This is a genomic window from Amycolatopsis sp. cmx-11-12 (assembly GCF_046269425.1).
In the GTDB taxonomy this organism is placed as follows: Bacteria; Actinomycetota; Actinomycetes; order Mycobacteriales; family Pseudonocardiaceae; genus Amycolatopsis.
Map to the genome: position 1 here is coordinate 1 of NZ_JADNQM010000009.1, position 226692 is coordinate 226692.

The 226692-nt window shown below is 68.0% G+C and carries 218 protein-coding genes and 3 pseudogenes (1 of these 221 only partly in view); 114 read left to right on the forward strand and 107 right to left on the reverse strand.

Translation table 11 applies throughout. The features are described from left to right. Positions 1-485, forward strand: a 485-nt coding sequence (locus ACLARN_RS14500) for a group II intron maturase-specific domain-containing protein (protein ID WP_409491898.1), incomplete at its 5' end; no start/stop codon positions are given. Positions 486-814: 329 nt separating this feature from the next. On the opposite strand, the gene ACLARN_RS14505 is transcribed toward ACLARN_RS14500, so the two are convergent. From ACLARN_RS14505 to ACLARN_RS14530, 6 genes are read right to left on the reverse strand one after another with little or no spacing between them, the layout of a single operon-like run. Further along, on the reverse strand, positions 815-1588 hold the full coding sequence (locus ACLARN_RS14505) for an HpcH/HpaI aldolase family protein (protein WP_409491899.1): 774 nt from the start codon (positions 1586-1588) through the stop codon (positions 815-817). After that, positions 1573-2358 carry a 2-oxo-hept-4-ene-1,7-dioate hydratase gene (gene hpaH, locus ACLARN_RS14510; RefSeq protein ID WP_409491900.1) on the reverse strand — a complete coding sequence of 262 codons (786 nt, stop codon included), beginning with the start codon at positions 2356-2358 and terminating at the stop codon, positions 1573-1575. The genes ACLARN_RS14505 and hpaH overlap by 16 nt, the downstream gene beginning before the upstream one ends. 9 nt (positions 2359-2367) lie before the next feature. Next, positions 2368-3462, reverse strand: a complete 1095-nt coding sequence (hpaD, locus tag ACLARN_RS14515) for a 3,4-dihydroxyphenylacetate 2,3-dioxygenase (protein WP_409491901.1) — start codon at positions 3460-3462, stop codon at positions 2368-2370. Between the two features lie 30 nt (positions 3463-3492). Beyond that, on the reverse strand, positions 3493-4998 hold the full coding sequence (gene hpaE, locus ACLARN_RS14520; protein ID WP_409491902.1) for a 5-carboxymethyl-2-hydroxymuconate semialdehyde dehydrogenase: 1506 nt from the start codon (positions 4996-4998) through the stop codon (positions 3493-3495). A gap of 13 nt (positions 4999-5011) precedes the next feature. After that, complete coding sequence (locus tag ACLARN_RS14525; RefSeq protein ID WP_409491903.1) at positions 5012-5683, reverse strand: GntR family transcriptional regulator; 672 nt, start codon at positions 5681-5683, stop codon at positions 5012-5014. Then, complete coding sequence (locus ACLARN_RS14530) at positions 5665-7140, reverse strand: fumarylacetoacetate hydrolase family protein (RefSeq protein WP_409491904.1); 1476 nt, start codon at positions 7138-7140, stop codon at positions 5665-5667. The genes ACLARN_RS14525 and ACLARN_RS14530 overlap by 19 nt, the downstream gene beginning before the upstream one ends. A gap of 93 nt (positions 7141-7233) precedes the next feature. Here ACLARN_RS14530 and ACLARN_RS14535 point away from each other — a divergent pair, with 93 nt between their 5' ends. After that, positions 7234-8607 carry an MFS transporter gene (locus tag ACLARN_RS14535; protein WP_409491905.1) on the forward strand — a complete coding sequence of 458 codons (1374 nt, stop codon included), beginning with the start codon at positions 7234-7236 and terminating at the stop codon, positions 8605-8607. Between the two features lie 14 nt (positions 8608-8621). Here ACLARN_RS14535 and ACLARN_RS14540 read toward each other — a convergent pair whose 3' ends face one another. Further along, on the reverse strand, positions 8622-9311 hold the full coding sequence (locus tag ACLARN_RS14540; RefSeq protein WP_409491906.1) for an IclR family transcriptional regulator: 690 nt from the start codon (positions 9309-9311) through the stop codon (positions 8622-8624). 59 nt (positions 9312-9370) lie between these two features. Here ACLARN_RS14540 and ACLARN_RS14545 point away from each other — a divergent pair, with 59 nt between their 5' ends. The 6 genes from ACLARN_RS14545 (at position 9371) to ACLARN_RS14570 (ending at position 14813) form a co-directional block, all read left to right on the forward strand. Next, positions 9371-9904: a flavin reductase family protein gene (locus tag ACLARN_RS14545; RefSeq protein WP_409491907.1), complete on the forward strand. Its 534-nt coding sequence runs from the start codon at positions 9371-9373 to the stop codon at positions 9902-9904. Between the two features lie 30 nt (positions 9905-9934). Further along, a complete protein-coding gene (gene hpaB / locus ACLARN_RS14550) occupies positions 9935-11392 on the forward strand; it encodes a 4-hydroxyphenylacetate 3-monooxygenase, oxygenase component (protein WP_409491908.1) in 1458 nt (485 codons plus the stop codon). Between the two features lie 394 nt (positions 11393-11786). After that, positions 11787-12299 carry a hypothetical protein gene (locus tag ACLARN_RS14555; protein ID WP_409491909.1) on the forward strand — a complete coding sequence of 171 codons (513 nt, stop codon included), beginning with the start codon at positions 11787-11789 and terminating at the stop codon, positions 12297-12299. After that, a complete protein-coding gene (thiL, locus tag ACLARN_RS14560; protein ID WP_409491910.1) occupies positions 12296-13351 on the forward strand; it encodes a thiamine-phosphate kinase in 1056 nt (351 codons plus the stop codon). The genes ACLARN_RS14555 and thiL overlap by 4 nt, the downstream gene beginning before the upstream one ends. Next, positions 13348-14115 carry a hypothetical protein gene (locus ACLARN_RS14565; protein WP_409491911.1) on the forward strand — a complete coding sequence of 256 codons (768 nt, stop codon included), beginning with the start codon at positions 13348-13350 and terminating at the stop codon, positions 14113-14115. The genes thiL and ACLARN_RS14565 overlap by 4 nt, the downstream gene beginning before the upstream one ends. Beyond that, positions 14106-14813, forward strand: a complete 708-nt coding sequence (locus tag ACLARN_RS14570; RefSeq protein WP_409491912.1) for a class I SAM-dependent DNA methyltransferase — start codon at positions 14106-14108, stop codon at positions 14811-14813. Before ACLARN_RS14565 ends, ACLARN_RS14570 begins: the two co-directional genes overlap by 10 nt. On the opposite strand, the gene ACLARN_RS14575 is transcribed toward ACLARN_RS14570, so the two are convergent. Both ACLARN_RS14575 and cmk read right to left on the reverse strand, forming a co-directional pair. Next, positions 14732-15166 carry an HIT family protein gene (locus ACLARN_RS14575; protein ID WP_409491913.1) on the reverse strand — a complete coding sequence of 145 codons (435 nt, stop codon included), beginning with the start codon at positions 15164-15166 and terminating at the stop codon, positions 14732-14734. The genes ACLARN_RS14570 and ACLARN_RS14575 overlap by 82 nt on opposite strands. Before the next feature lie 90 nt (positions 15167-15256). After that, on the reverse strand, positions 15257-15931 hold the full coding sequence (gene cmk / locus ACLARN_RS14580; RefSeq protein WP_409491914.1) for a (d)CMP kinase: 675 nt from the start codon (positions 15929-15931) through the stop codon (positions 15257-15259). A gap of 568 nt (positions 15932-16499) precedes the next feature. Between cmk and ACLARN_RS14585 the strand changes: the two genes are divergently transcribed. The 3 genes from ACLARN_RS14585 to ACLARN_RS14595 all read left to right on the forward strand — a co-directional run bounded on the left by ACLARN_RS14585 (position 16500) and on the right by ACLARN_RS14595 (position 19602). After that, entirely contained in the window at positions 16500-16946 is a 447-nt protein-coding gene (locus ACLARN_RS14585) for a Fur family transcriptional regulator (protein WP_409491915.1), read from the forward strand. Between the two features lie 32 nt (positions 16947-16978). Beyond that, positions 16979-19213, forward strand: coding sequence for a catalase/peroxidase HPI (gene katG / locus ACLARN_RS14590; protein ID WP_409491916.1), 2235 nt, complete (start codon positions 16979-16981; stop codon positions 19211-19213). Positions 19214-19410: 197 nt separating this feature from the next. Beyond that, positions 19411-19602, forward strand: a complete 192-nt coding sequence (locus tag ACLARN_RS14595; RefSeq protein WP_409491917.1) for a hypothetical protein — start codon at positions 19411-19413, stop codon at positions 19600-19602. Positions 19603-19664: 62 nt separating this feature from the next. Here ACLARN_RS14595 and ACLARN_RS14600 read toward each other — a convergent pair whose 3' ends face one another. Further along, on the reverse strand, positions 19665-20561 hold the full coding sequence (locus tag ACLARN_RS14600; RefSeq protein WP_409491918.1) for a LysR substrate-binding domain-containing protein: 897 nt from the start codon (positions 20559-20561) through the stop codon (positions 19665-19667). A 219-nt stretch (positions 20562-20780) separates the two neighbouring features. Here ACLARN_RS14600 and ACLARN_RS14605 point away from each other — a divergent pair, with 219 nt between their 5' ends. The 3 genes from ACLARN_RS14605 to ACLARN_RS14615 all read left to right on the forward strand — a co-directional run bounded on the left by ACLARN_RS14605 (position 20781) and on the right by ACLARN_RS14615 (position 23173). Beyond that, a complete protein-coding gene (locus ACLARN_RS14605) occupies positions 20781-21716 on the forward strand; it encodes an SDR family oxidoreductase (protein ID WP_409491919.1) in 936 nt (311 codons plus the stop codon). Between the two features lie 66 nt (positions 21717-21782). Further along, a complete protein-coding gene (locus ACLARN_RS14610; protein WP_409491920.1) occupies positions 21783-22505 on the forward strand; it encodes an SDR family NAD(P)-dependent oxidoreductase in 723 nt (240 codons plus the stop codon). A gap of 44 nt (positions 22506-22549) precedes the next feature. Next, positions 22550-23173, forward strand: coding sequence for an NADPH-dependent F420 reductase (locus ACLARN_RS14615; protein ID WP_409491921.1), 624 nt, complete (start codon positions 22550-22552; stop codon positions 23171-23173). Positions 23174-23265: 92 nt separating this feature from the next. Here the strand turns inward: ACLARN_RS14615 and ACLARN_RS14620 are convergent, their stop codons facing one another. The 3 genes from ACLARN_RS14620 to ACLARN_RS14630 all read right to left on the reverse strand — a co-directional run bounded on the left by ACLARN_RS14620 (position 23266) and on the right by ACLARN_RS14630 (position 25895). Beyond that, the gene (locus tag ACLARN_RS14620) at positions 23266-23721 is read right to left on the reverse strand and encodes an ester cyclase (protein WP_409491922.1); all 456 of its coding nucleotides are present in this window, start codon (positions 23719-23721) and stop codon (positions 23266-23268) included. Next, entirely contained in the window at positions 23718-24614 is an 897-nt protein-coding gene (locus ACLARN_RS14625; RefSeq protein WP_409491923.1) for a hypothetical protein, read from the reverse strand. Before ACLARN_RS14625 ends, ACLARN_RS14620 begins: the two co-directional genes overlap by 4 nt. 270 nt (positions 24615-24884) lie before the next feature. Further along, positions 24885-25895 (reverse strand): hypothetical protein, encoded by a 1011-nt coding sequence (locus ACLARN_RS14630; RefSeq protein ID WP_409491924.1) that lies wholly within the window; start codon positions 25893-25895, stop codon positions 24885-24887. Between the two features lie 192 nt (positions 25896-26087). On the opposite strand from ACLARN_RS14630, the gene ACLARN_RS14635 reads away from it, so the two are divergent. The 4 genes from ACLARN_RS14635 to ACLARN_RS14650 are packed head-to-tail and all read left to right on the forward strand — an operon-like array spanning position 26088 to position 29527. Then, positions 26088-27488, forward strand: a complete 1401-nt coding sequence (locus ACLARN_RS14635; protein ID WP_409491925.1) for a fatty acid desaturase — start codon at positions 26088-26090, stop codon at positions 27486-27488. Continuing rightward, on the forward strand, positions 27485-27679 hold the full coding sequence (locus tag ACLARN_RS14640; RefSeq protein ID WP_409491926.1) for a ferredoxin: 195 nt from the start codon (positions 27485-27487) through the stop codon (positions 27677-27679). Before ACLARN_RS14635 ends, ACLARN_RS14640 begins: the two co-directional genes overlap by 4 nt. 2 nt (positions 27680-27681) lie before the next feature. Further along, the gene (locus tag ACLARN_RS14645) at positions 27682-28890 is read left to right on the forward strand and encodes an NAD(P)/FAD-dependent oxidoreductase (RefSeq protein WP_409491927.1); all 1209 of its coding nucleotides are present in this window, start codon (positions 27682-27684) and stop codon (positions 28888-28890) included. 1 nt (position 28891) lies between these two features. Then, the gene (locus ACLARN_RS14650; RefSeq protein WP_409491928.1) at positions 28892-29527 is read left to right on the forward strand and encodes a TetR family transcriptional regulator; all 636 of its coding nucleotides are present in this window, start codon (positions 28892-28894) and stop codon (positions 29525-29527) included. On the opposite strand, the gene ACLARN_RS14655 is transcribed toward ACLARN_RS14650, so the two are convergent. Next, positions 29501-29842 carry a hypothetical protein gene (locus tag ACLARN_RS14655; RefSeq protein WP_409491929.1) on the reverse strand — a complete coding sequence of 114 codons (342 nt, stop codon included), beginning with the start codon at positions 29840-29842 and terminating at the stop codon, positions 29501-29503. The two genes, ACLARN_RS14650 and ACLARN_RS14655, sit on opposite strands and share 27 nt — an antisense overlap. Before the next feature lie 151 nt (positions 29843-29993). Between ACLARN_RS14655 and ACLARN_RS14660 the strand changes: the two genes are divergently transcribed. After that, positions 29994-30296 carry a DUF1905 domain-containing protein gene (locus tag ACLARN_RS14660; RefSeq protein ID WP_409491930.1) on the forward strand — a complete coding sequence of 101 codons (303 nt, stop codon included), beginning with the start codon at positions 29994-29996 and terminating at the stop codon, positions 30294-30296. Positions 30297-30393: 97 nt separating this feature from the next. Here the strand turns inward: ACLARN_RS14660 and ACLARN_RS14665 are convergent, their stop codons facing one another. Beyond that, positions 30394-30648, reverse strand: a complete 255-nt coding sequence (locus ACLARN_RS14665; RefSeq protein ID WP_409491931.1) for a hypothetical protein — start codon at positions 30646-30648, stop codon at positions 30394-30396. A gap of 5 nt (positions 30649-30653) precedes the next feature. Continuing rightward, entirely contained in the window at positions 30654-32696 is a 2043-nt protein-coding gene (locus ACLARN_RS14670) for an MMPL family transporter (RefSeq protein ID WP_409491932.1), read from the reverse strand. A 106-nt stretch (positions 32697-32802) separates the two neighbouring features. On the opposite strand from ACLARN_RS14670, the gene ACLARN_RS14675 reads away from it, so the two are divergent. The 5 genes from ACLARN_RS14675 to ACLARN_RS14695 all read left to right on the forward strand — a co-directional run bounded on the left by ACLARN_RS14675 (position 32803) and on the right by ACLARN_RS14695 (position 38125). Continuing rightward, the gene (locus tag ACLARN_RS14675) at positions 32803-33276 is read left to right on the forward strand and encodes a MarR family winged helix-turn-helix transcriptional regulator (RefSeq protein WP_409491933.1); all 474 of its coding nucleotides are present in this window, start codon (positions 32803-32805) and stop codon (positions 33274-33276) included. Between the two features lie 11 nt (positions 33277-33287). Then, entirely contained in the window at positions 33288-34754 is a 1467-nt protein-coding gene (locus ACLARN_RS14680) for an SDR family oxidoreductase (RefSeq protein ID WP_409491934.1), read from the forward strand. A gap of 121 nt (positions 34755-34875) precedes the next feature. Next, positions 34876-35553 (forward strand): response regulator transcription factor, encoded by a 678-nt coding sequence (locus ACLARN_RS14685; RefSeq protein ID WP_409491935.1) that lies wholly within the window; start codon positions 34876-34878, stop codon positions 35551-35553. After that, on the forward strand, positions 35546-36940 hold the full coding sequence (locus ACLARN_RS14690; RefSeq protein WP_409491936.1) for an ATP-binding protein: 1395 nt from the start codon (positions 35546-35548) through the stop codon (positions 36938-36940). Before ACLARN_RS14685 ends, ACLARN_RS14690 begins: the two co-directional genes overlap by 8 nt. A 57-nt stretch (positions 36941-36997) precedes the next feature. Further along, complete coding sequence (locus ACLARN_RS14695) at positions 36998-38125, forward strand: acyltransferase family protein (RefSeq protein WP_409491937.1); 1128 nt, start codon at positions 36998-37000, stop codon at positions 38123-38125. 5 nt (positions 38126-38130) lie between these two features. Here the strand turns inward: ACLARN_RS14695 and ACLARN_RS14700 are convergent, their stop codons facing one another. Beyond that, a complete protein-coding gene (locus ACLARN_RS14700; RefSeq protein WP_409491938.1) occupies positions 38131-39579 on the reverse strand; it encodes a DHA2 family efflux MFS transporter permease subunit in 1449 nt (482 codons plus the stop codon). A gap of 220 nt (positions 39580-39799) precedes the next feature. On the opposite strand from ACLARN_RS14700, the gene ACLARN_RS14705 reads away from it, so the two are divergent. Then, on the forward strand, positions 39800-40651 hold the full coding sequence (locus tag ACLARN_RS14705; RefSeq protein ID WP_409491939.1) for a maleylpyruvate isomerase N-terminal domain-containing protein: 852 nt from the start codon (positions 39800-39802) through the stop codon (positions 40649-40651). Positions 40652-40717: 66 nt separating this feature from the next. Here ACLARN_RS14705 and ACLARN_RS14710 read toward each other — a convergent pair whose 3' ends face one another. The 3 genes from ACLARN_RS14710 to ACLARN_RS14720 form a co-directional block, all read right to left on the reverse strand. Next, the gene (locus ACLARN_RS14710; RefSeq protein ID WP_409491940.1) at positions 40718-42544 is read right to left on the reverse strand and encodes a proprotein convertase P-domain-containing protein; all 1827 of its coding nucleotides are present in this window, start codon (positions 42542-42544) and stop codon (positions 40718-40720) included. Positions 42545-42627: 83 nt separating this feature from the next. Next, positions 42628-43560 (reverse strand): multiprotein-bridging factor 1 family protein, encoded by a 933-nt coding sequence (locus tag ACLARN_RS14715; protein ID WP_409491941.1) that lies wholly within the window; start codon positions 43558-43560, stop codon positions 42628-42630. Between the two features lie 63 nt (positions 43561-43623). After that, entirely contained in the window at positions 43624-44016 is a 393-nt protein-coding gene (locus tag ACLARN_RS14720; protein ID WP_409491942.1) for a winged helix-turn-helix transcriptional regulator, read from the reverse strand. Between the two features lie 100 nt (positions 44017-44116). Between ACLARN_RS14720 and ACLARN_RS14725 the strand changes: the two genes are divergently transcribed. Further along, positions 44117-44524 (forward strand): RidA family protein, encoded by a 408-nt coding sequence (locus tag ACLARN_RS14725; RefSeq protein ID WP_409491943.1) that lies wholly within the window; start codon positions 44117-44119, stop codon positions 44522-44524. Positions 44525-44527: 3 nt separating this feature from the next. Here the strand turns inward: ACLARN_RS14725 and ACLARN_RS14730 are convergent, their stop codons facing one another. Both ACLARN_RS14730 and ACLARN_RS14735 read right to left on the reverse strand, forming a co-directional pair. After that, positions 44528-45007, reverse strand: coding sequence for a cupin domain-containing protein (locus ACLARN_RS14730; RefSeq protein ID WP_409491944.1), 480 nt, complete (start codon positions 45005-45007; stop codon positions 44528-44530). Positions 45008-45147: 140 nt separating this feature from the next. Further along, the gene (locus ACLARN_RS14735; protein WP_409491945.1) at positions 45148-45579 is read right to left on the reverse strand and encodes a VOC family protein; all 432 of its coding nucleotides are present in this window, start codon (positions 45577-45579) and stop codon (positions 45148-45150) included. A 68-nt stretch (positions 45580-45647) separates the two neighbouring features. Between ACLARN_RS14735 and ACLARN_RS14740 the strand changes: the two genes are divergently transcribed. The 19 genes from ACLARN_RS14740 to ACLARN_RS14830 all read left to right on the forward strand — a co-directional run bounded on the left by ACLARN_RS14740 (position 45648) and on the right by ACLARN_RS14830 (position 71049). Beyond that, positions 45648-46304: a GntR family transcriptional regulator gene (locus tag ACLARN_RS14740; protein ID WP_409491946.1), complete on the forward strand. Its 657-nt coding sequence runs from the start codon at positions 45648-45650 to the stop codon at positions 46302-46304. Positions 46305-46388: 84 nt separating this feature from the next. Further along, positions 46389-47702 carry an ABC transporter substrate-binding protein gene (locus tag ACLARN_RS14745; RefSeq protein ID WP_409491947.1) on the forward strand — a complete coding sequence of 438 codons (1314 nt, stop codon included), beginning with the start codon at positions 46389-46391 and terminating at the stop codon, positions 47700-47702. Beyond that, positions 47702-48586, forward strand: coding sequence for a carbohydrate ABC transporter permease (locus ACLARN_RS14750; protein WP_409491948.1), 885 nt, complete (start codon positions 47702-47704; stop codon positions 48584-48586). The genes ACLARN_RS14745 and ACLARN_RS14750 overlap by 1 nt, the downstream gene beginning before the upstream one ends. Beyond that, positions 48579-49418, forward strand: coding sequence for a carbohydrate ABC transporter permease (locus tag ACLARN_RS14755; protein WP_409491949.1), 840 nt, complete (start codon positions 48579-48581; stop codon positions 49416-49418). The genes ACLARN_RS14750 and ACLARN_RS14755 overlap by 8 nt, the downstream gene beginning before the upstream one ends. A 26-nt stretch (positions 49419-49444) precedes the next feature. Then, positions 49445-50782: a GH1 family beta-glucosidase gene (locus tag ACLARN_RS14760; protein WP_409491950.1), complete on the forward strand. Its 1338-nt coding sequence runs from the start codon at positions 49445-49447 to the stop codon at positions 50780-50782. Between the two features lie 228 nt (positions 50783-51010). Next, positions 51011-52486, forward strand: a complete 1476-nt coding sequence (locus ACLARN_RS14765) for an amidohydrolase family protein (RefSeq protein ID WP_409491951.1) — start codon at positions 51011-51013, stop codon at positions 52484-52486. Continuing rightward, positions 52483-53625, forward strand: coding sequence for a M20 family metallopeptidase (locus ACLARN_RS14770; protein ID WP_409491952.1), 1143 nt, complete (start codon positions 52483-52485; stop codon positions 53623-53625). Before ACLARN_RS14765 ends, ACLARN_RS14770 begins: the two co-directional genes overlap by 4 nt. A 31-nt stretch (positions 53626-53656) precedes the next feature. After that, a complete protein-coding gene (locus ACLARN_RS14775; RefSeq protein WP_409491953.1) occupies positions 53657-54541 on the forward strand; it encodes a GNAT family N-acetyltransferase in 885 nt (294 codons plus the stop codon). Continuing rightward, positions 54538-55644, forward strand: coding sequence for an o-succinylbenzoate synthase (gene menC, locus ACLARN_RS14780; RefSeq protein ID WP_409491954.1), 1107 nt, complete (start codon positions 54538-54540; stop codon positions 55642-55644). The genes ACLARN_RS14775 and menC overlap by 4 nt, the downstream gene beginning before the upstream one ends. 106 nt (positions 55645-55750) lie before the next feature. Further along, positions 55751-57391, forward strand: a complete 1641-nt coding sequence (locus ACLARN_RS14785) for a PucR family transcriptional regulator (RefSeq protein ID WP_409491955.1) — start codon at positions 55751-55753, stop codon at positions 57389-57391. A 151-nt stretch (positions 57392-57542) separates the two neighbouring features. After that, positions 57543-58802 (forward strand): MFS transporter, encoded by a 1260-nt coding sequence (locus tag ACLARN_RS14790; protein ID WP_409491956.1) that lies wholly within the window; start codon positions 57543-57545, stop codon positions 58800-58802. Between the two features lie 143 nt (positions 58803-58945). Next, positions 58946-59857: a serine hydrolase gene (locus ACLARN_RS14795; RefSeq protein ID WP_409491957.1), complete on the forward strand. Its 912-nt coding sequence runs from the start codon at positions 58946-58948 to the stop codon at positions 59855-59857. Positions 59858-59977: 120 nt separating this feature from the next. Further along, on the forward strand, positions 59978-61366 hold the full coding sequence (locus ACLARN_RS14800; protein WP_409491958.1) for a serine hydrolase domain-containing protein: 1389 nt from the start codon (positions 59978-59980) through the stop codon (positions 61364-61366). Beyond that, positions 61363-62265, forward strand: a complete 903-nt coding sequence (locus ACLARN_RS14805; RefSeq protein WP_409491959.1) for a serine hydrolase — start codon at positions 61363-61365, stop codon at positions 62263-62265. The genes ACLARN_RS14800 and ACLARN_RS14805 overlap by 4 nt, the downstream gene beginning before the upstream one ends. Before the next feature lie 9 nt (positions 62266-62274). Beyond that, entirely contained in the window at positions 62275-63873 is a 1599-nt protein-coding gene (locus ACLARN_RS14810; protein ID WP_409491960.1) for an ABC transporter substrate-binding protein, read from the forward strand. After that, positions 63873-64853 (forward strand): ABC transporter permease, encoded by a 981-nt coding sequence (locus tag ACLARN_RS14815; RefSeq protein WP_409491961.1) that lies wholly within the window; start codon positions 63873-63875, stop codon positions 64851-64853. The genes ACLARN_RS14810 and ACLARN_RS14815 overlap by 1 nt, the downstream gene beginning before the upstream one ends. After that, positions 64854-66752: a dipeptide/oligopeptide/nickel ABC transporter permease/ATP-binding protein gene (locus tag ACLARN_RS14820; protein ID WP_409491962.1), complete on the forward strand. Its 1899-nt coding sequence runs from the start codon at positions 64854-64856 to the stop codon at positions 66750-66752. Beyond that, entirely contained in the window at positions 66749-67741 is a 993-nt protein-coding gene (locus tag ACLARN_RS14825; RefSeq protein ID WP_409491963.1) for an ABC transporter ATP-binding protein, read from the forward strand. Before ACLARN_RS14820 ends, ACLARN_RS14825 begins: the two co-directional genes overlap by 4 nt. Then, positions 67738-71049, forward strand: coding sequence for a serine hydrolase (locus ACLARN_RS14830; protein ID WP_409491964.1), 3312 nt, complete (start codon positions 67738-67740; stop codon positions 71047-71049). Before ACLARN_RS14825 ends, ACLARN_RS14830 begins: the two co-directional genes overlap by 4 nt. Here the strand turns inward: ACLARN_RS14830 and ACLARN_RS14835 are convergent. The 4 genes from ACLARN_RS14835 to ACLARN_RS14850 form a co-directional block, all read right to left on the reverse strand. Further along, a complete protein-coding gene (locus ACLARN_RS14835) occupies positions 71046-71240 on the reverse strand; it encodes a hypothetical protein (protein ID WP_125782913.1) in 195 nt (64 codons plus the stop codon). The genes ACLARN_RS14830 and ACLARN_RS14835 overlap by 4 nt on opposite strands. A 299-nt stretch (positions 71241-71539) precedes the next feature. After that, positions 71540-72187, reverse strand: a complete 648-nt coding sequence (locus tag ACLARN_RS14840) for a response regulator (RefSeq protein WP_409491965.1) — start codon at positions 72185-72187, stop codon at positions 71540-71542. After that, on the reverse strand, positions 72175-73374 hold the full coding sequence (locus tag ACLARN_RS14845; protein WP_409491966.1) for a sensor histidine kinase: 1200 nt from the start codon (positions 73372-73374) through the stop codon (positions 72175-72177). Before ACLARN_RS14845 ends, ACLARN_RS14840 begins: the two co-directional genes overlap by 13 nt. 29 nt (positions 73375-73403) lie before the next feature. After that, positions 73404-73559 (reverse strand): hypothetical protein, encoded by a 156-nt coding sequence (locus ACLARN_RS14850; protein ID WP_409492166.1) that lies wholly within the window; start codon positions 73557-73559, stop codon positions 73404-73406. A gap of 65 nt (positions 73560-73624) precedes the next feature. On the opposite strand from ACLARN_RS14850, the pseudogene ACLARN_RS14855 reads away from it, so the two are divergent. The 3 genes and pseudogenes from ACLARN_RS14855 to ACLARN_RS14865 all read left to right on the forward strand — a co-directional run. Continuing rightward, positions 73625-73966: pseudogene (locus ACLARN_RS14855) on the forward strand (GABA permease); the annotation flags it as partial. A gap of 198 nt (positions 73967-74164) precedes the next feature. Then, entirely contained in the window at positions 74165-74905 is a 741-nt protein-coding gene (locus tag ACLARN_RS14860; protein WP_409491967.1) for an ABC transporter ATP-binding protein, read from the forward strand. Between the two features lie 4 nt (positions 74906-74909). Continuing rightward, positions 74910-77480, forward strand: a complete 2571-nt coding sequence (locus tag ACLARN_RS14865; protein WP_409491968.1) for an FtsX-like permease family protein — start codon at positions 74910-74912, stop codon at positions 77478-77480. Between the two features lie 20 nt (positions 77481-77500). Here ACLARN_RS14865 and ACLARN_RS14870 read toward each other — a convergent pair whose 3' ends face one another. From ACLARN_RS14870 to ACLARN_RS14880, 3 genes are read right to left on the reverse strand one after another with little or no spacing between them, the layout of a single operon-like run. Next, positions 77501-78850: a DUF2252 domain-containing protein gene (locus ACLARN_RS14870; RefSeq protein ID WP_409491969.1), complete on the reverse strand. Its 1350-nt coding sequence runs from the start codon at positions 78848-78850 to the stop codon at positions 77501-77503. 51 nt (positions 78851-78901) lie between these two features. Beyond that, a complete protein-coding gene (locus ACLARN_RS14875) occupies positions 78902-79669 on the reverse strand; it encodes a DUF1206 domain-containing protein (protein WP_409491970.1) in 768 nt (255 codons plus the stop codon). After that, a complete protein-coding gene (locus tag ACLARN_RS14880; protein ID WP_409491971.1) occupies positions 79642-80202 on the reverse strand; it encodes an ATP-binding cassette domain-containing protein in 561 nt (186 codons plus the stop codon). Before ACLARN_RS14880 ends, ACLARN_RS14875 begins: the two co-directional genes overlap by 28 nt. A gap of 230 nt (positions 80203-80432) precedes the next feature. Here ACLARN_RS14880 and ACLARN_RS14885 point away from each other — a divergent pair. The 3 genes and pseudogenes from ACLARN_RS14885 to ACLARN_RS14895 all read left to right on the forward strand — a co-directional run. Continuing rightward, positions 80433-80567 (forward strand): annotated as a pseudogene (locus tag ACLARN_RS14885) (hypothetical protein); the annotation flags it as partial. A gap of 157 nt (positions 80568-80724) precedes the next feature. Next, entirely contained in the window at positions 80725-80880 is a 156-nt protein-coding gene (locus ACLARN_RS14890) for a LuxR C-terminal-related transcriptional regulator (RefSeq protein ID WP_409491972.1), read from the forward strand. A gap of 37 nt (positions 80881-80917) precedes the next feature. Then, on the forward strand, positions 80918-81277 hold the full coding sequence (locus ACLARN_RS14895; RefSeq protein ID WP_409491973.1) for an antibiotic biosynthesis monooxygenase: 360 nt from the start codon (positions 80918-80920) through the stop codon (positions 81275-81277). On the opposite strand, the gene ACLARN_RS14900 is transcribed toward ACLARN_RS14895, so the two are convergent. From ACLARN_RS14900 to ACLARN_RS14920, 5 genes are all read right to left on the reverse strand, one after another. Next, the gene (locus ACLARN_RS14900; protein ID WP_409491974.1) at positions 81229-82584 is read right to left on the reverse strand and encodes a DJ-1/PfpI family protein; all 1356 of its coding nucleotides are present in this window, start codon (positions 82582-82584) and stop codon (positions 81229-81231) included. The genes ACLARN_RS14895 and ACLARN_RS14900 overlap by 49 nt on opposite strands. Before the next feature lie 2 nt (positions 82585-82586). Continuing rightward, positions 82587-82985 carry a hypothetical protein gene (locus ACLARN_RS14905; protein ID WP_409491975.1) on the reverse strand — a complete coding sequence of 133 codons (399 nt, stop codon included), beginning with the start codon at positions 82983-82985 and terminating at the stop codon, positions 82587-82589. A gap of 96 nt (positions 82986-83081) precedes the next feature. Beyond that, the gene (locus ACLARN_RS14910; RefSeq protein WP_409491976.1) at positions 83082-83729 is read right to left on the reverse strand and encodes a response regulator; all 648 of its coding nucleotides are present in this window, start codon (positions 83727-83729) and stop codon (positions 83082-83084) included. After that, positions 83726-84829 (reverse strand): sensor histidine kinase, encoded by a 1104-nt coding sequence (locus tag ACLARN_RS14915; RefSeq protein ID WP_409491977.1) that lies wholly within the window; start codon positions 84827-84829, stop codon positions 83726-83728. The genes ACLARN_RS14910 and ACLARN_RS14915 overlap by 4 nt, the downstream gene beginning before the upstream one ends. Before the next feature lie 125 nt (positions 84830-84954). Next, the gene (locus ACLARN_RS14920) at positions 84955-85953 is read right to left on the reverse strand and encodes a LacI family DNA-binding transcriptional regulator (protein WP_409491978.1); all 999 of its coding nucleotides are present in this window, start codon (positions 85951-85953) and stop codon (positions 84955-84957) included. A 160-nt stretch (positions 85954-86113) separates the two neighbouring features. Between ACLARN_RS14920 and ACLARN_RS14925 the strand changes: the two genes are divergently transcribed. From ACLARN_RS14925 to ACLARN_RS14945, 5 genes are read left to right on the forward strand one after another with little or no spacing between them, the layout of a single operon-like run. Next, a complete protein-coding gene (locus ACLARN_RS14925) occupies positions 86114-87184 on the forward strand; it encodes an ABC transporter substrate-binding protein (protein ID WP_409491979.1) in 1071 nt (356 codons plus the stop codon). Positions 87185-87186: 2 nt separating this feature from the next. Next, positions 87187-88662: a sugar ABC transporter ATP-binding protein gene (locus tag ACLARN_RS14930; RefSeq protein ID WP_409491980.1), complete on the forward strand. Its 1476-nt coding sequence runs from the start codon at positions 87187-87189 to the stop codon at positions 88660-88662. 38 nt (positions 88663-88700) lie between these two features. Then, positions 88701-89657 carry an ABC transporter permease gene (locus ACLARN_RS14935; protein ID WP_409491981.1) on the forward strand — a complete coding sequence of 319 codons (957 nt, stop codon included), beginning with the start codon at positions 88701-88703 and terminating at the stop codon, positions 89655-89657. Beyond that, entirely contained in the window at positions 89654-90646 is a 993-nt protein-coding gene (locus ACLARN_RS14940; RefSeq protein WP_409491982.1) for an ABC transporter permease, read from the forward strand. The genes ACLARN_RS14935 and ACLARN_RS14940 overlap by 4 nt, the downstream gene beginning before the upstream one ends. Before the next feature lie 9 nt (positions 90647-90655). Further along, a complete protein-coding gene (locus tag ACLARN_RS14945) occupies positions 90656-93379 on the forward strand; it encodes an AbfB domain-containing protein (protein ID WP_409491983.1) in 2724 nt (907 codons plus the stop codon). Positions 93380-93454: 75 nt separating this feature from the next. Here the strand turns inward: ACLARN_RS14945 and ACLARN_RS14950 are convergent, their stop codons facing one another. Next, positions 93455-94000, reverse strand: coding sequence for an MmpS family transport accessory protein (locus ACLARN_RS14950; RefSeq protein ID WP_409491984.1), 546 nt, complete (start codon positions 93998-94000; stop codon positions 93455-93457). A gap of 303 nt (positions 94001-94303) precedes the next feature. Here ACLARN_RS14950 and ACLARN_RS14955 point away from each other — a divergent pair, with 303 nt between their 5' ends. Further along, on the forward strand, positions 94304-95038 hold the full coding sequence (locus tag ACLARN_RS14955) for a LysR family substrate-binding domain-containing protein (RefSeq protein WP_409491985.1): 735 nt from the start codon (positions 94304-94306) through the stop codon (positions 95036-95038). Here ACLARN_RS14955 and ACLARN_RS14960 read toward each other — a convergent pair. The 4 genes from ACLARN_RS14960 to ACLARN_RS14975 are packed head-to-tail and all read right to left on the reverse strand — an operon-like array spanning position 95035 to position 97041. Further along, positions 95035-95385: a DUF5997 family protein gene (locus ACLARN_RS14960; protein WP_409492160.1), complete on the reverse strand. Its 351-nt coding sequence runs from the start codon at positions 95383-95385 to the stop codon at positions 95035-95037. The genes ACLARN_RS14955 and ACLARN_RS14960 overlap by 4 nt on opposite strands. Positions 95386-95416: 31 nt before the next feature. Further along, positions 95417-95596, reverse strand: a complete 180-nt coding sequence (locus ACLARN_RS14965; protein WP_409491986.1) for a hypothetical protein — start codon at positions 95594-95596, stop codon at positions 95417-95419. Positions 95597-95623: 27 nt separating this feature from the next. Then, a complete protein-coding gene (locus ACLARN_RS14970; protein ID WP_409491987.1) occupies positions 95624-96691 on the reverse strand; it encodes a DUF1648 domain-containing protein in 1068 nt (355 codons plus the stop codon). After that, positions 96646-97041 carry a GntR family transcriptional regulator gene (locus ACLARN_RS14975; RefSeq protein WP_409491988.1) on the reverse strand — a complete coding sequence of 132 codons (396 nt, stop codon included), beginning with the start codon at positions 97039-97041 and terminating at the stop codon, positions 96646-96648. The genes ACLARN_RS14970 and ACLARN_RS14975 overlap by 46 nt, the downstream gene beginning before the upstream one ends. Before the next feature lie 71 nt (positions 97042-97112). On the opposite strand from ACLARN_RS14975, the gene ACLARN_RS14980 reads away from it, so the two are divergent. After that, positions 97113-97472: a hypothetical protein gene (locus ACLARN_RS14980; RefSeq protein ID WP_409491989.1), complete on the forward strand. Its 360-nt coding sequence runs from the start codon at positions 97113-97115 to the stop codon at positions 97470-97472. Here the strand turns inward: ACLARN_RS14980 and ACLARN_RS14985 are convergent. Next, positions 97469-97963: a hypothetical protein gene (locus ACLARN_RS14985; RefSeq protein ID WP_409491990.1), complete on the reverse strand. Its 495-nt coding sequence runs from the start codon at positions 97961-97963 to the stop codon at positions 97469-97471. The two genes, ACLARN_RS14980 and ACLARN_RS14985, sit on opposite strands and share 4 nt — an antisense overlap. A 186-nt stretch (positions 97964-98149) precedes the next feature. Here ACLARN_RS14985 and ACLARN_RS14990 point away from each other — a divergent pair, with 186 nt between their 5' ends. Further along, positions 98150-99286, forward strand: coding sequence for a serine hydrolase domain-containing protein (locus ACLARN_RS14990; protein ID WP_409491991.1), 1137 nt, complete (start codon positions 98150-98152; stop codon positions 99284-99286). A gap of 95 nt (positions 99287-99381) precedes the next feature. On the opposite strand, the gene ACLARN_RS14995 is transcribed toward ACLARN_RS14990, so the two are convergent. From ACLARN_RS14995 to pdhA, 6 genes are all read right to left on the reverse strand, one after another. Then, positions 99382-100164 carry a PE-PPE domain-containing protein gene (locus tag ACLARN_RS14995; RefSeq protein WP_409491992.1) on the reverse strand — a complete coding sequence of 261 codons (783 nt, stop codon included), beginning with the start codon at positions 100162-100164 and terminating at the stop codon, positions 99382-99384. 262 nt (positions 100165-100426) lie between these two features. Beyond that, the gene (locus ACLARN_RS15000; protein ID WP_409491993.1) at positions 100427-100777 is read right to left on the reverse strand and encodes a VOC family protein; all 351 of its coding nucleotides are present in this window, start codon (positions 100775-100777) and stop codon (positions 100427-100429) included. Next, entirely contained in the window at positions 100731-101999 is a 1269-nt protein-coding gene (locus tag ACLARN_RS15005; protein ID WP_409491994.1) for an MFS transporter, read from the reverse strand. Before ACLARN_RS15005 ends, ACLARN_RS15000 begins: the two co-directional genes overlap by 47 nt. 81 nt (positions 102000-102080) lie before the next feature. After that, positions 102081-103280 (reverse strand): dihydrolipoamide acetyltransferase family protein, encoded by a 1200-nt coding sequence (locus ACLARN_RS15010; RefSeq protein WP_409491995.1) that lies wholly within the window; start codon positions 103278-103280, stop codon positions 102081-102083. Then, positions 103273-104271 carry an alpha-ketoacid dehydrogenase subunit beta gene (locus ACLARN_RS15015; protein ID WP_409491996.1) on the reverse strand — a complete coding sequence of 333 codons (999 nt, stop codon included), beginning with the start codon at positions 104269-104271 and terminating at the stop codon, positions 103273-103275. The genes ACLARN_RS15010 and ACLARN_RS15015 overlap by 8 nt, the downstream gene beginning before the upstream one ends. Then, entirely contained in the window at positions 104271-105368 is a 1098-nt protein-coding gene (pdhA, locus tag ACLARN_RS15020) for a pyruvate dehydrogenase (acetyl-transferring) E1 component subunit alpha (RefSeq protein ID WP_409491997.1), read from the reverse strand. Before pdhA ends, ACLARN_RS15015 begins: the two co-directional genes overlap by 1 nt. 135 nt (positions 105369-105503) lie before the next feature. Between pdhA and ACLARN_RS15025 the strand changes: the two genes are divergently transcribed. After that, on the forward strand, positions 105504-105983 hold the full coding sequence (locus ACLARN_RS15025; protein ID WP_409491998.1) for an Lrp/AsnC family transcriptional regulator: 480 nt from the start codon (positions 105504-105506) through the stop codon (positions 105981-105983). 536 nt (positions 105984-106519) lie between these two features. Next, on the forward strand, positions 106520-106981 hold the full coding sequence (locus tag ACLARN_RS15030; RefSeq protein WP_076167752.1) for a hypothetical protein: 462 nt from the start codon (positions 106520-106522) through the stop codon (positions 106979-106981). On the opposite strand, the gene ACLARN_RS15035 is transcribed toward ACLARN_RS15030, so the two are convergent. Further along, positions 106938-108113, reverse strand: a complete 1176-nt coding sequence (locus tag ACLARN_RS15035) for an ROK family protein (RefSeq protein ID WP_409491999.1) — start codon at positions 108111-108113, stop codon at positions 106938-106940. The two genes, ACLARN_RS15030 and ACLARN_RS15035, sit on opposite strands and share 44 nt — an antisense overlap. A 96-nt stretch (positions 108114-108209) precedes the next feature. Here ACLARN_RS15035 and xylA point away from each other — a divergent pair, with 96 nt between their 5' ends. Beyond that, positions 108210-109379 carry a xylose isomerase gene (gene xylA / locus ACLARN_RS15040; RefSeq protein ID WP_409492000.1) on the forward strand — a complete coding sequence of 390 codons (1170 nt, stop codon included), beginning with the start codon at positions 108210-108212 and terminating at the stop codon, positions 109377-109379. On the opposite strand, the gene ACLARN_RS15045 is transcribed toward xylA, so the two are convergent. Both ACLARN_RS15045 and ACLARN_RS15050 read right to left on the reverse strand, forming a co-directional pair. Further along, complete coding sequence (locus tag ACLARN_RS15045) at positions 109376-110392, reverse strand: alpha/beta fold hydrolase (RefSeq protein ID WP_409492001.1); 1017 nt, start codon at positions 110390-110392, stop codon at positions 109376-109378. The genes xylA and ACLARN_RS15045 overlap by 4 nt on opposite strands. Before the next feature lie 98 nt (positions 110393-110490). After that, the gene (locus ACLARN_RS15050) at positions 110491-111246 is read right to left on the reverse strand and encodes a thioesterase II family protein (RefSeq protein WP_409492002.1); all 756 of its coding nucleotides are present in this window, start codon (positions 111244-111246) and stop codon (positions 110491-110493) included. 172 nt (positions 111247-111418) lie between these two features. On the opposite strand from ACLARN_RS15050, the gene ACLARN_RS15055 reads away from it, so the two are divergent. After that, entirely contained in the window at positions 111419-111796 is a 378-nt protein-coding gene (locus ACLARN_RS15055; RefSeq protein WP_409492003.1) for a hypothetical protein, read from the forward strand. Here the strand turns inward: ACLARN_RS15055 and ACLARN_RS15060 are convergent. Further along, on the reverse strand, positions 111793-112656 hold the full coding sequence (locus tag ACLARN_RS15060; RefSeq protein WP_409492004.1) for an alpha/beta fold hydrolase: 864 nt from the start codon (positions 112654-112656) through the stop codon (positions 111793-111795). The two genes, ACLARN_RS15055 and ACLARN_RS15060, sit on opposite strands and share 4 nt — an antisense overlap. 57 nt (positions 112657-112713) lie before the next feature. On the opposite strand from ACLARN_RS15060, the gene ACLARN_RS15065 reads away from it, so the two are divergent. Further along, positions 112714-113550, forward strand: a complete 837-nt coding sequence (locus ACLARN_RS15065) for a helix-turn-helix domain-containing protein (protein WP_409492005.1) — start codon at positions 112714-112716, stop codon at positions 113548-113550. Here ACLARN_RS15065 and ACLARN_RS15070 read toward each other — a convergent pair. Next, positions 113521-113913: a hypothetical protein gene (locus tag ACLARN_RS15070; protein WP_409492006.1), complete on the reverse strand. Its 393-nt coding sequence runs from the start codon at positions 113911-113913 to the stop codon at positions 113521-113523. The genes ACLARN_RS15065 and ACLARN_RS15070 overlap by 30 nt on opposite strands. A 284-nt stretch (positions 113914-114197) precedes the next feature. Further along, positions 114198-114866, reverse strand: coding sequence for a TetR/AcrR family transcriptional regulator (locus ACLARN_RS15075; RefSeq protein WP_409492007.1), 669 nt, complete (start codon positions 114864-114866; stop codon positions 114198-114200). Between the two features lie 92 nt (positions 114867-114958). Here ACLARN_RS15075 and ACLARN_RS15080 point away from each other — a divergent pair, with 92 nt between their 5' ends. Next, complete coding sequence (locus ACLARN_RS15080; protein WP_409492008.1) at positions 114959-115684, forward strand: SDR family oxidoreductase; 726 nt, start codon at positions 114959-114961, stop codon at positions 115682-115684. A 1-nt stretch (position 115685) separates the two neighbouring features. Here ACLARN_RS15080 and ACLARN_RS15085 read toward each other — a convergent pair whose 3' ends face one another. The 5 genes from ACLARN_RS15085 to ACLARN_RS15105 all read right to left on the reverse strand — a co-directional run bounded on the left by ACLARN_RS15085 (position 115686) and on the right by ACLARN_RS15105 (position 119010). Further along, entirely contained in the window at positions 115686-116270 is a 585-nt protein-coding gene (locus ACLARN_RS15085; RefSeq protein WP_409492009.1) for a DUF2510 domain-containing protein, read from the reverse strand. After that, the gene (locus ACLARN_RS15090; protein WP_409492010.1) at positions 116267-117616 is read right to left on the reverse strand and encodes a DUF4041 domain-containing protein; all 1350 of its coding nucleotides are present in this window, start codon (positions 117614-117616) and stop codon (positions 116267-116269) included. The genes ACLARN_RS15085 and ACLARN_RS15090 overlap by 4 nt, the downstream gene beginning before the upstream one ends. A 150-nt stretch (positions 117617-117766) precedes the next feature. Further along, positions 117767-117991, reverse strand: coding sequence for a hypothetical protein (locus tag ACLARN_RS15095; RefSeq protein WP_409492011.1), 225 nt, complete (start codon positions 117989-117991; stop codon positions 117767-117769). A 77-nt stretch (positions 117992-118068) separates the two neighbouring features. Further along, positions 118069-118332 (reverse strand): amphi-Trp domain-containing protein, encoded by a 264-nt coding sequence (locus ACLARN_RS15100; RefSeq protein WP_409492012.1) that lies wholly within the window; start codon positions 118330-118332, stop codon positions 118069-118071. 81 nt (positions 118333-118413) lie between these two features. Beyond that, a complete protein-coding gene (locus tag ACLARN_RS15105) occupies positions 118414-119010 on the reverse strand; it encodes a formylglycine-generating enzyme family protein (protein ID WP_409492161.1) in 597 nt (198 codons plus the stop codon). A 52-nt stretch (positions 119011-119062) separates the two neighbouring features. On the opposite strand from ACLARN_RS15105, the gene ACLARN_RS15110 reads away from it, so the two are divergent. Next, complete coding sequence (locus ACLARN_RS15110) at positions 119063-119656, forward strand: GNAT family N-acetyltransferase (protein WP_409492013.1); 594 nt, start codon at positions 119063-119065, stop codon at positions 119654-119656. Here the strand turns inward: ACLARN_RS15110 and ACLARN_RS15115 are convergent. After that, positions 119631-120761, reverse strand: a complete 1131-nt coding sequence (locus tag ACLARN_RS15115) for a Cmx/CmrA family chloramphenicol efflux MFS transporter (RefSeq protein ID WP_409492014.1) — start codon at positions 120759-120761, stop codon at positions 119631-119633. The two genes, ACLARN_RS15110 and ACLARN_RS15115, sit on opposite strands and share 26 nt — an antisense overlap. A 295-nt stretch (positions 120762-121056) precedes the next feature. On the opposite strand from ACLARN_RS15115, the gene ACLARN_RS15120 reads away from it, so the two are divergent. Both ACLARN_RS15120 and ACLARN_RS15125 read left to right on the forward strand, forming a co-directional pair. Next, the gene (locus tag ACLARN_RS15120) at positions 121057-122136 is read left to right on the forward strand and encodes a dihydrodipicolinate reductase (protein ID WP_409492015.1); all 1080 of its coding nucleotides are present in this window, start codon (positions 121057-121059) and stop codon (positions 122134-122136) included. Continuing rightward, positions 122133-122612 (forward strand): carboxymuconolactone decarboxylase family protein, encoded by a 480-nt coding sequence (locus tag ACLARN_RS15125; RefSeq protein WP_409492016.1) that lies wholly within the window; start codon positions 122133-122135, stop codon positions 122610-122612. The genes ACLARN_RS15120 and ACLARN_RS15125 overlap by 4 nt, the downstream gene beginning before the upstream one ends. A 42-nt stretch (positions 122613-122654) precedes the next feature. Here the strand turns inward: ACLARN_RS15125 and ACLARN_RS15130 are convergent, their stop codons facing one another. Continuing rightward, positions 122655-124211, reverse strand: a complete 1557-nt coding sequence (locus ACLARN_RS15130; protein WP_409492017.1) for a GMC oxidoreductase — start codon at positions 124209-124211, stop codon at positions 122655-122657. A 220-nt stretch (positions 124212-124431) separates the two neighbouring features. On the opposite strand from ACLARN_RS15130, the gene ACLARN_RS15135 reads away from it, so the two are divergent. From ACLARN_RS15135 to ACLARN_RS15145, 3 genes are all read left to right on the forward strand, one after another. Further along, a complete protein-coding gene (locus ACLARN_RS15135; protein ID WP_409492018.1) occupies positions 124432-124797 on the forward strand; it encodes an RNA-binding S4 domain-containing protein in 366 nt (121 codons plus the stop codon). 602 nt (positions 124798-125399) lie between these two features. Continuing rightward, positions 125400-127703, forward strand: a complete 2304-nt coding sequence (locus ACLARN_RS15140; RefSeq protein ID WP_409492019.1) for a cellulose binding domain-containing protein — start codon at positions 125400-125402, stop codon at positions 127701-127703. After that, positions 127700-129151 carry a cellulose binding domain-containing protein gene (locus tag ACLARN_RS15145; RefSeq protein WP_409492020.1) on the forward strand — a complete coding sequence of 484 codons (1452 nt, stop codon included), beginning with the start codon at positions 127700-127702 and terminating at the stop codon, positions 129149-129151. The genes ACLARN_RS15140 and ACLARN_RS15145 overlap by 4 nt, the downstream gene beginning before the upstream one ends. A gap of 43 nt (positions 129152-129194) precedes the next feature. Here the strand turns inward: ACLARN_RS15145 and ACLARN_RS15150 are convergent, their stop codons facing one another. Beyond that, positions 129195-129935, reverse strand: coding sequence for a class I SAM-dependent methyltransferase (locus ACLARN_RS15150; RefSeq protein ID WP_409492162.1), 741 nt, complete (start codon positions 129933-129935; stop codon positions 129195-129197). Positions 129936-130048: 113 nt separating this feature from the next. Here ACLARN_RS15150 and ACLARN_RS15155 point away from each other — a divergent pair, with 113 nt between their 5' ends. Further along, positions 130049-130642: a TetR/AcrR family transcriptional regulator gene (locus ACLARN_RS15155; protein ID WP_409492021.1), complete on the forward strand. Its 594-nt coding sequence runs from the start codon at positions 130049-130051 to the stop codon at positions 130640-130642. On the opposite strand, the gene ACLARN_RS15160 is transcribed toward ACLARN_RS15155, so the two are convergent. The 3 genes from ACLARN_RS15160 to ACLARN_RS15170 form a co-directional block, all read right to left on the reverse strand. Continuing rightward, on the reverse strand, positions 130623-131456 hold the full coding sequence (locus tag ACLARN_RS15160; protein ID WP_409492022.1) for a bifunctional 5,10-methylenetetrahydrofolate dehydrogenase/5,10-methenyltetrahydrofolate cyclohydrolase: 834 nt from the start codon (positions 131454-131456) through the stop codon (positions 130623-130625). The genes ACLARN_RS15155 and ACLARN_RS15160 overlap by 20 nt on opposite strands. Further along, on the reverse strand, positions 131453-132076 hold the full coding sequence (locus ACLARN_RS15165) for a cyclodeaminase/cyclohydrolase family protein (protein WP_409492023.1): 624 nt from the start codon (positions 132074-132076) through the stop codon (positions 131453-131455). Before ACLARN_RS15165 ends, ACLARN_RS15160 begins: the two co-directional genes overlap by 4 nt. Positions 132077-132197: 121 nt before the next feature. Further along, the gene (locus ACLARN_RS15170; RefSeq protein ID WP_409492024.1) at positions 132198-133028 is read right to left on the reverse strand and encodes a peptidoglycan-binding protein; all 831 of its coding nucleotides are present in this window, start codon (positions 133026-133028) and stop codon (positions 132198-132200) included. A gap of 176 nt (positions 133029-133204) precedes the next feature. Between ACLARN_RS15170 and ACLARN_RS15175 the strand changes: the two genes are divergently transcribed. From ACLARN_RS15175 to ACLARN_RS15185, 3 genes are all read left to right on the forward strand, one after another. Continuing rightward, positions 133205-133660, forward strand: coding sequence for a hypothetical protein (locus ACLARN_RS15175; RefSeq protein WP_409492025.1), 456 nt, complete (start codon positions 133205-133207; stop codon positions 133658-133660). A gap of 188 nt (positions 133661-133848) precedes the next feature. Beyond that, on the forward strand, positions 133849-136185 hold the full coding sequence (locus ACLARN_RS15180) for a chitobiase/beta-hexosaminidase C-terminal domain-containing protein (protein ID WP_409492026.1): 2337 nt from the start codon (positions 133849-133851) through the stop codon (positions 136183-136185). A gap of 286 nt (positions 136186-136471) precedes the next feature. Beyond that, a complete protein-coding gene (locus tag ACLARN_RS15185) occupies positions 136472-137776 on the forward strand; it encodes an aldehyde dehydrogenase family protein (RefSeq protein ID WP_409492027.1) in 1305 nt (434 codons plus the stop codon). A 15-nt stretch (positions 137777-137791) separates the two neighbouring features. On the opposite strand, the gene ACLARN_RS15190 is transcribed toward ACLARN_RS15185, so the two are convergent. The 7 genes from ACLARN_RS15190 to ACLARN_RS15220 all read right to left on the reverse strand — a co-directional run bounded on the left by ACLARN_RS15190 (position 137792) and on the right by ACLARN_RS15220 (position 145937). Further along, positions 137792-138487: a hypothetical protein gene (locus ACLARN_RS15190; protein ID WP_409492028.1), complete on the reverse strand. Its 696-nt coding sequence runs from the start codon at positions 138485-138487 to the stop codon at positions 137792-137794. Continuing rightward, the gene (locus ACLARN_RS15195) at positions 138484-139176 is read right to left on the reverse strand and encodes a hypothetical protein (RefSeq protein WP_409492029.1); all 693 of its coding nucleotides are present in this window, start codon (positions 139174-139176) and stop codon (positions 138484-138486) included. Before ACLARN_RS15195 ends, ACLARN_RS15190 begins: the two co-directional genes overlap by 4 nt. A gap of 255 nt (positions 139177-139431) precedes the next feature. Continuing rightward, positions 139432-139641 carry a ferrous iron transport protein A gene (locus tag ACLARN_RS15200; RefSeq protein WP_409492030.1) on the reverse strand — a complete coding sequence of 70 codons (210 nt, stop codon included), beginning with the start codon at positions 139639-139641 and terminating at the stop codon, positions 139432-139434. Further along, positions 139638-139877: a glutaredoxin family protein gene (locus ACLARN_RS15205; RefSeq protein ID WP_409492031.1), complete on the reverse strand. Its 240-nt coding sequence runs from the start codon at positions 139875-139877 to the stop codon at positions 139638-139640. The genes ACLARN_RS15200 and ACLARN_RS15205 overlap by 4 nt, the downstream gene beginning before the upstream one ends. 3 nt (positions 139878-139880) lie before the next feature. Next, positions 139881-142769, reverse strand: coding sequence for an ATP-binding protein (locus ACLARN_RS15210; protein ID WP_409492032.1), 2889 nt, complete (start codon positions 142767-142769; stop codon positions 139881-139883). Between the two features lie 89 nt (positions 142770-142858). Then, the gene (locus ACLARN_RS15215; RefSeq protein ID WP_409492033.1) at positions 142859-143053 is read right to left on the reverse strand and encodes a hypothetical protein; all 195 of its coding nucleotides are present in this window, start codon (positions 143051-143053) and stop codon (positions 142859-142861) included. Positions 143054-143066: 13 nt separating this feature from the next. Then, positions 143067-145937 (reverse strand): type 2 lanthipeptide synthetase LanM family protein, encoded by a 2871-nt coding sequence (locus ACLARN_RS15220; RefSeq protein ID WP_409492034.1) that lies wholly within the window; start codon positions 145935-145937, stop codon positions 143067-143069. A gap of 361 nt (positions 145938-146298) precedes the next feature. Here ACLARN_RS15220 and ACLARN_RS15225 point away from each other — a divergent pair, with 361 nt between their 5' ends. From ACLARN_RS15225 to ACLARN_RS15240, 4 genes are read left to right on the forward strand one after another with little or no spacing between them, the layout of a single operon-like run. Next, positions 146299-147621, forward strand: coding sequence for a M20/M25/M40 family metallo-hydrolase (locus ACLARN_RS15225; RefSeq protein WP_409492035.1), 1323 nt, complete (start codon positions 146299-146301; stop codon positions 147619-147621). Next, the gene (locus ACLARN_RS15230; protein WP_409492036.1) at positions 147621-148499 is read left to right on the forward strand and encodes an alpha/beta fold hydrolase; all 879 of its coding nucleotides are present in this window, start codon (positions 147621-147623) and stop codon (positions 148497-148499) included. Before ACLARN_RS15225 ends, ACLARN_RS15230 begins: the two co-directional genes overlap by 1 nt. Positions 148500-148539: 40 nt before the next feature. Continuing rightward, a complete protein-coding gene (locus tag ACLARN_RS15235) occupies positions 148540-149136 on the forward strand; it encodes a winged helix-turn-helix domain-containing protein (protein WP_409492037.1) in 597 nt (198 codons plus the stop codon). Next, on the forward strand, positions 149137-149880 hold the full coding sequence (locus ACLARN_RS15240; protein WP_409492038.1) for an SRPBCC domain-containing protein: 744 nt from the start codon (positions 149137-149139) through the stop codon (positions 149878-149880). Here the strand turns inward: ACLARN_RS15240 and ACLARN_RS15245 are convergent. From ACLARN_RS15245 to ACLARN_RS15255, 3 genes are all read right to left on the reverse strand, one after another. Then, positions 149873-150094: a DUF5703 family protein gene (locus ACLARN_RS15245; RefSeq protein ID WP_016334446.1), complete on the reverse strand. Its 222-nt coding sequence runs from the start codon at positions 150092-150094 to the stop codon at positions 149873-149875. The two genes, ACLARN_RS15240 and ACLARN_RS15245, sit on opposite strands and share 8 nt — an antisense overlap. Continuing rightward, complete coding sequence (locus ACLARN_RS15250) at positions 150091-151104, reverse strand: YncE family protein (RefSeq protein WP_409492039.1); 1014 nt, start codon at positions 151102-151104, stop codon at positions 150091-150093. The genes ACLARN_RS15245 and ACLARN_RS15250 overlap by 4 nt, the downstream gene beginning before the upstream one ends. A 113-nt stretch (positions 151105-151217) precedes the next feature. Then, positions 151218-152183 carry an aldo/keto reductase gene (locus ACLARN_RS15255; protein WP_409492040.1) on the reverse strand — a complete coding sequence of 322 codons (966 nt, stop codon included), beginning with the start codon at positions 152181-152183 and terminating at the stop codon, positions 151218-151220. Positions 152184-152320: 137 nt separating this feature from the next. Between ACLARN_RS15255 and ACLARN_RS15260 the strand changes: the two genes are divergently transcribed. The 4 genes from ACLARN_RS15260 to ACLARN_RS15275 all read left to right on the forward strand — a co-directional run bounded on the left by ACLARN_RS15260 (position 152321) and on the right by ACLARN_RS15275 (position 157166). Next, positions 152321-153367 (forward strand): LLM class F420-dependent oxidoreductase, encoded by a 1047-nt coding sequence (locus ACLARN_RS15260; protein ID WP_409492041.1) that lies wholly within the window; start codon positions 152321-152323, stop codon positions 153365-153367. Beyond that, positions 153367-154206: an undecaprenyl-diphosphate phosphatase gene (locus tag ACLARN_RS15265; RefSeq protein ID WP_409492042.1), complete on the forward strand. Its 840-nt coding sequence runs from the start codon at positions 153367-153369 to the stop codon at positions 154204-154206. Before ACLARN_RS15260 ends, ACLARN_RS15265 begins: the two co-directional genes overlap by 1 nt. 104 nt (positions 154207-154310) lie before the next feature. Next, positions 154311-155021, forward strand: coding sequence for a histidine phosphatase family protein (locus ACLARN_RS15270; protein ID WP_409492043.1), 711 nt, complete (start codon positions 154311-154313; stop codon positions 155019-155021). 102 nt (positions 155022-155123) lie between these two features. After that, on the forward strand, positions 155124-157166 hold the full coding sequence (locus ACLARN_RS15275) for a M3 family metallopeptidase (RefSeq protein ID WP_409492044.1): 2043 nt from the start codon (positions 155124-155126) through the stop codon (positions 157164-157166). A gap of 350 nt (positions 157167-157516) precedes the next feature. Here ACLARN_RS15275 and ACLARN_RS15280 read toward each other — a convergent pair whose 3' ends face one another. Both ACLARN_RS15280 and ACLARN_RS15285 read right to left on the reverse strand, forming a co-directional pair. Beyond that, positions 157517-158140: a hypothetical protein gene (locus tag ACLARN_RS15280; protein ID WP_409492045.1), complete on the reverse strand. Its 624-nt coding sequence runs from the start codon at positions 158138-158140 to the stop codon at positions 157517-157519. Positions 158141-158210: 70 nt separating this feature from the next. Further along, positions 158211-160004 carry a right-handed parallel beta-helix repeat-containing protein gene (locus ACLARN_RS15285; RefSeq protein ID WP_409492046.1) on the reverse strand — a complete coding sequence of 598 codons (1794 nt, stop codon included), beginning with the start codon at positions 160002-160004 and terminating at the stop codon, positions 158211-158213. A gap of 87 nt (positions 160005-160091) precedes the next feature. Here ACLARN_RS15285 and ACLARN_RS15290 point away from each other — a divergent pair, with 87 nt between their 5' ends. After that, the gene (locus ACLARN_RS15290; RefSeq protein WP_409492047.1) at positions 160092-160961 is read left to right on the forward strand and encodes a TetR/AcrR family transcriptional regulator; all 870 of its coding nucleotides are present in this window, start codon (positions 160092-160094) and stop codon (positions 160959-160961) included. Between the two features lie 121 nt (positions 160962-161082). Here the strand turns inward: ACLARN_RS15290 and ACLARN_RS15295 are convergent, their stop codons facing one another. Together ACLARN_RS15295 and ACLARN_RS15300 are read right to left on the reverse strand one after the other, a co-directional pair. Continuing rightward, entirely contained in the window at positions 161083-161316 is a 234-nt protein-coding gene (locus ACLARN_RS15295) for a DUF397 domain-containing protein (RefSeq protein WP_409492048.1), read from the reverse strand. Beyond that, complete coding sequence (locus tag ACLARN_RS15300) at positions 161306-162175, reverse strand: helix-turn-helix domain-containing protein (protein ID WP_409492049.1); 870 nt, start codon at positions 162173-162175, stop codon at positions 161306-161308. The genes ACLARN_RS15295 and ACLARN_RS15300 overlap by 11 nt, the downstream gene beginning before the upstream one ends. A gap of 372 nt (positions 162176-162547) precedes the next feature. Here ACLARN_RS15300 and ACLARN_RS15305 point away from each other — a divergent pair, with 372 nt between their 5' ends. Further along, positions 162548-163645 (forward strand): HesA/MoeB/ThiF family protein, encoded by a 1098-nt coding sequence (locus ACLARN_RS15305; RefSeq protein WP_409492050.1) that lies wholly within the window; start codon positions 162548-162550, stop codon positions 163643-163645. Positions 163646-163651: 6 nt separating this feature from the next. On the opposite strand, the gene ACLARN_RS15310 is transcribed toward ACLARN_RS15305, so the two are convergent. Next, complete coding sequence (locus tag ACLARN_RS15310; RefSeq protein WP_409492051.1) at positions 163652-164524, reverse strand: helix-turn-helix domain-containing protein; 873 nt, start codon at positions 164522-164524, stop codon at positions 163652-163654. 183 nt (positions 164525-164707) lie between these two features. On the opposite strand from ACLARN_RS15310, the gene ACLARN_RS15315 reads away from it, so the two are divergent. Continuing rightward, positions 164708-164908: a hypothetical protein gene (locus tag ACLARN_RS15315; RefSeq protein WP_409492052.1), complete on the forward strand. Its 201-nt coding sequence runs from the start codon at positions 164708-164710 to the stop codon at positions 164906-164908. Positions 164909-165160: 252 nt separating this feature from the next. Further along, complete coding sequence (locus tag ACLARN_RS15320; RefSeq protein WP_409492053.1) at positions 165161-165307, forward strand: hypothetical protein; 147 nt, start codon at positions 165161-165163, stop codon at positions 165305-165307. A gap of 16 nt (positions 165308-165323) precedes the next feature. Here the strand turns inward: ACLARN_RS15320 and ACLARN_RS15325 are convergent, their stop codons facing one another. After that, positions 165324-166160, reverse strand: coding sequence for an NAD(P)-dependent oxidoreductase (locus ACLARN_RS15325; RefSeq protein ID WP_409492054.1), 837 nt, complete (start codon positions 166158-166160; stop codon positions 165324-165326). A gap of 52 nt (positions 166161-166212) precedes the next feature. Here ACLARN_RS15325 and ACLARN_RS15330 point away from each other — a divergent pair, with 52 nt between their 5' ends. Continuing rightward, positions 166213-166572 carry a MerR family transcriptional regulator gene (locus tag ACLARN_RS15330; protein ID WP_409492055.1) on the forward strand — a complete coding sequence of 120 codons (360 nt, stop codon included), beginning with the start codon at positions 166213-166215 and terminating at the stop codon, positions 166570-166572. Beyond that, on the forward strand, positions 166572-167015 hold the full coding sequence (locus ACLARN_RS15335; protein WP_409492056.1) for a hypothetical protein: 444 nt from the start codon (positions 166572-166574) through the stop codon (positions 167013-167015). The genes ACLARN_RS15330 and ACLARN_RS15335 overlap by 1 nt, the downstream gene beginning before the upstream one ends. A 59-nt stretch (positions 167016-167074) precedes the next feature. Here ACLARN_RS15335 and ACLARN_RS15340 read toward each other — a convergent pair whose 3' ends face one another. After that, positions 167075-168064, reverse strand: a complete 990-nt coding sequence (locus ACLARN_RS15340; RefSeq protein WP_409492057.1) for a malate dehydrogenase — start codon at positions 168062-168064, stop codon at positions 167075-167077. Between the two features lie 458 nt (positions 168065-168522). Here ACLARN_RS15340 and ACLARN_RS15345 point away from each other — a divergent pair, with 458 nt between their 5' ends. Then, a complete protein-coding gene (locus ACLARN_RS15345; protein WP_409492058.1) occupies positions 168523-169164 on the forward strand; it encodes a DUF4360 domain-containing protein in 642 nt (213 codons plus the stop codon). A 279-nt stretch (positions 169165-169443) separates the two neighbouring features. Further along, entirely contained in the window at positions 169444-170088 is a 645-nt protein-coding gene (locus ACLARN_RS15350) for a DUF4360 domain-containing protein (RefSeq protein ID WP_409492059.1), read from the forward strand. Between the two features lie 44 nt (positions 170089-170132). Here ACLARN_RS15350 and ACLARN_RS15355 read toward each other — a convergent pair whose 3' ends face one another. From ACLARN_RS15355 to ACLARN_RS15370, 4 genes are all read right to left on the reverse strand, one after another. Next, complete coding sequence (locus tag ACLARN_RS15355) at positions 170133-172220, reverse strand: FUSC family protein (protein ID WP_409492060.1); 2088 nt, start codon at positions 172218-172220, stop codon at positions 170133-170135. Beyond that, on the reverse strand, positions 172217-175300 hold the full coding sequence (locus ACLARN_RS15360; RefSeq protein WP_409492061.1) for a GH92 family glycosyl hydrolase: 3084 nt from the start codon (positions 175298-175300) through the stop codon (positions 172217-172219). Before ACLARN_RS15360 ends, ACLARN_RS15355 begins: the two co-directional genes overlap by 4 nt. 64 nt (positions 175301-175364) lie before the next feature. After that, positions 175365-176123: an SDR family oxidoreductase gene (locus ACLARN_RS15365; protein ID WP_409492062.1), complete on the reverse strand. Its 759-nt coding sequence runs from the start codon at positions 176121-176123 to the stop codon at positions 175365-175367. Between the two features lie 32 nt (positions 176124-176155). Next, positions 176156-177052 carry an RNA polymerase sigma-70 factor gene (locus tag ACLARN_RS15370; protein WP_409492063.1) on the reverse strand — a complete coding sequence of 299 codons (897 nt, stop codon included), beginning with the start codon at positions 177050-177052 and terminating at the stop codon, positions 176156-176158. A gap of 41 nt (positions 177053-177093) precedes the next feature. Here ACLARN_RS15370 and ACLARN_RS15375 point away from each other — a divergent pair, with 41 nt between their 5' ends. Next, a complete protein-coding gene (locus ACLARN_RS15375) occupies positions 177094-177861 on the forward strand; it encodes a discoidin domain-containing protein (protein ID WP_409492064.1) in 768 nt (255 codons plus the stop codon). A 426-nt stretch (positions 177862-178287) separates the two neighbouring features. Here the strand turns inward: ACLARN_RS15375 and ACLARN_RS15380 are convergent, their stop codons facing one another. Further along, the gene (locus tag ACLARN_RS15380; protein ID WP_409492065.1) at positions 178288-179397 is read right to left on the reverse strand and encodes a serine hydrolase domain-containing protein; all 1110 of its coding nucleotides are present in this window, start codon (positions 179395-179397) and stop codon (positions 178288-178290) included. 290 nt (positions 179398-179687) lie between these two features. Between ACLARN_RS15380 and ACLARN_RS15385 the strand changes: the two genes are divergently transcribed. Continuing rightward, positions 179688-181007 (forward strand): MFS transporter, encoded by a 1320-nt coding sequence (locus tag ACLARN_RS15385; protein ID WP_409492163.1) that lies wholly within the window; start codon positions 179688-179690, stop codon positions 181005-181007. 90 nt (positions 181008-181097) lie between these two features. On the opposite strand, the gene ACLARN_RS15390 is transcribed toward ACLARN_RS15385, so the two are convergent. Further along, positions 181098-185390, reverse strand: a complete 4293-nt coding sequence (locus ACLARN_RS15390) for a GH92 family glycosyl hydrolase (protein WP_409492066.1) — start codon at positions 185388-185390, stop codon at positions 181098-181100. A 226-nt stretch (positions 185391-185616) separates the two neighbouring features. On the opposite strand from ACLARN_RS15390, the gene ACLARN_RS15395 reads away from it, so the two are divergent. Then, positions 185617-187260: a tannase/feruloyl esterase family alpha/beta hydrolase gene (locus tag ACLARN_RS15395; protein ID WP_409492067.1), complete on the forward strand. Its 1644-nt coding sequence runs from the start codon at positions 185617-185619 to the stop codon at positions 187258-187260. Positions 187261-187343: 83 nt separating this feature from the next. Here the strand turns inward: ACLARN_RS15395 and ACLARN_RS15400 are convergent, their stop codons facing one another. From ACLARN_RS15400 to ACLARN_RS15415, 4 genes are all read right to left on the reverse strand, one after another. Next, positions 187344-188006 carry an ABC transporter ATP-binding protein gene (locus ACLARN_RS15400; RefSeq protein ID WP_409492068.1) on the reverse strand — a complete coding sequence of 221 codons (663 nt, stop codon included), beginning with the start codon at positions 188004-188006 and terminating at the stop codon, positions 187344-187346. Next, positions 188006-188698, reverse strand: a complete 693-nt coding sequence (locus ACLARN_RS15405) for an ABC transporter ATP-binding protein (RefSeq protein WP_409492069.1) — start codon at positions 188696-188698, stop codon at positions 188006-188008. The genes ACLARN_RS15400 and ACLARN_RS15405 overlap by 1 nt, the downstream gene beginning before the upstream one ends. Next, complete coding sequence (locus ACLARN_RS15410) at positions 188691-191267, reverse strand: ABC transporter permease (protein WP_409492070.1); 2577 nt, start codon at positions 191265-191267, stop codon at positions 188691-188693. Before ACLARN_RS15410 ends, ACLARN_RS15405 begins: the two co-directional genes overlap by 8 nt. Positions 191268-191414: 147 nt before the next feature. After that, positions 191415-194600 carry a BTAD domain-containing putative transcriptional regulator gene (locus ACLARN_RS15415; protein ID WP_409492071.1) on the reverse strand — a complete coding sequence of 1062 codons (3186 nt, stop codon included), beginning with the start codon at positions 194598-194600 and terminating at the stop codon, positions 191415-191417. A gap of 68 nt (positions 194601-194668) precedes the next feature. On the opposite strand from ACLARN_RS15415, the gene ACLARN_RS15420 reads away from it, so the two are divergent. Beyond that, the gene (locus ACLARN_RS15420; RefSeq protein WP_409492072.1) at positions 194669-195571 is read left to right on the forward strand and encodes an NAD(P)-dependent oxidoreductase; all 903 of its coding nucleotides are present in this window, start codon (positions 194669-194671) and stop codon (positions 195569-195571) included. A gap of 9 nt (positions 195572-195580) precedes the next feature. Continuing rightward, positions 195581-196441 carry an NAD(P)-dependent oxidoreductase gene (locus ACLARN_RS15425; RefSeq protein ID WP_409492073.1) on the forward strand — a complete coding sequence of 287 codons (861 nt, stop codon included), beginning with the start codon at positions 195581-195583 and terminating at the stop codon, positions 196439-196441. Positions 196442-196628: 187 nt separating this feature from the next. Here the strand turns inward: ACLARN_RS15425 and ACLARN_RS15430 are convergent, their stop codons facing one another. Then, complete coding sequence (locus ACLARN_RS15430) at positions 196629-197501, reverse strand: LysR family transcriptional regulator (protein ID WP_409492074.1); 873 nt, start codon at positions 197499-197501, stop codon at positions 196629-196631. Between the two features lie 79 nt (positions 197502-197580). On the opposite strand from ACLARN_RS15430, the gene ACLARN_RS15435 reads away from it, so the two are divergent. After that, on the forward strand, positions 197581-198471 hold the full coding sequence (locus ACLARN_RS15435) for an EamA family transporter (protein ID WP_409492075.1): 891 nt from the start codon (positions 197581-197583) through the stop codon (positions 198469-198471). On the opposite strand, the gene ACLARN_RS15440 is transcribed toward ACLARN_RS15435, so the two are convergent. After that, a complete protein-coding gene (locus ACLARN_RS15440) occupies positions 198461-198694 on the reverse strand; it encodes a hypothetical protein (RefSeq protein WP_409492076.1) in 234 nt (77 codons plus the stop codon). The two genes, ACLARN_RS15435 and ACLARN_RS15440, sit on opposite strands and share 11 nt — an antisense overlap. Before the next feature lie 62 nt (positions 198695-198756). Between ACLARN_RS15440 and ACLARN_RS15445 the strand changes: the two genes are divergently transcribed. Genes ACLARN_RS15445 through rraA form a run of 3 tightly spaced genes read left to right on the forward strand, consistent with a single transcriptional unit; the run spans position 198757 to position 200426 of the window. Continuing rightward, positions 198757-199356: a TetR/AcrR family transcriptional regulator gene (locus ACLARN_RS15445; protein ID WP_409492077.1), complete on the forward strand. Its 600-nt coding sequence runs from the start codon at positions 198757-198759 to the stop codon at positions 199354-199356. Positions 199357-199401: 45 nt separating this feature from the next. After that, positions 199402-199944: a hypothetical protein gene (locus ACLARN_RS15450; protein ID WP_409492078.1), complete on the forward strand. Its 543-nt coding sequence runs from the start codon at positions 199402-199404 to the stop codon at positions 199942-199944. Continuing rightward, the gene (gene rraA, locus ACLARN_RS15455) at positions 199941-200426 is read left to right on the forward strand and encodes a ribonuclease E activity regulator RraA (RefSeq protein ID WP_409492079.1); all 486 of its coding nucleotides are present in this window, start codon (positions 199941-199943) and stop codon (positions 200424-200426) included. The genes ACLARN_RS15450 and rraA overlap by 4 nt, the downstream gene beginning before the upstream one ends. Before the next feature lie 6 nt (positions 200427-200432). Here rraA and ACLARN_RS15460 read toward each other — a convergent pair whose 3' ends face one another. Continuing rightward, complete coding sequence (locus ACLARN_RS15460; protein ID WP_409492080.1) at positions 200433-201326, reverse strand: NADP-dependent oxidoreductase; 894 nt, start codon at positions 201324-201326, stop codon at positions 200433-200435. A 70-nt stretch (positions 201327-201396) separates the two neighbouring features. Here ACLARN_RS15460 and ACLARN_RS15465 point away from each other — a divergent pair, with 70 nt between their 5' ends. After that, positions 201397-201984, forward strand: a complete 588-nt coding sequence (locus ACLARN_RS15465; protein ID WP_409492081.1) for a TetR/AcrR family transcriptional regulator — start codon at positions 201397-201399, stop codon at positions 201982-201984. A gap of 49 nt (positions 201985-202033) precedes the next feature. Here the strand turns inward: ACLARN_RS15465 and ACLARN_RS15470 are convergent, their stop codons facing one another. Genes ACLARN_RS15470 through ACLARN_RS15485 form a run of 4 tightly spaced genes read right to left on the reverse strand, consistent with a single transcriptional unit; the run spans position 202034 to position 204143 of the window. Then, on the reverse strand, positions 202034-202477 hold the full coding sequence (locus ACLARN_RS15470) for a hypothetical protein (protein ID WP_409492082.1): 444 nt from the start codon (positions 202475-202477) through the stop codon (positions 202034-202036). Between the two features lie 43 nt (positions 202478-202520). Next, positions 202521-203132: a class I SAM-dependent methyltransferase gene (locus tag ACLARN_RS15475; protein ID WP_409492083.1), complete on the reverse strand. Its 612-nt coding sequence runs from the start codon at positions 203130-203132 to the stop codon at positions 202521-202523. 10 nt (positions 203133-203142) lie between these two features. Next, positions 203143-203805, reverse strand: a complete 663-nt coding sequence (locus ACLARN_RS15480) for a cation transporter (RefSeq protein WP_409492084.1) — start codon at positions 203803-203805, stop codon at positions 203143-203145. Then, positions 203802-204143 carry an ArsR/SmtB family transcription factor gene (locus ACLARN_RS15485; RefSeq protein WP_409492085.1) on the reverse strand — a complete coding sequence of 114 codons (342 nt, stop codon included), beginning with the start codon at positions 204141-204143 and terminating at the stop codon, positions 203802-203804. The genes ACLARN_RS15480 and ACLARN_RS15485 overlap by 4 nt, the downstream gene beginning before the upstream one ends. A gap of 544 nt (positions 204144-204687) precedes the next feature. Here ACLARN_RS15485 and ACLARN_RS15490 point away from each other — a divergent pair. From ACLARN_RS15490 to ACLARN_RS15510, 5 genes are all read left to right on the forward strand, one after another. Beyond that, positions 204688-206109, forward strand: a complete 1422-nt coding sequence (locus ACLARN_RS15490) for a family 2B encapsulin nanocompartment shell protein (RefSeq protein ID WP_409492086.1) — start codon at positions 204688-204690, stop codon at positions 206107-206109. Then, positions 206106-207494: a family 2B encapsulin nanocompartment shell protein gene (locus ACLARN_RS15495; protein WP_409492087.1), complete on the forward strand. Its 1389-nt coding sequence runs from the start codon at positions 206106-206108 to the stop codon at positions 207492-207494. The genes ACLARN_RS15490 and ACLARN_RS15495 overlap by 4 nt, the downstream gene beginning before the upstream one ends. Before the next feature lie 50 nt (positions 207495-207544). Continuing rightward, positions 207545-208408, forward strand: a complete 864-nt coding sequence (locus tag ACLARN_RS15500) for a geranyl diphosphate 2-C-methyltransferase (protein ID WP_409492088.1) — start codon at positions 207545-207547, stop codon at positions 208406-208408. A gap of 25 nt (positions 208409-208433) precedes the next feature. After that, the gene (locus ACLARN_RS15505; RefSeq protein ID WP_409492089.1) at positions 208434-209579 is read left to right on the forward strand and encodes a family 2 encapsulin nanocompartment cargo protein terpene cyclase; all 1146 of its coding nucleotides are present in this window, start codon (positions 208434-208436) and stop codon (positions 209577-209579) included. A gap of 187 nt (positions 209580-209766) precedes the next feature. Beyond that, positions 209767-210546 (forward strand): transposase, encoded by a 780-nt coding sequence (locus tag ACLARN_RS15510; RefSeq protein ID WP_409492090.1) that lies wholly within the window; start codon positions 209767-209769, stop codon positions 210544-210546. Between the two features lie 90 nt (positions 210547-210636). Here ACLARN_RS15510 and ligA read toward each other — a convergent pair whose 3' ends face one another. The 3 genes from ligA to ACLARN_RS15525 all read right to left on the reverse strand — a co-directional run bounded on the left by ligA (position 210637) and on the right by ACLARN_RS15525 (position 214147). Beyond that, positions 210637-212628, reverse strand: coding sequence for an NAD-dependent DNA ligase LigA (ligA, locus tag ACLARN_RS15515; protein WP_409492091.1), 1992 nt, complete (start codon positions 212626-212628; stop codon positions 210637-210639). 54 nt (positions 212629-212682) lie between these two features. Next, positions 212683-213780 (reverse strand): calcium:proton antiporter, encoded by a 1098-nt coding sequence (locus ACLARN_RS15520; RefSeq protein ID WP_409492092.1) that lies wholly within the window; start codon positions 213778-213780, stop codon positions 212683-212685. A 115-nt stretch (positions 213781-213895) separates the two neighbouring features. Then, positions 213896-214147, reverse strand: coding sequence for a hypothetical protein (locus ACLARN_RS15525; RefSeq protein ID WP_409492093.1), 252 nt, complete (start codon positions 214145-214147; stop codon positions 213896-213898). Between the two features lie 289 nt (positions 214148-214436). Here ACLARN_RS15525 and ACLARN_RS15530 point away from each other — a divergent pair, with 289 nt between their 5' ends. After that, complete coding sequence (locus ACLARN_RS15530) at positions 214437-214970, forward strand: hypothetical protein (protein ID WP_409492094.1); 534 nt, start codon at positions 214437-214439, stop codon at positions 214968-214970. 130 nt (positions 214971-215100) lie between these two features. Here ACLARN_RS15530 and ACLARN_RS15535 read toward each other — a convergent pair whose 3' ends face one another. The 3 genes from ACLARN_RS15535 to ACLARN_RS15545 all read right to left on the reverse strand — a co-directional run bounded on the left by ACLARN_RS15535 (position 215101) and on the right by ACLARN_RS15545 (position 218817). Continuing rightward, positions 215101-216576, reverse strand: coding sequence for a trypsin-like serine protease (locus ACLARN_RS15535; protein ID WP_409492095.1), 1476 nt, complete (start codon positions 216574-216576; stop codon positions 215101-215103). Positions 216577-217038: 462 nt separating this feature from the next. After that, positions 217039-217440 (reverse strand): hypothetical protein, encoded by a 402-nt coding sequence (locus ACLARN_RS15540; protein WP_409492096.1) that lies wholly within the window; start codon positions 217438-217440, stop codon positions 217039-217041. Positions 217441-217983: 543 nt separating this feature from the next. Further along, on the reverse strand, positions 217984-218817 hold the full coding sequence (locus tag ACLARN_RS15545; RefSeq protein ID WP_409492097.1) for a helix-turn-helix transcriptional regulator: 834 nt from the start codon (positions 218815-218817) through the stop codon (positions 217984-217986). A 101-nt stretch (positions 218818-218918) separates the two neighbouring features. Here ACLARN_RS15545 and ACLARN_RS15550 point away from each other — a divergent pair, with 101 nt between their 5' ends. Together ACLARN_RS15550 and ACLARN_RS15555 are read left to right on the forward strand one after the other, a co-directional pair. Continuing rightward, positions 218919-219662: an SDR family NAD(P)-dependent oxidoreductase gene (locus ACLARN_RS15550; RefSeq protein ID WP_409492098.1), complete on the forward strand. Its 744-nt coding sequence runs from the start codon at positions 218919-218921 to the stop codon at positions 219660-219662. 32 nt (positions 219663-219694) lie between these two features. Then, positions 219695-220450, forward strand: coding sequence for an SDR family NAD(P)-dependent oxidoreductase (locus ACLARN_RS15555; RefSeq protein WP_409492164.1), 756 nt, complete (start codon positions 219695-219697; stop codon positions 220448-220450). On the opposite strand, the gene ACLARN_RS15560 is transcribed toward ACLARN_RS15555, so the two are convergent. After that, a complete protein-coding gene (locus tag ACLARN_RS15560) occupies positions 220444-221055 on the reverse strand; it encodes a DUF2891 family protein (RefSeq protein WP_409492099.1) in 612 nt (203 codons plus the stop codon). The two genes, ACLARN_RS15555 and ACLARN_RS15560, sit on opposite strands and share 7 nt — an antisense overlap. Beyond that, a complete protein-coding gene (locus ACLARN_RS15565) occupies positions 221043-221489 on the reverse strand; it encodes a DUF2891 family protein (RefSeq protein WP_409492100.1) in 447 nt (148 codons plus the stop codon). Before ACLARN_RS15565 ends, ACLARN_RS15560 begins: the two co-directional genes overlap by 13 nt. Before the next feature lie 75 nt (positions 221490-221564). On the opposite strand from ACLARN_RS15565, the gene ACLARN_RS15570 reads away from it, so the two are divergent. After that, positions 221565-222266 (forward strand): class I SAM-dependent methyltransferase, encoded by a 702-nt coding sequence (locus ACLARN_RS15570; RefSeq protein WP_409492101.1) that lies wholly within the window; start codon positions 221565-221567, stop codon positions 222264-222266. Here the strand turns inward: ACLARN_RS15570 and ACLARN_RS15575 are convergent. Beyond that, positions 222238-223104 (reverse strand): dienelactone hydrolase family protein, encoded by an 867-nt coding sequence (locus ACLARN_RS15575; protein WP_409492102.1) that lies wholly within the window; start codon positions 223102-223104, stop codon positions 222238-222240. The genes ACLARN_RS15570 and ACLARN_RS15575 overlap by 29 nt on opposite strands. A 21-nt stretch (positions 223105-223125) precedes the next feature. Here ACLARN_RS15575 and ACLARN_RS15580 point away from each other — a divergent pair, with 21 nt between their 5' ends. Further along, positions 223126-224091 carry a GlxA family transcriptional regulator gene (locus ACLARN_RS15580; protein ID WP_409492103.1) on the forward strand — a complete coding sequence of 322 codons (966 nt, stop codon included), beginning with the start codon at positions 223126-223128 and terminating at the stop codon, positions 224089-224091. Between the two features lie 97 nt (positions 224092-224188). Here the strand turns inward: ACLARN_RS15580 and ACLARN_RS15585 are convergent, their stop codons facing one another. Next, entirely contained in the window at positions 224189-224785 is a 597-nt protein-coding gene (locus ACLARN_RS15585) for a helix-turn-helix domain-containing protein (RefSeq protein WP_409492104.1), read from the reverse strand. Between the two features lie 149 nt (positions 224786-224934). Here ACLARN_RS15585 and ACLARN_RS15590 point away from each other — a divergent pair, with 149 nt between their 5' ends. The 3 genes and pseudogenes from ACLARN_RS15590 to ACLARN_RS15600 form a co-directional block, all read left to right on the forward strand. After that, positions 224935-225816, forward strand: coding sequence for an FG-GAP-like repeat-containing protein (locus ACLARN_RS15590; RefSeq protein ID WP_409492105.1), 882 nt, complete (start codon positions 224935-224937; stop codon positions 225814-225816). 123 nt (positions 225817-225939) lie between these two features. Continuing rightward, positions 225940-226041: pseudogene (locus ACLARN_RS15595) on the forward strand (3-beta hydroxysteroid dehydrogenase); the annotation flags it as partial. A gap of 67 nt (positions 226042-226108) precedes the next feature. Beyond that, positions 226109-226692, forward strand: partial view of a phosphotransferase gene (locus ACLARN_RS15600; RefSeq protein ID WP_409492106.1) — the 5' portion only. It continues 337 nt past the right edge of the window; the window shows 584 of its 921 coding nt (coding positions 1-584); the start codon lies at positions 226109-226111; the stop codon falls past the right edge of the window.

Genomic DNA, 226692 nt, shown 5'->3' on the forward strand with positions numbered 1-226692 from the left:
AAACCAAGATCGTGCAGTGTGTTCAAGAGGGCAGAGACCGCGCGCAGTATGGTGTGGAGTTCACCTTCCTGGGATACACGTTCCGGCCCCGATACGCTCGACTGCGGGACGGTCGCTGGAAATCCGGATTCTTACCCGCGGTGAGCAAATCCGCCAAGAAGTCGATGGCGGCCGTGATCCGCGGATGGCGACTCGGACGTCGTACCGACCTGAGTTTCAGAGAGATAGCCGCGATGATCAACCGCGTCGTGGCCGGCTGGATCAACTACTACGGGCGCTTCTACAAATCTCTGTTGATCAGCTTCCTTGCCGATCGGATCAATCCTCATCTGGTCCGATGGGCTATGCGGAAATTCAAACACCTGCACCGGTGGCCATCGAAAGCCCGGAAGCGGATCGCCCAGATCGCTACGCACTACCGGGGCATGTTCGTGCATTGGCGACACGGGGCACTCCCGGCAGGTTCGACAACGGGAGCCGTGTGACGCGAGAGTGTCACGCACGGTTCTGAGAGCGGCGGCGGGGGAAGCTCCCGCCGCCGACTCACCACCGGCTGATCCACCACGGTGATTGGGAAGTCCGGATGGCGGCCGACGGGTTGCCGGAGTTCATTCCGCCCCAGTATCTGGATCCGTTGCGAAGAACCCGGCGCAACACCCTCCCTGCCTGACCCCGAGGAGCCCGCCAGCCACACCGGCGACGGGCCCCTCGGCATGCCCAGAGACCGAGTTCATAGACCTCGAGATCGAAAGTCGAGGGACGCCAATAGACAGCTATCCGCAGCTTCCCGCCGAGGCCAAAGATGTCCGCGACCTCAACCAGAATGCCGCCGCGCCAATGCCTCCGAACCCTGGGCCAGCAAGGTGACATCCGCGCCGACCAGGACGAACGAAGCACCGGCGTCGAGATAGCGCTGGGCCTGTGCGGGGTCGAACGCGTTGACGCCCACCGGTTTCCCTTGCGCCCGCACGGCCTCGAAAGTGCCGAGGACGGCCGCCGTGACGTCGGGATGTGTCTGCTGTCCGAGCAACCCCATCGAGGCGGCCAGATCGGACGGCCCGACGAAGACGCCGTCGACGCCCTCGACGGCGGCGATCTCGGCGGCGGCCGTGACACCCGCCGTCGACTCGATCTGGACGAACAGCGACATGTACTCGTCGGCCTTCGTGAGGTAGCCCTCGACCTGGTTCCAGCGCGCGGACCGGGAGAGAGCGCTGCCGACACCGCGCACGCCTCGCGGCGGATAGCGGACGGCGCGCACGACGGCCGCCGCTTCCTCGGCGCTGTCGACCATGGGCACGAGCAGGTTCTGCGCCCCCAGGTCGAGCAGGCGCTTCAGTGCGACCGCGTCGCCGGACGGGGCGCGCACCATCGGCGTGATCGGATACGCGGCGATCGTCTGGAGCAGAGACTGCACCGTCTCCAGGCCGACGGGGGAGTGCTCGGTGTCGACGAGCAGCCAGTCCAGCCCGGAGCCCGCGCAGATCTCCGCGACGACCGGGCTTCCCGATGTGACCCACATGCCGATCTGCGGTCGCGTGGCCTCGGCAAGCCGTTCCCGGAACGTCGGGTCTAGACGAAGCGGCATGTGATCGCTCCCAGGTCCCGGTAGTCGGCGGTCACGGTGTCGCCGGGGTGCACCCACATCGGCCGGGTGAACGATCCGGCCAGCACGATGTCGCCCGGATCGAGTTTGTCACCGTGTTGGGCGAGTTTGTTCGCGAGCCAGGCGACGCCGTTCGCGGGATGGTTCAGCACCGCGGCGGCGACGCCGGATTCCTCGATGGTTTCGTTGCGGTACAACAGCGCCGAAACCCACCGCAGGTCGACGGCGTCCACGGCGACCGGGTTACCGCCGTAGACCATGCCGCCCATGGCCGCGTTGTCGCTGATCGTGTCCACAATGGTCCGTCCCGCCATCTCGATGCGCGAGGACAGGATCTCCAGGGCGGGCACGACGTACTCGGTCGCACGCAGCACATCGAACACCGTGGCGTCCGGGCCAGTGAGCGAATCGCGGAGTACGAAGGCCAGCTCGACCTCGATGCGCACGTTCGAGAACCGGCTGTGCTCGATCACGGAACCGTTCTCGAACACCATGTCCGCGAAAATGGCGCCGTAGTCGGGTTCGGTGATCCCGGTGGCGGCCTGCATGACCTTCGAGGTGAGCCCGATCTTGCGGCCGACCGGACGGCGCCCGGCCGCGATGCCCCGGCGCCGCCATTCGTTCTGCACGGCGTAGGAGTCCTCGACGGTCATGTCCGGGTAGCGCGCCGTCAGCAGCGGGATCGTCTCACGAGACTCCTCCGCGGCCGCCAGTTCGTCGGCGATCGCGGTGATCGTTTCCTGTTCGAGCATGGTCCCGCCTCAGAGCTGGTTGCCGAGTTTGTACTCGCCCTGTTTCCACGCCGGTAGTTCACCTTCGTCGTCACCCTTGCGCGTGTAGGAAAAGCCGTCGGCGCCGATAGTGACCTCCAGTTCGCTTTCCTCGATCCTCGCGACCACCGGCTGCGGCTTGCCGTCGAGGTCGAGCACCAGCGACGCGTCGGTGTACCACGACGGGACCACCGGCGTGCCCCACCAGTCGCGGCGCTGGTTGTCGTGCACGTCCCAGGTGACGACCGGATTGTCGGGGTCGCCGGTGTAGTAGTCCTGCGTGTAGATCTCGACGCGGTGCCCGTCGGGGTCACGCAAGTAGAGGTAGAACGCGTTCGAGACGCCGTGCCTGCCGGGGCCGCGTTCGATGTGGTCCGACATCCGCAGCGAGCCGAGTTTGTCGCAAATGGACAGGATGTTGTGCTTCTCGTGCGTGGCGAACGCGATGTGGTGCATGCGCGGCCCGTCGCCACCGGTCATCGCGGTGTCGTGCACGGTCGGCTTGCGGCGCATCCACGCCGCGTAGGTGATGCCCTGGTCGTCCTGGATGTCTTCGGTGACACGGAAGTTGAGGTCTTCCATGTGCTTCACCGCGCGCGGCACGTCCGGGGTGACCTGGTTGAAGTGGTCGAGCCGGACCAGTGCGCCCGGGACGTGCAGGTCATAGCGCCAGCTGAGTCTGTCGACGTGCTGGACGTCGTGGAAGAACTCGAGCGGGAAACCGAGCGGGTCCTGCACGCGCACCGAGTCGCCGATGCCCTTGGTGTAGCCGTCCTCGCGGCGTTCGACCCGGCAGCCCAGTTCCGTGTAGAACGCGACGGCCTTGTCCAGATCCTCCGGCGACCGCACGCGGTAGGAGAACGCCGCGACCGCGGCGACCGGGCCCTGGCGCAGCACGAGGTTGTGGTGGATGAACTCGTCGATCGTGCGGAGGCTGACCGTGGCCTCGTCCTCTTCGGTCACCGTCAGGCCGAGGACATCGGCGTAGAACGCGCGCGACCGCGCCAGATCGGTGACGACGAGTTCCATGTACGCGCAACGCAGGACGTCCGGCGGTGGTGAGGACGGCGTGGGGATGGAGGTCATTGCGGAATCCTTTGTGGACGGGAGAACGGATCAGCCCTTGCCGAAGGCGGGGTTGTGCACCTCGCCGAGATTGATGTGCACCGCCTGCTGGTCGGTGTAGAAGTCGATCGAGCGGTAGCCGCCCTCGTGCCCCAGCCCGGACGCCTTCACGCCGCCGAAGGGCGTGCGCAGGTCACGGACGTTGTTCGAGTTGAGCCACACCATCCCGGCCTCGACGGCCTGCGCGAAGTTGTGCGCCCGCTTGAGGTCGTTGGTCCAGACGTACGCGGCGAGCCCGTACTTCGTGTTGTTCGCGAGTTCGAGTGCCTCTTCTTCGCTGTCGAACGGCGTGATCGCGACGACCGGGCCGAAGATCTCCTCCTGGAAGATCCGGGCGTCCGGTTTGACGTCGGCGAACACTGTCGGCGCCACGTAGTTCCCGGTCGGGAAGCCGTCCGGGCGGCCGCCACCGGCGACGAGCCTGCCTTCGGTTTTCCCGATCTCGATGTACTTCATGACCTTTTCGTAGTGCTCGGGGTGCACCAGTGCGCCGACCTCGGTCGCCGGGTCGCTCGGGTCGCCGACGACGACACGTTTGGCCTGCGCGGCGTAGCGCTCGACGAACTCGTCGTAGATCGCGCGTTCGACCAGGATCCGGCTGCCCGCGGTGCAGCGTTCGCCGTTGAGCGAGAACACGCCGAAGATCGTCGCGTCGATCGCGGTTTCCAGGTCGGCGTCGGCGAAGACGATGGCGGGCGACTTGCCGCCCAGCTCCATCGACAGTCCTTTGAGGAACGGCGCCGCGTTGCCGAAGATCAGGCTGCCGGTTCCGCTCTCGCCGGTGAACGAGATCAGCGGGACGTCCGGGTGCTTCACGAGCGCGTCGCCGGCATCCTCGCCGAAACCGTTGACCAGGTTGAACACACCCGCCGGCAGCCCGGCCTCTTCGAAGATCTCCGCCCACAGCGACGCGGAAAGCGGGGTGAACTCGGCGGGCTTGAGCACCACAGTGTTGCCGGTCGCCAGCGCCGGGGCGAGCTTCCACGACTCCAGCATGAACGGCGTGTTCCACGGCGTGATCAGCCCGGCGACGCCGATCGGCTTGCGGTTGACGTAGTTGACCTGGCGGCCGGGCACCTTGTAGGTGTCGTCGGCCTGCGCGACGATCAGGTCGGCGAAGAACCGGAAGTTCTCCGCGGCCCGGCGGGCCTGGCCCAGCGCCTGCGAGATCGGCAGGCCCGAGTCGAAACTCTCCAGCGCGGCCAGCCGCTTGTCCCGCGACTCGACGAGGTCGGCGATGCGGTTCAGCACGCGCGATCGCTCACGCGGCAGCAGCTTCGGCCACGGCCCCTCGGTGAACGCCTTCCGCGCGGCGGCGACGGCACGGTCGACGTCGGCCTTCTTACCCGCGGCGGCCTGTACGTAGGTCTCGTTGGTCACCGGGTCGAGCACGTCGAAAACGGCGCCGTCGGCCGAATCGACGAGCTCGCCGCCGATGTAGTGCCGGATCCGCTCCGGGACACCGTCCGGGATCGGCCGGGGAGTCGTGGTGGTCAAAAGTCCTCCTCAGTCAGCGGTTTGCGCGCTCTCGAGCATCCAAAAAGGCCTGCATGGTGGCCCAGCGGTGATTGCGCGCGGCGAATTCGATGTCGAGCGGGTCGGCTTTCTCGGAGATCAGCCGGAGGATCTGTTCGTGCTCTTCGACCGACCGGTGCGCGCGGTCGGGGACGAACGCGAACGTGGAGTCACGCAGTCCGGACAGCCGTGTCCAGCCCTGGTGCACGAGGTCGAGGATCTGCGGGTTCGGGCAGCATTCGAAGAGCAGCGAGTGGAACTGCTGGTTCAGCGCGGTGAACTCGTGCGCATCGAAGTGGTCGAGCAGGGCGATCATCCGCTCGTTCACTCTGCGCGCCTTCGCGATGTCCTCTTCGGACAGTCCCGGCGCGGACAGCGCGGTGGCGACGCCTTCGACCACGCCGAGGGTCTGCATGGCGTGGACGTATTCGTTTTGGTCCACCATCGCAACCCGGGCGCCGACGTTGCGTTCGAAGGTCACCAGCCGTTCGGCCTCCAGCCGCCGGATCGCCTCACGCACCGGGACGACGCTCATGTCGAGCGCGCCGGCGATCTCGGCGAGGACCAGCCGGTAACCGGGTCCGTACTCGTGCCGGGCGATCCGCTCACGCAGCCACTCGTAGGCGAGTTCGGACTTGCTGGCCGTCTTCACTGCTTCTTCTGCCATGCCTCATACCTTTCCCGCCACAACGGGTTGAGCGGGAAGAGCCCCTCGATCGCGCGGCCCTGGCCGACCTGCTCGGCGATCCAGGAGTCCTCGTCCTCCTGGACGAGCGTCGCGTCGGCGATCTCTTCGGCGATGTCCGGCGGGATGACGACCACGCCGTCGTCGTCGCCGACGATGATGTCGCCGGGCAGCACGGTCGCGCCGCCGCAGGCGATCGCGACGTCGGTGTCCCACGGCACGTGCTTGCGGCCGAGGACCGCCGGATGCGCGCCCTGAGAGAACACTGGGAGGCCGGTCGCGGCGACGGCGTCGAAGTCGCGGACCCCGCCGTCGGTGATCACCCCGGCCGCACCGAGATACCGTGCCCGCAACGCCAGGATGTCCCCGAGCGTTCCGGAACCCTTGTCACCCCTGGCCTCGATGACGATCACCTCGCCGGTGCCGACCGAGTCGAACAGGCGCTTCTGCGCGTTGTAGCCGCCGCCGTGGGACTTGAAGAGGTCTTCGCGGTTGGGGACGAAGCGCAGAGTCCTTGCCGTGCCGACGATCTTCGAGCCGGGCAGGTTGGGGCGCAAACCGTCGATCGCGACGTTGTTCAGCCCGCGCTTGCGCAGCTGGGCGGACAGGCCCGCCACCGGCGCACGCAGCAGTTTGGCGCGAAGTGCCTCGCTGAGCGCGGGGGCGGTTTCTTCGTGCGGCTCAGTGCCCCAGGCTTCGGCGCGCTGTTTGTCGTCGACCTCGGGGAGACTGCCGATGTCGGAGAACGCCCGGATTCCCTGGGTGACGGTGGTGTGGAGGCGTCCGCTGCTGGCAGAGGTGCCGGGAACGTCCACTTCGACCACCACGACGTCGCCAGGGGAGACCACCGTGGACCCGGCGGGGGTGCCGGTGAGGATGATGTCGCCGGGTTCGAGGGTGAAGTGCTGGGAGAGGTCGGAGACGAACTGCCGCAACGGGAAGATCAGCCCGGCCGTGGTGTCCTCCTGCACCAGATCGCCGTTCACCCAAGTGCGGATGCGCAGGGCGGAGGGGTCGACGTCGCGCGCGTCGATGAGGCCGGGGCCGAGCGGGGTGTAGCCGTCACCGCCCTTGGACCGGACGTTGGAGCCCTTGTCCGCGGTGCGCAGGTCGTAGAGGCCGAAGTCGTTCGCGGCAGTGACCGCGGCGACGTGCTCCCATGCCTTGTCCGGTTTGACCCACCGGGCCGTGGTACCGATGACCAGCGCGATCTCGCCCTCGAAGGCCAGCAGTTCGGTCCCCGCCGGGCGCTCGACCGTGCCCCCGGACGCGCCGACCGAGCTCGACGGCTTGAAGAAGTACGACGGGTTCGCCGGACGCCGCCCGCGCTGCTCGGCCCGTGACGCGTAGCTGAGATGGACGGCGATGATCTTGCCCGGCCGGGTGCCCAGCGGACCGGACCCGCGTCCTGATGGCGCCGTTGCCTCGTAAGTGTCCATGTTTCCCTGAACTCCTCGACCCTTGCTTCGTATCTAATAACGTATATGATTCCGTGCCACAGTGGCAAGGCGGCCGACGACAAAGGAGTCCACGTGTCGAACCCAGCGCAGGATGAGCGCACCTCCGGGCGCACCGCGCCCCCGTCCGCGGACCGTCGCAGGGTCGCGTTCGCGACCGTCGTCGGTACCACCGTCGAGTGGTATGACTTCTTCGTTTACGCGTCCGCGGCCGGTCTTGTCTTCGGCAAGTTGTTCTTCTCCGGCCTCGGGGCGAACAGCACTCTCGTCGCCTTCGCCACGGTGGGCGTGAGCTTCCTGTTCCGGCCGCTCGGCGCCTTCCTCGCCGGGCACTTCGGTGACAAGTACGGCCGCCGCGTGGTCCTGGTACTCACGCTGATCCTGATGGGCGTGGCGACCACGCTGATCGGTGTGCTCCCGACGTTCGATCAGATCGGCGTCCTCGCGCCGGTGCTGCTGATCCTGCTCCGGATCCTGCAGGGCATCTCGGCGGGCGGTGAATGGGGCGGCGCCGTGCTGATGGCCGTCGAGCACGCGCCGTCGGAACGCCGAGGACTCTTCGGCGCCTCGCCTCAGATCGGCGTCCCGCTCGGTCTGCTGCTGGCTTCCGGAGTCCTGGCACTGACCAGCCTGCTCGTCCCCGGCCAGGCGTTCCTCGACTGGGGCTGGCGGATCCCGTTCCTGCTCAGCGTCGGGCTGATCCTGGTGGGCCACTACGTCCGGCGCCGTGTCGAGGAGAGCCCGGTCTTCCGGGAGATCGCCCAACGGCGTGAGCAGACCCGGACCCCGATCATCCAGCTGTTCCGCAAGCACGCCGTGCTCGTCCTGGTGGCCGCGCTGGTGTTCGCGGGCAACAACGCGGTCGGCTACATGACCACCGGCGGCTACATCCAGAACTACGCGACCAACCCGAAGGGACCGATCGGCCTCGACCGCGGCCCGGTGCTGTGGGCGGTGACGGCGTCGGCCGCGACCTGGCTGGTCTCGACGTGGGCGGCGGGCGCGGTATCCGACCGGATCGGCAGGCGGCGCACCTACGTGATGGGCTGGATCGCCCAGCTCGCCGGCGTCGCGGTCCTCTTTCCGTTGGTGGACACCGGGAACATCGTGTTGCTGGCGCTGGGCCTGATCATTCTCAGCGTGGGGCTCGGCTTCACCTACGGTCAGCAGGCGGCGTTCTACGCGGAATTGTTCCCCGCGTCGATCCGATTCTCCGGCGTCTCGATCTCCTACGCGCTCGGCGCGATCCTCGGTGGCGCGTTCGCACCGACGATCGCCACCGCGCTGGTCGGCGCGACCGGCACGTCGTTCTCCGTCGCCGTCTACCTGGCTGGCATGACGGTCATCGGCCTCATCGCCACCCTGCTCCTGCGGGACAGGTCGGGGATCCCGCTCGGCCCGGACCACGAAGCCGAGCAGGCGGTGAGCCCGCTTAGGTTCTCGAAGTGACCCGTCCGTGACGCTCAACCGCCGAGAGCGTCACGGACGGCCTTCGCCGCCGCCTTGAGCCGCTCCGCGAGCTCGACGGCGGTTCGCGTACTGGACAGATAGACGACCGCGAGCGCCGCGGGGTCGTGGCCGCGCAGGGGGAGCGGTACCGCGACCGCGCTGAGGTTCTCGATCACTTCACCATGGCTGTCCGCGTAGCCGCGGGCAGCCACTTCCCGTACTTCGTCCGTCCAGTCTTCCGACGACAACTGGGAAAGGATCGCGCGGCCGGGGGCGCCCGCGGTGAACGGATGCCTGGACCCCGGGCGCTGCGCGACGGACGCGACGGCGTGCCGGGGTTCCACGCTGACCAGGGTCACGCACTCTTCGCGGTCCATCACCGCCACGAAACACGTCATGCCGAGTTCGTTCGCGACCGCGGTCAATTCGGGCAGCGCGGCGGCTTGCAGGTCGTGCTTGATCCCCGCGGCGAGCGCGGCCAGTCGCGTGCCGAGTTCGAACTTCCCGGCCGGTTCCCGGGTGAGGAGCCCGTGGTCTTCGAGCGTGCGGATGAGCCGGTACGCGATCGACCGGTGCACGCCGAGCCGTTCGGCGATCTGGTCGACGCTGAGCGCTTCCTGTGCGTCGGCAAGGACTTCGAGCACGCGGATGCCGCGGCTGAGGGTCTGGGACGCGCTTGAAGCCTTGCGAGACTCCGAAACCATCGTATACGATCCATTTCGATAGTTGAACTGGCTGTTCGATTATAGAACAGGAATCGACGATGATGTCACGCGAAAGCGGGTTTTCGCCGGGTTCGAAGTTGTATCGCCCGGCCGCGCAGTTCTTCCGAGGCTGTCTCGGTCGGTTCGCGACGGGTGTCGCGGTGGTGACCTTCGATGCCGCGACGAAACGACATGGCCTGACGGTGAACTCCTTCACCGCGGTCTCGATGGATCCGCCGCTCGTGCTCGTTTCGATCCAGCGCACCGTGAAGAGTCACGACCTGCTCGAAGGCCGCCCGTTCGCGGTCAACGTCCTCGGCGCGGAACAAGAGGCGCTCGCGATGAACTTCGCCGGCCGTCCGTCTCTCGAAGGAGCGCCGGTGTGGGTCGAAGGCGGGCACGCGCCGCGGCTCGGCGGCGTCCTCAGCTGGTTCGACTGCACGCCGTGGGCCGCCTACGACGGCGGCGACCACACCCTGTTCCTCGGCGAGGTGCGGGAGTTCGACTACCGCTCAGGCGACGCGCTCGGCTTCGTCAACGGACGGTTCTCGACCATCCACGAATCCGCGCAAGGCCACGAATCCCTGTTCTGACAACGACGTCCCCCCGAGAAGGAGCACGACATGGGAGCCCGTACCGGACAGCAGTACCTCGACAAGCTCAACGCGATGACGCCGGAGTTGTACGTCGACGGCGAGAAGGTGACCTCGAAGGTCGCCGAGCACGCGGCCTTCCGGAACAACGCGCTGACCTACGCGAAGCTGTTCGACCTCCAGCACGACCCGGCGCACCGCGACGTCCTCACCTACGAGTCGCCGACCACGGGGGAGCGGGTCGGCACCTCGTTCCTGGTGCCGCGCACCGAGGAAGACCTCAAGCGCCGCCGCGCCGCGTTTTCCGTGTGGGCCCAGTACTCCAACGGTTTCCTCGGCCGCACCGGCGACTACATGAACTCGTCGCTCACCGCGCTTTCGACCGCGAAGAAGTTCTTCTCCCAGGCCGATCCCGTCTTCGGCGAGCGCATCGAGAAGTACTACGAGATGGCGCGCGAGAACGACCTCCTCGCGACGCACACGCTGATCCCGCCGCAGGTGAACCGTTCGGTGTCCGGAAGCCAGCAGGGCGGCGGAAACCTCTCGGCGAAGGTGGTCGAGGAGCGGGAGGACGGCATCGTCGTCCGCGGCGCCCGGATGCTCGCCACGATCGCGCCGATCGCCGACGAACTCCTGGTGTTCCCGTCGACAGTCCTGCGCGGCACCCCCGAGGACGCCCCGTACTCCTACGCCTTCGCCGTTCCGAACGACGCGCCCGGGCTCAAGTACTTCTGCCGCGCCGGACTCGACCACGGCCGTTCGCGCTTCGACGAGCCGCTCGCGTCGCGCTTCGAGGAGATGGACGCGGTCGTGGTGTTCGACGACGTGTTCGTCCCGAACGAGCGGGTCTTCCTGCTGGGGCATCCGGAACTGTGCAACGCCTGGTACTCCGAGACCGGCGCCGGCGCGCTCATGACCCATCAGGTCGTCACGCGCACACTGGCCAAGACCGAGTTCTACCTGGGGCTCGCCAGTGAGATCGCCGCCGCGATCGGCATCGGCGGGTTCCAGCACATCCAGCAGGACCTGTCGGAGCTGATCTCCTACGTCGAGATCGAGAAGGCCGTGCTGCGCGCGTCGGAGGCCGACGGGGCGGTGAGCGAGGACGGCGTCTTCCTGCCCAAGTGGGAGGTCCTCAACGCTGCCAGGAACTGGTACCCCACCAAGGTTTCACCGCGGCTGACCGAGATCATCCGCAAGTTCTCGGCGTCCGGTCTCATGGCACTACCGGGTGAGGCGGACTTCGAGGCGGAGGGCCGCCCCGACATCGACATCTACCTCCAGTCGGCCACCCTGCCAGCCAAGGATCGCGCGCGGCTGTTCAAGCTCGCGTTCGACGCGTCGGTCTCGAGCTTCGCCGGGCGGGAGTCGCTGTACGAGTACTTCTTCTTCGGCGATCCGGTTCGGATGGCGGGTGCCCAGGTGAACGCGTACCCGCGGGAGGCGTTGCAGGAGCGAGTGCGGGAGCTGCTGGCACGCGACGAGTAGTAGCGGGCGGGGCGCGGATTTCGTCGATGGGTCGGCCTTTGTGCGCGATTTCATCGACGATTTCCCGTCACCGATGAAATCGGCCAGTATTTGTCCTGAATCCTTCCAAAGTGCCCGCCATCACGAATCGATGAGCACGTTGCAACGTTCGAGTTAATCTCTTCATTGACCGTTCAAGTCCGCCATATCGGTGCGCAAAAATCCAGGTGCCCTGATCGACGATGGCGAGGACGAGGCAGCAGGGGGAGACATGATCGAAACGGTGCAGTGCGCGGGTGCGGATTTCTGCGAAGAGCTTTCGGGTTCCGGTGACACGTCCTTCGCCCGTTTCTACGAAGGCGATCCACCGTCCCGCCTAATATGGTCAACGGAAAGTTTGACATTACTGGCCGACATGTCGCCGCTCGCCCTCGGCCACCTCCTGCTGTTGCCTTCGGACCACTACTTGTCCTTCGCGCAGGTACTTTCCCTCCATGCGGCGGAGGTGCGCGACTTTCTCGCCGACTTCGTCCCGCTGTACCGGGAAACCTTCGGTGAGCCGCTGATCCTGGAGCACGGGTCGAGCGACGGCCAGGAGAGCCACGCCTGCATCACGCACGCGCATCTGCATTTCCTCCCGGTCGACGGGGATCGCGTGGACGACCTCTTGATCGGGGATTCCCTCGCCTACGAGGATCTGGGTTCACTCGGTGAACTCGCCCTCCCGCCGTGGCCGTCTTCGGCGTATTTCCTTCGGGTATACCGTGACAAAATCCGGGTCTATCGGCCGACCGGGGACCAGAAGAGGCAGTATTTGCGCTCGATCGTCGGAGCGGTGCTGGCGATCGAAGACCCTGAGTGGGATTACGCGGTGGTGATGCGGAAAGAGGAACTCCGCCGGACCATGCGAATGGTGGACCACTGGTGAGTGAGAAATTCTCGGACGAACCGACCCGCATCGCCGAGACCATCGTGCCGTTGTTCGCCCGGCAGACGGGCGAATTCGCCCCGGTCTCGTCCCCGGACGGCAGCCGGGTGGACCTGACCACGGGGGCCGACGACCAGGACGACTGCGCGGTCTTCCGGCTGGCCGGGAGCCACGACCTCGTGGTGGGCAGCGACTACATCCGCGGCCCCAAGTTCCGGTTGTACGAGATGGGTCACCTCGACGAGTACGACCTGGGCTACTACCTGGTGGCGGCGAACCTGAGCGATATCGCGGCGATGGGCGCGAAGCCGATCGGCCTGCTTTCGGTCGTCCGGTATCCGTCGGAGATGGACGACGCGCTGTTCGGCTCGGTCATGGAGGGCATCCGCGACGCCTGTGCGGCCTTCGGTTGTCACAACGTGGGTGGTGACATCGGTGGCGCGGAACGCCTGATCCTGTCGGCGTCGGCGCTGGGGGTGTGCCCGGCCGGTCGTGCGTTGCTGAGGTCCGGGGCGAAACCCGGTGACGTCGTCTGCCTGACGGCGCCGACGGGGCCAGCCGGTGCCGCGATGGCATACCTGAGGTCCGACGCTTCGGACGAGGCCATCGACAGGCTGCTTCCGCCGATGCTCGCCCACTGGAAACGGCCGGTGGCGAGGATCGACGAGGGACTCGCACTCGGGGCGAGCGGTGTGGTCACGAGTTGCCAGGACACCTCGGACGGCCTGAAGGCCACTTTGCTCAGTATCGCCGACCTCAGCGGCGTCGGGATCACCGTCGACGAAAGGGCGGTCCCCGTCCTGGCCGGGGTGGCCGCCGTGGCCGATCACGTGCGGGTGGAGCCGCTGAGCCTGGTCATGGGCGATTCGGTCGATTTCGAACTCGTCTTCACGGTTCCGCCCGACCAGGCGGACGATCTCGCGGAATCGCTCGGTTTCCATCGGATCGGGGTCGTCACCGAGGAGCCGGAGGTGGTTCTGCGGGCCGAGGACGGCACCCGTTCGGCCCTACCCGGTAAGGCATGGCGGCACCAGGGCGATAGACAGGCATGAGACTGATGACGGCGAAGGCCGCGGACAAGGCGGTCCTGCTGTCGGCGACCCTGTGCTTGGCAGGCAAGGCCTACAACGTTCCTTCCCGGACCTTCTGGGACGATGTCCTGAGTGGCCGCCCGTACTTGCTGCTGATCTTTCTCGTCGTGGCCGGAGTGTTCGGCGCGCTCACCCCGTTCGAGAGCTGGCACCGTCGTTCCTTCGTGGACCGGAATGTCGTGATGCGCCGCCGCATCCTGTCCACCTTCGGCAGGTTGCTCGACATCAGCGCGGAAATCGAGCCCACGTTGGAGACAGGAGACCTGGCACTCCACGTGTGGCGGCGGAAACGGACCCTGCGGCATCCGATCCACGGTGTGCTGAAGCGGCTTTCCTCCTATCGGATGTCATCCTTTCCGGCAACGCGGAGTTTCGCGCCGACACGAGGTGTCGGCGCTGTCGGGCTGTGCTGGCTCCACGATCGTGAGGTGTGGTTCGACGTCGCTCCGCTGGCGGCGGAGCTCACGGACCCGGAGAAATACGACGACTACGTAAGCCGGCGGGGACGGGAATCGGTGATGAACCTGTCTTGGGAAGAGTTCGGCGCCCTCAAACATCGGTCCGCGCTCTTCGTCACCCCGATCAGGAGTGGGCGGAACAAATTCGTCGGCTGCGTGAGTGTCGACGCCAGCCGAGGGTACGACGTGCTCAAACGGCGGCAACTGCTCGAAGAGATGACCAATCTGGGGATGGCCATCGGGCGAGAGGATTTCGAGTGCACCTGAACGGAGACGACCTGCCCGCACTCGTGTCGAGGAATCGCCGGTCTTACGACGAATGCGCCGCCGAGTACGCCCGGAGCACGGACAAGCTGGAGCGATTTCCCGGTCTCGACCTCGAGCTGGACCGGTTTCTCGCGGCACTGCCCGCTGGCGCAGTGCTGGACCTGGGCTGCGGCGCGGGCCGTGATGCCGAGTATCTGATCGAGCGCGGTGCGGACGTGCTGGCGGGCGACATCAGCGCGGAGATGCTGAGGTACACGCGCCGTCGCTGTGTGCTCTTCGGTGCGGTGCAATGCGACTTACTGGCCTTGCCACTGGTGAGCGGGGTGTTCGCCGGCGTCTGGGCTTGTGCGAGCGTGCTCCATCTGCCGCGGCGGGCGCATCCCGTCGCCTTCTCCGAAATCCATCGGGTGCTCGCGCCCGGCGGGGCCGCCGCGATCAGTCTCAAAGCGGGGGAGGGCGAAGGATGGGTGCGGGACACGCGGATTTCGTCACCGAGATGGTTTTCGTTGCGGAGCCCCGACGCCGTCGTGGATGAACTGTCCGCCGCCGGCTTCGTCTCGGTTCGTGTCCTGCCGAGCGGCCGCGCCACCTGGTTCGTCGTGGAGGCGGTGAAGGCTCAGGCCAGCCACTCGTCGGGATCCGTCCCGGGCAGGACGTGGCGGATGCCGCCCCGCGGGTCCGGTACGTCGCCTTCGTAACGCGGGATCAGGTGGATGTGCAGGTGGTCGATCGTCCGGCCCGCGGCTCGTCCTTCGTTGACCCCGATGGTGTACCCGTCGGGCTGGAATTGCTCCTCGATCTTGTACCGTGCCTGCTTGATCAGGGTATAGATTTCGGCATGCTCACTTGGGGTGAGTTCGAAGTAGGACGACACGTGCCTTATCGGGACGACCTCGACATGACCTTCGGCCGCCGGGAAGTTGTCACGGCGGACATAGATCTCCCGGCCTTCGATCAGCAAGTCATTGACTTCGGGATCGTGGATCTGGCAAAAGAGGCATTTGCCGGTGGCCGACTCGGCATCGTTCTGCTTCGCCATCGCCGGTTCCATCAGTAATACTCCTTGTCATTGATCGATCACTTGAAGTCATACCGGTGGTCAAGTTAGCTTCGTCGCAGACAAAGCAGAAGGTTACTCGCCCTATCGGCTGGTCTCTAAGCCTCGTTTGCGACACGCCGACGACATTCGGCTGACCACCTGGTCGAGGGTGAGTTCGGAGGTGTCGATCCGGATGGCGTCCTCGGCGGCGACCAACGGTGACGCCGCCCGCGACATATCGGCTTCGTCCCGGCGGATGACGTCCTTGAGCACGTTTTCGTAGGTGTCGGCGTGCTCTTGGCGTACTCGTCGCAGTGCCCGGACTTCGGGTGTGGCTGTCAAGAAGAACTTCAGTGGCGCCTTGGGGAAGATGGTGGTGCCGATGTCGCGTCCCTCGATGACGCACCGGGTCTGGGTTTCGGCCCAAAGCCTGATGAGGCTGGTGACACGCCGCCGGACATCCGCGATCCTGGCGACCGCCGAGACGGCGACGTTGACCGGTGCGGCCCGGAGTTTGTCCGAGGCGTAGCGCTCGGACGTCAAAAGTTCCGCTGAACGGCTCTCGACAATCAGCTCGTCGCACAGTTCGGTGATTTCTTGTGCGTTTCCCACGGGAATCTCCCGTTGAAGCGCTTCGAAAGCGATGATGCGATAGGTTCTACCGCTTTCGAGATAACGCAGGTCGAAGGACTTCGCCAACGCCCGGCAGGTGGTGGTCTTGCCCGCCGCCGCCGGCCCGTCCACCGCCACGACGGTGCTGTCGTGTTGTCCGGGCATGGTCGTTTTCCTTTGGTGTGTGGACAATCGTGTGATGAGCAGGGCGCAGACGCTACCACGGCGGAATTGCTTACAGGCGAAGTGTTCTTCGCGGTCTTGGAGCAGCGGAAACACGTGAGTTAGCGCTCTGCCAACGGTTGTCGGTGGTTGCGAGCGGGCGGTGTGGCGACGCTCCGGCGAGAGGCACTCACCCGTCGGATACCTCGAGTACACCACTTTTGTGGTTGATGTACGCCAAAAGTGTGCCTCGCACGCGGCGATTCCCCTTCCGCGGGCGCAAGATTCTTTGGGTTTGGCACTTTCGTGTGGTCGGTACCGTCCCGGTCTAGACCAGTCGTGTGGCGTTGAACCCGGCAGGCGGCACACTTTCCGGCGGCTCTTTGTCACGGTGGTGAAGTTTCCGAATGGTTCTTGTAACGGAAGCCACAAAGCCGGCGTCAGCAGTGGCAGCCATCCCTGACGGCCGAGCCGCTCGGCCCCGGGGTGCTCGGGCTAAGGGGTCACCATCGGAGACACGCCCGAGATCCGCGAACTTGATTCATTCCAGAAAATGGGCCAGACTGCGGCCGTGCCCACGACCCAGGACTTCGAGCGGATGCTGCGCGGGGCCTCCCTGCGCGTGACGCGTCCTCGGGTGGCTGTGCTGACCGCGGTACGCGACCATCCGCACGCCGACACCGACTCGATCATCGGTGCCGTGCGTGCGGAGCTCGGCGAGGTCTCTCACCAGGCCATTTACGACGTGTTGCGGGCACTGACCACCGCGGGTCTCGTCCGGCGAATCCAGCCGGCGGGATCCGTAGCACGCTATGAGTCCCGGGTGGGGGACAACCACCACCACGTCGTGTGTCGATCATGTGGTGTCATCGCCGACGTCGACTGCGCCGTCGGTCCCGCACCCTGTTTGAGCGCGTCGGACGACCACGGCTTCGTGATCGAAGAGGCCGAGGTCATCTACTGGGGCCTGTGTCCCGACTGTGCTATCGAAACCCGTGCGATCGAACCTCGTTCCTGAGCCCTGCGGCTCTGATTCTCGGAAGGATTCCCGTGTCTGACAGCCCGGACGCCGTCGTCGGCGAAATGAACGAAGAGAGCGCGGGCGGCTGCCCCGTCTCGTCGGGCCGCCGCAACCACCCCACCGAAGGCGCGGGCAACCGCGACTGGTGGCCGAACCAGCTCAACCTGAAGATCCTCCGGAAGCACTCCGCGACTTCCGACCCGATGGACGCCGGGTTCGACTACGCCGCCGAGTTCAAGACCGTCGACCTCGACGAACTCGCCAAGGACGTCGACGCCGTCCTCACGACTTCGCAGGACTGGTGGCCCGCGGACTTCGGCCACTACGGCGGCCTCATGATCCGTATGGCGTGGCACAGCGCGGGTACGTACCGCATCGAGGACGGCCGCGGTGGCGCCGGCGCCGGCATGCAGCGTTTCGCCCCGCTGAACAGCTGGCCGGACAACGGCAACCTGGACAAGGCCCGCCGTCTGCTCTGGCCGGTCAAGAAGAAGTACGGCCGCAAGATCTCGTGGGCCGACCTGATGATCTTCACCGGCAACCGCGCCCTGGAGACCATGGGCTTCAAGACCTTCGGCTTCGCCGGTGGCCGCGCGGACGTGTGGGAGCCGGACGAGGACGTGTACTGGGGTCCCGAGCGTACGTGGCTCGGCGACGAGCGCTACACCGGTGACCGCGAGCTCGAAGGCCCGCTGGCCGCCGTGCAGATGGGTCTCATCTACGTGAACCCGGAAGGCCCGAACGGCAACCCGGACCCGCTGGCCGCGGCCCGCGACATCCGCGAGACCTTCCGCCGCATGGCGATGAACGACGAAGAGACCGTCGCGCTGATCGCCGGTGGTCACACCTTCGGCAAGGCGCACGGCGCGGCGAACCCCGACGAGTACGTCGGCGCCGAGCCCGAGGGCGCTTCGATCGAGGAGCAGGGCCTCGGCTGGAAGAACTCCTTCGGCAGCGGCAAGGGCCGGGACGCCATCACCAGTGGCCTCGAAACCACCTGGACCTCCACGCCGACCCAGTGGAGCCACGGCTTCTTCCAGAACCTCTTCGGCTACGAGTGGGAGCTGACCAAGAGCCCCGCCGGTGCCCACCAGTGGCAGCCGAAGGACGGCGCGGGCGCGAACACCGTGCCCGACCCCGAAACCGGTGAGCTCAAGCGCCCGCCGACGATGCTCACCACCGACCTGTCGCTGCGGGTCGACCCGGTCTACGAGCAGATCTCGCGCCGCTTCCTGGACAACCCGGACCAGTTCGCGGACGCCTTCGCCCGCGCCTGGTTCAAGCTGACCCACCGCGACATGGGCCCGATCCAGCGCTACCTCGGCCCGCTGGTGCCGCAGGAGACGCTGATCTGGCAGGACCCGGTGCCCGCCGTCGACCACGAGCTGATCGACGACGCGGACATCGCCTCCCTCAAGGAAAAGCTGCTCGCTTCGGGCCTTTCGGTATCGCAGCTGGTCTCCACCGCGTGGGCGTCGGCCTCGACCTTCCGCGCCAGCGACAAGCGCGGCGGCGCGAACGGTGCCCGCATCCGCCTCGAGCCGCAGCGCGACTGGGAGGTCAACGACCCCCAGACGCTGGCCCAGGTGCTGCGGACCCTGGAAGGTGTCCAGGAGTCGTTCAACAGCGCCCAGACCGGCGGCAAGAAGGTCTCGCTGGCCGACCTGATCGTGCTCGGTGGCGTCGCGGCCGTCGAGAAGGCCGCCAAGGACGGCGGTCACGAGGTCACGGTGCCGTTCACCCCGGGCCGCACCGACGCGACGCAGGAGCAGACCGACGTCGAGTCGTTCGCCGCGCTGGAGCCGACCATCGACGGCTTCCGCAACTACCGCGGCAAGGGCCACCGTCTCCCGACGGAGTACCTGCTCATCGACCGCGCGAACCTGCTGGACCTGAGCGCGCCCGAGCTGACCGTCCTCATCGGCGGCCTGCGTGTCCTCGGCGCCAACACCCAGCAGTCCTCGAACGGCGTGTTCACCGAGAAGCCGGGGTCGCTGACCAACGACTTCTTCGCGAACCTTCTCGACATGGGCGTGCAGTGGACCTCCGCGTCCGGTGACGCGGAGACCTTCGAAGGTCGCGATTCCGCGACCGGCGAGGTCAAGTGGACCGGTACCCGTGCCGACCTCGTGTTCGGTTCGAACTCCGAGCTTCGCGCGGTGGCGGAGGTTTACGCCAGCGACGACGCCAAGGAGAAGTTCGTCCGCGACTTCGTGGCGGCGTGGGACAAGGTCATGAACCTCGACCGGTACGACGTGGCGTGATCCGAGCCTGAACTCGGCTTGACATCGGGCCGGCCGCACTCAGCGGCCGGCCCGGCCCGCGTTCGGGTGAACGGCGTCACGCATTCGGCGTAGTCGAAAAGCACGACGCCGGAATGATGGATAGCACTGGATGCGAAGGCCCTGGTGACGGACGATTTCGCTGCCGACGAAACACCGAACGCCTGGGAGCGAGTCGCATGAAGAACGAAACCCCCGAAAACGTCCGTCTGCTCTTCACCGGTCTCGGAATCGACTCCACGAAGGCGGGCAGCGAAATCGACCTCGTCATCGACCGCTTCGACAACTGGACCAACAAGGCACGGGTGGACGCCTTCAGATGCTTCACCGGAGCTTGCTGCGTCGTCCCACCCTTGGCCGAAGCCAGGTGATCCGCTGAACAACGGACGGACGGTGGCGGGATCGACGCACTCCGCCACCGCTCGTCCGAGCGTCAGCCAAGATCGACAGCCGCACCCAGATCATAGTTCCCACATGCTGCCGTGATCTCGGCCGTCGCCTGCGCGGCGGCGAAGAAGTCGTCGGCCAGCGGCGAGGTGCGTGCTGCCGCCACCGCGAGGCACACCTGGTCGGGCGCGAGTTCCGGGATGGGTACGTAGCTGATGTCCGGACGCGAGTAGAACACGGTCTCCGAACGACCCACGAACGAGATGCCCCGGCCTGCCGCGACGTGTTCGAGCTTCTCCTCCACGCCGCGCACCCGGAGCCCGGAGTCGGGGAGCGGGCGCCTGGTGGGTTGCGTGCCAGGGTCGGCATGCCAGACCAGCGGCTCACCGGCCAGGTCGGCCTCGGCGACCTCCTCCTTGCCTGCCAACCGGTGACCTGCGGGCAGCACCACCATGAGCGGCTCGGTGTACAGCGGAGTCACGCGCAGACCGGTCTCATCGATCGGCAGCCGCACATAGCCGACGTCGACGCGGCCGTCGAGCAGCATCGCGGCCTGGTCGTCCCATTCCATCCGCTGCACGTCGACAACCGCGTCCGGATGCCGGGCTTCGAACGCCCGCGTCGCCGGGATGACCGGGATGCCCGTCCGGAAGCCGACCGCCAGCCGCCGGCCGCCACGCGCGGCCACGGTCACCCGGCGACGGACCGCGTCCGCGGAGGCGAGCAGCGGGCCGGCGTCGGCCAGCAGTTGCCGTCCGGCGTCGGTCAGCGCCACGCCGTGACGATCCCTGGTGAACAGCGATGCGCCGAGATCCTGCTCCAGCGCGCGGATCTGGCGGCTGAGCGCCGGCTGCGCGATATGCAGCTCATCGGCGGCGCGGCCGAAGTGCAACCGGTCGGCGACGGCGGCGAAGTAGCGCAGCTTGCGCAGGTCCAGATCCATGGCGCCTCCCGATCCGGTGATGCCTCCAAGCTATCACCACGGCCGAAACAGGTCTTGGACAGCCACTCAGGCCAATGGCAACCTGAATAGGTAACTGATGGGGCCGGAGCGAATTCGGTACAGAATCCGACTCGCTCGGAATGAGCACATCAGGAATTGCGCGCCGTCCATCGCGTCATTCAATGAGCAGCAACAGCGTCATTCACAAGGAGCAAGAGCGTGCGCGTTTTCGTCACCGGCGGGACCGGCCATTCCGGTTCGTACATCATCCCCGAGCTCATCGCCGCCGGGCACGAGGTCACCGGCCTTGCCCGGTCGGACACGGCCGCGGCGGCGGTGTCCGCGCTCGGCGCGAAGGTGCTTCGCGGCGACATCGAGGATCTCGACGGGCTCAAGGAGGCGGCCGCGGATTCCGACGGCGTCATCCACGTCGCGCACAGGCAAGACCTGCTTCCGTCCGGTGGGATCGACGCCGTGGCCGCCGCGGAACTCCCGATCATGCTCGCGTACGGCGAGGCATTGGCGGGAACCGGAAAGCCACTGGTCGCGGCGGGGAGCATCGGCTCGTCCGGGAACCTGGGCCGACCGGTCACCGAGGACGATCCGGCACTTCCCGGCGGCGATGAGTACAAGGGCACCCTGCGGGTTCGTAACGTCGTGGAGACTGCGGTGGTCGGCCTCGCCGAGCGGGGAGTGCGGTCTTCGATCGTGCGGATCGCCAACATCGCGCACAGCACGACCGATCGCGCCGGCTTCCTCGTGCAGCTGATCGCGCTCGCGAAGGAGAAGGGTTTCGTCGGCTACCCCGGAGACGGCGCGAACCTGTGGAACGCCGTGCACATCCGTGATGCCGCCTCCTTGTTCCGCCTGGCGCTGGAGAAGGGTCCGGCCGGCAAATACTGGCACGCGGTCGGGGACGGGGCCATCCCGCTCCGCGAGATCGCCGAGGCCATCGGCAGCCGTCTGGGCCTGCCCACGGTGAGTATTCCCGCGGACGTATTGATGGTGCCGGGACATTTTGGGTTCCTGGCGAACATAGTCACGCAGAACTACCCGGCGTCCAACCTCGTCACCCGCCGGACCCTCGGCTGGGAACCCGCTCAGCCCGGCCTGCTCTCCGATTTGGACAACGGCCATTACTTCTCCGGCAGCTGACGGCCACGGTCACGAATCGCCATTCACGGAACTGTTTCGGATATCCATCAATTCAACGGAGTGATCGTGGGAAAGCTCGATGGCAAGGTAGCGGTGATCACCGGCGGATCCACCGGTATGGCATTGGCAGGCGCCAAACTGTTCGTCGAGGAAGGAGCGCATGTCTTCATCCAGGCCCGGCGGCAGGAAACACTGGACGACGCCGTCAAGCTGATCGGCCGCGACGTCACCGCCGTCCAGGGTGACGCGGCCGAACTGGACGACCTGGATCGCTTGTACGACACCGTCAAGCGGGAAAAGGGCTCGATCGACGTGCTGTGGGCCAGCGCCGGGATGGGTGAACCCGCCGTTCTCGGCGAGATCACCGAGGAACAGTTCCACCGCGCCTTCTGGCTCAACGCGCGCGGCACCCTGTTCACCGTGCAGAAGGCACTGCCGCTGATCAACGACAACGGCTCGATCTTCATGACCGGATCCAACGCCTCCCTCGGCTGGAGCCTCTACGCGGGAAGCAAAGCCGTCCAGCAGGCCTGGGCTCGTGTCTGGCTCAACGAGCTGCGCGACCGCAAGATCCGGGTCAACGTCCTGACCCCCGGCCAGGTCGGCACCGCCAAACAGGAAGAACTGTTCGACGAGGCGACCAGGGCCGCATTCGAATCCCTCATCCCCCGCGGAACGATGGGCCGCCCCGAAGAGATCGCCACCATCGCCCTGTTCCTCGCCTCCAGCGACTCCAGCTACGTCAACGGCCTGGAACTGGTCGCCGACGGCGGCACCACCGCCATCTGACCCTTCTTTCAGTGACACTCGAGAACAAGAAGAGAGCAAACCTCATGAGCAGCATCACCCTCATCGGCACGGGGAACATGGCCCGTACCATCGGCACGCTCGCGGTGGCGGGCGGCAACACCGTCGAGGTCATGGGACGCGATCAGTCCAAGACCGATGACCTGGCCAAGGCACTGGGCGGCGGCGCCACGACGGGCAAGTGGGGCGCCGTCCCGGCCGGGGACATCGTCATCACGGCCCTGTTGGCCGACGGTGTCGTCCCGGTCGTCGCCGAGTACGGAGACGCCCTCGCGGACAAGGTCATCATCGACATCAGCAACCCCTTCAACTCCACGTCCGACGGACTGGCCCACCGCGAGGAGACCTCGATCGCGCAGGAGGTCGCCAAGGTGGCCCCGGCAGGCGCCAGCGTGGTGAAGGCATTCAACACCATCTTCCGGAATGTCCTGGAGAAGGGACAGCCCGACGTCTTCATCGCCGGCGACAATGCACAGGCCAAGGCGGACGTGGCGGCATTCATCGAAAGCCTCGGGCTGCGCCCGCTGGACGTCGGCGGCCTGAAAATGGCGCACTGGCTGGAAGGAATGGGCGTGGTCACGATGGGCCTCGCCGGCAACGGGGTCGGCCACTGGGACTTCGCCCTCGGCGTCAACGAATTCGCCGGCTGAGCCAGTCCTGCCCGAGAAGACTCCGACCGGCCGGGAATCGGCTGCCACACAACCGAGGCCGTCCACTTCGGCCGAAGTGGACGGCCGCCGGTTCAGACCTCGCCTGCGGCGAGCATCGTCAGCAGTTCGGCGTGCCCGGCCTGGGTGATCAGGCTGGCGGCGTCGAAGTAGACGCGCTCGTTGGTGATCCTGTCCTCGTCGAAGAAGAACACCGCGATGATCGGCACCCGGAACGCCTTGCCGGTGGGCGGGCGGCCGTAGAACTCGCCGAGGTTCGTGCCGAGCAGGTCGAACTCGACGATGACCGATTCGTCGGCGAAGTGGTAGCGGACGTTGTCGTGCCGCTGATCCGGGAACGCCGTGCGGGTCATGCGGTAGTACGCCATGACCTCTTCGTCGCCGTCGAAGATCTGCCCGGTCGCCATGATCTCGTAGTGCGGATGGCCGTTGAAGGTGCCCAGCGTGCGCTCGAACTCCTGGGTCACCTCGGTGTCCATGTGCTCTTCGATGATCTTGTGGCGGCGCTCGCGCAGGTCTTCGTTGATCACTGGTCCTCCGGGGTGTTCCTGGTCGCGATCCGGAGCCTACCGCCCGCGGCCTCGTCATCGGTCCCGTAGAGCAGGCTGCCGCACGAGCGCGAGACACAGGTCATGGCCTCGATCTTGTGACCGGGGAAGTCACCGATCTTCACCGGGACGGGGGAGAGGGCGATCGCACCGTCGGATCGGAGCACGCCCGCGTCGTACACCGCCGAGTCGAACGGGCCATCGTCACCGGGGTCGGAGGCCGCCGAGACCAGGACGCGGTCGTCCGCGGTGATCTCGATGTCCGAGGCGTGCCGGACGTCGGCGACCGGGTAGGGAACGCGGAACGGGATCGACTTCGGCTTCTTGAAGGAGAGCTTCGAGACCGAGAACTCCGCGGAGTACAGCGTTGCCGGACGGGCCGCCTGGCCACGGTCCGCCCAAACGGCGAGCAAACGGCCGTTCATCTTTTTCAGGGCGAAACTCTCATAATTGTCTTCCGGGTCGCCTTTCGGTACCTGGAAGGTCCTGAGCACTTTCAGCCGCCGGGAGTTCAGTTCGATGTGAAAGCCCTTGCCGTTGCTCGCGAGCGCGATGAATTCACCCGCCTTCCCCGGGACGGATTCGGCCGCTTCCAGATCGACCGGGAGTTCGCCAGGCCACACGATCGGGTCAATCTTGGACACCTGACCGTGATTGAGTCTGACCCGTACAGCCCGGTTCTCGGCCGGCTTCTTGTTGTCCCGTAAGACGAGCGTGTCCACGATGCCGTCATCGCGGCTCAGGACGGCGATGCCGCTGGCACCGGCGGCCATCCCGGTTCCGATCGATTCCCAGCCGTCGCCTGCCAGCGCTGCGGACGGCAGAAGCAAGGGAATGGCCAAAGTGGGAAGAAGTACGAGCGAGGCGAATTTCATTCCGACAAACTAGTGCAGATGGTCGTGAGTGGCGATTCGTGTTAGGTCTCCTTCCTTACCCTGAAGGTAGTGAAGGAGGCTTTCACGGGCTCCGTGATGTCCAGCGGTTGTGTCGCGAAAGCCACTTTCGGGGCGTCTGATGTCCCGAAAGTGGCTTTCGCGACACGGGGGCGGGCTGGTGTTGGCTTTACGGCGGCCCGGGCCAGTGAGTCGTGAGTGCCGTTCGGGTCAGAACACGACTCGCCACTCACGACCGGAGTGCCTGCCGGTTCAGCCGCAGGACAGGGTGCCCGACCGGAGTGCGTGGCCGCCCTCGTTCCCGTCGTCGGCCCAGACCACCTGCTTGTTTCCCGAGGCGCAGGTGGGCGCGACGGCGAAACCCTCGTTGTTGTAGTCCGGCATCCCGCTCGGCCGGTCGTAAGTGGCCGTCACGGCGAACTTGCCCTGTGCGGAGACGGCGAGCGTCGTCGAGTCACCGCCGCAGTTGTCGTCGCAGACCGCCCACAGCCGCCCGGTCGACGCCTCGAACTCGAGTTCCATGATCGAGTCGAGCCCGCTCGCGAAACTCGCCACGCGGGTGTACTTCCCGCCTGCCTGGTCGAGCGCGTAGGCGTAGATCATCCCGTTGCCCTCGAGGCCGACGAAGTACAGGCCGGTGCCGTGGCCGGGGTAGGTGCCCGGGTTGTATGGCGCCTTCGTGCGCTCATCCACGAAACCCTTCGCGGTGAGGGCGCTGTCCGGGATCCATGAGACGGCTTCGAGGCCGTCGTTGGCCGAAACCTTCGGCAGGTCCGCCGTCAGATCCCATTCGGCTTTGGCGGTGAGGCTCTTGGCCGAGCCGGACACGTCGTACCGGAGCACCTTGAGCGCACTCGTCTTGTCCTTGTCGCCGTCGCGTTCGGTGGCCGCGACCACGCCGTCCGGGGTGGCGACGACGGCTTCGGCGTCGGGGTCTCCCTTGCCGTTGCGGTAGCGCAGCTGCTTGCCCGACGACCAGCCGTTGGTGGTGTCCGGCTGCCATTTCGAGCCGTTGCGCACGAGTCGGTACAGCGTGCCGGGCCCGTTCTTCACCGCCCACAGGACGTTCTGTCCTTCGAACGACAGGCCGCTCAGGTTGCCGCCTAAGACGCCTCCGCCATCGGCGTTCGTGACGGCGGAACCGCCTGGCCAGGGGCTGTTCGCCGTGGTGCTCGCGGTGGCCGTCGTGGCGGGCAGGACCAGCAGGGCCGCGGCGACGGTGGCCACGGCGGCGGGTCGGATCCGGCGGGATGATCGGGGCATTCGCGCTCCTTCGGGGCGGACGAAGTGAATCGCGGCGTGTCCTTACAAGTTAAGTAAGTTTCCTAACAAAGACAAGATATCGCCACCTTTTCACCAAGGGAAGCAACGGTGGATTTACAAACCATGACGACTTGTCAAACCAGGTGTACATCACCTACAGTTTTGTAAACCCAGCCAATGGAGGAGGGTGCGATGAGCGAGATGACGGGCACGATCCCGGCGGGCTCGACCGACCGATGGACCGACCGCAAGCGATACCTGTGGCTGATCGGGCTGGTCGTCCCCTCGCTCGCGTTCCTCGCCATCGGGCTGCACGCGGCCACCGGCTGGGGCGTGTGGTTCTGGATCGGGCCGATCGTGATCCTGGTGGTCGTGCCGCTGATCGACCTGATCGCCGGGCTGGACCGCGACAATCCGCCGGACGACGTCATCGAGCAGCTGGAGCAGGACCGCTACTACCGGTGGATCACCTTCGCGTTCCTGCCCATCCAGTACGCGGGTTTCGTGGCCGCGTTCTGGCTGATCTCCCGAGGCGATCTGTCCGTTGTGGACAAGATCGGCCTCGCCATCTCGATCGGCTGCATCGGTGGCATCGGCATCAACACCGCGCACGAACTGGGGCACAAGAAGGAAAGTCACGAGCGCTGGCTGTCGAAAATCGCGCTGGCACAGAGCTTCTACGGCCATTTCTACATCGAGCACAACCGCGGCCACCACGTCCGGGTGGCGACCCCGGAGGATCCGGCGAGCAGCCGGGTGGGGGAGAGCTTCTACCGGTTCTGGCCGCGTACGGTGTTCGGCTCGCTGAAATCCGCGTGGGGCCTGGAACGCAAGCGGTACGCCCGGCGTGACCGGCATCCGTTCCGGATCGGCAACGACGTGCTCAACGCCTGGCTGATGTCGGCGGTGCTGTGGGCGGCGATGATCGCCTGGCTGGGCGTCGGGATCCTGCCGTACCTGGTGATCCAGGCGGTGATCGGGTTCTCGCTGTTGGAAGTCGTGAACTACATGGAGCATTACGGCATGCGGCGGCAGAAGGTCGGCCCGCCGAACCGGCGGCGCTACGAACGGGTGGATCCCAGCCACAGCTGGAATTCCAACAACATCGCCACCAACGTCCTGCTCTACCACCTGCAGCGGCACAGCGATCACCACGCCAACCCGACCCGCCGTTACCAGACGCTGCGCGATTTCGCGGAATCGCCGGTACTGCCGACTGGATACGCCGGGATGATCGTGCTGGCACTGTTCCCGCCGGTCTGGCGCCGGGTGATGGACCCGCGGGTGCTCGCGCATTTCGACGGCGACATCTCCCGCGCCAACATCCAGTCGTCGAAACGCGGCAAGATCCTGGCGCGGTACGGAACCCGCGTGACCGCGCCGTCGCGAGTCGTCACCGACACGCACGGGGACGCGACCGAGGGCGGGATGTGCCCTGGCTGTGGCTACGTCTACGACGAGAAGCTCGGCGACCCGCATGAGGGTTTCCCTGCCGGCACGCCGTGGTCGGCGATCCCGGATTCGTGGTGCTGTCCGGACTGCGGGGTGCGGGAGAAGGTCGATTTCGTGGCACCGGGAAGGGTCGGAGCATGATGAAGATCGAGGCGGACCGCGCGAAGTGCGACGGACTGGGCATGTGCGAGGCGATGGCACCCGACTTCTTCGAGGTCGGCGACGACGGCACGGTCGTGGTGCTGGACGAGTGGCCCGGTGAGGAGCATCGCCGGGATCTGTCGGCGGCCGTCGACTCCTGCCCGGTCCTCGCGCTGAAACTGCGGGACTGACCATGACCCTCGTCGTCGTGGGAGCGTCACTGGCCGGACTGCGGGCGGTGGAGGCCGCGCGCCGGGACGGGTACCGCGGGCGGATCGTGCTGATCGGCGCGGAGGACCACCCGCCCTACGACCGCCTTCCGCTGTCGAAAGCGTTCCTCGACGCGGAAGGCCCCGGGCGGATCGAGCCGTTCCACAGCGAGTCCGCGCTGCGGGACGAACTCGGCGTCGAACTGCTGCTCGGCGCGCCCGCCGATGGTCTCGACACCTCCGCCCGCGAGGTGTCGGTGGCCGGGCGGACGGTCGGTTACGACGCTTTGGTGATCGCGACCGGGGCGACGGCGCGGCGGTTGCCGGGGAGCCAGGGCATCGCCGGGGTCCACACGCTGCGGACGGCCGAGGACGCCCTGGCGGTCCGGGTCGCGCTCGACCGCGGTGCGCGCACAGTCGTCATCGGGGCGGGTTTCATCGGTTCTGAGGTCGCCGCCGCGGCGCGGAAACGCGGGCTGCCGTCGACGATCGTCGAGGCGCTCGACGTCCCGCTCATCCGCTCTGTCGGGGCCGAGGCCGGTGCGGTGTGCGCTTCGCTGCACCGGGAGGCGGGCACGGAACTGCGGTTGTCGACGCAGGTCACCGGACTGGAATCCGACGGTGGCGTGGTGACCGGTGTCCGGCTTTCGACCGGCGAGGTACTGCCCGCGGACCTGGTGGTCGCCGGTATCGGGGTCGTCCCGGCCACCGGCTGGCTGGCCGGGAGCGGGGTACCGCTGCACGAGCGCGACGGTGGTGTGGTGTGCGACGCGACCCTCGCGACCGGGATCCCCGGCGTGTACGCCGCCGGGGACGTCGCGCACGCCGAGAACCCGCTGTTCGACGGCGAACTGATGCGGCTGGAGCACTGGACGAACGCCGCGGAGCAGGGTGCCGCGGCCGCTCGTCACGCGCTCGCCCCGGAGTCGGCGCGTGCGCTGGCGCCGGTGCCGTACTTCTGGTCGGACTGGTACGACCATCGGATCCAGTTCGTCGGCACCCCGCGCGCGGACGAGGTGGTCGCCGCCGTCCCGGCTTCCGGCGGGTTCACCGCGCTGTACCGGCGAGGGGACCGGATCGTCGGCGCGCTGACCGTCGACCGGCCGCGCGAGATCATGAAGTACCGCCGCCATATCGCGAGGCGGGCGCCGTGGCCCGAGGCGCTGGCGTTCGCCGAGGCAGCGGCCGCTTAGAATGACGATCATGAACGAGGCACCGTCAGTCGCGGTCACGGGTGGTCCGTACCGGCTGCCGATCGTCGCGTCGGCGATCGAACTGACCGTGCGCTCCGGCTGGTCGTCGGTGACGATGAGCAAACTCGCGGAGATCGTCGGCGTCAGCCGTCAGACCGTCTACAACGAACTCGGCTCGAAGAGTCAGCTGGCCGAGGCGATGATCTCGCACGAACTCGGCCGGTTCCTCTCGGTCGTCCGGGACGCTTTCGAGCGGCACCCCGACGACCTCGTCGAGGCGATCCACGACGCCGTCCGCGGCGTCCTCGAACTCGCCGACGACAACCTCCTGCTGCGTGCCATCGTCTCGGCAACGCACGGCGCCGACACCGAGCTGCTGCCGCTACTGACGGTCCGCGCCGGAAGCCTGCTGAGCGAAGCGACGATCATGCTGCGCGGCCGCGTGCGCGCCTACGACCCACCGCTGGACCCCGCGCAGCTCGACGTCGCCATCGATGTCGTGGTCCGCACGGTGCTGAGCCACATCATGCAGCCGTCGGACACCCCGGCACGCACGGCCGACGCGCTGGCGTGGATGGCCTCGCGCGTGCTCGGCGCGACGACGAGCCGCTCACTGCGGCATCCATCGCTGGATTAGAGCCGCGGTCTCGGCCGCGGGCAAGCGAATGTTGTCGATCCGCAGGTGATCGTGCTGCTCGATCAAGTCCTGGGCGCGGACCCGGGTCGTTTCGTCGGTGTTCATGACGTAGTCGCGGTCGACTTTGAGAAGGTTGGCGCGGGAGAAGTCGAGGTCGCGTTTGCTGGGCTTGCGGTCGAGCCGTTCGTCGAGAGCCGCGTACAACTCCACGAACCGCGTCCTCCCGCCCTTCGCCCGGGCGATGAGCTTGCACAGCTCTTCGCCCACGGTCATCTTGCCGACGGCGGGCGGGCCGAAGATCACGACGAACTCCACCCGGCCACGTTAGGGGGTGCCGCGACGAGAGCCGCTGGCCCCAATGCCACATTGGAGACGCTCAGTGCCCCCAATGCCGCATTGGGGACACCGCCGGGCGTGCCCGTGGTGGCCTTCAGGAACTGTCGGTCCCGTATGCGACGCTCCACCGATGATCGTCATGTTCGATGCCGAGCTGTGGGTGTGGGACGCCCGTCGCGAAGAGACCTGGACCTTCGTCAGCCTGCCCCAAGACGTCTCCGAGGAGATTCGCGAGATCACCGACGGCCCGCGTCGCGGGTTCGGAGCGGTGCGCGTCCAGGTCGGCATCGGTGGCAGCAAGTGGAAGACGTCGATCTTCCCGGACTCCAAACGCGGCAGTTACGTGCTGCCGGTCAAGAAAGCGGTCCGAAAGGCCGAAGGACTCGAGGAGGGTGATGTAGCGAAGGTGACTGTCGAGCTGATCGATCTCTGACCGTCAAAGCTTCGCGTTCCCTATCCGGTCGCGGGCGTCATGCGCGGCATCGCGCTCCTGGTAGCGCTTCCCGTGCTGACCCCGGCGCTACGAGGTGCTACTCCTCGGTGAGCTCAGCCAGCTGTTCCGCCGCCGTCCGGTTCCCTTGTCCGGCCAGCCGTCGCAGCTCGTCCAGCGCACCCAGCTCGGTCGCCGTTTCGATCAGCTGGTCCGCCGCGTCATTGCTGCCGCCGTCGGCCAGCCGCCGGAGTTCGTCCAGGTCGCCGCGTTCACCGGCGAGTTCGATCAGTTCGTCGACGGCGTCCCGATCCCCGGCCGCGGCGCGCTCTCGCAGGTCGTCCAGCTCGCTCATGGTCATCAGGCTACGGGCTGGTCGGCTTTCGCCAGTTTCGACGGCCACCAGATCTTCCGGCCGACGTCCACTGCCAGGGCCGGTACCAGCAGCGACCGCACCAGGAGCGTGTCCAGCAGCACGCCGAACGCGACGATGAACGCCAGCTGAGCCAGGAAGAGGATGGGCAGGACGGCCAAGGCGGCGAAGGTCGCGGCCAGTACGACACCCGCGGACGTGATCACGCCACCGGTGACACGCAGGCCGCGCAGAGTTCCGTCTCTGGTTCCGATCCTGCCTGCCTCTTCGCGGACCCGGGTCATCAGGAAGATGTTGTAGTCGATCCCCAGTGCGACAAGGAAGACGAAGCCGAACAGCGGGACGACCGGGTCGGCGCCGGGGAAGTCGAAGACGTGGTTGAACACCAGCGCCGAGACGCCCATGGTCGCGGCGAACGACAGCACCACAGTGCCGATGAGCAACAGCGGTGCGAGCAGCGACCGCAGCAGCAGGGCGAGCACGAGGAAGATCACGACCAGGACGATCGGGATGATCAGCAGGCGGTCGTGTTCGGACGTCTTCCTGGTGTCGAGCAACGTCGCCGTCGGCCCGCCGACCTTGGTGCCGTCGACGGTGTGCACGGCCTCGCGAATCCGTTCCACGGTGGCGACAGCCGCGTCGGAGTCCGGGGGATCGGCCAGCACCACGTCGATCTTCGCGAGTCCTCCGGCTGCCGGGCCGGGGCTCTGGCGGACGTCGGAGACGCCGGGTACACGCGCCAGCGTGGTCACGGCCTGAGCTTGACCGGCGGGCGCGATGATCACCGTGGGGGAACCGGAACCGCCGGGGAAGTAGCGTGACAGAACTTCCTGACCCGCCACGGAATCGACCGGGGTGAGGAAGACGTCGGACTGCGCGGTGCCGGAGGCCTTGAGCTGGGGGAGGAACGCACCGCCCGCGAGCAGGACGACGGTGGTGACGATCCAGATCGTGCGTGGCGCGCGGGCGATCCAGCCCGCGACGCGGCCCCAAAGCCCGTCGGTCTTTTCGCTGAGCTGAGCCACCGCCGGCCGGAAGGGCCAGAAGGCGTTGCGCCCGCACAGGGCCAGGACCGCGGGAAGGAACGTGATGGTCGTCAGGAAGGCGGCGCCGATACCGATGGCCGCGACCGGACCGAGTCCCTTGTTGGAGTTCAGGTCGCTGAACAGCAGGCAGAGGACACCGAGGATCACCGTTCCGGCGGAGGCCGCGATCGGTTCGATGGTCGAGCGCCAGGCTGTGCGGAGAGCGGTGCGGGCGTCGTCGGTCGTCCGGAGTTCTTCGCGATAGCGCGAGATCATCAGGAGCGCGTAGTCGGTGGCGGCGCCGAAGACGAGGATGAACAGGATTCCCTGGCTCTGCCCGTTCAACGCCAGCACGTCGTGGTCCGCGAGCAGGTACACCGCGAGACTCGCCGTTCCCAGTGCGAACACGGCCGACAGTAGAACGAGCAGGGGGAGCAGCGGGCTCCGGTAGACGATGATCAGGATGAGCGCGACCACGGCGCCCGCGACCAGGAGCAGCAGCCCGTCGATCCCGCCGAACGCCTCCTTGAGGTCGGCGACCTGCGCGGCGGGGCCGGTCACGAGCACTTTCAACCCGGCGGGGGTGTCGCGGGCGAGCGCGTTTCGCAGGGCCTCGACACCGTCACCAGGATCGCTCGTGGCGTCGAGAAGGACGACGACCTGCGCTCCGGCGGCACTGCCCGGTGCGGGCACGAGTCGCGCGTTCGACGTCCGGTCGGCGAGGAACCGCTTGTCGCCGTCGGTCAGCCCCGAAGGCCGCTCGGCGACGACGATCGCCGGGATGACGGCGGCACTGGAGAACTGCTTCTGGAGTTCACCGACCTCGGTCGCCTCGGCCGAGGCGGGCAGGAAACTGCTGCTGTCGTTCTCCGTGACCTGGCTCAGTTTGCCTGCGTACGGGCCACTGAACCCGCCGAAGATCAGCCACGCGACCGCGACGAGGGCGGGGAGCAGCCACCGCAGACGTGACCGCGTGCGGGCGGGGCGTTCGACTTCCGAGATCATGGACGGATGGCTCCCGTGACAACACTACTTCGACGAGTGAATAGTTCGACCATCGAAATAGTAGAGTGGTCACCCGGACGGGGCAACATGCGGGGAGGTTCCGGACATGCCTGAGGACGTCGAACAGGTCACGGACGACGTGCTCGTCCTCCTGCTGCGGCAGCTGACCGTCGAGTCGGACCGGTTCGCCGAGATGTTCGGTGAGGCGCACGGCCTGCACCGGACCGACCTCAACGCGCTCGCGGTGATCATGGACGCGGCCAGGATGGGCGACCCGATGAGCCCGAGCAGGCTCGCGAGCGCCCTGCACCTGAGCGCGTCGGCGACGACGGCGGTGCTGGACCGGCTGGAACGGGCCGGGCACCTCTACCGCGACCGGAGCGCGACCGACCGGCGCAAGGTCGAGTTGCGGATGCACGACCGGGCCCGCCGGATCGGCGCGGAGTTCTTCCTGCCGCTCGGCGAGAGCTTCTCCGTCGCGTGGGGGGACTTGGGGGAGGACGACCGGCGGACGGTCGCGCGCTTCCTCCGCAGCAGCATCGCCGCGACCGTGGAGGTGCGCGGACGGCTGGCACCGTGAACACTCGGGGAATGCGATGTGTGGTGCTCGGTGCGACGGGTTATGTCGGTGGACGGCTGGTGCCGCAATTGCTCGACGCGGGCCACGAGGTCCGCGTGGTGGCGCGCTCCCCGGAGAAGGTCGCCGAAGAGCCCTGGCGTGACCGTGTCGAGGTCGAACGCGGTGACGTCACCGACCCGGCCTCGATCGAGGCCGCGCTGACCGACGGCGAGGTCGTCTACTACCTCGTGCATTCCCTGACGCGCAAGGATTTCGTGGAGATCGACCGGGAGGCGGCGCGGACGGTCGCCGAGGCCGCGAAGACGGCGGGCGTGCGGCGGCTGGTCTACCTGGGCGGCATCGTGCCGGACGACGAGGAGTTGTCGCCGCATCTGGCGTCGCGGGCCGAGGTGGGCCGGGTTCTGCTGGACTCCGGGGTTCCCGCCATCGTCTTGCAGGCCGCGGTGATCATCGGCTCGGGCTCGGCGAGCTTCGAGATGCTGCGCTACCTGACCGAGCGGCTCCCGGCGATGATCACCCCGCGGTGGGTGCACAACCGCATCCAGCCGATCGCGATCCGGGACGTGCTGCACTACCTCGTGCACGCCGCCGGGCTGCCGCCGGAGGTGAACGGCGCCTTCGACATCGGCGGTCCCGACGTCCTGACCTATTTGGACATGATGCGCCGCTACGCCGTCGTCACCGGTCTCCCGAGGCGAGCCGTCGTCCCCGTGTCGGTGCTGACGCCGTGGTTGTCCGCGCAGTGGGTCAACCTGGTCACGCCAGTACCGAAGTCGATCGCGGTGCCACTGATCGAGTCGCTGGTGCACGAGGTGGTCTGCCACGACCAGGCGATCGCCGAGCACATCCCCGACCCGGAAGCGGGCCTGACCCACTACGAACACGCCGTCGAACTGGCGCTCACCCGGATCCGCAACGCCGACGTGCCGACCCGCTGGTCCGACGCCTCGACCGGGTCCGCGCCGTCGGATCCGCTGCCGAGCGATCCGGACTGGGCGGGCGGGACCGTCTACGAGGACAAGCGCGAACAGCGGACGGACGCCACGCCGGAGGCGCTATGGGACGTCATCGAGTCCATCGGCGGGGAACACGGCTGGTATTCGTTCCCGCTGGCGTGGTCGATCCGCGGCTGGGCCGACCGGCTCGTCGGCGGCGTCGGATTGCGGCGCGGCCGCCGGGATCCGCGACGGCTGCATCTCGGTGAGGCGCTGGACTGGTGGCGCGTCGAATACCTCGACCGGCCGCGTCTGCTGCGGTTGCGGGCGGAGATGAAACTGCCGGGGCGCGCCTGGCTCGAACTCGGCGTCGAGTCCGATGAGGACGGTGGGACGATCTACCGGCAGCGGGCGGTGTTCGAGCCGCGCGGACTGGCCGGGCATGCCTACTGGAAGGGGGTCGCGCCGTTCCACGGCGTCGTCTTCGGCGGCATGGTCCGCAACATCACCGGTGCGGCACAAGGAGAAGCCGGCGGCTCGTGAGTTCGGCCAGTGAGGGCCCGGAGAGTGCCCAGTGGCCGTGTCGCGAAAGCCACTTTCGGGACATCAGACGTCGCGAAAGTGGCTTTCGCGACACCCGGACGGCGTGTGGGATCGTGAGCGGATGAGGATCTTGCTCGTGGAGGACGAGCGGCGGCTGGCCGAATCACTGCGGGCAGGGCTGAGCGCCGAAGGCTACGCCGTGGACGTCGCGCACAACGGCCGCGACGCGCTCTGGTACGCCGAAGAGAACCCGTACTCCGCGATGATCCTCGACATCATGCTGCCGGGTCTCAACGGTTACCGCGTCTGCCGGAGGCTGCGCGAGCGCGGCGACGCCACTCCGATCCTGATGCTGACCGCGAAAGACGGCGAGGACGACGAAATCGAAGCGCTGGACACCGGCGCCGACGATTTCCTGCCGAAACCGTTCTCCTACGGCGTGCTGCTTTCCCGGCTCCGGGCCCTGATCCGGCGCGGGGGAGCGACCCGGCCGGGCACCCTGCGGCTCGGCGACCTCGAACTCGACCAGGCGAGTCACACCTGCCGCCGAGGTCCCGCCGAGATCTCGTTGACCACCAAGGAGTTCGCGTTGCTCGCGTATCTGATGCGGCGGCCGGGCGAGGTGGTCACCAAGGCCGAACTGCTGGAGAACCTGTGGGACTTCGCGGCGTCGGCGACCGCGAACCTGGTGGAAGTCCACATGAGCGCGTTGCGGCGCAAGATCGACCTGCCGTTCGGGGCGGAGACGATCCGGACGGTCCGCGGCGCCGGATACCACGTGGTGGCCACCGGTGCCTAGGTTCGGGCGGTCGACCCGCTTCCGGGTCGCGCTGACGTCTTTCGTGACCTCGCTTCTGGCCCTCGGCGTCGTGTCGGCGTGGCTGGTGCTCGATGCCCAGAACCGGCTGGGCAACGGCGCCGCACAGGTGGCGAAGGAACGCGCGGCCGCGGTCGTCCAGGTGCTGAACACCGGCGCCGCTCCGGCCGATCTGCGGCTCCTCGTGCAGGCTTCGATCTACGAGGTGACCACCCAGACCGGCGAGCGGGTCGCGTCTTGTCCCGGCCTGCGTTCCGGGACGATCGTCCCGGACGGAGGCTTCGAGTACGGCGACAGTGTCCAGAACCTCAAGCCTGGCGACGTCGACCTCGCCAGGCGGGAATCCGTCGGCTGCACGAGTGCGCTCGGGGAAGATCCAGAGAGGAACGGACTCCGGCTGCACGTGGCGGCCACCGTGAGCGGCGACAGTAAGTACCGGGTCTACGGCGCCGCCATCGTCGACGAGTCCGGACAGGCGGCGCTCGATGCGGTGCGCGTGACGTTGCTGGCGGGAGTCCCGGTGATCGCCCTGCTGATCGGCGTGATCGCGTGGCTCGCGGTCCGCCGGTCGCTGCGTCCGGTCGAGGCGATCCGGTCCGAGGTCGCGGAAATCGGCGCGCACGACCTCTCCCGCCGCGTCCCGGCCCCGGATAGTGGTGACGAGATCGCGAAGCTCGCGGAAACCATGAACACGATGCTCGCACGCTTGGACACCGCGGTCACCCGGCAGAGCCGGTTCACCTCGGACGCGTCGCACGAACTGCGCACACCGCTTGCCTCTCTGCGAACGCAACTCGAAGTGCTGCTCGCGCATCCGGACCGGCTGGACTGGCGCGACGCCTGCGAGAACGCGTTGCTCGACATCACCCGGTTGCAGGACCTCGTCGCCGACCTCGTGTTGCTCGGCAAATTGGACAACTCCGGCCCGGAACGGCTCACGCCTGTGCGGCTGTCCGAAGTGGTCGAGTCCTGTCTCTCCGGACGACAGGGTGTGCGGGCGGACGTCCAGGGGGAGCCGGTCGTACTCGGGAACCGGGGGCGGCTGGAGCGGCTGCTCCGCAATCTCGTGGACAACGCGCAACGCCATGCGAGTACCGGTGTCGTCGTCTCGCTGTCCACAGTGGACGAAACCTGCGTGCTGACCGTCACCGACGACGGGCCGGGGATCCCCGCCGAGGACCGCGAGCGGGTGTTCGACCGGTTCGTTCGCCTGGACGACGGACGCGCGCGCGACGAAGGTGGCGCCGGTCTCGGGCTGGCGATCGTCGCCGACATCGCGCACGCGCACGGAGGCACCGCGGCGGTTGCCGATCACGAAGGGGGCGCCCGCCTCGTCGTCCGGTTGCCGTCGGCGGACACGCGAAACTGAAGACGTCTTCAGCTTCCTTAAGCTTCGGTTCAGCGTCCGGGCCCGAACCTACGGGCCATGTCCGATCTCTCGCGCCGCTCCTGGTGGCAGCCGCACAGCCACGCCGATTACCTGGCCTCGTCCTGGTTCCCCGGTCTCACCGGCGTGCGCGCGCTCGCCGCCGTCGCCGTCGTGTTCTTCCACTACGGCGGTCCCGTCATGGACCGTTTGCAGGGCTGGATCGCCGTCCAGCTGTTCTTCGTGCTGTCCGGTTTCCTGATCACCACGCTGTCCCTGCGCGAAGAGGGCCGGACCGGCCGGATCTCGCTGCGGGCGTTCTACGTCCGCCGGGTCTTCCGGATCATGCCGGTGTACTTCCTGCTCCTGGCGCTGACGACGCTCGCGGTGATCCTCGGCGGGACGTACCAGAGCAGCAGGCTCGCCGACGCCATGCCGTACTACCTCGTCTTCGGCAACGAACTCGTCGACTTCAATACGCCCTATCCGACGTCGTGGTCGCTGGGGGTGGAGGAGAAGTTCTACCTGGTCTGGCCCGCGCTGCTGGTGCTCACGTCGTTCGCGCGAAGCGGGAAGACCGCGTTGCGCCTGTTGTTCGGCGCGTCAGCCGTCCTCGGCGTGGTGCTGTTCGCGCTGCCACTGGCACCGTCGCACACGTGGGCGAGTCTCTCGGTGCACTACTGCTCGCTGGTCATCGGCTGCCTGCTGGCGATGGCGCTGCACCATCCGCGCGGGTTCGCCCTGGTCCGGCCGCTGACGAGTCCCGCCGTCGCCACGGTGATCGGCTGCGGGTTCGTGGTGTTGCAGTTCTCCGTCGGACCGCTGGCGAAGGCGCTCGGCGGGCACTGGCAGTTCGTGGTCCCGGTCTACGCGGCGGGTTCGGCACTGCTGCTCGTCACCGTCGTCTCACCGGGTCCGGTCCGGACGCTGCTCTCAAGCAGGCCGATGGCCTTCGTCGGTGATCGGTCCTACGCGCTTTACCTCGCCCAGACGGGCGCCGCAGGGGTGACGGGCTGGCTGCTGCCCAGCGGTTTCGCCAAGGCCGCCGCGACCACAGGGGTCGCCCTGCTGTTCGCCTGCGCGCTGCGCAGGTGGGTCGAGCAACCCGCCATCGCCTACGGCCGGAAGGTCCTCGAACGCCGCGCGCCCGCCGTCCCTCCGGTGGAGGTCACGGCGGGCGCGCGATGAACGGGTCAGTGGTGCGCGGTCACCGCGGAAGCACCGCTGCTCTTCTTGACGAACAGGGAACCGACGAACGCGGCCAGACCGACGCAGCCGGCGACCATGAAGGTGGTGCGGATACCCGCCGCGTCGGGGCTGGCGGCCCCGGCCGTCACGGTGCTCGCGGTGGCCACCGCGATGAACAAGGCGGTGCCGAGCGCGCCGGCGAGCTGCTGCAAGGTGGCGAGGATCGCGCTGCCGTGTGAATAGAGGTGCTCGGGCAGCGAACCGAGGGACTCGGTCATCAGCGGCGTCATCATCAGGCCGAGTCCACCCATCAGGAGGACGTGGATGGCGATGACCGCGGCCAGGGGTGACTCCGGGCCGAGCAGGGCGAACAGCCACAGCGAGACCGCCATCGCGGCCGCGCCGGGGATGACCAGGGGCCGGGGGCCGAAGCGGTCGTACAGCGCGCCGACCGGGCGGCCGAGCAGCCCGAGGACCAGGCCGCCGGGAAGCACCGCGAGCCCGCTGACGAACGTGCTGGTGTGCAGGACGGTCTGCAGGTACAGCGGAAGCAGGATCGCGGCGGCGCCGAGCAGGCACATGAACAGCAGCGCCGTCAGCACCAGCGAGACGACGAAACTGCGGTGGGTGAACGGGCGCAGGTCCAGCAGTGCGCGATCTTCCTTCTGCAACCGCAACTGGCGCCAGGTGAACACCACGAGTGCCACGGCGCCGACGACGATCGGCAGCCACGGCGGCACCGGCTGGTGCCCGCCCGCCGGCTCACCGGACACCGACAGGCCGTACAGCACGCCGCCGAAACCGAGGGCGGACAGGACCACCGACAGCACGTCCAGTGGCACCTTGCGGGTGTCACTGTCCAGCCGCAGTTGCAGGAGGCCGACCACCAGCGCGGCGAGCGAGAGCGGCAGCACGATCCAGAACATCCAGCGCCAGCCCAGCGACGAGAGCACGGCCCCGCCGATGGTCGGGCCGATGGCGGGGGCGACCGCGATGACGATGGTGATCGTGCCCATCGTGGCTCCGCGCTTCTCCACCGGGACGAGGCGCATCACCGTCGTCATCAGCAGAGGGAGCATGACCGCCGTACCGCATGCCTGGATGACCCGGCCGGTCAGCAGGAGCGCGAAACCCGGTGCGAGAGCGCTGACCAGGGTGCCGGTGCTGAACAGGGTCAGCGAGGCGAGGAAGACCTGACGCGGGGTGAACCGTTCGAGCAGGAATCCGGTGATCGGGATGACGACCGCCATCGTGAGCAGGAAGCCACTGGTCAGCCACTGCACGGTGGTGGTCGGGACCTGGAGGTCGACGGTCAGGTCACGCAGCGCGACGCTCAGGATGGTCTCGTTGAGGATCATCACGAACGCGGAAAGGACCAGGACCCCGATCAGGAGCCCGGCGCGCGCCGGTGCCCTTTCCTGGTCATGGGTGGTTTCGGGCAAGGTCTCGGTCATCTGTGTGGGGCTCCTGGAAGGGCGCTGTCCGCGTGGGCCGCCTTCGGCCACCGTCAACGGTGACAGCGAAGGCGAGACTGATCTGTAGTTCAGTCTGCCTGGGCCGGTCGGTGCGTGTCACGTCGATTTCCGTAGTGAGTACGGTCACTTCGCTGTGAGCGGATTTCGGAACGGCACGGGAGCGAACGATTTTCCGGCCGTAACACGGTAAAATCGCGCTGTGACCAGAGAGATCACGGCGGATCAATGGCGATCGGTACGGCGAGCCTATCGGGTGACGGGCGCGCGATTCGCGGAAATGGTGGCCCGCGTTCCGGATCCGGGCGCGATGGTCACCGCGGAGTGGACGGTGGCCGACACCGTCGCCCATGTCGCGTTGATCGCGAAGATGTACAGGTCGTTGGTGCGGCCGGAGAGTGACCCGCTGCTGGACGCCCGCGAGCAGGACCAGTTCGAAAAGACCACTGTGGACACGGTTTTCGTGCTGAACAAGATGATGTTGCAGGGCTTACCCGAACGCGACATCGGCGTTCTGGTGGCGGGATTGCTCGCTGATATCGAGGAAGTGCTGCGAGTGACCGAGGACGCCGATCCGGCGACGCTGCTGGACTGGCTCGGTAGCTCGAAGGTGCCGCTGGCAGGCGTCCTCGCGCATCTGGTCAACGAACTGCAGATCCACGGCTGGGACATCGCCAGGGCACTGAAACTGCCATGGACGATCCCGCCGGGTGACGCGGCGTTGTTCTTCGAGCTCTTCCTCGTCGGCGTCGTGACCCACGGCATCGGGCACCTTGCCGACACCGATGAACCACCTCGGGAAAGGCGTATCGCCGTGGCGTTCCGCTCGGCGTACACGTCTCCGGTCGTGCTGGTGCTGCACCGAGGACGGGTCACGGTCGAGGAGCCCGGCGGGCCTGTCGACGCACGGATCTCGTTCGATCCGGCGTCGCTGAACCTGATGCTGTTCCACCGGGTCGGCAAGGTGCGTTCCGCGCTGACGCGCAAGATCGTGGTGAGCGGGCGCAGGCCGTGGTTGCTTCCCGCTTTCTTGCGCGTTGTGCGGTTGCCTTGAAGTACATGAAGGCCCCCTTGCTTGCGCCTAGCGCACGGAAGGGGGCCTTCATGTACTGGGGAAGGCCTAAAGCGTCAGCGACCAGGTATCGAGCACTCCCGTGTCGCCGGGCCCGTAGTCGGTGATCCGCAGCTGCCACTTCCCGCCGGCCGGGGACGAAGCGCCGGGTGCCGAGAACGTCCGCGCGCCGTTCCAAGCCGTGCACGCCGAACCGCCGCTGTACTTGAGTGGGTAGGCCTTGCCCTTCGGATCCAAGAGTGTGACACCGAGGTCCTCGGCGCAGGTGTGCCGGATGGTCACCGAGATCCCGAGTGATGCCGCGGCCTGTCCGGTGAGTGTCGAGGTCACCGGGCTGAACACCTGCTGGTAGTCCCGGATCTGGAAGTCGGCGTCGTTGCTCAGCGTACGGACGCCGCCGTTGCCGGGCTGCGTCTTGGCCGACACGACACCGCTCGCGGGCGACACGTTCCCCGCCGCGTCCCGGGCCTTCACCGTGAAGGCGTAGGAGGTGTCCGGGTTGAGACCGGTGACGGTGGCGCTCGTCCCCGCCGCGGATGTCGCCAGCGTCGAGCCGTTGTAGACGTCGTAACCCGCGACGCCGACGTTGTCCGTGGCCGCGTCCCAGGCCAGCGAGACGCTGTTCGACGTCGTGCCGGTGGACCGCGCGCTGCCGGGCGCGCTCGGCGCCGTCGTGTCCCCGTTGCCGCCGCCGGTCACCAGGGTGAGGTTCCACTTGTTCAGCGCTTCGATCACCGGCTGGAAGAGGGACATGTCGCCGTCGCTCGGGTTTTCCACGCACTTCGACGGGCCGCCGTCGTGCAGCCCGACCGCCTTGGTGCCGAGCAGCCAGCCGCCACCCGAGTCACCACCGAGCGAGCAGGCGGTGGTCCAGGTCAGATCCTCGATGATCAGCCCGCCGCCGTAGTCGACGGACTTGTGCGTGTACTTCACCTCGCCGCACTTCCACTTCGAGGTGTTGCCGGAGTGGCAGACCCGGTCGCCGACCATGGCCTCTGCCGAACCGGTGATGGTGACGGCGGGCTCGCCCCAGGTGTTGACCGCGGCGGAGAGTTCCCAGCCGGACTGCGTCACCGCGACCACGCCCATATCGCCTTCGCGGGCGTTGACGCTGCGCGTTCCGCCGACGTTCGACGTCCCGATCCGGTTCTGCTGGCTCTGCGCGCCATAGGCGGCCTGGTCGCGGTCGTTCGTGCAGTGCCCGGCGGTGAGGAAGTGCTTGCCGCCGGAGGAATCGGTCGCGCCGAACCCGACCGAACAATAGGTCTCACTTCCCGGCCACCACGGGCTCCCGGTCTGGATCGGGCCCGCCTGCTGCCGCGGCGACGACCCGGTTTCGGTGATCCGCACACCCAGATTCCGGGCTCGCGAAAGGAAACTGTCGGTCTCGGCGGTCTTGCGCGAACGGTCGACCGAGACGCCGACCTCGTTGTTCCGGACGTCGACACCCCAGCCGAACACCCCAGGAACACCGTCGCCGACGAGTGCGCGGACGGCGTCATCGGTCCGGTCGAGGTCGGCCTTGCTCCGGGCCACGAGCCTCGTCGCGGCTCCGGCGGCCCGGGCCGCGTCAGCGTCCGCGGCGTTCGTGACGGCCACGGTCAGCTTGCCCGCGGCGGCGTCGAACCACTGCCCGGCCGAGCGGGCGCGCAGCCCGGCGGGGAGCGACGCGGCGAGCCGGTGGGCTTCGTCCTGGGCCGCGAGCTGGGCTTTGGCCTCGGACGTGGTCAGGCCGAACGCGGCGGCCACCCCGTTCACCTCGGCGTCGGGGTGGACCGGCGCCGGTGGTGAAGCGGCCTGAGCCGTCGGACTGAGCCCCAACGCGGCCAAGGCCACGAGACTCAGATAGGAAAGCACTTCGTTGTGCCGTCGCATGCGCACTCCTCGAATCGAAAAGTAGGTGCGCCGACGGTAATTCTCTTACCTCACTGAATTGTAGACCCGCGAGTCGTTAACAATTAAGAGTCCCAGTCCCACTCGAATCCGAACCGGCCGGGGCCGAAATTCAGGGCGACGCCATGGACGGAATCGCCGCCTGGTGGTACTTCCGTCCACTCCGCGGGTTGTCCGTCCTGTTCGGAATAGCGACGGCAACGCGCCGGGAGAACGCCGGGGGAGAACCGGATCTCGAGTACGTATTCCCGGGCGGGCAGGCGGAATTTGCGTTCGTAGTTCGTCGCGCGCGGGAACGGGGCACTGTTCACCAGTGTGTGCTCGGTGAGGACAGTTTCCCCTTTCACGAGCGGCCTTTCGAAGAGCAACTCCACCACGAGAAGGCCGTCTTCGGGGCGATGCACGCTCCGGCCGGGACGGCAGCCGCGCAGCGAAGTCACCTGAGGCAGCGGCCGGTCGTGCTCGTCGATGTGGACGATCACCACCCACCGGTCCGGGCCGTCGGCCTCGGCGCGCAGCACCTGCCGCGACTGGAACGCGAGTTCCTCCTGTCCGGGTCCGACGGAGACGACGTCGTGCTGGCTGATCCTCGTCAGCCGTTCGTCCCATCGGGTGTCGACCTCGCTGACGGCCGCGTCGATCCGCGTCCGGTCCGGCCAGAACCGGCCGATCTCCGGTAGTCCGTCGGCGCGGGCGGGCCATCGGCCGCGAGCGCGCGGCGGGCCGAGCAACGCGGTCAGACAACCGGGCGGCACTTCCAGCACCTGCTCGAGGTGGCGGAGTCCGAGCACCGAATCCCGGCGCTCCGGACGACTACGCCCGGACTGCCAATAGCTGAGCGTCGCCGCGGTGATCGAGACACCACGAGCGCGCAGATGGTCGCGCAGGCGTTCCAGGCTGAGGCCGCGCGCCCGGATCGCCTCGCGCAGCGCGTCGGCGAAGGGCCCGTCGCGGAGCAGTCGCTCGAACTCGGGCCGGGGTTCAGCTCGGCCGGACATCACGCGACGAGCATAGATCTCCGACCGCCGGTAATTGAACCGGTCGAGGCCGTGGCCAGGCCGTTAACCGTTAACAGGCGCGTCGAACCGGCGACGTGAGTTTTCGATGTGGCCGAGGAAATGGTGGGTCCAGTCGCACATCCCGTCGACGGTCGCCCGCAGACCGTGCCCCGCCTCGGTGAGGGTGTAGTCGACGCGAGGCGGCACCGTCGGATGCACGGTCCGTTCGAGCAGGCCGTTGCGTTCCAGCATGCGCAGGTTCTGGGTGAGCATCTTGTGGCTGATGCCCTCGATGTCGTTCCGCAGTTCGGTGAACCGCCGCGTGCGGTCGCCGATCATCTCGATGATCAGGAGGGCCCACTTGTTGGCGACGTCGGAGAAGATCTCCCGCGCCAGCGAGTCCGCCCGCGTCAGATCGGCGTCGTCCGCCGTACCGCTGAGCTGCTTGGTCACCATCAGGTTCCCCAGTCACGAAAAAGTGCGTTCTTCCAGGTCGCCGCACACTCTCCTACAGTTTCTGGGTAACCACAAGTGACCAACAAAGGAGTACGACAGCATGGCCATCACCCTGGTGAATCCCGTGGGGCTGCCGGAGATCCCCGCCTACCGGCAGGTTTCGATCGCGACCGGGTCGAAGCTGGTCTTCATCGCGGGGCAGGTCGCCTGGGACGCCGCCGGTGTCACTGTCGGCGAAGGCGATCTCGCCGCCCAAGTCGAACAGTGCTACCTGAACATCGGTGTCGCGCTCGCGGAGGCCGGCGCCACCTTCGACGACGTCGCGAAGATGACCGTCTACGTCGTCGACTGGACTCCGGACAAACTCGCACTCTTCCTCGAAGGCGTGGACCGGGCCGCCGCCAAGCTGGGCGGCACCCCGGTCCCGCCGGGCACGCTGATCGGCGTCGCGGCGCTCGACGTGCCCGAGCACCTGGTCGAGGTCGAAGCGACCGCGGTCATCGACTGACGCTCACTGACCGCGGGCGGCACGCCAGAGGGGGCTGTCGACGTAGTGGTTGTCGTACTGCTTCGAAGACGCGGCGATCTCCGAAGGATCGGCTTCGCCGCGGGCGACCCGGTCGAGAAGCCGGTAGTAGTCGAAGCGGGCCATGCCCGGCGTGAAGGTCACCAGGACGTCGGCGTCCGAGCCGGCGGCGGGCCCGAACGCGTGCGGCACCTGGGGCGGCACGGCGAGGAAGTCGCCCTTCTCCAGTGTGTGCAGGGTTTCGTCGACGAGCACCTGGAGCTTTCCTTCGAGCACGAAGAAGAACTCGGTCGCGCGGGTGTGGAAGTGGGCCGGGGTACCGAAGACACCGTCCTTCAGGGTCGCGCGGTTCGCGGTGAAGCCTCCGTCGGTGGTGTCCGAGTCGGCCAGCAGGGTGATGTCGCTGCCCGGCGCGTCGCTGACGATCTCGGCGTCTGCGGCCCTGAGGAGGATGGGGTCGAACATGGTGGTGTCTCCTTGGTTTTCCGTGTTCAGCGGGCTCGCTGACAGGAACAAGCTTCTCCCGGCGGCAGGCCTTGATCAACGCGGAAAGCCGCGCCGATCGATAATGCGGATGTTATCGATCGGCGCGGCGGAGACGGCCTTCAGGTGGCGAAAACCTGCGAGTCGTCGGCGAAGGCCTTGAACTCCAGAGCGTTGCCCGCCGGGTCCAGCAGGAACATCGTCCACTGTTCGCCGGTCTGTCCTTCGAACCGGACGTAGGGCTCGATGACGAACTGGGTGCCCGCGGCGCGAAGCCGGTCGGCCAGCTTCCGGAACTCCGGCACGGTGAGGATCAGGCCGAAGTGGGGGACGGGCACGTCGTGTCCGTCGACGGGGTTGTGGATCCGTTGCGGCCGCTCCGGCGCGAGGTGCGTGACGAACTGGTGCCCGTGGAGGCTCCAGTCGATCCAGGAGTCCGAGCTGCGGCCCTGTTCGAGGCCGAGGACTTCGCCGTAGAAGGTGCGCGCGGCGGCCAGGTCGTCGACAGGCATGGCGAGGTGGAAACGCGGAATGGGGGAGTCGAGGATGCTCATGTCACAATGTTAACATTAGGACAAAGTGAAGAGTCGCTACGATCGAACCTTCCCGAGGGAGGATGACGATGAGCGAACCCGGCCGGGTGGTCCCCGCCCGCCGCCGAGGGCTGGCCGACGAGGTCGCCGACCGGGTCAGGGACGCCATTTTCGGTGGCGCCTACCCGCCAGGCGCGCAGCTGCGCGAGGTGGAACTTTCGGAGGCGCTGGGCGTCAGCCGTGGCCCGGTGCGTGAGGCGTTGCTCAAGTTGGAGCGCGAGGGCCTGGTGCGCAGTGAATGGCATCGCGGCGCGATCGTCACGGCACTGTCCGATGTGGACGTCGCCGAACTCGACAGTCTTCGCTCGGCGTTGGAACAACTCGCTGTCCGTCTGGTGGTCGCTTCCGCGTCGGACGCGGATCTGGCGGCGCTCGACGAGGTCGTCGAGCGGATGGACAGGGCGCGCGACGAGCACGAGATGGTGCGCTGCGACATCGACTTCCACGACGTGGTCTACGCGGCTTCCGGGCATCGGCGGCTCGCCGAGGCGTGGCAGGCCATCCGGTCGCAGGTGCATCTGTTCCTGCTGACCCGGATCGGCGTGAACTCCGAGGGCTACCTCGCGAGCATCCCGGCAGAGCATCGGCGGCTCGCGTCGGCTCTTCGTGCCCGAGATGGCGAAAAGGCGCTCGAACTGTTCGCTGTCCATCGCGGGCAAGCCCTCGACGTACTGACCGGGAAATGAAACGGCGTTCAGGGGCTTGACGGCAAGGTGAGCCAGGTCTTAACTCAAGCCCTGAAATAAGGCCACTCACCCCGAGGACCATCGATGCGAATCGGAAAGATCGCTCCCGCGCTCGTCCTGGCGCTGGCGGCCGCCGCCACGACGGCGTGCGGCGGCGGCGACACGTCGTCCAGCGCTCCCAAGGAACTCGTGTACTGGGCGTCCAACCAGGGCACCAGTCTCGACAACGACAAGGCGGTCCTGCGGCCGGAACTCGACAAGTTCGAGAAGGCCTCCGGGATCAAGGTCAAGCTCGAGGTCGTCCCGTGGACGGATCTGCTCAACCGGATCCTCGCAGCCACCACGTCGGGCAAGGGGCCTGACGTGCTCAACATCGGTAACACCTGGTCGGCCTCGCTCCAGGCGACCGGGGCGCTCCTTCCGTTCGACGACGCCGCGCTGGAGAAGGTCGGTGGAAAGTCGCGTTTCCTCGGCCCCTCGCTGGCGGCCACCGGGGCGGGCGGCCAGCCGCCGGTCGGCGTACCGCTCTACGGCCAAGCGTACGGCCTGTACTACAACAAGAAGCTCTTCTCCGAGGCCGGTATCACCAAGCCGCCCGCTACCTGGGAAGAACTCGTCGAGGACGGCAAGAAGCTCACCAAACCCGACAAGGGTCAGTGGGGTATGTCGCTCCAGGCGGGCCAGGTCACCGAGAACAGCCACCACGCGGCGATTCTGGGAGCCCAGCAGGGCGCGCAGTTCTTCACCCCTGAGGGTAAACCGCAGCTGGCTTCGGATCCGTCGGTCGCGGCCGTGCGGCAGTTCGTCGACCTGATGCAGAAGGACAAGATCGTCAACCCGTCCAACGCCGAGTACGCCGACACCGCCAAGTCCCTCAAGGACCTGTCGGACGGCAAAGCCGCGATGTTCATGAACCAGGCCTCCGCGGGTTCGTTCAAGAACATCGGGATGGACATGGCGAACCTCGGCGTCGCACCGATCCCGCTGCCCGCCGCCGCGCCGCCGAACGGCCGGAAGGTGACCAGCTTCGTCGCGGGGATCAACATGTCGGTCTTCAAGAACACGAAGAACCCCGACGCCGCGCTGGACTTCGTGAAGTTCATGGTCTCGGCGCCGGAGCAGGCGCTGCTCAACAAGACCTACGGCTCGCTGCCGACCGTCCAGGACGCCTACAGCGACGCGGCGTTCCAGACCGAGGACGTCAAGGTCTTCCAGAGCGTGCTCGCGAATTCGGCGGAGCCGATGCCGCAGGTTCCGCAGGAATCGCAGTTCGAGACCCTGATCGGTACCGCGATGAAGGCGATGTTCGCCGACGTCGCCGCCGGCAAACCGGTCGACGACGCCAAGATCCGGGACCAGCTGAACCAGGCGGATCAGCAGATCGCGGCCGGTAGTTGATGCGGCGCCGGGTCGCACTGCCGTATCTGCTCCTGCTTCCCGCGATCCTGCTCGAACTGCTCGTCCATCTGATCCCGATGATCGCCGGGCTCGTGATGAGCTTCTTCAAGCTGACGCAGTTCTCCATCCGGGACTTCTCGTCCGCCCCGGCGGCGGGACTGGACAACTACGAGTTCGTCCTGGACTTCAATTCCGCGGCGGGGAAGGCGCTGCTGGGCTCGTTCTGGATCAGCGTCCTGTACACCGTTCTCTCGGTCGGGTTCTGCTGGCTCTTCGGCACCTCGGCCGCTGTGCTGATGCAGAAGAACTTCCGGGGTCGCGGCGTGCTCCGCACCCTGTTCCTCGTGCCGTACGCACTGCCGATGTACGCGGCGGTGATCACCTGGTCCTTCATGTTCCAGCGCGACACCGGCCTGGTGAACAGCCTGCTGGGCACCGATTCCTTCTGGCTCATCGGCGACAACAGCTTCTGGTCGCTGGTGGTCGTCTCGGTCTGGCGCAACTGGCCGTTCGCGTTCCTGATCGTGATGGCCGGACTGCAGAACATCCCCGGCGAACTGTACGAGGCGGCGGCGATCGACGGCGCGGGCTGGTGGCGGCAGTTCCAGGCGATCACCCAGCCGATGCTGCGCCCGGTCAACCAGGTCCTGTTACTGGTGCTGTTCCTGTGGACCTTCAACGACTTCAACACGCCGTATGTCCTTTTCGGAGCGTCCGCGCCGAAGGAGGCGTCGCTGATCTCGATCCACATCTATCAGAGTTCGTTCGTGACCTGGAACTTCGGTCTCGGCTCGGCGATGTCGGTCCTGTTGCTGGTGTTCCTTCTCATCGTCAGCACCGTCTACCTGGGACTGACCGCGCGGAGGAGGAACGCCGTTGTCTGAGCCTCGCTGGGTCCCGTGGGCCCGTCGCTTCGTTCTGGGTTTCCTCGCCCTGTTCACCCTGGTGCCGCTCTACGCGATGGTTTCCTCGTCGCTGAAGCCGCTCGGGGACGTGCAAGGCAAGTGGGAATGGTTCCCGACGACACTGACCATCCAGCCGTTCTTCGACATCTGGGAGACCATCCCGCTTGCCGAATACTTCGTGAACAGCCTGGTCATCTCCGGCTCGGCGGCGCTCCTCTCAGTGGTGATCGCGATCTTCGCGGCCTACGCCCTGAGCCGGTTCCGCTTCCGGGGCAAGAGCTTCTTCAAGCTGACCGTGCTGTCCACCCAGATGTTCCCCGGCATCCTGTTCCTGCTGCCGCTGTTCCTCATCTTCGTCAACATCGGCAACACCACGGGCATCGTCCTGTACGGCTCCCGGCTCGGGTTGATCATCACCTACCTGACCTTCTCGTTGCCGTTCGCCATCTGGATGCTCGCCGGTTACATCGACTCGATCCCCAAGGAACTCGACGAGGCGGCGATGGTCGACGGCACCGGGCCGCTCGGCGCGCTGATCCGGGTGGTCATCCCGGCCGCCATGCCCGGCATCGTCGCGGTGGGGATCTACTCGTTCATGACGGCCTGGGGCGAGGTCCTGTTCGCGTCGGTGATGACCGACTCGGGCACGCGGACCCTCGCCGTCGGCCTCCAGGAGTACTCCACCCAGGTCCAGGTCTACTGGAACCAGGTCATGGCCGCTTCGCTGATCGTGTCCGTCCCGGTCGTCGCCGGATTCCTCCTGCTCCAGCGCTACCTTGTCGCCGGGCTCACCGCCGGCGCCGTCAAATGACTCGCATCGCCGAAGAGAGGTCTGTCTTGAATCTGCACCTGCCCGCCGATTTCCTGTGGGGTGCGGCCACCGCCTCGTACCAGGTCGAAGGCGCCGTCGACGTCGACGGCCGCCTCCCGTCCATCTGGGACGACTTCGTCCGGGTCCCGGGTGCCGTCCTGAACGGCGACACCGCCGACGTCGCGTGCGATCACTACCGGCGCTGGCCGGAGGATCTCGGCATCATGAAGCAACTGGGTCTCGACGCCTACCGCTTCTCGGTCGCTTGGCCGCGGGTGATCCCCACCGGGCGCGGCGCGGTCAACGCGCTCGGGCTCGACCACTACGACCGGCTGGTCGACGCGCTGCTCGAAGCCGGGATCCGGCCGTTCGTCACGCTGTTCCACTGGGACCTGCCCTCGGCACTACAGGCCAAGGGCGGCTGGCCCGAGCGCGACACGGCGTACGCCTACGCCGACTACGCGGCTGTCGTCGCGGCGAAGCTCGGTGACCGGGTCAAGGACTGGAACACCGTCAACGAACCGTTGTGCTCGGCGTGGCTCGGCTATCTCGAAGGCCGTTTCGCCCCCGGGATCAAGGATTTGAAGCAGGCCATCCACGCTTCCCATCACCTCCTGCTGGCGCACGGCCTCGGGGTGCAGGCGATCACCGCGAACTCCGCCGAGCCCGCCAACATCGGCCTGGTGGTCAACCTCAGCGGGATCGAGCCCGCGTCGGACGCGAACGAGGACGTCGAGGCGGCGGCCCGGATGGACGGGCACGTCAACCGTTGGTGGCTCGACCCGTCGAACGGCCGCGGCTACCCGGCGGACATGATCGAGGTCTACGGCGTCGAGCCGCCCGTGGTGGGGGACGACCTCGAGGTGATCTCGGCTCCGGTCGGCTACCACGGGCTGAACTACTACTTCCGGCAGATCGTCGAGGACGAACCGAACGGTCCCACGCCCCGCGCCCGGCAGGTGCCTGTCGAGGGAGCCGCCACCACCGCGATGGGCTGGGAGATCCACGGTCAGGGGCTGGCGGACCTGATCCACCGGCTCGCCAACGAATACGACGCCCGGGCCATCTACGTCACCGAAAGCGGCGCCGCCTTCGACGACAAGGTCGCCGAGGACGGCTCGATCGACGACGCCGACCGCATCGCCTACCTCGAAGAGCACCTGAGCGCGGTCGCCGGGGCCGCCGAAGCCGGCGCTCCGGTGAAGGGGTACTTCGCCTGGTCGCTGCTCGACAACTTCGAGTGGGACAGTGGGCTGAGCAAACGGTTCGGGCTCGTGCGGGTCGACTACGACACCCAGATCCGCACGGTCAAGGCGAGCGGGCATCGGTACGCCGAGATCATCGCGGAGCATCACGACCGCTAGGCGAGGGCTTGGGTCACCTGCTCCCGCTGTTCCCAGTCCGTGTTCCCAATGTCGCATTTGAGTCGCTGAGCGTCTCAGATGCGACATTGGGAACATGAGCCGCGGTCCCGGTAGCGGTTCGTACGGGCGGATGGATCCGGTGGCGCGGATTCGTCGCCCGCTACGAACGTACGTCCCGCGAAACCTCCTAGTGTCGCCATGAACAAGGCGATCCTAGGAGGCGAAGCAATGCGGACACTCTTGCGTGGCGGTCGTGTCATCGATCCGGCGACGGGGTTCGACGGCACGGCCGACGTGCTGGTATCCGGCGGGAAGGTCACCGCCGTGGGGGAGGGTCTGCCCGCGGGGCCCGGCGATACGGAGATCGACGTCTCCGGGCTCGTCGTCGGACCGGGTTTCATCGATCTGCACAGTCACGTGCACACCATCGCGGGCCAGCGGTTACAGGCGATGGACGGTGTCACCACCGCACTCGATCTCGAAGCCGGGCTGATGCCGATCGAGCGCGCGTACGCCGAGGCCGCCGCGGCCGGACGTCCGCTGCACTACGGTTTTTCCGCGTCGTGGGGTTCTGCCAGGGCGCAGGTGCTCGCCGGGATCGAGCCCGACGCCAACATCGACAGCGGTCTCGCGGTGCTCGGGAACCCTGCCTGGCAAAGGTCTTCGTCGCCCGCCGAGCTGAAGGCGTGGCTGTCCCTTGTGGAGGGTGAGCTTGCCGCGGGCGCGCTCGGCGTCGGTGTGCTGCTCGGTTACGCGCCTCTGACGGATCCTGGTGAGTTCGTGGCTCTCGCGCGGCTCGCCAAGGAGGCCGGGGCGCCGACCTACACGCACGTCCGGGAACTGGTCGAAGTGGATCCCGCGACGCCCGTCGACGGGTCGGAGGAGATCGCGATCGTCGCGGCCGAGACCGGCGCCGCGATGCACCACTGCCACGTGAACAGCACGTCCGGTCACCAGATCGATCGTGTGCTCGCCGCGCTGGAGGCGAGCCGTTCGGCCGGGTCGAGGGTGACCGTGGAGGCCTATCCGTACGGCGCGGGCAGCACGGGCATCGGCGCCGCTTTCCTGTCGCCCGAGCGACTGAAGATGAAGGGGCTCTCGCCGTCCAGCGTGATCATGCTGGAGACGGGTGAGCGGATCGCGGACGAGAAACGCCTGCTCCAGGTGCGTGCCGAGGATTCGGGTGCGCCGTGCATCCTGGAGTTCCTCGACGAGGGCAACCCCCGCGACCTCGAACTGCTGCGTCAGGCGCTCGTGTTCCCCGACGCCATCGTCGCCAGCGACGCCCTGCCCGTGTACTGGAAGGACGGCACGAGCGAGAGCACCGAATGGCCGTTGCCGCCCGGCGGCGCGACGCATCCGCGCACGGCCGGGACGTACGCCAAGACGTTGCGCCTCATGGTGCGGGAAAGCAAGGCGTGGACCTGGCTGGAGGCGTTCCGGCGCTGCTCCTACCTGCCGGCGCGTGTCCTCGACGAAGTCGCCCCGGCCGCGCGGGCCAAGGGCAGGCTCGACGTCGGGGCCGACGCGGACATCGTCGTGATCGACCCGAACGTCATCACCGACGCGGCGACCTACGTCGACCCGATCAGGCCGTCCGTCGGCGTCCGGCACCTGTTCGTTTCGGGCGTTCCGGTGGTCACCGACGGGAACCTGCGCACCGACGCCTTCCCCGGGGAGCCGCTGCGGGGTGAGCCGCGATGAGTGAACTGCTCGAAGACATCGAGACCCTGATCCGGTGTGAATCCCCGTCTTCGGATCACGACGCTGTCGCCCGCAGCGCCGAAGTGGTCGCGGGCGTCGGCCGGAGACTGCTCGGCGTGGAGCCGGAGCGGATCGTCGTCGACGGCATCACCCATCTGCGCTGGCAGTTCGGCGACGGACCGGCTCGCGTACTGCTCCTGGGGCACCACGACACGGTGTGGCCCCACGGTTCGCTGGAGACTCATCCGTTCTCCGTGCGGGACGGCGTGTTGCGCGGCCCCGGCTGCTTCGACATGAAGGCCGGGGTCGTGATGGCGCTGCACGCCGCCGCGACGGTACCCGATCGCGCCGGACTGTCCATTTTGGTCACTGGCGACGAGGAGATCGGCTCGCCGTCATCCCGTTCTCTCATCGAAAAGACGGCGGCCGGTTGCGACGCGGCGTTCGTGCTGGAGGCTTCGGCCGATGGCGGCGCGCTGAAATGCCGCCGCAAAGGCGTTTCCCAGTATCGGATCGAGGTCATCGGCCGGGCCTCGCACGCCGGACTCGAACCGGAGAAGGGGATCAACGCGGGGATCGAGATCGCGCACCAGGTCATCGCGGCGGCCGCGATCGCCGACTCGGAAGCCGGTACGAGCGTGACCCCCACGGTCGTCTCGGCGGGAACGACGGTGAACACCGTTCCGGCGGCCGCGAGCGTGGCGGTCGACGTCCGGGTGTGGAACGAGGCCGAGCAGCTGCGGGTCGACCGGGCGATGCGGGAACTCCGGCCGGTTCTGGACGGCGCGGAGGTCCGCGTCACCGGCGGGATCAACCGGCCGCCCTTGGAAGAAGGCTCCTCGGCGGATTTGTTCGCGCTGGCTCAGGAATTGGCGGGCGAACTCGGCCTAGGCGAACTGACCTCCGCGTCGGTCGGCGGCGCCTCGGACGGCAACTACACTGCGGGGATGGGAATTCCCACCCTCGACGGCCTCGGTGCCGTCGGTGGCGGGGCACACGCGGATCACGAACACGTCGTCGTCGCGGAATTGCCGCGGCGCACCGCTTTGCTGGCCGCGCTCGTGGAAAACGTCCTCGCGAAGCGGGGTCCGTCCTCCGCGACGAATCTCGCGGGCGAATCTGGTACGGCACGACGGTGACTCGGCCACCGAGCCGGGAAAGGATTGTCCCGTGACGAATCTTGCGACGAATACGGAGAGCCTGGTCTCTCGGGAGGTGCGCGACGAAGCCGTCGCCGCCGCGCGGGCCGCGGCCGTGGCTTCGGGCGTCGAAATCCGCGAGCTCACCGAAATCGCCGAGCTGGCCGCGGTGGTCGGCCTGTTCGAGTCGATCTGGAAGTTCGCGCCCGGCGCGCGACCGGTGAGCACGGAACTGCTCCGGGCGATGTCCACGGCCGGGAACTACGTCGCGGGCGCGTTCGAGCACGGCGAACTCCTGGGCGCCTGCTTCGGTTTCTTCGGCAACCCGGGGAAGGCAAGCCTGCACAGCCATATCGCCGGGGTCGCCGACGCGGGCGCCGGGCGGGGGATCGGTCAAGCGCTCAAACTGCACCAGCGCGGCTGGGCGCTGCTCCAGGACGTCTCGTTGGTCACCTGGACCTTCGACCCGCTGGTGCGGCGCAACGCCTACTTCAATCTGGTGAAGCTCGGCGCGCGGCCGATCGGTTACCTGCCTGACTTCTACGGTCCGATGGAGGACGGCATCAACGGCTCGGGCGACACCGACCGGCTGATGGTCGGCTGGGACCTGACGAACCCGGACGTCCGCGCCGCCGCTTCGGGTCAACCCGTCCTGATCGACGCGGAGGCGCTGGGCGCGGCGAAGGCACTCTCGGTCGACTCCGACGGCGGCCCGGTCATCGGGTCCGCCGACACACCGACCGTGCTGGTCGCCGTCCCCCCGGACGTCGAACGGTTACGCCGCACCGATCCCGGTCGCGGTAACGCGTGGCGTGTCGCCCTACGCGAAGTCCTCGGCGGACTGATGGCGGACAACGCCAAGGTCGCCGGTTTCGATCGTGCCGGCTGGTACGTGATCTCGAAGGAGCAGTCGTGAAACTCAGCGGTGTGGAACTGCGCCGGGTCCGGATGCCGCTCGTGGCCCCGTTCCGGACGTCGTTCGGGACGCAGGCCGAACGGGAACTGCTGCTCGTCCACGCGGTGACGCCGACGGGTGAGGGCTGGGGCGAATGCGTCGCGATGGAGGCGCCGCTCTACTCGTCGGAGTACAACGACGCCGCCGAGCACGTGTTGCGGAACCATCTGATCCCGGCCCTGCTGGCAGCCGAGGACGTGACCGCGTACAAGGTGACGCCGTTGCTGGCGAAGTTCAAGGGCCACCGGATGGCGAAGGCCGCGCTGGAGATGGCTGTCCTCGACGCCGAACTCCGCGCGCACGAACGGTCTTTCGCGGCGGAACTCGGGTCCACTCGCGACTCCGTGGCCTGCGGGGTCTCGGTCGGGATCATGGACTCGATCCCGCAGTTGCTCGACGTCGTCGGCGGTTACCTGGACGAGGGTTATGTCCGCATCAAGCTGAAGATCGAACCGGGCTGGGACGTCGAGCCGGTGCGCCAGGTGCGGGAGCGCTTCGGCGACGACGTGCTGCTCCAGGTCGACGCGAACACCGCGTACACCCTGGGTGACGCACCGCTGCTGGCCAGGCTGGACCCGTTCGGACTCCTGCTGATCGAGCAGCCGCTCGAAGAGGAGGACGTCCTCGGCCACGCCGAACTGGCCAAGCGGATCCGGACACCGATCTGTCTCGACGAGTCGATCGTGTCCGCCAGGTCCGCCGCCGACGCGATCAAACTCGGCGCCTGCCAGATCGTCAACATCAAGCCTGGCCGGGTCGGCGGCTACCTCGAAGCCCGCCGGGTGCACGACGTCTGCGCGGCGCATGGGGTCGCGGTGTGGTGCGGCGGGATGATCGAGACCGGTCTCGGCCGGGCGGCGAACGTCGCGCTCGCCTCGCTGCCGGGCTTCACACTTCCCGGTGACACGTCGGCGTCCGGCCGGTTCTACCGCACGGACATCACCGAACCGTTCGTGCTGGAAGCCGGACATCTCCCGGTCCCGACCGGCCCGGGCCTCGGCGTGACCCCGATCCCGGATCTGCTGGACGAGGTCACCACGGCGAAAGCGTGGATCAGTTCGTAGCGCGCTACGAATTCCGGAGTTAGATTTGGTCGGAGCGGACCATTCGGTTCGGTCAGGCCGGGTTTAACTTCGGGGGGTGCTGACACCGGTGCCCAGCAAGCCACAGATGAGTTTGGGACGCGTCCTCGAGGACCTCGGGGACGTGCTCCTGGAGCCGGTCGCGGTTGGCCGGACCACCCGCAAGCAGCTCGGCGGGGTGGTCATCCACGATCCGCACGACGAGTCCGACTTTCCCGCGAAGGCCGTCGTGCTCGGCGTCGGGGTGCGCGAGCCCGACGAGATCGTCCGCCTCTTGCACGACGTGGGTGCGAGCGGCGCGGCGGCACTCGTCGTCCGGTCTCCCGTCACCCCGACGCCGGAACTCCGGCGCGCCGCGGACTCGTCCGGGGTCGCCCTGCTCGGGCTCGCGCACGGCGCGTCCTGGGCCCAGCTCGCCGCCATGCTCAGGACGTTGCTCGCCGAGGGAGACATCGGAGAGGTCTCGCCGCAGACCATCGGCGGAATGCCGTCCGGTGATCTTTTCGCCCTGGCCAACGCGGTCGCCGCGTTGCTGGACGCGCCGGTGACCATCGAGGACCGCAGTAACCGGATTCTCGCGTTCTCCGGGCGCCAGGACGAGGCGGATCCTTCCCGGGTCGAGACCATCCTCGGCCGTCAGGTGCCCGAGCGGTTCGCCCGCGGCCTGGAACGGGACGGCGTCTTCGAGAGGCTGTACCGCGACCACACGCCCGTCTACGTCGATCCGCAGCGCTACGACGACAACGAGATCACGATCCCGCGTGTGGCGCTCGCCGTCCGCGCCGGCGACGAAGTACTCGGGTCGATCTGGGCCGCGGTCCGGAAACCACTCAGCGAGGAGCGGACCCAGGCGTTCATCGACGCCGCCAAGCTGGTCGCGTTGCACATGCTCCGGCTGCGCGCGGGCGCCGACGTCGAACGACGGCTGCGCGCGGATCTGGTGAGTACGGCGCTCGAAGGCGGCGCCGGGGCACCGGAGGCCATCGCCCGGCTCGGCCTGCTGGGACAGCCGTCGATCGTGCTCGCCATGGGCCTGCTCGGCGCGTCCGCCCCGGACGACGATCTCCGCCTGGTCGCGGACCGCCAGCGGGTCGCCGACGCGCTGGCCATGCACCTCAGTGCCGTCCAGCCGCGTTCGGCCGTCGCTCTGGTGGGCGACGTCGCTTACGGCATCGTCCCGATGCCTGGCAGTCACGCCGACTGCCAGGAGCGTTCGGTGCGGGTCGCGTCGACCTTCCTGGAGCGCACCGGACGCCGGGCGGCGGCCGCGATCGGCATCGGACCGCTCGCGCTCGACGGCTCCGGCCTGCGTGCCTCGCGGGACGGCGCCGACCGGGCGTTGCGCGTGCTGCTCACCAACGCCCGCGCGAAACGCGTCGCGACCGTGGAGGACGTCCACGTCGACGCGCTCATGCTGGAGCTGGCCGATCTCGCCGCGGCGAGGGGAGACGTCGCGACAGGACCTGTCGCGCGGCTTCTCGCCTACGACGCCCAGCATCAGTCACAACTGGTGCACACCCTGCGGTGCTGGCTGGACGCCTTCGGTGACATCGGTGCCGCGTCCGCCGCGGCTTACGTCCACCCGAACACCTTCCGTTACCGGCTGCGGCGCCTCGCCGAGGTCGGCGAAATCGATCTCGACGACGCGGGGGAGCGGTTCGCGGCCATGCTGCAACTCCGGCTGCTTCCCCGTGACACACAGACCGGGGCGCCCGCCGAGGAGTCCTGACCACCGGCGAAGTTGGTCCACCGCGCCCGAAAGACCTCCGGATGTTCGTGTGAACGCACGAACTCTGCTCGCCACCCGCTGTTCAGAATGAGTGATCGGCGCCTCTGCGGCGCCGTTCTCCTTCTCTCCCAACGTTTCCCGCGGAGGCGCCATGACAACAGTGGTCAAAGAGGACACCTGGACAGCGCGGCGGATCAACCGGACGGCGCTCATCACCATGGTGGTGATGGTCTTCGCCTGGGCGGTCGACTACATCGACCGGTTCTCGATCGGGATGGCCCTGCCGATGATCGGCGCCGAATTCGATCTCAGCAAGACCCAGCAAGGCTGGCTCGTGACCGTGTTCGCGCTGGTCTACATGGTCTGCCAGATCCCGGCGGGTTTCCTCGCCGACCGGTACGGCTCTCGCGGGCCGATGCTGGTGACCTTGCTGCTCTGGTCGGCGTTCACCGCGATGACCGGGATGGCGGGCACCTTCGGCATGCTGCTGGTCGTCCGTGGTCTTTTCGGTGTGTGCCAGGGGCTTTTCCCGGCGGCGTCGTTCAAGGCGATCGCGGAACGGACCACCCCCGGAAACCGCGCGACGGTAACCGGCGTGATGCTGTCCGCCGGCGGGATCGGCGCGGGGCTGGCGCCGTTGATCGTCGGGCCGCTGCTGATGGCGATCGGCTGGCGGCACACGTTCTTCTGGATGGCGGGGGTCGGCGCGATCATCGGCGTGGTCGTCTGGACGCTCTTGCCGAAAGCGCTTCCCAAGGAGCTGAGCAGCCTCCCGCGCGACGAGACGGCGGCGCCCGCGGTCTCGCGCAAACAGGTACTGAAGTCCTTCGTGGTCTGGAAGTTCACCCTGCTGTTCTGCGTCACCAACATGCTGAACTACGGCCTGATCACCTGGGTCCCCAGCTACCTGCTGGAGACGCGTGGCCTGTCACTGAGCCAGACCGGGGTACTCGCGGCGATCCCGATGCTGGTCAGCATCGGCACGACCATCCTCGGCGGCTGGCTCTTCGACCGCTACTTCCACGACCACGGCCGCTGGTACCTGAGTTCGATCGCACTGGTCACCGTGGTGCTCCTGACGCTGATGGTCAACGCGGACAGCACGGCGGAGTTCACCCTCTACGAGACGCTCGCCCTCGCGGTCTTCGGCCTGGCGACGATGGCCGTCTTCGGCTTGCCGTTACGCGTGCTGCCCACGGAGGTCACCGGGATCGGCATGGGCGTGATGAACTTCGGCGGCCAGGTGGCGGGCGCGGTCGCCCCGGTGGCGATGGGCTGGCTCGCCGACGCCTTCTCCTACACCGCCGCGTTCGGTTTCCTCATCGGCACCACCTTCCTCACCGCCGTGATCGCGTTCTGGGTGCCGCAGAACCCCGCGCAGTTCACCTTCTCCGGAGCGAGTCCTAAGTAGACAGCACCACACCGCGCACCGGGGATGTCGCGAAAGCCACTTTCGGGACATCAGAGGTCCCGAAAGTGGCTTTCGCGACACCCGGATCAGCACGCTGACCGACGCGCCACCGGTGCCTTTCCCCCAACCTAGACAGGAGTCCCATGCCCACCGCGTCCGAAGTCATCGAAACGATCAACGAGCACGCGAAGGAGGCCGGAGTCCGCGTCCGGCTGCACGCGGCCGAGATCGACGGCACCCGGCGGATCGGCGTCGACGAACACGCGCCCGTCGTGACGGCGTCGGTCTTCAAGGTCCCGATCGCGCTGGAACTGGCGCGGCAGGCCGCGGACGGCGTGCTCGACCTCGGCGAGCGGATCACCATCCCGCCGGGACACCCCACGCCGAGCCCGTACGGTCTGGCCACCTTCCGGCATGAGATCACGATGTCCTGGTACGACCTCGCGATCCTGATGATCGGGATCAGCGACAACGTCGCGACCGACCTGATCCTCGCTCGTGTCGGCAAGGAGTCGACGGAGAAGACGTTGCGGCGTCTCGGTTTCGAGCAGACCACCGTGCCGCAGGACTGCGGGGAGGTGCTCGGCAGCATCGGGGAAGACCTCGGGATCTCCTACGAGGACGACGAAAGGCTGCTGACGGAGCTCCCGATGGAGCGGATCGTCGCGTTGCGCGCGCTACGACCGGAGCAGACCTGCGCCACCACCGCCGAGGAGATCACCCGGCTGCTCGGGTTGCTCTGGCGTGACGAGGCGGCTTCGCCCGCCGCGTGCGCGGACGTCCGGCGCTGGATGGAACTCCAGGTGTGGCCGCATCGGCTGCGGTCCGGGTTCCCGGACGACGGGATCCGCGTCAGTGGCAAGACCGGGACCCTGCCGTCGGTGCGCAACGAGGTCGGTGTGGTCGAGTACCCGGATGGGGGTCGTTACGCGGTAGGGATTTTCACCGACGCCGTCGACGCGCGGTCGCGGGTGCCGGAGCGGGACGCGTTCATCGGCTTCGCCGCCGCGCAGGCGGTGGAATGGCTCAGGCTTCCCGAGGCCGGGAGCGAATGATTCGTCCGCACGGATGAATTTTCCCGCCGCTCTCGTCGTTCCGCACGAACCGGTGACGCCCGTCACCGTCCTAGCATTCCGGGAACTGCCGGTCCACCCTTTCCACGGACGAGGATGCCCATGTCGAAACTTTCCGAAATCGATACCTGGCTCGAACAGAACCTTCCCGCCCTGCTGGCCGAACACCAGGTGCCCGGCGCGGCCGTCGCCGTCTTCGCGAACGGTGAGGTGATCGACCACGCGGCAGGCGTGCTGAACAAGGGGACCGGCGTCGAGTCCACTGTGGATTCCGTCTTCCAGATCGGTTCGATCACCAAGGTGTGGACGACCACTCTCGCGATGCAGCTGGTCGACGAGGGCAGGCTGGACCTCGACAAGCCGGTCCGCGACTACCTTCCCGAGTTCGTCCTCTCCGACGACGACGCCGCGTCGCGGATCACCGTGCGGCAGCTGACCTGTCACACGTCCGGGTTCGAGGGCGACATCTTCACCGACACCGGGCAGGGCGACGACTGCGTCGCGAAGCTCGTGGCGACACTGTCCGACGTCCCCCAGTTGTTCAAGCCGGGGGAGATGTTCTCCTACAACAACGCCGGTTATTGCGTGCTCGGCAGGATCGTCGAGGTCCTGCGCGGCAAGTCCTACGACGACTGCGTGCGCGAGCACCTCTTCGCGCCGCTCGGGCTGACCCACGCCGCCGCCGGGCCGTACGACGCCATCCGGTACCGCGCCGCGATCGGCCACGTCCAGCCGACGCCGGACGACGAACCGGTCGCGGCGCCCGTCTGGGCGTTGACCCGCTCGAACGTCCCCGCCGGTTCGCATCTCGCGATGCGGCCGCGCGACCTGCTCACCTTCGTGCGCATGCACCTGAACGAAGGCCGCGCGGACGACGGCACCCAGGTGCTCAAGCCCGAAACCGCGCGCGCCATGTGGGAGCGCCAGGTCGAACTGCCCTACCTCGGCCTGATGGGCGGGGCGTGGGGGCTCGGCTGGATGATCTTCGACTGGGACGGCGGCCCGGTGATCGGCCACGACGGCGGCACCATCGGCCAGTCGGCGTTCCTGCGGGTGGTGCCGGGCAGCAACGTCGCGGTGGCGCTGCTGACCAACGGCGGCAAGCCGATGCATCTCTACCTGGACATCTTCCGGAAGGTGCTGCGCGACCTGGCCGGGGTCGAGGTCCCGCCGCTGCCCGAGCCCAACGCCGCGGAGGCCCCGGCCGATCCCTCCCGCTACGTGGGCGAGTACTCCTCACAGGTGGCGGACATCGTCGTCAGTCAGGACGACGAAGGCGCCCTGTGGCTGGAGCGCACGCCGAAGGGGGTTTTCGCCGATCTCGGAACGGGTCCGGAGAAGAGCAGGCTCCTCGGCTACAAGGGCGACACCCTGGTCGTCGAACACGACGGTCTTGGCCTGCACATGCCGCACGCCTTCGTCGGTGACGACGGCGACGGGCGCGCGCTGTACGTCCACACCGGACGCGCCGACCGGCGGGTGAGCCGGTGACGCCGATCGCCGACGAGATCGAGGCGGTCTTCACCGGGGCGGGCGCGCGCGGCTTCGTGCACGCCCGTGAGGTCGGCGTACCCGATGGTCCCGAAGTCGGCGTCGGCGCGGACGACCAGGTCGTGCTGGCGTCGGTGTTCAAGATCCCGCTCGCGGTCGCATTCGCCAGGGAGGTGGCCGCGGGCAGACTCGACGAGACCGAGCGGACCCGCGTCACCGCGCGCTACCGGATCGGCGGGATCGGCACCGCCGGCTGCGCCGACGACGTCGAGATGAGCTGGCGCGACCTCGCGCATTTCATGCTGACGATGAGCGACAACGCCGCGACCGACCTGATCTACCACCGGGTCGGGCAGGCGGCCGTCGACCAGGTGCTTGCCGATCTCGGACTCGCCAGGACACGGCTGATCGGCTGCTGCGAGGACCTGTTCGCGTCCGTCATCGCCGACCTCGGCGCGAAACCGGACGACGATCTGGAAGCCGTCCTCGCCGGGGCCAGCGAGGAACAGCTGTGGAAGCTCTCGGTGGTCGACCCGGACCGCACCACGTCGTCGACCCCGCGCGAGATCACCACCCTGCTCGACGCGATCTGGACCGACCGCGCGGGCGACCCGGCCGCCTGCGAACGCGTGCGGACGATCATGGCCCAGCAGATCTGGCCGCATCGGATCTCGTCCGGCTTCCCGGCGGGCGTGGCGATCGCGGCCAAAACCGGAACCCTTCCCGCTGTCCGTAACGAAGCGGGGGTGGTGACCCATGTGGACGGTCGCCGGTACGCCGTCGCGGTGTTCACCCGCGCCGACTCCCTCGCCGACCGCCTGCCCGCGGTCGATTCCGCCATCGGTGAGGCCGCCCGCCTCGCCGTCGAACACCTTCGTGCGCAGACCGTGACCCCGTAGGAGAACCCCATGAAGAAAGCCCGGCTCACCGCCGCTATCGCGAGCGTGGTGGCCTTGACCGTGAGCGCGTGCGGGGGGACGTCGCAATCCGGGGAGGACCGGACCGCGAATCAGAAACTGACCGAAGGCAAGACCTTCACCATGGCGATCGGCACGGATCCGGGGGCGCTCGACCCGGCGATGACCGTGCTCGCGGTCGCGCTGGACATCGGCCGCTACCTCTACGACAGCCTGATCAACCTCGACGAGACGGGCAAGCCGATCGCGGGTCTCGCCGAGAAATGGGAGGCCACCACGACCACGGCCTCCTTCACCCTGCGGAACGGACTCACCTGCGACGACGGCACCCCGCTGACCGCGAGCGACGTGGCGGCGAACATCGGCTTCATCGGCGATCCCGCGAACAAGTCCCCGATGGCCGGACTCGCGATCGCGCCCGGTACGAAGGCGACCGCGGACGACGCGGCCAGGAAGATCACCGTCACCAGCGGGGCGCCGGACGCGTTCCTCCTGCGCAACGTGGGCGGTCTGCCGATCGTCTGCGGCAAGGGCGTCACCGACCGGCAGGCGCTGGCCAAGGGGAAGTACGGCACCGGCATGTACACCATGTCCGAGATCGTGCCGAACGACCACTACACCCTCACCCGGCGCAAGGACTACGCGTGGGGACCGGGGGAGTGGCAGCGTGAGCAGCCAGGACTGCCGGAGAAGGTGGTCTTCCGGGTCATCCCGAACACCACGACCGCCGCGAACCTGCTGCTGTCCGGTGAACTCAACGCCGCCAGGATCACCGGTCAGGACCAGCAGCGCCTGCGCGCCCAGAAGCTGTACCACGGCGAACAGGTCGTGCCGATGGGCGAGATGTTCTTCAACCAGGCACCCGGTCGCGCCGGCGCCGATCCGGTCGTTCGCCGCGCCTTGGTGCAGGCACTCGACCTGGCCCAGATCGGCAAGGTGCTCACCAGCGGCTCCGGCGCGCCCAGCCAGGGAATGGTCACCACCGAGCCAAGGGCGTGCGCCGGCGACGCGGTGAGCGGAAAGCTACCCGCGTTCGACGTCGCCGCCGCGAAGGCGGGCTTCGACGCGGCGGGCTGGAAACCGGGCACGGACGGCGTGCGGGTCAAGGACGGCAAGCGGCTCGCGCTGACCGCCATCTACGGCACCCAGGTGGGGCCGACGATGGCGCCCTCCGCCGAACTGATGCAGCAGTCCTGGAAGGCCGCCGGCGCGGAGGTCACGCTCAAGGGTCTCGACAGCCCGGGGACCAGCCAGGCGCTCTTCAACACCGGTGAGTGGGACATCTCGCTCGCGCCGGTGACCCTGTTGCTGCCGAGTCAGGCCGTCCCGTTCGTCTCGGGACCGAAACCGCCCGCCGGAACGAACTTCGCGCACATCGAGAACCAGCGGTACGAGTCGCAGGTCGTCGAGGCGGCGAAGCTGCCGGGTGACTCCGGTTGCGCGACCTGGCTCGCCGCGGAAACCGCGCTCATCGAGCGGCTGGACGTCGTTCCCTACGTGAACTCGGTCATCCCGACCTTCGGCAGCGACGCGCGATTCAAGGTCAGTTTCGGTTCGGTCGAGCCGTCGTCGATCCGGATGTACAGCTGATGACGGTCGCGCTCGCTCCTGCCGGGTTGCGGGGCAGTCCCTGGCTGTCGTTCGCAGGGCGTCGTTTCGGCCGGTTCGTGGTTTCGCTGTGGGTCTTGATCACCACGGCGTTCCTGATGATCCAGCTGATCCCCGGCGATCCGGTCCGGGCGGCGCTCGGGCTGACCGCGCCGGTGGAACTGGTGAACGCGCGACGGGAGGCCCTCGGCCTCAACGATCCGCTGTGGCTGCAATACGTCCACTACCTCGGCGGGCTGTTCACCGGTGACTTCGGGACGTCGATGACGAGTGGGCAGCCGGTTTCCGAGGTGATCGGCGACCGGCTGCCCGCCACCCTGCAACTGGCGTTGCCCGCCTTCGCGGTGGTCATCGTGGTCGCGATCCCGCTGGGCGTCCTGTTCGCCGTGCTGACCCGCGGTGGCAGGCGGCGGGGCAGCGAACTGGCGTTCACCTCGACGAGCGTGCTGCTCGCGGCCATTCCCGAGTTCCTGGTGGCGGTCGCGCTGGTCGCGTTCTTCGCGGTCCAGCTCGGCTGGTTCCCGGTCGCCGGGAACGCCGACGCGAGTTCGTTCGTCCTCCCGGTCATCGCGCTGGCGCTCGGCCCGGCCTCGGTGCTGGCCCGCATCGTCCGGGTAGAGACGCTTTCGGTGCTGGGCAACGACTTCATCCGCACCGCGCGGGCGAAACGGTTGCCCGCGCGGCTGGTCTACCTCCGGCACGCGCTGCCGAACGCGCTGACCGCGACGCTGACCATGGGCGGGCTCATGCTGACCGGGATGGTCGCCGGGACGGTGCTGGTGGAGAACGTGTTCGCCTGGCCTGGTCTCGGTTCGACCATCGCGCAGTCGATCCTCCAGAAGGACTATCCGCTGGTGCAAGGGATCGTGCTCGTCTACGGCATCGGGGTGCTGCTGGTGAATCTGACGGTGGACGTGCTGCTGGCCGTCCTCGATCCGCGTTCGACGATCCGGGAGAGCTAAGTGGCTAATCGACACGCGAAATGGTCCGCTGCCCTGCGCACCCCGGTGGGCGCCTTCTCGGCGACGCTGCTCGTCGTGGTTCTCGGGCTCGCGGTACTGGCCCCGATCCTTTGGCACGACAACGCTTTCGCGATCGACACCGACGCGATCGGCCAAGGCCCGTCCGCGGCGCATTGGCTGGGGACCGACGACCTCGGTCGCGACATCCTCTTCCGTGTCCTGGTGGCGACCCGGCTTTCGGTGCTGCTGGCGTTGCTCGCGACGGTGATCGGGGTGGTGACGGGACTCGTCCTCGGCACGCTGCCCTCACTGCTGCCTCGGCCCGCCGCCCGGTTGGTCACGTCGGCGGTGAACATCGCGGTCGCGTTCCCCGGGCTGCTGCTGGTGTTGTTCTTCTCGGTCATCTTCGGCGTCGGCACCCATGGCGCGGTAATGGCGGTTGGCTTCGCGCTGGCACCGGCGTTCGCGCGGCTGGCCCAGACACTGTCGGCTTCCGTGGCGGGCCAGGACTTCGTGTCCGCCGCGCGGATCTCCGGCGTCGGCCGGATCCGGTTGCTGGTCCGGCACATCCTGCCCAACATCGGTGAACCGCTGGTGGTGAACGCGACCATCGGCGCGGGCGCCTGCCTGCTGGCGTTCTCCGGGTTGTCGTTCCTCGGAATCGGTGTGCAGGCACCGGAATACGACTGGGGACGGCTGCTCGGCGAAGGACTCAACGGGATCTACGTCAACCCGGCGGCCGCTTTGGCGCCCGGTGTCGCGGTGGTCCTCGCGGGGCTCGCCTTCAACCTGGTGGGGGAGACCGTGGCCGGGGTGATCGGGGTCCGCACCGGCTCGCGGAAGCTCGCGCCGCGACCGGTGACGCCGGCACGGGAGGTCGTCATCGAGGATCGTGACGACGCCGTCCTGGTGGTGGAGAACCTCCAAGTGGCGTTCCCACGTCCGGCGGGCTGGACGGTCCCGGTGCGCGGGGTGAGTTTCACGGTCCGCGCGGGTGAGGCGATCGGTGTCGTCGGCGAGTCGGGATCGGGGAAGAGCCTGACCGGGCTGGCGGTGTCGCGGCTGGTCGAAGCGCCGGCCGTGGTCACCGCGGACCGGCTCGAATTCGCCGGGAAACCCTTGCTGACTACCTCGGAACGGGACTTGCGCGGCTTGCTGGGCACGTCGCTGGCGATGGTGTTCCAGGATCCGATGACCTCGTTCAACCCGACCAGGCGGATCGGCCGTCAGCTGGCCGAAGTCGCCGAACAGCACCAGGGCCTTCCGCGCGCCAAGGCGTTCGAGCGTGCCGTGGACCGGTTGCGTGCCGTGCGGATCCCCGCCGCCGAACGGCGGGCGAAGCAGTACCCGCACGAGTTCTCCGGCGGGATGCGGCAGCGCGCGATGATCGGCATGGGCCTGATGGGCGACCCGCGGCTGATCATCGCCGACGAACCGACCACGGCGCTGGACGTCACCGTGCAGCGGCAGCTGCTGCGCCTGCTGGCGCAGACTCGGGCCGAGCGGAACACGGCGATCATCCTGATCAGTCATGACATCGCGGTCGTTTCGCAGACCTGCGAGCGGATGCTGGTCATGTACGCGGGCCGGGTGGTCGAGGACCTGCCGTCGGCGGGGGCGCCCCGGCATCCCTACACGCGGGCGCTGCTGGCCGCGACGCTCGACCTCGACACCGATCGCGACGCACCGCTCGCGGTGATCCCCGGCCGTCCGCCGGAACCGGATCGCGTGCCGACCGGCTGTGCCTTCGCCGACCGGTGTCCCGCCGCGACCGATCGGTGCCGTCTCGAAGATCCGGTGCTGGAAAGCGTGGAATCCGGGCACCGCGTCGCGTGCTGGTACCCGGCGCCGCTTTCCCAGCCCGCCAAGGAAACCGTGACCGCCGGAGGTGCGGAATGAGCGATCTCGTCTTCGACGCGGTGAGCGTGCGGTACGGCGGGAGACGTGGTCTCACCGCGGTCGACCATGTCGGGTTGACCGTCCCTTCCGGACAGGTCGTCGGGCTCGTCGGTGAGTCGGGCTCGGGGAAATCTACGCTGGCCCGCGCCGCCGTCGGGCTCTCGCCGGTCAGTGCCGGGCGGGTCCTGCTGGGCGGGGTGGATGTCCGGAAGCTGCCCCGGCGCCGTCCGTTGCAGATGGTGTTCCAGGATCCGTATTCCTCTTTGGACCCCCGGATGAGCATCGGGGAGTCGATCACCGAAGCGATCCCGCGCGATGTCCTTTCCGGTCGCGACGCGCGGCGGGACGAGGTCGCCCGGCTCCTGGAACTGGTCAACCTCGATCCGGAGCGCGCCGGTCACCTGCCGGGGCAGCTGTCCGGCGGCCAGCGGCAACGGGTGGCGCTCGCCCGTGCGCTGGCGGGGCGGCCGGAGGTGCTGATCGCGGACGAGATCACCTCCGCGCTCGACGTCTCGGTGCAGGGCGCGGTGCTCAACCTCGTCCGGTCCGTGCAACGGCGGCTTGGCCTGTCGATGCTGTTCATCTCGCACAACCTCGCCGTAGTGCGCTATCTCAGTGACATCGTCGCCGTGATGTACCTCGGCCGGATCGTCGAGGTCGGCCCGGCCGAGCAGGTGCTCACCGATCCGCAGCATCCCTACACCCGCGATCTGCTCTCCGCGGCTCCGTCCGCGCACACCTCGCTGTTCGACACCGGCGCGGACGAGGTGACCGCCGACACCGAGCCCGCGGACCCGCACCACCCGCCGGCCGGATGCCGCTACCACACCCGCTGTCCGGTCGGCCCGCTCGTGCGCGCCGACCGCGAACTCTGCCTCCAGGCGGATCCCACCGACGGCTCGGCACACCGACGTCACTCGGCGGCCTGCCACTTCAGCGAAACCGAGAGCCACCAGCCCGCGATCTCCCGAGGAGCAAGCGCACCATGACCCGACGTCTCGAACTCGACGACCTGTACGCGATCGCCGTCCCCAGCCAGCCTTCGCTGTCACCGGACGGCGACCGGATCGTCTACGTGCTGCGCACCGCGGACCGCGACGAGGACCGGAACGTGAACACGCTCTGGGAGATCGGCGCGACCACCGGTGAGGCCCGGCAGCTCACACGCGGAACCGCTGACGTGGCACCGAACTGGGCGCCGGACGGGACGCGGATCGCGTTCCTGCGGGCAGAGGACGGGCCGCCGCAGGTGTGGTTCCTGCCGTCGTCGGGCGGGGAGGCCGAACAGATCACCGAACTTCCGCTCGGGGCGGGCGCTCCGGTGTGGAGCCCGGACGGCGGCAAGATCGCGTTCTCGGCGGCTGTCGACCTGGCGGGCGGTGAACCCGCGTCGAACGCCCCCGTGGTGGCGGACCGGCTGGACTTCAAGGCCGACGGGGCCGGGCTGATCAAGACCATCCGCAAGCATCTGCACGTCCTCGACGTCGCCACGCGGGAAGTCCGGCAGGTCACCTTCGGCGATTGGCACGCCGGTGATCCCGCCTGGTCGCCCGACGGTACGCACCTGGCGTTCTCCGCCGGACGGGACGCCGACGCGGACCTGACTTTCCGGTCCGGTGCCTACGTTCTCGACGTGGCCACGAAGACTTCGGAGCCGCGACTTATCGGCTCCGGCGAGGGCATGGCGGGCCCGGTCGCCTGGACCGCCGACGGCCGCGAACTCCTGGTGACCGGCCGGGGCGACACCGAAGTCGGCCATCTCGGGCTGCTGCGGGTCCCGCTCGACGGCGGTGACCCGGTCGACCTGACGGCTTCCCTGGACCGCAACGTCATGTCCGGTGGCGCCGGTTATCCCGGCGCTCTCCCGCAGCTGAGCGCGGACGGTGGTTCGGTGCTGTTCGGCGTCCGTGACCGCGGCTGCACCCATCTGTACACAGTGGACATCGACGGCGGAAATCCGCGCGCGGTCCTCGGGGGCGTCGACCACGTCGTGTCCGGAATGGACATCGCGGGTGGCAAGGTGGTGGTCGTCCTGGCCACGGGTACCTCGTTCGGCGAGGTCGCGGTCGTCGACCCGGCCACCGGCGCTGTTGACGTGCGCACTCAGCATGGCGCCTCGGTCGCCGAGGTCGAGCTCTTCCGTCACGAGGAACGGGAATTCACCATCGGTGACGGCACCGTCGTCCACGGCTGGCTGTTGCGCGACCCTTCCCAGACCGGTGCCGCGCCGTTGTTGCTCGACATCCACGGCGGCCCGCACAACGCCTGGAATGGTGCGGCCGACTCGATCCACCTCTACCACCAGCAGCTCGCGGCGCGCGGCTGGGCGGTGCTGCTGCTCAACCCGCGCGGCAGCGACGGCTACGGTGAGGACTTCTTCACGGGTGCCGTCGGCGGATGGGGCGTCGCCGATTCCCGCGACTTCCTCGAACCGCTTGACCAGCTGGTTGCCGATGGGATCGCCGACGCCGACCGGCTCGCCGTGGCGGGCTACAGCTACGGCGGCTTCATGACCTGCTACCTGACCAGCCGCGACAACCGCTTCGCCGCCGCCGTCACCGGTGGCGTGGTCAGCGATCTGACCAGTATGGAGGGCACCTCCGACGCCGGGCACTACCTGGCGGTCCGTGAGCTCGGCGACCGGTCCCGGGATTACTCGGCGTTCTCACCGTTCGCCAAGGTCGACCAGGTGCGGACGCCGACCCTGGTCATCCAGGGGGCGGAAGACGAGCGATGCCCGGTCGGCCAGGCCGAGCAGTGGTTCGGCGCCCTGCGTGCGCGCGGCGTCCCGTCGCGGCTGGTGCTGTACCCGGGCGCCTCGCATCTGTTCATCCTCGACGGCCCGCCTTCGCACCGCCTCGACTTCAACCGGCGCGTCCTCGAATGGGTCGAGCAGTACGCGGAACCGGCGGACGGGGTGTCGCGAGTGCCGATCGAGGCGGCGCACTGGCAGCGGCGCCTGGCCGAACTGGCGCGCAAGTACCGCGTCCCCGGTGCCGCGCTGGGCATCGTGCGAGTCGGGGACGACACGGAGACGCACGTTTCGTTCGGTGTACTCAACACCGCGACCGGGGTCGAGGTCACCGAGGAGTCGGTGTTCCAGATCGGCTCGGTGTCCAAGGTGTGGACCGCGACTGTGGTGATGCAACTGGTCGACGAAGGGCTGCTGGATCTGGACGCGCCGATTTCCGACGTCGTCCCCGAATTGCGGCTGGCCGACCCGGACGTCGCCAAGCAGGTGACCATGCGGCACCTGCTGACGCACACCAGCGGGATCGATGGCGACGTCTTCACCGACACCGGTCGGGGCGACGACTGTCTCGAGCGCTACGTCGAGATCCTCGACCAGGCCGCGCAGAACCATCCGCTCGGCGAGACGTTCTCCTACTGCAACTCCGGTTTCGTGCTCATGGGCCGGGTGATCGAGAAGCTCACCGGCCTGAGCTGGGACGCCGCTATGCGGGAGAAGCTGTTCGCTCCGCTCGGCCTCACCCACACCGTGACCCTGCCCGAGGAGGCGCTGATGTTCCGCGCCGCCGTCGGTCATGTCGCGGGCGCGGACGAAGACCTGCGGCCCGCGCCGATCTGGGGGTTGCCGCGGAACATGGGCCCGGCGGGTCTGATCACCGCCACCACCAAGGACGTGCTCGGATTCGCCCGCCTGCACCTGACCGGCGGCCTGACTCCCTCCGGTGAACGGATCCTGACGACGGCGTCCGCCACCGCGATGGCCGAGAAACAGGCCGACATCCCCGACAAGCACTCGCTCGGTGACTCCTGGGGTCTCGGCTGGATCCGCGACGACTGGAGCGGGCGGCGGGTCATCGGCCACGACGGCAACACGATCGGACAGTCCGCGTTCCTGCGGCTGCTACCCGATCAAGGGCTCGCCGTCACCCTGCTCACCAACGGCGGCAACACCCGCGACCTTTTCCAGGAGCTGTACCGCGAGATCTTCGCCGAACTCGCCGACGTGGCGATGCCGCGGCCGCTGGAACCACCCGCGACTCCGGTCACCGTCGACGGTTCGAGGCACGTCGGTGTCTACGAACGGGCCGGTGTGACGATGGAGGTGCTGTCCGAAGGGGACGGACTCCGGCTCCGGCAGACCGCCACGGGACCGCTGGCCGAACTCGTGCCGGAGAAGACACAGGAGTTCGACCTGGTCCCGGTGACCGACTCGCTCTACGTCTGCCGTGAGCCGGGTGCGCGGACCTGGATGCCGGTCACCTTCTACACGTTGCCGACCGGTGAGCCGTACCTGCACCACGGCGTGCGTGCGACACCGAAGGTCTAGCTTCGCCGCCGTGCCACGTAACGGATGACCAGAAGCACGATGCAGACGACCGAGACGCCTCCCGCGATCATGCGGAGGGTCCAGTCCATCCCCGCGAACTGTCCGATCGAGTTGGCGGCGGCGCTGACGAGGAGGACGAGCCAGAGAGAGGCGGTGACCATCGTGCCGCCGGCGTTTTTGGTGTCGTTCATGGGAAAGACGTTATTGAACGGCGGGGAGGGTGAACAGGGGAGTGACCCCCGTCGCGGGGTGGTGCTGGCGCTACCCCGCGACCCGTTCCGGTGTCGGTGTCGGGGTGTTCCCAATGTCGCATTAGTGACGCTCAGCGTCTCCAATGCGACATTGGGAACCTGCTCGGCTCCCGGGTCGCCACCTTGAGCCTCAGTGGCACCACCAGTCACAGCGACAGCGCGTGAAGGCCCCCTTTCCTCGGCTCAGCCGAGGAAAGGGGGCCTTCACGGAACGGCAGGGGCACGAACCTTCCTGGCTCTCAGCCCTTCCCGCTCAAGTAGGCCAACACCGCCAGCACCCGCCGATGCCCGCTGTCCTCCGGCAACCCGAGCTTCGCAAAGATGTTCCGGATGTGCTTGTGCACCGCGCCATCGCTCACCACCAGAAGCTCCGCGATGGTCGTGTTGTTGTAGCCCTCCGCCATCAGCCCGAGCACCTCACGTTCCCGCGCGGTCAGCCCTTCGAGCGGATCGGTCGCCCGGCGGTGCGCCATCAGCTGGGTGATCACCTCGGGATCCATCGCCGTCCCGCCCTTGACGACCCGGTCCAGCGCGTCGAGGAACTTCTCGACCTTTCCGACGCGCTCCTTGAGCAGATATCCGACCGCGCCTTTGCCGTCGGCAAGGAGTTCCGCCGCGTAGCCGGTTTCGACGTGTGCGGACAACACCAGCACCGGCAGCCCCGGGTGCATCTTTCGCGCCTTGACGGCGGCACGGAGACCTTCGTCGGTGTGGGTCGGCGGCAGCCGGACGTCGGTGATCACCGCGTCGGGCCGGTCCTTGGTGACCACTTCGAGGAACTCGTCCACGTTGTCCACGGCCGCGGCGACGTCGATGCCGGACGTGTTCAGCAGCAGCACCAGGCCTTCGCGCAGCAGCGCGTCGTCCTCGACGATCACGACCCGCATGGCAACTCCACTTTCAGTACGGTCGGCCCACCGGCGGGGCTGGACAACTGCAAGGTCCCGTCGAACGCCTCGGCGCGTTTGCGGATCCCGGACAGGCCGGAGCCGCCCGATTCGTCGGCGCCGCCGTGGCCGTCGTCGCGGATTTCGATGAGCAGGGTGTCGGCGGTGCCGTCGAGGGTGATCCAGGCGTGTTCGGCGCCGGAGTGCTTGGTGATGTTGGTCAGCATCTCGGCGACGACGAAGTAGGCGGCCGCCTCCACCGCGGCGGGACGGCGGCTGTCGCTCAGAACGTCCACTGTGCACGGAACGGGGCAGCGATCGGCCAGCGCCGTGACAGCGCCGTCGAGACCGCGATCGGTCAGCAGCGGCGGGTAAATGCTCCGCACGACGCTGCGCAGTTCGGCCAGCGCGCCGGTCGCGGTGTCCTGGGCTTTGCCTAGCAACTCCCGCGCCTTCTGGGGATCCTTCTCGAAGATCGAGTCGGCGATCCCGAGCTGCAGCACCACCGCGGCGATCCTCGCCTGCGTCCCGTCATGCAGATCCCGTTCCAGCCGCCGGAGTTCGGCGCCGTGCGCCTCCAGCGCGGCGGCACGCGACGCGGCCAGTTCGACGACGCGGTCGGTCAGCACGACACCGGGAGCGGGCGCGAGCAGCTTGCGCGCGATGGACGCCTGCCACCGGGCCAACCGGGGGTAGAGCAACATCAGCGCGATCATGCCGACACCGGTGATCAGGCTGAGGGCGGCCATCGGCCACGACGTCACCATGAAGCCGAGCGAACTCTGCACCCCACCGGGTATCGCCGGCCAGATGAACGCGGTGACCACCTGGCGGACCCCGCCGAGCGGGAAGGCGATGGCGAAGATGCCGATGACGAAACCGGTGGCGGCGTGGAAGGCGAGCCATCCCAGGTCCCGTCGCGAGGCCGGGTCGGTCACCGGGTTCCCGGACCGGTACGGCTCGAGGATCGGCTCGTCGAGCAGTCGCGCGGCGCGACGGCGCTCGAAGTTGACCGGGTACCTGATCAGCTTGAGCGCGTGCGGCACGGCAGGGATCCCGACGCCGAACGGGCACATCAGCAGCACGAACAGCATGCCGACGAGAACGAACCAGGAGACCATGGAAGAAGCCGCGCCGACCGCCAGGAACCGGATCGCGGACCAGCAGGACCGGAGCCGGGTGATCACCCGGACAGTCTCCCATCCGGGCCCGGGGTTCAGAACGCGGCGTGCCCCAACGTCAGCGCGCCACCGGCCGCCGAGAGGACGAGGACCGACCAGCGGACGGACCGGTCGCCGACCCGGCGGCTCAGCGCTCTTCCCAGCAGATCACCGGCGAGGGCGGCTCCCGCGACCGCGAGGAGCACGCTCACGGGCACCTCCACCCAGCCGAGACTGGGCAGCGCGAGCAGGGTCTCGACCTGCTTGGCCGGGCGCTGGCGCCGTCGCGCTGTTCGTGTACCTCGCGCTCGCGCAGGTGAGGCTCCGCCGACGCCTGGAACGCGAGGATCCGGCCAAGCTCACGCTCAAGATGTGGCTGTTCCCGTGGCTGAGCTACACGACCATCGCGCTGATGGCCGGGGTGATCCTGGCGATGGCGCTGCTGCCGTCGACCCGCTCGCAGTTCTGGCTCAGCGCGGTGACGCTCGTGCTGATCCTTCTCGGTTTCGAGATCCGCAGGCGGCGCGGCAAACCGGTCGCCCAGGTTCCGGCGGCTCCCGCCGATCCCGTCCCGGACGAGTCCAAACAGGACGCTGCCTCCGCCGCCGTCCGGGAGTGACAAGCCCCGCAACGGCTGTGTCGCGAAAGCCACTTTCGGGACGCCAGATGTCCCGAAAGTGGCTTTCGCGACTCGGCGTCGGTCCCGCCGCATGGTGGTGCCAGCGCTACCACGAGTCTTCCCTCACGCGGGATCGTTTCCACCCCTCGACGGCCGTAGGTTCAGACGGGAGAGATCACCACCGTTAAGGGGAAAGCAATGAATGCAGGGGGCGCGTGCGCCTTGAAGCTGGAATCCGTGAGCAAGGTCTACGGATCCGGTGATGGCGCGGTCACGGCGTTGAACGGGGTGACCGTCGAGGTGCGCAGAGGCACGTTCACCGCGGTGATGGGACCGTCGGGTTCGGGCAAGAGCACCTTCCTGCACTGTGCGGCCGGGCTGGACCGGGCGAGTTCGGGGCGGGTACTGCTGGGGGACACGGAACTGAGCAGGCTGAAGGAGAAAGCGCTCACTGAGCTGCGGAGGACCCGCATCGGGTTCATCTTCCAGGCCTACAATCTGTTGCCGTCGCTGAATGTTCTGCAGAACATCACGTTGCCGATGCGGCTGGCCGGGAAGAAGCCCGACCCGCAGTGGATGCGCGAGATCGTCGAAGGCGTCGGGATCGCGAAGCGGCTCGAACACCGCCCGTCGGAACTGTCCGGCGGCCAGCAGCAGCGCGTCGCGATCGCCCGCGCGCTCATCACCCGGCCGGAGGTCGTCCTCGCCGACGAGCCGACCGGAGCGCTGGACACCCGCACGGCGCGTCAGGTTCTCGACCTGCTTCGCTCCACTGTGGACGATATGGGGCAGACCGTGTTGATGGTCACACACGACCCGGTCGCGGCGTCGGCCGCGCACGGTGTGCTGTTCCTGGCCGACGGCAAACTCGCGGGTCACCTCCCGCAGCCGACGCCGGAACGCGTCGCCGAGCGCATGACCCACCTCGGGGAGTGGTGACGTCATGTGGGATTTGGCATGGCAGACGACGAAGACCCGCCTGAGCGGCTTCATCGGCGCGTTCATCGCGATCCTCTGCGGGACGGCCCTGGTCGCCGGCTGCGGCATCCTGATGGAATCCGGGCTGCGGGCGGGCGTCCCGACGCAGCGGTACGCCGACGCGGCGGTCGTCGTCGGTGGGCAGCAGACGGTCGACCCGCCCGGTGCCGGCCCGATGGAAAGCCAGCAGGTCGGGGAGCAGGCTTCGGTGCCGGTGACGATCGCCGGGACGATCACGTCGGTGCCGGGGGTCCGCGGCGTGGTGGCGGAACAGAGCTTCCCCGCCAACGTGGTGACGGCCGACGGACAGGCGCTGACCGGGCCGGAGGGCGGCCAGTCACTGGGGCACAACTGGGACGCCGCCGCGCTGGCGCCGTTCTCGCTGCGTGACGGCGAGGCGCCCACCCGTTCCGACGAGGTGGTCCTCGACGCCGATTTGGCCGCCCGAAGCGGTGTCGCCGTCGGGCAGCGCGTGAAGATCGCCGTCCGCTCGACGCCGGTGGAGTTCCGGGTCTCCGGGATCGCCGCGCCGAAGTCGGGTGACGGCCTCTCCCGGCAGTCGTCGGTGTTCTTCTCGCCGGAGAAAGCCACCGAACTCGCCGGGACCCCCGGCCAGGTGCACGCGATCGGCGTGCTGGCGGACCCGGGTGTCACACCGGGCGACCTCGCCGACCGGATCAGCGACGCGGTCGGCACCGACAAGGTGACGGTGACGACCGGGGTCGAGCGCAGCACGGTCGAATTCCTCGACGTCAGCCAGACCCGGATGCTGCTGATGGCGCTCGCGGGCTCCTTCGGCGGCTTCGCGCTCCTCATCGCGGCGTTCGTCGTGGCCAGCACGCTGGCACTGGTCATCAACCAACGCCGCCGCGAGTTCGCGTTGCTGCGGGCGATCGCGGCGACACCCCAGCAGATCCGCAAACTCATCGGTGCCGAGACGATGCTGGTCGCGTCGGTCGCCGGAGTGCTGGGCAGCGGCCTCGGCGTGGCGGTGGGCTTCGGCTTGAGGAACGCCTTCGGGGCAGTCGGAGTGATCCCGCCGGACTTCGAACTGGCGCTCAGCCCGATCCCGCTCGTCGCCGCGCTGGCGCTGGGCCTTGGTACGGCCCGCCTGGCCGCGTGGTCGGCTTCGCGGCGTCCGTCGTCGATCCGCCCGGTGGAGGCGCTCGGCGAGGCCGCGGTGGAGCGGCGTGAACTCGGCCGAGTGCGCGTCATCATCGGCAGTGCGCTGGTGGTGGCCGGCCTCGGTGGCTCGATGGTCCCGATCTTCCTCAGCGGTGAGGCGGGGCTCGCGGCTTCAGGCGGTTCGTCGTTGATCATCGTGATCGGGCTGGCCGTGATCAGCCCGACGGTGGTCGCGTTCATGACGAAGCTGATCGCGCCGGTGCTCAACCGGATTTCGCGGATCAGCGGTTACCTGGCCGCCGCGAACAGCCAGGCCAACTCGCGGCGCCTCGCCGCCGCGGTGACGCCGGTGATGCTCGCGGTCTCGTTCGCGCTGACGATGTTCTACAGCCAGACCACCGCCGCGGCCGCCCGGCAGGAGGAGACCGTCGAGTCGACCACCGCGGACCACGTGCTCGCCAGTGCCACCGGCGGTCTGTCCCCGGAGGTCGCCGAGGCCGCGCGGCGCGTCCCCGGTGTCGCCGCCGCGACCCCGGTCGTGCGCACCGAGGTGATGAACACGGTGCAGGAACAGGAAAGCCTGCGCGTCGAGCGGTACGCGGCACAAGGACTGGACGGTGCCAACGTGCGGGGCAACCTCGATCTCGGCGTCGTGTCGGGCAAGATCACCGACCTGACCGGGAACACCGTGGCGATGAGCGAGCCGGAAGCCGACTGGTACGAGAAGAAGATCGGCGACGAGGTCGAGTTCTACTTTGCCGACGGCGCACCGGCGAAGCTGCGGCTGGTCGCCACCTACACCCGCGACCAGGCGTTCGGCCGCTACGTGCTGCCGGCCGACCTGGCGAGGGCGCATACCGGCGACCGGATGGACGACTCGGTGCTCGTGCGGCAGGACCCCACCGCTGACACCGCGACGGTGACCGCCGCGCTGCGCGACCTCGCCGTCCGCTATCCGGGGCTGGCCGTGACACCGGGATCGGCGGTGGCCGCGCCCGCCGGCGGCCAGCAGCAGGCCCAGTTCTACGTGAACCTGGTCGCGGTCGGCGTGATCCTCGGCTACGTCGTGATCTCGGTGGCCAACACGCTGGTGATGAGCACGGCGCAGCGGTCGCGGGAGTTCGCGCTGCTGCGGCTGATCGGCACCACGAAGCGCCAGGTGATCCGGATGATGCGGTTCGAGGCGCTGGCGACGGTGGGGGTCGCGGCCCTGCTCGGCACGGTGGTGGCGGGAATTCCCCTGGTACTGCTGAATCTCGGACTGCGAGGGACGCCGCTGCCGTCCGGCCCGATCGTCGTGTTCGGCGGGGTCATCGCCGGGGCGATCCTGCTCGGCCTCGTCTCCCTCGGCCTGGCCACGCGGGTGGCGCTGTGGTCGAAGCCGATCGAGGCGATCGGTCTCCGCGAATAGACGGGTTCCCCGTCGTCCGGTCAGCTCTCCGCGGCCGGCCGGACGGCGGGGATCTTCCCGCCGCGGAAGGCGTCCACGAACAACCGGTGGTCCTCCCGTGACTGCTCGGCGTAGGCCATCCCGAACTCGGTCAGCGTGCGGACGAACTCGTCCTCGCGGTCACCGATCACCCCGGCGATGGCCGCTTCGCTCTGGAAGCCGACCAGCGTCTGTTCGGAGTCCGAATCGGACACACAGTGCATCTTCGCGGTGGCCCGGCCGAGATAGTCGAGCACCGGCCGCATCTCCGACGGCTCGGTCAGATCCGACCAGTCCAGGTCGTCGACGTAGGGCGACAACTCCGAGACGACGAAACCGGTCCCGTCGATCTCCGTGTACCCGAGCCAAGGGTCCGCGTGCGCCTGTAAGGCGCGCTGCGAAACGGCGGTGCGGTGGCCCTCGTTGGTGAAGTAGTCGCGGATGCTCTGGTCGGACACGATCCGGCTCGGCGCCGCGACATTCCCTTGTTTCATCGACAGGACGACGTCGTTTTCCAACGCCTGGGTGCGTCCTTCGACGAGGATGTTGTACGCGGGCAGCCCGGCCGAGCCGATGCCGAATCCGGTCCGGCCGACGATGTCCTTGACCCGGTAGGTGATGCTGCCGAACCGCTTGTTCTCCGGGATGGTGTCCAAATAGGACTCGAAGGCGGCGATCGCGGTCGCGCGCTCCGCCTTCTCCAGCACCCGGACTCCCGGCCCGTGCCGGAACCTGCGGTCGTAATCCTCCACTGTGGTCACTTCGTCGAGCAGGTCGATCCGGGTTTTCAGCCGGGCCCGGAGCAGTACGTTGTGCAGGATGCCTTCGGTGCTGTCCAGCTGGAGCCGGACGAGTTCGTCGCCGGGCCGCTCGGCATACTCGCGGACCTGCTTCACGTAGGCACGCAGATAGGTGCTGATCAGCGTCTCGATGTCGTCGTCCGAGATCGCCTTGCTCCACGCCAGCAGTGCGACACTGGCCGCCAGCCGCTTGAGATCCCAGGTGAAGCAGCCGAGGTAGGCCTCGTCGAAGTCGTTGACGTCGAACACCAGCGTCCCGGACGAATCCATGTAACTGCCGAAGTTCTCGGCGTGCAGGTCACCCTGGATCCACACCCGGCTGGTCTCGTCGTTGGCCCACGGGTCGGCCTCGTGGGCCATGTCCGCGTAGAACAGGCACGCCGAACCACGGTAGAAGGCGAACGGCGCGGCGGCCATCTTGCGGAACTTGCGGCGGAACGCGTCGGCGTCCGCGCGCATGAGGTCTTCGAAGGCCTCCACCAGCACCTCGACGATCCGCGCCTGCCGACCGTCCTCACCCTGCTCGCGGATCCGTTCGACCACACCTGTCATCACGACCTCCAGACGGCCCTCACCGTGCCACAGGTCGGCGTGCCGGGCAGATCAGATCTTACGGAATCGCGCGTCCAACAGCGCGAAGGCACCGAAAGCGGCGATACCGGCCGCGAGCGCGAGCAGCATCGGACCGCCGTAGGGCTGCGCGACCAGCGTTTTCAGCGCGACGTCGAGTCCGCTCGCCTTGGCGGGGTCGAAGGTGACCGCGGCGATGACCGTCAGGACGCCGATGGTGCCGTACGCGGCGGAGAGCGCGATCCAGCCGACCTGGCCCAACCGGATCGTCGTGGTGCGGGTCGTTCCGGAGGCGCTGCCGAAGTCGAGTTCCCGCACGAACGTCTTCCGGAACCCGCGCTGGGCGAGGAACACCGCCACCGCGACGACGGCGATCCCGGCGACGGTCACCAGAACCTGACCGTAGGACTGCGCGAGGATGTCGGCGACCATCGAACCTTGTCCGTCGTCGGCGCCCGCGATGGCGGTCTTCACCGCGCTGTAGGAGACGAGGCCGTACAGCACGACCTCGATCCCGCTGACGATCCTGCGGACCGTCCGCCGCCGCGCCTTCACATGCCGGTGCCCGGTGAGCGCTTCGCTGAGCTGCCACAACGCCAGTACGGCGAGACCGGCCGCGATCAGCCACAGCAGCCACGCACCGCCTTCCGCGACCACCACCTGCAAGGCGCCCGCCTTGTCCGCCTTGGCCTTGTCCCCGAGGGCGACCTGCGTCGCGAGCCACGCGACGAGCAGGTGCACGACCGCATAACAGACGAGCCCGCCTCGGGCGATCAGGTCGAACGTCTTGCTGTCGCGCATCGGGCGATCCTTGTCGAGCGGACGCCCGTTCGCCAGGGCCGGCCGGAGCAATGTGTCCGATCTGTCAGGTTCGCCGGAGCTTGGCGAACGTCTCGGGCAGCCGCGTCGCCAGCCTGCGGGTCGCGATGACACCGCCGAGCCAGGCCCCCGCCGCGGCGTTGAGGAGCGCCACCGCGAGCGTCGCCGCTCCGAACCACGCTGGGAGCGAGTCGCCGGCGAAGGTCAGTCAGCAGTTCGGCGCCGGTCAGGCGCTCCGGCAGGGCGAGGCCGTCGGGCAGGACCCCGAGCATCGCCTTGGCTTTGGCCGGTTCCGCCCAGACGTCGACGCCGTGGACCACGGCGGTCCCGGAATCCGGCCGCAGCAGCCCGACCGTCATCGCGAGCGAGGTGGTCTTGCCCGCGCCGTTCGGGCCGACCAGCCCGGTCAGCGAGCCGGTCGGCACGGTGAGACACACCTGGTCGGCGGCGGTCTTCCCGGAGTACGTCTTAGTCAGCCCGTCCAGCCGCAGGGCGGGCGCCGTCGTGGTCAGCATGGGCTCACGATGGCCGGGGCCGGGGGTGCGGCGCCTCGGTCCGCGGGGCAGACCCCATGGCCAAGTGGCCGCGAAGATCGTGACCACTTGGCCGCTCTGTCCTTATCTACACTGCGAGGATGGCCGTGACGGTGGACCGCTGGATGCTGCCCGCCGAGCTCGCTCGTGCCGATGAGCCGGGGGAGTCGTCCAGCACACGCACGCTCCGCGACTGGGCCGTGGACGTCACGATGTTCGCGATCGCGGTGCTCGACGGCGTCGCCGCCACCGCTGCCCTCGGCAGGCGCACGAGGGAACCCGCGCCCGCCGTCGTCATGCTGACGACGTTCGACGCCGACGAGACCGTGCTCGCCGCGCTGCGGGCGGGCGCGGCGGGTTTCCTGCTCAAGCACACTCCACCGGAACAGATCGTCGACGCGGTCCGGCGCGCGGCGGCGGGAGAGCCGGTGCTGTCGCCGGACGTCACCCGGACCGTGATCGCCATGGCGGCAGGGCCCGGATCCCGGTTCCGCACGGATCCGGATGGACCTGCTGACCGAGCGGGAACGCGAAGTCGCGCACGCCGTCGCCGAAGGGCTGAGCAACGCGGAAATCGCCGAACCGCCCACGAGGCCGGCCGCTCTTGATCCCGTGTGGTGCCGCTCACCGCGCCTTGATCTCCACCTTGGTCGAGGTTGAATCCTGAACTCCTGAACATCCGGGTTGAGGAGTGAACATGAACGAGGACAAGGGCTTCTACTCGATCATCGAGTACGCGGTGGACGGGCCCGAGACCCAGGCGGCACTGGTGGACGCCTTCGCCGAGATCCAGGACCGTTGGGTCCGGTTCTACCCGGGCTATGTCTCGGCACGGTTCCACGCGAGCATCGACGGGACACGGGTCTTCAACCTCGTGAGCTGGGCGAGCGAGGCGGACTACCGGCATTTCGAGGAGACGTCGGACACCGCGGGCCGTCTCGACGCCATCCAGGCGGCGCTCGACGGACTGCCCGGCAAGGTGGAGTCACGGGTGAGTGCGAATCCGCGCTATCGCGTCGTCCGCGAGACCCGTCCCGGCCCGCGAGCAGGCGACTGATCGCGCCACCGGGAGCGGATCCCGAAGGCCACGAGCAGTCCGAGGACGGCGAGCCCGAACGGCCGGAGTGTGACCGTCCACGGCCACGCGGTGCCGCTGAGCGCCAGGTGCCCGGTCGGGTATTCGAGGGTCCTGGCCGTCCACTGTGTAGTGGCGGTGTCCGTGGTGCGCACCAGGTCTTGGAGCACGGCGTCGAACGGGAAACCCGGTCCGGTGTGCAGGTACACGGGTGAGTATCCGTCGGCGGCGTGCTTCGCGGCCGCTTCGGCGCCGGGCACGATCAGCCGGTCGACGTCGTTCTTGGCGGGAGTGCCCCTCGGAGCGAAAGTCAGCCCGTGCCGGGACTGGATCGGCGTGTCGTCCACGCCGACGGCTGTCGTCTCGACCGCCAGCGACTGGCCGTAGGTGTCGAACACGGCGGCGAGTTCCAGTTCGCGGATCCCGGTGGTCAGCAGGACCCCCAGCATCGGTTTGTCCCATCGGAAGGCGGTGTTGAACCCGACGACGGTGTCCGCGGCCTCGAAGGTGTTCTGCGGCATCGGCGTGCTGGCACCGGGGGAGTAGTGCGCCCACCCGACGTCCTCGGCCGCCTTCCGAGCGGTTTCGGTGCCGGCGAACCGCTCGGTGATCCGGAGCGCCCCGTCGATCCCGGACAGGATCCCGGCCGTGGTCACGATGTCGCCGTCGTCGACGTAGCGCGTGCCGCGGATCCAGTCCACGGCGGGGAATTCGTCGTCGAAGCCGTCGATGCGGGTCCAGTGTGCGGTGGCGCGCCGACCGTCGAGAAGCCCGGCCGAGGCGAGGACGCCCGAGCCACTGCAGACGCTCATGAGCAGCGTGCCCTTCGACGACTGCAGCCGGAGCCAGTCGGTCACCGGTCGCGTGGTCGGTTCGCCGAGATCCGGCAACGCGGGCACCACCACGACATCCGGGGCCGCGGACGTGAGCAGCCTGTCGAGGTCCGCGAAACTGAAGTCGGGGACCAGGTCGAGTCCGCCGGTCAGGGTGACCGGCCTGGCCTCGGGCGCGACGGTGTAGATGTTGAACGCGCCGCTTGCCGCGAGGACTTCGAACGGGGCCAAGGTGTCGGAGACGACGGCACCCTCGTTCCCCACGACGACCACCGCGGTCGGCTTGGCCGGATCGTGTGCCCGGCGCACCGGTTGTGGCGAGATCCCGTCGGTTCTCGGTGTGTACCGATTTTCGAAGCTGGCGCTGAGCGTGATCCCGCCGAGGGTGAGCGGCAGGGCCAGCGCGGCGACGGTGAACGCCAGCACGGTCAGCGTGACGCGGAGGAAGGTGCGCATGATCAGGCTCCGTACTCGGCGCGGCGGCGGAGCATGGCGGCGAGCATCGCGGGCACCATCAGCACGTGCCCGGCCGTCATCACCGTCGACCCGGAGACCAGGCCGGTCCAGAAGAACGGCAGGCAGAGAACGTAGGGCAGGTACATCGCGGCCGACATCTCCGCGATCGAAGCCCAGCCGTGGCGCCGGATCCGCATCCACAACGCCATGCCGAGCGACATGTTCGTCGCCATCACCAGCGCGCTCGCGGTCACGTTCTTCGCCAGGTCCGGCCACAGGAACGACCAGACCGGTTCGAGGACGAGCATCCCGGCCACCATCGCGAGGAGCATTTCCACCGCGTGACGGACGAAGTGCAGGACGGCCCGGTTACGGGTCTTCGGTTCTGTCGTGTGCTTCATTCCCGGCTCCCTCGATCGGTTCGACGGGAGCAATATTCGGGCGCGGCAAGGCATATCGGCAGGTGCCGGAAGTCACGGGCGGGGTCATGTGACCCGTCAGAAGAGACCGAGTTCCCTCGCGCGCAGGGCCGCCTGGGTCCGGTCCCGAACCTGGAGTTTGGCCAGCACGCTCGTCACGAGGTTCTTCACCGTGCCCTCGGCGAGGAACAGCGTTTTGGCGATCTCCCGGTTGCTGTGGCCGTCCGCCAAGAGCCGGACCACCTCCAGTTCGCGGTCGGAAAGCGGTGTCGTCAACGGCTGGGCAGGCGGCGTCTCGGCAGGCAGTCGGGCGACTCTGGCGACGAGTTTCGCCGCCACCGACGGTTGCAGGACCGACTCACCTCGCTTGGCCGCGACCAGCGCCTCCACCAGCCGCGTCGAGGAGACGTCCTTGAGCAGGTAGCCGACGGCGCCCGCCCTCAGCGCGGCGAACACGTCCGCGTCGTCGTCGAACGTGGTCAGCGCCAGCACGCGCACGCCGGGTTGCTCGGCCCGCAACCGGGTGGTGGCCGCGATCCCGTCCAGCACCGGCATCCGCAGATCCATCAGCGCGACGTCGGGACGCAGTTCGGCACAGAGCCGCACGGCCTGTTCGCCGTCGCCCGCCTCGCCGACGACCTCGATCTCCGGCTGGACTTCCAGCAAGGTCGCCAGTGCTTCGCGGAACAACGCCTGGTCGTCGACGATCAGGACGCGAACGCTCATCCCGGCACCTCCACGGAGAGCGTCAGGCCGTTCCCCGCGTCGGAGTCGACGGAGACCTGCCCGCCGAGCCCTGCCACCCGCTCTCGCAACCCGACGAGCCCGAAACCCTTGTCCGGCGGGGAATCCGTGGTGAGACCGAGACCGTCGTCGCGGACTTCGAGCCGGACCCGATCGGTGACGGCGTAGTCGAGCACCACGGTCGCCGCCTTGGCTCGCGCGTGCTTGCGCACGTTGGTCAGTCCTTCCTGGGCCGCCCGGAAAAGCGACTCTTCCACCTCGGCGCGGGTGTCCCTCGCCGTCCCCTTGACCTCGAACCCGGTCGGCACGCCCGCCGCGGACGCCTCGTCCACCAGCGCCCGCAACGCGTCCGCGAGCGGCTCGGAGCGCGACTCCCGCAATGCCGACACCGACCGGCGGACCTCCGCCAGCGCCTCCCGTGACTGGTCCTGCGCCTTGGCGAGCATCCCGTCGGCCCGCTCCGTGTCTCCGGTGCCGATCACCGCGCGGGCGGCCTGAAGCATCATCTGCACGACCGTCAGATGATGACCGAGGCCGTCGTGGATGTCGCGCGCGAGCCGGTTGCGCTCCTGGGTCGTCGCGAGTTGTTCGGCCTGGACGGCGTAGTCGCGGAGCCGTTCGTGCGCCTCGGCCAGTTCCTCCCGCGCCCGGTTCTCCCGGACGACCAACTCGGTCACGACGGCGGCGAACACCATGACCGCCAACGTCCCGAGCCCTTCGCGGAGGCCGTCCAACGGCGACATCGGCAAGTGGATCAACGGGATCAGCACCGCGACGCCGAACGCCACGGGCAGCGGAAGCAGTAACACGGTGTGGCAGATGAGGACCACGAGAAGCAGGATCGCCCCGACAGCGGCACCCGAGAGCGAGAACAGGGTGAAGCCGAGTGGTAACTGAACGCAGACATACGCGATCGCGAGGGCACGTCCGCGCTTCTGAACCCAGGGGAAACCGATGATCGCGATCGCCGCGTACACCAGCCCGGCGACGAGCGTCGGCAGCACGAGCGTCTCGTACTTGGCCGAGCCGAGCGGCAACGTCACGTACGCGACGAGGGTCAGCACGGCCAGGGCCCGGTTCACGGACACACAATAACCGCAATTCGGCACCTAATTGCGGTAGTTGCGCACGCAGGAACCGCAACTAGAGGACTACTTGCGGTGCCCGCCAAGCGTGCGACCCCGCAAGTAGGTGCCGAATTGCGGAGTCAGGCGATCGTGCTGTTCCGGACCTCCAGCGAGAAGGGCGTCTGGACGTCTTCGGGGGCGAGGTCGCTCCCGCCCGCGATGCGCCGCCGCAGCAGATCGACCGCCGCTCGCGCGATCGCCGCCTTGTCCGGGGCGATCGTCGTCAGTGAGGGCAAGCTGTACGCGCTCTCTTCGTTGTTGTCGAAGCCGACGATCGCCATGTCGGACGGCACCTGGACGCCCCGCTCGGCGGCGGCGCGCAGCGCACCGATGGCGAGCAGGTCGTTGAAGCAGAAGACGGCGTCGGGCGGTTCCGGCAGCGCGAGCAGATGCGCCATCGCCTCGGCCCCGTTGGCGCGGTGGTAGCGCAGCGCGGGCAGGACCAGTTCCGGTGTGGGCGCGACACCGGCCTCTTCGAGCGCGAAGTGATAGCCCTCCAGCCGTTGCGCCGCGGTGTGGCGCTGCGGATGCGCGCCGATCGCCGCGATCCGGCGGCGGCCGAGGGAGATCAGGTGCCGCACCGCGATCCTGGCGGCATGGACGTTGTCGATGCCGACGTGGTCTATCGGGACGTCGACGACGTGCTCGCCGAGCATCACCAGCGGCACACCCGGCGCCAGATCGCCGAAATCGTCCGTATGCAACGCTTCCGGGCTGATGATCGCCCCGTCGATCAGATGCGGGCCCAGCGCGGACAACGCGTTGCGCTCCCGCTCCCTGGTGCCGAGGGTCTGTTCGATCAGGACGTTCCACTCGTGCTCCTGCGCCGCTTGCAGCACCAGGCCCGCGAGTTCGCCGAAGTACGGGATGCTCAGTTCGGGCAGCATCAACCCGAGGAACCCGGTGCGGCCGCGGCGGAGGTTGCGGGCACCGAGATTGGGCCGGTATCCGGTCGACGCCAGTGCCTCCTCGACCCGCTTGCGGTTCTCCGGCTTCACGAAGTCGTAGCCGTTGACCACGTTCGACACGGTCTTGACCGAGACGCCCGCAAGCTTGGCGACGTCCTTGAGCGTGGCCACCCTCGCTCCCCTCTGAAAGATCCGGCACAGATCCGGCACAGCCTAACCGCGCGAACGGCGGATTTACAACGTTGTACCAACGATGTAAATCTGGCATCGTCCCTTTGAGTGACACGGGTCACCGCAGACCCGCGTGCTCGACTTCCCCGAGGAGCGATCGATGTCCCTGCCCATCCGCCGCACCCTGCTCCTGGTGACCGGCCTCGCGCTCGCGCTGACGGCCTGCACCAGCCGCGAGACCCAGCAATCCGCCCCGTCGGGGGCGGGACCGGCCGCTTCGGCGGCGCCGAGCCAGGCCGCGACCGGGCCGGGATGCGCCCGCGAGAAGACCGGCTACCCGCAGGTGGACGTGAAGAACGCGGTCATCGGCTTCTCCCAGTCGGAGAAGGAGGCGAATCCGTTCCGGATCGCCGAGACACAGTCCATCAAGGACGAAGCGGCGAAACTCGGTGTCCCGGCGGAGAAACTCCTGGTCACCAACGCCCAGAGCGATCTCAACAAGCAGGTCAGCGACATCAAGTCGCTGCTGGACCGGGGCGCGCAGCTGCTCATCGTCGCGCCGCTGAACTCCGACGGCTTGCAGCCCGCGCTCGACGCCGCGAAGGCCAAGAAGGTCCCGGTCATCACGATCGACCGCAAGGTGACCTCACAGCCGTGCTCCGACTACCTGACCTTCATCGGCTCCAACTTCGTCGAGCAGGGCCAGCGCGCGGCGCAGGAGATGGTGAAGGCGACCGGTGGCACCGGCAAGGTCGCGATCCTGCTCGGCGCGTCGGGCAACAACGTGACCACCGACCGCACCAAGGGTTTCAAGGACGAGATCGCCTCGACGCCGGGTGTCTCGATCGTCGCCGAGCAGACCGGTGAGTTCGACCGTTCCAAGGGACAGGCGGTGATGGAGCAGCTGATCCAGAGCAATCCTGAGATCACCGCCGTCTACGCCGAGAACGACGAGATGGGCATCGGCGCGGTCACCGCGCTCAAGGCCGCTGGCAAGACACCGGGCAAGGACGTCAAGATCGTCTCGATCGACGGCACCCGCAACGCCGTCCAGCTGATCGCCGACGGCAGCTACAACGCGGTCATCGAGTCCAACCCGCGATTCGGGCCGCTCGCCTTCTCCACGTTGCAGGATTTCGCCGCGGGCAAGGAGATCCCGCCGACCGTGGTGATCTCCGACGACCAGTACGACTCGGCGAACGCCGCGCAGAAGCTCGGGAACGCGTACTGAAGATGGAACCGGTTCTCGAGGTCGAAGGTGTGACGAAGACGTTTGCCGGGGTGCGCGCGCTCGACGACGTGTCGTTCGCGCTCCGGCCGGGTGAGGTGCACGCGCTGGTCGGTGAGAACGGCGCCGGCAAGTCGACGCTGATCAAGGTGCTCACCGGCGTGCACCGGCCGGACTCCGGCACGGTCCACGCGCGGGGCGCGATCTCCACGATCTACCAGGAGGTCAACCTCATCCCGCTGATGAGCGTGGCGAGCAACGTGTACCTCGGCCGCGAGCCGAGGAAGCGGTTCGGGCTCGTCGACTGGGCGCGGATGAACTCCGACGCGGCGGCACTGCTGGCGGACTATCGCATCGACACCGACGTCCGTCGTCCACTCGGGACACTCGGCGTCGGCGCCCAGCAGATGGTCGCGCTGGCGCGGGCGGTGTCGGTCGACGCGGACGTCGTGATCATGGACGAGCCGACGTCCTCTTTGGAACCGCGTGAGGTCGAGACGCTGTTCGAGGTCATCGGCAGGCTGCACGAACGCGGGATCGCGATCGTGTACGTCAGCCACCGGATGGACGAGCTGTACCGGATCTGTGACCGGGTAACGGTTTTGCGGGACGGTAAGCGTGTCCACACCGGACCGCTGGCCGACCTGCCACGGCTGGAACTCGTGTCGATGATGCTCGGCCGCAGTGTCGGCGACATCCGCAGTCACGGCGCGACCGCGTTCGAGGGCGACCACGAGGCGGGCCGGGAACCGGTGCTGCGCGCGGAGAACCTCACCAGCGGCAACCGGCTGGGAGGCGTCTCGGTGTCGATCAAACCCGGCGAGATCGTGGGGCTCGCCGGGTTGCTCGGCTCCGGCCGGACCGAGACCGCGCGGGCGATCGTCGGCGATCTGCCGCTGTCGGGCGGCACCGTGCTCGTCGGCGGAAAGCCGGTCCCGCAAGGGAATGTGGCGGCCGCGATGCGAGCGGGCGTCAGCATGCTCGCCGAAGACCGCAAGACCGAGGGGATCATCCCGCATCTGTCGGTGCGGGAGAACATCGTGCTCGCCGCGTTGCCGAAGCTGTCCCGCTTCGGCCTGGTCAGCCGGACCCGGCAGGACCGGATCGTCGACACGTTCGTGAAACGCCTGCGCATCAAGGTGTCCAGTCCCGATCAGAAGGTCTCCGAGCTCTCCGGTGGCAACCAGCAGAAAGTGCTGCTCGCCCGCTGGCTGTGCACCGAACCCAAGGTGCTGCTACTCGACGAGCCGACGCGAGGGATCGACGTCGGCGCGAAGGCGGAGGTCCAGGCGCTGATCGACGAACTCGCCCGCGACGGGCTGGCCGTCCTGCTGATCTCCTCGGAGATGGAGGAACTCCTCGACGGCGCCGACCGTCTGATCGTGCTCAAGGACGGCGCGGTGGTCGGGGAACTGGCGGGGGAGCAGCTGACCCAGGACCACGTGCTGGCCGCGATCGCTTCGGGCGGGGAAACGGAATGACCAGCACCCAGCGGAGAACAGAGGATCCGGGAAACACCATGACGGACACGGGGAAAACGGTGGACCGGACCCGGGTGGCGCGCTGGTTGCAGGAGTACGGCGTGTACGTCGCCGTCGTCGCGCTGGTGCTGTTCAACGTCGCGTTCACGGCGAACTTCCTGACCGTGGGCAACTTCCGCACCCAGCTCATCCAGGCGGCGCCGGTACTGGTGGTGGCGCTCGGGATGGCACTGGTGATCGGCACCGAAGGCGTCGATCTCTCGGTGGGCGCGGTGATGGCCCTGTCGGCCGCGCTGGTCCCGCTGTACCTCGGGGCCGGGACACTGCCCGCGGTCGCCATCGCCCTCGCGGCGGGTCTCGCCGCCGGTGCGCTCAACGGTGTGCTAGTGGCCAAAGTCGGCATTCAACCGATCGTCGCCACCTTGGCCTTACTGGTCGGCGGGCGCGGTCTCGCGCTCGTGCTCGCCGACGGCCAGCTCATCCAGCTGCACGATCCGGGGTTCCTCGCGCTGGGCACCGGCGAGCTGCTCGGGATCCCGGTGAGCGTGCTCATCGCGGGTGTGCTGGCCGTGCTGGTGGCGGCGCTGGTCGGGAAGACGGCGTTCGGCAGGCGGCTGGTTGCGATCGGCGGCAACCGGCGGGCGAGCGTGCTGGCCGGACTGCCGGTGAACCGTGTCCTCATCGGCGTCTACGCGATCTGCGGGCTCCTCGCCGCGCTTGCCGGGGTGCTCTCCACCGCGCGTCTCGGAGCCGGTGACCCCGCGGACGCCGGGTTGCTGATGGAACTCTCGGCGATAACCGCGGTCGTCGTCGGCGGCACCCCGCTGACCGGCGGACGCGTCCGCATCCTCGGCACGGTGATGGGCGTCCTGCTCATGCAGCTCGTCCGCGCCACGCTCATCAAGCACAACCTGCCGGATTCGACCGCGCAGATGATCCAGGCCGCGATCATCGTCGGCGCGGTGTACGTCGCACGGGAACGGAGCAGCCGATGACCGCGGCGCCCACACTGGCCGGTCAGGACTCCACCCGGCGTGAGCTGATGACCGGAGTGCTCCAGAAACAGGGCGCGGCGATCGCGCTGGTGCTCATGGTCGCGGTGGCATGGTTGTTGTTCCCGCGCTTCGGCAGCCTGGACAACCTGCGCGACATCGCCTTGCAGAGTTCGTTCCTCGCGATCATCGCGCTCGGGATGACCTTCGTGATCATCACCGGCGGCATCGACCTGTCGGTGGGTTCGGTCTACGCGCTCGGCGGGGTCCTCGCGGCCTATGGATCGCAGTGGGGGTTCCTCGTCGCGTTGCTGCTGCCACTGGCGGTGTGCGGGCTGATCGGCCTGATCAACGGGCTGCTCGTCGCGAAAACCGGGATGGCGCCGTTCATCGTCACGCTGGCGACGTTGCTGTTCGCGCGTGGCCTGTTGCTCGCGATCACTTCCGAAGGCGCGACGACGTACAAGATCCCGGAGGGCGAGGCGTTCGTCGAACTCGGCCGCGGCACGATGTTCGGCTTCGGCTATCCGGTGTTCATCGCCGCTGCCCTGTGCCTGATCGGCGGGCTCATGCTGCGACGGACCCGGTTCGGGCAGTCGGTGTTCGCCACCGGCGGCTCGGAGCAGTCCGCGAAACTGATGGGACTGCCGGTCGCGCGCACGAAGGTCACCGTCTACGTGATGAGCGGTGTCCTTTCCGGGCTCGCGGGCGCGCTCACCGCGGCCTACCTGCAATCCGGCGTCACGGTGATCGGGGTCGGCCTCGAACTGGACGCCATCTCCGTCGTCGTCATCGGGGGCACCCTGCTGACCGGCGGGATGGGCACGATTCTCGGAACTGTCATCGGCGTTGGCATCCGAACGGTCATCCAGAACGTCATCAACCAGATAGGAACTCTCGACAGCAACTACCAGTCGGTGGTCAGCGGTGCGTTCCTGCTGGTGGTCGTTGTTCTGCAGCGGTCGCTGGCCCGCACGACCACCCGGAGATAGGGAGCTCGCATGCACCGAAGAACCGCACGCGCCCTGAGCATCGTGGCCGGTCTGCTGACCGCCGCGGCGACGCTGGTCCCGGTCGCCCTAGCTGCGCCCGTCCCGCTCCCGACACCGTGGACGGACCAGGTCTCGCCGTCGAACGCGCTGCCCGAGTACCCGCGCCCGCAACTGGTGCGCTCGGAATGGCTGAACCTCAACGGCACCTGGGGCTTCACCGGCGCGCCGAACCTGAACTCGCCGCCGATCGGCAGACCGCTGAGCGAGAACGTTCTCGTGCCTTACCCGATCGAGTCGATGCTTTCGGGGATCAAACGGCATGAGGACAACATGTTCTACCGCCGCACCTTCACCGTTCCGTCCACTTGGGACAGTCGAAGGGTGAAGCTCAACTTCGGCGCCGTCACCTGGGAAACCAGGGTCTGGGTCAACGGGACGTCGATCGGGAGCCACACCGGCGGTTTCGACGCCTTCTCGTTCGACATCACCCCGGCGCTGAAGGCGGGGGAGAACGAGATCGTCGTGGGCGTCGCGTCGCCAGTCGACGGCAGCCGCTATCCGGTCGGGAAGCAGCGCAAGACGCCCAGCGGGATCTTCTACACGGCGGCGTCCGGGATCTGGCAGACCGTGTGGCTCGAACCGGTCCGGGCGGAGCACATCACCCGGCTCGACACCACTCCCGACGTCCCCGGCGGCGCGCTCGATCTCGTCGTCCAGGGCACGGCAGGGCAGCAGACGACCGCCGAGGTGCTCTCGGGCGGGCAGGTGGTCGGCACCGCGACCGGCGCCGTCGGGTCCCACCTGCGGATCCCGGTGCCGAACGCGCGCTTGTGGTCGCCGGACGATCCGTTCCTCTACGACCTGCGCGTCCGGCTGCCCGGCGGCGACGTCGTCACCGGGTACTTCGGCATGCGGTCGCTGGGCAAGGCGATGGTCGGCGGCGTGATGCGGCCGCTGCTCAACGGGAAGTTCGTCTTCCAGCTGGGCACTTTGGACCAGGGATACTGGCCCGACGGCATCTACACCGCGCCCACCGACGAAGCCCTGCGGTTCGACCTCGAACGCCAGAAAGCCTTGGGCTTCAACATGGTCCGCAAGCACATCAAGGTCGAGCCCGCGCGCTGGTTCTACCACGCCGACCGGCTCGGGCTGATGGTCTGGCAGGACATGCCGTCACTCGACTCGATCGACGAAGTCCCCAATGGACACACGAACTACGAGTCCGAACTGCGGCGGATGATCGACCAGCACAAGGGCATCACGTCGATCGTGCAGTGGGTCCCGTTCAACGAGGGCTGGGGAGAGTACGACGCCGGGCGCATCGTCGACCTCGTCCGCTCGATCGACAACACGCGGCTGATCAACCACAACTCGGGTTCCAACTGCTGCGTATCCGATCCGGATCCCGGCAACGGTGACGTGATCGACGACCACGCGTACCAGGTCTCGACCGGGACGAGGCCGCCGGACGCGCGGCGGGTCGCGGTGCTGGGGGAGTACGGCGGTCTCGGCAGACGCGTCGTCGGCCACGAATGGGAGCCGGGCAAGGGTTTCGCGTACGGCGCGCTGTACCCGGACGAGACGTCGCTGACGAACCGGTACGTGGAGATCACCAAGCAGGTCGGGCGGTTCGTGCACGGGCGCGGGCTTTCCGCGTCGGTCTACACCGAGCCGTACGACGTGGAGAACGAGGTCAACGGCTTCTACACCTACGACCGCCGGGTGCTGAAGATGACCGAGGCGCGGGTGCGCGAGATCAACCAGAAGGTGCTCGCCATCGCCAAGGGCACCGAGGTCGGCCGGGGCGAGGCGGTTTCGCTGCGGGTCACCACGGCCGGGTACACAGATCGCTACCTGCGGCACCAGGACGACTTCGCCAGGACCGACGTCCTTGGCGAGGGCAGCGCGGACGTCGCCAAGAAGGACGCGACGTTCTGGGTCCGGCAGGGCCTTGCCGACGCGTCGTGCCTGTCGTTCGAGTCGCGGAACTACCCCGGGCACTTCCTGCGGCACGCGTCGTCGCGGATCCGCAAGGACGCGAACGACGGTTCGGCCCTCTTCGCCGCGGACGCGACCTTCTGCGCGAGGGAAGGCGCCGGCGGTACCGCGCTGGAGTCGTTCAACCAGCGTGGCGCGTACCTCCGCCATTACGCCGAGACCGTCTATCTCGCGCGCAGCGGCGGCACGAACCCCTGGGACACGCCGTCGAGCTTCGCGGCGGACACGACGTGGGCGGTTTCGGTCCCGCTGTGGCGCAGTGGCGCCGACCTGCCGCTGGATCAGGCGCGGTCGTTCAAGGTGACCACGCCGGGCTTCACCGATCGCTTCCTGCGGCACCGTGACGGCCTCGCGCGGACGGACGTCGTCAACGGCTCCAGCGCGGCACTGCTGAAGGCGGACGCGACGTTCGTCGTCCGGCGGGGTCTCGCGGACCCGTCGTGCTACTCGCTGGAGGCGCGGAACCATCCGGGCCAGTTCCTGCGGCACGCGGACTTCCGGGTGCGGCTCGGCGGGAACGACAACACCGACCTGTTCCGGAAGGACGCGACGTTCTGCGCCCAGCCCGGCTCCGGCGGGGTGCGGCTGGCGTCGGTGAACGAACTGGGCACGAACATGCGGCACTACGCCGAGGAGGTCTTCGTCGCCACCAGCGGCGGTGGCCACCCGTTCGACAACCCGGTCTCGTACGACCAGGACGTCACTTGGGCGGTCTCGGCGGCCTGGGCTCCGTAGGTGCCGTCAGGGTGTGTCGCGAAAGCCACTTTCAGGACATCCGATGTCCTGAAAGTGGCTTTCGCGACACACCGGTCAGCCGCAGCTCACCACCGCATATGCCCCGGAGCTGCTGTTCTCGGATATGACGGTGCCCTCACCGCGGCTGATCCGGCATGAGATGGTGCCGCCGCCGGCGTTCTGCGCATTCATGTTGATGCCCAAGGTGTCACCTTCGGCATCGACGGTCTTCGACCACTTCTTTCCCCGGACGTTCGTCTCCTGGGAAATATTGAAGCCGGGCTTCATATAGGTGACTGACGAGATGCCCACGCCGGTGGTAGTGACGCTGTAGGTGATCTTCCGTGCCTTGAGTGCGGCTTCCTCGTCGGCCTTCCGCTGGGTGACCACGGCTTCTGAGGACTTCCGTTCGGATTCCGACGAGCGGCTGGCGGACTCGGCGAACGAACGCGACACGGATTCCCTCGCGGCCTCCGCCGCGGAGCTCACCGACGCCGCGACCGCAGGATCCGTGGTGGTCACGGCAGGCGCGCTGGTCAGCGTCACGCCGGCAGTCGCAGCGCGTCCAGAGCTCTTCGGGTCACCCCAGTTGGCGATCACCGCGATCAGGACGACGGCCATGGCGACTCCGGCGATCCAGGGCCACTTCTTTCGTTTCGACGGCTCCGTAGCAGGCGGCATTGTGGGCGGAAAGCTCATCGGCGTGGCTCTTTTCGTGCTCAGCGCCTCCCGTGGACGCCCTCTACGACCGAATCGCGCGCATCGTGACCACGGTTACCTTGAGCATCGAAAACAGGCTGAAAGTCCCTGATCGGCGCTCACTGCCTAGGGCCGAAAGGCCCACCTCGCGAGTAGACCACTACTTGCGAGCCATTCCTTCGGTCCCCAAGAGCCCCGCCGGATACTCCCGGTAACCTTGCCTCCATGACCGGCCCGGACGTACCTCTCTCCTTCAAGCTCGCGTACGTCCCCGGCGTGACGCCCTCGAAGTGGGTCCGGATCTGGAACGAGCGGTCGCCCGGCGTCCCGCTCGGCCTCGTCCAGACGACCGCCGCCGAAGCCGCCGCGCTGGTCCGGGAGCGCGAGGTGGACGCCGTCCTGCTGAGGCTCCCGATCGACCGCGAGGGACTGCACGCGATCCCGCTCTACACCGAGACGACCGTGGTCATCGTGCCCAAGGATCACCTGGTCGCCGCTGCGGACGAGGTCTCCGTCGACGACATCGCCGACGACGTCGTGCTGCACCCGCTCGACGACACACTGGACTGGGAGCGGCCGCCCGGGAAACCCGCGCTGGAGCGCCCGGCCACCACGGCGGACGCCGTCGAACTGGTCGCTGCCGGCGTCGGGCTCCTCGTCGTCCCGCAGTCCCTCGCGCGGCTGCATCACCGGCGCGATCTGACCTACCGCCCGATCTCCGGCACTCCGGAATCCGGTGTCGCGCTGTCCTGGCTGGAGGACGAGACCACCGACCTGATGGAGCAGTTCATCGGGATCGTCCGCGGCCGGACCGTCAACAGCACCCGTGGCCGTCAGCAGCCCCAGGAGAAACCGGCGAAGAGCAAGCGCCCCCAGACCGGCGGCCGGAAGCCGCCGTCCGGGAAGACGGCCGGGCAGCGCGGCGCCCCCAAACGCGGGAAGCCCCGCCGCAGGAGCTAGCTCTCGCTGCGAGCGGCCTTCGCCCGCGCCTCCTCCTTGCGGACCTCGGCCTGGGTTTCGCGCTCCCGCTGGAGCCAGTCGGGGTTGTCCGTCTTGACCGCGTCGATCTGCTCCGTGGTGAGGGCGTCGGTGATGCCGCCCCGCGACAGGCCGCTGATGGAGATGCCCAGCTTCGCCGCGATGACCGGCCGCGGGTGCGGACCGTTGCGGCGAAGGTCCCGCAACCACTCGGGCGGCTCGGCCTGCAACGCGTTCAGTTCGTCGCGGGAGACGACACCCTCCTGGAACTCCGCCGGGGTGGCCTCGAGGTACACACCCAGCTTCTTCGCCGCTGTCGCGGGCTTCATGGTTTGAGGGGTTTTCTGCGACGTCATTCCCTCAGGGTAACGAGCGCCCCGGACGCCGCCGATCACGCCCGGTGATCGGCTTCCCCGGTGTCTTCGAGAAGGTTCGGGAGCGGGCGCCGGGGTCGGGGCCTTGCAGCGACAAGCCCGCCTCATGCCCGGCCAACCAGGCGTCGAGCGCCTGCTGCCCGACGAAGTCCGGCACCACGGTCATGGTTCTTCACCCACGACCAGGATACCGTCAGGCGCCTTTCTCCGGGAGGGTCACGACACCGAATCCGGCGAGCACTCCGACGACGGCGACCGCGGTGAGGATCAGCCAGGCGACCGGATGCCCGAGGTTGAGCGTCCAGTACGTCCCGACCCGCCGGTGTACCAGCAGCGCCGGGTCGTTCCGGTTCAGGTAGACCATCCCGGCCGCGTGCCAGTAGCGGTCGTCGTCGCGCTGTTCGTACCGGGTCTCCGCTTCATCGCCGGTGGGGGACAGCCGGTGACCGGCGTCGCCCGCCCGGACGGAGAAGACGATCCACGCGATGAAGGCGGCGGCGAGGGGGAGGTAGGCCACGATCGTGACCGGCACCGTCGTCTCGAAGACCTTCCACAGTTGCAGCGAGACGACGAGCAGTGTCGCGTTGACGCAGCCGGCGGAGATCAGCAGCAGGCTGAGCACGCCGTGCAGGTACTCCCGGTACCGCGACGCCGACGCCGCCGGTTGCGCGGCGTCGATCTCCGGGCGGGCCCTGGCGATCGCGACGGTCAGGAGCGAGACCAGCACGACGACCAGAACTTGCGCGAGGACCGTCGAGAAGGCCGCGGTGTCCTCGAACAGGCCGATGACCGCCGTGACGACGGCCAGCAGCACCGACGGCACCAGGAGGCTCCACTGTGGACGAACCGGGTCCGAGCGAAGCGAAGTGTCGGTGGCGACCGCTTGCCGCGTCCCGGCGTACCAGCCGCCGTCCCGTTTCGCGGTGACGATCGAGCGGTGCGCCAGGGTCCCCAGCAGCGAGTAGGCCACGATGAGGGCGATCAGGACGACGTCGGGCCCAAACCAGTCGAAGAGAACAGCCGCGCAGGCGATCAGGGCGGCCGCCACGATTCCCTGGTGGTAGCGACGGCGCACGAGGGCGATGACGGGTTCGCCGGTGCGCCCGGCCGGGATCCGGACGCCGAACGGGAGCGTCGGCCGCGCCAGTGCGGGCGCCGACAGGAAGACGGCCGCGGTGCACCCGATCAGGGCGAGGCGCAGCCAAACCGGGCCGGTCATCGCCGCGCGTTCACGGCGAAGGAGTCCAGCACGGTCTCGCACCGGCCTGACACCTCGCGCGGGCCCAAACCGAGCGCGACGGCCTCGGCGAGCAAGGTACGCAGCCGTTCCTGCCACTCGTCCGCGTAACCGTCCTCCGCCGGTCCGGACGCCGCGTCGCGCCGGACGACGGCGCCGGTCTTGCGGTTGATCCGGATGAATCCCTGGGTCCGCAGCAGGTCGTAGGCCTTGTTGACGGTATGGAAGTTGATCCCGAGGTCGGCGCCGAGTTGCCGGGTGGAGGGCAGGGCGCTGCCCTCGGTCAGCACGCCGTCGGCGACGGCTTCGACGACCCGGTCGCGGATCTGCTGGTAGATCGGCACCTCGCTGTCGAGGTCGAGAGTCAGCAACACCCGGCAAGGATATCTGCTATACACTTGCTATAACAACTACATCAGCTAGCTATCGAAGACAGGTGGTCAGGATGGCGAAGATCGACATCGCCGGTGGCGAGGTGCGCGTGAGGTTCTCGGACTGGGAGCGACTGGCGGTCTGGCGTCGCGAAGTCGTCGTTCCGGTGGCCGCGATCAAGGACGTCGAATATGTGGAAGAGCCGGTGAGTCGGGCCCGCGGTGGACGCGCCGGGGTGCTGATCAGTGGCGTGCTGAAGGTGGGTTTCTGGGGGCTGGGGACGGGAGTCCGGCAGCTGGTGTCGGTCCGCAGGGGAGTGCCGGCGCTGCGGGTCGGGGTCGACCGCGCCGCCGGGCTGCCCTTCGACGAGGTGCTGATCAGCGTGCGGAACGCGGCGGAACTCGCCGACGCGCTCGCGCCCAGCGTCGTCTAGAGGTAGTCGAAGAACCGGTCCCACCACGACGGCGGCCGGTCGGGCGGATAGAGGCCGTCGAATCCGCTGATCCCGGTGTACTTGGTCCACAGTGGATGTTCGGAGACGGGCAGGTAGCCGAGTGCTTCCAGCTCGTCTTCGACCCGTCTTCGGTCCTTGACCGGGAAGAACTCCTGTTCCTCGTCCTCGTCGTAACTTCCGGGATTTCCCAGTGTCACCACGGCGAGGCCGCCGAAATTGCTGATCGTGACCGTCAGATGGTCCGGCGCGGCCGTCGCGCTCGCCGGGATCTCGATCCTGCCGAGATGGCTGGCGTCCTGGACGTGCCGGTCGACCTCGCAGGAGCAGTCGAATCGCCGATCGAGCCGCTCGGCCAGCCGCTCGAAGCGCGCGCGTGCCGCTGGTCCGTCGAAATCGTGCGGCACCTCCCAGTGGCCGGGTTCGTCCAGTTCTCGCAGCATTGCCCAGGTCTGCTGTTCGTCGAGGGGCATCGTCGCCTCCCGGCCTCGGGTGGTCTAGTCCACTTACCGAACTGACCTTAACCAGCCTCATCCCGCGCGGACAATGGTGGGACGAATTCTGGTCGGAAATAAATTCCCTACGAATAGGGGTAGCGGGAGCGCTACCGATGATTCGGGGGTTGCCGATGTTGATCCAGTTGAAGAGAAGGAGTGCGAATGACGGTACGCAAAGGCGTCGTGGTCCTGACGGTGGCGGGGCTGTTGGGTGCCGCGTGGACCACCGCGGCGGACGCGGCGCCTGCCAAGGGAACGGAGCTGCGAAACAGCCTCGACTCGTTGGTGCGTCAGGAGAAGTTCCCAGCCGCGCTGGTTTCCGTGACCGGCAGGGGGCGTACGACGTCGCTGGTCGCGGGGTCCTCGCGGCTCGATCGCCAGGTCCCCGTCCCGCGTGACGGCGCGGTGCGGGCGGGGAGTAACACCAAGACGTTCACCGCGGTCGTGGTCCTGCAGCTGGTGGCCGAGGGCAAGGTGGAACTGGACGCGCCGATCGAGAAGTACCTCCCCGGAATCGTGCGAGGGGAGGACACCGACGCCACCAAGATCACCATCCGGCACCTGCTGCAGCACACCAGCGGGCTGCCGAACTACACCGAACACATCGGGCTGCAGGACTTGGAGAAGGCGCAGCACCGGTACTTCCCGAACCACGAACTGCTCGCGGCGGCGTTGAGCCACCCGGCGAAGTTCGCACCCGGCACCAAATGGGAGTACAGCAACACCAATTACCTGTTGGCGGGCATGGTCATCGAGAAGGTGACCGGACGCCCGATCCACGAACAGATCACCGAACGCGTGATCAAGAAGGCTGGCCTCAAGAACACCTACTGGCCGCGGGTCGGCGACCAGACCATCCAGGGGCGGCACCCGCGGGCTTACGCGACCGCCAGCGTCACCACCGGCAAGGTGATCGACGTGACCGAGATGGATCCCTCCTGGGCCGGGGCCGCCGGTCAGCTGATCTCGACACCCAGCGACCTCGGCAAGTTCTTCCGTGTCCTGCTCGAAGGAAAGCTGGTGCCCGCCGCGCACTTGGCCGAGATGCGGAAGACGGTCGACGTGCCCTTGTCCTCCGGGACGAAATACGGTCTCGGCCTGATGAGCAACCCGCTGAGCTGCGGCGGGGTGTACTGGGGACACGGCGGGGACATCCCGGGGTTCGAGACCCGCGGCGGAGCAACGGAAGACGGCCGCACCGTCGGGCTCGCGGTCACCGCGGTGCCGGGGACCTTCGGTGATGCCGTACGCGGCTCCAAGGCCGTGATGGCCACGGTGGACACCGCGTTCTGCAAGTGACCGACGATGGCCCGCCCACGACACTGTGGACGGGCCATCGCTCGATCCGCTGTCACGCGGCGATCGGGCGCCGGGCGGCAGCAGTCTTCACCGGGTCACGGCGCGGGATGCGGCGGACGGCAGTTCTGCCGCGGCAGCGCGTGCGAACCGTTGGTGTACACACCGTCCGCGATCGTGTCCTCCATGATGGAGCGGTGATCGGTGGGACGGGCCCACTGGTAGCAAAGGTGCTGGGCGAAATACCCGCCAGGGGCTTCGAAGGTGTCGAAGTGGCAGACACCGTCGGTCTCGATGCAGTAGCGGATGAAGGGGATACCGCCGAAATCGGTGCGGCCGGGCCCGAACGACACATAGCCGCCGAACGGCGACGGTGCACCGGTGCCAGGAGGGAGTACCGCGCTGATCCCGCGTCCCGGCGGACCGACGGGCTGCATCGGGTCGGCGAAGATCTTCGCCCTGAACCGCGACTTGTCCACGGCGAGCCTGCCGTCGGCGATGTCGTTCAGCACCAGGTTCGCGACCAGCGCGCCCTGCGAGTAGCCGACGACGGTGAACTCCGCGCCGGGGTTCTCGTCGAAGGAGCTCTGGACGACGCGGCGGGCTTCTTCGTGCCCGCGAGCGACGCTCTGGTCCATCGGCGTCTGGTCGCAGTTGGGTGCGCCGGCGGCCCCTGCCGGGTAATGGACCACCTTCCGGATCCCGCCCCGCAACCAGGCGTCGTTGTACACGGTCGCGGCCCCGTCGCAGGTGCCGCCGATGAGGATGTAGTAACGCGCCTGGTCGGCCTGCTCGGCCTGGGCCGACGGCGCGATGGCGCCGATCAGCCCGGTGGCCAGCGCGGCCGCCGCCAGGATCCCCCTGAGTTTCTTCACATTCATCAATCCCTTCCGTTCGACTACGGTGCGTGTCGGAACGTTAGGGATGCGTCATGAAATTTTGATGAAACCCGCCGTCAGGGCCAACGAACTGCGCCGAACGGCCCTAGTGGTCACCATCGGAAGTCCTTCGGGGGTCTCGACGGCCCAGGTTTCCGCTGGACGCACGGCCCGAGTACAACACCGGTACGAGGATCTCGCGGCCGCACGCCCAGCGGAAACCTGGATCCGCCGGATACCCCCGAAGGACATCCGATGGCAACCACTAGCGGTGCGACAGCACGTTGACCACGTGGCCGCCGGGATCGCGGACGAAGAACCGCCGGACGCCCCACTCCTCGTCGGTCAGTTCGTGCACGATCTCCGCACCGGAGGCCTTGGCCGCGGCGTACCGCGCGTCGACGTCGTCGACCTCGATCGACGCGACCGGCACGACGGGCGCGGTCTCGTCATGGGTCATCAGGCTCAGCTGCACCTCCGGCCGATCCGGGTCCGCCAGCGTCACGATCCAGCCCTGGTCCATCACGACCTCGAAGCCGAGCACCTGGACGTAGAAGGCTTTCGCCTGCTCAAGTGACTGGGTCTCGAGGTCGGGGACCACTCTCTTGATCGTCATGCGCCGATACTGGCACAGGGGTCCGACACTTCCGGGGGAGCAGGAGCGGCGTCGCGAGCATGAGGACACCGGCGACGCCGACCGCGGCACGCGGACCGGTGAACGCGGCGAGCAGGCCCCACAGCGCGGTCAGGGTCGCCGTGGAGAGCTTGCCCGCGATCGACCAGGCCGACAGCGTGCGCGCCGCGCGGTCGGTGGGCACCTGTTCGAGCCTGCTGGTGGCGAGCACCGGGTTGAACACGCCGATACAGGTGATCAGCGCGAATTCGACGACGATGACCAGGATCAGCCCCGAAACACCGGGATGGATGAAGACCAGCCCGACGGGCCAGCAGACACGCAGCCAGCCGGAGACGAAGAGGACCCTGTCCCGGCCGAACCGGGGCACCACCCTCCGGGAAAGCCTCGCCCCGATCAGTCCACCGAGACAGGGCACGGCGAAAGCGACCGCGTACTCCAACGGCGTGAAGCCGAGCTGTCCGAGCATCAGGACGGCGACCAGCGGAGCGGTCGCCATGATCAGGCCGTTGACCACGATCGTGTTGACGAACAGGGGCCGCAACGTCGGATGGGTGAGGATGAACCGCCAGCCTTCCCGCAGGTCGCGGCCGCTCAGCCGGGGGCCTTCCGGTTTCGCGGGTGCCGGTTCCGAGCCGCCGACGGCACGGATCCCGGCCGCCGACAGCAGGTAGCTGAACGCGTCGGCGGCGACCGTGATCACCGGCCCGAACAGGCCGACGGCGAAACCGCCGAGCGGCGGGCCGAGCACCGTCGCGGTCCAGGTGGTGGACTCGAACCGGGCGTTCGCGACGAGCAGATCCTCCTGGGGCACCAGCGATTTCAGGAACGCACCGCTGGCGGCAAGGAACGTGATGTCGGCCGCCGCGACGATCACCGACACGGCGAGAAGCTGGCCGAAACCGAGCAGCCCCAGCGCGTACGCCACCGGGACGGTCAGCAGTGCCCCGCAGCGGACCAGGTCCATCGCGATCATCACCGGCCGCTTGCGGCGGAACTCGACCCAAGGGCCGAGCGGCAGCGCGACCACCGCGCCAACGACGAGTCCGGCGGCCGCGAGCAGCGAGACCTCGGTCGTGCCCGCCCCCAGCGTCACGATGGCGATGAGGCTGAACGCGTCGAACGCGAAGCGGGTGCCGAAAGCACTGGCCGCGTACGCCGCCCAAAGCCAGCCGAACCGTCGCCCCAGCGATCTCCCACCCACCCGCGAGATCAAAGCAAGCCGGGACCCCGAAGTCGAACAACGGGTCGTTGGCGGGTCACAACCGTGAGTTGTACGTCTCGCTCAGAGGTCCCCGAGCGCGGTGACCGGCGACTCGACGCAGTCGGCGACGAACCGCAGGAAACCGCCCGCGGTCCCGCCGTCGCAGACCCGGTGGTCGAACGCCAGCGTCAGCTCGCAGACCTTCCGCGCCACCAGAGCGCCGTCGACGACCCAGGCGCGGTCGATGATCCGGCCGATGCCGAGGATGGCCGCCTCTGGATGGTTGATGATCGCGGCGGAGCCGTCCACCCCGAACACGCCGTAGTTGTTCACGGTGAAGGTCCCGCCGGTGAGACCCGCCGGGCCGAGCTTTCCTTCCCGGGCTTGGGCGGTCCGATCGCCGATCGCGGCCGAAAGCTCCCTTGTGGACAGTGAACCCGCGTCGCGGACGACCGGCACGACGAGACCGCGGTCGGTCTGCGCCGCGAAACCGAGGTTGATGTCCCGCAGCTGGACGATTTCGTCGCCTTCGACGCGCGAGTTCAACTCGGGGTACTTCCGCAGCCCCGCCACGGCGAACCGGGCGACGAGGCCGAGGAGACTCACCGGGCGATCCGGTGCCGAGGCGTTGAGCGACTTTCGCGCGGCGACGAGTTCGGTAGCGTCGACGTCGACCCAGACCGTCGCCTCGGGGATCTGGCGCCGCGAGGTCGTCAGCTTGTCGGCGACAGCCTTGCGGACCCCGGTCAGCGGGACCCGCTTCTCACCGTCCCGTGGTTCTGGGACGGCGGTGGTGAGCACGGCCTCGACGTCCGCGCGCCGGATGATGCCGCCCGGCCCGCTGCCGGTCAGCTTCGTGAGGTCGATCTTGTTGTCGGCGGCCATTTTGCGGACGAACGGCGAGATCACGCCCGGCGCTTTCGACGGCTTCTCGGGAGTGGTGACGGCGGTGCGTGTCCGGCGGCGCCGCGTCGTGGTCGTGGTCCCGTAGCCGATGAGGACGTTGCCGCTGCCCTCGCTCGCGGTCGTCACGCCGGGTTCGGTGAAGCCGGGGCCGATGGTGAGCAGGGGAGCGCCGACCGGCAGCGACTGGCCGGGTTCGCCGTGGAGACGGGTGACGACGCCGGCGAACGGCACCGGCACCTCGACCGCGGCCTTCGCGGTCTCCACTTCGACGACGGGCTGGTCGACGCCGACAGTGTCGCCTTCCTTGACGAGCCAGTTCACGATCGACGCCTCGGTCAGCCCTTCACCGAGGTCCGGGAGCAGGAAGTCAGGCACCGGCCACCACCGGTTCGTCGTTCCACTGCAACCGGGCGACGGTGTCCAGGATCCGGTCGACGTCCGGAAGCTGATGGCGCTCCAGTTTCGGTGGCGGATAAGGAATGTCGAGACCGGTGACCCGCAGGACGGGCGCGTGCAACTGGTGGAAGCACTGTTCGGTGATCCGGGCGACCACCTCGGCGCCGTAGCCACCGAACCCGGCGGCCTCGTGGACGACGACCGCGCGTCCGGTACGGCGCACCGAAGCGGTGACGGTCTCGTCGTCGAACGGGTTCAGCGACCGGAGGTCGACCACCTCGACGTCCCAGCCCTCGGCGGTCGCGGCCTCCGCCGTCTCCAACGCGGTGGCGACCATCGGGCCGTACGCGATCAGCGTGACGTCCTTGCCCCCTCGACGTACGACCGCGCTGTCCATCGGGGCGTTGCCGCGGGTGAAGGAGACGGGTTCCTTGGACCAGTAGCGGCATTTGGGTTCGAGGAAGATCACCGGATCCGGTGAGTCGATCGCGTCGCGCAGGAGGTCGTAGGCGTCCTGGGGAGTGCCAGGCGTGACGACACGAAGCCCGGGCGTGTGGGTGTAGTAGGCCTCGCTCGAATCGCAGTGGTGCTCGACGCCGCCGATCCCGCCGGCGTAGGGGATCCGGATGACCATCGGCAGCGACAGCGCGCCGCGGGTGCGGTTGCGCAGTTTCGCGACGTGCGAAGTGATCTGCTCGAAGGCGGGGTACGCGAAGGCGTCGAACTGCATTTCGACCACCGGGCGGAAGCCGCCCATCGCCATCCCGACCGCGAAGCCGACGATGCCGGATTCCGCCAGCGGGGTGTCGAAGCAGCGGTCCTCGCCGAAGTCGGCGGTGATGCCGTCGGTCACCCGGAACACACCGCCGAGCGGGCCGACGTCCTCGCCGAAGATCAGCACACGGTCGTCGTCCTTGGCGGCGTCGCGCAGGGCGGCGTTGAGCGCCTGCGCCATCGAGATCTCGGTCATCAGCCCTCCACTGCTTCCAGTTCGGCCGCGACCAGCGCCCGCTGAGCGGCCAGCTGGCGGGTCGGAACGGCGTACACGTGCTCGAACAACGACATCGGATCCGGCTCCACGTCCGCGTTCAGCGTGTCGCGCACTCCGGCCGCGAACGTCTCCGCCTCGGCCTGGAATCGCTCGATGTCTTTGCCGGACAACAGGTTCGCGGTGGTCAGGTAGGTCTCGAGGCGGCGGACCGGGTCGGCCGCGCGCCACTTCTCGACCTCGGCCTGGTCGCGGTAGCGGGTGGCGTCGTCGGCGTTGGTGTGCGCGTCGATCCGGTAGGTGTGCGCCTCGACCAGCACCGGCCCGAGTCCGGCACGCGCGTGCGCGACGGCGTCGTCCAGCACCGAAAGGACCGCGACGGCGTCGTTGCCGTCGACCTGTTCGGAGCGGACGCCGTAACCGACGCCCTTGTAGGCCAGCGCGGGCGCGGCGCTCTGCTTCTCGAACGGCACGGAGATCGCGAACCCGTTGTTCTGCACGAAGAACACCACAGGTGCCTTAAACACGGCCGCGAAGTTGAGCGCCTCGTGGAAGTCGCCTTCGCTGGTGGCGCCGTCCCCGATGAGCGCGAACGCGACGACCTCCTCTCCTCGGCGCTGCATCGCGTGCGCGAGCCCGGCCGCGTGGAGGGTCTGGGTGGCCAGCGGGGTGCACTGGGGAGCGACACGGGTCTTGGCCGGGTCGTAGCCGCAGTGCGCGTCGCCGCGAAGCAGCGTCAGGATTTCACCCGGCTCGAGTCCGCGAGCGACCAGCGCGACCGAGTCGCGGTAGGTGGGGAAGAGCCAGTCGGCCTCGGTGAGGGCGAGCGCGCTCGCGACCTGGCACGCTTCCTGGCCGGCGCTCGACGGGTAGACCGCGAGGCGGCCTTGTTTGGTCAACGCGGTCGCCTGCACGTCGAACCGGCGGCCGAGCACCATCAGCCGGTAGGCCTCGACGAGCCGGTCGGCGGGCGGCTCGGCGTAGTCGCCGTGCTCGTCGACGCGCGTGCCGTCCTCGGCGAGGAACCGCACCGGGACCGGTGACGGCAGCAACGCGGCGGCTGGGGTCTCCCGCGACATGGCGCAGCACCACCTTTCACAGACATATGATGCTGAGATCGTGGTTTCTGGCGTCCTGGTGTTCAAGAGGTAGGCGAAATGAGCGACAAACTGTCCGCAGGATCGGTTCAGCCGCACCAACCGTCCACAAGTGGCGTGGCTCACGGACCGGATCCGGGACGAACGGTCCTTGCCCTCGACGACATCGACCGCGCGATCGTCGCCGAACTGTCCGCCGACGGCAGGCTCGCCGTCCGCGCGCTGGCGGAGCGGCTGCACATCTCGCGCACCAACGCCTACGCTCGCCTCGATCGCCTGATGTCCGAAGGCGTCATCACCGGCTTCGGCGCGCGAATCGACCCCCGGCGGGCCGGTCTCGGGACGAGCGCGTACATCCTGATCACCGTCGAGCAGACGTCGTGGCGCACGATGTCTGCGGAGTTACGGGAGATCCCGTACGTCGAGCACGTGTCGCTGGTCGGCGGCGATTTCGACATCCTGCTGCTGGTGCGGACTCCGGACAACGCGTCGCTGCGGGACGTCGTCCTGGAACGGCTGCAAGCACTGGACGGCGTGCGATCGACCCGGACCTGGCTGATCTTCGAGGAACAGGCGGGCGTCGCTCCCCGCGTTTAGTCCTCTGGTTGCGGGGAGCCCACGCGCCGGTCACCCGCGTCCTTGCGCCTAGTGCCAGGGGCCCGGCAGAGTCGAGATCTTGCAGTTCAGCGGCCCACCGGCTGCGGAGTCCTCTGAGCGGGGAGGATTTCGGACGTTCAACGTCCGAAATCCTCCCCGCTCGACCCCTCCGGGTACTAGCGATGCCAAGTCCGGATTACCAAGAGCAGCGCTGATCAGCAGCTCTGCGACTTTGCCGGGACCCTGGCGCCTAGTACAGGAAGGGGTCCTTCATGTACTTGGGGAGGGAGTCCTTCACGGACCGCGGTCCCGCCCCAGCCGCCGAGCCGGTCTCGGACACGACCTGAGCCGGCTGTAACGCCTTCAGCCTTCGCGCCGAATACAGGCGGGTTCGATGGCGGAGTCGGAAGCGCCCTGTTGACCGAGAGGTACCACCGACAAGCCCATTCGGGTGATAACGGTTCGGCATTCGATGTATCTGACGTACTCCCCATTGACACCTCCTTACGATCACGGCGACTGGGCGGAGGACAGCGGTGACGGTGGAGAGCGCGGGTCAGGACTACCTGACGCGGCAGGTCGGGGCGCTGCTCGAAGCGATTCGCGAGGAGGGGCCGGTCGGCGAGGGCAGGCGGAGTTTCCGGCTCGCCGGGCATCTCGCCGCGGAGGGCGGGTTCCACCTCGGCGACATCCTCGCCGCGACGGCGCAGTTGCTGGCCGTCCACGCTTGGAACAACGGCTACCTCGGCGCGGCGGAGCTGCTGACGCGGCGCATGCGGGACTTCGGCGCCGAGTCGGTCGAGCTGGTGCGGTATCTCGTGCGGCTGGAGACCGGCTGCGAGCAGGGCTGGCTCCCGCACGCGGATCGCGACGAACTGATCGCCTACGCCCGGCGGGTCCGGCGTGCGGACATCGAGGAGCGCGCGCAAGCCATCGAGCCCTCGTTGCCCGGGGTCACCGACCCCGAGCGTCCTGATCGGATGGCCAGTGAGTCGTGAGATGGTGCTCGGGATCCGCGAGGATGCCGCGGACCACCGAGCAGGCCGCGCCGCGGACGGCGGCCCCCGTACCGAGCGCCGAGGGGACGACGCGCACCGGCGACCACGCCGCGCTGGGCACTCGGCGTTCCAGCTCGGCGAGGAGTGGCTCACGCAGCCACGGTTCGAGCCGGGCGTAGGTTCCGCCTAGCACCACGGCGGGGACGTCCATCAGATTGACCACAGTGGACAGTCCGATACCGAGATGACCCGCGGCGGTGGTGACCGCGGCGAGCGCCGCGTCGCTTCCCGATTCCAGCGCGGAGATCAGATCGTCCACCGTCTCCGCGCCCGCCAGCCGCAGGATCTCGTCCTGTCCGGCCATTCTTTCCAAACAGCCGTTCGCGCCGCAGGAACACGGCGGGCCGTCGGGTGCTACAGGAAGATGGCCGATCTCGCCGCCGGCGCCACGTACACCCTCGAACAGGGCGCGGTCCAGCACGATTCCCGCGCCGATCCCGATTTCGCCGGACACGTGGACGAAATCGGGCAACGCGGTGCCGTGCCAGAGTTCGGCGAGCGCGGCGAAGTTGGCTTCGTTGGCGACGGTGAAGGTCTCGCCGAGCCGGTCCGCGAGGTCGACGTCGCGCCAGCCCAGATTGGGGGCGAGGCGCACGAGACCGGATTCGACCAGGCCCGGAACTGCGACGCCCACACCGCCGACAGGCAAACCCAGCGCCTCCGCCTGCTTCCGCGCCTTGCGCAGGAACGCCGACACGCGCTGGAAAACGCGTGGCGTCCGATTGTCCGCGTATCGGACCTCCTCGAAGCGGACGGCGCCGGTCAAATCGACGAGGCAGAACGCCAGATAGTCGACGCCGATCTCGATGCCGAGACCGTGCGGCCCGGCGGGGGAGAGCGACACGACGGTGCCGCGCCGTCCCGGTCCCACGCGCCGCTCCGGCTCGCCTTCGGCCACAAGATCTGCCGCGATCAACCGGTCGACCACGCTCGACACGGTGGCTTTCGTGAGTCCGGTCGCGGCGGAGAGGCCAGCCCGTGAAGTTCCCGGGCCGTCCGCGATCGCGCCGAGGACGAGGGCGGCGTTGTGCTGCCGCACGGTGTGCTGTCCCGCCGGACGCGTGCCGATCATCGCGCGATTGTATTCGTTCGATGCCTGAACGAAAGCCTTGACCCGCCAGGGCGCGCGTCGATAAGTTCAGGCATCAAACTAATTGGTGGAGGCGTGATGACTCAGGCACCGACGCGTGAGGACAAGTTCAGCTTCGGGCTGTGGACCGTGGGCTGGCAGGCGAACGACATGTTCGGTCCGGCCAGCCGGGGCCCGCTCGACCCGGTCGAAGCCGTGCATCGCCTCTCGGACCTCGGCGCCTGGGGAATCACCTTCCATGACGACGACCTCATCCCGTTCGGCTCCGCCGAGTCTGAACGCGCTCGGCATCTGAAGCGGTTCCAGGCCGCGCTCGCCGAAACCGGCCTCGTCGTCCCGATGGTGACGACGAACCTGTTCAGCCACCCCGTCTTCAAGGACGGCGGCCTGACCAGCAACGACCGCGACGTCCGCCGCTACGCCCTGCGAAAGGTGCTGCGGAACCTCGACCTCGCCGCCGAACTGGGCGCGTCGACGTTCGTGCTCTGGGGCGGCCGCGAAGGCAGCGAGACCGACGCCGCGAAGGACGTCCGCGCGGCGATGGACCGCTACCGCGAGGGCATCGACTTCCTCGCCCAGTACGTCATCGACCAGGGCTACGGTCTCCGGCTCGCCCTCGAACCGAAGCCGAACGAACCGCGCGGCGACATCCTGCTGCCGACCGTCGGGCACGCGCTCGCGTTCATCTCCACACTGGACAACCACGAGATCGTCGGCGTGAACCCCGAGGTGGGGCACGAGCAGATGGCCGGGCTCAACATCGTCCACGGCATCGGCCAGGCGCTGTGGCAGGGCAAGCTGTTCCACATCGACCTCAACGGCCAGCGCGGCCCGCGCTTCGATCAGGATCTCGTGTTCGGTCACGGCGACGTGCTTTCGTCGTTCTTCCTGGTCGATTTGCTGGAGCACGGCGGCTACGACGGGCCGCGCCACTTCGACTACAAGCCGCTGCGCACGGAGAACATGGACGGTGTCTGGGCCAGCGCCGAGGCCAACATGGCCAGTTACCTGCTGTTCGCCGAACGCGCCCGCGCGTTCCGTGTCGACCCCGAGGTGCGGGCCGCCCTCGACGCGGCCCTCGTCCCGGAACTGGCGACACCGACGCTCAACGAGGGCGAGACGGCCGCGGACCTGCTGGCCGACCGTTCGACGTTCGAGGACTTCGACCCGGACAAGGCGGCGGAACGCGGATATGGGTTCATCCGCCTGTCCCAGCTCGCGCTCGAACACCTCACCGGGGCGCGCTAGAACCTGTCGACGTCGATGACGGCCTTGGCGAACTCCTCCGGCGCCTCCTGTGGCACGTTGTGGCCGATCCCGTTCAGGACACGGTGCTCGTACTTGCCGGAGAACTTCGACCGGTAGGCCTTGCCGTCGGTGTTCGGACCGTCGAAGTCGCTGCCGATCGTGATGGTGGGCACCGAAACCGCCGGACCCTGCGCGAGTTTCTGTTCCAGGGCGTCGAGTTTCGGGTCGCCGTCGGCAAGGCTGAGCCGCCAGCGGTAGTTGTGGATCACGATGGCCACGTGGTCCGGATTGTCGAAACAGGCCGCCGAGCGGTCGTAGGTCGCGTCGTCGAAGGTCCACTTCGGCGACGCGATCTTCCAGATCAGCTTGTTGAAGTCGTGGCGGTTCTTCTCGTAGCCGAGGATGCCGCGCTCGGTCGCGAAGTAATATTGGTACCACCAACCGAGTTCGGCGGTGGGGGAGAGCGGCTGCTTGTTCGTCTCCCGGTTGGTGACCAGGTAGCCGCTCACCGAGACGAGTGCCTTGCAGCGTTCGGGCCACAGCGCGGCGATGATCACGGCCGTGCGGGCACCCCAGTCGAAGCCGCCGAAGACGGCCTTCTGGATCTTGAGGGCGTCCAGCAGCGCGACGATGTCGGCGGCGATCGCGGACTGCTGGCCGTTGCGAAAGGTGTCTTTCGACAGGAACCGTGTGGGCCCGTAGCCCCGCAGGAACGGCACGATCACCCGGTATCCGGCCGCGGCCAGACGCGGGGTGACGTCGACGTAGCTGTGGATGTCGTAGGGCCAGCCGTGCAGGAGGACCACCGCCGGACCGTCGGCGGGGCCTGCCTCGGCGTATCCGATGCTCAGCTCGCCGGCGTCGATCTGCTTGATCGGGCCGAGCGAGGTGTTTCCGCCGGTCGTGGCGGCAGCCGCCGTCGGTGCCGTCGCCGGTTGGGCCGAACAACCCGCCACGGCGGCTCCCGCCGTCGCGGCGACGACGGCCTGCGCGAACCTTCTCCTGCTGAGCATCCTGATTCCTCCCGCGAAACGCCGGTACGGGACGAAATTAGGAGTGCGGCACGAGGCGCGGCGACCGTCGGACGACGTCACCCGTGTAAGTCACCGGGTTAGGCGACCTCAGGTTCGACGCCGAGGAAGGTCGCCTCCAGACGGCGGATCCGGGCCCAGAACTCCGCTTCCCGGCCGGATTCGAGAACGCCAAGATGCCCGCCAGGGACGACGCGCCCCACGAACGGACCGGACGTCCACACCCGCCATCCGCCGGTGGCGTCGTCACCCGAAGCGAACGCGGGATCGTCGGTGCCGCGTATCGCCGCGATCGGGCACGCGAGCCGGGTCCTGGCGGGTCCGCGGTAGGCGTTCAACAACTGGAGGTCGCCGAGCAGCAGGTCCAGGGCATACTCCCAGCCTTCGGGCGAGTCGCGGTAGCCCGCGACCGGGGTGAGCCCGGTGCGGCCGAACACCCGGCCCATGGCCGACGCTCCCGCCTTGGCGTTCTTGTCCGGCGAGCGCCGCTGCGGGGCGCACGCGTCCACGACGACCAACGCGCCCGGCGCGGCGCCCAGCCGTTGAGCCGTTTCCATCGCGACGAAGGCGCCCATGCCGAAGCCGATGACCACGGTGCGGGAGAACCGGTCGGTCGTCATCTCGTCGGCCAGCCGCGCGGCCAGTTCTTCGACGGACGCGGCCGGAGTCTCCGCGAGCCGTTCCCCGTGCCCGGGATATTCGACGCCCCAGACGTCCGCGTCGATCGCGGCGGCGAGCGGGCCGAAGGCGCGGAGTATGCCTCCAGCAGGCGGAAGCAGCAGGTAGTCGCACCCGCGACTGTCCGATGTGGACAGTTGAATGAGTGCGGCCGTCATGATCCGAAAGATACGCGCCGTTAACCCGAACGGGGTAACGGTTTGGCTTCGACCAAGATCAATTCACCCGCTGGGGGGAGGCCGGGAAAGATCTTCGCAAGAAAGTCGCCCGGCTGTGTCGTATCTGGCGTTCTCCACTCGACGTCCTGATAAGAGCCGGAAGGAGAAAGCGATGAACACCACGACACTGGCCTCGACCACGCGGCTGAACCCGGTGAACCGCACCCTGCCGGTTCTGCTGGCGATGGAGGACGACGCCGAAGACGTCGGCCGCCTGTCCCCGGACGACCGCCTGACCTGCCACGTGCACGGCCGTTGGATCCACGAGTGCGTCGCCTCCCCACTGCACGTCAACCCGATCACCCGGCACCGCTGGTGTCGTTCGTGCGCGACCGCGCTGACTGTTTCCGTCGACGAGCTGTCCGGTGACGTCACCATGTCCTGCCCTCGGTGCGGCCACGGCGAAAGCGCCGCCTCGGCCCGGCTGATCGCCGCTTGCCGGGCCAGCCTGGTCGCCGCGCGTCGCAGTTCTGGTTCACGGGCTGCCTAAGCGACGCACTTGAGGACACGGTCGATGATCAGGTCGCGATCCTCCGGCCGGAGATAGAGGTAGTGCCCGGCGTCGGGCAGGATCTCGACGTCGGCATGGGGGAGCAGGCTTTCGAAGCGGGCGGCGGCAGCGGCCGAATCGTGCACGGCGCTACGTCCGCCGAACAGGGCGAGCGTGGGCAGTTCGATGGACCGCAGTGCCTCCTCGCTCGGGCAAACCTGGAACGGTATCCGCGCGCGGTACGACCGGATTCCGGCGAGCACCAGCCGGGCGGCGGGCTGGTCGAAGATGTCCTCCCCGGCGGACCACGTGAGGAAACGCCGCCACAGGCGTTCGCTGTCGAGCACGGCGGCGGGCGCGCCGTACCAGAACACCTTCCTGGCGAACGGCGCCGAAACGGTGGTCGCGTCCAGCAACGCGATGGACGCGAGCCTGCCGGGCGCGTGGATCGCCTGGTTGACCGCGTGCCAGCCGCCGGTCGAACCGCCCACGAGGTGCACCGCGGTCAGCCCCAGGCTCTCGAAGACGTCGTCGAGAGCGCCCACACGGTCGCGGATGTCCTTGAACGGCGCGGTTTGCACGCTTCCGCCCGCCTCGCCGAGGGTCTCGATCGCGTAGACCGCGTGCCGTTCGGCCAAAGCGGGAAACAAGGCCGCGTAACAGGCGGAAGTCGCCATGAGGCCGGGCAACAGTGCCATCGGCGGACCGTCGCCGCCATACCGGTAGACCCGGGTGATGCCATGGCGGGTCTCGACGTTGAAGACCCCGTCCGGCGCCGGGCACTCGGCCATGGCGCGGTCATACGCGGCGAAGTACTGCTTCTCGGCCGCCGGATTCCTGAATCCCCCTGTTTTCTTCATGAGGAGAACGCTAGGCAGAGCCACGTTTCCGGTCTTGAACGAAAGTAAGATGGCGGCATGGGCGGGTGGAGTCTCGTGGTGCCGCGGCGGGACATCGTCCGCGCGCCCGGTGAGCGGGTTTTCAGGTCGCCTCATCCCGGTCTTGCCGCTCATGTCCTGAGCTACGTCGCGCACGATCTGCCGGACGCCGAGCCGATCTCCTGGCAGGTCACGCCGTTGTCCGTGCTCACTTGGGTGATCGACCTCGAAGCGCCGGTCCGCCGCGGGCCGGACGGGGCGGTCCCGGATTCACCGGTACTCGGCTTGCGGGACCGGCCGCTGCTCATCGGGCAGGCCGGGGGATCGCGCGGCATCGCCGTCGCGCTGACGCCGCTCGGCGCGTACGGATTGTTCGGGATTCCGTTGCGGGAGCTGGCGAATTCGATCGTCGCCGCGGCCGATCTGCTGCCACCCGGGTCACTGACCGAACAGCTCGCGGAGGCCGCGGACTGGCCGGAGCGCTTCCGGCTGCTCGACGAGTACCTCGTGACGAGGCTGATTCGCGGCCTCGAACTCGCCACACCCGTCCGCTACGCCTGGGACAGGTTGTCGGCGGGCCCGGTCCGCGTCGACGCGCTCGCGGACGAGATCGGCTGGAGCCGCCAGCACCTGAACGCCCGGGTCCGCGAACAGATCGGACTGGGCCCCAAGACGATCGGGCGGATCACCCGGCTCAACCGCACGATGGCGCTGCTGGACCGGGCGCCCACCCTCTCGTGGCCGGAGGTCGCCTACCGGGGCGGGTACAGCGACCAGGCGCATCTCATCCGCGAATTCCGGGCGTTGACCGGATTCAGCCCGACCGAGGCCGGGAAGCCTGCCGGGTTATTTGTTGCGCCAGGTCACGGCTCGTGAATCGGCGCTTTCGTAGGGCTGCGAGGTGTACGCCAGTGACGTGATCGGGTCCGACGCGACCCCGAAGTGCAGACGGCAGGACTCGAAGACCGCCCCCTTGGTTGAAAAGTCCTTGGGCGCGAAGTTCTCGTCTTCGCAGCCGGCGACGTCGGAGTTTCCCATCTCCAGGAGGGAACCCGGCCAGCCGCCGCTCTTGGTCCTGGCGCTGAGGGTCGGCGCGTACACCTCGGACAGATTGGTGCCGTCGACGTTCGTCAGCTTTTCGCGGACGAAGAAGAAGTTTTTGCCGCGCAGTTTGGCTTTGTCCTCTTCCTTGAGCGGCAGGCCGTCGATGTCGGCGTCGGGCGCTTTGACCGATTCCACGGTGACCGTCAGCCCGACGACGCCCTTCGCGTAGTGGCTGTAGAACGGGATGATCGCCTGCTCCCCGAACTTCAGTTTCGTGCCGGGCTTGACCGCCTCCCCGGTGACCTCCAGTGTAGGCGTGGTGGTCAGGTAAGGCTTCGGTGTCGTCGTCGGAGGCTCGCTGGCGGGCGTCTCTTTCGGACGGTCTTACGCCGGGCAAGCGGTCTCGGCCGCGAAGGCGGTCGGCTAGTGTCGCGTAATCGCCGTCTGATCACGGGTAAGACCTGCAGGATCACGCGACGCTAGGCCGATAAGCGGTCGAGCCATTCCGCGAGCAGCGCGTGCTCGGCCTGGGTCAGCGCGTTTCCGGGTTCCTTCGCCAGCGCGGCCTTGAGTGCGATGGCGCGTTTGGGGATGCCCGAAGCGCCGTCGGCACTGTCGGTGGTGATCGTCTGGATGACGTGTTCGCGGGCGTCGATGATCAGGTCCAGGTCACGTTGCTCGGGCGGGCTCGCGATGAGCGAGAGGATCACGCCCATCCCGGTCGCGTGCACCAGTTGCGCGGATCGTTCGACTGGTATGCGCAGACGGCCTGCCTCGGCGATGCGCTCGACGATCCGGCGGAGCATCGCGTCCGCCTCCTTGCGCGCTTCGCGGACGCGAGGTTCGCCGTACATGAGCAGGTAAAAGGCGGGCTGGGACAGACCGAACTCGACGTGCAGGTCCCAGCCTCGCCGGAGGTCGCCGACCGGGTCGCCGGTTTCGCCGAGGGAGTGTTTTCCCGACAAATAACTCTTGAAGCCGTGGGCGGCGACCGCGTCGAGGAGGCCCTCCTTGTCGCCGAAGGTCCGGTAGAGCGTCGGCGCCTGCACGCCGGCGGCGGCGCTGACCGCACGCGTCGACAACGCGTCGCGCCCGCCGTCCACCAGTAGCTCCGCCGCCGCGTGAACCAGCCGGTCTCTCGTCGTCATATATCGACGATAACATGATTTGGGTAGCACCGGTTCGGAATCGGTGATACTTTCATTGTGTTATCGACGGAAACACCTGATGGGAGCACCTCATGACACGCGTAGCGATCGTCACCGGCGGATCGCGTGGCATCGGCAGGCAGAGCGCCGAGCGACTGGCGTCCGACGGATTCACGGTCGTCGTCGTTTACGGCGGCAACAAGGATGAGGCGCAGGCCGCGGTCGACGCGATCACCACCGGCGGCGGCCAGGCGATCGCCGTCCATGCCGACGTCGCCGACGAACACGCCGTCGCAGCCCTGTTCGACACCGCGGAGGAGACCTTCGGCGGGATCGACGTGGTGGTCCACGCCGCCGGGACGATGTACCTCGCGCCGGTGGCCGAACTGGACCTCGACCGGCTGGACCGGCTGCACCGCACCAATATCCGCGGCACCTTCGTGGTCGATCAGCAGGCGGCCCGCCGCGTCCGCGACGGCGGCGCGATCATCAACTTCTCCACCTCGGTGCTCGGGCTCGCTCTTCCTGGCTACGCCGCGTATGCCGCTACCAAGGGGGCGGTCGAGGCGATCACCTTGGTCCTCGCACGGGAACTGCGCGGCCGTGATATCACCGTGAACGCGGTTGCCCCCGGCCCGACCGCCACGGCGCTGTTCCTCGACGGCAAGGACGAGGAGACCATCGCGAGCATGGCCGCGCAGCCGCCCCTCGAACGCCTCGGCACCCCTTCCGACATCGCCGAGGTCGTCTCGTTTCTCGCCGGTCCGGCCCGCTGGGTCAACGGCCAGGTCCTGCGCGCCAACGGTGGCATCGTCTGAGTCAGACGACGTCCAGCCGCGGTGCCGCGGACGCCGACTGAGCCGCGTAGGCGATGGAGTTCGCGTCGTTGAGGTTGTTGACCCGCACGGTGAACGCCGGAATGGCCCGCTTGGTGAACTTGGTGGTGTAGACCGAAAAGGTCTTGGTGGACTGCGAGTAGAAGATGTGCTTCGTCTGGTTCCAATCGACCTCGAGGAACTGACGGCGTACGACCCCGACGAAGAGGAAGAGCAACCGGCGGTTCGTGCAAGCGAGCACACCCTGGCCTTCGCCTTGCGCGCTGGTCAGCGCGAGTACTTGTTCTTCGGGCCGGAGATAGCCGGGGAGGAGATTGACCTCCTTCATCGAGCCCACGAGCACTCCGCGAACGTTCCGCAACGCGGCCGCGATGTCGGGGCGCGGTGCCGGTGCGGGAGAGGCCTGAGATACCTGTTGCGGAGGTGCCGATGGCGCGGGTACAGGACGTTCGGCGGTGTAGAAAGTCCAGCGATATCCGTCCCAGTACCGCAGCAGGGAATCGTCCAAAGGATCGGGGAACCACGACGGGGGACGGGGAGGCGCTTGGGGCGGGTTGGGGTGACTCATGCCAGGTCGCCGTCCGAAGAAAGGTCGCCGTCGTCGCCCGCGTCGGTGTTCGATGCGACCGCCGACAAGGCGAGCGAGCGTTCGTCGTCGCGGCGGGACGCGCGCCATTCGACGGCGTCCGCGGTGTCCTTGTATTCGAGGATGTGGTCGTCACCGAGCTTGGTGAGGAGTTCCTTCACCCGCGCGGGCGTGGCGTAGAAGAACTCGCGCCGCGGATTCACCATGTTGACGCGATCGGCCGCCAGTTGCTGGTGCAGGGCCGTTTCGAGGGCGACCGCGTCTTCGGAGAAGAAGAGCCCGTGGACGTCGAACCGGAACGGCACGGACGCGTCGCCGAGTTCCCGAACCCGGTCCATCGGTTCGAGGCGGCGGGTCATTCCGATCTTCACCATGTCGGGTCCGAACGCGCCCAGGTTCGAGATGACATAGACGTAGCCGGCGCGGACATTCGCGGCTCGTTGCTCGACACCGGCGATGGCGTCATCGACGGCGGCCAGCTGTTCCTTCGCCTTGGCCCAGCCTTCGGTGTCACACTTCGCCTCGAGCCGGGCGAGGACCGAGGTGTAGTGGGCGCGCTCCTTGGCGAGACGTGCCCGCTCCCGCTCGACCTCCTTCATGACCTTGGCCTCTTCGCGGAGCCTGGCACGTTCTTCGCGCGCCACTTCGCGTTCGATCTCGACCTTCATCAGGTAGTCCGCGGTCAGGTCGATCTCCTTGAGCCTGAGCCGGTGGTAGTCGCTCGAAATGGTGATGCGCATCAGCGTGCCGAGTTTGCTGATCGTGTCCCGCGTGGTCGTCAGCCGGTTCCTGACGGATTCCACCGTATGCGGTTTGACCACACGGACCGCGTTGTCGGCTTCGGCGTTGTAAGCCCGGAGCATCAACTTGGCCATGTCGCGGCCGAGTTTCTGCCCCTCTTTGACCGATCCGTTGACCGCCCAGTCGACCTGACAGGTCACGGCGTCGGACTTGGCGGCCGCCTTGATGTTCAGCCGCAGTTCGCTGAGCGCGTCTTTGTAAGCCAGCGCGTCCTCGAGCGGATGCGAGTACTCGTAGATGCCGACCTGCTGGAGCAAGGCGAGTTCACGAGTCTCGACGAGCTGAGAGCGCCAAGACTCCAGCTCGGCCGCCAGTTGCTGCCGGGAGGCGGACTGTGCCGCATGCTCCGCCTTGGCCTGCTCGACCGCTGCCTTCAACCGGCGGAGGTCGGTTTCGAGCGCGGCGGTTTCAGCTCCGCGAAGGTGCCCGACCCAGCCCCTCAACTCCGCGATCGTCGCGTGCGCCGCCGCCAGTTGCTGGTGAAGGGCGACGACTTCCGCGCTCTGATTGTTGCCGAACAACGCCACGTTGCTTCCTCCCCGTGAGGCACCGGCCAAGATCGCCGTTCCGGTGCTCTTTCGGAGATCTTGGTAAGGGCACGCAGCGTTACGTCGTTTTCCGGGAGAATCAACGGTTCACTGAACCGGACTAACGGCTCGGGTTGCCGTGCCGCGCGCTCACGAGGCTCGCGGCTCCGTGTCGTCCACTCCGATCCCACGAAGATCGGCCGACGTGAACACCGCGTCCCCCCGGGTCGCCGAGCAGGATGCCGAGCAACAGTTCCATCGTGTCGACGTACGACTCCCACAACCGGTTTCGTCGTCGATGAACGGGTGCGAGTAGTCCGGTTGCGCCTTGAGGTAGGCGACGGCGAACGCGCGGCGGTCGTAGTTCGTGGTCACCGGGGAACAGTAGAGAAGAGAAGAGCGGGCCCGCCACGGAAATGCGAGCCCGCCCCATGTCCTTTGTGGACAGCGACTCAGACGACGGTGCCTTCGGAGTCATCGTCGGAGTCGGCTTCCTCGATCTTCCACTTCAGCTGGAACTCGATCTCTTCCTCGCCGTCGCCCCGCTCGTGCTCGATCGAGAACTGCGCGCGGGCGGGGACGCGGAACCGTTCCCCGGCGATCTGGATGCGGAACGAGGTCTCGGACTCGAGCGCGTCGGCGAGACGGCGCAGTTTCGCGACGACGTCGGCGGTGGAATAGACGCGTTCGACGTCTCGGGGAGCGGTTCCGGTCACGGTGTCCTCCAGGGTCCGACACCCCGGCCGGGTGTCCGTGGCGTCATTCAATCGTGTGATCGTCGTGGGCTGTAGGCGGGGTCACAGTGACCGGGCGAGGCGGAAGCCGACGTCGTCGACGCGGAAGGTCGGGTGGCTGCGGCGCCGCACCGAGGCCCGGCAGCTCCAGTGTTCGTCGAACCATCCGCCGCCCCGCAGGACCCGGTATTCGCCGTAGACCTCGGCGTCGTAGACGTCCCAGCACCACTCCCAGACGTTGCCCAGCATGTCGTGCAGGCCCCACCCGTTGGGGGCCTTCCCGCCGACGTCGTGCACCGATTCCGCCGAGTTCTCCCGGTACCAGGCGATTTCATCGAGCGGCCCGTAGCGGGGGCCGCTCGTGCCGGCGCGGCAGGCGTGCTCCCATTCCGCCTCGGACGGCAGGCGGTAGCCGTTCGCGGACCGGTCCCACGACAAGGAATCCAGCCGGTACGCCGGGGTCAGCCCTTCACGTTCGGACAGTGTGTTGCAGAACCGAAGGGCGTCGAGCCACGAGACCTCGACGAGGGGAAGCCTGTCGGCCTCGCGGGTGACCGGGACCGGCGCGAGCAGGAAGGACGCGACGTCCACGGTCCAGCTTTGTTGCGTCCGCCGGTCCGAAAGTGTTACCTCGCCCGCCGGGACGGTGATCATCTCCATGGTCCGGCCGATGTTACCCAGGTCGGCGGCGCCGATGCGCCATGATGGGCCGGTGCCTCTGCTCATCGAGCCCGCCCTGCCCGCCGGTACTTTCCGGGCCGTCAAGCAGCCGTGCCTGATCGTCGACGACAGGCTGGTGGTGCGACCCTGGTCCGCTGACGACGTGGAGTGCGTCGAAGCCGCGTTCGCCTGTCCCGCGATCCAGCGCTGGCACGTCCGCCGTGTCGACGGCGAGGACGAGGCACGCGGCTGGATCGCGGGCTGGGAGCGGCGCTGGGCGGACGAGACAGACGCGAGCTGGGCGGTGGTCGACGCCCGGGAGGACCGGCCCGTCGGGCAGGTCGGCCTCCGCACCATCTCGCTTTTCGAGGCTTCAGCGCAGTTGTCCTACTGGGTTCTCCCTTCCTCTCGTGGCGCGGGGATCGCGAGCGCCGCGGTGGTGGCGTTGACGCGGTGGGCGTTCGAAACCATCCGGTTGAACCGGTTGTCCCTCCTGCATTCCACCGCGAACACCGCCTCCTGCCGGGTTGCGGACAAGGCCGGATACGGCCGCGAAGGCACCCTGCGGTCTTCGATGTTGCACGCGGATGGCTGGCACGACGTCCACCTGCACGCGCGGCTCAGGAGCGACTCGGCACCCGCGTGAGCGCCACGACGGCGATCGCCGCGCTGATCCAGATGGCGTACCGGTAGTCGCCGGTCGACTCCGTGACCAGGCCGGCGAGCACCGGACCAAGGAACGCGCCCACGTTGAGCGCGACGGTCGCGAACGAACCACTCAACGTCGGTGCGCCGGGTGCCACGTGCATGACCCTGGCCACGAGCGCCGAACCGCACCCGAACGACAGTCCACCTTGGACGGTGGTCACGACGAACAAGGCGACCGGGTGCGCGCTGGTCGCCGCCAGCGCCACCCAGCCGACGGGCAACAAGCACAACGCCACGATCAGACCGCGTCGGAGCCCACCGTCACCCGCGCGGCCCGCCACCGTGACCCCGATGAACGCGCCGACACCGAACGCCGCCAGCAAGCCGGAAACCGCCGCGGCGGGGAGGCGGGCCACGTCCGTCGCGATGACCGCGAGGAACGCGAACGTCGCGAAGGTCGCGCCGTTGACCAAGGCAGCCAGGATCATCGCCTGTCGCACTGGCCGTGCTTTCAGTTCGCCCGCTTCGCGTTTGATCGAGATCTCGGGCGGATCCGCCGCGTCGGCGGGTGCCGAACGGAACACGAGCACCAGCGCGGGCAGGCACAACGCGGCGACCGCCCAGAACGCCGAGCGCCAGCCCGCGAGATCACCCAGTACGGATCCGGCCGGCACACCGGCGACACACGAGAGCGTGATGCCCGCCAGCAGGACCGCGGTCGCCCGCGCCCGCTTTCCCGGTGGTGCCAAGGCGGCCGCGACGGGCATGGCGACGGCGAGGAATCCGGCGTTGACGACGGCCGCGACGATCCGGGTGCCGAACAGCACCGGGAAACTCGTCGTCAGCGCGCCGACGACGTGCACCACGACGAAGACGGCCAGGAATCCGGCCAGCGCCCGGCGGCGAGGCCAGCGAGCGCTGAGCACGGCCATGGCAGGAGCGCCGACGATCATCCCGACGGCGTACGCCGACGTCAGCGTGGCGGCGGCGCCCACCGGGACCGACAGGTCACCGGCGATCCCGGGCACGAGCCCGGAGGCCATGAATTCGGAGGTGCCTTGCGCGAAGATGGCAAGGCCGAGGACATAGACGAACAGGGGCAACGGACGACTCCCAAGCAGAAGGTGAGCAGGAGAAGCCGTGCGCGGGGCAGGGGAAACCCCGGCCGGGCGCACGGAACAGCGCTCCGGTCACCGGGAAGCGAGAGAGCCGGCCCCTAACGGCCGGACACGACGACTCGCCGCCGGATGACCGGCGGCGGGGTTCTGTCCGACTCGGGGCTCGTCACGAGAGCGCACACTACACAACGGTCGGCAAATGGCCGAACGGGTATTGTCGTTCCGCGTACCGGAACGCTTTCGTTGCCCCCTTGAGTGAAGCCGGGTAAACCTCGACTTCATGATTCCCACAGTTGTCTGGGGTACAGGCAACATCGGCCGCGCCTCCATCCGGGCCGTCGACGCGCATCCGGCGCTGGAACTCACCGGTGTGCTCGTGCACGATCCCGCGAAAGTCGGCCGTGACGCGGCCGCGCTCGCCGGTGTCGACGGCGAACTGGGTGTGGCGGCGACCGATGACGTCGAAGCGGTGTTGGCGGCGGGTCCGCGGGCGGTGGTGTACGCGGCGTCCGGCGACATCCGGCCCGCCGAAGCGCTGGCCGACATCGTCCGCGCGATCCGGGCCGGTGCGGTGGTGGTGACACCCGCGCTCTACGCGCTGTACGACCAGCGCAACGCGCCCGAAGAACTGCGGGAGCCCGTGCTCGCCGCGATCGCGGAGGGCGGTGGTTCCCTGTTCGTCTCCGGCGTCGATCCAGGCTGGGGCAACGACATCCTGCCGTTGCTGATCAGCGGGCTCGGCACCACCGTGGACGCGGTCCGCTGCCAGGAGATCTTCGACTACTCCACCTACGACCAGCCGGATTCCGTCCGCTACCTGGTCGGTATGGGGCAGCCGATGGACTATCAGCCGCCGATGCTGGCCCCGTCGGTCCCGACGATGGTGTGGGGCGGGCAGGTGCGGCTGATCGCCCGCGGGCTCGGCGTCGACCTCGACGAGATCCGGGAGACGCTCGAGCGCCGTCCGCTCGAGGAAACCGTGACCACGCGGGCGATGGGCGAGTTCGAGGCGGGCACGCAGGGCGCCGTCCGGTTCGAGGTGCAGGGGATCGTGGACGGAGAGCTGCGGATCGTCATCGAGCACGTCACCCGCATCCACGCCTCGTGCGCTCCGGACTGGCCGACGCCGCCCAGCGGCGACGGCGCGCACCGGGTGATCATCGAAGGCCGCCCCAGGATCGAGGTCTCGATCGAGGCCACCGACGAGGGCGAGAACCGGTCCGCCGGCGGCAACGCGACCGCGGTCGGCAGGCTGGTCGGCGCCGTCGACTGGCTCGTGGACGCCAAACCCGGTCTCTACGACGCACTCGACGTCCCGTTGCGACCGGCCACCGGCAAGCTCGGAAGGAGCGCGCGATGAACATCGACATCCCCGATGGCAAGGACCCGATCGGCTACGTGTGGGGTGAGATGGTGCCCGGCATCGGCGTCGCGGCGTCGAAACTCTCGCTGGCGGTCTACTCGCACACGACGCTCGGGCTCCGCGAGTTCGAGGCGGCCCGGTTGCGGATCGCCCAGATCAACGGCTGTGTCTTCTGCCTGGACTGGCGGACCGATCGCGACGGCGAGAAGGTCGAGGAGGGGTTCGCCGACGCCGTCACCGAGTGGCGCACCACCGACGCGTTCGACGAGCGGACCCGGCTGGCCGCCGAGTACGCCGAACGCTACGCGCTCGACCACCACGGCATCGACGACGAATTCTGGAAGCGGATGGGGGAACACTACAGCCAGAAGGAAATCGTGGAACTGAGTATGAGCATCGGTTCCTGGCTCGCTTTCGGGCGGCTGAACCACGTTTTGGGGATCGACACGGTCTGCGTTCTGCCGAAGATATAAGAGAAGGCCGGGGTGGCGGCCCCGGCCTTTCTTCGATCGTCGTCACAAATCGGTGGCGACGATCTTTTCGATGTTCCTTTCCGCCAGCGCGGTAATGGTGACGAACGGGTTCACCGACGTATTACCCGGAATGAGCGAGCCGTCGATCACGTAAAGCCCCGGGTGGCCGTGGAGCCTGCCGTAATTGTCGGTCGCCTTGCCCAGCACCGCGCCGCCGAGCGGGTGGTAGGTGAGATGGTCGCCCCAGATCTTGTACAAGCCGAAGAGGTCGGTCCGGTAGATCGTCCCCTCCTTGGAGTTGATCTTGTCGAAGATCGTCTTCGCCATGTCGATCGACGGCTGTTTCCAGGCGGTTTGCCAGTTGAGGTCGACCTTGTTCGCGGCCGCGTTCCAGGAGAACGCCGCCCGGTTGGGGTTCTTGGTGATGGACAGGTAGAACGAGGCGTAGGTCTCGATGCCGGTCGGCAGCGGCGCGACCTCGGCGAACGCGCCGCCCGCCGCCCAGTTGTCGATACCGGCGGTGGGGATGGACGATTGCAGTGCGCCGGTGGCGTCCCACATGTGGTTGGCCCGGCCGCACATGACGTTTCCGTTGTCGCCCCAGCCCTTTCCGACCTCGTTGCCGAGGTTCGGCAGCGCGCCGGTGGCCTTGAGCTTGACCAGCAGTTTGCTCGTGCCGACACTACCCGCGGCGAAGAAGACCTTGTCCGCGGTCACGGATTTGGTCGCGGTGACCGCGCCGCTGGTGTTGAGCTGTTCCATGACCACGGTGTAGCCGCCGCCGGAGGCGGGAGTGACCGTGGTGACGCGGTGCAGGGGCGAGATGGTCACGCGCCCCGTCGCCTTGATCCGCGGAAGATAGGTCTGCTGCAACGACTTCTTGCCCGCGTTGTTGCCGTAGAGGATCTCGCCCGCCAGCGCGGACCTCGGAACCGTGCCCGCCTGCTCCTTCTTCATGTAGTCCCAGTCGTACACGTCCGGGACGAAGAGGAACGGGAAACCCGATCGCTGCGCGTGTTTCCGGCCGACCCGCGCGTACTGGTAGCACTCGGCCGTCTCGAACCAGTTCGGGTCGATGGTGGCGACGCCGAGGCCCGCGTTGGCGCGCGGGTAGTAGACGCCGTACATCTCGTCGGCGTTGACCGTCGGCAGTACCGTGCCGAAGTTCTCGCGCTTCGGGGTGACGGCCATCCCGCCGTTGACCAGCGAGCCGCCACCGACGCCGCGACCCTGGTAGACGGTGATGCCGCTGAACTCCTCGGCGTCGAGGATCCCGGTGTGGCGCGGGACGTCCTTGTCCAGTGGGAAGCCGAGGAAGTTGCTCAACGGCTGCTTGGTCCTCGTCCGCAGCCAGAAGGACCGGTAGTCGGGGGTGGTGGTGTTGGCGAAGATCTTGCCGTCCGTGCCCGGGGTGTCCCAAGCCATGCCGAGTTCGACGAGGTGGACGTCGACACCCGCTTCGGCGAGCCGGAGCGCGGCGACGCAGCCTCCGTAGCCGGAACCGATGACGAGTGCCGGGACTCGTGCGGCGTCGGCGACCGAGGACGGCTTGTTCCCCGAAGAGGCGAATGCGGTCCCGCCGAGCGCCGCGGCGCCCAAGATAGAACCAGTTCCTGCGATGAAAACGCGGCGGGATAATCGTCCCGATGAACTGCTCCGCATGGTTTCGTCGCTCATATGATCATCCTCACCGTTGAGGGATTTAGAACAAGTTATACCTATCGCCCGGACGGGTGGCAATAATGGCGTGGATTCTCTTCTTCACGCTCGGGCCAGGTGGGTGGGCATCGTGAGCGCGGATGGGCCACTATGTACGGCTGTGGAGTCCACTCGAGTTGATCGCTGGCTGTGGGCCGTCCGGCTGACCAAAACGCGTCCGGACGCCGCCGCGGCGTGCCGTGGCGGCCATGTCCGCGTGAACGGCAAACCCGCCAAGCCTGCGACCACGGTCGTGGCCGGCGACGAGGTGCGTGCCAGGGTCAACGACACCACGCGGATCTTGGAAGTGACGCGGGTGATCCAGAAGCGAGTCGGCGCCGTCGATGCCGCGACCTGCTTCATCGACAGGACGCCCGCCCCGCCGCCCGAGTCCGTCGTGCCGGTCGCGCGACGGGAGCGGGGCGCGGGACGGCCGACTAAGCGGGAGCGACGGGTGCTCGACCGCTTCCGTACCGGGGAAGGCTGAGTCGGCTCGGGCTTGGCTGCGGCAGAGGCAGGGAAGAGTGCCCCCAATGCCGCATTGGGGGCACGCTGTCGTGCGCTGCGGGAAGGCTGAGCCGCCTTGGTTCGAGGTGAGGTGGTAGTCCGTGAAGGCCTTCTTTCCTACTCTCAAGGTCAGGGGCCCGGCAAAGTCGCAGAGCTGCTGGTCAGCGGTGCTCTTGGTAATCCGGGCTTGACATCGCTAGTGCCCGCAAGGGCCGAGTGGGGAGCATTCCGGACGTTCAACGTCCGGAATGCTCCCCACTCGGGCATATGCCGGGTTCTGAGGGCATGCCCCAGATCCCCTGTTGATCAAGCTCCATGAAGGAATCAGGACACTCAACGCCCAATTCCTTCATCGCCAGCCTCACACAGGTAACGACCAGCCACCTGACCTGCAAGACCTCGACTTTGCCGGGACCCTGGCTCTCAAGGTAGGGAAGGAGGCCTTCACGACTCGTCCTCGAATGTTCACATACGTGGACGTTATTCACATCCGTTGACGCGTGACAGGGACGTGAACTATAAAGACGGGGTCCGGGTGTACACGCCGCAACACCTTCCGTCAGTCCGTCACGGAGGTTTCGGGTGTCCCGAAAAAGTCCTCTTCGCCGTGCCGTCCTACCGGCGGTCGCCGCCGTGGTCGCCACCGCCGCACTCTTGCAGGTACCGCCCGAAGTGGCGGCCGCGGCGCCGGGTCCCGGCGCGCTGCCCGGCCTCGACGTCGGCGCGGCCAATCGCCGCGCGCCGGTCGCGGGGCTCTACGACTGGTCCAAGGCCGGATACCGGGGCGGCGCCGCGCTGCCCGGTTCCGGTGAGGTGAATCCGAACGCCACCTGCCAGGTCACCGCGGCGGAGCTGGCGAGCCAGTACAACGTCAAGCCCGACGACGGCGCAGACGACACGAAGGGGATCCAGGCGACGATCGACGGCATCAAGAGCGCCTGCTCGCCCTCCGGGAGCTACACCAAACTGAGCACGATCACCTTCCCCGCCGGGCGGTTCGACGTCACCCACGAGATCCACGTCGACGCCGACTACCTGATCCTGCGCGGCGCGGGCAAGGACGCGACGAAGTTCGTCTACAAACCCGACACGAACACGCTGTACGACGCCCTCACGCCGGACGGCTCCGACTGGGACGAGGACGGGATGACTTCGGGGGCGGGCAAGGGCGGCTGGCTGTGGCCGGGACGAGGGCTGTTCCGTGTCCAGGCCAGGGGAGTGCACTCGTCCTACGCGAGCGACTACGCGTCGGCGCCCGCCAATCGCAAGGACATCTTCGAAGGCACGATCAACGTCCATTGGAAGGCCGGGGTGAAGCTGCGGGGCAAACCAGGTGACACCGCGTTCGCCGCGCGGACGGGCGATCGCGTCGTCCATCTGGCGAGCAGCGGAGCCCTGACCTCACTCGCCGCCGGGAACTTGGTCAACATCCGTGCGGCCAACTCGCAGAAGTTCTACGAGCAGCAGCAGGCGACCCCGACCACGTTCCCGTTGCTGAACATGCACATGCGTCAGCAGATCTTCACGATCGCCGCGCTCGACACGGCCGCGCGCACCATCACCCTCGACAAACCGCTCGAGTACGACGTCCCGGTCACGTCCACTTCGGACGGTTCGGCCCCGATCGACGGCGCCACGTACGACTCCAAGGCGGCTCCGCTGGTCGACCCGGTGCTCGGCGTCGGATTCGAGAACCTCGGGTTCACGCAGGACATGCCGGGCCTGAACCCGGCGGAGGCGAACAACAACTACGGCAACATGGCGCCCGCCGCCGAGATGCACGGGATCGTGTTCAAGTGGGCGGCGAACTCGTGGGTCCGCGGCATCCGCGCGGATATGACCGGGTCGCACCCGATCGTCACGGAGGAGGCCAAGAACCTCCAGATCGTCGACAACGAACTCAACGGTTCGTGGAACAAGGGCAAGGGTGGCAACGGCTACTTCCGCGGCTCCCGCGTCTGGGATTCGCTCTACGCCGGGAACACCTCGACCCTGCTGCGGCACTTCACCTTCCAATGGTCCGCCTCGGGCAACGTGGTGATCGGCAACTCGTTCGACTCCGACCTGAACCTGCACGGCGGCTGGGAGCGCAACAACCTCTTCGAACTCAACACGGTCAAGGTCCCCTACGCGCACCGCTCCGGGAACTGCCGGGCCAACTGCGGCGAGGAGGGCGGCGGCGGCCCCGACGACTCGAACTGGTACCCGATCTGGTGGGGCGCGGGCAAGAAGGCCGTCAAGTGGTCGGGTGCTTCCGGCTACCGCAACGTGTTCTTCAACAACGCCATGACCAAACAGCTCAGCGAGAGCGGGCCGTATAACGACTTCTACGCCGACCGGCACCGCGTCTATGTTTTCGGCTGGGACGGCACCGCGTACAAGCACCTCGACATCGGCGGCACCCCGATTGCCGACTGGGCGAAGAACGAACAGCGGGACTACACCGGCGGGCACGGTGTCGACGCGACCAAGACCGATGCGGCGTCTTCGCTGTTCCTGAAGTCCGTCGACGGGACTCCGCCGTCCTCGTCGACAGGCCAGACCTCCACCACGACCACACCGAATCCCGGTACCTGCCTGACGGCGGCGTTCGCCCGTAAGTCGGTGTGGGACAGCGGCTACGGCGGCGGTTTCACCATCACCAACACCTGTTCAGCCGCGGTGGGGACGTGGGCGGTCGAGTTCGACCTGCCCGCCGGGACGACGGTCAGCAGTTCGTGGAGTTCGGTGCTGACCAAGACCGGCCAGCACTACCGATTCGGGAACGCGACGCACAACGGAAGCGTCAAACCCGGCGGCACGGCGACGTTCGGGTTCAACGCCGCCGGTCAGGGGCTTCCGGTCGCGTGCTCGATCGCCGGAACGAAATGCGGAGGCATGGAATGACGAGGAAACGACTGCTCGCCGCGCTCGCGGCCACGGCGTCGGCCGCGGGCCTGTTCGGCGCCGTCGTCACCGCGGAGGCGGCCGCGCCGAGCCTGTCCGCCACGTTCGCCCAGGGTTCGGTCTGGGACAGCGGGTACGGCGGGAAGTACACGCTGGCCAACGCCGGGGACGCGAACAGTACACAGTGGACGATCGAGTTCGATCTGCCTTCCGGCACCACTATCACGACGTCGTGGAGTTCGGTGCTCACCAGGACCGGGCAGCATTACAAGGTCACCAACGCCGGCTTCAACGGCACGATCAAACCCGGCGGGTCGGCGACCTTCGGCTTCAACACCACAGGGCTGGGCCTGCCGACGGGATGCACGGTCAACGGCAGCCCGTGCGGGGGAGCGGCGCCGACCACCACCACCACGTCGCCGCCGACCACCACGACCACGAGCCAGCCACCGACGACCACAACCGTTCCCTCGGGAGACGTCGTCGATGTGGACACGGCGGCGGAACTTCAGGCGGCGTTGGCCGCGGCGAGCCCAGGTCAGACCATCCGGCTGGCCGCCGGGACCTACCGGGGTTCGTTCGTGGCCACGAAACCCGGGACGGCCGGTGCGCCGATCACGGTGACCGGGCCGTCGACGGCGGTCCTGATCAACGACGGCCCGTCGGGCGAGGCGCCTTCTTGTCCGGCGCCGACGGCAGGCTGGGACTCCGGGTACGGACTTTGGCTCTACGGCGCACCCTATTGGCACCTCCAGGGATTCACCGTGCAGGAGTCGAAGAAGGGGATCGTCGCCGACAACTCGCACCACACCGTGATCGACGGCGTGCGGGTGCACCGGATCGACGAGGAGGCAGTGCACTTCCGGCGTTCGTCGGCCGACAGCGTCATCCGCGACTCGACGATCAGCCACACCGGTCTCGTGCAGGCGGGTTACGGCGAGGGCGTCTACCTCGGTTCGGCGAACTCGAACTGGGCGTGCCACGGGAACTCCGGCGGCGTCGACCGCAGCGACCGGATCCAGGTGCTCGGCAACCACATCGGACCGTACGTCGCTGCGGAAGGCATCGACGTCAAGGAAGGCACCGAGGGCGGTGTCATCCGGGGCAACACCTTCGACGGCCAAGGGGTGTCCGGGGAGAACTCGGCCGATTCCTGGGTCGACGTCAAGGGATTCGGTTACGTCATCGAGGACAACACCGGCACCTTCGCCTCGCCGGGGACGTTCGCGAACGGCTACGAGACGCACAATCCCGGTACCACCCCGTCGTTCCCGAACGGCTGCGGGAACGTCTGGCGGGGCAACAAGTCCGATCTCGGTGGCGTCGGCCAGTACGCCATCAAGATCACGTCGACGTCGAAGTGCGCGGAACGGCCCAACGTCGTCTACGCGTCCAACACCGTGTCGAGGGCGGTGAACGGGCTGACCAACATCCCCGTCACGCCTTGACGGACGCCGGTGGCGGGAGCGGCGCGGCTTCCGCCACCGGTCGTCAGCCCCGGATCGCGGTGATCGCGACGGTGGCGTAGCGGGTGGTGAACCGGCCGCCCATCCCGTCGATCGCCGCGCCGACCTCGGCGAGAATCTCTTGTCGGACAACAGGTTCGACCCAGGTGAGCGAGCCGAACGTCGGGAGCTGGTCCAGCCATTCGTCGCGGGTGTAGACCTGTTCCCAGTCGTGGCGGCTTCGCTCCGGCTCGCCGAATCCGCCCGCTTCACGCAGACCGTCGGCGGCCTTCGCGAGGATCGGTCCGTACGGGTCCGCGGGCTGTTTCGGCACACTCTTGAGATCGATCGGGGCGTCTGGCACGAGCCGCCGGTACGCGTCCGCCAAGGCATCCGTGACCTCCTCCGGCGGTTCGGGCACATGCCAGAACGCGGCCAAAAGTCCGCCGGGCGGCAGTACTTCGGCTGCCTTGGCGGCACCCGCGACCGGGTCGACCCAGTGCCAAGCCTGGCCGGAGACGAGCAGATCGAACCGGCGGCCGGCCGGTTCCCAGGTTTCGAACGTCGCGACCTCGACGTCGATCCCGCTCCGGCGGGCGAACTCGGCCATCCGCGGGTCCGGTTCGACGCCGAGGACCCGACAGCCCGCCGCCCGGAACTGGCGCGCCTCGATCCCGGTACCGATACCGATGTCGAGGGTTTCGCGGCCCGGTGCGGCGGCGGCGAGGTGGTCGATGAGTTCCGGGGGATAGGCGGGCCGTGTCCGGTCGTAGCGTTCGACGTCCACGCCGAAGGATTCCGCGGCCCGCCGATGCCGGTGAGGCTCCCGCCCCGAAGGTAGAGTGGGCATGCGCCCACCTTAAGTGGGCACTTGCCCACTCGTCAACGCAAAGGAGCCGTATGCCGACCGGGGTAGCTCTTCGCGCCGTGCGCGCGCAGTTGTTCGACGCCGCTGAACGGGTCCTGCTGCGGGACGGGCCGAGCGGGCTCACCAGCCGTGCCGTTACGACGGAGGCGGACTGCGCGAAAGGCGTGCTGCACCGGCATTTCGACAACTTCGACGCGTTCCTCGCGGAGTTCGTGCTGGACCGCGTCGAGAAGCTGGACGAAGAGAGCCTTCGGAAGGCCGTCGGTACCGGAACGGTCGTCGACAACCTGGCGGAGGCGCTCACGGCGGTGTTCGAGTCGGTCGCGGTCGCGATCGTCCCGCTCGTGATTTTCCGCGACGAACTGCGCGCCCGGTTGCGCCGCGAATGGCCTGCCGGAGTCCCGGTGCTGACCCAGGCCGCCGTGATGATCGCCGGTTATCTCAAGGCGGAACGCGAAAAGGGCAGGATCGCCGAAGACGCCGACGTCGACACGCTCGCGGCGACGCTCATCGGCGCCACGCACTTGCTGTTCGCCGACCGCACCGGCGCCGCCCCCGAGGCGGAGCAGGTGCGGAAGACGGTTGCTGCCGTCGTCGGCTCCGGGATCAGGCCTGCGCGGCGGTGACGGTGTGCCGAAGCAGCAGTGACGTCGTGACCGGGCCGACGCCGCCGGGGACCGGCGTGATCGAGCCCGCGATCTCCTCGACCGCGGCCTGGTCGACGTCGCCGACGAGTCCGCCTTCGGCCGTCGGGTTGGTTCCGACGTCGATCACCACGGCACCGGGCTTGACGTGGTCCGCGCCGACGAAGTGCGCGCGGCCGACAGCCACGACCAGGACGTCGGCGGTCTTGGTGACCGCCGCGAGATCCTTGGTGCGGGAGTGGCAGACGGTCACTGTCGCGTTCTCGCCGAGCAGCAGCAGCGCGGCGGGCTTACCGACCACGGTCGAGCGGCCCACGACGGCGACCTGGGCGCCGGACAGGGCGACCTGCTCCCGCTTCAGGATCTCCAGCACCGCGGCGGCGGTGGCGGGCGCGTAGGTCGGGAGGCCCGCGGTGAGGCGGCCGAGGCTGACCGGGTTGGCACCGTCGACGTCCTTGCGCGGGTCGATGTGCGCGCCGACGTCGTCCAGCGTCACGCCCTCGGGCAGCGGGGTCTGGCAGATGATGCCGTGGACCGCCGGGTCCACGGACAGCTTGTCGAGTTCGCGCGTGACGTCCTCGCCGGTCGGCTTCTCCAGCTGGACCACCCGGCAGTCGACGCCGACCTTCTTCGCGGCACGTTCGATCGAGCGCACGTACCAGGCGGTGGCGTCGTCGTCGGTCGGCACGAGCACGGCCAGTGTCGGGGCGGTGCCCGATTCGCGCAGCTTGGCGGCGGTCTCGGTGACTTCGGCGGTGATGGCGGCGGCGATCGCGCGCCCGTCGATCAGCGTCATCGGGCGATCCTCTCGCGAACCTGGGCCACGAGCGCGTCGGCGCGCCCGGCGGCGGGGGTGTGCTCGGCGAGGCGGGTCTCGGTCTCCTTGCGCAGCTGCTCGTCGGCCATCGACGCGAGGTTGACCTCGACGTTGACCACGGCCGACTCGAGCGCGGACTTGGCGGAGGAGGCGGCGACCGCGATGTCGGAGATGACGTTGGTGTTGGCGCCTTCGAGGATCGAGGCGGCGACGTCGATGACCTCGGCGGCGAGGGCGGCCGTCCGCAGCGGGACGTCGGCGGCACCGACCAGTGCGGCCTGGATCGCGGCGCTGCGGGCCTGCTTCTCCTCGTCGGTGGCCTTCGGGAGCTTGTACGCGGAGACCACCGCGTCGAACGCGGCGGCGTCGTCGGCGGCGAGGCCGAGCGCGCGACCGCGGAGGTCTTCGGCCTTGGCCAGTGCTTCGGTCATCGTCGCTTCGTGCTCGGCGTACTTCGGCTTGCCGATGGTCAGGTTGCACACCATGGAGACCAGGGCGGCACCTACGGCGGCGTTCATCGCGGCCGCCGCGCCACCACCGGGCGTCGAGGCCTTCGAAGCCAGCTCGTCGAGCCACTGACCGACCGGTTGAGCCTCCACGCGATTGTTCCCTTCCCGCTGGTTTTGCCGTCGCGCCGAAGCCTACCCGGGGCTTCCCGGACGGCCCGAAGGCCACCTTTCGTCGATGATCATCGACGAAAGGTGGCCTTCGGGAAGCGGGTCACGCGCGCTGGTACTCCTCCCAGGTGAGCTTCGGCGAGACGGCGGGGCCGTCGTCGGAACCCCGGCCGGCGAGGCCGTTGTAGCCGAGGTAGTAGTCACCGGCCTGGTGCTGCGCGCCGGACGACAGGTCCGGATCGGACAGTGCGATCGCGTGGATGTGGTAGGCGAAACCCTGGGCCGGAGTCCGGATCCAGGCCGCGAAGCCCACCTGACGCAGCTTTCGCGCGACGTCGGTCCGCGTGGCCGAGGACATCCCCTCGACGCCGATGTCCAGCGCGCCGCCACCGTCGTGCGTCCCGGCCGAAGCGCCGACGCCACCGGGGTTGTACGAGCCCTGCGTGATGGTGAGCTGCCTGCCGAGCAGACCCTCCGCCTTCACCAGCATCGCCTTGGTGCGGGTGTTCATCGCCTTGCCGTGGTAGGTCAGGCGGCTACCCGCCGAGACCGTCGCGGTGACGGTGTACCGGCCGTCGCCCAGCTTCTCGAGCGACGTCTTACCCGGCAGGCCGGAGGCGTCGATCCCGGTGTACCCCAACGACTTCTGATAGCTGGAATACGCCGTGATCGTCGATGTGCCGAAGTGGCCGTCGACGTATTGCTGGTCGAGCAGTCCCTTGGCGGCCAGCGCCTGCTCGACCAGCTGCACGCTGTCCTTCGCGCCCGGCGTCAAGGCGCTGTCAGCCCGGCGCGGGTCGATCTGCGCGGCCTTGAGCACCGCTTCCATGCTGGCCGCGGGCAACGCGGCCGCGGTCACTTCGGCGCTGGCCGGTGCGGCCACGCCGAAAGAGAGCGCGGTCGCTGTCGCGAGCACGGCTACCTTGGTCAACAATTCCTGCCTCCTGAACGAACTCGCCCGTTGTCCGGCCAGCATGAGCAGCGCGAGTACAAGGTCCGTACAAACGCGACCGCCCCCGGTCTTCCTATCGCCCGGTCGGGTGTCACTCCGGCGAAAAACCGGCGTGACCTGATATGACTTCCCGTGGACGCCGAAAGGTCGAGACCCATATGGTGCTACGTACTTCGCCACCCTCACGGGCTCATCTCAGACTGCTCGCCCCGGCGGACTCCGCACCTCCACCACGAAGACGGGACCGGTACGGCGAGATCGTCGATCGACGGCTGGCCGCGATCCTCGCCGCCGAAGACGTGGCGGAGGAACACGGACTGAGCGTGCACGTCCGGACCACCTGCTACGTGCACCGGTGCTGGGTGCATCAGTGCATCTCCGATCCGATGCACATCGTCGTCGTGACCGGGCACCGCTGGTGCCGCCGGTGCGATCGCACGGTCGTCGTCGAGGTCGACGAGACCATCCCGGGATCGGTCGAACTCTCCTGCGACGGCTGCGGCGTCCCGCCGGACACGGCCGCGAACCGCGAAGTGCTGCTGGCGTGCCGGACCAGCCTGAGTGCCATGCACGGCGGGGAAGCTTCGACGCTGTACGTCGTCCCGGACGCCTGAAGAGGCCGAATGGGTGTAGCCGGGCGGCAGGACGGCCGTATCCGGTGGGAGCCGTCGGGGCTAGTCAGTGGTTTGGACCACCACTGTTACCGAAGCGTGATCTGGACATATCGCCCGGACGGTTACTTTGTTGTGGCGCGCAACGAATTGCTTCGCCCGTGGATTTCCAACGCCGGAGGTGTCACGACGTGAACCGAATCCTTGTGCAGCCCAGACGACGGAAAGGGGGCCGGGGCGTGCTCGCCCTTGGCCTCTCCGCGCTCCTGATCGCAGCTGGTCTCGTCGGTGCCACCGCCGCCGCGGCCGCCGACTACAGCCAGAGCGCCGCGTCCTTGAATGCGACTCAGGCGCAGTTCTCCTTCACGCCGGCTACGACCGCGAGGTACGTCGATCTCCACTACACCGGCGTTCCGGGCGTGGGGCAGCAGAACGTCCGCATGACCGACGGCGGCGGCACGTGGCGGCACACCGTTGGTTCGCTCGCCACCGGCACGGTGCTCGACTACTGGTTCACCTACGAGAAGAGCGGGCCGCAGTACGACACGCCGCACTTCGGCTACACGCACGGCGGCAGCGGCACGACCGTCGCCACGCCGACGTTCGACCCGCCCGGCGGCAGCTATCCGAGTGCCCGCTCGGTGACGCTGTCGACCGCGACCGCCGGCGCGACCATCCGGTACACAGTGGACGGTTCCACGCCGACCGTGTCGTCCACTGTGTACACCGGGCCGATCACGGTCTCGGCCTCCTCCACGGTTTCCGCGATCGCGCTGAAGGCGGGCTCGGCCAACTCCTCGGTGGCATCGGCGAGCTACACGATCGGAACGACACAGGCGACCTGCCCGGCCCAGGCCGACGTCCCGAACTTCGGCCCGAACGTGCGGATCTTCGACCCCGGCATGTCGGCGCAGTCGATCCAAACCCGACTGGACGCGGACTTCAACCAGCAGAAGGACACCCTGACCGCGCAGTTCACCGAACGCCGGTACGCGCACCTGTTCAAGCCCGGTGTCTACAGCGGCATCCACGACGACGTCGGCTACTACACCTCCGTCGCCGGTCTCGGGCAGAACCCGGGCGACGTCGTGATCAACGGTGACGTGACCGTCGACGCCTTCAACGAGTCGGACAAGGGCGTGGCGCTGCAGAACTTCTGGCGCTCGACGGAGAACCTCGCCGTCGTCCCGAGCAGCGGCGCGACCCGCTGGGCCGTCGCACAGGCCGCGCCGTTCCGCCGGATGGACATCCGCGGCGGCCTGAACCTCTTCCCGGCCAGCTATGGCTTCGCCAGCGGTGGATACACGGCCGACAGCAAGGTTTCCGGTAAGACCGCGTCGATCTCGCAGCAGCAGTGGTACACCCGAGACAGCGGCTACGGCAGCTGGGAGGGTGGCGTCTGGAACATGGTCTTCTCCGGGACGAACGGTGCCCCGGCCAACACCTTCCCGAACCCGCCGGAGACGACGCTCGGCACTACGCCGGTGTCTCGCGACGTCCCGTATCTCTACCTCGACGGCTCCGGCAAGTACCGCGTGTTCCTGCCTTCCTTGCGCACCAACGCTTCCGGGCCGAGCTGGGCCAGCGGCAGCACGCCGGGCAGCTCGCTGCCGATGAGCCAGTTCTACGTGGTGAAGGCGGGGGATACGGCGTCGTCGATCAACACCGCGCTTTCCCAGGGCTGCAACCTGTTCTTCACGCCCGGCGTCTACCACCTCAACCAGACGCTGAACGTGAGCAAGGCCAACACTGTCGTCCTCGGCATCGGTTACCCGACACTGGTGCCCGACAACGGCGTCGACGCGATGCGGGTCGCCGATGTGGACGGTGTGCGGCTCAAGGGCCTGCTGTTCGACGCCGGCACGACCAACTCGCAGTCGCTGCTCACCGTCGGCCCGGCGGGCTCGACGGCGAACCACTCGGCCAACCCGACCACGTTGCAGGACGTCTTCTTCCGGATCGGCGGTCAGATCGCGGGAAAGGCGACGAACAGCCTGATCGTCAACAGCCGTGACACGATCCTCGACCACATCTGGGCCTGGCGGGCCGACCACGGCAACGCCGGTACCTACGGCTGGACGATCAACACCGGCGACACCGGCGTGGTCGTCAACGGCGACAACGTGCTGGCGACCGGTCTGTTCGTCGAGCACTATCAGAAATACCAGGTGATCTGGAACGGCCAGAACGGCAGGACGATCTTCTTCCAGAACGAGATCCCTTACGACGTCCCGGATCAGGCCGGGTGGAAGAGTCCCAACGGGCTCAACGGATACGCCGCCTACAAGGTGGGGGACAACGTGACCACGCACGAGGCGTGGGGCCTTGGCAGCTACTGCTTCTTCAACGACAACCCGGCGGTGAACCTGTATCACGCGTTCGAGGTGCCGAACCGCTCCGGCGTCCGGTTCCACAACATGGTGACGGTGTCGCTGAACTACAAGGGGACCATCACCCACGTGATCAACGACGCGGGGGCGGTGACCCCGCCGGGAACGACGCCGAGCAACCTGGTCAGTTACCCGTAGCGGTTGCCGCTCACGAGACTGCTGTTGAAGCGCGTGAAGGCCCCCTTCCCTCGGCTGAGCCGCGTGAAGGGGGCCTTCGCGCGGGCTTGCGGCAGGGTGTGGCGAGTGGACCCAATGTGGCATTGGGGGCGTTGAGTGGACCCAATGCCACATTGGGTCCACGTCCAGCTCTTCCCCCGCCGTTACCCGACCGCAAGTAGGGGACTACTTGCGGCCGGCAGGCGTATAACGCCCTATACTGCGCCGCGTCCGGCGACCGCCTCGGTGAGCGGTTAGGCTCCGTTTCATGATCAGCAGTAATGCGCCCACCGTCGTCGATGACCTGCGCGAACTCTTTCGTTCCGGTGTCACCAAACCGGTGGCGTGGCGGCGGACGCAGCTCATGGGGTTGCGCACGCTCCTGTCCGAACAGGAGGACGTCTTCCTCAAGGCGCTCTACGCCGACCTGCGCAAGAACGCCGTCGAGGCCAAGCGCGCGGAGATCGCGCTCGTGCGCAACGAGATCGACCACACGCTGGAGAACCTGGACTCCTGGCTGAACCCGGAGCCCGCCGACATCCCCGAGCCCCTGCGGCCGGGGAGTGGTCGCGTCGTGCGCGAACCACTCGGAGTGGCGTTGATCATCGGGCCGTGGAACTACCCGCTGCAACTGGTGCTCGCGCCGCTGGTCGGGGCACTGGCGGCAGGCAACTGCGCGGTCGTGAAGCCGAGTGAGCTGGCTCCGAACACCTCGGCCGCGATCGCCGAGCACCTGCTGAAGTACGTCGAAGGCGTGCGTGTCGTCGAGGGGGCGATCCCCGAGACGACGGCGTTGCTGGACCAGAAGTTCGACACCATCTTTTACACCGGGAACGGGACCGTCGGCCGGATCGTCATGACCGCGGCCGCGAAACACCTCACGCCGGTCACGCTCGAACTGGGCGGGAAGAGCCCGGCGATCGTCGTGCCGGGCGCGGATCTCGCCGTGACCGCGCAGCGGCTCGCCTACGGCAAGTTCGCCAACGCGGGCCAGACCTGCGTCGCGCCCGACTACGTCCTCGCGATCGGTGGCACCGGCCCGAAGCTGGCGGAGCACCTGGCCGAGACCGTCGAAGGAATGTTCGGCACGGACCCGGCCACCAGCGACTCCTACGGCCGGATCATCTCGACCCGGCACTACGACCGGCTTGCCGCGCTGCTGGACAACGGAACCGCGGTCGTCGGTGGCAAGGCCGACCGTGGCGAGAAGTACATCGCGCCCACCGTGCTCACCGACGTCTCTCCGGATGCTCCGGTGATGCGAGACGAGATCTTCGGTCCGATCCTGCCGATCATCGACGTCCCCGACGTCGACGCGGCGCTGGCGTTCGTCAACGCACGCGACAAGCCGCTGGCGTTGTACGCCTTCACCGAGTCGGAGGAGACGAAGCGCCGGATCGAGACGGAGACGTCGTCGGGCGGGCTGGTGTTCGGCGCGGCGATCATCCACCTCGCGGCGCCCGACCTGCCGTTCGGCGGGGTCGGGGAGAGCGGGATGGGCCGCTATCACGGCCGCTACTCGATCGACAACTTCAGCCACGTAAAGGCCGTGCTGGACAAGCCGCTCGCCTGAGGGTCGCTTCGTCGACTAGAACGGTCCAGCCAGTTCGAGTCCGACTTCTGACAGTGATTCCATCGGTCTGTCGAGACTGGAGTCGGCCAATGGGATATCTAACAATGGGGTCTTCGGGATCGCGTCTCGCGCTCGTTCATACAAAGCCAGGCACGGGTGCAAAGGGCGGAGGGAAGATTGATAAAGGAGGCCGTCGAGAGATCTCACTTGACGCTCGCCTTCCTGGTTCAGATAGACGGCGTTCTGCCCTCGGTAATGCAGGTAGATTTCTCGCGACCATCGTCTGGCGAGATCGTGATTGCCACTGAAGATTGCCGAATTTCCTCTTGCGGAAGTGATCCAGGATGAATTCAGATCCAATAGGAACAGTGATCGCTTTGTCCTGAACACTGTGAAGTGTGGATCGTGGCGATGTCGGTTGACTCTCCGTGTCTTCTGAAACAGTTCCAGCAGGCAGGTGTGCAGGGTCGCTTGATCGTGGGGCGCGCCGTACATGATCCCGCGACGCGGATGAGGCCCCGCCGGCGGCGGATGGTGGTCGAACCGGGCGTGCACCGGCCCATAGAAGCGGAACGCGTTCCAGTTTGCCGGATACGGGCCACGCCGGAAGTAGGCGCGGGCGAGAGGCTCGTCTGGGTCGATGAGCTTGAGATGTCGCTCCGTGAGGATCGGGAAGTGGTCGCGGCGGGGCAGCGGCAGATTTTCACTCATGGCCACATTCCGAATTCGTTGGCCATGGTGACCACTATGCTGCTGTCGAATCCCTCCTTAAGCCATTGCAGCGGTGTCCACGTCCGTCCGCGAGACTCCAGCTCAACCGTGGGATTGTTCAGGAACCCCACCACTTCCAAGACTGTCAGATCCGGAGGCAGTGCTGGCAGTACGTCTTCAAGGCCGCTTATATACCCGGCTTCGGTGAATTGGAAAACAGGAATTCTGCGTATTCCGAAGACGTCGATGGAAAAGATCGACCTGTCCTTGAGTCGGGCGATGATCTCTGTGCGGTTGCATCCTATTTGCTCTGCGGCCTCGGCGATCGTGTAGCTCGATTCGACCAGCTTCGAGTATTCGGCTGCTGCCCTGAGGGAAGAACGTTCTTGCCACGGGGGCGCCTTGACGTCTGTGATCCCCATGTCATGCAGCAGGTTGAGCTCCCTGGTTGTCAGCCGACTCGGTTGGGGCGCTGTGAATTGTTCGTCGGCAAGCCATTCGAGCCACGAGACCAGATGGTCAATATCAAGCCGCATCCGTTGTGCGACCTGTTCTAACCTGTGCAGAACGCTCGGAACATCATCATGCGTCGCAAACCGCGGAGTGGCGGTGAGTTCTGGTTCGTCTCGTGTCAGGTCGGCGAGCAGTACGGTCGACCCGCCTTTGGTCGTAAGCGTCTTCTGCGTCATCGAACCTCCGCCCGGCTTCGCTTGTAATGTCAAGTGCCAGGAAGTCGGAGGTGGCGGCCTGCTCGTTACGCAGAGCTATTTACCCGGCGATGTCGATTTCCGAAAGTTACCGGATCGCGATCAACAAGGCTGTCGGTTCGGGTCGGCGGACCCACACGTCCGGCTCACCGCACCGCCTGAACTGCGATGTCCCCAATGCCACATTTGAGACGCTCAGCGTCTCAAATGTGGCATTGGGGACATCGGCCTCGCCCCTCACGAGGCGGAACGCGGCACCGGCGGCGGTGGAACCGTCTTCGCCAGCACGATGTCCGCCAGCCGGATCGTCGCGAGACCGCGTTTGGTTTCGACGGTGCATTCCGCGTCGTCGCGGGAGCGCAGGTAGCCGAGCGCGTCGGTGAACCCGCCTTCGATTCGGTAGCGCACGACAACTCGCGTGCCGACCGGGACGTCCGGCAGGGTCATCGGTTCAGGTGCGCGGTGAGCTCGTCGTCGCTCGGTTCGACCAGGTGGGTGCCGTCCGGCCAGACGAGGGTCGGGATCCGCCGCTCACCGTTCTGCAGTGCTCGCACGGTCTCTTCGGCGCCGGAGTCCGCCTCGACGTCGATGTAGTCGTACTCGACACCCTTGGCGTCCAGCAGGGCGCGGCTGCGTTTCACGTCGGGGCACCAGCCGGCGCCGTACACGGTGAGGTCGCTCATGGATCACAGCATGCCAGGTCGCGGTCCGGCGGCGCGTTCGGCGAGGGCCGAACGGTCCGCGAGCCCGGTCTTGGCTAGCAGGCTCGCGACGTGTTTTTCGACCGTCCTGGGGGAGATGTGCAGCCGGGCGCCGATGTCCTTGTTGCCCATCCGCTCGGCGAGCAGCACCAGCACCTCGTACTCGCGCACGGTGACGCCGGACGCGCGCAGGTCGCCGGGGACGCGGTCGACACCGGCACGGCGTTGCCGGACGGGCGCGCCGAGTTTGCGGAGCAGGCTCCGGCAGGTGGCCGCGACCGCCTGGATGTCCCGGCCGTGGAAGTACTCTTCGGCCTGCTTGAGCCAACCTGTCGGATCGCCCCAGCCGTCGGCGGCGGCCGGTTCGGCGATCAGCCGGAGGCCGAGGTGCCGGGCAAGGGGGTAGGGCGCCGACGTCTCCAGTGCGGCGGCCACCGCTCGCTCGGCTTCGGTCGCGTCGCCTCGCCTGCCGTGCTCGACGGCGTGCGCGAATTCGACGAACTGCCGGTTCCACCGCATCCCGCTCACGGCGGCTCCGTCCTCGGGGCACGCGGCGCCACCGAGGGTGTCGACGAGCGTTCTGAGCCCGTGCTGCCCGGCGAGGTGGAACCGGCTCGGCCGCCGGTCCTCCAGTTCGGTCACCTGCGCGAGTTCGCGGCGTGCCCGGTCGAAGTCCTCCTCGAGCAGTGAGCAGAAGACCCGCGCCAGCCCGATGCTCAGCACCATCTCCTGCGCGTTCTCGCCGCCGCTCTCCCGGAAGTCCTCGAGCGCCTGTTCCATCGCCGGGCGGTCCGCCCGGTGCCCGGCCGACATCGCCCTGGTCATATGCGCGTAGTGCAGCAGCGCGGTCAGCCGGAGCCTGCCGAGTACGGCGAGGTTCTCGTCCAGCAGCGCGTGCGCGGTCTCGAACTCGCTGCGCAGGATCGCGTGCATGGTGCGCACGGAGTCGACCGCGCAATGCAGCGTGATCGATCCGGTCCGCTGCGCGTCGGCGCGGGCGAGCAGCAGGGTCTGCTCGTCGCCGGTCATCAGCACGCGATGCCCGCCGAGCCGGACCAGCGCCTGGGTGCGGAGGTGGTGCAGGTGGTTGTCCTCGGCGGTCCGCCGCGCGAGCTGCATGTAGTGCTCGGATTCGGTGAGGTCCCGCGACAGCGCGAGCATGCCGAGCACCTGGAGCGCCTGGCAGACGACGAACGGCTGCGCGGTCTCCTCGGCCACCTTCCACGCCTGGCGCGCGAGCCGTTCCGCCGTGCCGGCCCGGCCGGGGACGTCGAGCCAGAGGTTCGCTTCGACGGCGTCGAGCGCGGCCTGCTGAGCGGGAGAGATCGCCGAACCGAGGGGAGCGCGGGCACGTTCGATCTGGCCGAGGCATTCGTCGTGCCGTCCGGCGATGTAGGCGGCCCACGCCAGCTGGGTGTGCAGTTTGGCGGCTCGTTCGAGTGTCCCGATCTCGCCGAATCCGGCGGAGAGCTCGACGGCGCGGTCGAATTGGCCGGTTTGCCCCAGTGCGTACAGCAGCGTTTCCAGCACCTCGGCACGATCACCCGCGTCGGCCCCGGCGAGCAGGTCGACGGCCTTGGTGAGCATCGTGACCGCGGAGTCCGCGGCACCGGCATCGAGGGCGCGACGACCGGTTTCGGCGAACAGCCGACCCGCCGCCCGTTCGTCCAGCGCGGTCAGCCGGAGCGACGCGACGAGCGCGCACAGATCGCCCGGCAGTCCCGGGTACAGCTTCTCGACGGCGTCGGCGGCCTGACGGGCGAGCGCCGCCTTCCGCGCCGGGGACTGGCGCTCCAGCAGCGCTTCCGCGGTCAGCGGATGGCGGAAGGCGTACCAGCCCGGCGTCGTCTCGTCGGTGGTCACCAGGTTCGCCGAGACCGCGGCGGTCAGGTGGTTGTGCAGGGTCCGGTCGTTCATGCCGGTGACCGTCTGCACCACCGACAGCGGGAATCGGCGGCCGATGATGGCGGCGACCGACAGCAGTTCACCCGCCTGTTCGCCGAGTTGCTCTATCCGGACGCCGATACTGGTGACCAGCGCGGCGGGCACGCGGGCGCGGAGTTCGCCGATGACGCGCCAGCCGTCCCGGCTCTCGACCAGCAGGCCGTCGTTCACCATGCCGTGGAGCAGCTCCTCGACGATGAACGGCAGACCGGCGCTGTTGCGCCACAACAGTTCCGCCGCCGGCGCCGGCAGATACCCCGGTTCGGTCTCCAGGCAGGCCGCGGCGAGCTTGCGGGTGTCGGCGAGGCCGAGCCTGCCGAGTTCGAGGATCGCGCAGCTCATCCGCTGGGCACCGGAGGTCGCCAGGTGGAGGGCGTCGGAGGGTTCGTTGCGGAGCGTGCCGACGAACAGGGTCTGCGCCGCGGACAGGTTGTCGACGAGGTATTCGAGGATGAACAGCGTTTCGGCGTCGGCGTCCTGGAGGTCGTCGAGGACCAGGAGCGCGCCGCGGTCTCGGCTGGTGACGGCCAGCAGCCGGAACACGGCTTCGGCGAGGACCATCAGGGAGCCCGATTCCCGCGGCCGGTCGCCTTGGCTCCAGTCGGGGATGAGCTGGGCGAGCACCGGGATGAACGGGTCGAGTTCCGCCACCTCTGGCGGGCCGCCGCCGCGGAAGTGCGAGAGCAGTGCCTGGGTCAGCGGACGGAACGGGACGAGCGGGCCGATCGAGCTGGCCCTGCCCTGGAGGACCGGGATATCCGCGGCGACCGCTCGCGAAGCCGCTTCGATGGCGAGCCGGGACTTGCCGATTCCGCCTTCGCCCACGAGAAAGATCGCGCCGCCGCGGCTGGCGATGGCGCGATCGAGAGCTCCGGAGAGCTCGGCCAGTTCGGCGTCGCGGCCGATCACCCGCGACGAACGGATCCCCACCGCCGTGACTATAGCGAGCGGATTCCCGTGCTACGGCGAAGAGTTGATCACGAAGGCGGGCGGCGCGTGCCCGCCTTCGTGAGACTTTGTCAGATCCAGCCGCCGGTGAAGACGCTGACCACGGACGGCGAGCCGGGGTCGCCGGACAGGGTGGCGAGCGGGTTGGCGCTCAGCCGCGGTTTGCTGCCCGAGAGTGCGTGGTTGCGCGAGCCGACCTCGAGGGCGCGCGGCAGGTTCACGGCGCCGAGGGCGTCTTCGGTGGCGTGCAGATCTCTTTCGTACATTCGGGTTTTCTCCTCATACTCGGTTTGACGGCGGAACGATGGTGGCCGCCGGATGCGGCCGGTCGGGGCGGAGCAGCAGTGCGGACGGGACCCGGTCGCCGAATCCCAGCCGCAGCAGCCCGTAGCCGATGCCCGCCAGACCGCTCAGCAGCCCGGGCGAGGGGATCGCGCCGGGGGTCCCGCAGCGCGCACCGCGCTGGTCGACGGCGGCGAACAGATGCCCGGTCCGCCGCCGTACCGCCGCGGCGGCGCCAGTGTGCCCGTTCTCCGCCAGCACGCACAACACTTCCAAGACTCCGGACTCGCCGTGGCACAGGCTGAGATCCCGCAAGGGTGCCCCGTCGGACAATCGTTTGACGGTCCGGTCCAGTTCCAGGGCACTGGCGGGATCGGGCAGGTGAGCCGCCAGACCGAGAGTGGCACCCGCGAGGCCGTCGCACCAGCCGCCGGTGCTTTCCGCCCGATCGTCCGCCTTTCCGGGCGGTTCTTCGCCGGTCCGGTCGGCTGCCCGCAGGACCCAGTCGATCCCGGCGGAACCGTGCGCGAAACCTGTCCCTTGTGGACGTTCGCGGTCGAGCAGCCGTTCGGTGTAGCGGTCCGCTCGCGTCAGCGCCGTCTCCAGTCCTGTTTGGACATACACCGAGCGCATCGAGGCGACGCCGCCCGCGAGTCCCGTCGTGAATCCGGACGGCGTCTCGGCGGTGGTGTCGGGCATCAGTTCGACGGCCTGTTCGATGAGGTCTCCGGCGGGAAGGCCGACCAGGGTGCTGAGCCGGGCGATCGTGTACGCGACGCCGCCGAGCCCCAGGAGCCCTCCGCAGCCGGCTGTGGCGGCCAGCTCACGGTCGGCCCGGAGCGTGGAGAAGAGGCCGGGGAGCGGCGTGATCGCATACGTGGCCAGGTCGCGGTAGCGCGCGATCCCGGTCAGCTCGGCGAGCTGGGCGAGGAACAGGGCGACGCCGCAGTAGCCCTCGCCGAGACCCGCGCCCATCGGCAGCACGGTCCAGTAGCGGTCGTCGACGAGTTCGATGCCGAGCCAGTTGGAGCGGCGTTCGTCGGAGAAGGCGGTGGCGACGAGGTGATCGGCGATCCCGCACGCGGCGACCAGCAGCCGTTCCGCGTCGGGCGCCTGGTTCGGCACCGCCGTTTCGACGGTCTCGCCACCACTGTGCTGCCCGGCGGTCGCCGTGCTGATGGCGAGGGTGGCCGAGATCAGCCACTCCTGGTCGCGCTGGTCGAGCGGGTCCATGTCGGCGACCTTCGCGAGCACGGTGTCCAGCGACGGCCGGTCGACGACGCCCTCGACGCTGTCGCCGCGTGAATCCAGCAGCGACGTCGAGCCGGGGTTCGAGGTGAACATCGGGACGTCGCCCGCCCACAGGTCGGCCCGCTCGTGCGGCACGAGCCGGAGGAGCTTCTCCTCGCCCGCCGAGTCTTCTTCCAGCAGGTCGAACGCGTGGTCACGGTCGGCGGCGTCGCGCAGGAGGTCGGGATGGGTGGTCTCGTCCAGCAGGCGGAAGTAGAAGTTCGTCGGCCGGATGAGCACCCGGGTGGGGTCTTCGGCGCAGCGCCGGAGATGCTCGGCGAGTTCGTCCCGCGCGCTGGAGATCGCGTCGTAGCCGAGCCGGAATCCGGCCAGCAACGCCGCACTGTGCTCGACCGGGGCGATGTCGCGGCCGTCGAGGCGCGGCAGGTTGTTCCCACCCGCGAGTTCGCCGGGCACGCGGACCAGCCGCATCCGGTCGGTGCCGGGATCGGCCCAATCGACCCGGTCGGTGGGCAGCCTGCCGCCGCGGCCCGCGAGCCCGGAGATGTCGACGGCGCTGTGTTCCCCGGCGAAGAGCTGGGGGAGCAGCAACGTGCGCTGGACCGATCGCGCCAGCATCGCGGCCGCCGGGTCGCCGTCCGTCGGAACGGCGGGCGAGGGTTGGAAGAGCGTCTCGATGTCGATCAGCACCGGCTGGTCGCCGCTCGCGATGATGTTCTCGTAATGCACATCGGTGGCGTCGAGCGCGTGCAGGAGCGCCAGCAGGATGCCCTGGCGGCGGTAGAACCGGTCGACGTCGGCGATGTCGGCGCACGGCCGGTGCTCGACGAACCGCAGCCAGCCGTAGCCGTCGCGCGGAAGTGCGTCGGCGGTCCGCAGTTCGAGGCCGGGAAGTCGTTTGTTGAGCCGTTCGACGACCTCGGTGAAACGCTCGTGCAGGATCAGCGGGCGGGGTTTGTAGATCACCTTGGCGCCGCTGGAGAAGCGGAGCAGTTTGACCGAACGTCCTCGCGCGTGCGAGTCGCCGATCCCGCCCGCGACCTCGACGAGCGTGCCGAGTTCACCGTCCGCGACCGAGCAAGGGAGAGCGGCGGCGTCGGCGGAGAAGCGGGTCAGCATCTCGGCATGGGCTTCGGCGGCGTGGAGACAGGCCTGCGCGATCAGCCGGGCCAGAACCGGGTACTCGCCGAACAGCCGGACGAGCCCGGCCGGAGTGGACTGCTGCCGCACGAAGTCCGCGAAGCGTTCTTCAGGCGTTTCGCCCTGGAGGGTCCCGGCCTTGCGGGCCCGGTGGAGTTCGAGGACCAGGGTGCGGACAGAGAGCTTGAGCAGATGCTGGTCGAGTTGAGCCGCGAAGCCCCGGCGGAGTGCGCCGACGTCCGCGTCGGCGAGTCCATCGGGAACCGCTTCACGGTAGGCGGTCTCGACGAACGACCTGAAGACCCCGGCGAACGCGAGACGCCAGTCACCGACTGGGGGGCGCTCCGGCAGAAGCGCGGTGACAGCGTGTTCGGCGAAGTCGGCCCATGCGGGCTTGTCCGTTGTCCGTTCGCGCGGGGTCTGGCCGTGCACCCACCACTTCAGCAGCAGGGACGTCGCCGATGGCTGGGGCGTCACAGCAGTGATGCTTTCAGTTCGGCGGTGCCCGCACATGGGGGTGCGTCCCCCACATTCAGCGCACGCACGAAGGTGCCCGGAGAGTGACGCTCATCTACCGCAAGTAGTCGACTACTTGCGGTAGGAGGAGTGACCCGTCGCCCCTGAATATGGGGTCCCGGTACCCATGCGCCGGGACCGGTCCCGGGCACACCATGGTCTGGTGGCGGGGGAGTCGGGGCGATCGTAGGGGGATCGCCGCGATGCCGGGCGCGGGCCGGTTCACTGGGGGTGCGGCCCGCGCCGCGGGAGTGGGTCTTCACATGTGTCCACGCGGCGGTCGTGACGGGTCGGGGCGGCCCACCAATGGTAGGAATGCCTGGTGACCGAACCGAATCTGATCGAAGCAGCCGCCGAAGAGGCAGTCACCCTCACCAGTGAACTGATCCGCATCGACACCACCAACACGGGTGATCCCGACACACTCGTCGGTGAACGCGCCGCGGCGGAGTACGTCGCCGAGAAGCTCACCGACGCGGGCTACGAGATCACCTATGTCGAGTCGGGCGGCAAGGACCGCCACAACGTCATCGTCCGGCTGCCGGGCGCCGACCCGTCGCGGGGCGCGCTCCTGATCCACGGTCACCTCGACGCCGTCCCCGCCGACGCTTCCGAGTGGTCGGTGCACCCGTTCTCCGGCGCGATCCAGGACGACTACGTCTGGGGCCGCGGCGCCGTCGATATGAAGGACATGTGCGGAATGGCGCTCGCGCTCGCCCGCCACTACAAGATCAACGGCATCGTTCCGCCGCGTGACCTCGTCTTCGCGTTCCTCGCCGACGAAGAGGCGGGCGGTAAGTACGGCGCGCAGTGGCTGGTCGAGAACCGGCCCGAGCTGTTCGAGGGCGTCACCGAGGCGATCAGCGAGGTCGGTGGTTTCTCGATCACGCTGAAGGACAACGTCCGCGCGTACCTCATCGAGACGGCCGAAAAGGGCATCCGCTGGATGAAGCTGCGGGTGCGCGGCACCGCGGGCCACGGCTCGATGATCCACCGCGACAACGCCGTCACCAAGCTGGCCGAGGCCGTCGCCAGGCTCGGCAACCACCGCTTCCCGCTGGTCATGACCGACTCCGTCCGCGAGTTCCTGGACGGCGTCACCGAGATCACCGGCTGGGACTTCCCCGAGGACGACATCGAGGGTTCCGTCGCCAAGCTCGGCAACATCTCCCGGATGATCGGCGCGACCCTGCGCGACACGGCGAACCCGACGATGCTCACCGCGGGCTACAAGTCCAACGTCATCCCCTCGGTCGCGGAGGCTTCGGTCGACTGCCGGATCCTTCCCGGCCGTCTCGAAGCCTTCAACGCCGAGCTGGAGGAGATCCTCGGCCCGGACATCGAGAAGGAGTGGATGGAGCTGCCGCCGGTCGAGACGACCTTCGACGGCGCCCTCGTCGACGCGATGACCAACGCGGTCCTCGCCGAGGACCCTGGCGCTCGCACACTTCCGTACATGCTCTCCGGTGGCACGGACGCGAAGTCGTTCCAGTCCCTCGGGATCCGCAACTTCGGGTTTGCCCCGTTGCAGCTGCCCGCGGACCTCGACTTCTCGGCGCTGTTCCACGGGGTCGATGAGCGGGTCCCGGTCGACGCGCTGAAGTTCGGCGTGCGCGTGCTCGACCGCTTCCTCCGCTCAGTCTGATGCCCGGTCTGCTGGTCGCCGACGGAACACCCCTGCATTTCGAGCGCTGGGGTGAGCCGTCGGCACCGGTGACCGTGGTTCTCCTCCACGGGTACGCCCTCGACAGGCGGAGCTGGCGTGCCGTCGCGCCGGTGCTGGCGGAAGCCGGGGAGGAGCCGATCGCGGTCCTGGCCTACGACCAGCGCGGGCACGGCGAATCCGGCGACGTCCGGCCGGCGTCGGCGACCATGGGGCACCTCGCCGACGACCTGGCCGAGGTGCTGGACAAGGTGGTTCCCGACGGCCGGGTCGTCCTGGTCGGCCACGACATGGGCGGCCTCGCGATCCTGTCGCTCGCCCAGCGCCACCCGGACGTCTTCGCGGCGAGGGTGGCGGGAATCGGGCTGCTCGCCATGTCGGCGGGCGGTGTCACGCCGGACGCGATCTGGCCGAACGCGCTCGGAAAACTCGGCCGGGACCTGGAAATGGTCTTCGGGACGAAGCTGATCGGCCTGGTGCGCGAGCATACGAGCAAGGCGGTGACCGCCGGGCTGCGCTGGTGGCTCTTCGGGGACGACCCGGTACCCGGCGACGTCGAACTGACCGTGCGGATGATCCGCGGCAACTGGCCGCAGACGGTGTCCGCGTTCCGGCCAGCCTTGGACGCCTACACGCGGGAATCGGCGTTGTCGCAGGTCGGCGCGGTGCCGGTGACCGCGATCGTGGGGGAGCGCGACAAGCTCGTGCCCACGGCGGACGTCGAGGAACTGGCGGGTGCGGTGGAGAACGGGACGTCCGTGGTGCTGCCCGGTGTCGGGCACGTCGTCCCGCTGGAGGCCGCGCCGCAGGTGGTGCCGCGCCTTCTGGCCCTGGCGAACCAGGCCCGCCGACAAACCTAGCTTCCTTGACAACTTCTCTTTTCGGTGGCACCTTCATGCCATGTTCTCCGTAGCGGTGATCGAGGACGCGGAAGCGGCCGAAGTTTCGCTGGACCCGGTCCGGGCCCGGCTGCTCGCCGAACTCGCCGAACCGGCGTCGGCGACGATGCTGGCCGGGCGGGTGGACCTGCCGAGACAGAAGGTGAACTACCACCTGCGCGCGCTCGAGAAGCACGGGTTGGTCGAGCTCGTCGAGGAGCGGCGCAAGGGCAACGTCACCGAGCGCATGATGCGCGCGACGGCGTCGTCCTACGTGATCTCGCCGACCGCGTTGTCCGCGGTGCAGCCCGACCCGGCCCAGTCTCCGGACCGGCTCTCCGCGCGCTGGCTGCTCGCGGTGGCGGGCAGACTGGTGCGCGACGTCGGCGTGCTGATCACCGGTTCGACCAAGGCACGCAAGCGGGTCGCCACCTTCGCGATCGACGGCGAGGTGCGGTTCTCTTCCGCCGAGGACAGGGCGGCGTTCGCCGAGGAACTCACCGTCGCGATCACGAACCTCGTGAGCAAATACCACGACGAAGGCGCCGAGCAGGGCCGCGACCACCGGATCGTCGTCGCCGTCCACCCGAGCGTCAAACCCGAGCCCGAGGAGCACTGAATGGGCCACGAATTCGAAGTCACCGACCGCCTCGAGATCGACGCGACGCCGGAGCAGGTCTGGGACGCGATCGCGACCGGCCAGGGGATCACGTCGTGGTTCATGGGGCGCAACGAGGTCGACGGCGGTGTCGGTGGCACCGTGAAGACCGCGTTCGGCGGCTACGAACCCTCGTCGGCGATCACCGCGTGGGATCCGCTGGAACGGCTCGTCTACGGCACGGAACCCGGGCCGGACGGGCGGTTCGTCGCCTACGAGTTCCTCATCGAGGGCCGCGCCGGCGCCAGTACCGTACTGCGGACCGTGACGAGTGGCTTCCTCCCCGGCGACGACTGGGAAGACGAGTTCGAGGCGATGACCGCGGGCGGCGAGCTGTTCTTCCGCACGCTGATCGAGTACCTGACCACGTTCCCGGGGCGGAGGGCCGAGCCGCTGACGGTGTTCGGTCCGATGATCGAAGACTGGGATCGCGCGTGGCTCACGCTCGGCAGGGAACTCGGCCTGGCGGGGCGGCCGGAAACGGGGGACCGGGTCCGGCTGTCGACCGGCTCGGTGTCCACTGTGGAGGGAGAGGTCTACCTGGCGAACGAGCAGACGGTCGGGATCCGGACCCCGGACGCGCTCCTCCGGTTCGTCCGCGGCTTCCGGGGGCCGATGGTCGCGATGCATCACCTGTTCGGCGAGGTCGACCCCGAAAAGCAGGAGAAGATCTGGGCGGACTGGCTCGCCCGCGTGTTCAGGTGATCAGGCCGGGCAGGGGTGTGGCGGTGCGCTTGCGGCGCAACCACACCCTCCGCGTCCCATCGGAGTAGAGCCGGACGGTCGAGAGCTCCCAGCCGGCGAACTCGGCGTGGATCGACAGCTGTGTCGCCGCCGCCCGCCTGGAAACACCGGGAGGCAACTGCAGCCGCCGGTACTCCCAATCCCCTTCGACCACCGCCTCGTCCACCACTGTCATGGCGTGATCACCTGGATCCCTTCTCCGATGGCCGAGCCGACGACCACGCGGCCGCCCTGCTCGTCGACGGTGACCGAATCTGGCTGCCGCAGCGTGGGGAACCGGTGCTTCTCGATCGGTTCCCCGCCGCGGACGTCGAAGCCGACGACCTCGTTGCGTTCGGTGAGGGTGACCCAGGCGAGGCCACGGGTGCGGTCGTAGGCGATGCCGTACGCCCCGCCGGGGACGGGGTAACGCTGGCGCAGCAACAGCGGCGTCGTGGAGAACGCCAGCAGCGCGCCCGCTCGCGCGTCGGTGACGAAGACGCGCCCGAGGTCGTCGGTGACCGCGTTGGCCGCGCCGTCGCCCGCGCGCAGGCCTTCGCCGATCTTGCCCTCGGCCAGGTCGACCGAGAACAGGGCCGTGCGCAGCTTGTCGAGGACGACCACGCCGTCACCGGTGTTCAGGACGTCGTCGGCGCTGTAGAGCTGGCCGGTGATGCTCTTCGGGCCCGCGTTCTTAGACAGCACCTCGACAGTCTTGCGGTCGCGGACCGAGACCAGCGTCGCGTCGCCGTCGGTGAGCCCTGCCGACGGCTGCCCCGCGACCGGGACCGTCTCCAGTGCGCCGCCGGGCAGGGAGACCTTCGCCAGGACGCTCTTGCCGGGAACGCTGGCGAGCACCTGCGAACCGGAGACCGTGAGCCGCTCCGCCGGACCGGGCAAGGCCACGGTCGTCTTCGGGGCGTCGAGGGAGGCGAGATCGTAGATGCGCAGCGAAGGCGGCTCCGAGACCGCGACGACGAGCGTCTTGGTCGCCTCATCGGTGACCAGCGCCTTCACTCCCGGCCCGGCGAACACCGAACCCGCGGGTTTGACCATCACGGCGGGGGAGACCGCCGCTGTCACCGCGACGGGGTTCTGCACGACCTGCAAGGTGTCGTTCGGGGTGTCGTCCGTACTACAGGACGAGAGCACCAGGGCACCGGCGAGCGGGATCGCGATCCGGGAAACGGCGGACAGCCGACCCACCTTGGTGCCTCCACCTGCTATTCGTCGAACGGACCTGTCCAGCATCCCCCAGGAACCCCACCGCGTCACGTCTGTGTCACCCAACAGTCACCTAATCCAGTAATCGGGACGGCTCAAAGGCCGCGTTCGGGGTAGCCGACCTCGATCGCGCTGACGTCGTCGAGCGCAGAGCGGATGGCGGGCGGGAGCGTGATCTCCTCTGCCGTGAGCGACCCGGTCAGCTGACCGGTGTCACGGGCTCCGACCACGGGCGCGACCACTCCCGGCCGGTCGCGGACCCACGCCAGCGCGACGGCCAGCGGCGAGGTCCCGAGGCCGTCGGCGGCGGTCGCGACCGCCTGCACGATCCTGGCCGCGCGTTCGGTCCGGTGATGTTCGACATAGCCCGCGAAAACACTCGACGCGCCACGTGAATCGGCGGGCGTCCCGGTGCGGTACTTGCCGGTGAGCACGCCACGGCCGAGCGGCGCCCACGGCAGGATCCCGATGCCGTGGTGCTCGGCCGCCGGCACCACCTCGCGGTCGATCCCGCGCTCCAGCAGCGAGTACTCGACCTGCGTCGAGACCAGCCGCGCGACGGCGGAGCTGCGGGACGCCGCGGTCGCCAGCTGCCAGCCGGAGTAGTTGGAGACGCCGACGTAGCGCGCCTTGCCGGTGGTCACGGCGTAGTCGAGGGCGGCGAGCGTCTCGTCGACCGGCACGGTGGTGTCCCAAGCGTGCAGCTGCCAGAGGTCGATGTGGTCGGTGCCGAGGCGGCGCAGCGAACCGTCGAGCGCGGTGAGCAGGGCACCGCGCGAGGCTCCGCCGCCGAACGGGCCGTCGGCGCGGCGGGCGACGGCCTTGGTGGCGAGCACGATGTCGTCACGGGGGACCAGGTCCCCGAGCAGGGCGCCGAGGACGCGTTCGCTCTCGCCCTCGCTGTAGATGTCGGCGGTGTCGACCAGGGTGCCCCCGGCGTCGACGAACGCGACCAGCTGGCTGGCCGCCTCCTCCGAGTCGGTGTCGCCACCCCACGTCATGGTCCCGAGGGCCATCCGCGAGACCCGCAGTCCCGACCGGCCGAGCTGTCGCTTTTCCACGACGGGCGAGCCTAGCCGGAAGGCAAGTGCGGGACACGGAGCAGGTGAGCGTGTCGTGATCGAGTACCACCGGCCGGGTCACCGCGGTGTCAACACCCTGAACGGAGGAGTGACACTCCGATGGATACATTCACGCCGTGCGACTCGGACTGAATTTGGGCTATTGGGGCGCGGGCAACGACGCGGCCAACCTGGCATTGGCGAAGAAGGCGGACGAACTGGGCTACGCGGTCGTCTGGGCCGCGGAGGCGTACGGCTCGGACGCGCCGACGGTGCTGGCGTGGGTGGCGGCACAGACCTCCCGGATCGACGTCGGCAGCGCGGTCCTGCAGATCCCCGCGCGGACCCCGGCGATGACCGCGATGACCGCCGCGACCCTGGACACGCTGTCGGGCGGGCGCTTCCGCCTCGGCCTCGGCGTTTCCGGCCCGCAAGTGTCCGAAGGCTGGCACGGCGTGAAGTTCGCGTCGCCGCTCGGCCGCACCCGCGAATACGTCGAGATCGTCCGCAAGGCGCTGGCCCGCCAGCGGGTCAAGTACGACGGCGACCACTTCCAGCTGCCCCTGCCCGACGGGCCCGGCAAGGCACTGACGCTGACCGTGCACCCCGTGCGCGAAGAGATCCCCGTGTACCTGGCCGCCATCGGCCCGAAGAACCTCGAACTGACCGGCGAGATCGCGAACGGCTGGCTGCCGGTGTTCTTCTCGCCCGAGCACGCCGGAGAGCAGCTGAAGCTGATCCAGGCCGGTGCGGAGAAGGCCGACCGCACGCTGGACGGCTTCGACGTCGTGCCCACCGTCCCGCTCGTGGTCGGTGACGACTGGAAGGCCTGCGCCGACGCGGTCCGCGGGTACGCGGCGCTGTACCTCGGCGGGATGGGCAGCCGGGAGAAGAACTTCTACAACCAGCTCGCCTGCCGGATGGGCTTCGAGCGCGAAGCGGCCGACGTCCAGCAGAAGTACCTGGGCCGGGACTACGAGGGCGCCATGGCGGCCGTCCCGCTGGAGTTCATCGACGCGACATCGCTGCTGGGACCCAAGGAACGGATAGCCGACCGGATGCGGGCCTTCGCCGGGGCGGGTGTCACGACGCTGACCGTCGCGCCGTCCATGCCGGACCCCGAGAGCTCCGCACACGCTCTCGAGGTCGCCGCCGAAGCCATCGAACTGGCCGGTGTCGCCTGATGGGATGGTTCGAAGCACTGGTCCTCGGCCTCGTCCAGGGCCTGACCGAGTTCCTCCCGATCTCTTCCAGCGCGCACCTGCGGATCACCGCGGCGCTCGTCGGCTGGGACGACCCGGGCGCCGCGTTCACCGCGGTGACCCAGATCGGCACCGAACTCGCGGTCATCCTGTACTTCTCCAGCAAGATCGGGAAGATCCTCCGCGCTTGGTTCTTCTCGATCTACAAGAAGGACTGGCGGCAGGACCCGGATGCCCGGCTCGGCTGGCTGATCATCATCGGCTCGCTGCCGATCGGCGTGCTCGGTCTGCTGCTGCAGGATCAGATCGACCAGACCTTCCGTGACCTGCGGATCACCGCGACCACCCTCATCGTGTTCGGCCTGATCCTCCTGGTGGCCGACCGGATCGGGAAGCAAGAGCGGACGCTCGACCACCTGACGGTCAAACACGGTCTCGGGTTCGGCTTCGCGCAGGCACTGGCGCTGATCCCGGGTGTCTCCCGGTCCGGCGGCACCACCAGCGCCGGGCTGCTGCTCGGCTACACCCGCGCGGAAGCGGCGGAGTACTCCTTCCTGCTGGCCCTGCCCGCGGTGTTCAGCTCCGGTCTGTACAAGCTGACCGACATCGGCAAGGACGGCGCCCCGGCGCAGTGGGGGCCGACGATCCTGGCGACGCTGGTCGCGTTCGGCGTCGGGTACGCCGTCATCGCCTGGCTGATGTCCTACATCAAGACCAAGAGCTTCGTGCCGTTCGTGATCTACCGGCTCGTGCTCGGCGTCCTGCTGTTCGTGCTGATCTTCACCGGCGTCCTCGACCCCGGCGCGGGTCCGCACATCTAACCCCTCGCGATTCGGCACCTGGTTGCGGTCGTCGCACGCGCAAGGATCGCAACCAGGTGCCGAATCGCGGGAGCGGGCAAAGCACGACACGTAGGGTGGGCCACGTGAGTACTGTGATCCTTCTGCGCCACGGCAAGTCCACGGCGAACGGTTCGGGCGTCCTCGCCGGGCGCACGCCCAAGGTCGGCCTGGACGACACCGGCCGCGTGCAGGCGGCCGCGCTCGTCGAGCGTCTGGCGCCGGTCCCGCTCGCCGAAATCGTGGTCTCGCCGATGCTCCGCTGCCGCCAGACGGTCGCGAAGCTGGCCGAGGCGCGCGGTCTCGACAAGATCAAAGAGCCCGGTTTGTCCGAAGTGGACTACGGCGAATGGACCGGCCGCGCACTCAAGGATCTGTTCAAGGAACCCCTGTGGCGGGTGGTGCAGGCGCATCCGTCGGCCGCGATCTTCCCCGGCGGGGAAGGACTGGCCGAGATGCAGGCGCGTTCGGTCGCGGCCGTCCGCGCGCACGACGCCCGGATCACCGCGAAGTACGGCGAGAACGCGGTCTGGCTCCTGTGCAGCCACGGCGACGTGATCAAGTCGATCCTCGCCGACGCGCTCGGCCAGCATCTCGACGCCTTCCAGCGGATCGTGGTCGACCCGGCCTCGGTTTCGGTCGTCCGCTACACCGAGACTCGTCCGTTCGTGTTGCGCGTCAACGACAACGGCGGTGACCTCGCCGGTATCGCCCCGCCGGAACCCAAGGCCAAAGCCAAGCGCGGCAAGGGGAAGCAGAGCTCCGACGCGGTGGTGGGCGGTACCACCGGAGCGTGACCATCGCCGTCCGCGGTGTCACCGCCAGGACGGCATCCACCGGCCCCTCGCTGCCCGTAAGGTGGCGAGACCAGCAGATTCGACGACCCGGGAGCAACACCGATGATTCCGCAGGACAACCCGTTCGCCGCGCCGAGTGAGCTGCCCTACGCCCTTCCGCCGTTCGACCGGATCGCCGACGAGCACTTCCTCCCCGCCTTCGAGGCGGGCCTGGCCGAGCACGTCGCGGAGATCGACGAAATCGCCGGTTCCGCCGAACCGCCGACCTTCGAGAACACCATCGCCGCGCTCGAGAAGTCTGGCAGGCTGCTGTCCCGTGTCTCCAGCGTGTTCTTCAACCTCGCCGGATCGAACGCGAACGACGAGATCCAGCGCGTGCAGGCCGAAATGGCGCCGCGGCTGGCCGCGCACGCCGACGCGATCAACCTGAACCCCGCGTTGTTCGCCCGGATCAATTCGCTGTTCGAGCGCAAGGACGAACTCGGCCTCGACACCGAGTCGCTGCGACTGCTGGAGCGGCACCACACCGACGTCCGTCGCGCCGGCGCCGGGCTTCCCGACGCCGACCAGAAGCGCCTGCGCGAGCTGAACGAGCAGCTCTCGACGCTCTCGACCCGCTTTCAACAGAACCTGCTGAAGGACACCAACGAACTCGCGGTGGTCGTCGACGACGTCGCGGAACTCACCGGATTGGGCGAGGACGAGATTGCCACGGCCGCCGAGACCGCCGGCGAGGAGGGCAAGTACGTCCTCAAGCTGACCCTGCCGACAGCGCAGGCGGCGCTGGCCTCGTTGGAGGATCGCGCCCTGCGCGAGCGGATCTTCACCGCGTCGGTGTCCCGCGGCAACCGGGGCAACGAGTTCGACAACAACGAGATCGTGGCCCAGCTGGTCCGGCTGCGTGCCGAGCGGGCCGCCGTGCTCGGCTTCCCCGACCACGCCTCGTACGTCATCGAAGACGAGACCGCGAAGACCGCCGAGGCCGCGGTCGGGCTGCTCGAACGCCTCGCACCGGTCGCGGTCGCCAACGCCAAGGCGGAGGCCGAAGAACTGCAGCGCTACCTCGAAGCCGACATCCCAGGCGCGATCCTGCGGCCGTGGGACTGGGCGTTCTACGCCGAGCGCGTCCGCAAGGACCGGTTCGAGGTCGACACCGCGGCGCTGCGCCCGTACTTCGAGCTGAACCGCGTCCTGACCGACGGCGTCTTCTTCGCCGCGACCAACCTCTACGGCCTGACCTTCACCGAGCGGGAAGACCTGCCGAAGTACCACCCCGAGGTCCGGATCTTCGAGGTCTTCGACGCCGACGGCACCGAACTCGGCCTGTTCCTGCTCGACTACTACGCCCGCGACTCGAAGCGCGGTGGCGCCTGGATGAACAACTTCGTCGACCAGACGAAGCTGCTGGGCACCAAGACGGTGGTGGTGAACGTGCTCAACGTCGCCAAGCCGCCGCCGGGGGAGCCGACCCTGCTGACCTTCGACGAGGTCGTCACCGCGTTCCACGAGTTCGGGCACGCGCTGCACTCGCTGCTTTCGGACGTCCAGTACCCGACGTTCTCCGGCACCAACGTCCCGCGCGACTTCGTCGAGTACCCCTCGCAGGTCAACGAGATGTGGATGCTCTGGCCCGAGGTGCTGGCCAACTACGCCAAGCACCACGTGACCGGCGAGCCACTGCCGCAGGAGCAGATCGACAAGCTCCTGGCGTCGCAGCAGTACGGCGAAGGGTTCTCCACGACCGAGTACCTCGCTGCGACGCTCCTCGACCAGGCGTGGCACGCGCTCGGCACCGAGGACGTCGTCGACGACGTCCAGCGGTTCGAGGCCGAGGCGCTGACGAAGGCCGGTGTCGCGCTGGAAGCCGTGCCGCCGCGCTACCGCACCACCTACTTCGCGCACATCTTCAGCGGTGGCTACAGCGCGGGGTACTACTCCTACATCTGGAGCGAGGTCCTCGACGCCGACACCGTGCAGTGGTTCCGCGAGAACGGTGGGCTCACCAGGAAGAACGGTGACCACTTCCGCCGCGAACTGCTCGGACGGGGCGGCAGCGTCGACCCGATGGCCGCGTTCCGTGCCTTCCGCGGCCGCGACCCGGAGATCGAGCCGCTGCTGAAGCGCCGCGGTCTCGCCGGGGCCTGACGGTGTGAAGGTCGAGTTTCCTACTCTCAGGGTAGGGAAGGGGGCCTTCACGCGCCGCTGCTGAGACCAGGATGAGGTTCGGCTCGGGGTGAGGGGAACTTTGAGGGGCCCTGGGTCCCTCAAAGAGTCCTTCACGGAACTCCCTGCCCGGACACCCCCAGTGCCCAGGCAGGGAGACCGCCGTCAGGCGGCGAGTTCTGCGACCGCCGCGGTCACGTCGTCCGGCACGGAACTGCGGGAACGATCCGGGAAGCGGCCGCAGCACTGGTGGGGGAGCGGTTCTTCGCCACCGAGCCTGCCGAACGCACTGAAGGTTCGACCAAAGTGTATAACGACCTATACGGCGTGGGTCAGGCCAAAACAGCTTCGAGCATCAGATAAACCCCACCGCCGAGGACGACGCCAGCGATCGTCCCGGCTGCGACCTCGGACCTGGTGTGGTCGCCGAGTTCGACGCGGGACCAGCAGATCCAGCCGACGCCGAGGAAGACCAAGGCGAGCCAGGGGCCGTATACGCGAATGAGCATGACGGCCGCGCCCGCCGCCACCATCGCGTGCATGGAGATCTTGAACTTGAAGCCGAAGGTGATCGCCAGCGCGGCGATCAGGCAGACGAGTTCGGCGGCGGCGAGCGCGATCATCTCGTGCGGAGCGCCGCCGGCGATCAGGATGACGAATCCGGCCGCCAGCGAGCCGATGCAGACCGCGAACGGGACGAGCCTGCCGGCGCGATCGGTCACGTGGTGGCTGTCCCACTTACCTTTCTTCGCGCCTCGCACGATCACCGCCATCGGGATCAGCGAACCGGTGACGCCGACGATGAGGCCCCACAGGACAGTCTCGCCGAGGTGATAACCGGTGACCTTCCAGGCGACGATCAGCGGCAGGCCGAGCACCCAGACCCACGGCGCGAGCACCTCGGTCGCGATCCGCGCGAGGCGGTGGCGTGTCCCGGCGGCTTCCGTGGTCGGCATGGCGCGTGGTCTCCTCGAGGATCGTGGCCGGAACGGCTCCTGCCGGGCGCGTGCCCGGCAGGAGCGTTGATCATCGTTCCAGACCGCGACGTCCCGCCCGCGCGAGGATGTCGGCGCCCGCCGGATCGGCCCGGACTTCCTTGTCGAAGTTCTCCTTGGACAGCAAGGTGTTCCCGGCCACGGTCACCGTCTCGGGCGGCTCGCCGTCCGGCTGGACGTCCCAGAAGTTGCCGAGGAAGGCGACGTTCTCCAGCGGCGGGCCGACCTGGAGCACGATCGGGGTGTCGGCGCCGTGGACGATGTTGCCGACGATGGTGATCCACGCGGCGCCGTAGTCGGCGTAGAGCCCGAAGTTGTACGAGGTGAGGACGTCACGGATCACGTTGCCGCGGACCACCGCGCCGCCGGCGAACGACGAGCCCTGCGGCGCGGAGAGGTAGATCCCGCCGCCGTCCATCAGCTTCCCCATGCTGCGTTCGACGAGGTTCGCGACCACCTGGGTGCCCTTGGCCCGCTCGCCGCCGGTGATCACGATGCCGTTGTGCGGAACGTCGTGGATCTCGTTGTGCGCCACGGTCGCCTCTTCGGACTCGACCACGATGACGGCGGACGAGCCGCGGTACTCGGTGCCGATGTGGTGGACGAGGTTGTCCTCGAGCGAGACCCGGGTGCTCTCGTGGACGGCGATCCCGCTGCCCGAGATCTCGTCGAAGACGTTCGACCGGATCTCGACGTCGGTGCTGTCCTCGACCAGCAGCCCTCCCGCGCCCAGACGCGTGAAGTGGTTGTCCTCCAGCGTGACCCGGCGGACCGCGGTGAAGCTGACATTGGCTGGCAGCTGGACCGGGCTCGCCGGGACATGGACGTAGCCCACGTCGGCGCCCATGTCGATCTTCTGGAACTCGCCCTGCTCATGGCGAGCGTTCCCGTGATAGTGCAGGTAGCCGCCGGTGCGGGTGGGACCAGACCAGGCCGCGTCGGCGAAGGTGAAACCGCGTAGCACGAGGTCGTGTACGCCCTGTCCGCTGACGAGCGTTTCGAGCACCGGGACGACGACGGTGGTCTTGCCGATCTCCTCGCCGGGGCGCGGGCGGTAGTGCAGGACATGGGCGCCCGGTTCGGAGCGGTCGACGGCGAAGGTGCCCGGCTCGGTCAGGAAAGCCACGTTGTTCTCGAGTACGGAAGGCGCGGCGAGACCGTCCCAAGTCCCGTCTCCACCGGCGCCGTACCACTTCGAGTCGTAGAGGGACTTGGCGTTGTCGAAGGCCGGTTGGGCCATGGTGATGGTGGTCGAGGAGTCGTCGCCGGAGATCGACGCGACCGCGAGGCGGGCTTCGGACCACGGGTAGACACCGGGGTAGACGAACTCCAGTCCGGACGGGTCCGGCCACGACTGGGGTTCCCCACTGTCCGTGACGTAACCAGTCCCGATTTTCGTCACGGTCCCCGGTAGGCCGCTCGTGCGGGCGGCCCGCGCGGCGGGGCGGCCGTCCACGGTGAGCCGTCGTGGTTCCAGATCGCCGATGGATACGGTCCAGGCGCCGTCGTCGCTGGTCGACCAGCCGGTGATCTCACGGCCGCCGCTCAGTTCGACCTTCGCCTGGTCAGGCGTTCCGTAGCCGTTTGCCTGGTAGATCACGCGGAAACCGTTCCTGCCGGAATCCGCCAGTGTGTCGTCGAAAGCAAGGGGTTCTTCGAGGTGGTAGACACCGCTGGTGAAGGTGACGACGATGTCCCCGGTCATTACGGCGGTGACGGCGCGGACAGCTTCTTGTGCCGCTTTCGGGGTGGCGAAGGGCCGGTCGACGCTGCCGGGCGAATCGTCCTGGCCGTCGGGGGAGACGTGGAACCTGATTTCGGGCATGCTGAAGCGCTCCTGAGGAATGTTTATGGGATATACTGAGGTTTACCAGCTAAACACGCGTGAGCGATGAGAGTCAAGGGAGAAGCGGTGGCTGAAGACGACGCGCAGCCGGATCCGGAGCGCGCGATCGAGCTGCTGTGGGGAGCGCCAGAGCCGGATCGGCCCGGGTTGAGCCTCGGCCGGATCATCGCGGCGGCGATCGATGTCGCGGACGCCGAAGGGCTCGGAGCGCTGTCGATGCGCAAGGTCGCGGAGCGCTTCGGTACCACCACGATGTCGCTCTACCGCTACATTCCCGGCAAAGCGGAGCTGGTGGAACTCATGCGTGACGCCGTGTACGGCGAGTCTCCCGTGGAGCCTGCGGACGGCCTTGACTGGCGGACCGGCCTCGAACGCTGGGCACGGCGGGCATGGGAACTGCACCGACGGCATCCCTGGCTGGTCAACAGTGCCGGAACCCGGCGCCTGCCGGGGCCGAACATCATGGCCGGCTACGACCACGCCCTCGACGTCGCGTCGCGCAGTGGTCTGGCGCCCGCGCAGGTGATCGCGGTGGTGAACCTGGTCGGCGGATTCGTCGAGTCCGTCGCGCGTCAGGCGGGGGAGACCGCGGAACTCCAGCGACGCACGGGTGTTTCCCATGAACAGTGGTGGAGCGAACGCGAGTCGCTGTTCGAGCGCCTCGACGTGTACCCGGCACTGGAGAGGTTATGGAAGGCCGGGGGCATGGACACGCCGCTCGACCCCTTCGAGTTCGGGCTGCAACGCACCCTCGACGGCGTCCAGATGCTCGTCGAGAGTCAGGGGAGTGAGGTAACGCGTGACGAAATTGGGGGAGGGGAGTGCGTCATGTGCGGCCAACCGCTGGACGGGGGAGGGCGGGGCAGACCCCGAGACTACTGCTCGAGGGCCTGTCAGCAGCGCGCCTATCGTCAGCGCCAGTCAACGCGCCCCTGAAGTCCAAGTGTATAACGCCCTATACCGTCGAGCAACTGACAAAATCAATCTTACCGACAGTAAAAATACCCGCATAGACAAAGAGGGGTGCTCTGGCTCGGCCAGAGCACCCCTCTTTGGGTCAGGGCAGCAGGTGGTCGAATTCGCCGTCTTTCGCACCGAGGATGAAGGCTCGAATCTCGTGCGGCTCGAAAACGAGGACAGGGCTCTTTTCGCCGAGCTTCGAATCCCGTACACCCACGTAGCCGGGTACGGAGTCATTGACCTCGACGCAGCCGCCTGTCCCGGCGCTGTAGCTCGATTTCCACCAGCCGGAAAGGCCGACGAGGGTGGGTCGAGACGTATCAGTGTTCATAGAGTTCCCTTGACAATTTTTGAAGGAAATCCCGTGTTCGTCCGGGATGCTCAGCTTGTGCCTGCAGGCGTTCGAACGTGTTCCGAAATCGGATCAGGTCTTCTTTGTCCTCGTAATAGAGGCCTTCACGCCGGTTCTCGACGTACACGGTTCCGGGGTCGCCGCCGAACTCGGGCGGGTAGTCCAAGAGTACGAACATACCGTCCGAGGCGCCGTGGGCTCCGGCGGTGAAGGGGAGCACCTGAATGTCGATGTTCGGTCGTTCGGTCAGTTCCACCAGGTGTTGCAACTGATCGCGCATGACCTCTGGCCCGCCTGCCTGGCGGCGCAGAACGCTCTCGTCCAATATCGACCAGATCTTCGGCGCGTCTTCAGGGCGATCCAGTATTTCTTGCCTTGCCATTCGCAGGTCGATCATGGTGTCGAGTTCGCTCTCGCTGTCCCATCGTCGACCTGCTCGCATTATGGCGCGAGCGTAATCGCGAGTCTGGAACAAGCCGGGCAGTACGACCAGGTCCACGGTCCTGATGCGTGCGGCGCCGGTTTCCAGCCCCAGATACAAATTGAACCAGTCGAACACCCCATGGTCGAATTTGATCCACCAGTCTCGGCCACGTTTCGCTCGCTTCGTGAGGTCCCGAAAGAACTGTGCTCGCTCGGGCACTCCGTAAAAGTCGAGCAAGACTTCCAGATCTGCGGGCGCCGGCAGATTTCGCGAGGTCTCGATGTGCGCGATGACCGTCGTCGCCTTGCCGATGCGCTCGGCCGCGGCCGTCCGGTCGTGGCCGGCCGCTTCCCGGAGGCGCTTCATCTCGAGCGCGATCCAGCGCTTGATGGCCGTGGGGTTCAGCGAGCCCACGAAAGCACCACCTCCTCAGAGTCTCGTCACGGAAGGTGACCCCAGGATCACCCGCTTAGTCCAAGGTGCGCTATAGACGACCCACAATGTGAAGCTCTACATTTGAGTCCTCTACAAGGGCGCAGTCTAACATTGTAGAGGTGGATCCGTCGGCAACCGGGTAGGCGAGTCGGCGGAGGACGCGATCGAGAAGCGTCGCCGACAGGGGCGCTATCGAGCCGTGGGTACGAGAGGGAGGCGGACGCGATGGGTGCACGAACTCTGTCGGGGGGAGGAGGTGGTCGGTGATGATCGAGATCGTGATGGTGACGCGCGACGAGGCTGTTCGCCACGTTTACAGCGGAGACAACGGTTGATCGAGGAGGGGTTCCGATGCGTCCACGTATCAAGAACGAGCATCGGCCGGTCCGATTCGGCGACGGTTGGATCCGGATCGGCGGGGAGGTGTTCGGCATCGCCGCCGAACTGAGGGACCCCGATGGTGCCGTGTGGGCGTTGCTGGATCTGCTCGATGGAACGCGGACGATGAGCCAGGTCGTCGCCGACCTGGCTCATCGGGTTCCGGGCTCGTCCGCTGACGAGGTCATCGCGGCCGTCGAGACGTTGGCCGAACTCGGGTATGTCGAAGACGCCGACGAGCCGACGTGTACCGCGCTGACCGCGCGACAACTCGAGCGTCACTCGAGAGGCCGGTCGCTCTACCGGTGGATCGATCTGACGCGGAGGAGTTCGAGCTGGGACTTTCAGGTCCTGTTGGCCCAGGCGCGGGTGGTGCTGGTCGGCGTGGGTGGCGTCGGCTGCACAGCTGCCCTGGGCCTTGTCATGTCAGGGGTGGGGCGGCTGCATTGCGTCGAACCGGACGTGGTCGAACTGTCCAACCTCAGCAGACAGATTCTCTACACCGAGGAGCATCTCGGCCTGCCGAAGGTGGACGTGGCGGTAGACAGGTTGCGTGCGGCCAATTCGGATGTCGAAGTCACCGGGGAGTCGACGCGGATCGGGGACGTGGCGTCGCTGCGAAGGCTCGCCGCCGACTGTGACGTCTTGATCATGACTGCCGATCAGCCCTCGGTGATCCGGACATGGACGAACCAGGCGTGCGCGTCGGCGGGTACGCCTTGGGTGTACGGGGGATATCACGGCCCGCAGGTCAACCTGGGCATCTACCGGCCGGGAGCGGGGCCGTGCTACGAGTGTGCTCGGCTGGCCGAGCAGGACAGGGACGCGCAGCGGCCGCCGCTGGCGACGTGGAGGCCCGCGGCGAGCATTCCTGCGCACGCGGCCAACGCTGTGACGGCGGGAGTCGCCGGCAATTTGGTGGCGCACGCGGTGATGTGCCTGATCACGGATGCGCCGAAGCTCGCGCTCAACTGTCAGTACGGCTTCAGTCTCGCCACCATGGACCACAGTTTCGTCACCAGCTTGGATGAGCCGCATGCGGAGTGCCTGACGTGCCGGACCGCGGTGTGATCGGTTTCAGGGCTCGCCTGCCAAGCGACGGGACACGCTCCGGATCAGCCGGGCCGCTTCGTCGCCGCCCACGGCTTCGGCTTGTAGCCGGCTGAACATGTGCTCGTACAAGGCGATCTCGTCCGGATCCATGATCAGGTGATCGTCGGTGAAGGTCTCCACCACGACGAAGTCGGCGTCGAAGATCCTGAAGCCGTGCAGGGGCGCGATCGGCATGCCGGTACTGAAGGGCACGATCCGCAGGTCGACGGTGCGCAGGCCGGCGAGGGAGTGGAGTCTGTCCAGCTGGCCGAGTTGGGTTTCGAGATCGCCGATCCGGATCCACAATGCGGCCTCGCCGATGACGAGCGGCAAGGCTTTGCCCGGTTCGTACAGCTGTGCCTGCCGTTCGATCCGGACGGCCACCATGTGTTCGAGGTCGGCGTCCGAGGCGCCGCCGGTGTGTGCGGGGCCGGAAGGTAGTGCGAGCAGCTCCCGCATGAAGCCGGGTGTCTGCACGAGGCCGGGTAGCAGAGCCGGCTGGAACATGGCGACCCGCGAAGCCTGCTGCTCCAGTTCGAGGATCGACCGCTGGTTGGCGGCGGCTCCGCCGGGCTTCCGGAACTCTTGGCGTAACGACACTGTTTCCACTCGGGCGCGCTTGAGTAGCTCGGTGACGACGCCTTCTTCGTCGGCGGCGCCTGCTGCGGCGAGCCATCTCGTGACGTCGTCACCGGTCGGGAACTGCGTCGCGGTCTCTATTTTGGACACCCGCGACTGTGGCCAGCCCAGGGTCTTGGCGAACTGGTTGCCGGACAGTCCGGTGGTGGCCCGGATCTCGCGGAGTTTCGCGGCGAGCCGGGCGCGGTCGGAGCCTGGATGGGGCGACGACGTGGGCATGATCTTCTTTCGCAGGGGGCGGTTGAGCTGTCGTTCAGTGGGTGATCATGCTACCCCTGCCCGGCAATAGGAAGCGAATAGCACACGAATAGGCGCTTCGGAGGCGCATAGTTGGCGAATAGCATCGAGGTAGGCGGGGTAGGGGTGCCGACCGCCTTGGACGAGCAGAGTAGAGGGAGTCCGATGTTCGCCAACTGGGTACAGATCGCCGAACTCGTGTTGCTGCCGGTGGGCCTGGGAATCGGCTACGCGGCTGGACGGACCTCCCGTCAGGACGAGCACACGTCCTTCGACGGAGAGATCACGATCACCCATCCCGGCTTGGTTCAGGAGTATCAGTACCCAACACGCGACCCCTTTATCGTGGACAGATCGGCCCACTAGCGTCGCGTGATCCTGCTTGCTTCGCGTTGGGTTTCGTTCCGCAGACGGAAATCTCGCGTGATCAGACGGCGGTTACGCGTGATCAGACGGAGATCACGCGAGATCTCCGTCTGATCACGGGTAAGACCCGCAGGATCACGCGACACCAGCCGGGGGGAGGGCGGCCGGCAGGCCTCTGGACCACTGCTCGAGGCCTGCCGGTCTGCAAAGCGCTCGAACCGGCAAGCGACGCGCGCCGTCCTGGCCGGGGTCGTGGCGCGAGACCCGTTGCACCTGACCGTTCGCGGGAACGGAACCCGCCTCCGCATCCTCGACGGGCAGAACGACGAGTCGCTGGTACCGCTGCCGGATCGCTGGGTGGCTGGCGTCGCCGAGGTCACGGCTGTCAAGCGTGCTTGAAGGCGTGTGTGCGGAGCTAGAGCGCGGCGAGCCTGCCGAACCCGTCGGAGCCATGTCCGGCGTCGATCGCTTGTTGTACGTGGGCTCGGGCCGCGGCGAGGACTCCGTTGTCGAGGTCGTGCGCGCGGATGGCGCTGAGGATGTGGTCCATCGTCGCCGCCGCGGACTCGAGTGTGCCCGTGTCGCCGGGGTAGTGCTCCGCGGCGACCTGGCCGGCGAGCAGGTCGATCATGTCGGGGAAGAAACCGAGCATCGCTTTCGCGTGCCCGGCGATGTCGGCGGCGGGGATGTTCTCCGCCTTGGCGAGGGTGAACATGTGGATCACGCCGCTCATCGAGGTCCAGAGCATGTCCTGGAGGGACGCGTCGAAGGCGGCGGCGCGGCCGGGGTCTTCGCCGAGGTGGTTCGCGTTCTCGCCCAGGGCTGAGAGTGTCGTTCGATGGGTCTCGTAGACGTCGGCCGGTCCGCTGTAGAACAGGGCTGCTTCGGGGCCGCCGATGGCTTCGGTGGTCGAGACGATCACGCCGTCGAGGTAGTCGATGCCCTGTTCCGCGGCCCAAGTCGCCATCGCGCGGGCTTGCCGCGGGGAGCCGCCGCTGACGTTCACCAGGGTGCGGCCTTTGAGTGCGTCAGTGTCGAGAATGGACTGTGCCACCGCGTAGTCGCGGACGCAGATGACGACGAGAGGGCTGGCCGCGATCGCTTCCGCGGCGGTCGCGGCGACGGTGACGTCGAAGCCGTTTTCCTTTCCTGGGGTGCGATTCCACACGGTGGTGGGGTGGTGGGCGGCGGTGAACGCGGCGGCGAGGGCGTGTCCCATGGGGCCGAGTCCGAGGACGGTCACGGTGGTCATGGCGGCTAAGCTAAACCTTGACATCGACGTGAGAGTCAAGGCTGGAGTGCGGATGCGGATCGGGGAACTCGCGCGGCGGACCGGCGTCAGCGAGCGCGCACTGCGGTATTACGAAGAACAGGGTTTGCTGACGCCGCAGCGGCGGCCGAGTGGGTATCGCGTGTACGCCGACGCCGATGTGGCGGTGGTGCGGCGGATCCGGATCCTGCTCGGGGCCGGGCTGAACACCGCGCAGATCCTGGAGATCCTGCCGTGCATCGTCGACGAGGACGGCTGGTTGACGCCCGACTGCCCGGAGCTGGTGGACGGCCTGCTGCAACAGCGGAACCGGATCGACGAGGCGATCGGTGAGCTGGAGGCCACGCGTGCCAACCTCGACTCGCTCATCGGCGCGGAACGGCGGGCGAGCTGATGACGACGGTCGCGCGGGCTTCGATGCCGGGAGCGGTCCGGTTGTCGAGGGCGCTGCTGATCGCCGTGGCGGTGAGCCATCTGGTGATTCCGTTGGTGATGTGGGCGAACGAGGACGCGCTGCGGGCGCAGGTCGCGACCACGTATCCGGGGTTCGGGCAGGCCGAGATCGTCCGTTCCGCCGAGGTCGCGGTCGAATCCGGGTCGGTGTTCCACGGGATCCTGCTGGTGCTGTGCGTGGTGCCGGCGTGGAAGCTCGCGTCCGGGTGGTCGTGGACGCGGCGGCTGATCACGGCCACACAGGTGCTTTCGCTTGTCTTCAGCGTGTTCTCGTGGACGTCTTCGCCGATGTTCCACGCGGTGATCCCGGTCGTCGCCCTCACTCAGGTGGTGCTGGTCGCGTTGCTGTGGGCGCCCCGCCCGGCGCGGGACTTCTTCGCCTGACGAACAAGGCGGCCGCGACCCCTGGGGGGACACGGCCGCCTTCGTGGAACGGATCAGGCTCAGATGAGACCGAGCTTCTTCACCGCGTCGCGCTCTTCGGCCAGCTCGTTGACCGAAGCGTCGATGCGGGCGCGCGAGAAGTCGTCGATCTCGAGGCCCTGGACGATCTTGTACTCGCCGTTCGCGGCGGTGACCGGGAACGAGGAGATCAGGCCTTCCGGGACACCGTAGGAGCCGTCGGACACGACCGCCGCGGAGGTCCAGTCACCCTCGGGGGTGCCGTTGACCCAGGTGTACACGTGGTCGATCGCCGCGGAGGCGGCCGACGCTGCGGAGGACAGGCCGCGGGCCTCGATGATCGCCGCGCCGCGCTTGGCGACGGTCGGGATGAAGTCGTCGGCCAGCCACTGCTGGTCGGTGAGGACCTCGGTCGCCGGCTTGCCGGACACCTCGGCGTGCGCGATCGACGGGTACTGGGTCGCGGAGTGGTTACCCCAGATCGCGACCTTCTTCAGCTCCGTCACCGGAACGCCCAGCTTCTTCGACAGCTGCGCGAGGGCGCGGTTGTGGTCGAGGCGGGTCATTGCGGTGAAGCGGTCGGCCGGGACGTCGGGCGCGTGCGCCTGCGCGATGAGGGCGTTGGTGTTGGCCGGGTTGCCGACCACGAGGACCTTGATGTCGCTCGCCGCGCCGGCGTTGATGGCCTCACCCTGCGGCTTGAAGATGCCACCGTTGGCCTCGAGCAGGTCGCCGCGCTCCATGCCCTTGGCACGGGGGCGGGCGCCGACGAGCAGGGCGACGTTCGCGCCCTCGAAGGCCTGCTTCGGGTCGTCGAAGATGTCGATGCCCGACAGCAGCGAGAACGCGCCGTCTTCGAGTTCCATCGCGGTGCCCTCAGCCGCCTTGACCGCCTGCGGGATCTCCAGGAGCCGCAGCTTCACCGGGGTGTCCGGGCCGAGCAGCTGACCGGACGCGATGCGGAAGAGCAGCGCGTAGCCGATCTGGCCGGCCGCACCGGTGACGGTGACGTTGACAGGGGCTTGGGTCATTGCGGTTCTCCAGCTTGAGGCGACATCGACTTTGTACCGCGATGCTAGTCCTGTCTCGAGTCGCCGTCCGGGTGCGTCCAGTCACTGTTTCTTGATCGATGCCGCCACCGGCCACGTTCGCGTCGGTGAGTTCCACGACATGCACCCGCCGGTTGTGTCGGTGGCGGTGCTCGGTGAGGCCGCGAGCCTCGCCACCGCCTGATCGCGGTTGTCTTCCCGAAATCGTCAACACCGCACCGGAGAACGTATTTTCCATATCGTGCGAACAGAGTGGTGTTTTCCGGGTTCGACAGTGTTTTCATCGGACTCGGAAAACGGTTACAGACCATAATTAAATGCCATGAACCGATTGCCGGGACAGTTTCGTCCGATCGGCGGGCGGCACCATGAAGATCGTTTCGCTAACCTGAGTCCGCCCAGTTCCCCGCCCCCCGTGTGGAAGTTTTGGGAAGGACCCCATGCTCAGCGTAGTGGTTGCCGCCGTGTCGCTTTTCTCCTCGATAATAACACCCAATAGCTGGTCGCCGCCGCCGGGACCGCCGCCGGACCGTGTCACCATCGAGGTGATCACCGTCAACGGTTCCGGCTGCCCGCCGGGTTCGTCGGCGGTCGCCGTCGCCAAGGACAACAGCGCCTTCACGGTGACCTACAGCGAATACACCGCCCAAGTCGGCGTCGGCGCGAAGCCCACCGATTTCCGGAAGAACTGCCAGCTGAACCTCAACATCCACGTTCCGCAGGGATTCACCTACGGTATCGCCAGCGCCGACTATCGCGGTTTCGCCTCGCTCGAATCGGGCTCCAAGGCGCTCCAGCGGGCGAATTACTACTTCCAGGGTAATTCGCCGACGGCGCAGGTGAGCCACCCTGTCAACGGGCCACTGTCGGACAACTGGCAGTTCCGCGACGAGGCCGAGGGCGGCGTCATCATCTACAAGCCGTGCGGCGAGGACCGGAATCTCAACGTGAACACGGAACTGCGGGTCGGGGCCGGAAGTTCGGATCCGAAGAAGACCACCAGTTTCATCACGATGGATTCGACCGACGGCGCTTTCAAGACCACCTACCACTTCTCGTGGAAGACCTGCCCGACCTCCTGACATCTTCTCCAGGGTGACGGCCTGCTTCCCCGCTCGGAAGAAGGCCGTCCCACCCATGCCTGGTCAGGGCCTTGGCCGCCCTGTACGAGGACTTCACGGCTCGTCGTCCGCCCCACCTGGCGGCGACGGGTCTTCTCGACGACCCCATTTTCGGCGGTCACCGCCATTTCCGGTGGCCGAAACCGTTTTCGCCCGATCGGCGGGCGGCCCGGAAACGATCGTCTCGACAACATCGAATCCGCCCAGTTCCCGCCGTGTGGAAGTTTTGGGAAGGATCCCATGCTCAACGCGCTGGTTGCTGCCGTAACGCTTTTCACCTCGGTCGTCACGCCGAACGGCTGGGTGCCGCCGCCGCTACCGTCCGACAAGATAGTCATCGACGTCGTGACAGTCAACGGAACCGGATGCAGACCGGGTACCGCGGCTATTTCCGTATCACCGGACAACACCGCCTTCACGGTGACCTACAGCGAATACACCGCCCAAGTCGGCGTCGGGGCGAAACCGACCGATCTGCGCAAGAACTGTCAGCTCAACCTCTATGTCCACGTTCCGCAGGGATTCACCTACGGTATCGCGGGAACCGATTACCGCGGATTCGCGTCCCTGGCCGCGGGTGCCACCGGACTGGAACGAGCCAACTACTATTTCCAGGGCAATTCCCCGACGTCGTTTGTGAACCACAACCTGAAGGGGCCGTACGAGGACAACTGGCAGTTCACCGACGAGATCGAGGTCGGTGCCATCGTCTACAAGCCCTGTGGTGAGGACCGCAACTTCAACATCAACACGGAATTGCGGGCCGGGGTTGGCACTTCGGATCCGAAGAAGACCACCAGCTTCGTCACCATGGACTCGACCGACGGTGCCATCAAGACCACGTACCACTTCTCCTGGAAGAACTGTCCCAAACCGAAGAACTGATCCCTGAGGCGGCGGCCTCCTTCGAACCACGACGAAGGAGGCCGTCACCCTTTCCCGGACGGCGCCGGATCGGTGGCCTCCACCCCGAACACCCGGCCGAGCGCGATCACCGTCTCGTCGAGATGCCCGAGACTGGTGAGTACCGACCGCGCCTGCGGATCGTCGATCCGGTCCGCCACCGGCGTTCCGTCGTCCCGCACCAGCGTGCCGTGCCCCGAACCGCCGGGATCGTCGAGTGCCTTCCCCAGCAGCGCGATGTTCTCCCGGATCCGCCCGGTGTACAGCAGCAGCCGATCCGCCTCGTTCACCAGCAGCCCGGCCTGCGACCGCGCCGCGACATGCCGGGCGCGGAAGGCGATCGTCTCCACCGTCGTGAGCACGTGCCAGCCGTAGTCGCGGCGGCTGCTGAGGTTCACCGGATGGGTGAGCGGCTCGATCGTCGTGCGGACCTTGTCCACCGCCCGGTCCAGGTCACGCGACTTCTCGATGACGCTCACGTTCTCCGCGCCGGACAACAGGCCCGCGGCCTTGTCGACGAACTCGTCCAGCTCGTCCAGCAGGGCCGAGACGTCGTCCAGCATCACCGCCCTGGTCCGCACCGGCACGATCACCACCGCCGCCAGCACCCCGGCGGCCGCGCCCACCGCGGTCTCCGCGACCCGGATCCACAGCACCTCCAGGCTGAACGTCCCCAGCAGGCTGTAGAGCAGGCCGAGCATGCTGGTGATGAAGAACGCCATGATCACCTGCGACACCCGCGCCATGTAGACCATGCCGAACACGCACACCAGGATCAGCGCCAGCGTCGCCGGCACACTGCCCGACACGAGCAGCGTCAGCACGAGCCCGCCCACGATGCCGATCAGCGTGCCGCCGAGCCGCCGGACACCCTTCACGAACGTCGCACCGGCGGTCGACGAGCCGATGAACACCACGAACACCGTCAGCACCGCCCAGTACCACCGCTGGCTCGACACCAGCTCCCCGCCGAGAAGGGCGAGTCCGCCGCCCACCACGGCCTGGATGGCGCTGCGCGTCTGGTTGTCGTAGGCGAACGCCGCCGACTTCTCCTCTTCCGGATCCTCGGGATCGTCGAGAGCTTCGGAGACGTCGTGCTCGGCCACGCGTTGTGCGCGCACATCGGCCAGTGCGAGCTCGGCGATGGCCCGGCGGACCCCGTCGCCGGGCGCGGCGTGCTCGTCGATCCGGCTGCCTTCCACCAGCATCTTGCTGAACTCTTCGGTCTCGCTGATCAGCGGTAGTTCCCGCGGGTCGCGTTCGATCAGCGACCGGAACCGCCGCATCCGCGCGACCAGGTCGTCCCGGACGTCCTCGTCGAGGTCTTCGGCGCAGGTGCGCTGCACGGTGATCGTCAGCCACTGCACGGCGAGTTCGACCTCGATCGCGCGGCGGCGCAGCCGGTTCGCCGATTCCGCGCCGGCGACCTCGGGCGCGGTGTCCTCGATGAGCAGGACCGACTCGTGCATCCGCGCGTTCGTCGTGCGGAGCCGCTTGCGGGTGCGTTCGCTGCCGCCGACCGCCAGATGGTCCTCGGCCGCCCGCACCACCGCGGCGAGCCTGGCCCGGAACGCCCGCCGGATCCGCAGGAACTCCGCGTCCGTATGCCTGCGCAGCAGGACGAACCGCACCACCGCGTTGGCCGCGATCCCGATGGTCAGCGCCAGCAGCAGCACCGGAACCTGCTTGAGATGCGTCTGCAGGAACATCGCGAAGAAGAACAGGAAGAACGAGATCGACCCCAGCGCGATCCCGCGCGAACCGAACCGCTGCGCGTAGACCGCCACGAAGATCAGCAGCACGAACACGATGCTGTCGAGCGGCGGCGCGGCCGAACCGGCACTCGCCGCGGTGAGCGACGCGGCGCCCATCACCAGCGCCAGTACCAGGGTCAGCGCCTGCTGCCCCGGGGTGTCGTCGTTGACGGTGAAGGCGGACGTCATCGCGGCGATCGCGGCGACGAGGGTGACCGTGAGCGGCTGGTGGAACGGCAGGATGGCCAGCACCGCGACGACGATGCTGAGCACGGCCGAGAAGGCGATCCGGAGCCGGACCAGGCCGGGATCGGAGGCGACCAGACGGTCGGTCGTGGCCTGGGTGATGCGCGAGATCATCGGGCGAGCAGCTCTCCTTGGGCGAGGGTGACCCGCCGGGCGGTGGACGAGGTGATACGAAGACGGTATCGGGCGTGCCTCGACGGCTCCGCGAGGGCGAACGGCCGCGTCTGACGGCGCCAGCGGAACGTCTCGCCCTCACGCTGGTCCAGCAGCACCCAGCGCTCGCCGCCGTCCGACCCCTCCAGCACCCACGACCGCGGATCACCCCGGCGGCTTCCCGAGGTCAGCGTGTACATCACGACCTCACGAGAGGTGTCCTCGACGGGGAAGTCGATGACCGGCTCGCCGCCGGGGAAGGTGACCTCGGTCCTGGTCGTGTCGTCGAACAGGGCACCGGCGCCCGCCGTGATGTCCGTGAGCGGGCGCGGATCGGACGGCTCGGCGGGGGAGCGGCCCCAGTCCGACGGCTCGCCGCCCATCGTGAACTCCAGCACCGCGCCGTCGGCCAGCGCGGAATGCGGGAGCGTGCTGCTCTGGTGCGGACGTCCGTCGATCGTCAGGCCGTGGACGTACACGGTGTCCTCGGTGTTGCCGGGCGCCTTGACGATCAGGTCTTTCCCGTTCTCCAGGTGGACGGTCGCCTTGGTGAACAGCGGCGCGCCGATGGCGTACTCGGGGCTGCCCATGGCCAGTGGGTAGAACCCGAGCGCGCCGAAGACGTACCAGGCGGACATCTCGCCGTTGTCCTCGTCGCCCGGATAGCCCTGGCCGAGGTCGCCGCCGACGTAGAGCCGCCGCAGGACCTCCCGCACGATCCGCTGCGTCTTCGACGGCGCGCCCGCGTAGTTGTAGATGTAGGGAATGTGGTGCGACGGCTGGTTGGAATGCCCGTACTGTCCCATCCGGACGTCGCGGGCCTCGGTCATCTCGTGGATCAGCCCACCGTAGGAGCCCGGTTTGCGGCCGGTCTCCGGCGTCGCGAAGAAGGTGTCGAGTTTGGACTCCAGCGCCTCGGTGCCGCCGTGCAGCGCGGCGAGCCCGGCGCCGTCGTGGGGGACGGAGAAGACGGTGTTCCAGGAGTTCGTTTCGGTGAAATCGCCGCCCCAGGCCTCCGGGTCGTACCCCTCGGCGGCGAAATGACGGCTGCCGTCACGGTTGCGGCCCTGGAAGAACCCGATCCGGGGGTCGAAGTGGTTCGCGTACTGCTGCGAGCGTTGCCGGAAATACGCGGCGTCGTCATGACGGCCGAGTGCGTCGGCGAGATTGGCGAGGCCGAAGTCGTTGATACATCCCTCCAGCGCCCATGACAGGCCTTCGTGGACGGACGTCGGCGTGAACCCGAGGAAGATCGACTCGTGCAGCCCCTTCCGGCCGACGCTCTGCCCCGGCGGTGTCACCGTCGCGTTCTTCAGCGCCGCCTCGTAGGCGCCTTCGACGTCGAACCCCCGAACGCCCTTGAGGTAGGCGTCGGCGAACGCGACGTCGGAACTGGTGCCGGTCATGAGGTTGGCGTAGCCGGGGGAGGACCAGCGCGAGATCCAGCCGCCCTCGCGGTACTGCCGGACGAACCCGTCGATCATCCGCCCGCACCGGCCCGGGGTGAGCAGGGCGTACGCGGGCCAGGTGGTGCGGTAGGTGTCCCAGAAGCCGTTGTTGACGTACATCTCGCCGTCCACGATCTTCGCGCCGGTCCTGGTGCGGGTGCTGGGCCGGAGGCGGCGGACGACCGGGCTCGCGTGACGGACGCCCTTCGGCGTGTCCTCGTGCGCGGAGTTCGGGTAGAGGAACAGGCGGTAGAGGTTGGAGTAGAACGTGTCGCGCTGGTCCTCGGTCGCGCCCTCGATCTCGACGCGGCCCAGCACCTCGGCCCACGCGTCGCGAGCCTTGTCGCGGACCTGCTCGAAGCTCGTGCCGTCCGGGATCTCCAGGTCCAGGTTCCGCTTCGCCTGGGTGAGGCTGATCAGCGACGTCGCGATCCGCATCGTCACTTCGGGGGCGGCGAACTCGAGGAAACCGGTGACCGTGCGCCACATCGGACGCCGGATCTTCCCGCCGCGTTCGGCCGGGACGTCGAACTCGGCGTGGACGAACATCCGCCGGGCCCCGGCCGACAGCCTGCTGCGGACCCACGTGTGCCCCGTGACCACGCCTTTCGCCGCGTCCAGCCGCAGGCCGCCCCGGTTGCGGGCGTTGTCGAACAGCAGCCAGCCCCGATCACCCGGGAAGGTGAACCGCATGATCGCCGCGTGATCCGCCGGTGCGATATCGGCGGTGACGCCGTTGGCGAACCGGACACCGTAGTGATGCGGCCGGTCGATCTCGTCGTCATGGGAGAACGCGAGCGCGCGACGGACCCGGTCCGGTTCGACCGGGCCGGTCCCCGGCATCACCTGGAAGGTGTGCCGGTCACCCATCCACGGACTCGGCTGATGCGACAGCGCGAACGCCTGTAGCGCCGGGCGGTTCGCCGCGTCGTTGTGCCGGTGATAGCTGTAGAGCCAGTTGGTGACGCCCGCGTCGGTGACCGGGGTCCAGAAGTTGAAGCCGTGCGGGACGGCCGTCGCGGGGAAGTTGTTGCCCCGCGAGAACTTGTCGCTGGAATGCGTGCCGCGGGTGGTGCGGACGTGGTCGACCGGCTCACGGATCTCGATCGCGCGCTCGGTGATCCGGACGTCGTCCAGCCAGCCCGCGCTTTCGCCGTCCGGCGGCTCGCTGATCAGCACGATCCGGGCGATCCGGCGTCCGGCGAACTCGCCCAGCCGCCGTCGCACCGGATTCCACTGGTCGACGTACAGCGTCTTGTCCAGGCCCTGTTTCCCCGCGCTGAACCCGGCGGCCGTCCCGTCGGCGAACTCGACGTCCAGCGCCACGAACGTGCTGCGGTAACTGGGGACGGCGTCGACCTCGGCCTCGGGGAAGACCACATAGGACAGTTCCGTGTGGCCGGTGACCTCGACGTCCACTTCGAACAGCGTCGCGCGCAGCGAGTTTTCGTAGCGGAGAGCGTGTCCGCCGGTGAACCCGACGCCCGGCTTCGCGGTCGGCGATGACCGCGGCCCGGTGCCCACGCGCAAGGCCGGATCCACCGGCTGCGGATCACCCGTTTCGAAAGAGGAGAAGAACCCGGTGATCGTCACCAGGCCACCGTAACTCGCGCGCGTGAGCACGGCTCGGTGTGACCGACCCATCGCAAGTAGAGGACTACTTGCGGGAAGAGAGGAACTCCTCGAAGGTGCCCACACCGGTCGCGTTCTCCGGCGTCAGGTTGGCACCCGCCCGAAACGCCCGGAACGCCTTGCCCGGCAGCCACAGCGGCACGATCGGCTTCCGGCGCCCCGCCGACCGCTGATAGGCCTCCGCCAGGTCACGGGCGGTCCGCACCTCGGGTCCGCCCATATCCGGCACCCGCCCCGACGGCTCACCGGACGCCAACGCGACCAGCCGGTCCGCCACATCGGCGGTGCTGACCGGCTGGAACCGGAACCCGGACGGCATGAACGTCACCGGCAGCCGCCGCTGAGCCGTCGACGCCCGCGCGACGAGATCGTGGAACTGCGTCGCGCGCAGCACCGTCCATGGCAGACCGGACTCCTCGATCACCGTCTCCGAGGCCAGCTTCTCGTCGTAGTAGAAGAACCGGATCACGTCGATGCCGACGATCGAGATGTACACCAGATGCGGACTGCCCGCCCGCCGCGCCGCCTCGACCAGATTCCGCGTCACCCGCTCGTCACCGCGCCCCAGCGTCGAGGCGCAATGGATGATCACCGACACATCGGCGACCGCCTCGGCGAGCCCGTCGCCGGTCCGCAGATCACACCGCGCCCACTCGCCGGGCTCACCCGACGGACGCGGCCGCCTGCTCATGACCCGGACCGGCAGGCCGTCGACCCGCAGCCGCCGCACCACTTCCCGGCCCAGATCGCCGGTACCGCCGGTCACCAGAATCGGTTTCGCCACCTTGCGTCCTCCGTTCACGAGAGTTTCCACCCTCAAGAACCGGCGAGCCTCCCGGAACGTGACAACTGTCGCGAGACGAACGCGAGTTTGTCCGGATTCGCGACCGCGCGGAGCCCGGCGATCCGGCCGTCGACGACCTCGAACCCGAGGATGCCGTACAGCGCGCCGCCGGCCGTCGCGATCACCGCGGGACCACCGTTGACCTCGCCGATCTCGATCGACACCTGCGCGGCACCGGCGAACATCCCGGCGTACAGGCGCGCGACCTTCGCCGCGCCGTGCACCGGACGCCGGGCCGCGGTGATCTTGCCGCCACCGTCCGACCACGCCGTGACGTCGGCGGTCAGGAGGCTCTCCAGTGCGGGCAAGTCACCGTCCCGCGCCGCCGACAGGAAGCTTTCGACGAGTTTCTCCAGCTGCGACGGGTTCGAAACCCGTCGCTCGTCAGATCGGTTCAGCGCCCGCCGGGCCCGGCTGTGCACTTGGCGCGAGTTGACCTCGGAGATGTCGAGGATCGCGGCGATCTCACGATGGCTGTAGGCGAAGGCCTCCTTCAGCACGAACACCGCCCGCTCGACCGGGCTGAGCTGTTCCAGCAGCATCAGCATCGCCAGCGACACCGAGTCCCGCTGCTCCGCCGTCTCCAGGGGACCGAATACCTCGTCGGAGGTCAGGACCGGTTCGGGCAGCCACGGGCCGACATACCGCTCCCGCCGTGCCCTGGCCGAAGTCAGCCGGTTCAGGCAGAGATTGGTGACCACCTTCGCCAGCCACGCCCGCGGCGACTCGATCGACTCGCGTTCGGCGCCCGCCCACTTCAGATAGGCGTCCTGAACGGCGTCTTCCGCCTCCGCCGCCGAACCGAGGAGACGGTACGCGAGCCCGAACATCGTGGGCCTCAGCTGTTCGAATTCCGTGACGCGGTCCATCTTCCCCTACGAATCCATCTGAGTCCACTGTGGACACTCCCGTGCCGATATACCGCTCACCGGGATGGGCGTACCTGGTCGGCGCTGACGTCCACTGTGACTGTATCGGTACGAGCGGTCACGACTCCGGTTTCGGCGGCTCGCTGTCCGCGGTCACCGACGCCATCACCGGTGTGCTCCCTGGCACCTGCCCGAAGGTCTACGCCTCCGGTGGCGGCGCGGACAGTGAGACCCGCGCGGTCTCGGTGCGTTCCGGTACCACCAAGGTCGACTGGTCGCTGCGGCTCAACTGGGCCTCCGGCGGCGCGGGTGCCGGCGTCACCGCGTTCAACGGTGTCGACTTCACCCAGTACGGCTGCGGGCCGGGTGACCTCGTGGCCTCGTCGGTGCTCGGCGGTGGCGGCTGGTCGACCGACAAGGTGGTCCGCCCCGACGGCACGATCGAGACGCGGTACGTCACGATCGAACTGGGCAAGCCGGTCAACGTCAGCGCCATCGAGATCGACCCGTCCAACGTCTGCGGCGACGATCCGCCCGCCGCGGCCAAGGACGTCACCGTCGAGACCTCGGTGGACGGCACGACCTGGGTGAAGGCGGGCACCGGCGACTTCAAACCCGCCGACCTGAACAAGCTCACCGCGCTCCAGCTCGCGCCGGGCAGCGCCACCGGTGTGCGGTTCGTGCGGCTGACCGTTTCGTCCAACCAGCTGTCGTTCTACCCGGACGAGGCCTGCTCGCCGCAGCCCACGACGGCCGGGTGCCTGTACATGGACGTGCAGAAGCTGGCCGTGCGGGGTGCCCCTGCCTGACCGGTTAGAAGTACGTGAAGGCCCCCTTCCTTGCGCTAGACGCCAGGGTCCCGGCAAAGTCGAGATCTTGCAGGTCAGGCGGCTATTCGCCGCCTGCGTGAGGCTGACGATGAAGGAATCGGGACGTTGAATGTCCCCATTCCTTCACCGTCAGCGGGCACACCGATTGCGGAGCCCCCGAGCGGGGAAGAATCCGGACGTTCAACGTCCGAAATCCTCCCCACTCGACCCTTGCGGGCACCAGCGATGCCAAGCCCGGATCACCAAGAGCAGCGCTGATCAGCAGCTCTGCGACTTTGCCGGGACCCTGCGTCTAGCGCAAGGAAGATCGCCTTCACGTACTGGGGAAGGTGTGAAGGTCGAGTTCCTTACTCTCAGGGTAGGGAAGGAGGCCTTCACGGCACTGCGCCGCCGGACCGGAAAACCTCAGCAGAAGACTTCGTTGAGCAGCTTGAGGAACGCCGGGTTGGGGTCGCCCCCGGTCGGCGCGCTCGTGGCCGAGAGCTCCAGCCGCTTCTTGGTGTCCGGCGTGGTCAGCAGCTGCGAGGAGTAGCCGGGGATGCCGCCGCCGTGGCCCCACACCTTGCTGCCGCACGGCAGGGTTTGCACCTCAAGGCCCAGGCCGTACCCGGGGCTGACCGTGGTGGTCTTGCTGATCTCCCGCTGCTGCGCGGGTTTGAGCAGCTTGCCGCTCGCCAGCGCCACGCCGAACGTGTCCAGGTCACGGGTCGTGGAGATGATCTCACCGGCGGCCCACGCGACCGACGGGTTGATGCGGGTCACGTCGTTCGGCTTGCCCGCCACGGTCACGTAACCGTGGGCGTGCGGGCCCCTGATGTCGACGTTGTCGCCGGGGACCTCGGTGTCGCTGAGGTGCAACGGCTTCAGGATCCGCTGTTCGACCGCTTTCCCGTACGGCTTGCCGGTCAGCTTCTCCACCAGCAGACCCGCGACCACGTAGTTGGTGTTGGAGTAGCTCCACCGGGTGCCGGGGTCGAAGTCGAGCGGCTTGTCGGTGGCGAGCTTGAGTAGCTGATCGGGCGCCCAGTGCTTGTAGCGGATCTTTTCGAATTCGTCCGGGTCGAGCGGTAGCGCGCTGGTGTAGTTGTAGAGGCCGCTGGTGTGCTGCAGGACCTGGCGGACCGTGATGCGGCCGTCGATCCGGCCGGGCAGGTAACGGACGACCGGCGCATTCAGATCGAGCTTGCCTTCGCCCGCGATCTGCAACAGCACCGTCGACACGAACGTCTTGGTGATGCTGCCGACGCGGAACCGGCCGTTCTCCGGCACCGGGCGATTCGAACCCAGTTCCGCCTTACCTGAGCGAGCGGTGAACCGCTGGGAGCCATCGGTCACTCTGGCCTGCACGCCGAGCGCTCCGTTCACGGTGATCTGGTCCAGCGCCTCCCGCACGACCTTGCGGTCGGCGCTGGTGTCGGCGAGCGCGGTACCCGTGGTGGCGACCAACCCGGCAACGGTGAGCGCGGCCACGAGCCGAATTCTCAGCAAAGGCCGCGACGATTTTCTTTGTACCATAAGAAAAATCTCCCCTGTAAGCGCGAATGCTCTCCCCATCCGACGCTAGCGTCCGGCGCTCCTTACCCGCAGTAGCGGAAAACACATCCACTCGAACAGCGCAGCGATGGTAAGATCACGACATCGGGGTAGAAACGTGCTGTCCGATCAGCACGCGCACACGCGGTATCGCATGAACCGTCACTCCTTCCTAGTGAAGGAGTTGTTCTTTGCGTACCCACATTCAAGGCCGGTCCTTGGTCGAAGCGTGGCCGGCGCTGGCCGGACTCTCGGCCGTGTTCCTGTTCGAGATGCTCGACAACTCGATCCTCAACGTCGCGCTGCCGACCATCGGCCGCGAACTCTCCGCCTCGACCACCACCCTGCAATGGGTGACCGGCGTGTACTCCGTCGTGTTCGGCGGGCTGATGCTGGCGTTCGGTGCGCTGGCGGACCGGATCGGACGGCGCAAGGTCATGCTCGCCGGGCTCGTGCTGCTCGGTGTGGCGAGCCTGGCCACGATGTTCGTCACCGTCGCGTGGCAGCTCATCGCCGTCCGGGCCGTCATGGGCGTCGCGGCCGCGATGACGACACCGGGATCGCTCGCCCTCGCGTTCCGCCTGTTCGACGACGACGTGCTGCGCGTACGCGCGACCACACTGATCTCGACCGTGGGCCTGGTCGGCCTCGCCGTCGGCCCCACCGCCGGTGGGCTCGTGCTCAGTTTCGCGCCGTGGCAAGCACTACTGCTGGTGAACGTGCCGGTCGCGGCGCTCGCGTTCCTCGGCATCCGGGCGGGTGTCCCCGTCGATGACCCCGCCGGCCTGCACCGCGATCCGATCGACGTCGCCGGTGCCGCGCTGGGGACCGCGACGATCATCCTCACGCTTCTCGCTCCCACGTTCTTCGTCGAAGCCGGCACCGCCTCCGCTCTGCCCTGGGGTGCCGCCGCGGCCGCGCTCATCACCGGAACCTGCTTCGTCCTCCGCCAGAAGACCGCACGGCATCCACTGCTGGACCTGAAACTCATCGCCAGGCCACTCGTCTCCAGCGGCCTGGCGCTCAAGGCCGCGGCCGGACTCGCGACCGCCGGGCTCAGCTACCTCGTGACACTGCACCTCCAGCTCGGCTTGGGCTGGACTCCCGCCCAAGCGGCCCTCGGGATGCTTCCCCAGGTCGTCGTCCTGATCGCCGGCGGCACGCTCGTCACGCCCCTGATCACCCGCGTCGGTCTCACCAAGGCCGCCTGGCTCAGCGCCTGCGCGGTCGTGTGCGGACTCGCCGTCTACACCGCGTTCGGCGGGCTCGGCTACGTCTGGATCGCCCTCGCGCTCGCCTGCGTCGCGGCGGGTATGCGCGTGGTCGGTGTCGTGGCGGGCACCAACGTGATGCGTGGCCTGCCGTCGAACCGGACCACCATCGGAGCCGCGCTCGTCGACACCGCCAGCGAGGTCACCACCGGGATCGGCATCGCGCTCAGCGGCACCATCCTGGCGCTGGTCTTCCCCGGCGCGCTGACGGCGGCTCAGGAGTCGGCGGACTTCCCGAAGGCGATCACGTACGCCGGTCTCGCGCTCACCCTGCTTTCCGCGGCTCTCGTCGGCTTCGGCATCCTCCGAGGCCGCAAGTAGATGACGAATTGCGACACGTCCTGAGTACGTGAAGGCCCCCTTCACTGCGTCTAGCGCAATGAAGGGGGCCTTCACGTACTCACCGAAGGACTACAGCTTCGCGCACTGCCCGGCGGACGGGCCGCGGACGGTGTTCTGCAGGTCGTAGTCCGTCGGAGCGGGGGAGTTGGCCGCGCACGCCAAAGGGCCGCCGATCGTGCTCGCAGTCAGCACCGGCCCCTTGTTGCCCGTCAACGCCACCGGTCCGCCGATCTCGGTCAGCTCGATCGACACCGGCCCGGTCGCCCCGGTGATCGCCACCGGGCCGTTCACCTTCGTGCGGTCGAGCACGACCTGCGCCGCACCCGTCGCCGTCAGCGGCCCGGAGATCGACCCACCGCGGACGATCAGGCTCGCGCCCGGCGCCACCGACACCGGACCGGACACCGTCGCACCGTCCAAACAGGTCACCCCGTCCCGCACGGTCAGCGGGCCCTTGCGTTCGCCGGTGACGGTCTGCGTGCACGCCGCGTCGGGCTTACCCAGCACTTCGAACTCCGACAGCGACGCCTCCCCGCCCGTGGTCGCGGTGACCTCGAGCCGGTAATGGGCGTAGTGCGCCGGGTTCGCGATTTTGAACGCCTTGGTCTGCTGCCGCCACGGGAACTTCTGATCGGTCCGCTGATCCGCGACCGCCCACGTCTTCCCGTCGTAGGAACCCTTCAGCACCCAGCTCTTCGCATCACCCGCGCCCTTGCCGGAAGTCAGCGTGTAGAACGAACCCGCCTCCTTCGTCGAGGGCACCTGGTACTGGATCGGTGCCTTGACCTTCGCCTCGGTCCGCGACGTGTTGTCGAAGAACGCCGCGTCACCGCCGGAGACCGGCTTGGTCAGGTCGTGCACCGGAGTCGGCACCGCATCGCCCTTGGTGATCGACTTCGGCGCATCGTCCGGGCCGGTGCCCCACGACGACGGTTTCGGGCCCATGTCGAAGTCGAGCGTCCCGCCGTTCGCGATCGCGGCGTGCGCCAGCGACGTCGAGGACTGCGCCTTGCCGTTCACCTTCAGGCCCTGGACGTAGACGTTCTTCGCGCTGTTCTTCGGCGCGTTGACCACGATCTTCTTGCCGCCGGGCAGGTTCACGGTCGCCTTGGTGAACAGCGGCGAGCCGATCGCGTAGTCCGAACTGCCGACCTGCAACGGGTAGAAGCCCAGCATGCCGAACAGCCACCACGCCGACTGCTCGCCGTTGTCCTCGTCGCCACCGTAGCCCTGACCGAGCTCACTGCCGACGTACAACCTGGCCAGCGCCTCGCGGACCTTCGCCTGCGTCTTCGACGGCTGACCCGCGTAGTCGTACATGTAGAGCGTGTGATGCGCGGCCTGGTTGGAATGCGCGTACATGCCCATCCGCACGTCCCGTGCCTCGGTCATCTCGTGGATGATCCCGGGGTAGGTGCCGTATTTGAGCCCCTGCTCGGGTTTGGCGAAGAACTCGTCCAATTTGGACGCCAGCCCGGCCTTGCCGCCGTAAAGGTTCGCCAGGCCCTTGCCGTCCTGCGGGACCGAGAACCGCATGCCGTAGGCGTTGGTCTCGGTGTAGTCGATACCCCACACCTCGGGATCGAAGTCCGCCTTGCTCCGGGTGAACTTGCCCGCCGCGTCACGGCCCTGGAAGAAGCCGACACTCGGGTCGAACACGTTCACGTACTGCGTGGCCCGTTCGGTGAAGTACCCGTAGTTGTCCAGGTACTCCTGTTTGCGCGGGTCGTTCGCCGGAGCCTCGTCGTAGAGCTTCTTCGACATGTTCGCGATGGCGTTGTCGTTGACGTAGCCCTCGATCGCCCAGGAGAACCCGTGGTCCGCGGTGTTCGGCGCGTACCCGAGGAACGTGCCCTCGTCGATGCCCTTCCGGCCGACCGCGCCGTTGGGCGGGGTCACCGTGGCGTTCTTGATCGCGGAGTCATAGGCCGCCTGGACGTCGAATCCCTTGACTCCCTTGAGATAGGCGTCCGCGAAGGCGGCGTCCGAACTGGTGCCGGTCATCAGATCCGCGTAACCGGGGGAGGACCAGCGCGAGATCCAGCCGCCGTCGCGGTACTGCTGCACGAACCCGTCGACCAGCTTCCCGGTCGTGTCCGGACTGAGCAGCGAGTACGCCGACCAGACCGTGCGATAGGTGTCCCAGAACCCGTTGTTGACGTAGAACTCGCCGTCGACCAGTTTCGCGCCGGTCTGCGTCGGGGTGTCCTGACCGGTCTTCGGCGACACCGGGCTCGCGTACTTCTTCACCGGCTTCTCGGCCGTGCCGACGTTCTCGAAGCCCGAGTTCGGGTACAGGAAGAGCCGGTACAGGTTGGAGTACAGCGTGATCAGCTGATCCTTCGACGCGCCCTCGACCTCGACGATCTTGAGCTTCTCGTCCCACGCCTTCTGCGCGGTGTCGCTCACCGATTCGAGGGTCGCGTTCGGGGCGACTTCCTGCTCCAGGTTCTTCTTCGCCTGCTCGACGCTGATCAGCGAGGTCGCGATCCGCATGTTCACCGTCTTGTCGGCACCCGCGTCGAACTTGAGGTAGCCGAGGACGTTGTCCCGCTTCTGGTCACCCGAACCGGTCGACAGCTTCGAACCGGCGGTCACCGGCTTGTCGAAGGTCGCGTAGACGAACATCCGAGACGCACCCGCGGACAGCCCGCTCTTCACGTCGCTGTATCCGGTGATGGCCCGGCCCGCGGGGTCGAGGGTGAGCCCGCCGTTGTTGTTGACGTTGTCGAAGATCAGGTTCGAATCCGCACCGGGGAACTTGAACCGGTACAGCGCCGCGTGATCGGTCGGCGCGACCTCCGCCTTGATCCCGTTCTCGAAATCGACGCCGTAGTAGTGCGCCCGCGCCGTCTCGTTCGAATGCTTGAACGGCAGCTTCCGCGCCTCACGATCCGGGTTCGGCACGCCGGACGCGGTCGAGGGCAGGAACTGGAAGGTCTGCCGGTCGGCCATCCACGGGCTCGGTGCGTGGCTCGCGGAGAACGCTTGCAGCGCCGGGAGGTTCTGCTCGTTGTTGCGCGAGTGGTAGGAGTACATCCAGCTCAACGTGCCCGCGTCGGTCGTCGGGATCCAGAAGTTGAACCCGTGCGGCACCGCGGTCGCGGGCATGTTGTTGCCGCGCGAGAACGACCCGTTGGACAGCGAACCGCGTGTGGTCAGCACGTTGTCGGACGGGCGCAGGCTCGCCGGCGGCGTCGGCGTCGCCGAGACCTTGATGTCGTCCAGCCAGCCCTGCAGCGAACCCGGGCCGTCGGCGTTGTCGTAGCCGACCAGGATCCGGTCGACCGTCTTGCCCTTCGCGACCACGCCGATCTGCGAGCGCACCAGGTTCCACTGGTTGGTGTAGAGCACCTTGCTCGCGCCCTGGCCCTGCGGGGAAAGCCCGAAACCGTACTGGTCGACCGCGCCGAGCTGGCTCAGGTACGTGCCGTCGGTGAACGCGAGGTCGACCGCGACGTTGGTGCTCGGGTACTTCAGGTCACCGCGGATGAACTCCGGCTGCACCTTGTACGACAGCTCCGAGGTCGCCGCCACCGGGATGTCGACGTCGAAGATCTTGTTGTACGACCAGCCGTGCCCCTGCGCCTTGTGGCTGCCGGAGTAGCGGAACGCGCGCAGGCCGGTGAAACCGACCCGGTTCTTGCTGGTGTAGCCGCTGCCAGGGCCGCTGTCGGCGAAGCTGCGCATGTTCGGCAGTGCCGGCGGGGCCGGGTCCTCGTTGGCCAGCAGCAGCTCCGAAAGCTGCATGATGTCGCCGCCGTTGTTCTTCGTGATGTTCAGGCGGAAGAACTTGTACGCGGCACTCGCGGTCGCGAGGCGGTATTCCTTCGTCTGGAACGGCTCGCTGAACTTCTGCCCGGTCTGCTTGTCCAGGTCGGTCCAGGACTGGCCGTCGGCGCTGCCCTGCAACGTCCAATCCTGCGGGTTGCGGTTGTCGAAGTCGTTCGCCGAGGACAGCGCGTACCGCGTGATCGACGTCGGCTCCGAGAGCGTGACCTGCGCCCAGCCGGTCGGGGTCCAGGCGAGCCATTTGGTGTCGGTCGACCCGTCGACCAGGTTCGACACTCCCTCGTTCGGAGTGTTCTCGCTGTTGGCCGACGTCTCGGTGACCTTGCCGCGGATGTCACCGGGGATGGTGGTGGCGTTCGCGCCGTCGACGCCGAACGCCTTCGGCTTGCCGGACGGGTCGACGTCGACGGTGTCGCTCCACGTCGGCTGCGGCTCGCCTTGCTCGAACGAGGAGTAGAAATCCGGTGGAGCGTCTTCGGCCGCGGCGGTCGCCGGGAGGGCTACCAGCCCGGACGCCACGACCGTGGCACTCAGGAGGCTACAGACCAGTGGTCTGACGCTTCGGGGCATCGTTGCACCAATGCTTTCTCGCGGGGGCATGCTGGGCGCCGCACAGGCGGGGACCGGTGGCGCCAAGAGAGAAGAACTCGCGTGTGACATCGATGTCAAGACACCCGGACAAACCTGACTCGAACTGGACAAGCCGGATACCCCTAAACCCGGTGGACAACCGCCGAGGGCCGGGCCAGGGTGAATGGACCAACTTCAAGCCGATCCGGGAAACTGGGGTGGGGAAATGCGGCGGTTGTCCATGCTCGGCGTGGCAGCGCTCATCACGGCAGGCTCGATACTCACGGCACCGGCGGCCACCGCCGGCGAAACGACTTTCCGGCCGGTGCGCACCTGCGGCGATCTGGTGCGGACCTACGACGTCCCCGGGGCGGTCACCCACGTCGAAACGGCGACCGTGGTGCCCGCGACGGCGACCGAACCAGAGAACTGCGACGTCCGCGGCTACGTCGAACCGGCGGTGCGGTTCCAGCTCCGGCTGCCGACCAAGACGTACGCGGGCCGCTATCTGCAATTCGGCTGCGGCGGGTTCTGCGGCGCCGTCGCGACCCCGCCGTTCGCCGACTGCGGGCTACCGCACGGTGGCGACGTCGCGGTCGCGACCACCGACGACGGTCACGTCGGCAAGACCCCGCTCGTCTTCGACGACGGCAAGTGGGCCGAGACCAACCAGGCCGCCCGCGACGACTTCGCCTTCCGCGCGCCACACGTCGTCTCGAAGGCGTCCAAACGACTCATCACCGCGTTCTACGGCGCTCCGCCGAAGAAGTCCTACTTCAGCGGCTGCTCCGACGGCGGCCGCGAAGCACTCCTGCTGGCGCAGCGGTACCCGCATGACTTCGACGGCATCATCGCCGGTGCTCCCGCCGGGTACTGGGGACCGCTCGTCGGCGTCTACCAGACCTGGCTCGCGAAGGTGAACACCGGCGCCGACGGCAAACCGATCCTGACCGCCGACAAGCTCCCGGCGTTGCACGCCGCCGCACTGTCCTCTTGCGACAGGTCCGACGGGCTGACCGACGGCGCCATCGACGACCCGCGCACCTGCCGCTTCGACCCGGCCACGATCGTCTGCCCGCCGGGCACCGACAACGCAGGCTGCCTCACCGCGGCACAGGTCGAGGCGACCAAGAAGATCTACGCGCCGCCGACCGACGAACGCGGCCGCAAGCTCTACCCGGGCGGCCAGACCGTCGGCTCCGAACTGTCCTGGTACGGCTGGACTCTCCCGGCACCGGAATTCGGCGGCGTCCCGGCCGCGTTCGGGCTCGCCGACAACTACCTGAAGTACATGGCCTACCCGATCGGGACACCGCATTCGTCGGTCGAGAAGTTCGCCTTCACCGCCCGCGAATTCGACCGGCTGACCCCGGAAGGCGTCCGCTCCAACGCGATGTCGACGGATCTGCGTGAATTCCGGCGTTCCGGCGGCAAACTCGTGATCTGGCACGGCTGGGCGGACCAGGCGATTCCCGCGGAGGGCACGCTCGACTACTACCAGCGGCTCACCCGCGCCAACGGCGGCCTCACCGCGACGCAGAACTGGGCCCGCCTGTTCATGGTGCCCGGGCTCTACCACTGCGCGACCGGCGACAAGCTGACCGAGTACGACCCGCTGAAGGAACTGGTCTCCTGGGTCGAACGCGGCACCGCGCCGGACCGGACGCTCGCCACCGGCCGTGACGCCGACGGCAAGGTCTTCCGCACGCGGCCGGTGTTCCCGTACCCGCTACAGGCCAAGTACGACGGCACCGGAAGCGTCGACGACGCCGCGAACTTCGTGCCGGTTCCGCCTTCGCGGCCTACGCAGGACGTCGTGAACTGGGCGGGGAACGATCTGTACGGGAAGGCCGGACCGGTCGCTCCCTGAGGCACTTCCCGATGCTATGAAGGACGCTTTCATAGCAAAATTTGCTATGAAAGCGTCCTTCATTGCACGAGCCGGAGCCCCGCTCAGGAAAGAACGCCGTCCAGCAGTCGCACTCGCCGGTCCGCGATCCGGTGCACGTCGTCGTCGTGCGTCGCCACGATGACCGCGGCCCCCTCCTCCGCGCAGCGCCGCAGCAACCGCAGCACTCGCGGTGTGCTCCCGGCGTCCAGGTGCGCTGTCGGCTCGTCGGTGAGCAGGACCCGAGGCCGCCCGCTGACCGCCCTGGCGAGCGCGACCCGCTGCTGCTGCCCGAACGAGACCTCGAGCGGATAGCGGTCACCGAGGTCACCGATACCGAGTTCCTCCAGCAGTCCCGCGACCCGCGCGTCGATGTCCTTCGCGCTGGGCTTGGGGATGTCGGATCGGAGTCGCAGTGGCAGCGCCACGTTCTCCGCGATCGTCAGCTCGTTCGCGAGGCCGAGCGCCTGGGGCAGGACGGCGCAGGTGTGCCACGGCGGCGCTCCCGCTATCGGGACGCCGTCCAGCAGGACACTGCCGGAATCGGGGGAGTCGAAACCGCACAACAGTGCCAGCAGCGCGCTTTTGCCGGAACCGGACCGGCCGGAGACGGTGACCAGTTCGCCCGCGGCCACACGCAGTTCGAGCCCGCGCAGGACTTCGACGTCCCCGCTGGGATGGGGGAACCGGCGGCGCAACCCGACGGCCTCGAGGGCGGGTTCCGCCATCACGGCACGACCTCCCGTTGTTCGACAGCTTCGAGGCTGCCTTTGTGCATCCGCGCGACGCGGCTGCCGAGTTCGATGAGCCGGTCGTCGTGCGAGGCGACGATGACGGCGAAATCCTGATCCGCCAAGTATTTCAGCGTGTCGAGTACCAGGTCGGCCGAACCTTCGTCCAGCTGGGACGTCGGCTCGTCGGCGAGGACGACGGTCGAACGGCGCGCGAGGGTGCAGCCGAACGCGAGCCGCTGCTGCTGCCCGCCCGACAGCGCGGAGATCTGCCAGCCACCGGTGCCGCCCAGCCCGAGCTGGTCGAGGATGTCGTCCGGCAGGCATTCCGTCCCGGCCGACTCCGCGGCCGCGCGGAGATTGTCGGCGACACTCAGGTACGCCAGCAGGTTGTCGGTCGGGTTCTGGAACACCAGACCGAGATGGTTTCGCCGCAGCGCCCGCCGTTCACGGTGCCGCAGCTTGCCGGTTTCGGTTCCCTGGAAGGAAATCGTGCCCCGAATGGGTTGCTCGAACAGGCCGAGCGTCCGCAGCAGGGTGGACTTTCCGGAACCGGACGGTCCCGCCAGCACGGTGATCCCGCGGGCGGGGATGTCGATGGTGACGCCGTCGACGCCGGTGACGGTGCCCGCCGGCGTCTGGTAGTCGACGCCGATGCCATCCAGCCGGAAGATCGGTTTCTCAGGCACGGATCAGCTCCGCGGTCCGGGCGGTGCGCACCGAGCGCATCGCGATCCAGCCTGCCAGCGCCACGACGAGCACACCGACGGCCAGTACGGTCAGGGCGAACGGGGTCGGGTTGGGCAGCGCCGACCTCGGCGCGAGGAACGTCGCCGGATCGAAACGCGGCACCGAAAGACCCGCGACCGAGATCCCGCAGGCGACGCCGATGACCACGGCGAGTCCGCTGAGCGCGCCCAGTTCCATCAGGTGACTGGCGAGCAGGGCGCGCGGCCGCATCCCCATCCTCAGGACCAGTGCCCCGGCCAGCGCGTTCTGGCGTCGGCGGACCTCGACCGCGACCAGCAGCGACAGCACCGCCACCGCGCCGAGTACCGCGCCGAGCAGCGCCATGAACGAGAACGTCCAGGACACGAGGTAGAACGGAAGCGCGTCGAGTGCGGACTCACGGGTGACGCGGTTGACCGCGGTGGCCACCCCCACGGAGGTCAACGCCTCGGTCACCTGCGTCAGCGGGGCACCGGACAGCACGCTCCACTTGGGCACGACGCGCAGTTGGGCGGGACTGAGTGACTCCCGGGAGATCACATACCCGGCCTTGGTGCCGATGATCGGGAACATGGGCAGTTCACCGATCGTCCTGGCGTCCGCGAGACCGGCGCCCAGCACGGCTTTCTGGGCGGAATCGGTCCCGACCCGGATCGCCGGGACACCGGTGCCGGGACTCGACAACTGCCCCAGGAGCCGGTCGACCTCGGCGCCGTCGAGCGGGCCGAGCGTGGCGGCGCGCCGGAAGGTCTGCGGATCGACGACCAGCACGACGCTGCCGGTACCGGTCAGCTCGCCGACGATCGTGGTGTCGTCGCTGAGCTGAGGCGGCAGCTGGACCTTCCCGGTGCCGATGACGCTTTCGGTGTCGACCCTGGTCTCGGCGCCGACGAAGATCGCCGACTTCGTGTGCAGCGCCTCCTCCTGTCCGCGCGCGATCCCGATCCCGGTCGCCAGCGTGCCGACGGCCAGCGTGCCGATCACGAGGACGCCGGTGACCGGCGCGCGGGCGCTGGCCAGCCGCCGGATCGCCATTTGCAGCGCGGGCCGTGACCACAGCCGCGCGCGGTGCGACGCGTGCAGGGCGAGCCAGGCCAGCCGGGCGGCGAGCAGGCCGACGGTGAGCACGACGAACACCGGATAGGTGAGTGCGAGCGGGTCGACCTGGGGGAGCGGATTGCCGACCCTGGACCCCTTGCCGTAGTCGACGAGGCGGTTCCAGCCGAGCAGGGCCACTCCGGCGGTGACCAGTTCCCACGGGAAGATCGCCAGGAGCTTCACCCCCTTGACACGGCCGGACCGGACCCGGCCGAGCTCGAACTCCCGGTGCGTGCGGACGGCGATCACGCCTGCCAGCAGGGCGAGTGAAACGAGCAGGATCGCGGCCGCGACGAGCGACCCTTGCAGCAGCGCCCCGTCGTCCAGTTCACCTGGTGGTCCGTAGATCCCGAGTAACAGGCGCGCGAGCACCGCACCCGCCGCGCCACCGACGACGATGGGCAGTCCGAGTTCGGCGACCGCGAGCAACCCCAGCGCTCCCGGCGCGCTGCCGCGGGCGGACAGGAGCCTCAGCTGCGGATGCCGTCGCTGATACCACTGCAACGCGACGGTGGCGATCCCGGCGCAGCCGACCAGGATGCTGATGGCCGCGAGCGGCAGGATCGAGATCAGGACGTTCGACTCCGCCTGGTTGCTGATCGTCACCGAGCGCTCGAACGGCACCGACCCGATGACCGCGTCACCGAGGCCGCGGGCGCTCAGGTCCGCCTTGACGTCGGCGATGAGCGCCTTCGAGCGTTCCAGCAGGTCCTCGGCTTCGCTCACGGTCTTGGGAGGCGCCTCGTAGAACGACATGTGCAGGGTGGCGATCGCCGGGATGCCCGTGGCGCGGACCGTGTCGTCGAACGTCTTTCCGTCGGGGGCGAACATGACCGAGTCGAGCGGGTCGTTGGCGAGTCTGCTCACGACGGCGTTCCGCTGCTGCGAGCACCACCAGCGCGGAGCCGGGTCGGCGAGGTCGCGGTACAGCCCGGTCACCGGAGGGAGCGGCGTGCCATGAATGCTCGGCGTGACCCCGGTTTTGATCCCCTCCGCCTTGGCCACGACGGTGCCGAGCAGAAGTCCGGCGCCCACTGATCCGTCCGCCAGCTCGATGTGGCTCGGAACCGCCTGATCCCGGTGGGCGATGGTGACCTTGTAGTGGGGATCGCCGTTGAACTCGGTGCCGAAGAGGTACGGCGTGTAGCGGGAGGTGACCGGTGTGCCGAAACCGTGCGCCGGAGCGTGACGGCGGACCGAGTCGGTGACCTGCGGAGCGACCGCGACGGGGACGTTGTCCTTGCTGAACACGGGCCCGTAGTAGTCCGGGCACGCGAGGCCGGACTGGTATGCCACGGCCGCGCCGCCCGCGGCCGAAGCCTGCAGAATGGCGGCGGTACCGAGGAAACAGGCCAGCAACGCGGTCACCGCCGCGATGATCAACGTCAGCGGGCTGGTCAATGCCGCCCGCGGAGCCGCTCGCCACGGCATTGTCACCCTGGGCCCGCCGGGAGCCCCCCACCTCACCCGCATGGATACGCACGCTACCGGTCAAGGCGGCCGCGCGACAGAAAGAAATCACTGTTTGTTGCCGACGTGAAGTAAGGCCTGGTCCATTGTGGTGACACGGGTACCCGGCTACTGACTGTCTGTCACCAGTTGATCGATCGGTGTCGCCGCGCCGGTCGCGACCTCTTCGCCGAAAGCGGTTTCTCCGAGCGCCGAGACGATGACGCCGGTGATCCGGTCGACGTCGCCGCGTTCGGCCTTCGGCAGGGGAGCGCCCGCCGATTCCCTGGAGGCTGCCGCGGCGCCCAGCAACCGCGCGGCCAGGCGATGCGAGCCGGCGGCCGACTCCGCCCCGGCCAGACCCTCGAGACCGAGTGCGATCGCGCGAGGATCCTCGCCGTGGCGAGCGATCGCGAGGCCGTCCAGCTGGAGCCGCTTCGCCTTCGCCGCGTCTCCGCGCAGCTCGGCGATGAATCCGAGCTCGGCGAGGATCAGGGTGCTGCCCGCTTCGGACTCGACGCGGCGGTGCCAGTCCAGAATGGACAACAGTCGCCGTTCGGCCTCGTCGAACAGCCCTTGGCGTCGCGCGCCGAGCGCGAGCCCGGTCTCGGCGTAGACCTCGCCGGGTTTGAAACTGTGCTCGACGGCCAAGGCCCTGGCCCGCTCGTGGAACTCCTTCGCCCCTTCGAAATCGCCGGTGAGCAGCGCTGTCCGGCCGAGCCAGGACAGTTTGTAGGAGACCTCCGGCCACAGCTCCAGCTCCTCCGCGCGGCGAAGGCTTTCCCGGTGGACCCGGGCGGCGTGGTCGTAGTCCCCGGCGATCGAAGCCAGCATGCCGATGACGAACGACGCTTGCAGCCAGCCCCAGCGTTCGCCGAGCCCGTCGAAGATCCCGGCGCTCTGTGCGGCGATCCGGCCACCACCGGTGAGGTCGCCCCCGGAGATCAGGTGGCCCGCCCGGTCACTCAGCGCGGCCGCGGCACTCCAGTCGTCGCCGACGTCACGGGCGGTTTCCAGCGCGCCGAGCGTGAGTTTCTCCGCCCGGCACAGATCGCCGACCGTGGACCACGCGTGGCCGAGGAACCACAGCGTCCGGGCCCGCGCGACGGGATCGACGATGCCCCACACGGTTTCCTCGGCCGCACCCTCGGTGCAGGTGCCGTCGAGTACGGCGATGCCCGTGCGCCAGCCGAGAGACCTCGCGCGCTCGTCTCCGCCGGTTCCGGTGTCGAGCACCAGGTCCAGTGAGCGCCGGGCCTCGGTGAGCCGTCCGCGGAGGAACCAGAACCACGTCGTCGCGTTCACCAACCGCAAAGCGAGCCCGTGTTCGCCTTGCCGCAGCAGGGTTTCCAGCGCACGCCGGGTGTTGGCACCTTCGGCGTCGAGCCTGTCGAGCCAGCGCCGTTGTTCCTTGCCGCGCAGTCCCACGTCGCCGCGTTCGGCCAGTTCGACGTGGAATCGGGCGTGCCGTAGGTACAGATCGTCGAGTTCATCCGCTTTTCCGGCGTGCTCCAGCGCATACGCCGCGACCGACTCCAGCAGCCGGAACCGCGGTTCGCCCGTCCTGCCAGGCCTGCTGACCACCAGCGACCTGTCGACGAGCCGGGACAACAGGTCCAGGACGTCGCCGGTGGCGATCTCACCGCCCACGCAGACCGCCTCGGCGGCGTCGAGACCGCAGCCCTCGGCATGGACGGCGAGCCTGCGCAACACGATCTGCTCGGCCTCGCTCAGCAGGCTCCAGCTCCAGTCGATCATCGCACGGAGGGTCTGCTGACGGCGCGGCCCGCCCCTCCTGCCCGAAGACAGCAGGCCGAACCGGTCGTCGAGGCGGGCGAGGAGTTCGCGTACGCCGAGCGTGCGGACCCGGGTGGCGGCGAGTTCGAGCGCCAGCGGGATCCCGTCGAGCGTGCGGCAGATCCTGGCGACCGCGGTCGCGTTCTCCGCGTCGAGCGCGAACCCCGGGGCGGCCGCCGCGGCACGGGCGGCGAAGAGCCGGACGGCGCTCGATTCCCGTACCGCGGCGAAATCGGCCTGCTCGGGAAGGTCGAGCGGCGGGACCGCCCAGACGGTCTCGCCGGGCAGCCCGAGCGGCTCCTGGCTGGTGGCGAGCACCCGCAGGCGTGGCGCCGCCGAAAGCAACCGCTCCACCAGTGCCGCGACCGGCTCGACGACCTGCTCGCAGTTGTCCAGGACGAGCAGGATCTCTTTGTCACGCAAGGCATCGGCCAACGACCGGGTCGGTGACTTCGCCGAGGCGGCCTCCTCGCGGAGGTCCAGCACGGCCGTCAGGACGACGGCGACCAGGTCTTCCGCCGGGCAGGTCGGGCATTCGACGTTGTCCAGGCCCGCCAGTTCGACCAGCCAGGTGCCGTCGGCCATCGCGAGCTTCGACGCGGCCTCGATGGCCAGGCGGGTCTTGCCCACCCCGCCCGGGCCGGTGAGGGTGACCAGCCGCGTGTCGGTGACGAGCGCGCCGACCTCCTTGACCGCCGTCGTCCGGCCGACCAGTTCGGTCAGCGCCTCAGGCAGGTTCCCGCGCACCGGCCCGGCGGCACGGACGGGTTCGAGATCGGGGCTGCGGGTGAGGATCGCCTGGTGCAGGGCCGCGAGGTCCGGCCCCGGTTCGAGACCGGACTCGTCCCGCAGCCGGGCCCGCAGTTCGGCGTAGGTTTCGAGCGCCTCACTGTGCCGCCCGGCGGCATAGAACGCCCGCATCAGCAGGCCGCGGAGCCGCTCCCGGAGCGGATGCCGCGAGACCAGACCGGCCAGTTCCCCGGTGAGGACGCCGTGTTCGCCGAGCGCCAGCCTGGCTTCGGCCCGCTCCTCTTCGGCGAGCAGCCGTTCCTCTTCCAACCGCTGCGCCGCGGCCACGGCGAACGGCTCGTCCTCGAACCCGGCATACGCGGGCCCTCGCCACAACGCGAGCGCGTCCGCCAGCAGGGCTGCGCGAGCACGCGGATCGACGGTGTCGCGGGCGCGGGCGGTGAGTGTGCGGAACCGGTGGACGTCCAGGTCGCCGTGCTCGACGGTGAGGACGTATCCGGCGGGTTGGTGCGTCACGATTTCGCGAGCGCCAGGTTCGGCTCTGTCGAGGGTGCGGCGTAGCTGGGAGACCTTGGTCTGCAGGGTGTTGCCCGGATTGCCCGGCGGATGCTCTCCCCACAGGTCGTCGGTCAGCGACGACACCGATGCCGCCCTGCCCTCCCTGCTCAGCAGCCCGGCGAGCATCAGGCGGACCTTCGCCTCGGGCACGACGACGGGCTCGCCCGCGGTCGTCCACACGGCGAGTGGTCCCAGCACTCCGAAACGCACGAAACCGACGTTAGCGCGAACCACCGACAATCCCGTGCGCGAGGCCGTGCGCGGACCCACAGCGATCCGTGCGCGGGCGGCGTCACGGTAGAGCCATGACCGAACACGGAAAGACCCCGGTGACCGTACTGGGGCTGGGCGCGATGGGAACCGCGCTCGTAGAGGCACTGCTGGCCGCGGGGCATCCCGTGACCGCGTGGAACCGGACCGCGAGCCGCGCCGAGGGCGTGGCGGCGAAGGGAGCTTCGGTCGCTTCGACCGTGACCGAGGCCCTCGCGGCGAACGAGATCGTGATCGCCTGCCTGCTCGACTACGACTCGGTACACGAGGTTCTCGACCCGGTCGCGGCCGGGCTCGCGGGACGGCAGCTGATCAACCTGACCAACGGCACCCCCGGCCAGGCACGCGAAATGGCCGCCTGGGCCGAGGAATTGGGCGCGGAGTACCTGGACGGCGGGATCATGGCGGTCCCGCCGATGATCGGCTCGCCCGGGGCGTTCATCTTCTACAGCGGCTCGGGCACCGCCTTCGGCCGGGCCCGCACCGCGCTCGACACCTTCGGCGGCGTCAACTATCTCGGCGCCGACCCCGGACTGGCGCCACTGCACGACATCGCGCTGCTCAGCGGGATGTACGGGTACTTCATCGGCGTCATCCAGGCGTACGCGCTCGTCGGCTCGGCGGGGGTCAAGGCGCGGGAATTCGCACCGCTGCTCCGCGGCTGGATCGACGCGATGAGCGGCTTCCTGGAGCGCGCGGCCGAACAGATCGACGACGGCGACTACCTGACCGACGTCGTGTCGAACATCGGGATGCAGGCCGCCGCCTACCCGAATCTGGCGCAGGCGGCGGCGGACCAGGGCATCAGCGCCGAGTTGCTCACGCCGCTCCAGTCGCTGATGGACAAACGAGTCGCCGACGGACACGGCGCCGAAGACCTGATCGGCGTCATCGAACTCCTCAAGAAATAAGGAAACACAATGATCACACTGATCGGGCTCGGCCCGATGGGACAGGCCATGGTCCGGGTACTCCTGGAGAACGGCCACGGAGTGACCGTCTGGAACCGCACCGCCGCCCGCGCGGACGACCTCGTCGCCGCGGGTGCCGTGCGCGCCGGGACACCGGCGGAGGCAGTGGCGGCATCGGAGCTGGTGTTACTGAGCCTCACCGACTACGCGGCGATGTACGACATCCTTGGCAAGGCGGAGGATGCCTTGGCGGGCAAGGTGATCGTCAACCTCAGCTCGGACACCCCGGAGAAGACCCGCGAAGCCGCCGACTGGGTCAAGGCCAGGGGCGGGCAGTTCCTCGCGGGTGGCGTCATGGCGCCGGCCCCGCTGGTGGGCCAAGAGGATGCGTATGTCTTCTACAGCGGCCCCACCGACGTATTCGAGAAGTACCGGGACATCCTGGCGCTGATCGGCCGACCGGACTTCCTCGGCGAAGACGTCCGGCTGGCGCAGCTGTTCTACCAGGCGCAGCTGGACATCTTCCTGAACGCGCTTTCGGTGTTCCTGCACGCGAGTGCGCTCATCCGCTCGGCCGGGGTACCGATCGAGAAGTTCCTCCCGTACGCCAAGGAGAACTTCAGGATGATGGACTTCTACCTGGACGCCACGGTGGAGCAGATCGAGAAGGGCGAACACCCCGGCGACGAGGCCAACGTGACGATGATGGGCGCGTCCGCCGACCACATCGTGCAGGCGAGCCGGGACGCCGGGATCGACGTCGCCCTGCCGGAGGCGATCAAGTCGCACTACGACCGGGCGATCGCCGCGGGACACGGGCGTAGCTCGTGGACCAGTCTCTACGAGATCATCAAGGACGACCGCAAGTAGTCCTCTGGTTGCGATGGCGATAAGCGCGTGAAGGACCCCTTCCCTCGGCTCAGCCGAAGAAACTCGACCTTCACACCTTCCCCAAGTACATGAAGGACCCCTTCCTTGCGCCTGGCGCAAGGAAGGGGTCCTTCATGTACTTCAAGCGAGCAGCGCCGGATCGGCCCCCCCGATCGCAAGTAGAGGACTACTTGCGATCGTCCAGCACCTCCAGGAACGCCTTGGCGGCGGGCGTCACCGTGAACCGGTTCCAGACGAGATGCTCGATCCGCGCGGGCGCGTCCGTCACCGGCACGGTGACCACGCCGGTCAGGTTCGGCACGTACTTCGACGGCAGCAGCGCCACCCCCAGCCCTTGGTGGATGAGCCGCGCCATGAAGTCGGCGGCCGTCACCTCGAAGGCGACCTCCCTGGTCACCCGCGCGGCGGCGAACGCCTCGTCCGTCTGGGCGCGTCCCGCGGTTCCCGCCGGGAAGTCCACGAACACCTCCGACGAAAGCCTGCTCAAGTCCACTTCGGACTCATCGGCGAGGGGATGACCGGGCGCCACCACGGCGACCAGATCGTCACGCCCCAGCTCACGGGTACCGACGCCTTCCGGCCGGGCCAACGTCGGGAGCCCGAGGAACGCGACTTCGATCGCGCTGTCCTTGACCTGCTCCACCAGGTCCTCGCTCGCGCCGACCCGCAGCCCGATCCGGACGTGCGGATACCGCCGGTGGAACGTCTGCAACGCCGCGGGGACGTCGACCGCCGCGACGGTCGGGATGACACCGACGGTGAGCCGCCCCCGGATCTCGCCGACAGCCGCCGCGACCTCCGAACCCGCCCGCTCGGCCGCGTCGAGACATTGGCGGGCCGCCGGCAGGAACGCCTCGCCCGCCCCGGTGAGCCGCACTCGGCGGCTCGTCCGCTCGAACAGCTTCGCGCCGAGTTCCCGTTCCAGCCGCGCGATCTGGTGACTCAGCGCCGATTGCACGACGAGGCACCGTTCCGCCGCGCGCGTGAAGCTGTTCGTCTCCGCCACCGCCACGACGTAGCGCATCTGCTGAAGCTCCATGGATCTATCTTGAATCAAGATGGATCAGGTGACAAACATGTGTTGGACTCATTGATCGTCGGCGCTCAAGCTGAGAAGCGTGAAAACGCTGACGACCACCCCGCTTGCCGCCGGACTCACCGGCACCGCGCTGACCGCCTTCGCCCCCATGGTCTGGGGGACGACCTACGTGGTCACCACCGAACTCCTCCCGGCCGGGCACCCGCTGTTCGCCGGACTCATGCGTGCCCTGCCCGCGGGCCTGATCGCGCTGGCCATCACCCGCACCCTCCCGCGCGGCACCTGGTGGCTGAAGGCGGCCGCGCTCGGCGTCCTCAACATCGGGATGTTCTTCCCGCTGCTGTTCCTCGCCGCCGAACGGTTGCCAGGGGGAGTCGCCGCCACCCTCGGCGCCGCCCAGCCGCTCCTCGTCGCGATTCTCGCCGTGGCCGTGCTGCGGCAGAGCCCGTCCGCGTGGCGGTTCGCCTGGGGAATCGTCGGGATCGTGGGCGTCGGATTGGTCGTGATCGGCCCCGCGGCGGGCTTCGACCTCGTCGGAGTCCTCGCCGGACTCGGCGGCGCCGCGACCATGGCGCTGGGCGTGACCCTCACCAAACGGTGGGGACGCCCGGCGGACGTCGGGCCGACGGCGTTCGCTTCGTGGCAGCTCACCGCGGGCGGGCTGTTCCTGGTGCCGGTGACCTTCCTGTTCGAGGGCGCGCCGCCCGCCATCGACCTGAACGCGGCACTCGGTTATCTCTGGCTCGGCCTGATCGGTGGTCTGCTCGCGTACGTCCTGTGGTTCCGCGGCATCACGTCCCTGCCGGTCACCTCGGTCGCCGTCCTCGGCCTGCTCTCGCCGATGGTCGCCGCGGTACTCGGCGCCATCCTGCTCGGTCAGGGTCTGGGCCCGATCCAGCTCGCCGGTTTCGCCCTCGCGCTGGCCTCGATCGTGGCCGGCCAGATCACCCCGAAGACCGTCAGACAATGAAGAACCGGGGCGGGTCGCCTGGGGAGGGGGTCTCCGGGCTTCGCTCGCCCTCGATCTGGATCTCGATGTTCGTCTTGTGGGAGATCGGGTCCCAGATCTCCTCGATCGGCGCCAGCAGTGAACCGCCGACGCCGCGGCTGCGGGCGCGCGCGGCGTACCACGCGAACCCGGCCAGAAAGAGGGGGAGGCTGAGAAACGCGGCCAAGGGTGCCAGGAACTCCATGAACTCCGACGATACAGTAACATCGTGTTTCCAGAAACGTTCTGTTACTGAATTGGCGGGCGATGACCAGGCTGACACGGGCCGAGCAGCAGCGACGTACCCATGAACACCTACTGGACGCCGGGCGCCAGGTGTTCCTGCGGCGCGGTTTCCTGGCGGCGACGGTCGAGGAGATCGCGGCCGACGCCGGTTACACCCGCGGTGCCGTCTACAAGCATTTCGGCGGAAAGGAAGGACTGTGGCTCGCGATCATCGAAGCGAGTGCGGACACCCATCTCCATAGCCTGCGGGAAGCCCTCACCCGCGCCACCGGCCGCGACGAGGTGATCGCCGCGCTGCACCCCGCGGATGTCGCGGACAAGGACGCGGCGAAGTGGAGCGCGGCGGCCGCGGAAGTCCTTGCCGCGACGGCACAGCAGCCCGAGACCGCCGACCTCGTCGCCGCCATCCAGCGGCGTCACGACGATGAGGTCGTCGCGCTGCTCGTCGAGCATTCGAAGCGGTTGAGTCTCGAGCCCGCGATGCCGCTCCACCAGGCCGTCGTGATGCTGGGGGCGTTGGGCATCGGCCTCGCCCTGCGCCACACGGTCGCCCCGGCGGAAGACCCCGCCGCCATCCTCACCCACGTGCTGGACTCGGTGTTCCCGCCCGAGGCAACGTGACGGACTCGCCGGACGTACTCCCGATGACGACCTGGGGAGGGTTCGATGCGGACGTATCCGTTGCAAGAGGGCGAAGAAGTGTTGTGGGCCGGGACATCGCAGCGCCCGCGAAAGTGGTTTCCCGAGTACACGCAGATGATCGTGATCGCCGGACTGGTCGTCCTCCTGATCGTCATCAGGGGCCATTTCTCGGGATGGTCTCTGCTCGTCGGGGCCTACGTCGTCCTTTTCGCCTTTTTACTGCCACGTGCGAGCGATCGGCGGGCACGGGATCGTGCCATGTCCTATCTGGTCACCAGCCACCGGATCATCTTCGTCGCGAGCTGGCCCAACGGAACGGAGTTCCGCTGGGTCTGGCTCCCGTACCTCCTCCTGCCGCCGCGGGTCAAGGCCGATGAATCGGGCGTCGGCACGATCTCCTTCGGCGGCTGGTGGAGTCGGGTGCAGTTCCGGGAAAAAGAACTTCGAGGAGCGTGGGCACCTCCTGTACTGGAATTGCGGGCGATCGCCGACGCTGCGAATGTGGCGAATCTGATCGTGCGGACCCGGCACCGGGCGGCCGCGACCACCTACACTCAGGCGCCGTGATCGATTCCTTCACCACCGCCGACCTCGTCGACGAACACGGCGACCGGTTGCGCGTCTGCGACACCCAGTTCCGTCAGTTCGGCGGCCATCGGAAGTTCTCCGGCCCGATCCGGACGGTCTCCTGCCACGAGGACAACGGCCTGGTCAAGAAGCTGCTGGCCACCCCGGGCGACGGCGGCGTCCTGGTGATCGACGGTGGCGGTTCCCTGCACAGCGCGCTCACCGGCGACATGATCGCGAAGTCGGCCGTCGACAACGGCTGGGCCGGAGTGGTCGTCAACGGCGCCGTCCGTGACAGCGCCGAGCTAGCCGAGCTCCCGCTCGGCGTGAAGGCGCTCGGCACCAACCCGCGCAAGAGCGCCAAAGTCGGTGCTGGCGCCGTCGACGTCCCGGTCGGGTTCGGGGGAGTGACCTTCACTCCCGGCGACACGCTCTACTCCGACGAAGACGGTGTCGTTGTCCTTCCCGCGACAACCGCCTGAACCAGCTCAGACGACGATGACCCGGCGTCCGCGGGTGTGACCGGCGTGGCTGTCGATATGCGCCGCCGCGGCTTCGGCGAGCGTGTACGACTTCTCGACCGGGATGTGGAGCTTTCCCTGTGAGATGAGCTCCGCTGCCTCGGCGAGCGCGTCCGGCACGCTCCCGGCCACGCCCGAGAATCGGACGCCGAACTCCGGCGCGCCGAGATCGGCGATGCTGATCACCTTGTGCGGATCCCCGGTCAGCTCCACGAGCTCGGGGATCACACCTGAGCCCGCCAGGTCGAGTGCCGCGTCGACCTTGCCGATCTTCCGCACCCGCTCGGTCCAGCCGTCGCCGTAGGTCGTGGCGATGGCGCCGAGGCCGCGCAGATAGTCCTGGTTCGCGGCCCCGGCCGTGCCGATCACCGTGATGCCACGTTCGCGGGCGATCTGTAGTACCGCCGATCCGACTCCGCCGGACGCGCCGCTGACCAGCAGTGTCTGCCCGGGCAGCACACCGACTTCGCGGACGAGGCGCAGTGCGGTCTCCACCACGGACGGGTATCCGGCCGCCTCTTCGAAGGTCAGGCCCTCGGGCATCTTGGCCCAGGCCGACAGCACGGCGAACTCGGCATAGGTGCTCGAACCTTCGCCGAACACGGGATCACCGACCTCGACACCTTCGACGCCGGCGCCGACTTCGTCCACCGTCCCGGAGGCGTCCAGACCGACCCCCGAGGGCAGCACCGTCGGGTGGGCTCCCAGGACCTGGCCTTCACGGACCCTCCAGTCGACCGGGTTCACCCCGGCCGCCCGCACCGCGATGCGTACCTGACCGGGGCCCGCGTGAGGCTCCTCGGCGTCGATGAGTCGCAGGACATCCGGACCGCCGAACTCGGCGAACATCACTTTCTTCATGAGTTCGACCATAGCACTAACGGTTAGTGTTTTGAAACAGCTTCAGTTTTGCATCTGATAGCGTTGCGGCATGACCGAGCCGCCCGGACGCCGTGAGCGCAAGAAGGCCGCGACCCGGCAGAAGATCGCCGACACCGCCCTGCGGCTCTTCCTGGAACGCGGGTACGAAGCGGTGGGCATCCGGGAAGTGGCCGCGGAGGCCGACGTCGCCGTCACCACGCTCTTCTCCCACTTCGCCTCGAAAGAGGCCTTGGTGTTCGGGCAGGACGCGGCCTTCGAGAAGGGCCTCACGGAGGCGGTCACCGACCGGGCCCCCCACGAGCCGCTCATCCCCGCGCTGCGCCGCGAGATCCACGCGATGGTGCGGCATTGCACGGCGGACGGGGTCGCCGAGATCTGGCGCATGATCGACGAGACGCCCGCCCTGCGGGAGTACGAGGATTCGATGCGGCTGCGCCACGCGGAGTCGCTGGCCACGGCCATCGCCGCCGATCCAGGCCTGTCACAGAGCACGACGGCCTGCCGGACGATCGCGAGGTTCGTGATCGACGCCTATTCGCTGGGCCGCGAGGCGGCCGATCCGGAGACCGCGGTGGACGAGATCTTCCGGATGATCGACGCGGCCTGGGAAGTCACCTGTCGTTCTCTTGAGGGGTGAGACCACGCGAAGACGGCCTGCCGGAGTCGCAGGCAGTACTGGGGAGGGTTCAGCTCTTCGGCATTACGCAGAGTTCCCTGGGCTGCCCGGTCTCGAAGTCGTAGACGACGGGGTTGCCGTACTCGTAGCCGGGGACGGAGTTGCAGTCGGAGCCGGAACCCGAAGCGAGCTGGGCGATCACCGTGTAGTTGGCCGCGCTGTCCGAGCAGTGGACCCGGACGGCGCTGCCGCTGAACTTCCCGTTGCTCCCGGCGTTTTCGTCGGCCGAGAGGCAATCCCCGGCTTGTGCGGAGAACGGGTCGGGGTCGACCGCGGGGGCGCTGCGATCGTCGTTGCTTCCGCCGCCGGCGATCGCCACGGTCACCGCGATCGCTCCTCCCGTGACGAGCAGCCCGGCGGCCGCGAGACCGATGATCAGCCCTGTCTTCGGGGACTTCTTGGGCGGCGCGACGGGGTACTGCTGCCAGATGGGCGACTGCTGAGGGTAGGTCACCTCACCAGGATCGGCGACGGCGATGAAATTCCGATGACACGGATCATTTGCGGGCGACGAGCCGTTCCACCAGCCCGAGTTTGAACCGCTCGCGGCGCTCGACGGTCAGGCCGAGGTCGCCGATCTTGTCGGACGGCCGCCGGAGGAAGTGCTCGCCAGCCATCGGCACGGTGATCTTTTCGGTGAACCATTGCGCGCCGCGGACGACACGTGACGAACTCGCGATGTGGTCGAGCAGGATGAGGCGACCACCGGGCCGCAGGACCCGGGCCATTTCCCGCAACGCCTTGTCGTGGTCGGGGATGGCGCAGAGCCCGAGGGTGCAGACCACGGTGTCGAAAGAACCCGCCTCGAAGGGCAAGTTGTGGGCGTCGGCCCGGCGCAAGGTCACCGGATGGCCGAGGCTTTCGGCGCGACCACGGGCGATGTCGAGCATGCCGTCGCTGAGGTCGATGCCGGTGAGCGTGACGCCGCCGGGGTAGAGCGGAAGGTTCAGGCCGGTACCGACGGCTACCTCGAGAACCTCACCGCTCGCCTGCCCGCAGGCCCACGCCCGGGAGTCGCCGAACAGCTTCCGGTCGAGGAACTGCATCTCCCGGTCGTAGTTCCGGGATTTGCCGTCCCAGTAACGGTTCCATCGCGCGGACCGGGTCATGACGCTCCTTTCAGCAGCAGTGTTCACCGCGCCAGGCTTCGCGGCCTTCCTTGACCGCGACGGCGGCGATGACGAGCGCGACCAGCGGATCGGCCCAGTACCAGCCGAAAAGGCTGTTGAGCAGCAACCCGACGAGCAGCACACCGGAAAGATAGGTGCAGAGCAAGGTCTGTTTCGAGTCGGCGACGGCGCTCGCGGAGCCGAGTTCGCGTCCGGCGCGACGCTGGGCGTGCGAGAGGAACGGCATCACGAGCAGCGAGATCGCCGCCAGCACGATGCCGACGGTGGAATGCTCGGCGGGGTCGGCTCCGAACAGCGTGCGGACGGACTCGACGCCGACATAGGCGGCCAGTGCGAAGAACGACACCGCGATGACCTTGAGCGCGGTGCGTTCGCGGGCTTCGGGGTCCTTGCCGGAGAACTGCCAGGCGACGGCCGTGGCTGAGGCGACTTCGATGACCGAATCCAGGCCGAAGCCGATCAACGCGGTCGAAGAGGCGATCGTCCCGGCGGAGATCGCGATGACCGCTTCGACGACGTTGTAGGTGATGGTCGCGGCGACCAGGAGCCGCACGCGGCGTGACAGCACGGCGCGGCGATCCGAGTCCAGTGTGTCCGCCGTGTCCACTGTGGACGTGGTTGTGCAGCAGCCGTCCGCGCAGGTGTCGCTCACCGGAGCACCCGAAGGTCGGTCTCGTCGTCCACGCAGGGCTCCGCGGTATCGACGGCGAGCACGACCTGCACCAGTTCGCGCAGCGCCCGGGCGAGATGGGCGTCGGCGAGTGCGTAGCGGACCTGGCGGCCTTCGTAGGTCGCCACGACCAGGCCGCAGCCCCGGAGGCACGCGAGGTGGTTGGACACGTTGGAGCGGCTCAAGCCGAGCTGTTCGGCCAACTGGCCGGGATAGCTCACACCGTCGAGCAGGGCGACCAGGATCTTGCACCGGTTCGGGTCGGCGAGCGCGCGTCCCAGCCGGGCGAGCGCGGCGCCCTGGGTCTCACATGTCAGCACAGGCGAAACAGTACAGCATCGGCTGACATGTTGGCCGACTTGGCTTGTCGAGGGGCAGGGCCAGGCAAGGGCATCCGTGAAAATCCCTGTGGAACGGATCCTGGCCAAGCTCCGGGTCGCCGACTGACACGACGGAGTGTCCGGACGCGACCCTCTGTTTCGTCGCTGTCTGTCAAGCCATCCTCGAACGCGCACCGGCAGGCGACCCGAAAGTGTGCGCCTGGCCCACTCCAACGGCCGCATCACCGGCACGTCCAGGAGTCCCGAGGCGCCGCCGCCTAACACTTGAGAACATTTACTGGACCAAGCGCGTGGCGCAATTCAACGGTCGGGTCACGTTAACAAATGATTGCGCCAACAATGGCGAACCGGCATTCGAGTGGCCTTTTCTCATTACCCGAAAGTGCGCTTGTGCGGGCAAAACACCTTGCTATGTTGATCCCTGCGGGCCGTCACTTCGGGGAATAACCGGCGCACCGCGGTTTGAACGGATCCCGTGCGGATCTTGATTTCTTCACGCGACTATCGAAGGGTGGACCTTGCTGTGACCGTGACCGAATCGGACACTTCCGCCGAAGGTGTCCAGGGGGCGGGAAATCCGCAGCTGAGTTTGGGCCGGGCCGCCGCGCGCAACCTGGCGACCACGACCAAATCCGTTCCGCAGATGCAGGGCATCTCGTCCCGGTGGCTGCTGAAGATGCTCGACTGGGTTCAGGTCAACGGTGGCGCCTACCGGGTCAACCGCCGGCTCAGCTACGCGGTCGGCGACGGACGGGTGACGTTCTCGAAGGCCGGCACCGAGGTGAGCGTGATCCCGGCGGAACTGGGCGAATTGAAGCCGCTCAAGGGTTACGACGACGAAGAGGTCCTCGAAGAACTCGCTCGCCGCTTCGAGCAGCAGGAAGTATCCGCAGGCGACGTACTCGTCGAATTCGGGCACCGGGCCGACCGGGTCTACCTCATCGCGCACGGCAAGATCACCAAGAGCGGCCCCGGTCACTACGGCGACGAGACCGCGCTGGGCGTGGTCAAGGACGGCGACTACTTCGGTGCGCAGGCGCTCGTCGGCGACGACGGCATCTGGGAGTTCACCGCGAAGGCGGCCACGGCCTGCACCGTGCTGACGCTGACCCGTCAGGCCTTCGAGCACGTGCTGGAGCAGTCCGAATCCCTGCAAGCCCAGATCGCACAGGCCACACAGGACACGGGGCGTTCCAACGACTTCGGCGAGGCGGAGATCGACATCTCCTCCGGCCACGACGGCGAACCGCTGCTGCCGGGAACGTTCGTCGACTACGAGACCTCGCCGCGCGAATACGAATTGAGCGTCGCCCAGACCGTGCTGCGGATCCACAGCCGCGTGTCCGACCTCTACAACCAGCCGATGGACCAGACCGAGCAACAGCTCCGCCTGACCATCGAGGCGCTGCGTGAGCGGCAAGAGCACGAAATGATCAACAACAGCGACTTCGGCCTCCTGCACAACGCCGACTTCTCCCAGCGCGTCGCGACTCGCACCGGGCCGCCGACCCCCGACGACTTCGACGACCTGCTTTCCCTGGTATGGAAGGACCCCAGCTTCTTCCTCGCGCATCCGCGCACGATCGCCGCGTTCAGCCGCGAGTGCAGCAAACGGGGCATCTACCCGACCGGCACCGACCTCGGCGGGCACAAGGTGCCGTCCTGGCGCGGCATCCCGATCCTGCCGTGCAACAAGATCCCGGTGAGCCAGACCAGCACCAGTTCCGTGCTCCTGATCCGCACCGGCGAGAAGACCCAGGGTGTGGTCGGCCTGCGTCAGATCGGCTTGCCCGACGAGTACGAGCCCGGTCTGAACGTCCGCTTCATGGGGATTTCGGAGCAGGCGATCATCTCCTACCTCGTCAGCACGTACTACTCCGCCGCCGTGCTCGTGCCGGACGCGCTGGCCGTGCTCGAAGCCGCCGAACTCGGCCGCGAAGGATGACCGCCACGACGCCGGAGGCCGACCGGCGGCTCAGTCTCGGCCCCGCGGCCGCGCGGAATCTGGCCACGACCACCAAGACGCGGCCGCAGATGCAGAGCATCACGCCGCGGTGGCTGCTGAAGATGCTGCCCTGGGTCGAAGCGACCGGTGGCACGTTCCGGGTCAACCGGCGGCTCACGTATGCGATTGGCGACGGCAGGGTGAGCTTCACCAACGTCGGCACCGAGGTCAGGGTCGTCCCGCAGGAACTGGCGGAATTGGCTCTGCTGCGCGGTTTCGACGACGAGGACACGCTCACCGCGCTCGCCGACCGGTTCGTGCAGCACGAGTACCAGCCCGGCGAGACGATCGTCAGCCACGGTTCGCCGCTCGACGAGGTCGTGCTGGTCGCCCACGGCAAGGTCGCCAAGATGGCGCCGGGCGAGTACGGCAACGAGGCCGCTGTCGGCAGCATGGCCGACGGCGACCACTTCGGCGACGAGATGCTCGCCGGGATCGACCGGAACTGGCCGTTCACCGCCAAGGCCGTCACCCCGGTGACCGTGCTGACCCTGCGCGCCGACGACTTCGCCGACCTCAACGGCCGGTCCGAGGCCATGCGCCGGCACGTGCAGGACATGCTGGCACTGGGCACCAAACCCCAGAACGCCAAGGGTGAGGCAGAGATCGGGATGTCGTCCGGGCACGACGGCGAACCGTCGCTGCCCGGCACGTTCGTCGACTACGAGATCTCACCGCGCGAGTACGACCTGGCCGTCGCCCAGACGGCGCTGCGAGTGCACACGCGGGTCACCGATCTCTACAACGAGCCGATGAACCAGTTCGACGAGCAGCTCCGGCTGACCGTGTCGGCCCTGCGGGAGCGGCAGGAGCACGACCTGATCAACAACCGCGAGTTCGGGCTGCTGCACAACGCCGACCTCAAGTCGCGGTTCCAGACCCGGTCCGGCCCGCCGACACCCGACGACATGGATGAACTCGTCAGCCGCCGCCGCAAGACGAAGTTCTTCCTCGCCCATCCGCGCGCGATCGCCGCGTTCGGCCGGGAATGCACGCGCCGCAGGCTGTACCCGGAGGGCACCACGGTCGACGGCAAGGTGGTCGCCGCTTGGCGCGGGGTGCCGCTGCTGCCGTGCGACAAGATCCCGATCACCGAAGCGGGAACGTCGTCGATCCTCGCCATGCGGACCGGGGTCGAGGACAACGGCGTGATCGGACTGCACCAGACCGGCCTGCCCGACGAATACGAACCTGGCCTGAACGTGCGCTTCGACGGCATCACCGAACAGGCCGTGGCCACCTACCTGGTCAGCACCTACTACTCGGCGGCCGTTCTCGTACCCGACGCGCTCGGCGTTCTGGAGAACGTCGAGGTCGCGCGTTGACCCCTCGCCCCGCCGCAACGACACCGAACGCCCGAGAAAGGACCACGCAAGTGACCATTGCCCGCACTTCCGCTCCCCCCAAGGTTCTGCGGACGGAGTACCAGAAGTCGGTGGCGTCGTACTGGAACCTGGAGAAGGACCCGGTCAACCTGCGGTTGGGTGACGTGGACGGGCTGTACCACCACCATTACGGGGTGGGCGAGGTCGACTGGTCGGTGCTGGAGGGTCCCGAGAGCACCCGCGACGAGCGGATCATCGCCGAAATGCACCGGCTGGAGACCGCGCAGGCGGACGTCCTGCTCGATCACCTCGGCGACGTCAAACCGGACGACCGGCTGCTCGACGCCGGCTGCGGACGCGGCGGGTCCAGCATCATGGCGAACGCGCGGTTCGGCTGCCACGTCGACGGGATCTCGATCTCGGAGAAGCAGGTCGAGTTCGCCAACCACCAGGCGGACGTGCGCGGGGTCGCCGACCGGGTGCAGTACCACTTCCGCAACATGCTCGACACCGGCTTCGAAACCGGTTCGCGCAAGGGGATCTGGAACAACGAGAGCACCATGTACGTGGACCTGTTCGAACTGTTCGCCGAGCACGCGCGGCAACTGGAGTTCGGCGGACGCTACGTCACCATCACCGGGTGCTACAACGATGTGACCGGTGGCCGATCCAAGGCCGTCGCGCAGATCGACCAGCACTACACCTGCAACATCCATCCGCGCAGCCAGTACTTCAAGGCGATGACGGCGAACGATCTGGTGCCGATCTCGGTGGTGGACCTGACGGCGGACACGATCCCGTATTGGGAGTTGCGGGCGAAATCGTCGGTGGCCACCGGCATCGAAGGACCCTTCCTCGACGCCTACCGCGAAGGCAGCTTCCACTACCTGCTCATCGCCGCGGACCGCGTCTGATTCCGAGACCACCGGAGTTGAAGTGATGACGGAACACGGTGCTCTGGCCACGTTGCTGGCCGGCCCTAGCGGGCTGGGCACGTCCGCCGCGCGACTGGTGGCCCGGCTCGCTCAACCCCCGGCGGTTCCTCTGGTGGCGGAGGAGATTCCGTCGCCACCAGAGGAACCCGTCCTCGATCCCGCCTACGCGTACCGATCGTGGGGTGACGGTTCGGCGCCGCCGCTGTACTGCCCCCTCACCGAACGGATCAACGATCCACTCGGTGAGGAGGTCGACCGGCGGCTGATCGCGTGGGCGGGGGAGTGCGGTTTCGACGAGGAGGAATGCGAGCAGATCGGGAAAGCGGGCTTCGGCAGACTGGTCATGCTCGCGCACCCGGACTGCGAGGATCCGGACCGCCTGCTGATCTCGGCGAAGCTCAACGCTGCCTGGTGGGCGGCCGACGATCTCTACGCCGACGACACTTCGCTCGGTGCGGTACCGGCGGAGCTACCACCGAAACTCGCACTGGCCATGGCCGCGATGGACCCGGTGCCGTCCTTGGGCGAATTCAGCCGCGACCTCGACGAAACGCTGCGGAACGACCGGGTTCTGGTGGCACTGAACTCGGGTATCGAGTATCTGCGGGAGTCCGGGACGCCCGCGCAGGTGCAACGTGTCTGCTATTCGACCTTCGCGATGTTCGTGAGCTGGACCGCCTACGCGGCATGGCGCCACAGCGGGAAATACCCGCCGGCGTGGGAGTACCTCGCGGCCAGGCAGCACGACAGTTTCTACACGTCGATGACGTTGATCGACGTCCTCGGCGGCTACGAACTGACGTCGAACATTTACTACGACCCGCGGGTCCGAGAGGCGGCGATCCAGGCGGGGACGGCGGCCGTGCTCGTCAACGACGTGCACTCGGTCGCCAAGGATCTGGAGGACGAATCGCCGCCCTGCAACACGGTGCTGCTGATCGCCGACGACCGGAAGTGCACGATCGAAGAGGCCACGGCGATCACCGTCGAGCTGCACAACGACGTCGTCCGGGACTTCCAGGCGGCGCACGAGAAACTGAGCGCGGTGCCTTCCCTTGAACTACACCGGTTCATGCGCGGGTTGCGGGGGTGGATGGGCGGCGGCTTCGAATGGCACTCGACGAGTCCGCGGTACAAGCTCCGCAATTAGTCCTCTAGTTGCGATAGTTCGCGACACGAACCTCCGCAACTAGAGGACTAGTTGCGGTTTGGAGTGGGGCGATCGCGGCGCCCCCTGACCCACGCAATTCGTCCTCTAGTTGCGGTGGTTGCGCGTGCAAGGACCGCAACTAAAGGTTGTCCCGTAACGATGTCGCGTCGAGGTCGATGATCTTGAGGTGGAGCAGGTGATCAGCGCGGATCGGCCGGAGTGGGTGCCGGTGTTCACGGGTTTGTCGGTCGGGCAGTTTCGGAAGCTGGTGCGGGTCGTGGCTGGTCGGGGTGGTGAGCAGACCGGCACTGGCCGGCGATGGAGCCTGTCGTTGGCGGATCGGGTGCTGCTGACGGCCGTGTACTACCGCACGAACCTGACGTTTCGTCAGGTGGCGCTGTTGTTCGGGATCTCGAAATCGGCCGCGAACCGGGTGGTGGATCATCTGGCGCCACTGCTGACGCTCTCGCCGGTGACCCGCAAGCATGGCCCGGACACGGTCCTGATCGTGGACGGCACCCTGGTACCCACCCATGACCGCAGCATGTCCGCCTCCAGCAAGAACTATCGGTACTCGGTGAACATGCAGGTCGTCATCGACGCCGACACCCGCCTGGTCGTCGCGATCGGCGAACCCACCCCGGGCAACCGCAACGACTGCCGCGCCTACACCGACTCCGGCGTCGATCAGCAATGCCGGGGCGCGAAAGTCATGGCCGACGGCGGCTACCAGGGCAACGCGGAAGTGATCATGCCGTATCGCAAACCCCGCGAGGGACAACCACCGTTACCGCAATGGAAAGAGGACCTCAACACCGTCCACAAGAGCGTCCGCGCCCGTGTCGAGCACGCCCTGGCACACATGAAGACCTGGAACATCCTGCGCAACTGCCGCCGCAAACGCGACGGCGTCTCGCACGCCACCCGCGGCATCGCCCTCATGCGCAACCTGACCATGACCACCTGACGGCAGCGGATAGCACCGCCGTCACCCCCATACCCGCCAACACACTTGATCATTACGGGACAACCTTTAGAGGACGAAACGCAGCGAAGTCTAGACGACGCCTGCCGCGATCAGCTGCTGCCAGATCACGCCTTGGTCCACGACCTCGACTTCGAGCTTTTCGGCCTTGGCGATCTTGCTGGCCCCGACGTCGGCGCCGGTGATGAGCATGTCGGTGTTCGCCGAGACCGACGAAGCGGTGGTCGCGCCCGCCTTCTCGCACAACCGCTGGAAGGTCGGGCGCGGGACCTTCTCGCCGGAGCGGGGGTCGCTGATCGACCCGGTGACCACGACCGTCTTCCCTTCCAGCGGCGCACCGGCGACGACGACCGGCGGAAGGTCCTCTTCACGCACATCCAGCGAGACACCGACCTCGCGCAGCCGCTCGAGTTCGGGGCGCAGCCGAGTGAGGTGTTCGATCAGGGACGCGGCGACCTTCGGGCCGATGTCTTCCACGGCGACGAGACCCTCTTCGCCCGCGTCGGCGACGTCCTCCAGCGAACCGAACCCCGCCCGGCACAACCGTGCGGCGGTGCCTTCGGAGGCCATCGGGATCGCCAGCCCGATCAGTGCCCGGCGTAGCCCCACGGCTCGGCTCGCGTCGATCGACTCGATCATGCGGGTGGCGGAGATGTCGCCGATGCGGTCGAATTCCAGCAGCGTTTCCTTGGTGAGCCGGTAGAAGTCCGACGGGTGTTCGAGCATCCCGGCCTCGGCGAGCCGCTCGATCCAGACCCCGCCGATCGCGTCGATGTCCGCGGCCGCCCGTGAGGCCCAGTGGATCAGCCGCCGGACGGTCTGGGCGGGGCAGGCGACGTTGGTGCAGAACAGTTCCCGGCTGTTGCCCTGTTCGGTCAACGGCTCTTGGCACGACGGGCATACCGACGGCGGCACGATCTCGCGTTCCTCGCCGGTGCGTTTGGAGGCGTCCAGGACGCCCGCCACGAACGGGATCACGTCGCCGGCGCGGCGCACCAGCACGGTGTCGCCGATCTTGATGCCGCGGGCGCGGATGACCTCCTGGTTGGCCAGTGTCGCCCGGGTGACGGTGGTCCCGCCGACGAACACCGGCTCCAGCCACGCCACGGGAGCGATCTTGCCGGTCTTGCCGACATCCCAGACCACGTCGGCGAGCAAGGTGGTCTTCTCCTCGGCGGCGAACTTGAACGCCAGCGCGCCGCGGGGCGAGCTGGACCGGGTTCCGGCGGCGGCGTAGGCGTCGCGATCCGCCAGGCGCAGCACGGCGCCGTCGAGGTCGTAGTCGAGGTCGTGGCGCTGCTGCTCGATGGTCGTGATGACGGCTTGCGCCGCTTCGGCGTCTTCGCAGTGCCTCATGTCGGCGGCGGTGAACCCTAGCGTCCGCAGCGCGCCGTCGAGATCGGTTTCCGCACTGTCGGGTTCGGTGGAGAGGTCGAAAGCGAAGAACCGCAGGCGCCGTTCGGAGACGGTGGCCGGATCCTTGGCCCGCAGGGTGCCGGCGGCGGCGTTACGCGGGTTGATCAGCGGCTTGTCCGGGTGCACCTCGTTGTACGCGGCGAAGGTGGAGCGCAGCATGACCGCCTCGCCGCGCACCTCGACCCGTCCGGGCGCCTCGACCTTGTCCGGGACGCCGTCGGTCAGCGCCCGCACCAGCATGGTCACGTCGTCACCGGTGGTCCCGTCGCCACGGGTCACCGCCCTGGCGAGCCGCCCGTTCTCGTAGACCAGGGCCAGCGACAGGCCGTCCAGCTTCGGCATGACGACCACCGACTGCCCGGGGAAGCGGGCGAAGAACGCCTCGACCTGCTCGGGTTTGGTCGCCTTCTCCAGCGAGAGCATCGGACGCGAGTGCCGGATGGGCGCGTGCAGGACGGCGGGCGCGCCGACCTGGTCCAGCGGGTTCGGATCCGGCGTCAGCTCCGGGTTGGCCTCGATGAGCCCCCGCAACTCGTCTTCGATCGCGTCGTAGTCGGCGTCGGCCACTTTCGGCGAGCCCCGGTAGTAGGCGTCGCGAAGGACGACGATCTGATCGGCGAGTTCTTGGATGCGGTCCCGAGCGTTCACGGGGCAGAGATTACCCGTGACCACCGACAGAACACCGTCCGAAGAGGACTCGTGTCACGGGTTGATGGCGAGTACGAGGAACGAGGCCAGCAGTACCAGGTGCACGCCACCCTGGAGCCGGGTCGCCCGGCCGGGGACCACGGTGAGCACGCTGACCGCGATCGTGAGCGCGAGCAGCACGATGTGGGTCGCGCCGAGGCCCAGCAGCAGCGGTCCGTCCAGCCAGATCGACGCCAGCGCGATGGTCGGGATGGTGAGACCGATGCTCGCGATCGCCGAACCGTAGGCGAGGTTGAGGCTGGTCTGCATCCGGTCGCGCCGGGCGGCCCGCGTCGCGGCCAGCGTTTCGGGCAGCAGGACCAACAGGGCGATCACGACGCCGACGAACGACTGCGGGAAACCGGCCGCGCGGACACCTGCTTCGATCGCGGGCGACTCGACCTTCGCCAGGCCGACGACCGCGATCAGCGCGACCAGCAGCAGACCGAGGCTGGTCAGCGCCGCCTTGTTGGTCGGCGGCTCGGCGTGTTCTTCCTCCTTGACGGAGCCGTCGGTGTCGACCGGCAGGAAGAAGTCGCGGTGGCGCACGGTCTGGGTGAGCACGAAAAGGCCGTACAACAGCAGCGACGCGACGGCGGCGAAGATGAGTTGCGTGCTGCTGAAAGCGGGGCCCGGGGTGCTGAAGGTGAACGTCGGCAGCACGAGGGTGACAGCGGCGAGGGTGGCCACGGTGGCAAGGGCGCCGCCACTGCCTTCCGGGTTGAAGTGCGTCTCGCCGTAGCGGCGGGCACCGACCATGACCGAGATGCCGACGATGCCGTTCGTGGTGATCATCACCGCGGCGAACACCGTGTCGCGGGCCAGTGTCCCGGCCTCCGGGCCGCCGGAGGACATCATCGTGACGATCAGCGCGACCTCGATGATGGTGACCGCGATCGCCAGCACCAGCGAGCCGAAGGGTTCTCCGACACGATGCGCGACCACTTCGGCGTGGTGCACCGCGGCCAGCACGGTCGCGCCGAGGGCGAGCGCGACGATGGCCACCGGGATCGGGCCCAGATCACGGCCCCAGCTCAGCGCCAGCACCACTATGGCGAGGACCGGTGTGACGGTGGTCCAGGACACGGGGAATCGTCTGCGCGAAGCGGCCATGAGGTCACCTTCGCATACCCTGCGTGACATCGCCGCTCCATGCGGGGAGCAGGGTGACGAGGTTCTTAGCGGATGCCGACTCCGTCCAAAAAGCTCGCCCGCCGTCGGGCACCGCTCACGGAACGCGTGTGCCGGGGATCTTGATCGTGATCCGGTCGTCCGAGGCCACGATCCGCTGAAGCCGGAACCGGCAGAGGGTGTGGAACATTTCGCCCAGTTCCTCGGGGTCGATGCGGCCTTCGAGGTCGCGCTTGCTCGCGTTGAGCACCCGGCTGATCACGGCCGCGGGCACACGACCGCCGAACTCGCCCATCAGCCAGACACCGATTTCGCCGATCTCGTCCGTGATCGTGCACTGCGCGGTCATCAGCCTGACCCCTCGCCCGTCGGAGTGTCGCCGGTTTGCCCCGGCGACACTCCGACGGGCGAGGGGAAACCCCATGACGGGAAACCCGCGAGATTGCTCTACTCGGCGCAATCGGAGGTACGCGGGAGATTCGTGTGCCCACGTTCCGTGTTCGCCCGAGCGTCGGTTGCACGGAACGGTGCAGCGGCCCGGAGCGATCTACGGGGAAACCCCGATGCGATCGACCGCGGCGTATGTCAACCTCGGAAGTGACCATTGTGGACAGTGCGGAGAGGAGAGTACACGCGTAGTGGCTCCACCAAGGGATGAAGAGATCACGCAGTGGACAGCGGAGTTGACGGCCTTCACCGAGCTCTACCGGTCGGCGGAGGTCGCGGGATCGGAGGAAGCCGTCTCGCACGCGGGCTGGCACGCCGGGGCCCGGCTCGGGACGAGCACCGCGAGCGGGCGGCTGCTGGCCTACAACGATTCGGGTGTCGAAGCGGAGTGCGTTTTCCGGGAAGGAGACCAGCCGCTGTTCAACATCATGAGCCACGGCTACGGGGCCGACACCGCCGAGCGAGGGTTCGCGGTGTGGAGTTCGCGCCCTGGCGTGCTCGGAGCGGTCGACACCGGGGTACGCCGGTTGGAGGTGGCCGACGCGGACGGCGTCGTCATCCCGGCAGACATCGTGGCGCACACCTTCGCCGTGGACGTCGACCTGGGGTCGACGCCTCAGACGGTCGACGAGGTTTTCGCGCCGTGGGATCCACCGGAGCTGACGGTCCGGGTGTACGGCGAGGACGACGCGTTGCGGTACGAGGGTCCTTTGCTGAGTGCGTGACCGGCGCTCCCGAGTACATGAAGGCCCCCTTCCTTGCTCCATCCATGCCCCCGCCGCCGCCCTCAACGGACGCGCTGCGCGCGGCAGGTTGGCTCTGGCGCAAGGAAGGGGGCCTTCATGTACTTCGAGGTCAGCCGTTCGGGGTCGTGATGACCGCGAACTTCGAACCCTTGCTCGCGATCCGCTCGCTGAGATCGGTGGTGATCGTCTCGATCGGCGCGTAGTTGTTCAGTTCACCGGCCTGGCAGGGACCCGACCGGGACTGCTGGTTGCCGATCAGGATGCCCAGCGCGGCGTGATCGGCCTGGCTGAACAGCGGTCCGCCGCTGTCGCCCGGACGGGCGCACAGGTCGGTGTTGATGCCGACGTCCGTCGACAGGACACGACCACAGCGGGTCCCGACGAGGTAGCCGGCGCCCGCGCCACTGTCGACGGAATCGGGGTAGTTCACCGCGCTCGACGCGGTCCCGCTGGCGCAGACGACATAGCCTGCCTTGATATCGGCGAGCTTGCGGGTGCCGGTGATGTACTCGTCCACCGAGGTGGCCTGCGTGCCGCACGGGGTGTCGGCGTTGCTGTCCATGCCACCGTTGCGGCAGTACTTCAGCACCCGGTTGCGGCCGGTCTGGCCCTCAAGCCATTTCGTGGCCGCGGCGTCGTCGACATACGGCAAGGCCGCGTAGTCGTAGGGGTACGAACTCTTCTCGATGCCGTGCTGCTGCACGACCGCGTTGCCGTTGTGCTGGGTCGGTGTGTTGTTGGTCTTGGTCCGCATGCAGTGGCCCGCGGTCAGAACCCAGCCCTTGCCGGGGAAACCGCCGCCGGTGGACCGCAGGTTGAAGGCGCTGGTGCATCCGCCCCAGGTGCCGTCGTCCCGCTTCATGTCCAGCCGGATGCCACCGCGCATCGGACCGTAGTTGGTGCAATAGAGCGGATGACAGAAGCCGAGGTCCACGTTCGGCGTGGACAGCGCGTTCGGGTTCTTCAGGACACGGGAGACGACCATGCCCGATTCCGCCGCCGCGGCCTGGCGAGCGGTGTTCACTTCGGCGGTCACGACGTCGCCGGCGGCGCGCATGGACGCCTTCTCCTGCGCCACCCAGTCACGTTCCCACAGCACGACGCGGTTTTCGGACTCACTCACCGACGGCAGATAGACCGCTTCCGGTCCAGCGCCGACCTTGGCCGCGACACGTTCCTTCGCCGCCGTGAGCTGCTGCAACGAGTGTTGGACCTGTTGCGTGCGAACTCCGGCTCGGACGGGCATCGCCCTCAGATACGGCTCTGCCGCCGCGGGTTCGGTCATGGCCACGACCAGCTGGCCCTTGCCCTGGTCGAGCCACATGCCCCCGTACTCGGCGCCGCGATCGCGGCGCAGCAACTCGTCCAGTTTGCTGCCGTCTGTCTGCAATTCCAGACGGCGCAACGCCTCCCGCTCGTTCACCTGGTAGGTCTGGACGAGGTAGTGCACCGATTCCCGCACCGAAGCGGGGTCGAGCGCGGTGTGGAACGACTGCACGGTGTCGGCCAACGCCGGGCTGCCCAGTGCCGTGGTCGCTGCCAGCACCGAAACAGCCAGGGCCCCCAGGCTTCTAGCTCTCCGCACGAGATCTCCTCACATGTCAGGGACTTCGCGATCATTTAACCGGAGGGTGCCTGGTGGGTGTGGAGAGTTTTCGACAACGGGCCTTTTCGTCCCTTGAAATCTGTACTGGCGTCTCTGTTCGCCTGAAGTACGTGAAGGCCCCTTCCTGTACCTAGTGTCCTGAGTCCGAAGTTCGTGTCGTAGGTGCGGGGCAAGCACGTGACCCCGTTCGCCGCACTCGCGTGTTCAGAGACGTAACTCGCGTGCGGGAAGGCGGATCTCGCGTGTGCGGTCTCCCCGCACGCGAGATCCGCCTCTGAGCACGTGAGTGCGGGGTTTGATCCAGGTCCCCGCTCGACGCACGAACCTCCGGCGCAGGACACCAGGCGCAAGGAAGGGGACCTTCGCGGACCTGCGGACCTCGGCCGACCGAGATCGGTCGCCCCTCGCCGACGACTCGGCCGGCGCGGGGCGACGTCCGGGTTACAGGCTCGGCTCCCGCCGCTGTTTTCCTTGACGGGCCTTGACGATCCAGGCGCCGAAGAGGGTCAGGAGACCGAGGCAGGTCCCGGCCGACGCACCGAACTCCGGAGTGCTGATCTTCACGACGCCGACGATGATCCCGCCGCCGATCGTCAGCAGCAGGCACATCCGCAGGGTCGGGGCCCAGCCGGCGAGAACCGCCATCGCCAGGCAGAGCCAGCTGTCGCGGGTCTGCACTTTGCGATGGCGGCCAGGGGTCCTCAGCAGAGGCCGCGCCGCGCGGATCATTTCCGCGGAGGTGGCGACCCGGCGAGGCGGCTTTTCGACGTGCTCGATGACGACTTTGACCCGTTGGGGCGGGCCGTTGTCTGGTGTCTTCGCATTATCAGGCTGTAAGGTCACGACTGTCCTGTCCTTGTTCTAGCGAGCGGGCGAATGGACATCCGCGTGGCCTCCTGTGACAGCAGGGGGCCACGCGTGCGTTACCGGTTCTTTACTCGGTGCGGCTGAGAACATCTTGGCGAAAGCAGACTGTGACCGTTCAGTAGTACTGCGTGTGTCGCGCTGAACGGTATGCACGCGTCGCTCAACGGTCTGGGTGACGCCGAAAACTACTCAAGGTAGTCAGAGGCGCCGAACGGACGAGCGCCGTCAGGCGGGCTCGACAGTCCGGCGGCTCGCGTTCCCGGGATCGAGCCAGGTCACCACGATGTGCACCTGCGCACTGATCTTCGCAGGTCGGAGGCTTCATCGAGGACGCTGTGCGCGGAGTCTTCGCGAGTATGAAAGATGCTGATCGCAAGTGCGGGTTACCGCCAACTTCAGCCAAAGCTCGGCGAGCTTCGAGCATCCCTGCTCACGTTGGGTTCACTCGATCGGGCAGTTCGTCCCCCGTTGTCGCCCCGCTCGGCTCACGAACAGCGAGTGACTGCTCTGTTCGGGTGGTCACACTCCGGACATGTTTTCGCGGGCATGAAGACTGCTCAACAGTGCGAGGGCGTGAGCGCTGGGAGTGGCGGGTTCGGCGTGGTAGATGATCAGTTGCTGGCCGGGGGCGCTGCGCACGTCGAATGCCTGATAGGTGAGGACCAGCGGGCCGACGTCGGGGTGCACGAGGTGTTTGGGCTCGCGGGTCTTGCCACGCACCTGGTGGGTCTCCCACAGGTCGCGGAAGTGCGCACTACCTTCGCTGAGTTCTGCCACCAGGCTTCGCAGGCCGACGTCGTGCGGGTCGAAGCCCGCGGCCATCCGCAGGTTCGCCACGGTGGCCTGCGCGGTCCAGTCCCATCGTGCGTAGAACTGCTGACCAGCGGGGTCGAGGAAGGTCATCCGCGCGAGGTTGTCCGCCACACGGAAGGGCGAGAACAGCGCGTCGGCGAGGGCATTGGCGGCCAGTACGTCCAAGACGCGGTTCAGCACGAAAGCGGGAGTGTGCGGGTAGCCGTCCATGAGTTGCCGCAGTTCGGGGCTCACGGTCCGGGGCGACGGCGCGGGTGTGCTGTCCGGTGTCGCGCCGGCGAGCCGGAACAGGTGATCGCGAGCGTCGGGATCGAGGTCCAGTGCACGGCAGAGGGCGTCCAACACTTGCGGCGATGGGCGGGTTTCGCGGCCTTGTTCGAGACGGGTGTAGTAGTCGGCGTTCACCCCGGCGAGTACGGCGACTTCTTCGCGACGCAGTCCGGGCACCTTGCGCCGTCCGGAATAGATCACGCCCGCGTCTTCGGGGGCTCGCCCCGCTCGACGCGCGCGTAAGAACGCTCCCAGCTCACCACTGCCCATGACGCCAGGGTAAGTCGTCGCCTGCCCGGTTGGCTGGGTGTGGCACACCCAGCCACCACGCGTCCTGCCATCGCTTGCCGCCGTTGACGACGCTGGTCGGTATGAGAAACGAATTGGCGGGCAAGGTCGCCCTGGTCACCGGTGCCGCCCGCGGGGTCGGCGCGGCCACGGTCGCGTGGCTGCACGCCCGCGGTGCACGAGTGCTGGCCACGGACCTCCGGCCCGAGGTGGCAGACCTCGCCGCCCGGTTCGACCGCGTGTCCACCCTGGTCGGCGACGTGTCCCAGGAAGACACCGCGGTGCGCTCGGTGGCAGCGGCGATCGACCGGTTCGGCGGCTTGGACATCCTGGTCGGCAACGCGGGCCGGTCGGTGAACAAGCCCATCACCGAGACCACGGCGGCCGACTGGGACGAGCTGATGTCGATCAACGCCCGCGGGACGTTCCTGCACGCCCGGGAGGCGTTCCGGGTCATGCGCGACCACGGCGGGGGCGTGATCGTCACCGTCGGGTCGTTCGCCTGCACCGTCGGGCTGGTCGACGCCGCGGCGTACAGCGCGTCCAAGGGCGCGTTGGCGCAGTTGACCAAGGTGCTCGCGCTGGAAGGCGGCCCGCACGGTATCCGCGCCAACGTCGTCGCCCCCGGCGTGATCGAGACCGACCTGCTCGACAACTTCCGGGTCGACAGCCGCGAGTACCTGCGCTCCTTCGGCGACGCCCACCCTTTGGGCCGGGTCGCGCAGCCCGAAGAAATCGCCGAGGTGATCGGTTTCCTGGCCTCGCCGGGGTCGAGTTTCATCACCGGCGCGGTCGTGGCCGCCGACGGCGGCTACACCACAGCCTGAATCCCCGCGAACCCAACGAGAGAAGGATGAACATGCCTGGAAGGCTCGCCGACAAGGTCGCGTTGATCACCGGAGCGACCGGCGGCATCGGACAAGCCACCGCGGAACTGTTCGCCCGCGAAGGCGCCCGGCTGGTCGTCACCGACATCGCGGAGAAAGCCACGGAAGAGCTGGCCGCGCGTCTGGACCCGACCGGTGCCGCGGTGGCGGCGGCACGCTTGGACGTCTCCTCGGCCGAGAGCTGGAGTGAGGTCATCGAGCTGACCCGTCAGCGCTTCGGCCGTCTCGACGTCCTGGTCAACGTCGCCGGCATCGTGGACTGGCCAGGCGTCGAGGACACCACGCAGGAGTCCTGGGACCGCGTGATCGCGGTCAACCAGACCGGCACCTGGCTCGGGATGAAGGCCGCCATGCCCCTGCTGCGCGCCTCTGGCAACGCCTCCGTCGTCAACACCTCCTCGGTGCTCGGCTTGGTCGGGAGCGGAGCAGCCGCCGCGTACCAGGCGTCCAAAGGGGCGGTACGGCTGCTGACCAAGACCGCCGCCGTCGAATACGCGACCCGGGGCGTCCGGGTCAACTCGGTGCACCCCGGGGTCATCGCCACGCCGATGATCCAAGAGCTGCTCGACGAGCAGGGCGACCGGCAACCCGACATCGTGCGCACCCCCATGCGCCGCGCGGGGAACCCCGCCGAGGTCGCCGCCGCGATGCTTTTCCTGGCAGGCGACGAATCCTCGTTCGTCACCGGCACCGAACTCGTGGTCGACGGTGGCCTCACCGCTTACTGAACGCCAAGGAGGAGGAGAGCGTAGTAGGCAAGGAAGTGTTCGAGCATGTACGAGTCGCCGGTGGTGTGCGACAGCGAGGCGTGGGTGTGAGTGCGCGCGGCGTCGAGGATGGCGGGGATCCGGCCGTCGTCGGTGGGGAGTGTGTTGGCGAGGCGATGCCAGCACCAGGCGCGGTGCAGGTTGAGTCCGTGCAGGTGGGCGATCTGGCCGTCGGAAGGATCGGTGACCGTCGCCGGGGTGAAGAGGCTCGCCGGTTTCCGTTCGTCCAGACCGGGCAAGAACCGGCGCAGCCAGTCGGCGAACTCGTTCGCGGGCAGCAGGCGGGTCATGAGTTCGGCTTCGGCGAGGGCGGGGGAGAGGAAGTCGGCTCCGGATGGCTCCCAGGAGCCGGGATAGTCGTGGTCGGATCCGAACCATCGCCAGGCGGTCTCGGTGATGACCTGCTGGAGCCGTGGGTCGCCGTTGTCGGCGAGGTAACCGGCGTAGGGCAGGGCACGGGAAAGCCCGAACGCGCCGTTGTCGTGCACTCCGTACCGGATCGGGTAGGTGGCCCGCGGCAGCCAGTCGAGGTAGCGGGTCACGAAAACCGTGCTCAGCTCTCGCAAAGCTGCTGACCAGCGTGCGGCGTCCGGGTCGTCCCACGTGGAGGTTTCGAAGGTGAGTCCAGCAGCGCCGACCAGCCATAGGGGCGTTGAGTGTTGCGATGTTCGTCGGGGGAAAAGTAAGCGAGTTCGGCGGTCAGCGCCTCGACGGTCAGATGCTCATCGAGAGTTCGGCGGATCTCCGTGGCCGGCACGAGAGTGCTGTGGTGACGGAGGAGACGCACGAGCACCCAGAACATCTCCACACAGGAATGCCAGTCGAAACTGCCGTAGAAGCATGGGTGCAGCTGTCGCGGGGTGGCGATGGGCACGCCCTCGACGTGCCAGTGGCTCTCGTGGTGCGGGTACTCACGCACGACGTTCGCCAGCGCTGTCCCGGCCAGGCCACCGGCACTGGTCTTCAACAGGCCGTCTCGTTCGTCGTTCCAGCTGGTCATCGAACTGCCCCTCGGAATATCTGTCCACAGTGGACTCAGTCGCGCGGCCCGGTCGAGTCGCTCTACGATGGAATCGTGGACGAACGGCCGATCACCACCGCGCAGCGTAACTTCCGACGAGTCGCCGGCGAGCTCGAAAGCATGGAGAACCAGGACCGGTTCACCTACATCTTCCGGTCCAAGTTGTGGAGTTCCTCGTCGGTTTCCGGGCCAGGTTCCGAGTCGGTGCAGACACAGCAGCTGCGCGATCAGCTGCCGGATGTTCTCGACCGCTTCGGCGTGCGCACCCTGCTCGACCTGCCATGCGGGGACTTCGGCTGGCTCAGTGCGGTCGACCTCGATCTGGAGCGGTACATCGGGGCCGACATCGTCACCGATCTGGTCGAGATGAACGCCGAGCGCTTCCGGGACGACCCGGTGCGGGAGTTCCGGGTACTCGATCTGACCGGCGATCCGCTGCCGAAGACCGATTTGGTGCTGTGCCGGGATTGCCTGGTCCACCTGAGCTTCGCCGACATCGAGCGGGCGCTGCGCAACCTCCGGCGAAGCGGCTCCCGGTACCTGCTCACCACGACTTTCACCGAACTGGGAACCAACACCGACATCGCGACGGGCGATTGGCGGCCGCTGAACCTGTGCCGGGAACCGTTCGGGTTCCCGGAGCCGCTGGCGGTGGTGGTCGAGGGTTGCACGGAAGAGAACGGCGCCTACGCGGACAAGTCGCTGGGGTTGTGGGAGATCGCCTCCATCACGGGACAGGACGCAGGCGGTCGCTGAGGTAGGCGAGGATCTCGTCCCTGGCTCGCACCGTCGGATGCCCCTCGGCGTCGACGAAGTGGGCGGTGACGACGCTGTGCGGGGTCTCGACCACGTCCCGGAAGAACGGGGGCGGGTCGGTGTTCGCGGCGCCGTTCGGCAGGACGCGGCCGTCGAAGGCGTCACCGAGGAGGGCTTGATAGGCGGCGAAACGCTGGCCGGTGCACCAACGGTCGCCCTCGAAGCGGTAGGCGAGAACCTTCAGTCCGTCGCGCGAGACGCGAGCTCGGACCGCGAGCGCGTCTTCGTCGCTGAGTTCGAGTCCGCCCGGGTCGTCCAGCGGCAGTGACGGGTGGTTGACCACGGGCGCGATGACGGCGGGCTCGAGTGCCATGGTGAGGGCGAAGTTGCCGGTGAAGCACAGGCCGATCGCGCCGACCCCGGGCCCGCCGCATTCGGCGTGGGCAAGCCGTGCGAGCCCGCGCAGCCACGTCGTGACGGGGCTGGTGCCGCCGCCGGCGAACGCCCGGAACTCGGCGCTGACGCACGCGCGGCGGGCCACCTTCTGGCCGGCTTCGGCGGTGGGATAGGCGCCGTCGGTCCCGAAGAGCGAGGGGACGTAGACGGTGAATCCCGCATCCCGCACCCACCGCGCGAACCGCAGTACGTCGGGGCTGATGCCGGGCATCTCGGGCATCAGCACCACGGCAGGTCCGGAACCCGCGACGTACACCGTCTTCGTCACGCCGTCCACCTCCAGGGGACGGCGGGAGAAGTCGGTGATCGGGTCATCGAGGTCTTCATGCACACCGACAGCCTGGACCACCACGTCACCGGCAGCGATAGGCCAGATCGCCATCTTCAGGGGTAATCTCGCCACATGCTGCGAGTCGGTGTCCTGGCCTATCCGGGCTGTTTCGCGTCCGAAGTGTTCGGCGTCCCCGATCTCCTCACGATGGCCACGCACGTCGCGGGCCCGGACCGCGCCGGATACGAGGTGTCCGTCGTCTCGCCTCGCCGTCGAATCGTCGCGTCGGGCGGTATGACGTTGACCGTCTCTCCGCTGCGTGAAGTCGACGTCCTCGTCGTGCCGGGGTTCGAACTTGCGCCGGGCCTCGACATCGGCGCGAAGGTCGCGGGCCTCCCCGGTGAAGTCGCGGCGATCCGGTCGCACGCCGCCGCGGGCAAGGTCGTCGTCTCGATCTGTGTCGGCGCGTTTCTGCTCGCGGAGGCAGGACTTCTCGACCATCGCCGAGCCACCACGTCATGGCTCTTCGCGGACGAACTCGCCCAACGCTGCCCTCAGGCCGAGGTTCGGCCCGAACACCTCGTCGTCACAGACAGGGGAGTGACCACGACGGCGGCCTTCAGTGCCATGTACGACTTCGCACTCGAGCTGATCCGCGAACACAGCGGTGCCGACGTGGCACGGACGACGGCGCGGGTGGCACTGGTCGACGACGCGCGGTCGTCCCAGACGCCCTACGTCGACGCGCGACTCCTTCCTCGGCCTGGCAACGAGTTCTCCCGTCGGGTCATGCGATGGCTCGATCAGAACCTCGCTGCCCGATACGACCTGGCGGCCTTGGCCGATGCTTTCAATGTCAGCACGCGGACATTGCTGAGGCGCTTCGCGGAGGAAGCCGGGCAGAGCCCGCTCGAATACCTGCATTCCGCGCGTGTCCGGCGTGCCGGCCACCTCCTCGAAACGACCGACCGCACTGTCGCCGGAATCTGTTCCACGGTCGGTTACCGGGATCCTGGAACCTTCGCCGCCCTCTTCGCCAAGCACACCGGGCGACGCCCGAGGGACTACCGCGCCGCCTTCCGTCGTGGCGCCGAGTGAGAACCGCAGTTTCGCGAAGCCGGAGTGGTCGCCTTTGAGACGTCATTCTTCCTCGCGTCTACATTCGTCTGTTTCTTCGCGGCAATCGAAGCGAGTGTCAGCGCACCAGAGCCGCGCTGAGGATACGGGCGGTGCGGGCGACGACTTCGGACACCGCTCCGGACGGCTGCCGCCCGGCGATCGCGGCCGCGATCGAACCGAGACTCTCGCCGGTCGGCAGCCTGACGGGTGCTTCGATGACAACGAGACCGTGTGTTGCCTGCCAGCCGGGTGAAAATCGGCCGGTGCATTGCGGCACAGTCGTTCCTGGTCGCAGCAGGAGGTCGTGCTCCGGCAGGGTGAGGCTGGCGGCGACCAGCATGTCGCCGTCACACGGCACAGCGAACACCGAACTGGCTCGCGTGGCCGCGGACAGCCACCGGAGCTGGCCGCGGGCGAGCTCCAGCAATCGCGGATAGGGCTGCCACGATTGGCCGAGCCGGAATGCCTGCGCGCCGACGCGATAGCGGTTTTCGCTGCGCTGGACAACCTCCAGTGCGGTCAATTGCTCGAGCAATCGGTGTGCGGTGGATTTCGGCATCGAGCAGGAATTGGCCAGCTGGGTCAATCCGGCTTCACCTTTATGTCGTATCAAGGCATCCAATAGGGTGAAAGCGCCGTCGAGGACGCTTCTGGGTCTTTTTCCGGTCTCCATCTAAATCCCCCTCACGTGGTCCACTGGACGGAACCTTTGCTGACAATGACACGTTTCCGCGCCAGCCTGTAGACATTCCGGTTCGTATCTTCGGCTAACAGGAGCGGACTGGGAAGCGTACATCCATAGAGTGGAAAGGGTTCTGCAAAATGCGAAGAACCATTCGGACGGGGATGGCGATAGCGGGTCTGTTCGCGGGCATGCTCGTCGTGCCAACGGTCGCGAGCGCGGACGACGGCGACGTCGGCATCACCGCCTCGCCCGCGTCGCAAAAGCCCGCCGCCGACTTCGACGGGGACGGGTTCGCCGACAAGGCGGTGTGGCGTCCCAGTAACGGCATCTGGTACGTGATCCGCAGCAGCAACGGCAGCGTGGTGACCCAGCAGTGGGGTGTTTCGGGCGACGTCCCGGTCGCGGCGGACTACGATGGCGACCACCGGGCCGACTTCGCCGTGTGGCGTCCGAGCAACGGTGTCTGGTACATCATCCAGAGCAGTACCGGCACCGTGGTGACCCAGCAATGGGGCGTTTCGGGTGACGTCCCGCTCACCGGCGATTTCAATGGCGACGGCCGCTCGGACTTCACCGTGTGGCGGCCGAGCAACGGTGTCTGGTACGTACTCGGAATCGCCACCGTGCAGTGGGGCGTCGCGGGCGACGTTCCCGTGTCGGGCGATTTCAACGCGGACGGCCGAGCCGACTTCACCGTCTGGCGTCCCAGCGACGGCGTCTGGTACGTACGGAACATCGCGACCCAGCAATGGGGCACCGCCGGCGACGTCCCGGTGGCCGGTGACTTCAACGCGGACGGCCGTACCGACTTCGCCGTGTGGCGGCCGAGCAACGGCGTCTGGTACGTACTCGGAATCGCGACCCAGCAGTGGGGCGTCGCGGGCGACGTTCCGGTCTCCGGCAATTTCGGCGGCGACCCGCGGGCCGACTTCGTGGTGTGGCGCCCGTCGAACGGGACCTGGTACGGCCTCGGCCTGTTCACCACCCAGTGGGGGACAGCAGGCGACATCCCGGTTTGATCGGCGAGTTGATGGCGGACTGGCGGGCGACGGTGTCGCCTTGCCAGAACGCCCTCTGGCTAAGGAGTCTTTTCAGGGCATCGGCTGGTAGACGATGATCACCTGGCCCTCGGCTCCGGCGCGGGGGACCAGGTGCGTGACATCGCCGCGGTCATCGGGCTGCGGCTGGGCCTGCCTGTCGAGTCCGTGCCGGTGGAGACCTACGGCCCCCTCGGCGTCATCTTCCTGGAGAACATCGCCTGAACGTCCAGGCCACTTCCGCGTTGTTCGGCCCTATGGCACGGTCGTCACCATGCCGTTGGATGACCTGCCCGAGTGGCTGCCGGACTGGTGCGTGGACCGGCTGGGGGACGAGCCGGTCGGTGTGCTGTTCGAGGTGCGGTCGATTTCGGCGGTGTTCGGGCTGCGGTTGGCCGGAGGACGGGACGTCGTGGTGAAGGCGCGAGAGGACGAGGGCCGGGCCGAGTCGTGTGTTGCCGCTCAGACCTGGTTGGCGGAGCGGGGTTTTCCGTGCGCTCGGCCGCTCACGCCCCCGGTCCGCGTCGGTGAGCTGGCCGTGCATGCCGAGGAGTACCGGCCCGGCGGTGAGTTGCTGAGCGGCGACTCGCCGGACGTCGCCGTCCGCTACGCGGCGGTGTTCGCCAGGTTGATGGCCGAACTGGCCGACGTGAACGTCGTGCCGCCGCTGCCGAATCCTCGCTGGATTCGTTGGGACCACACGGGTTCCGGGTTGTGGCCGTCGATCGGGTTCCTCGATGAGCGGGACCAGAGCGTCGTGCCCGCGTACGTTCTCGACACGGCCGAGCGTGCCCGCGAGCGGATGCTGGCCGCCGACCTGCCGTGCGTGCTCGGCCACGCCGACTTCGAGGCGCAGAA

Bases quoted from the DNA above. Each gene is read 5' to 3' on its own strand.
- ACLARN_RS15505 (WP_409492089.1), top strand. From the start codon at position 208,434: ATGACGGAACACGGTGCTCTGGCCACGTTGCTGGCCGGCCCTAGCGGG.
- ACLARN_RS14750 (WP_409491948.1), top strand. From the start codon at position 47,702: ATGCGGCGCCGGGTCGCACTGCCGTATCTGCTCCTGCTTCCCGCGATC.
- ACLARN_RS14540 (WP_409491906.1), bottom strand. From the start codon at position 9,311: ATGGTTTCGGAGTCTCGCAAGGCTTCAAGCGCGTCCCAGACCCTCAGC.
- ACLARN_RS15465 (WP_409492081.1), top strand. From the start codon at position 201,397: ATGACCGAGCCGCCCGGACGCCGTGAGCGCAAGAAGGCCGCGACCCGG.
- ACLARN_RS14695 (WP_409491937.1), top strand. From the start codon at position 36,998: ATGTCCGATCTCTCGCGCCGCTCCTGGTGGCAGCCGCACAGCCACGCC.
- ACLARN_RS15235 (WP_409492037.1), top strand. From the start codon at position 148,540: ATGTTCTCCGTAGCGGTGATCGAGGACGCGGAAGCGGCCGAAGTTTCG.
- ACLARN_RS14950 (WP_409491984.1), bottom strand. From the start codon at position 94,000: ATGGCCGTCGTCCTGATCGCGGTGATCGCCAACTGGGGTGACCCGAAG.
- ACLARN_RS15265 (WP_409492042.1), top strand. From the start codon at position 153,367: ATGGGATGGTTCGAAGCACTGGTCCTCGGCCTCGTCCAGGGCCTGACC.
- ACLARN_RS14810 (WP_409491960.1), top strand. From the start codon at position 62,275: ATGAAGAAAGCCCGGCTCACCGCCGCTATCGCGAGCGTGGTGGCCTTG.
- ACLARN_RS14640 (WP_409491926.1), top strand. From the start codon at position 27,485: ATGATGAAGATCGAGGCGGACCGCGCGAAGTGCGACGGACTGGGCATG.
- ACLARN_RS15055 (WP_409492003.1), top strand. From the start codon at position 111,419: ATGAACACCACGACACTGGCCTCGACCACGCGGCTGAACCCGGTGAAC.
- ACLARN_RS14600 (WP_409491918.1), bottom strand. From the start codon at position 20,561: ATGGATCTGGACCTGCGCAAGCTGCGCTACTTCGCCGCCGTCGCCGAC.
- ACLARN_RS14800 (WP_409491958.1), top strand. From the start codon at position 59,978: ATGTCGAAACTTTCCGAAATCGATACCTGGCTCGAACAGAACCTTCCC.
- ACLARN_RS15330 (WP_409492055.1), top strand. From the start codon at position 166,213: ATGCGGATCGGGGAACTCGCGCGGCGGACCGGCGTCAGCGAGCGCGCA.
- ACLARN_RS14995 (WP_409491992.1), bottom strand. From the start codon at position 100,164: ATGAATGTGAAGAAACTCAGGGGGATCCTGGCGGCGGCCGCGCTGGCC.
- ACLARN_RS14675 (WP_409491933.1), top strand. From the start codon at position 32,803: ATGCCTGAGGACGTCGAACAGGTCACGGACGACGTGCTCGTCCTCCTG.
- ACLARN_RS15205 (WP_409492031.1), bottom strand. From the start codon at position 139,877: ATGAGCGACCTCACCGTGTACGGCGCCGGCTGGTGCCCCGACGTGAAA.
- ACLARN_RS15155 (WP_409492021.1), top strand. From the start codon at position 130,049: ATGCCGACCGGGGTAGCTCTTCGCGCCGTGCGCGCGCAGTTGTTCGAC.
- ACLARN_RS15335 (WP_409492056.1), top strand. From the start codon at position 166,572: ATGACGACGGTCGCGCGGGCTTCGATGCCGGGAGCGGTCCGGTTGTCG.
- ACLARN_RS15085 (WP_409492009.1), bottom strand. From the start codon at position 116,270: ATGAGTCACCCCAACCCGCCCCAAGCGCCTCCCCGTCCCCCGTCGTGG.
- ACLARN_RS14660 (WP_409491930.1), top strand. From the start codon at position 29,994: ATGATCGTCATGTTCGATGCCGAGCTGTGGGTGTGGGACGCCCGTCGC.
- ACLARN_RS14740 (WP_409491946.1), top strand. From the start codon at position 45,648: ATGAGCGAACCCGGCCGGGTGGTCCCCGCCCGCCGCCGAGGGCTGGCC.
- ACLARN_RS15475 (WP_409492083.1), bottom strand. From the start codon at position 203,132: ATGACCCGGTCCGCGCGATGGAACCGTTACTGGGACGGCAAATCCCGG.
- ACLARN_RS14595 (WP_409491917.1), top strand. From the start codon at position 19,411: ATGAAGAACGAAACCCCCGAAAACGTCCGTCTGCTCTTCACCGGTCTC.
- ACLARN_RS14635 (WP_409491925.1), top strand. From the start codon at position 26,088: ATGAGCGAGATGACGGGCACGATCCCGGCGGGCTCGACCGACCGATGG.
- ACLARN_RS15410 (WP_409492070.1), bottom strand. From the start codon at position 191,267: ATGCCGTGGCGAGCGGCTCCGCGGGCGGCATTGACCAGCCCGCTGACG.
- ACLARN_RS14985 (WP_409491990.1), bottom strand. From the start codon at position 97,963: ATGCCCCTCGACGAACAGCAGACCTGGGCAATGCTGCGAGAACTGGAC.
- ACLARN_RS15120 (WP_409492015.1), top strand. From the start codon at position 121,057: ATGATTCCCACAGTTGTCTGGGGTACAGGCAACATCGGCCGCGCCTCC.
- ACLARN_RS14630 (WP_409491924.1), bottom strand. From the start codon at position 25,895: ATGCCCCGATCATCCCGCCGGATCCGACCCGCCGCCGTGGCCACCGTC.
- ACLARN_RS15075 (WP_409492007.1), bottom strand. From the start codon at position 114,866: ATGACGACGAGAGACCGGCTGGTTCACGCGGCGGCGGAGCTACTGGTG.
- ACLARN_RS15555 (WP_409492164.1), top strand. From the start codon at position 219,695: ATGCCTGGAAGGCTCGCCGACAAGGTCGCGTTGATCACCGGAGCGACC.
- ACLARN_RS14940 (WP_409491982.1), top strand. From the start codon at position 89,654: ATGACCGCGGCGCCCACACTGGCCGGTCAGGACTCCACCCGGCGTGAG.
- ACLARN_RS15525 (WP_409492093.1), bottom strand. From the start codon at position 214,147: ATGACCGCGCAGTGCACGATCACGGACGAGATCGGCGAAATCGGTGTC.
- ACLARN_RS14725 (WP_409491943.1), top strand. From the start codon at position 44,117: ATGGCCATCACCCTGGTGAATCCCGTGGGGCTGCCGGAGATCCCCGCC.
- ACLARN_RS15590 (WP_409492105.1), top strand. From the start codon at position 224,935: ATGCGAAGAACCATTCGGACGGGGATGGCGATAGCGGGTCTGTTCGCG.
- ACLARN_RS15000 (WP_409491993.1), bottom strand. From the start codon at position 100,777: ATGACGATCAAGAGAGTGGTCCCCGACCTCGAGACCCAGTCACTTGAG.
- ACLARN_RS14960 (WP_409492160.1), bottom strand. From the start codon at position 95,385: ATGAAGCCCGCGACAGCGGCGAAGAAGCTGGGTGTGTACCTCGAGGCC.
- ACLARN_RS14870 (WP_409491969.1), bottom strand. From the start codon at position 78,850: ATGACAGGTGTGGTCGAACGGATCCGCGAGCAGGGTGAGGACGGTCGG.
- xylA (WP_409492000.1), top strand. From the start codon at position 108,210: ATGACTCAGGCACCGACGCGTGAGGACAAGTTCAGCTTCGGGCTGTGG.
- cmk (WP_409491914.1), bottom strand. From the start codon at position 15,931: ATGCCCGGACAACACGACAGCACCGTCGTGGCGGTGGACGGGCCGGCG.
- ACLARN_RS14880 (WP_409491971.1), bottom strand. From the start codon at position 80,202: ATGCTGACCACGACGGCGCCCGCCCTGCGGCTGGACGGGCTGACTAAG.
- ACLARN_RS14615 (WP_409491921.1), top strand. From the start codon at position 22,550: ATGAGCAGCATCACCCTCATCGGCACGGGGAACATGGCCCGTACCATC.
- ACLARN_RS14905 (WP_409491975.1), bottom strand. From the start codon at position 82,985: ATGAAGCACACGACAGAACCGAAGACCCGTAACCGGGCCGTCCTGCAC.
- ACLARN_RS15065 (WP_409492005.1), top strand. From the start codon at position 112,714: ATGGGCGGGTGGAGTCTCGTGGTGCCGCGGCGGGACATCGTCCGCGCG.
- ACLARN_RS14980 (WP_409491989.1), top strand. From the start codon at position 97,113: ATGGCGAAGATCGACATCGCCGGTGGCGAGGTGCGCGTGAGGTTCTCG.
- ACLARN_RS14565 (WP_409491911.1), top strand. From the start codon at position 13,348: ATGAGACTGATGACGGCGAAGGCCGCGGACAAGGCGGTCCTGCTGTCG.
- ACLARN_RS15580 (WP_409492103.1), top strand. From the start codon at position 223,126: ATGCTGCGAGTCGGTGTCCTGGCCTATCCGGGCTGTTTCGCGTCCGAA.
- ACLARN_RS15450 (WP_409492078.1), top strand. From the start codon at position 199,402: ATGCGGACGTATCCGTTGCAAGAGGGCGAAGAAGTGTTGTGGGCCGGG.
- ACLARN_RS15585 (WP_409492104.1), bottom strand. From the start codon at position 224,785: ATGGAGACCGGAAAAAGACCCAGAAGCGTCCTCGACGGCGCTTTCACC.
- ACLARN_RS14785 (WP_409491955.1), top strand. From the start codon at position 55,751: ATGAGTTTGGGACGCGTCCTCGAGGACCTCGGGGACGTGCTCCTGGAG.
- ACLARN_RS14665 (WP_409491931.1), bottom strand. From the start codon at position 30,648: ATGAGCGAGCTGGACGACCTGCGAGAGCGCGCCGCGGCCGGGGATCGG.
- ACLARN_RS14930 (WP_409491980.1), top strand. From the start codon at position 87,187: ATGGAACCGGTTCTCGAGGTCGAAGGTGTGACGAAGACGTTTGCCGGG.
- ACLARN_RS15325 (WP_409492054.1), bottom strand. From the start codon at position 166,160: ATGACCACCGTGACCGTCCTCGGACTCGGCCCCATGGGACACGCCCTC.
- ACLARN_RS14650 (WP_409491928.1), top strand. From the start codon at position 28,892: ATGACGATCATGAACGAGGCACCGTCAGTCGCGGTCACGGGTGGTCCG.
- ACLARN_RS14945 (WP_409491983.1), top strand. From the start codon at position 90,656: ATGCACCGAAGAACCGCACGCGCCCTGAGCATCGTGGCCGGTCTGCTG.
- ACLARN_RS14530 (WP_409491904.1), bottom strand. From the start codon at position 7,140: ATGGACACTTACGAGGCAACGGCGCCATCAGGACGCGGGTCCGGTCCG.
- ACLARN_RS15430 (WP_409492074.1), bottom strand. From the start codon at position 197,501: ATGGAGCTTCAGCAGATGCGCTACGTCGTGGCGGTGGCGGAGACGAAC.
- ACLARN_RS15295 (WP_409492048.1), bottom strand. From the start codon at position 161,316: ATGAACACTGATACGTCTCGACCCACCCTCGTCGGCCTTTCCGGCTGG.
- ACLARN_RS14860 (WP_409491967.1), top strand. From the start codon at position 74,165: ATGAATGCAGGGGGCGCGTGCGCCTTGAAGCTGGAATCCGTGAGCAAG.
- ACLARN_RS15385 (WP_409492163.1), top strand. From the start codon at position 179,688: ATGCTCGACAACTCGATCCTCAACGTCGCGCTGCCGACCATCGGCCGC.
- ACLARN_RS15230 (WP_409492036.1), top strand. From the start codon at position 147,621: ATGCCCGGTCTGCTGGTCGCCGACGGAACACCCCTGCATTTCGAGCGC.
- ACLARN_RS15145 (WP_409492020.1), top strand. From the start codon at position 127,700: ATGACGAGGAAACGACTGCTCGCCGCGCTCGCGGCCACGGCGTCGGCC.
- ACLARN_RS15445 (WP_409492077.1), top strand. From the start codon at position 198,757: ATGACCAGGCTGACACGGGCCGAGCAGCAGCGACGTACCCATGAACAC.
- hpaH (WP_409491900.1), bottom strand. From the start codon at position 2,358: ATGCTCGAACAGGAAACGATCACCGCGATCGCCGACGAACTGGCGGCC.
- ACLARN_RS14955 (WP_409491985.1), top strand. From the start codon at position 94,304: ATGACCGGCCCGGACGTACCTCTCTCCTTCAAGCTCGCGTACGTCCCC.
- ACLARN_RS15460 (WP_409492080.1), bottom strand. From the start codon at position 201,326: ATGAAGAAAGTGATGTTCGCCGAGTTCGGCGGTCCGGATGTCCTGCGA.
- ACLARN_RS14700 (WP_409491938.1), bottom strand. From the start codon at position 39,579: ATGACCGAGACCTTGCCCGAAACCACCCATGACCAGGAAAGGGCACCG.
- ACLARN_RS14840 (WP_409491965.1), bottom strand. From the start codon at position 72,187: ATGCGGGTCGTGATCGTCGAGGACGACGCGCTGCTGCGCGAAGGCCTG.
- ACLARN_RS15340 (WP_409492057.1), bottom strand. From the start codon at position 168,064: ATGACCCAAGCCCCTGTCAACGTCACCGTCACCGGTGCGGCCGGCCAG.
- ACLARN_RS14875 (WP_409491970.1), bottom strand. From the start codon at position 79,669: ATGCGCGACAGCAAGACGTTCGACCTGATCGCCCGAGGCGGGCTCGTC.
- ACLARN_RS14965 (WP_409491986.1), bottom strand. From the start codon at position 95,596: ATGACCGTGGTGCCGGACTTCGTCGGGCAGCAGGCGCTCGACGCCTGG.
- ACLARN_RS15060 (WP_409492004.1), bottom strand. From the start codon at position 112,656: ATGAAGAAAACAGGGGGATTCAGGAATCCGGCGGCCGAGAAGCAGTAC.
- ACLARN_RS14670 (WP_409491932.1), bottom strand. From the start codon at position 32,696: ATGATCTCGGAAGTCGAACGCCCCGCCCGCACGCGGTCACGTCTGCGG.
- ACLARN_RS14720 (WP_409491942.1), bottom strand. From the start codon at position 44,016: ATGGTGACCAAGCAGCTCAGCGGTACGGCGGACGACGCCGATCTGACG.
- ACLARN_RS15080 (WP_409492008.1), top strand. From the start codon at position 114,959: ATGACACGCGTAGCGATCGTCACCGGCGGATCGCGTGGCATCGGCAGG.
- ACLARN_RS14715 (WP_409491941.1), bottom strand. From the start codon at position 43,560: ATGTCCGGCCGAGCTGAACCCCGGCCCGAGTTCGAGCGACTGCTCCGC.
- ACLARN_RS15215 (WP_409492033.1), bottom strand. From the start codon at position 143,053: ATGTACGAAAGAGATCTGCACGCCACCGAAGACGCCCTCGGCGCCGTG.
- ACLARN_RS14765 (WP_409491951.1), top strand. From the start codon at position 51,011: ATGCGGACACTCTTGCGTGGCGGTCGTGTCATCGATCCGGCGACGGGG.
- pdhA (WP_409491997.1), bottom strand. From the start codon at position 105,368: ATGTCGCGGGAGACCCCAGCCGCCGCGTTGCTGCCGTCACCGGTCCCG.
- ACLARN_RS15245 (WP_016334446.1), bottom strand. From the start codon at position 150,094: ATGACAGTGGTGGACGAGGCGGTGGTCGAAGGGGATTGGGAGTACCGG.
- ACLARN_RS15185 (WP_409492027.1), top strand. From the start codon at position 136,472: ATGATCAGCAGTAATGCGCCCACCGTCGTCGATGACCTGCGCGAACTC.
- ACLARN_RS15380 (WP_409492065.1), bottom strand. From the start codon at position 179,397: ATGGTACAAAGAAAATCGTCGCGGCCTTTGCTGAGAATTCGGCTCGTG.
- ACLARN_RS14645 (WP_409491927.1), top strand. From the start codon at position 27,682: ATGACCCTCGTCGTCGTGGGAGCGTCACTGGCCGGACTGCGGGCGGTG.
- ACLARN_RS14795 (WP_409491957.1), top strand. From the start codon at position 58,946: ATGCCCACCGCGTCCGAAGTCATCGAAACGATCAACGAGCACGCGAAG.
- ACLARN_RS15105 (WP_409492161.1), bottom strand. From the start codon at position 119,010: ATGGAGATGATCACCGTCCCGGCGGGCGAGGTAACACTTTCGGACCGG.
- ACLARN_RS14770 (WP_409491952.1), top strand. From the start codon at position 52,483: ATGAGTGAACTGCTCGAAGACATCGAGACCCTGATCCGGTGTGAATCC.
- ACLARN_RS15395 (WP_409492067.1), top strand. From the start codon at position 185,617: ATGCGGCGGTTGTCCATGCTCGGCGTGGCAGCGCTCATCACGGCAGGC.
- ACLARN_RS14680 (WP_409491934.1), top strand. From the start codon at position 33,288: ATGCGATGTGTGGTGCTCGGTGCGACGGGTTATGTCGGTGGACGGCTG.
- ACLARN_RS15015 (WP_409491996.1), bottom strand. From the start codon at position 104,271: ATGACCGAGATCTCGATGGCGCAGGCGCTCAACGCCGCCCTGCGCGAC.
- ACLARN_RS14895 (WP_409491973.1), top strand. From the start codon at position 80,918: ATGAACGAGGACAAGGGCTTCTACTCGATCATCGAGTACGCGGTGGAC.
- ACLARN_RS14830 (WP_409491964.1), top strand. From the start codon at position 67,738: ATGACCCGACGTCTCGAACTCGACGACCTGTACGCGATCGCCGTCCCC.
- ACLARN_RS15400 (WP_409492068.1), bottom strand. From the start codon at position 188,006: ATGGCGGAACCCGCCCTCGAGGCCGTCGGGTTGCGCCGCCGGTTCCCC.
- ACLARN_RS15275 (WP_409492044.1), top strand. From the start codon at position 155,124: ATGATTCCGCAGGACAACCCGTTCGCCGCGCCGAGTGAGCTGCCCTAC.
- ACLARN_RS14835 (WP_125782913.1), bottom strand. From the start codon at position 71,240: ATGAACGACACCAAAAACGCCGGCGGCACGATGGTCACCGCCTCTCTC.
- ACLARN_RS15035 (WP_409491999.1), bottom strand. From the start codon at position 108,113: ATGATCGGCACGCGTCCGGCGGGACAGCACACCGTGCGGCAGCACAAC.
- ACLARN_RS14625 (WP_409491923.1), bottom strand. From the start codon at position 24,614: ATGAAATTCGCCTCGCTCGTACTTCTTCCCACTTTGGCCATTCCCTTG.
- ACLARN_RS14990 (WP_409491991.1), top strand. From the start codon at position 98,150: ATGACGGTACGCAAAGGCGTCGTGGTCCTGACGGTGGCGGGGCTGTTG.
- ACLARN_RS15550 (WP_409492098.1), top strand. From the start codon at position 218,919: ATGAGAAACGAATTGGCGGGCAAGGTCGCCCTGGTCACCGGTGCCGCC.
- ACLARN_RS15355 (WP_409492060.1), bottom strand. From the start codon at position 172,220: ATGATCTCGCGCATCACCCAGGCCACGACCGACCGTCTGGTCGCCTCC.
- ACLARN_RS15440 (WP_409492076.1), bottom strand. From the start codon at position 198,694: ATGGAGTTCCTGGCACCCTTGGCCGCGTTTCTCAGCCTCCCCCTCTTT.
- ACLARN_RS15575 (WP_409492102.1), bottom strand. From the start codon at position 223,104: ATGGCGATCTGGCCTATCGCTGCCGGTGACGTGGTGGTCCAGGCTGTC.
- ACLARN_RS15200 (WP_409492030.1), bottom strand. From the start codon at position 139,641: ATGACCCTGCCGGACGTCCCGGTCGGCACGCGAGTTGTCGTGCGCTAC.
- ACLARN_RS15545 (WP_409492097.1), bottom strand. From the start codon at position 218,817: ATGGGCAGTGGTGAGCTGGGAGCGTTCTTACGCGCGCGTCGAGCGGGG.
- ACLARN_RS14910 (WP_409491976.1), bottom strand. From the start codon at position 83,729: ATGAGCGTTCGCGTCCTGATCGTCGACGACCAGGCGTTGTTCCGCGAA.
- ACLARN_RS15390 (WP_409492066.1), bottom strand. From the start codon at position 185,390: ATGCCCCGAAGCGTCAGACCACTGGTCTGTAGCCTCCTGAGTGCCACG.
- ACLARN_RS14825 (WP_409491963.1), top strand. From the start codon at position 66,749: ATGAGCGATCTCGTCTTCGACGCGGTGAGCGTGCGGTACGGCGGGAGA.
- ACLARN_RS15285 (WP_409492046.1), bottom strand. From the start codon at position 160,004: ATGCCCGAAATCAGGTTCCACGTCTCCCCCGACGGCCAGGACGATTCG.
- ACLARN_RS15045 (WP_409492001.1), bottom strand. From the start codon at position 110,392: ATGCTCAGCAGGAGAAGGTTCGCGCAGGCCGTCGTCGCCGCGACGGCG.
- ACLARN_RS14815 (WP_409491961.1), top strand. From the start codon at position 63,873: ATGACGGTCGCGCTCGCTCCTGCCGGGTTGCGGGGCAGTCCCTGGCTG.
- ACLARN_RS14935 (WP_409491981.1), top strand. From the start codon at position 88,701: ATGACGGACACGGGGAAAACGGTGGACCGGACCCGGGTGGCGCGCTGG.
- ACLARN_RS14890 (WP_409491972.1), top strand. From the start codon at position 80,725: ATGGACCTGCTGACCGAGCGGGAACGCGAAGTCGCGCACGCCGTCGCC.
- ACLARN_RS15565 (WP_409492100.1), bottom strand. From the start codon at position 221,489: ATGACCAGCTGGAACGACGAACGAGACGGCCTGTTGAAGACCAGTGCC.
- ACLARN_RS15240 (WP_409492038.1), top strand. From the start codon at position 149,137: ATGGGCCACGAATTCGAAGTCACCGACCGCCTCGAGATCGACGCGACG.
- ACLARN_RS14865 (WP_409491968.1), top strand. From the start codon at position 74,910: ATGTGGGATTTGGCATGGCAGACGACGAAGACCCGCCTGAGCGGCTTC.
- ACLARN_RS14685 (WP_409491935.1), top strand. From the start codon at position 34,876: ATGAGGATCTTGCTCGTGGAGGACGAGCGGCGGCTGGCCGAATCACTG.
- ACLARN_RS14710 (WP_409491940.1), bottom strand. From the start codon at position 42,544: ATGCGACGGCACAACGAAGTGCTTTCCTATCTGAGTCTCGTGGCCTTG.
- ACLARN_RS15520 (WP_409492092.1), bottom strand. From the start codon at position 213,780: ATGGCCGCTTCGCGCAGACGATTCCCCGTGTCCTGGACCACCGTCACA.
- hpaB (WP_409491908.1), top strand. From the start codon at position 9,935: ATGGGAGCCCGTACCGGACAGCAGTACCTCGACAAGCTCAACGCGATG.
- ACLARN_RS15125 (WP_409492016.1), top strand. From the start codon at position 122,133: ATGAACATCGACATCCCCGATGGCAAGGACCCGATCGGCTACGTGTGG.
- ACLARN_RS15345 (WP_409492058.1), top strand. From the start codon at position 168,523: ATGCTCAGCGTAGTGGTTGCCGCCGTGTCGCTTTTCTCCTCGATAATA.
- ACLARN_RS15350 (WP_409492059.1), top strand. From the start codon at position 169,444: ATGCTCAACGCGCTGGTTGCTGCCGTAACGCTTTTCACCTCGGTCGTC.
- ACLARN_RS14555 (WP_409491909.1), top strand. From the start codon at position 11,787: ATGTCGCCGCTCGCCCTCGGCCACCTCCTGCTGTTGCCTTCGGACCAC.
- ACLARN_RS15050 (WP_409492002.1), bottom strand. From the start codon at position 111,246: ATGACGGCCGCACTCATTCAACTGTCCACATCGGACAGTCGCGGGTGC.
- ACLARN_RS14525 (WP_409491903.1), bottom strand. From the start codon at position 5,683: ATGGCAGAAGAAGCAGTGAAGACGGCCAGCAAGTCCGAACTCGCCTAC.
- ACLARN_RS14505 (WP_409491899.1), bottom strand. From the start codon at position 1,588: ATGCCGCTTCGTCTAGACCCGACGTTCCGGGAACGGCTTGCCGAGGCC.
- ACLARN_RS14745 (WP_409491947.1), top strand. From the start codon at position 46,389: ATGCGAATCGGAAAGATCGCTCCCGCGCTCGTCCTGGCGCTGGCGGCC.
- ACLARN_RS14730 (WP_409491944.1), bottom strand. From the start codon at position 45,007: ATGTTCGACCCCATCCTCCTCAGGGCCGCAGACGCCGAGATCGTCAGC.
- ACLARN_RS15305 (WP_409492050.1), top strand. From the start codon at position 162,548: ATGCGTCCACGTATCAAGAACGAGCATCGGCCGGTCCGATTCGGCGAC.
- ACLARN_RS14545 (WP_409491907.1), top strand. From the start codon at position 9,371: ATGATGTCACGCGAAAGCGGGTTTTCGCCGGGTTCGAAGTTGTATCGC.
- ACLARN_RS15160 (WP_409492022.1), bottom strand. From the start codon at position 131,456: ATGACGCTGATCGACGGGCGCGCGATCGCCGCCGCCATCACCGCCGAA.
- ACLARN_RS15425 (WP_409492073.1), top strand. From the start codon at position 195,581: ATGATCACACTGATCGGGCTCGGCCCGATGGGACAGGCCATGGTCCGG.
- ACLARN_RS15310 (WP_409492051.1), bottom strand. From the start codon at position 164,524: ATGCCCACGTCGTCGCCCCATCCAGGCTCCGACCGCGCCCGGCTCGCC.
- ACLARN_RS15175 (WP_409492025.1), top strand. From the start codon at position 133,205: ATGGTGCTACGTACTTCGCCACCCTCACGGGCTCATCTCAGACTGCTC.
- ACLARN_RS14900 (WP_409491974.1), bottom strand. From the start codon at position 82,584: ATGCGCACCTTCCTCCGCGTCACGCTGACCGTGCTGGCGTTCACCGTC.
- ACLARN_RS15195 (WP_409492029.1), bottom strand. From the start codon at position 139,176: ATGACGCAGAAGACGCTTACGACCAAAGGCGGGTCGACCGTACTGCTC.
- ACLARN_RS15495 (WP_409492087.1), top strand. From the start codon at position 206,106: ATGACCGCCACGACGCCGGAGGCCGACCGGCGGCTCAGTCTCGGCCCC.
- ACLARN_RS14575 (WP_409491913.1), bottom strand. From the start codon at position 15,166: ATGGAACCGGCGATGGCGAAGCAGAACGATGCCGAGTCGGCCACCGGC.
- ACLARN_RS15315 (WP_409492052.1), top strand. From the start codon at position 164,708: ATGTTCGCCAACTGGGTACAGATCGCCGAACTCGTGTTGCTGCCGGTG.
- hpaD (WP_409491901.1), bottom strand. From the start codon at position 3,462: ATGACCTCCATCCCCACGCCGTCCTCACCACCGCCGGACGTCCTGCGT.
- ACLARN_RS14735 (WP_409491945.1), bottom strand. From the start codon at position 45,579: ATGAGCATCCTCGACTCCCCCATTCCGCGTTTCCACCTCGCCATGCCT.
- ACLARN_RS15370 (WP_409492063.1), bottom strand. From the start codon at position 177,052: ATGGACCGCGTCACGGAATTCGAACAGCTGAGGCCCACGATGTTCGGG.
- ACLARN_RS14925 (WP_409491979.1), top strand. From the start codon at position 86,114: ATGTCCCTGCCCATCCGCCGCACCCTGCTCCTGGTGACCGGCCTCGCG.
- ACLARN_RS14790 (WP_409491956.1), top strand. From the start codon at position 57,543: ATGACAACAGTGGTCAAAGAGGACACCTGGACAGCGCGGCGGATCAAC.
- ACLARN_RS15280 (WP_409492045.1), bottom strand. From the start codon at position 158,140: ATGCCGACCACGGAAGCCGCCGGGACACGCCACCGCCTCGCGCGGATC.
- ACLARN_RS15190 (WP_409492028.1), bottom strand. From the start codon at position 138,487: ATGAGTGAAAATCTGCCGCTGCCCCGCCGCGACCACTTCCCGATCCTC.